Below are 222,994 nucleotides of genomic sequence, written 5' to 3'. Positions count from 1 at the left end.
TACCATCATTGGAGCCCATCACAAGCAAGCCGTAGTGACCTTAGTAGAACGTAAGAGTGGTTATGCCCTCATCGCCAAAGTCATCAATAAAACTGCTGATTCAGTAGGTAGCGCCATCATTAACAAACTGAGTCCCTTAGCCCCACTGGTCAAAACTATTACTTTTGACAACGGGAAGGAATTTGCAGGACACAGCAAAATTGATGCTGCATTAAATAGCACCACATACTTTGCCGATCCTTTTGCTAGCTGGCAAAGGGGATCGAATGAAAACTTCAATGGACTGCTAAGGCAATACATCCCCAAGAAAAGACAGTTATCAACCGTAACGGATGAGGAGCTTAGAATGATCCAAGATCAATTAAACAACCGACCCAGAAAGCGCTTGGGATTTAAAACACCAAGTGAAGTCTTTATGCAATCTTTAAACCGTGTTGCACTTCGTGTTTGAATCCGCCTTATTTTCTACGGCACCAGACTTAAGAATAAATATTCAAAGAAGATAATTAAGTGGACTACACCCTGTAATAAGGTTGTTCTTCCAATAGCCAGAGTCAGCGCACCAATAAAGAAACTGAGATACATCAGCGTCATATTGAGCGAGGAAATACCTAAGCTAAGCGGCAAGTTAAAGAAGATGGCTATAGCAGCTACCGTCGGAATAGTCAGGCCAATACTGGCTAATGCAGAGCCTAAGGCCAGGTTCAAACTGCTTTGCAGGCGATTGGCTCGAGCAGCCCGGACTGCGGCATAAGCTTCAGGCATTAACACCAGAAGGGCAATAGCAATACCAACCACTGTCTTGGGTGCGCCAGCAGAATTAACGCCAGCCTCAATGGCTGGGCTGAGGGCTTCAGCTAAGCCCACCACTACTGCTAGAGATAAGATCAGTAGGAAGGCGCTAATAGCAGTTTTTAGATTGCTAGGTTCATCCGCATGGACATCGCTGTCCGTCTTTTTATCTTCCGTTTTTGGAAGGTAGTAGTCGCGATGACTGACTGTTTGGAAAAAAATAAAAGCACCATACAAAGCAAAGGAAGCAATCCCCGAAAATGCGAGCTGACTCTTGGTGAAGTCAGGGCCCGGGGAGCTCACGGTCACCATTGGCATGACTAGAATGAATGTCGCCAATGCAGTTAGTACCGCTAGCGCTGAATTGGTCCCTTCATTGCGAAAAGACATTTCATGACGCTTAAAGCCCCCCATGAAGATGCATAAGCCAATTACGCCATTAATGACAATCATGACAGTTGCAAAGACGGCATCACGGGCAATAAATTCTGAGCCTTCATGACCTGAGAGCATCATCGCAATGATGAGGGACACCTCAATGATGGTGACGCTAATTGATAAAACCAATGTGCCATAAGGCTCACCAGTTTTATGCGCAATCACCTCAGCATGGTGTACTGCAGACAGGACCGCCCCGATTAAGGTAATGCCCATCAAGATGATGAACCAGGTTTGGCTAAGAAGATTTGTCATGAAGATGTGTAGGTGAAGTGCTTAAATTCAGGGTAAGCTAGGGTCATTAATACGCATAGTTTAAAAGGTTTATATGCAAGCAATAGTTTTATTTGGTCATGGCGCCCGTGACATCCGGTGGCGTGAACCCTTTGATCGTTTAGCCGCACTGTGGAGGACTCAACATTCTGAATCTGCGGTGGAGTTGGCATTTTTGGAGATGATGGAGCCTAGCCTAGAGCAAGCGATTGCTTCACTAGTGGCCGCCGGCGCTACAAAGGTGGTAGTGGTGCCAGTCTTCTTTGGTCAAGGAGCTCATTTGCGCAATGACTTCCCAGTACTTCTTAGTGCTTGTCAGGAAAAATATCCAACAATTGCCTTAAGCGCTACACCTGCCGTGGGCGAGGATCTTGCTGTCTTGCAGGCTATTGTCGATTTTGGCGCAAGGGCGCTTATTTCGTAATGCTTCCCCAACCATGATCAGCGCAGGCGAGCTGCTATCAAACCAATCCTTTGCTTTGCCCTGGGCTAGCTCTCCTAGGGTACTGGCCCAGTGACGCTCATTTTTAGTGCTGACCGCTTCTAAGATATGAACTGGGGTGTCAGCATTTTGAAGTGAGGCATGCTCAATCAATTGCTTAGCAATATTGACGGCATCTTTGCGACCCATGTAGTAAACCAAGGTGTCAGCGCTAGGATTTTGAATTGGTGGCCATGAACTTGAAGCAGTTTCAGTTCGGCTCTGATTATCCTGGCCTTGTGCCAAAGTGATGAATACAACGCTGCGCGATACGCCTCGTAGCGTGAGTGATTGCTGGATGGTTGCAGCACCAGCTAAAGCCGCTGTAATGCCTGGTACCACTTCAACCTCAATACGGTAATCTTTTAGCGCTTGAATCTCTTCATCGGCACGACCAAACATCATGGGATCACCGCCCTTAAGACGAACAATCACTTGATATTTATGGGCTGCATCAACCAGCCGTTTATTAATAAAGTGCTGTGCGGACGATAGTTTTCCACAGCGTTTACCAACGGGCTCTTTAATAGCTTGAGGGCACAGCTCCAGCATCTCTGGATCTACTAAGGCATCATGAAAAACGATATCTGCCTTTGCCAATAGATTGGCACCGCGCACAGTAATGAGATCAGTTGCGCCAGGGCCGGCACCAACTAAATACACTTTACCGAGTTTGCTTACATTGCTCATGATATTTTTGGCTGACTGTGACCTAGACGGCCTCTTGAGTGGTGCGAGTATCGCGCCAACTATTTTGAGTGCTTACGCTATAGAGATCAAATTGCTTGAGCCCGATATCAAGGTTTTGATCGGGACGTAATTCAAAGGCATCAAAGCCTACCCGTGCACCTTGCAAGAGTTGATCTATCAATACATCCCCAATCGCACGGACTTCACCTTGCCATTGCAAGCGATCTCTGAGTAGGGCGGCAGTGCTAAAACTTCTACCATCTCTAAAAATAGGAAAGTGCGCGCCAACTACTGGCCAAAGTTTTTTGCCTTCTTCAATGAGGTCGGCATGTTTGAGAATGTCATCGTCAGCAGCAAACCAAACGCCAATCTCACCTTTACCTGCTCTGCTGATGACATCGGCGTTCTTGTGATGCGTTATCCACCAATGGAATGGCACCAGGACCTTATTGAGCCCATGCTCTAAATCAGGAATGCCACCTTCATCACGCTCGCCATCCCATACTTGCCATTCATTGACGAGGAGGGTGGGCTTACTGTTCTTTGGAAAGGAAATAATCTGCTTGTTCATGATTAAGCCATTGCTCCTTTGGAGTGCTTGCCATTATTTTTATAGGCAGCCTCTTTAAAGGGCGCTACACCCAATCTCCGATAGGTATCAATAAATGGCTCGTCTGTAGTTCTTTGCTCAACATAGGTATTGATCAGGCTGGTCATGACATCAGGGATCTCATTGGCATAGAAAGAAGGTCCGATCACCTTGCCAATGGAGGCATCATTACCTTGCTCTCCACCTAAAGTAATTTGATACCACTCTTCACCATCTTTATCCACACCGAGAACGCCAATATTTCCAACGTGATGGTGGCCACAAGAATTGATGCAGCCAGAGATATTTAAACTGATATCACCTAAGTCAAATAAGTAATCTAGATCATCAAAGCGTTCCTGAATGGCTTTTGCAATCGGTAAAGACTTCGCATTAGCAAGTGAGCAAAAATCTCCGCCTGGACAAGCAATGAGGTCTGTCAGCAAGCCAATATTCGGTATTACCAAGTTGTAATTTTTAGCGGCTCGCCAGAGATTGAGTAATTCTGCCTGCTCAACATCGGCCAAGACTAAGTTCTGCTCATGGGTGACACGCAACTCACCAAAGCTGTATTGATCTGCTAATTCTGCAATAGCATTCATTTGCGCGCTGGTGGCATCACCAGGAGCGGCAGTACCATGAGGCTTGAGGGATAGGATGGCAGAAGCATAGCCAGATACTTGATGGGGTTTGACGTTGCGATCTACCCAACGAGAAAATGCAATCTTCTCATTCGAGTCTAGTTTGGATTCAAATTGAGACAACAGTTGTGTATTGCTCAGTGCTGGTAATGTCTTATAGCTAGGCTTGGTGAAGTGCTTCGCAACACGATCCCACTCGGCTGGTGTGAAGTTGTCTTTACTGTTTTTCGTTTCACTATGAACGTGAGTCCACTCACCTTCTACTTGGCGAGCAAACTCTTCCGGACCTAAGGCTTTCACTAAGATCTTGATGCGTGCTTTATAGAGGTTGTCTCTCCTGCCAAAGCGGTTGTATACGCGCAGTAGTGCGGTTAAATAACTTGGTAGCACTTGCCAAGGTACATCTTGCTTAATCAAAGATCCGAGGATCGGAGTGCGACCCATACCGCCACCAGCGTAGATATCTGCAGTTAATTCATTATTGGCATTTTTCTTGAGTTCAATACCGACATCATGACAAAGTAAGACAGTGCGATCTTCTTTAGCGCCATTGATGGCGAATTTAAATTTACGGGGTAAGTGCGCAAACTCAGGATGCAGGGTTGACCATTGACGCAGTAACTCGCAGATTGGCCTTGGGTCGATGTATTCATCTCCGGCTACACCGGCAAAGGCATCGCTTGTAATATTTCGAATACAGTTACCCGATGTTTGGATGGCATGCATTTCGACTTTGGCCAATTCAGCCAAGATATCAGGAGTTTGTTCTAGCTCTACCCAGTTAAATTGAATATTCTGACGGGTCGTAAAGTGACCGTAGCCGCGGTCGTATTTATCTGCAATGAAGGCGAGGGTGCGCAATTGCTTGGCGCTTAATAAGCCATAAGGAATGGCAACTCGCAACATATAAGCATGGCGTTGGTGATACAGGCCATTCTGTAAGCGTAGAGGACGAAATTCTTCTTCAGCCAAGGTCCCATTGAGGCGTCGCTCAACCTGGTCTCGAAATTGGATAACCCGTTGATCTACAAGGGTTTGGTCAATATGGTCATATTTATACATAGCCACGTATTGTCTAGGGAAGGGGTTATTCCCGCAACGAATTAAATATTGAGTCTATATAACTAAATTGATATATAGGACAAAGCAAAACTGAAGTTATTTGGAATACAGCCTGCCATTCTGTGTGGGCACCCATAACCTGCAAGTTTTACCGCATAAGCTGCAAGTTTTTACCGCATAACTTGCAAGTTTATAAAAATGCTCTTTTCCGAGATATCCGGTGGCTTTTCTCCATAAGTGATGCAACTTATGGATTTACCGATAGATTTCTTTTCGATTTCCAATTTCGATGACTAAAACGCAAAGCTGGCCATCCTGGATATCACAGATAATTCGATAATCGCCAACTCGGTATCGCCAATATGTGCCCAATTTAGGGCCGGTAAGTACTTTTCCAATTGAGCGCGGATTGTCGCCTTCAAAAATTCGCTCGTCCATAAAATCCAAGATACGGATAGCGCTTTGTTTATCCAGCTTTTTGAGCTGTTTTCGTGCTGAATCGGTGTACTTAATGATCCAGGCCAAGATCGCCTCTTACCTCTGTGGAAGAAAAAGTGCTTTCCTCGCCTTTACGGATGCGTTCCATGGTCGCGTCGGCTAGGTAAAAATCTTCTAAATCCTCAAGGCCATTCACAATCAGCTCTCGAAGATAGTAAGCTTTTGTTCTGCCTGTTGCCGATGCCAAATGATCTAGTCGCTGTTCAATAACGGGATCTAAACGTATTGAGGTAGCCATCATTGCTCCAAAGTGAATATATGTATTCAATGTATCACATTGAGGCAAGGAATCCAAGTAAAACTGGACAAGAGCGTTACCTTTTAATTCTCGGGGGTATTTATCTCACGCCTGTCTAGTTGCCAGTAATCTTCATTTGCTGGTTTTGACTATGATTTTTGAAATAATTTAACTTGCAGCTTATGCTGTAATTATTAGTGATACTTGCAGTTTATGATGTAATCACTTGCATTTTATGGCGATGGTTTTGATGGTAACTAATTGATTTTATTGGGCCTAGAATTGCGATTTATGAGTTGTCACACAATTCTTGTGTGGGTACCCATAACCTGCAAGTTTTTACCGCATAAGCTGCAAGTTGATGAAAGAGCTCTCATCGGAGATATCCGACAGCTTTTCTCCGCAATTGGTAGGGTTTATGGATTTACCGATAGATCTCTTTTCGATTTCCGAACTCAATCCCTCGTGCTAACTTACTCAAACTGTCCAACTTTTGTGGGTCAGTTTAAATATCGGGACTTTTGTTTGAAGTCTTTTCGCTCATATTGCCACATCAAAAGCTGAATTCTCGATAGTGTCGATAGAGATTGGCGATAGAAGCAAACCCCAGAACCACGATCAGAACGGCAAATAAATAATCCAGCGTAAGGTAGGTAAAGATACCTGCCTGTATAGCAACTGCCGCAGCAATAAATGCTGCAATGGCTCCGAACACCACGAGTTTGAAATTCGGAATAAATGCGCCTAAGGTAATGGCGACAAACAACAGGATCAATTCTGATATCAATTGATCTGCTATCAGAAAAATACTATTCGTCAGCTCTGGATTGGTCAGCTTACCCAAGATTGCAATGACTAGAATGCTAGCAAGCACTGCAAAATTGAGCTTTGCTTTAATAAAAATGGTTTTGAGTTGGTCGTTCATGCTGAAGTTGATTGGGTTAATTTACTGTTTAGTTAGTAATCTGGGCTGCCACTAAATACGAGGCTAATACCGATCCATAAGAGAATAAAAGCAATCAAGATCGTAAAGCCAAGCTTCTTGAGAAAATACTCGAGGCTATCCATGTAGGCTTCATCGTTGCGGCCAAAGTGCTGATCAAAACGCTTCCACACTAAGCGAGCAACAACTAGGGGTAGTAACATCGCTACGATTCCGAGAACAACGGTAAAAGTGGTATCCATCTAATTTCAATGCTTTCTTATGTAGGTAGCCAGTTAGCTGGCTTTCTAAAAGAAGTAAGGATACCTGTTTTTAATATGCTTCAATCTCCACGAATCGATGGATGAGCTGCATTTATGCTCTAAAACCCTGAGTTTATTGATACAGTAGAGCTTTTATTGCCCCATATTTCTTCGAAAGCGCATAAATGACTGAATTATCTGTCGCCCAAATTAAAGAACTCCGTGCAACCGTACTCGGTGCTGCGGCTAAAGTGCCTGGTGCATTAATTGGTATGGGGGTGCTTTTCATTGCCCTGGGGATGATCGGCATAGCTGGCCAAACCTTGTTTTCGTTTGTAACGGTTAATGTGCTCGGCGCATTCTTGATCTTTGGGGGTGCAGTGCAATTTGCCCATGCCCTCAAATCGGCTGGTTGGAAGAGTGTTGGTATTCAGGTAGTTTTGGCGATCCTCTATATCGCCGCTGGAATCTACACCTGGGCTTTCCCAATTCCTGCTTTAGAGGCGATTACTTTGTGGCTTGCTGCGATCTTCTTTGTTACGGGTTTTCTCCGCTTGATTTCCGCCTTTCAGCATCGCCATTTTCGTGAATGGTTTTGGCTGGTACTGTCCTCTGCCATTTCTATTCTGATGGGTGCGCTCATCATGAATGGCTATCCAGAAAGCAGCCTGTGGTTGCCCGGTTTATTGATTGCCATTGAACTGTTATTGCAGGGCTGGTCTTTGCTATTTCTCGGCTTAGCTGCTCGCTCATTAACTAAATAATGAAAGTGGTAATGCAATGAAAAAAACTGACCTATATAAAAACCTCGCTTTAGCGACTGCGCAGAAGATGAAGAATGCCACCAAGGTGCCCAAGCCTGGCACAGCAGAAGATGTTGCCAAGACTAAGAAAGAGCTTGCCAGCAGCAATCCATTGCTCGCCTCTTTGATGGGTAAAACCAAATCTAAGTAGTTCTAGCAACTTTTGAAGCAATCTTCCCCATTATTTTTGATAGACCTTCTCAAGGTCTTTGCAGCACTCCTCATTATTCTTCATCACTTGTCTAGCTATGGTCAGATAGCTGAAGATGCACGGATAGTTTTGCCGAGTCTGATGACCTGGTTGTTTGAGTATGGCCGCTATGCAGTTCAAATCTTTTTGGTGATGGCGGGGTACTTGGCAACTCAGTCGTTGACACGATTTGCGAATGCAAAATTGAATGGCCAAAATTTACTACGAGTGATCATCAATCGCTACCTGCGTTTGTTTGCGCCTTATATTACTGCTCTGATATTCACGATTGCTTGCGCTTGGATCGCACGTTTTTGGGTGAATGATGAATTTGTTGGCGAGCAAGAGACGCTTGGTCAATTTTTAGCCCACCTATTTTTCTTGCAAGGCATCTTGGGTCTTGATGCTATTTCTGCTGGCGCTTGGTATGTGGCAATTGATTGGCAGCTCTATTCCATATTGGCTATATTGCTCATTTCTTTTTCTTCGTATCAGGCGTTGATTTGGCTCATCAGCATTGTGGCTGTCAGCTCTTTGCTGTATTTCAATCGCTCCGCCCAATACGAGGCCTACTTTATCTATTTCATTGGCTCTTATGGACTCGGAGTTCTGGCCTATCTTGCCAAGAACTTTGCGGATAAGAAAATCCAAGATTTAGCGAAGTTTGCAATCATCGCTATTGGGGTGATTATTGTCATATCCACATGGCAACAAGTTTGGTTGCGCAACTTCTTGGCTTGGTTCGTGGCCTTGTTCTTATTTGTATGGGGCAATACAAGCTATCCAGTGAGATCTGGCTCCAAACTAAAAGCGAGCGCACTGTCTGCTATTGCTTGGGCTAGCCCCCGCTCTTACTGTGCGTTCTTAATTCACTTTGCTTTTATCTTATTGGCGAACACTCTGTATATTGCCCTTGGATTGCATGCCCATGAGAGCGGCATCCTTGCAATCAGCTTGATGGTCGGAGTGCTAGCCTGTAGCAGCGTTGCGGCAAACTACCTCTATTGCTGGGTGGAGTTACCCTCCATGAAGCTGAGGATCTAAAGTCTATTCTTTCACTCCCCTTGGTGTTTACTATTTTAATAAAACCCAATTAAATCAACTATTTAAAGAATATCTAAGTACCTATTTCTAGTTAATAGCCCTTATTTTTCACAGTAAAACTACATATTTTGATATTTACTGTGAAAAATGAGCTTTATTGATACACTGATAGCTTATGGCTTTTACAGATCTTTCTAACGCCCAGTCGATGCAGTTGACCAATGCCTTGCAAGTTTGGCAGGGGGTTCATTCTGCTAAATCACTTGCCCATGCTCATCGGGGCTCCATGAAGTGGCGCACGATCAATGAAACCGATTACTTGCTTCATGTTTCTCCCCAAGGATCCCAACATAGCTTGGGACCTCGGGATTCGGCGACAGAAAAGGTGCACGATAAATTTGTGAAGGGCAAGATTGAGTCTGAAAGCAGATTGAAGTCCTTGAAAGAGCAACTTAAACAAGCTAATGCCGTTAATCGTGCGCTCAGGGTTGGGCGTGTGCCTAACATTTTGATTGATGTGCTGAATAGTATTGAGAGGGCTGGTCTTAAGGATCACCTGATGGTGATTGGCGCGAATGCCTTATACGCCTATGAAACTCAATGCGCTGTGCGTTTTGATAATGCCGTAGTGGCAACCTTGGATTTAGATATTTTGTGGGACTCTAGAAAATCTATCAAGCTAGCCATCACAAAGGAAATTCAAGAAGAAGGTCTTTTGGGCATCTTAAAAAAGGCTGATAAATCTTTTGAATTAATAGAAGACCAAAAATATACTGCCATTAATAGCGAAGGTTATATGGTTGATCTGATTCGAAGGGGTAAACATGATTTGGTACTGGACGAAGACTATCCTAAGTCGCTCAGTAAGATGCCAGACGATATTTGGGCGGTAAAAATTCCGACAGCCGATTGGTTACTTAGTGTCCCAAAATTTAGAGAGGTCGTGGTTGGAGTAAGCGGTAAGATGGCAGAAATGACTACGGTTGATCCACGAGCTTATGTTATCTACAAAACTTGGCTATCTAAGAAAAATGACAGAGAGGCTCAAAAGAAGGGTCGAGATTTTGCGCAGGCAAAGGCGGTTGCTGATTTAATCACCCAAAGAATGCCACATTTGGATGTGTCGCAAATTCATGCTTTGCCATTCGATTTGAGGGAGCAAGCTAAAACACATTTCGAAAAGGCCAATAAAGCCTCGTAAGAGGAGTTATTGGATTTAGGCGGCGCTTATCTCTGAATCTTTAAATATCCATATCTTTTAAAACGCGGAAGATTTCTCGATAAGCCTTTGGAGGTTTATTGGTTTCTTTTTCCTTGCGTGCATTGCGAATCAATGTGCGCATGTTCTGAATATCCATATCGGGATATTGCTCAATCATTTTGGTAAATATCTCATCGTTCGCAATCAGTCGATCGCGAAAGGACTCGAGATGGTGAAGTTTTGCAGTTTCGGCCTTGCTCACACCTTGAATGGCATCCAAACGCTTTTGAATGGTGTCTAACTCTTCGTTATCCAAAAAGCGCATGAGTTTTCCAAGATATTGCTTGTGACGTCGAATCGCTTCAAAACTTTTGATTTTGTTGGTTTCCGCAATCGCGGCTTTAATAGCCTCATCCATAGGGATGGTCTTCAAAGCATCGCTACTGAGGGCTGCTAGAACCTCAGCCAGTTTCTGACGCTCAGTCATCAGACGCTTTAGCTCAGATTTGCTGGGCCCTTCATCAAGATCGACTTTCTTGGGGGTACGGTTCTTTTCATTGACGTGCATGGCATTATTTTAGACGGGTATTAAAGGTATTTGGCTTAATTGCCCAATTTCTTCGCAAAGAGAAATTTGGTAAATAATAGAGATTAAGAAAAAAGACCCACAAAAGTAGAGACATGACCTCAGCTTCCCCAGCAAACACCTACGACTACATCATCATCGGCGCCGGTAGCGCAGGCTGCATGCTGGCCAAGCGCTTGACCGAGAATCCCGCTAAACGTGTGCTCTTAATTGAGGCTGGTAAGAACGACAACTACATCTGGATTCATGTGCCGGTGGGTTATTTGTATTGCATTGATAACCCCCGGGCAGATTGGCGCTTTAAAACTACTGCCGAACCAGGCCTAAATGGGCGTTCATTGCTTTACCCTCGTGGCAGGGTGTTGGGTGGCTGCTCTTCGATTAACGGCATGATTTACATGCGTGGCCAAGAGGGCGATTACGCCTCTTGGGTCAAGGCAACTGGTGATGACGCTTGGTCTTGGGAAAATGCCCTCCAGCGCTATAAAGAATTCGAGGATTACCACGGGGCTGCAAGTCAATGGCACGGTAAGGGTGGCGAGTGGACTGTATCCAAGCAACGCTTGCGTTGGCCTATCATGGATATCTTCAGAGAGGCTGCTGTTGAAGCAGGCATTCCGGCATCGGATGACTTTAATCAAGGCGATAACTTTGGCGTAGGCTACTTTGATGTAAGTCAGCGTAAAGGGTGGCGCCTCAATACCTCAAAAGCATTTTTGCGTGATGCTGCTAAGCGACCCAATCTCACAGTAATCACTGAAGCTATGGTCAACAAGCTCCTGATTGATTCGAACTCTAAAAATTGTTACGGCGTGCAATTTATCAAAGACGGCAAAGTTACTGAAGTACATTGCGATACATCTAATCAAGGTGAGGTAATTCTCAGTGCCGGTACGATTGGGAGTGTGCAGGTTCTAGAGCGTTCGGGTATTGGCTCTGCAGCGCATCTCAATAAATTGGGCATTCCAGTGGTTGCAGACTTGCCTGGTGTAGGCGAAAACTTGCAAGACCACTTGCAATTGCGCATGATCTATAAAGTGAGTGGCATTAAGACACTGAATACGAAAGCAAATTCATTGCTTGGTAAATTGATGATTGGTATGGAGTATGTGTTCAAGCGCTCCGGGCCCATGTCGATGGCCCCATCGCAACTAGGTGCTTTTGCATACAGCTCTCCTGATCAGCCTTCAGCAAATGTGGAGTATCACGTTCAACCTTTATCACTTGAAAAGTTTGGTGAAGATTTACATTCCTTCAATGCAATTACTGCGAGCGTTTGTAATTTACGCCCAACATCTCGCGGTAGTGTGCATATCAGCTCGATCGATCCAGAAGTGCCCCCGATGATTGCACCAAATTATTTATCCACAAACGAAGATCGTAAGGTGGCCGTAGACTCGTTGCGCTTAACGCGCAAGATTGTGGAGAGCCCAGCGCTGAACCCCTATACGCCAGAGGAGTACAAACCTGGAAAGCAATATCAATCTGACGATGAGCTCATTAAAGCTGCTGGTGATATTGGTACGACCATTTTTCATCCAGTGGGAACCTGCAAGATGGGGCTCGATGATGACCCGATGGCGGTACTCGACTCTCAATTGCGGGTGAGGGGTATTCATCATCTGAGGGTGGTAGATGCATCAGCGATGCCAACCATTACTTCTGGCAATACCGCGGCGCCCACCATGATGATTGCCCAACGCGCTGCGCAACTGCTCACTGGTGAATAGTTCCGCCGATCGCAGTTCGCAATTACCTGCAAGCCACCTCCTCTTAGCCTTAGGAATCGTGGCGGTGTGGGGTACCAACTTTGTCGTGATTAAAAATTGCCTCTCCGCATTTCCGCCGTTTTACTTTGCAGCGCTGCGCTACTTTTTTGCTTTATTGCCCCTGGTCTTTTTTGTACCCAGGCCAAAAGTGTCCTGGGGCAACTTGTGTATTTATGGATTGGCGACTGGAGTAGGGCAGTTCGGTGTGATGTATTACGCGATCAATAGCCAGATCTCCCCTGGTTTAGCATCACTGGTGATTCAGACACAGGTTTTCTTTACGATTGGCTTTGCGATGTTCTTTGCCAAGGAAGGCCTCAAACGCTATCAGGCGGTTGCAGTTGCTGTGGCAATGACGGGCCTTGGAATTATTGCACTGCACACAGATTCAACAACTACTTTTTTAGGTTTGGCCCTGGTGGTGTTCTCGGGCCTCTCATGGGGGATCGCCAATACCGTTAGCCGCCAGGCAGGCTCTATCAATATGCTGTCTTATGTGGTTTGGGCCAGCGCCTTCTCTATTCCACCTCTAGTACTGATTGCCCTTGTCTTTGAGGGCGGTGTAACAAACCTATGGGATGTAAGCCTTGCAGCCCCAATGGGGGCCTGGGTTGGGGTGCTTTGGCAGTCCTGGGGCAATACCTTATTTGGTTATGCTGCTTGGGGCTGGCTCTTATCAAAACACCCTGCTGCGGTAGTAGCTCCTGCACCATTGCTAGTGCCTATTTTTGGAATGGGGGCGTCTGCCTTTTTTTTGGATGAGTCCTTGCCGTCTTGGAAGATTATGGCGGCAGGCTTAGTCATTGCCGGTTTGGTGGTGAATCTTTTCTGGCCCACCTTGCGAGAGCAAATTCGCAAGTTTTTTTAAAAACGGATTTTATCTCTCGGGGCTAATGTAAAACCCTAATACAACCCCCTTTTTTTGCCCCTGTATTCACAGTAATATAGTTATTCGTTATCGGTTTTATCTGTAAAAAAGTAATTATCTAATTAGAATTTTTAGTCATGGAGACTTTATGAATATTCGTCATCACATTTTTGCAGTTGCTGCTGCTGCAATGTTTACAACCGGCGCTTACGCTGCTGATATCAAGCTTGGTCTTTCAGGTCCATTCACTGGTGGCTCTGCCTCCATGGGTGTGAGTATGCGTGATGGTGTTCGCTTAGCTGCAAAAGAAATCAATGCTGCTGGTGGCATTAACGGTAATAAAATCGTTTTGATTGAACGCGACGATGAAGCAAAAAATGAGCGTGGCGTTCAAATTGCACAAGAATTGATTAACAACGAAAAAGTAGTTGCTACTTTGGGTTACATCAATACTGGTGTAGCACTGGCCTCACAACGCTTCTATCAAGATGCCAAGATTCCAGTAATGAACAACGTTGCTACTGGTTCTGTATTGACCAAGCAGTTCCCTAATGCAGCAGAAAACTATATTTTCCGTAATGCTGCGCCTGACAATATCCAAGCGCCATTGATTGCTAAAGAAGCGGTTGAGAAGCGTGGCCTGAAGAAGGTAGCGATTTTGGCTGACTCTACAAACTACGGTCAGCTAGGTCGTGAAGACTTAGAAAAGGCTTTGAAGACTTATGGCGTGACTCCAGTTGCGGTTGAGAAATTCAACATTGGTGACGTTGATATGACTTCACAAATCCTGAAGGCAAAGAACGCTGGTGCTGAAGTGATTTTGACTTACGCAATCGGACCTGAGTTGGCGCAAATTGCTAACGGTATGGCGAAATTGGGTTGGAAGAAGCCAATGATTGGTTCTTGGACATTGTCTATGGCTAGCTTTATTGATACAGCTGGTAAGAACGGTAATGGCGCAACAATGCCACAAACCTATATCCAATCTCCATCTACAACTGCTAAGCGTAAGGCTTTCCAAGAAGCTTATTTAAAAGAGTTCAAGCCAAAGAACAACAACATTGCATCTCCAGTTTCTGCGGCGCAAGGATATGACTCTGTTTACCTCTTGGCTGCAGCGATCAAGCAAGCAAACAGCACAGAAGGACCAAAGATTGTTGCAGCATTGCAAGATCTGAAGACTCCCGTTGATGGCGTTGTGATTACTTACAACAAACCATTCTCCGCAACTGATCACGACGCTATCAAGATGAAAGATGTGGTGATGGGTGTAGTTGAAAACGGTCGCGTTGAGTTCTTGAATGCTGAGGACGCAACTCCTAAGAAGAAGTAATTTCAGTTCAAATCGGCTGGCAAAATGATCATTTATTTTGCACTGCAACATTAGTAAAAACAAAGCGCCGCCCAAAAAGCGGCGTTTTGCTTACAATGTCGAATTCGTTAATAAAACAGTTTTAAGTATTTTCTTTTAGGCCAATAAAAATGGACATGTTTGCACAAATCCTCTCAAGCGGTATCGCGGTGGGGATGATCTATGCGGTGATCGCCTTCGGTTTCCAGCTCACTTTTGCCACATCAGGCACTTTGAACTTCGGTCAAGGTGAAGCACTGATGTTGGGTGCTCTAGTGGGTTTAACCTGCGTTGAGACTTTCGGTATGAACTATTGGGTCATGATTCCCGTAGTTTGTATATTCGGTATGATCCAAGGGAGCTTTGTTGAGCTGATTGGTGTGCGCCCTGCAATTAAAATTAAATCCGAGTTTGGTTGGATTATGTCCACTATCGCTCTTGGCATCATTTTCAAGAACGTTGCAGAAAATATTTGGGGTCGCGATGCATTGCCATTTCCTTCCCCGTTACCGATGGAACCAATGGAGTTCCTTGGTGCGAACATTTTGCCAATGGAAATTTTGGTGGTGGTTGGTGCGCTTGTAATGATGTTATTGGTGGAGTTTTTTAACCGTAAAACGATTTACGGTAAGGCTGTAGTGGCAACTGCAAACGATCGCGATGCTGCAGGCCTCATGGGTATCAATACCAGCATGGTCATTACCTTCTCATATGCTTTGTCTTCATTGACTGCGGCCTTTGCCGGTGTACTGATTGCGCCTCTGACCTTGACTGGCGCAAGCATGGGTGGCGCCTTAGGATTAAAGGCTTTCGCGGTAGCGATTATTGGGGGCCTCTCAAGCGGTATGGGAATCATCGTGGGTGGCTTGATTCTGGGTATCGTTGAAACGGCTACTGGTTTTTACATTTCTACTGGTTATAAAGATGTGCCAGGTTTGATCTTGCTCTTACTAGTGCTTGCATACAAACCATCTGGTCTCTTTGGCAAATCAGCAATTAAGAAAGTTTGATGATGAAATTGAAGTCCCATATACCGCTATTAATTGCGATAGTCGCGCTTATTTGCGTGCCACTATTTATTCATAACCCGTATTACATTCACTTAGTTGAAACAATTCTGATCTACACCATTTTGTTATATGGTCTGGATATCGTGGTGGGTTATGTGGGCCAAGTTTCTTTGGGGCATGCGGCCTTATTCGGAATTGGATCTTACACAGCGGGTGTTTTGTATTTTCACTTCGGCTGGACTATCTGGGGAACTTTGCCGGCATCCATCGTGGTGACTGCCATCTTTGGTGGGCTTTTGGCTTTACCCGCCCTCAAGGTGATCGGGCCTTATTTGGCGATGGTGACCTTGGCGTTCGGTACGATTGCGCAGATCCTGATTAACGAGATGACTTGGTTGACTGAAGGCCCATTGGGCATCAAGATTCCAAAGCCAGAGCTCATGGGTGTGCCGATGACAAAGGCTGAGTACTTTTGGTTAGTGTCTGCCGTTCTGATCATTGCCATGATTGTGGTTGATCGTTTTGTGAAATCACAAATGGGCCGCGCTTTTGAGGCTTTGCGTGATAGCCCAATTGCTTGTGACTGTATGGGTGTATCTGTGTATCGCTTTAAGGTAATTGCGTTTGTGATCAGTGCAGGCTTTGCTGGCTTGGCTGGTTGCTTATACGCTTACTCTGAGCAATACATCTCTCCAAACACCTATAACAATGAATTAGCTGTGCTCTTCTTGCTTGGCATCATTATGGGTGGCCGTAAGTCACGCTTGGGTGCAGTGATTGGTGCCGCCATTATTGTGTTGTTGCCAAAATTACTGGATGACATTAACTTATTCCGTATCGTTGCTTCGATCATCGCGATCGTCGTAGTAGTCGGTGCAGCCATGGCGCTGTCGAAAAAGGTCACCACAGTCAGACGTGTCGCTGTGCCTTTGGCGGGTGTAGTTGGCTTGGCAGTATTCTCATTCTGGCTCGACACCATTTCTGACTGGCGTCTCAGTATTTTCGGCTTCATGATTTTGCTCGTGGTGTATTACTTGCAAAACGGCATTGTCGGTTTTGCGAAGAGCTTTTACCAATCCATTGTTGGCAAAGCAAAAACCACTCGTGGTGGTGATGCTGAGGTGGTGGATGACTCCATTAGCTTTATCAGAAAGATCAGTGATCAAAATACGGGCGCTGAACTCCTGAAAGTAGACTCCGTCTTGATGCAATTTGGTGGCTTGAAGGCGTTAAATAATGTGAGTCTCAGTATTAAGCGCGGCACTATTCATGGTTTGATTGGTCCGAACGGTTCAGGTAAGAGCACGATGATGAACGTGTTGACAGGTATTTATGTGCCTACAGCGGGTAACGTTCTCTATGCAGGCCAGAGCGTAGTGGGTCGTACCTCTTCCGATATCGCTCTTTCTGGTATTGCTCGTACTTTCCAAAACGTTCAGCTCTTTGGTGAAATGACTGCCATCCAAAATATTTTGGTTGGCTTGCATCACACCTTTAAGTCCAACATGGTGGAAATTGCATTGCATCTGCCACGTTACAAGAAGGAAGAGGCTGAGGCGCACGCTCGCGCGATGGCACTGCTCAAGTTTGTTGGCTTAGATGACTTGGCAAACGAAGAGGCGCGTAACTTGCCCTACGGTAAGCAACGTTTGCTAGAAATCGCTCGTGCCTTGGCTTTGGATCCAGAACTGCTCTTATTGGATGAGCCAGCTGCTGGTTTAACTGCCCCAGACATTAAAGAACTCTTGCGCATTATTCGTAAGATCCGCGATAGTGGCATTACCTTCATCCTGATTGAGCATCACATGGATGTGGTCATGTCAGTCTGTGATACCGTTTCTGTATTGGATTTTGGTCAGAAGATCGCAGAAGGTAAACCAGCTGAAGTTCAGGCAGACGAGAAGGTGATTCACGCCTACTTGGGTACTTAATCACTAGCACTATATTGAATCGGTAAATACCATGTTATCTATTAAGAATCTTGAAGCAGGCTACGGCAAAGTAAAAGTTCTGCACGGCATCAATATTGATGTCCCTAAAGGGCAGGTCATTACTTTGATCGGGTCAAATGGCGCCGGCAAAACAACGACGATGCGCGCTATTACTGGCATGATTAAACCCACCGGTGGCGAAGTCACTTTGAGCGGCGAAAAAATTGATGGTTACGACTCTCATAAAATCGCCCGCCTCGGTTTAGCCCATAGCCCAGAGGGTCGTCGTGTATTTACTACGATGTCCGTCAATGACAACCTGTTGTTGGGCGCATTCCCACGCTTTATAGGCAGTCGTCCAAAAGGCGACATTAAGAACGACCTAGAGCGTGCTCTAGAAATGTTCCCACGCCTAAAAGAGCGTCGCAACCAATTGGCTGGAACTTTGTCTGGTGGTGAGCAGCAGATGTTGGCAATGGCTCGCGCTGTGATGTTAAATCCAGAGATCATCCTCTTGGATGAGCCATCAATGGGTCTTGCACCTATTTTGGTTGAGGAAGTATTTAAGATTATTTCTAACCTCAAGTCCCAAGGCGTAACTATGTTGTTGGTAGAGCAGTTCGCTGCAGCTGCCTTGCAGGTTGCAGACTATGGCTATGTGCTTGAGAACGGCAAGATTGCGACTCATGGCCCAGCAGATAAGTTGATGCATGATCCTGCTGTGAAAGCTGCTTACTTAGGTGGTGCTAGCAGTCACTAAGCCTTAGCACTCTCGATGTTCATGAACAAGCCCTCTGATGAGGGCTTGTTCTATTTCAACCTCATGAGCGCTTTAGGTATTGAAAAGTAACACGCCTTTGATTAGTAGGCCAATAGCAATCACTAAGGTGAAGATGGAGAAAATCAGTTGAGTGTATGAACCACTGATCTTTTTTCCTAAGAGTTGACCCATTAAAAGCCCGCCTAATGCAGCCAATGCAAATGGTGCTGCCACCATGATATTTAAGCTCCCGCTAGCTGCTGAAAAAATAGCACCGCCACCAGTAATGATGGCCAATACCCCAAGGGAGGTTGCAACAATGGATTTCACGGGTAGGTCGGTATAGCGTTTGAGTGCCGGGACGATAATGAAGCCGCCGCCAACGCCGAGCAAGCCAGATAGAAAACCTGCGAGGCTTCCTGCAAGCATGAGTGCGCGTGCACAGGGCATCGTCCATTGAAGTTTTCCAATTGCAGGATTCATGAGGCACGGTGGAGGCTTTCTGTGTTCTTCGGGAACGCCTTTGATTTCATTGCGAGCCTGACGTAACAAGCGAATGGCTACGTATAGCAAGATCAAGCTAAACAGAATCTGAAGGGGTGCATTCGGGATCTTGGGCGCAAGCCAGAGCCCTATTGGCGATAGTGCTAAACCAAAAATTGCCATGAAACCAGCCGCTTTATAGCGCAATATCTTATTTTTTAGGCCTAGGATTGCACCAATGCTGGAGGCGAGGGCAACGGCGCAAAGGGCGATTGGGGCGGCCTCTGTAATGGGTAGATCCAAGAAGAAGACCAGTAGTGGCACCGACAAAATGCCACCCCCAGCACCCGTGAGACCCATGAGCACCCCTACTAGGATTCCTAGGGCAGGGCTGATAAGAGTTGAGTAGTCCATTGCAATTTATTTTAGATTAATATAGTATATAAATATATATAATATTTGTATAACGGAAAGAATATTTTGAGCTCAAAGCCAGCCGCGCAAATTAAAGACTTTTTTGATCCAGAAACTTGGACTTACACCTATGTCGTCTATGAGGGGGATGGTAGCCCTTGCATCATCATCGACTCAGTGCTGAATTACGATCCCAAGTCCGGTAGAACAAGTACAACATCAGCAGATAAGGTTATCGCCTTTGTTCAAGCCCACCAACTCCAGACAAGCTGGATTCTGGAGACTCATGCTCATGCAGACCATCTAACGGCGGCCCCGTACTTGCAAAGTCACCTGGGTGGCAAGTTGGTGATTGGAGATCACATCACAAGTGTGCAGGCTGTATTCAAAGGCGTCTTTAATCTAGATGAGCGTTTTCAGGCTGATGGCGCTCAATTTGACCGCCTATTGAAAGAAGGTGAGTCACTCGCATTTGGAAACCTCTCCTTAACGGCACTCTTTGTACCGGGCCACACTCCTGCATGCATGGCTTATGAAATCGGTGACGCTATTTTTGTGGGCGATACCTTATTTTTGCCAGACGTAGGTAGTGCGCGTTGCGATTTTCCAGGTGGTGATGCCACAACACTATATCGCTCTATTCAAAAGATCCTATCTTATCCAGGGCAGACCAAGCTCTATATGTGCCACGATTACCCGCCCACAGATCGGCCTGCAGCCTGCATGACAACGGTGGCAGACGAGAAGGCAAGCAACATCCACGTACATGACGGCGTTACAGAAAGCCAGTTTGTAGAGATGCGCACTGCCCGAGATAAAACCTTGGAGATGCCAGTGTTGATTCTGCCCTCCATTCAGGTGAATATTAGGGCGGGACATTTTCCCGAGCCAGATGCCAATGGTATTGCTTACTTAAAGATTCCATTAAACGCGCTGTGACAATGATGAATATGCCTATTTCTAAAGCGGAGTTAAAGAAGATGCAGTCTTCAGCGGATGAAGCCTGCAAGTTGATGAAAGTCTTATCTAACCGGGATCGCATGATGCTCTTATGTGAAATCGGCCAAGCAGAAAAATGTGTCGGCGAGTTAGAGGCTGCACTAGATCTCCATCAGCCCAGCCTCTCGCAGCAACTCACCGTTTTACGCAAGGAGAAGTTAGTTAAAACGCGTAGAGAGGGAAAGCAAATTTACTACTCACTCTCAAGTCAGGTGGCTGTAGCAGTTATGGGGTTGCTTTACAAGCACTACTGTAAGAAGTGATAGTGGGAAATCATTCAATCGTTTTTAAAAGGAGTTCAACATGAAATGTAACGTCGGTGGTATCGATCGTATTTTGAGAATCTCAGTAGGTATTGTGCTGGTAGCACTAGCAGCCAATGGCATTGTAGGTTGGTGGGGTTGGCTCGGGTTTATTCCTTTAGCTACCGGCATCTTCCGTTTCTGCCCGGCTTATCCGCTTTTAGGGGTTAACTCATGCGGCACATCTGGTGGTAAGGATTCTTGCTGTAAGTAAAGGGCTTTAAAAGAAAGCAGGTTCATTGAGTCAGTAGAGGCTCAATGAACCTTTTTTTGTATCTACGGCCTGGATTTTCTGGAGTACACGCCGTGCAGCAAAAAAACTGCAAAGAATATCGCCCCGACTAGCCAGTGTGTGAGAACTACCGACTCTCGTATCTCGTCGGGTCCGTAATACAGTAGAGCGCCAGATATCACGAGTGCTAGCAAAAACCCCAGCTGACTCAATCCACTGAGTAATTTTTTCTTCGACTTGAGTCCAGTCTTGAGATGAAATGGCAGTATCGACCCCAAAGCTATGCTGGCTAGTATGGCGACTACTCCATGCCATGCTAGTACTGCATGGGTGCCCAGAAAATCGCCTTGGATCTGAAACTCATGGCCTAGTAAATAGGCTGTGCCTGTCAGGGAGCAACTCAATAGACTAAAGAGGACAAAATATCTTTGCCATGGCGGCATCTTGCCTAGACGACTAGTATTTTTCATATGGCAAGGCTGTTTGGTATTTTGATTGCTTTGGCAGAGAATTGACCTAGGCAGGGGTGATTCGTATTTCCGGAAATGCTCACTACCTTTGTAAGAGCATCTGCATACACACATTGATCCGCAATCACTGAGTAAGACTCTGAAAACTCAATATGCTCATGGTTGATTGGGTTCACCATAAAACTGATGGAGGTTTTATCCCGCTTAGCAAAGTACAGGCTACTGGTGGCAATAGCGCCCTCAGACATATTACCTAGACTGATTACCTCGTGAGGATTTGCGGGATTTCTAATTTGGATTGGCTGCGCTTCGCTTCCAAAGATCCTCAGATCTCCACCGGCATTAACTAATCCTGACGGGATTCCTGCGCACTGAAGGACATCGATCGCGAGATCCACCGCAAAGCCCTTGGCAATTCCTCCCAAATCAAGGCAGAGTGGTAGATCAGATCGAACTAAAGTGGGACCTAGAAATTGGAGGTGTTCGATACCGCCAAATTGATCTGCTCTATCAAAGTGGCGAGGAAGAAGACCTCTGGCTACTAGGCGATGCCCAATTCCGCAATTAAAGAGTCCGCCTGAACGCAGGTGGATCTCTTGGGCGATCGTCATAATCTTTGTCATCCAGGGATGAATACGAATAGCCTCAAGATGACAGCGTGCATTAATCTGAGAGAGCTCACTTTCGGAGTTATGGAAACTCATCAAAGTTTGCACTTCTTCAATTGCTAAAAATGCATTCTCGATTGCATGTGAAAAGCGTCCTTCATCAGGGGTGCATATCTCTACAAAGGTACCTAGCAGTGGCTTGCAGCGAATCATTTTGCTTTAGATGCCTGGGTTTGGTTTTTAAGTGCTATCTCATGCAGGACTGCAATCCGTTTCACTCCATCGGTGAGGTGCTTACAAGAGAGGGTAGCGCCACCAATATTCTGAATATCTTGATTTAATTTAATCGGGTCTGCTGCCGTTTTTCCAATGAACTGATTTCGCCACTGAGCTTCAGCTACCTCGTAACCATAAGACTCAACATAGTCTAAGATCTCAATCCCAGTCACCGCACCTGAGGGGCTGAGTGCTACTGCATAAGTAATCATTTCGTGCTTACCCACCACCTCATCCACGATGAACCAGCCACCATCTGCAGCTTTCCAAATGCGATCCCCTCGAAAAGGGTGTCGAATGCTTGAAGCGGAGCGCATCCTGTCTTGTAGATCATCAGTAATGATGATGGGATTTTTAGTCAGTGGTTTATTGGGTATTAATATTTTTTGCGCTTGCTCTATGGATACGTAAATCTTGGCATGGGCAACTATTGGTGCTGAGGCGGCAGCTAGACCGATGATGATGAGTGGATTGGGCTTCCAGTACATGATGAGAAGTATTTTTCTTAGGTCTTGATCAGTTAGGTGGCGAGCAGTGCATTTGCTTGAAGGCAGAGATCTTCAATCTCGGTATTACTTTCTTTAAGATCGGATAAGGCTTCGAACATCATCAAAGCCCTTTCTCTCGCAATTACACAATGGGATGATTGAAATTGAATCAAGTGTGTTAGAGCTGCTATTAATAAATTTTGAGTTTCCATAATTGCCTCTGAATTAATGTTGTGAGAGTATTTTTTTTAGTTCAGCGGAAAGCCGACTTTGACGATAAATTCATTCACGGAATGGCTATCCCAAACACGCGCATTGGAACATTCAGCTGTACCGTCTCCCATACAGGTATTTCCTTTAAGTTGATAACGCCATGCACCAGTAACCCACCAGTTTTTTTCTGCATAGTGCAGATTGGGTCCAACAAAGGTTGCCTTTTGGACTTGGTTTTGCAGGTTATAGCTAGAGTAGTCATTATGAAAACGGGCCTCTACGCCACCAGACCATTTGGGGGCAAAGCGATAGCTGGCGCCAACGAGAAAATCGAGCATAGATTCAGGCACATTGCCATTGCCAACAAACTTCAATTGTTCATTGGCCACCACTACGTTACCGGCCACCACCAACCTATCGTCAATGAAGTTGGACTGCAGTAGCAAGCGGGCCTCTATCTCATTTTTATTTTTACCAATAGTGGGCTCTAAATAGAGTCCGATGCCGACGGGTGAGGTAACTGGGTTTGTGATTCGATAAATTGCCTCTAGTGATCCACCCTCAACGCCACTTTTGCGATAGGGTGCCGCTGGGTCATGCGATCCTGGGACGGGTTGTCCACCCGTGCATGTTTGGCTATCGCCGCAAGCTTCTGGATTGGTGTAATTCTGATTGGCGTTGACATAGTAGGCATTGAGGTAGCCAGCCACTTGAAAATCGTTGGTTACGCCATACTCAAGTTCAGACCGTGAGTACCAAGCGTTATAAGAACCTGCCGCTTGCTGTTTATTGAGTTGTAAGCGTTGCTCAAACTCTAGCTTCCCTTTGGGTTGTAAATCAAGGGTGTAGATCCAACCAAAGGCACCTTCACCTGCATTCGCAAATGAGAAGTGGAATGCTGTGGCTAATAAGACAGCAAATAAGGTTATTCGTTTGATGGTCATTTTCATGTTGATATGGGGCTGGTTAATAAAAGTAATTGAGAATCATTCGCAATATACAGTAAATGAGAATAATTATCAATTGAGAAAATGACCACATAGCTTGTAAGATCAACAACTATGGATTCAGAAGCCCTTGAGAAGCTAGTGACAATGAAGATGCCTTTTGGTAAGCACGCTGGCCGAGCGCTGGCTGACCTGCCGGGTAATTATTTGGCGTGGTTTGCTCGCGAGGGATTTCCTAAGAGCGAACTTGGGCAGCTACTAGAGTTAATGCACACTCTAGATCACAATGGTTTACGAGGATTGTTGGCGCCCATTCAGCGGGCACATGGAATTTCTGCCCGCACTCGCGAGCATTAGGCGCTTACCTAGAGTGCACTATGACAGTAACGCGATTGCGTTCATAGCTTATGGCGGGAGAATCCGGCGGACTGCTTTGCGAAAGAGTGACTTTCATCAGACCTTGCGTCTGAATCTCCTGAGACAACTTTTGGGCTAACTCTGCATTACGGTCATATTGAATTTCCAGGCTGGCCACTCTCCCAGCTTTGATATTAGAAATAATCCCCACCACCTTTTCTGCTGAGTACTGATCAAAAAAGATGGGATACCACCCTCCTACCAACTGCTTGCTAGAGTTGTTTTCAATGACGTCTACTGGAAGATGAAAGTTGATACCTGTTTTCTGAACGAGCTCTGCATAAGAGATGGGCGGACTCATTTGCGCTTCATCGGTGTTCTCAACCCAGTAGGCCCAGGCTGTCTTTTTAGTGGGGTCGTAGACTAGCTTATATAGATGACTTGGAATGGTGACCTTGCTTTTGCCGATGCTGCCCGCCTGACCAACAGACCCTGTAAAGATATAAATATCACCCTGGGCACGTTTAATGTACATCCTAGTGGATGCTTCAACCCGTTTAGCCCAGATGCCCTGATTGTTCTGTCTGGCCTGGGGCATGATATTTGCCAGGGAGAAGGATTGGGCCATCCCTTTCTCATGAGTCATATCCCCAGCGGGAACGTTGTGCCCACGGTCATAGCCACTGCCTCGGTAGTCAGACAGCAAGGCCCTTTCGGAGGAGCGCAGTCTAGCTTCCTCATAAAACTGATTGCTCCGACGAGGATGAGGCGCTTCTAGTTGCTCCCCATTTAATTTCTCAACTGTATAGATGGGCTTTTTATCTATGGGTGAGTAGTAGATAGCGAAATCATCAAAGCAAAGGTCTCGCCCAACTTGGGGTGTACTGGGAATTTGCTGTTCTGGAAATAGATTCTTACATTGATCAAAGAGGGCGGAGGCGCTGAGTGGCGCTCCAAGCGCTATTAAGAAGAGGAGTTTGCTGAGCCATTTCATCATCTAGTAGTGTAATCAGTCATGGCGAGGGTGTGCGAGCTCTCTCAGTTTGGATGGTTAAAGTTAGCTCTAGAGCTAGTGCTTACCAGTATTTCTGAAGGGCTTCGTGCCTCACTTAACTCAATCATGAGGCTCTTGATTTGAGAAAATCTCAGAGTGTTATAAGTAGCTCGCTCACACTACAGGTAGAAAAATAAGGCCTACCTCATACTAGATATATGGCTCTACCCACTCTTTTGAAGTCCAAAATTTGTAAAAAAGTCCGTTTTTATCCTCTTTTTTATTATATGAAATAAGTGATCACTAACATCTTTAAGTTATTGAAATTAAAGGGTTTAATATAAAAATTGAGTGCACTCATCGGAATATCACTTATTTTAAGATCTAAAAGTTATGGAAATAGATCCCTTTATTCTTGACTTGATATAAGAACATTCTTAGGATGACTCATGTTTTTTACTTATTGCATTGCAACATAAATCAGACGTTTGGTTTTTTGGGGTACTGCAAGACCATGAATGATTAAATGTTTTTCTACCGATTCGAGTGATACGCAACTAGTGCAGCTAGCAATGGCTAGCACTAAAGGGTTGTTATCTCACGCTCTTTCGCCCGTGTATCGGGTGATGAATGGTTTACTGATTGTGAGTGTTTTCATGATCGTGGGGCTCTGGCTCTCGGGTAATGGCACGCAAGCAGGGGCATTTGATTTGGCTCGCATCTTAGTTCCAGATGAAGCCCGCCACATGGTTTGGCAAAACGGCTTTGGAATACTCGATCAGTATCAAGAGGAGGCTCCAAAGGCGCTTGCTGACAAAGAAATCGCTACCGTGATCTATGGCAAGGCTTCAGCCACCCCTGGTAGCGGCTTGATGAGCGCGAAGCAACAGACAGTTGCCCTCTTAATGCCTTCGGTTGCTATGGCACAGGTAAGGCCGATTTCTCATTTATCTGATCGCATCCCGACCTCAAAAATTGATCCTCAGGCGCTAGATTCAAAGTTGATGGTCTCCATCCAGAATCAACGTGCGGTCGCTGACTTCTTTGAGAAGAAGTACAAGCTGGATCGCGCCAAGATTGAAGAGTACGTTTCTAATACCGTGTTGATTGCAAAAGAGGTCAATATAGACCCGGTATTGTTGCTCGCCGTGATCTCAGTGGAGTCGAACTTCAATCCGCTGACTAAAAGTCATGCTGGTGCAGAAGGCTTAATGCAAGTGATGACTGTGATTCATCAAGATAAATATGCTTTGTATGGTGGTGCAACCGATGCGGTAAAGCCTGAAGTCAACATTCGGGTGGGCGCTTACATCTTGAAGTATTTAATTGCCACTTCAGGTTCATTGCGTAATGGCTTGAAATACTATGTTGGCGCCGCGAATGCAGAGAACGATGGCGGTTACACCGATAAGGTGATGGCCGAAAGAAACCGTTTGATTAGCTTGTGCCAGCCAACAAGCCCAAGCAAGCTCACTTTGAACGGTAAAGATTTGCGCTCTTAATTTCTGATCTTTGCTTCAAGAAAAATAAAGGCCACTCAATGAGTGGCCTTAGTACTTTCAAAGTATCTTAATCTACCGATTTAATTGACTCCGTGCAACTCCACATCGAATACCAGGGTTGCATTTGGAGGAATCGCACCACCAGCACCGCGTGCACCATAGCCCATTTCGGATGGGATGATGAGGGTACGTTTACCGCCAATCTTCATGCCTTGAACGCCCTGATCCCAGCCCTTAATTACATGGCCAGCACCCAAAGGAAAGCTAAACAGTTGGCCACGGTCAAGCGAGCTATCGAATTTCTGGCCCTTATGATCGGCTGCTTTCTCGTCATATAACCAGCCTGTGTAATGCACATCCACATGATTACCGGCAGTTGCTTCTTTGCCATCACCTACAACGGTATCTATTTTTTTGAGTTCGCTCACGTTTATCTTCCTCTTTGGCTGAAATTGAAGGGCTAGTATATTCTGAGCTTTCTCTTTTTGTTCGAGCAAACCAACATGACAAACTTTTGGCCCCATTCTGCTTATAAAACCCTTGCTGTGGGTGCGGATAATCAATTGCTGGTAACTGACGAATTTCTGGGCACTTATTTATTGCGCCCTGAGTTAAATCTCGTTCCTGAATCTTGCGATGTTGAGCGTGCCTTACACCAGCGTTTAAGTGAAAATCCTCGCGCCGTGGTTGCCGATGAAGAAATTACTGCAATGGCCGATCTAGATATTCAGGTGAACTATCAGGTTTGGCTTCGATACCGGACTAAGTTATTGGCTGCTAGCTCTTTAGAAAACTTCTATATGGGCTTATTTAAAGGCGATGGCGTAGATGTGCCCCCTTTGTTTATCTCGCAGTTGGCTCAAATTTTCATCAGACATATTTTGGGTGAGAGTTGCCATCCGTTAGATGCTCGTATGGGTGAGCTCTTTTTTAGGACGCAAAAAATTAGCGTGCTTGAGGACGGGGTTGTTATGAGTGCAGATGATGAGATAGTTACTCGCAATGCTCAGGCAGGAGAGACGGGCAACATCATGGATTTGCTCAAAGGCAATTCGATGTCAATGCGCTCGATTGATTTGGATGTCTTGCATGAGGAAAATGCGGATCTATATTGGGATAAAGATGAGGGCCACGATTTTGCAGTCCAGCTGAACTTTGGCCAGCCCCCAATCAATCATTTTTGTCGTGCGCTAGAGAAGTGGGTGCAGCACTTTTTAGGTGTGCAAGTGCGCATTACTCCAATGCAGCAAATTACTGATCCAAAATGGTCTTGGCATGTTGGTCTTGATGCAGCTTCAACAGATATTTTGAATAAACTATACAACAAGGAAGCGGTAGAGGCGGATGAATTAGAGAAAATCATTTGCTTGTTCCGCCTAGACTTTATCGATGAGGCCGCTGTCGCTCAAGCCCAGCTCGGAAAGCCCGTATATATGGGTATTGCGATGAACGATGAGAAGCAGTTAAAACTCAAACCGCAAAACCTCTTATTCAATTTACCTTTGGCTAAAACGTCTTAAACCTTGGATGCTTTTCTTTTTTGAGCACTAAGCCAAAGTAGGGTGCCTGCTGTAACAGCGACGGGAAGTAGCGATCCTAGATTAAGAATGTTCCAGCCTTGAGAGGTAATTAGTGCGCCCGACCCAAATGAAGTAAAGGCCATGGTGCCAAAGACAAAGAAGTTAATCGCTGCCTGGGCTTTATCACGCTCTTCCGGCCGGTAGGCCGTCATTGCTAATGAGGTGGAACCGGTGAATAAAAAGTTCCATCCGACGCCTAATAAAAATAGCGCAATGAGAAATTGATGAAAATCGACGCCGGTTAAAGCTATTGCAATACAAAGAATATTCAGAACAACACCAACACCCATAATCTTGGGTGCGCCAAAGCGCTGAATCAATGATCCCGTAAAAAATCCGGGCGCAAACATACCAATCACATGCCACTCTAGTACTAGTGCGGTATCGGAAAATGGCAAACCGCAGATTTGCATAGCCAGTGGAGTCGCAGCCATGAGTAGATTCATGACGCCATAACCCAAAGAGGCTCCAATCACGGCAACCATAAAAACGGGTTGCTTCAAGATCGTTTTGAGATCTCTGCCAGCTGATAGGGAGTGTTTGGTTTTGAATTCTTCCGGGAAGTGGATGTATTGCATCACAATGATGCCAAGCAAGCCGGCTGCCGAGAGCGCGAGGTAAGCGCCCAAGAAAGCGGTATCAAATAGATTCTGAGTCCAAGAGGCAAGGTTGGGTCCAATGACCGCGCCGAGGATGCCACCAGCCAAGACCCATGAGACGGCTTTATCTCTTTGGCTGGCAATGGTCAGCTCAGCGGCAGCAAATCGATAGAGCTGCCCATTGGCGCTGTAATAGCCAGCGATGAAGGTACCCAATACGAGGAGCCAGAAGTTTCTGGAAAGGGCGGCATAGGCGCAGAGTAGGGCTGAAAAGACCGCCACCAAGAGGCCAAGCTGGAAAGAAATCTTACGACCAAAGTAATTTTGGGTTTTGGCAACAATCGAGGTTGAAAAGGCTGCTCCCACGACATAGCCCATAACGGGCAATGTAGCCATCCACGCGACTGGACTGAGGCTCAGGCCAACCAGACCATTAATCGCTATAAAAGTCACGTTATTAGTCAGAAATAGGCCCTGACAGAGGATCAACAGTAAAAGATTCTTATTGAGTAAAGGGTGCTTGTTGATCATGTACTGCAGTTTACGGTCTAACCAGGAAGGGGGGTAGCTTGGTGGAATCCCTTAAATTGACCCACTTCGACCACTTTGGCGCCTAAATCCTCTTAAATTACTGGGGTTGATGATTTAAAATAGATCTCTCGGTCCAGTGCGTGAAATTACACAAAAGACAGTCAAAAGCGCCTGAAGTGTGGCGTGCGGAATACGAGAGAGACTCGGTGTAGACCGAGCCCTAATATTTATCAATATCGAGGAAACATCAATGGCTTCAGAGAAATCAAAGATCATTTACACGCTGACAGACGAAGCGCCATCATTGGCAACCTGTGCATTTTTGCCAATCGTTCGTACTTTTACAGCGCCAGCTGGAGTGCAGATTGTGACGAGCGACATTTCTGTTGCGGCACGCATCTTGTCAGAGTTCTCTGATTACTTAACTGCCGAGCAGAAGGTTCCCGATAATTTGGCTGAGCTAGGTCGCATGACTTTGTTGCCAGACACCAATATTATTAAATTACCCAACATCAGCGCTTCAGTGCCTCAGTTGCTCGCCGCAATTAAAGAATTGCAAGCTAAGGGCTACCAGCTTCCTGACTTTCCAGATGACCCTAAAAACGATGCTGAAAACGCCATTCGCACTCGTTATTCCAAATGTTTGGGTAGCGCAGTAAACCCAGTATTACGCGAAGGTAACTCTGATCGCCGTGCGCCAAATGCTGTAAAGCGTTATGCCCGTAAGAACCCACATTCCATGGGTGAGTGGAGCCAAGCTTCCCGTACGCACGTATCCCATATGCACGGTGGTGACTTCTACGCTGGTGAAAAGTCAATCACCTTGACCAAGGCATGTGATGTCAAGATGGACTTGGTGACCAAGAGTGGCAAGACTGTTGTCCTGAAGCCTAAAATCTCTTTACTGGCTGGTGAAATTATTGACAGCATGTACATGAGTAAAAAAGCACTCTGCGAGTTCTATGAAAAAGAAATCGAAGATGCTTACAAGAGCGGCATGATGTTGTCCTTGCACGTCAAGGCCACCATGATGAAGGTGTCACACCCTATCGTGTTTGGTCACGCTGTCAAGATTTTCTACAAAGACGCATTTGAAAAGCATGCCAAGTTGTTTGAAGAGTTGGGCGTGAATGCCAATAACGGTATGAGCAGCTTGTACGACAAGATCAAAACCTTGCCAGAGTCTAAGCGCGAAGAAATCATCCATGATTTACATGCTTGCCATGAGCACCGCCCTGCATTAGCAATGGTTGACTCTGCCAAAGGCATTACCAACCTTCATTCACCAAGCGATGTAATCGTTGATGCATCTATGCCAGCGATGATTCGTGTAGGCGGCAAGATGTGGGGTGCGGATGGTCGTTTACATGACACTAAGGCAGTGATTCCAGAAAGTACCTTCGCCCGTATTTACCAAGAGATGATTAACTTCTGTAAGACTCACGGTAACTTTGATCCAACGACGATGGGTACTGTACCCAACGTAGGCTTGATGGCTCAACAGGCGGAAGAGTACGGTTCACATGACAAGACTTTTGAGATCGCTGAAGCTGGTGTAGCCCGTATTGTTGCTGATGATGGCACGGTATTACTCGAGCAGAATGTCGAAGAGGGTGATATCTGGCGCATGTGCCAGGTTAAGGATGCTCCGATTCGTGACTGGGTGAAGTTGGCAGTCAACCGCGCACGTCTTTCTCAGACTCCAGCAGTGTTCTGGTTGGATGAGTACCGCCCACACGAAGCTGAGTTGATCAAAAAGGTTCAAACCTACCTGAAGGATTACGACTTAAATGGCGTGGATATTCAGATCATGTCACAGACTCGTGCAATGCGATTCACATTAGAGCGCGTGATTCGTGGCAAGGATACGATCTCCGTAACTGGTAATATTTTGCGGGATTACCTCACTGATTTGTTCCCTATTATGGAACTCGGTACCAGCGCCAAGATGTTGTCTATCGTGCCTTTGATGGCAGGTGGCGGCCTCTTCGAAACTGGCGCAGGCGGCTCTGCTCCTAAGCATGTTCAGCAGTTGGTTGAAGAGAATCATTTGCGTTGGGATTCCTTGGGTGAGTTCTTGGCCTTGGCCGTTTCTTTGGAAGACATCGGTGATAAAACTAATAATCCAAAAGTAAAAATATTGGCTCGCACTCTAGATGAAGCCACTGGCACATTGTTGGAGAACAATAAGTCACCATCACCACGAACTGGTGAGTTGGATAACCGTGGTAGCCAGTTTTACTTGGCGATGTACTGGGCCCAAGCTTTAGCTGCGCAAACTGAAGATAAGGAATTGCAAGCCCACTTTGCTCCGATTGCCAAAGCTTTGACTGATAACGAGCAAAAGATTGTTGCTGAGTTCAAAGCAGTACAAGGTAAGCCAGCTGATATCGGCGGCTACTTCATGCCTGATCAAGCCAAGTTCAAAGCAGTGATGTGTCCAAGCACTACGCTTAATGACATCTTGAAAACAGCGGTAGCTTAAATCAGCAATATCTTAAGTTGAGTTAGCTTCACAAAAAAGGCAAACCAAATGAACGGTTTGCCTTTTTTCTTATACATAACTGAAATGCTTAAGCATTCATATAGTGCTCTTCCTGATAAGTGCTGACCCATTGCGGTCTGTACACCAAAAGAATCGCTAGCAACATGCCTGAGAGTGAGCCCTCCATAAAGGAGAGGACGATCAAGCCCAAAAACCAGCCTAAAGGATCGCTGGTTCCGAATGAGTTAATTTGAAAAATTTGCTGTAATCCATAAATCAGTATGCCGGTTGCGAATGTGCTGATAAAGCCTGCAAGGTAGCCGTTACCTAAAATAAGAACGAAAAAATGCTTTGGCAAAAATCGATTTACCGCTCGAATAACTAGATAGGCAAAGATTGCTGGAATCACACTCACCATGATGTAGTGACTGGTGGCCTCTACCAAATCTCCGCTGAAAGTAAAAATACCCGCTAAAGCAACGATAAAGAGCAGGGTGATGGCACTCCAGAATCCAAAAAGAGCCACTAGAAGAGAGGCGCCAAAAAAGTGGAACGATAAATCAATAAAGTTCTGGAGATTGTTATTGGGCATGTGGGCACGAATATTCCAAGCAATGGCCAATAGGAGGATGCAGGAAATAAAAAGATTCCGCAGTCGGGGTTGTAAAAGGACGCCGTCCCGACTTTTAAAGACGCCTAATAAGAAAATGGCGCATGCCAAGAAAATCCAAGCCATATTCATCTCTCAAGGGGCTAAAAGCAATATTTAACTTCGTAATGTAGCCTTTGGGTATCGGATTTAACCCTATTGCCTGGAGCATAGTTCAGCAATAAATCCTGAGGCGTAGGAGAATGACTCATATCCATTATGTAGTTTGACGTCCATCAACGAGATATTGAAATGTTTACAAATGACCCAAAGCGACTTTCTCAAGAAATCACCCCTAAAACTGTTTTTGAGAATCGCCGTGAATTAATTAAGTCTGCAGCAGCAGGGGCATTTGGATGTGCTTTAGCCCCTTGGTTTGCTCGTGAAGCTATGGCAGCAAATCCGCAGAAGTTGGTCGCTACTCCAAACCCTGCTTTTATGACAAAAGATGAGCTCACTAGCTATAAGTACGTGACTACCTATAACAACTTTTATGAATTTGGAACCGATAAATCTGATCCAGCTGCTTATGCCCATACCCTCCAAACGCGGCCTTGGACGGTGAGCATTGAAGGCTTGGTAAAAAAGCCTGTCACCCTGGATATCGACGCATTATTAAAGTTAGCTCCGATGGAAGAGCGCATCTACCGTATGCGTTGTGTTGAGGGTTGGTCGATGGTAATTCCTTGGGATGGCTACTCTTTATCAAAGCTCTTAAATTATGTTCAGCCACTCGGTTCAGCAAAGTATGTGGAATTTATTTCCTTGGCAGATAAAAAACAGATGCCGGGACTTGGGGATAATATTATTGACTGGCCTTACCGTGAAGGTTTGCGTTTAGATGAGGCAATGAACCCACTGACGCTGCTGACCTTTGGTCTGTATGGCGAAATGTTGCCAAAGCAAAATGGCGCCCCAGTACGCATTGTGGTTCCTTGGAAGTATGGTTTTAAGAGTGCTAAGTCGATTGTCAAAATTCGTTTGACAGAAGAGATGCCTAAAACCAGTTGGGGGAGGATTGCCCCCCGTGAATACGGTTTTTATTCCAACGTAAATCCTTTGGTAGATCATCCACGTTGGAGTCAGGCTACCGAGCGCCGAATTGGTGACTCTAAAGGGATTTTCGCTCCTAAGATCAAAACAGAAATGTTTAATGGCTATGGCGATCAAGTGGCGAGTATGTATGCGGGAATGGATCTCAAGAAGCTCTATTGAGGACAATGAAATAAAGCGTTCATGAAAATAATTATTTTTTTTCTAGCGCTCTTACCGCTGGATCGATTAATTTGGCTTGGTCTGACGGATGATTTAAGTGCTAATCCGATTGAGTTCATTACGCGCTCAACCGGAACTTGGGCGCTTGTCTTCTTGTGCCTCACTCTAGCGATGACGCCGCTACGTTTGATTGGTAATTCAGTTGCTTGGATTCGGTATCGCAGGATGTTGGGCTTATTCAGTTTTTTCTATGCCTGCATTCATTTCGGAATTTGGCTTTGGTTGGATCAAGATTTTGATCTGGGGGCAATGTTCAAAGATGTGGTGAAGCGCCCATTCATTACGATGGGCTTTATCAGTTTTGTCTTACTGATTCCATTAGCCCTTACTTCCACCCATTGGGCGCAGAAAAAGCTTGGGCGCCGCTGGGCGCAATTGCATCGCATCATTTATCTTATTGCCTGCACTGCGATCCTGCACTACTGGTGGCATAAGGCAGGAAAGAACGATCTCGATACCGTGAGTATTTATGCGGCCATCTTGACCTTGCTGTTATGTTGTAGGATTCCCTATATACGCAAGATTTTGAGCAAGCGCTCTAATACTTAAATCACTTATCTGATGACCCTTTTTATACATACTCGTACTTTGCTACTTTCTATATTGGGCTTCTTGCTCATTTTTATTGGTGCGTCCCAAGTTAGTGCACAGCAGGCAGATCAGACCGTCAAGACCATTGCCGCATTAGATGTGCCTCGCTACCTAGGCACTTGGTATGAAATTGCCAAGTTCCCGAATTGGTTTCAGAAAAAATGCGTTGGTAATACTAAGGCGGTATATACAGCCAAGCCTGATGGCAACCTTCGAGTCCTCAATAGCTGTAAAACTGCTAATGGAGAGACTTCAGAAGCGGAGGGTGCAGCTCGCCAGATTGGCGCCAAAGACTCACCTAGACTGGAAGTGCGTTTTGCCCCAGAGTGGCTTTCATTTCTTCCTTTAGTCTGGGGTGACTATTGGGTGATTGATTTGGATCCGCAGTACCAGGTAGCGGCAGTGAGCGATCCTAGAAGAGAATATCTCTGGGTGCTATCCAGAACCCCTCAGTTGGATCCCAAGGTCTATGAAGACCTATTGCTGCGCTTGAAGCAGCAGCAGTTCGATGTGCGAAAACTTGAGCTGACTTCTCAAAAAAATTAGCATGACAGCTAAACAGATTGGTGGCTATATCCTGCCACTCGGAATTGATATCTTTGAGCGTGGATGGTTGTCAGCAAATAATATTTTTCTCTATGGCAATGAAGATGTTTCGCTAGTAGATACTGGGTATTGCGCACATGAGCGGCTCACCGTTGACCTGGTTTCGAATGCGCTGAAGCAATATGGCTTATCAAGCTTAAGCAAAGTAGTGAACACCCATTTGCACTCAGATCATTGCGGTGGCAATGCAGCCTTATCGAAGAATTTTGATTGTGAGATCTGGATACCAGAAGCTGAGGCAATCGCGGTTCGGAATTGGGATCAGGATTTGCTCAGCTTTCAACAGCTGGGACAAGATTGCCCAAGATTTGCTCATCAAGGTGTGCTGGTATCGGGTGAAGAAATTCTGTTGGGCACTTACCGCTGGCAAATTCTGTCGGCTCCAGGCCACGATAACCATTCAATGATGCTGTATCAAGAGCAGCATCAAATCTTGATCTCAGCAGATGCGCTTTGGGAAGAAGGTTTTGGCGTGATCTTCCCTGAGCTCTGGGGTGAGGGTGGTTTTGAGGAGGTGGCACAGACATTGGAGTTGATTGAGCGGCTCCCAGTTGCTTTAGTGATTCCAGGGCACGGAAAGCCTTTTACAGACGTAAAAAAGTCGATTGAGATTGCGAAGTCTCGACTCGATTACCTCTCAAGCGATGCCGATCGCAATGCGCGTCACGGCGCTAAGGTCCTCCTCAAGTACAAACTCTTGGAATGGCGTAGTAGGGAGATTAAAGCGGTGCATCAATGGATTAGGGCTACCCCAGCCTTAGAGAATGTTCGTCAGCAGCTTAATATGACGGTTGAAGATTTTGAGGCGTGGTTGCCGCAGGCATTGGTGAAATCTAAGGCTGCAGTCATTGAGCAAGATCACCTCCTTAATCTTGACTAAGCACTAGATCAAAAATTAAACGAGAGCTTTCCGTAAAAAGACCAGTCGTAAACGGGATAGCTTTGAACTACTTGCTTACTGGCCCCTACCGCGAATAAGAAGTGTTTATTAAGGCGATGGGTCACCATAGCATCAAGGGGTACAAACCAGCCCCCACCGCCACCCGTGTTCCAGGTGATGCCGTTTTCATCCCACAACCGAATTTGCGTATCTGGCAGAATATTAAATCCCAGTGTTGGGTAGATATTGAGATTGCGAGCTAAAGGTGGCTGGTTGGGATTGTTGGCAAAAGAGTTTCCCTTACTAGCAAATCCATACATATATCGCAAGAGCGGTGAAAAGTCGGATAGACGCGAATCGCTTCCATTGCGAGGTATATAAACAGTGCCTATTTGAGGGCCGGCTGCCCATTGCCCATAATTGCCAAATGGAAAGACAATTCGACCCCCTAATGTGCCTTCCCAATTTTTTAGAATGCTAGGATGGTTTCCCCAGACGGTGAGCATTGTGTTGCCGGCGTTATAGGTACCGGAAGACTGCTCTGGGAGGGCGGGCCCATAAGTGGATACATAGGAGGTGTCCAACCTCATGGTGCCGCGCCATTGGTCGAACTGTAGGGGTTGGTAGTAACGCAACTTCAGAGTATCACTTTGGGTTTGCTCTCCAAAGGTGTTGTGATACCCCCAAAATTCAAGCACTCTTTGACTTGATTGCTGATCAGAGGATTTCTCAAGGTTTAAAAACCCACCCGAAAACTTACTTTCATCGGCCATAGCTATTCCCGTGGACCCCAGAAGAGCTAGTGGGATCAGAAGATGGGCAATAATCCGCAAGAATGTCATAGAGGCATTAATATTAAATGACTCTGTCAATTACAAAAAATAAGTAGAAAGAATATGGAACATACCGTTTTAGTAACCGGCGCAACCGCTGGATTTGGTGAGGCTACTGCCCGTCGCTTTCTGGCGCATGGTCATCAGGTTATTGCTCTAGGGAGAAGGGTGGAGCGCTTGAAGGCTTTGAAGGACTCCCTTCCTGCAGAGCAACAGAAAAAATTACTGACTCTAGCTGTAGATGTTTGCGATAGCGCGAAGGTTGATGATCTTGCTGCAACCCTGCCAGCGGAATTTGCTAACGTAACCGTGCTCGTCAATAACGCTGGCTTGGCTTTGGGTTTAGAGCCGGCACATAAAGCATTTCTCTCTGATTGGGATCAGATGATTGATACCAATATCAAGGGATTGGTTCATATGACTCGCGCTTTCTTGCCGAGAATGGTTGAGCGTAAATGCGGCCATGTGATTAATCTAGGCTCTGTAGCAGCCAGTTATCCCTACCCAGGTGGCAATGTGTATGGTGGAACTAAAGCGTTTGTGCAGCAGTTTAGTTTGAATTTAAGAGCGGATCTAATTGGAACCCCGGTACGTGTCACTTGCGTTGAGCCAGGCATGTGCTCTGGTACGGAATTTTCGAATGTGCGCTTTAAGGGGGATGACGATAAGGCAGGCAAAGTCTATAGCGGCGTTAAAGCATTGAGTGCTGATGATGTAGCAGAGGCTATTTACTGGTCCGCCAATTTACCAAGCCACATGAATATTAATTTAGTAGAGCTAATGCCAGTTCAGCAGGCCTTTAGTGCTTTCAATGTTCACCGCGGCGATTTTTAGAAAAGTCTAGATCGTCGGTTTCCATTTGTAAAACTTGGGATAGACGCGCAATACTACGGGCCCGTCAAAGTCCCAAGATTTACAGGTTCCTAAATAGAGTGGCGGCTTAGTATCATCCGGATCAAATAGCGCTCCAGGGATAGACTGAAAAGCAGCTGTAGCAATATTGCTTAGTAGCTCACGTAGGTGCGTGCACCCCTTAATGCCGCCGAGATGTTCATTGATTGTTTTGCGCCAACCTTTACCAAGGCGTGCCCCAATGAGCGCATCCATCGGGGGTATCACTTGTGGGCATTCGGGGTGGGGGTGGCTATCCATTGCCACTTCAATGGTTTGAATAATTAATTCAGTATTCACGGTAATGCGAACCCACATATCGTGAAAAGCTTGCCCCGGCTCCCAAGTTTTCCCGCCGGTAGTGAAGGGGTGGAATTTGAAGTCCCTTAAATGCGCTTCAATGTCCCATAGGCCATCCTCACGGGCAAAGCCCTGAAAAGTAATTTCACGCGTGTGTAAGGGGCTTCTAGGTGCTGGGGTGGAAAGCATGGTGGCGATAAATAAGTGACTAATATGGGGTAAGGGTGAATGATAACGACTTCATTTCACAGTCGCTCAGTAAGGCGGCTTTGTAGTATTCTCGGCAGCATATATGGCCAAACCGATCTCGCTCGAAAAAATATTATTTAGCCAAGGCTTTGGTACTCGGCGTTATTGCAGTGATTTGGTCTATGCCGAGCTAGTCAAGGTCAATGGGGTTTTGGCGGCAGACCCAGAAGAGCGAATTGCTGCTGAGGGTTTAATGCTCAATGTGGAGGGGCAAGATTGGGAGTTCCATGAAAAAGCCTATATCGCCTTCAATAAACCCCCAAACTATGAGTGCTCCCATAAGACTACGCATCATCCCAGTGTCTATAGCTTATTACCAAAGCCTTTTGTAGAGCGGGGCTTGCAATGCGTGGGTCGCCTAGATTTTGATACGACCGGTTTAATTTTAATTTCAGATGATGGTCAATTTATTCATAAGATGACCACTCCTAAGAAAAATATTGGCAAGGTCTATGAGATCACCACGCCAGATCCCATTACTCAAAAGCAGATGGATCACTTACTCAAGGGCGTTGTGCTGGATGATGATCCCAAACCCTGTTTTGCGACCGCCTGCAAGCAGCTTAGTGAGAACACTTTGGCAATGACGATTGTTGAAGGTCGTTACCATCAAGTGAAGCGGATGATGGCTGCAGTAGGTAATCATGTTGCGAAGCTGCATCGTACTGAGATTGGGCAATACGTAATGCCTGTTGATTTAGCTGAGGGTGAGTGGCGCTGGCTTTACCCAGAGGATCTGCAAAAATTATCTAAAAGTGTGGAGGTTTCAATTGTCTAAGCCCAATCTGCTTGCAAAGGATTTTGATTTTGACAAGACCTTGTCTGAATGGAAGGTAAATCAGGGTAAGCGAGAGCTAGGTCGAACATTTGTATTTAAGGATTTTAAAAGCGCCTTTCAGTTCATGACGCTGTGTGCCAACTTCGCAGAAAAGTTAGGTCACCATCCTGATTGGTCTAATTCTTGGAATACGGTATCAGTTCGATTGAGCACCCATTCGATGGGGGGATTGACTGATTTAGATATCACCATGGCACATGCCATGGATCAATTTGCGCTGCAGATTTTGGAGTAGCAAGTACCTTACTGAATTTCCTCATCCTCTTCATCTTCAGAGGTAATGCTCATCAGGATAGTTGCCAGAAGGCCATAAACCACTTCAGTGGAGATCATGCCATCTTCATCAAGCTCATCAATCAGATCATTTAAGCAATCTTCTGTAGGCTCATTTAATAGCGTCATGGCGCATTCGCACCCATAGTCAAAATCTTCGTCGTTTTGTGTTTGAGCGTCGTTAGTCATATTAATCCTTTAGGTGATGAAGCAGAATAGCAAATAAAGCCTTACAAGCACAGACCTATTGCTTTACCAGCGCAAGAACTTCTTTAAAGACTGGGTTTTTGGCAGATTTTAGCCACTCGAAAGCCAGCATCTCAGCGCTGATAAGTCTGGCCCCCGCAATTTGGAGTCGATCTAGTGCAATTTGCTTATCAAGTGCGTGGCGCGAACCAGCACCATCTACCACCACAGAAACATCGTATTCCCCATTCATGAGATTGAGTGCTGTTTGCATTAAGCAGACATGGGTCTCACACCCCATCAAAATGCATTGCCAGCGATTTTGGGGTAGGGCCTCAATGAGGCCATCGGCGCAAGCATTGAAATGCTCCTTGCTTATGGTTTTGCTACATAAAGACTTGATAGCCCCTACGTTGCTACCAAGGCTAACTGGACTTTGTTCCGTGCCAATTATCGGAATCTTTAGTAGTTGGGCAATCTTGGCGGTGCGGATGCATTTATTCAGCACCCCTTCGCCTTGGTCAATTGCTGGCATGAGGCGCTCTTGCAAATCAATCAAAATCAGGACTGAGATTTGTGAATCAATTTGGTTTGATGTTTTCATAGTCATTCTTCTGATAGCGAAAGGCTGACGGTTTTAAAGTCAGGATCATCGTGAATCGTAAAAGCCTTAAACCCTAAATCAGAAACGAGATGCAGCATTTTGGAGTTACCGCTTAATACGTAACCCACCATTTCTAATAAACCGTTTTTCTTTGCGTGGCTGATCAGGTCCAGCATTAAATGTGTGCCAATGCCATGTGTAGTGTAACTATCACTCACACTGAGGGAGAACTCGCAAATGCTTTGATTAGGCGGTGTCACATAGCGTGAAATGCCAATGATTTCTTCGGACTCAGTTTGCGGGTGAATGACGGCAACTAAGGCCATTTCTGTTTCATAGTCCAAGTGCAGGATGTCTTCTAAAAAATCATCAGGCAGCTTGGATATTGCGTGAGCGAATCTGAGATAACGGCTCTCAGGAGAAAGGTGGTTGAATAACCCAATAATGCGCTCTTTGTCGTTGGCCTGAATGGGGCGAATGAGGTAAGAGTCACCATTGCCTAGCGCGTAGCTTTGATTGGTAAATGGGGTAGACATATTGATGGGCAATGATCCCCTGTGACTTGATTCTTCAGGATACCGTTTTTAGCTATCCGCATAAAGTACTTTTGACTCTAAAATGAGCTATTCCTTTTACGGCATTGCCACATCCATGATTTCTTTGCTTCAGGCCTTTAATGAGCATTCAGCCCTATTTTTTGTGCTGGCTGCAATTAGTGTGGTGATCTTGGGTATATCGAAGAGTGGCTTTGGTGCCGGCCTTGGTATTTTGGCACCCCCGTTGATGGCAAGTCAATCTAGCCTTGCTGAAGCCTTGGCCATCTTATTACCACTATTGATTGCAATTGACTTGTTTGGCTTACGCCGGTTTTGGGTTAGTGCGGATAGGCGAATTCTCAAGCTCATTTTTTGGCCAGCCGCGCTTGGCATGCTGATGGGCTATTTATTTTTCTCCCTGATTACTCCGCAAATGTTATCCCTCTCAATCGGTATATTTACCTTACTATTTCTAATCCAGAGTTTGGTGATGTCCCGTATTGACCTTAAAGAAGCAAAGCCCTATCCGTGGCTGGGAAGGTTGATGGGTTGCCTGTCTGGCTTTACTTCCTTTGTTGCGCACATTGGAGGCCCTCCCATTACGATCTATATGTTGAGGGAAAAAGTCTCCCCAATAGTCTACACATCAACATTGGGCATATTCTTCACTGTTATGAATTTCGGCAAGCTTGTACCTTACGCTTATCTTGATTTGCTCAACTTCAATCAATTAGCAACCTCAATACTGTTGCTACCTTTGGTACCGTTAGGTGTGTATCTAGGATTTTATTTAGCTAAGAAGATTTCAGCCAAGTGGTATTACATCATTGTCCAATTCTGCTTATTGGTGGCGAGTATCAAATTAATTGCCGATGGCTTACTTATTTAAGCGCAACCAAGAGAGAATGATGTATACCCCACCCCAGTTCAGAGCGATTCATGTTTTCAGTATTGCCTTAGGTTTTGTACTTCCCGACCTTGCGATTGGGCAAATATTTTCTCCGTACACTCCTGCGCAGATTCAAGAATTCAATAATCAACCTATTGCGCCCATGGAGACTCCTGCGGGTCCAGTCTATTTAGAGGCTGTACCTTCAAGGCCGAAGACACAGTTGCCCTTAGATGCTCGTTACATTAAGAACCCGGATGGCGAGGAAGAGGCTGAGGCCCAGGGCGCAGAATCAGCTGCGCCATTTGAGCCAATACCTGCCACGATCACTTTCTAGGGGCGTTTTGAGGCTAAATGTTAGTATTGCTTATATATTTTAGAAAAGAGTTATTCATGAAATTATTTCCCATTCGCTTTCTTGTAAGTGCTGTTATAGCCTTAGGCTTTGTGACTGCCGCCCATTCTCAAGACGCATTGCCTGTCAGTGCTGCAGCTTCGGTCAATGGGGTGATTATTTCAAATGACACTGTTGAGCAAGGTATTCAGGCGGCACTATCTCAGGGTCAAAAAGATTCACCAGAATTACGTTCTGCAGTACTAGGGAAGTTGATTGAAATTTCACTCTTGTCGCAACAGGCTGATAAAGATGGGCTTGCGAACTCCGATAGAGCGAATCGCCAATTGGCTTTGATTCGTCAAAACTATTTAGCGGATCTAGAGCTGTCAACTTTCATGTCAAAAAATCCGGTGAGTGATGCTGATGTTCAGGCGGAATATAACCGTGAGATTGCTTCTTTGGGAGCGCAGGGCATGATCGTGGAATACAAGGTCAGTGATATTGCTGTTGCTAGCGAAGCGGATGCACAAGCTGCCTTAGTCAGAATTAAAAAGGGCGAGTCATTTGACAAGGTTGCCAAGAGCGTTTCATTAGCGCCAAATAAAGTGCAGGGTGGCGCTGTAGGTTGGGTTCAAGCGGGACAAACTTTGCCACAGATTGCCAGCGTTTTGGTAACACTATCTAAGGGTCAAGTTTCCCCGGCACCTATTCAAATGCCGCAGGGCTGGTATTTGATTAAGCTGGAAGACAAAAAGTCGAGCAAACCACCGACTTTTGAGCAGGCTAAAGTAGCTATTCGTAATGGCTTAACGCAGAAAAAGCAGTTTGAGTACCTGTCTCAATTGCGTCAGGGTGCTAGCATCGTCGTTCGCTAATTCATACGCCAATTCATTAAAAGAGCGCCTGAGGGCGCTCTTTTGCATTCCAGGACCCCTTTCTAGTGGTATTTCTCTATCTGAATGTTATTCATTCGGGAGTAGATTTAATAATCACTGATTGAACAAGGGGCAGAAATGAGCAAGAATCCATTTGATTTAAGTGCAATGGCAAATCAGACCAAGGGAGTTGAGGCAGCAAAGGCTGTGGGCCAGGTGGCATTAACGAGCGCTCAGGCGATTGCTCAGTTAAATCAACGGGCCGCGCAGGAGCTTGCTTCACGCCTGCAATCTAAAGTTGCGGAACTCATGAAGACTCAAGATCCAAAGGCAGTATTTGATGATGTTCATGCCGAGGTATTGCAAGAGGCTGCAAAAGAAGTTGCAGGATATCAGTCCGAACTTTTTCAAGCACTTGCCAGTGGAAATAAAGAGCTGGCAAAAATTGCCGAGTCAATGATCAAAGAATCGCAACATGACTTAATTCATTTTGTGAATGAAGCAACTCAAAATGCGCCTGCCGGAACTGAGCCCTACACCTCGGTTTTCAAAAGTTCATTTAGTAATGCGCTCCAAAATTTTGAATTGATACGCGCGGCCATGGCGGAATCATTTGTGAATTTTGAGAAAAGTGTTGAGAACATGAGTAATATTTCTGACGCCCAGAAGACTAATGGTGCGAGAACCAAAAAAACGAAATAGCGTAAATAAGCGAACTCGCCTAATTATGGGTTGCAGTACTTGCACTGGGAGGGATTTGCAAAACGAAGCACCTTCATACCCTCTACGTCACTATGTTCGCATTTGAGACATCCCCATTTCTTGGCGATCTCTTGGTCGGTGGGCATGCCGCAGGCATTGCAGGGTAGGCCACGCTGGATATCCTCAATCCAATATCCGGGCATCCGGCATGCTGGACATAGTGAATTCATTTTGCTTGCAAGATCTATGGTTGCCTGGCGGATATTCTTCATTCGGGTTGGGTTGGCAAAGGCTCTAAGGTCATTTTCAACATAAACAACGCCCTTTGAGGAGTTGCTTGAGGCCCATTGAAAAGCATCTCTTAATTGCTGTTTGTCCGTAATATTTTTTACCGACTTTGGGTGATATTCGTCTGTTGGTTTAATGACGAGGTGGTGGGATGGGAAAAGTGCAGTATCTGCAAATTTTTCCAGCTCTTCCCAATGGCAAACATAGGCATGAGCATTCTGAGCCGGCGCCCCTGAAAATCCGGAAATTTCAAGTTGATGTTTCTGGTCAATCAGAATGACTAATTCAATATTCCACGGCAACATCCCGGTGTATGGGTCAGCGACAAACGCACCTTCGTTGCCAAGGCCTAAATCGGTGCCTAGGAGTTCCATGCCAATTTGAGCCTTTTTTCTTGCTGCATCAAATTGACTGCCATGCCTGGACACATCTAGGGTAAATGTTCCCAGGAGATCGGTGTCGTAGGCGTTTGTGAGATTAACCTGTAAGCCTGTTGCGGAGTTCAGGACTTCATTTAGCACAAGCTCTTTGCCATGCTTAGTTAAAACACTTGCGGTTCTATTGGAAAAAATATTCATTGGAATATCTCTTATTGGAATTACGTCCAGTATTTACAGGATGATTTTAGCCAGCATCGCATATAGGGGAATACCTAAAATGATGTTGAATGGGAAGGTAATTCCCAAAGACATTCCCATGTATAGCGCTGGATTGACCTCTGGTAATGCGTGGCGTAAAACAGCGGGTACGGCAATGTAAGAGGCGCTTGAGGCAAGAACCATCAGCAAAATAGTATTGCCAAGCGGAAGTCCAACCAGCTTACATAGAGCGAGAGCAATGAGGGCGTGTGAAAGTGGTGAGCCAATCGCATAGAGCAGGGTAATGAGAGGTTTGCCTTTTAGACCCTTAATATTTCTCGCTGCCATTAAGCCCATATCTAATAGGAAAAATGCGAGCATTCCTTTAAAGAGGTCTATAGAAAACGGAGCCATTAACTTTTGACCAGCATCTCCGCTCAGCAGTCCAACCACCATCGATCCAAGTAATAGTAGTTGTGCGCCATCTGTAAAAGACTCGTGAAGTATTTTTGAAAGGCCTATTGGCTCAATCTTTGCATTGGTTTGAGCCGCATGTGAGGATCGCGCTTTATTTGCCAAAACAATCGCTAAGATGATCGCTGGAGACTCCATGAGCGCCATGGCTGCAGCCATATGACCACCATAAGTGATGTTGAATTGATCCAAGTACTGGGTAGCAGTAATAAAAGTCACAGCACTTACAGAGCCGTAGGTGGCGGCAATTGCTGCGGCATCAAATGTATTGAGTTTGGTTTTAAGGATTCGATAACCAATCAAAGGAATAAAGATGGCTAGCAGTATTGCGAGGCCAAGGGAGAGCGCAATTTCCACTGTAAAACCGGATTTATGTAGGGCAAATCCACCCTTTAGACCCAATGCCATCAGTAGGTAGAGTGATAAAAACCGAGAAATAGGCTGTGGGATTTCTAAATTTGATTTGACGGCTCCAGCAAATACACCAAATATAAAAAATAATATTGCTGGGTCTAAAAAGTTTGCCATTATTGAATTTTGCTTTCAGCGTCTAAATGATTGTCTAAATGGCTTGCCGCTTGATGATGGCTTCAACCAATGGGTGCTGAATTTTCTTTTCTGAACGAATCGCGTAGAAATATTCGTAAATTTCTTTGCAGCTACCAATCATTTCAATGTGATAGGTCTCCTTCAAATCTTTTGCAATGCTTTGTCCGGCCGGAAATACACCTAAGCCACTAGCTGCAAAGGTTTTTAGTAGGGCGCTATCCTCGAACTCGCCAGCAATATTGGGGCTGATACCATTTTGTATAAACCACTGATCAATCAAGTGGCGAACCTTCGAATGAGCGGTGGGCAAAAGAATAGGTAGCTCATTGAGACATTCGGGAAAAGCTTTCTTAGTTCGCTTCAATACTTTAGCGGGTCCGAACCAAGCGATCGATGACTTGATTAACTCTTCGCTATATACGCGGAGATTTTTATTAGCTGGTGCTGGCCGGTCGGCCAAGACAATGTCAAGTCGATGCAACGCCAGATCTGCCAAAAGATCTTCAAACTCACCTTCATGAGCAATAAGCTGGACATTATTTTTTTCTAGAATGGGCTCGAGAAGTTGCTTAGTGATGAGTTTAGGTAGGCCATCAGACACGCCAACTGTAATTTTGGTTTTGGGCGAAGAAGCTGCCTCCCTGACTGCTTCGGGTAACTTTTCTCCGAGGAGGAAGATTTGATCGGCAATTTCTAAGGCGGCAAATCCCGACTCGGTTAGGGCGAGGCCACGTCCCGCAGGTTTAAATAGCAGGTACCCGAGAGATTTTTCTAATTCATGCACCTGGGCGCTAATAGTCTGAATTGCCATGTTGAGGCGTTCAGCAGCCTTAGACATACTGCCTTCTTTGGCTACTACCCAGAAATAGTAAAGATGACGATAGTTATAGAGCATTGTGATTATCAGTTTTTTACGAAATTACTATCAATATATCTCTGCTTTTACTTTAATGCAAAGTTGCCTAAATTAGCCCTATAGAAATCCATGGAATTCCATGGGTGGCTACCTAAGTGAGGAGATCAAGGTGGAACTATTTAGCCCAGAATTTTTTTCGGCATTATTGGCAATTATTGTGATTGACTTGGTGTTGGCGGGGGATAACGCAATCGTAATTGCGATGGCCGCCAGAAATCTGCCAGCACACTTGCAAAAGAAAGCCATTATTTGGGGTGCAGTAGGTGCGATTGCAGTCAGAAGCGCTATGACCCTATTGGTGGTGTATTTGCTAAACATCCCCGGTTTAATGTTGATAGGTGGCTTGCTACTGGTGTGGATAGCCTTTCGTTTACTCAATCCGGCAGAAGATGGTGAAGAGCATGGTTATGCTAAAACCACATTTTGGGGTGCGATGAAAACCATTGTGATTGCAGATGCAGTCATGGGACTCGATAACGTCTTAGCAGTTGCGGGGGCTTCGCATGGTAGCTATGTGCTGGTTGTCCTTGGATTGTTAATTAGTATCCCGGTGGTGGTTTGGGGGTCCACGCAAATACTTAAGCTAGTAGAGCGCTTCCCTTCGGTTACCTATTTAGGCGCTGGTGTCCTGGCATGGACGGCAGCAAAAATGATGACGTCAGAGCCCATCTCCCAGGAATGGCTCGCATCTCAGAGTCCAGCCTTGGAGTACCTTATTCAAGTTGCAGTCGTATTGGGAGTTTTATTTGGCGGTTTTATTAAAAGTAGACGTGCGCTTGAAGGCTTGATTGCCGCTTCGGTTGTAGGTCCGGAGTCTGCAAATGTAGTTTCACCAGAGCAGTCTCATAATTTTGGAGAAAACAAAATGAATAAAATTCTGATTCCAGTGGATGGTTCAAAAAATTCAGAGATGGCAGTAAAGCATGCTGTGAGGACTTACGGACAAGATCCTAGTACACATTTCTATCTATGCAATGTCCAGCTCAGTTTGCATGCGCACATCGGTAAATTTTTAAGCAAGAAAACGATTGATGAGTGGCATGCTGAACGGGCAACTTTAGCTACAGCATCCGCCGCTTCCTATCTTGAGGCGCAAGGTATGAACTTCTCCCTTAGCCATGTGTCTGGGGATAAGGGCAGCGCAATTTATGATGAGGCCATTCGTCTTGGATGCGATCGCATTGTAGTTGGCACCTCAAAGAAAAACACCCTCAGTAGATTATTTGAAAACTCTACAACTGCCAAGCTATTGGAAATCAGTGACATCCCGGTCGAGGTTGTAACTGGAAAAACCATACCCGCTATAGAGCGTTGGGGCATTCCAGCGCTGGGTGCTGGTGCTGCTACTGCACTGATGGCCGTGGTAATTGATTAGTTTTATCTAGCTGTTCTCTTTTTGCCCTCTTCTCGAGGGCATTTTTTTTGCTCAAAAATACTCAGATAAATACTGAATTAAAGTCAATTAAATTCTGCTTTATTGAGAATAAAGAGTGATCTATTCTGAACTTGTATTTTAAACAGGAGATGTCAATGAATGTGATCTTGGGTGCTAGAGAAGAAGTTGAGTCAGAATTAAAAGTCTTCACAGAGAATCGGGTGAAGTTCTCCTTAAGGCGACTTTTTTGGATGGTGCGCAAAATCAAGATTCAGTATTCTGCAGTCTTGTCGTCGAGGACTACTTGCAATCAAAATTGCATGATTAGCTTGGAGACATTTGATCACCATCAAATCGAGGTGAGCATGACGGCTAGAGATCAGCGGATGGCTCTGGAGATGTGTCTTAAGAAAATCTATAAGCTGGTGCAGAAGGCATTTCGTAAGAGTCAGAAATATGGACGATTTTCAAAGCATGTCTATGTATGAGTAACTCACTAGTAATTAAGTCTATTTAATATAAGTATGCTTTAATGAGTTATCCACCTATGGGGAGTAGCCTGCTCAGTCTTCTGAGTCCCTTATATCGTCAATTCGGCCTTTGGGCTCGGTATAAGGGTGAGTCAACATCAAGGCAAGACCATTTAATTTTTATAAATGGTTATATTTTGAATTTATTGCCCCAATCCTTGTGCAAATCCAGCAAATCTGGGCTCTCAGCCCTGATTTGGGGATTTTCAGACGCTCTAGCACTGGTATCGCGAGATAATAAAATTTGTTCGTTATTCTCTAAAGTTATTGTAATGAATCGCTTGAAAACCATTTTTCCGATCTTTGTTTGCGCTTTGCTGGCAAGCGGGGTAAGTGCACAGGGTCAAAAGCCACTAACAGTAAATGAGCTGATTACTTTGGCACTCGATGCCAGCCCACAAGTATTAGCGGCAAGAGATCAATCTAGGGCGGTGAAGGGACAGCTTTCCGCTGCACGTGCAATCCCAAACCCTGAGTTTGAAATGAATACTGGTCAACAGAGATCCGCATCAGGACCGCTCACTACGGGTAACGTTTCATCGTGGTCTGTAACGCAACCACTGGATATGCCGTACACGCGCTTCCCACGAGTAAATGCCGCTGAAGCAAATTCACGTGCCGCAGAGGCTGGCCGTATTGCCTTTGAGATTGAATTAATTTCTAAAGTTCAACAACGATTTTATGAATTAATGCGACGTGAGGCTGAGCTAAAAGCAGCCGAAGAAGATATGAGTTTGACAAAGCAAATTCGTGACCGTATGCAAATTCGTTACGAGGTTGGTGAAACCGCGCGCTTTGAACTCATTCGTGCACAGACTGAGTTTCTGAATGCGCAGATTAATGCTGAATCGAGCAAACTCAGAGTTGAGCAGGCAAAAGGTCAATTGCGTCAGGTGGTTGGCTATCAGCTACCTGCTGACTATGAGGTGGTCTCCCAGAATCCAAAAATAGAAGTGCTACCCCCCTTGCCAATTCTATTGAGCGAGTTGCAAGCTCAGAGTCCTGAGTTACAAAGAGCTAAGGCGGAGGTTGAGGCTACCGAATCCAAGTTGAGTTTTGAGCAAAATTCCCGCTTACCGCGTCTCTCATTCAAAGCTCAGCAATACAACGATCCGAACTTTACTGATCGTCTTTATGGATTAGTGGTGAGTATTCCCATTTGGGACTTTAAGGGTGGTCAGATAGCTGAGGCAGAGGCAAATGCGTCTAGAGCTAAAAATCAACTGAATGCCCAAACCCAAAGCCTCGAGCAGCAGTTAGAAACAGCCTATAAGCTTTATCAGATGACAAGTTATCAGGTAAAAATTCTAGATCAAGACGTGGTTCAGTTGGCATCGAGTGCGCGACGCATTGCGGAAGTTTCTTACCGCTACGGTGAGCGAGGAATGCTTGAGTATTTGGATGCGCAAAGAACATTTAGGGTGGCTCGCAACGATTTAATTAAGGCTCGCTTTGATTTGGCTTCAGTCGTTACTGAGATACAGCGTTTAAGGGCAACTCCAGAGTGGATTGCAAAGATAGAGAGTGGAAAGCAATGAAACAAGAGTTCATGGCAGCAGTAGGCAAATTCAAGGAGTTGTACTCCCGCTATATGGCAATGGCAAAAGTCCATGCGCGGGCTTCGATTGCCATCATCATTAAAACCCAAAATGATTTATACAACTACACCCATGAATGGTTTACTGCTCACATTCCAGCGGTGGCGTCTCGATACGATAAGAGTCCTCAATGGGCTCAAAAAGGCTTGTTTTACTTTCCCTGGTTCTGCTTGTTTTTAATAATCCTGAATTACTTCAATGTATTTGATCGTAGCCCAATCATTAAGTCCGTTCAGGACCCCAATGTGGTGATTGTCAATGCTGATCTACGCAGCATGATCGCTGATGGACCTGTAACTACTCGCTCCTTTGTTGAGGAGCTCCGCGCCTCTGGGCGAATTGATTTCAATGAACTTTTTCTGTCGCGTATTGGTGCAAATGTAACGGGTCGCGTTTCTGAAATTTTGGCTATTCCTGGACAAGTTGTAAAGCAGGGCGATATTTTGGCGAAGATTATCTCTACAGAATTAACGCAATCTCAACTATCTTTCTTGAAGGCGAAAAGTGCTAGCCAGTTAGCCGATCAAGCAGCTAATCGCGCAAGAATTTTGTACAAAGAGGATGTGATTGCTTTAGCAGAGTTGCAACGGCGCGAAGCTGAAGCTAGTAGTGCAAAGGCGGAATTTCGCGCGGCTAATGATCAGCTTAAGGTCCAAGGCATGGATCAACCCAGCATTGATCGTTTAGCAAAATCAGGCGTGATCGAATCCACGAATAATGTGATCGCCACCATCCCTGGTGAAATTGTTGAGAGAAAAATTAATAAGGGACAGGTTGTCCAGCCCGCTGATGCGCTCTTTACGGTGGCTGACTTAGGTTCTTTATGGGCTGTTTCAGAGATACCCGAGAGCAATGCCTATTTGATTCATAAGGGTCAGAAAGTGACCTTGATTATCCCTGCCTTAAGAAACACGGAAATTGAAGGCGTTGTTGCGCACGTAGACTCCATCGTTAATCCACAGACTCGCACAGTAGTAGTGCGTATGGAAGTCCCAAACAAAGAAGGACTAATTAAGCCTGGCATGTTGGCAACAATGATGATTGAAAGCCAGCCTACAGAAAGGTTGCTAGTTCCAACTAGCGCAGTGATTCGTGAAGATAATCATGATCATGTTTTCATTCGTGAGGATGATGAAACTTATCGCATGGTGGTTGTTAAGCTTGGCCCCGAAGGAAAGGGCTATCGCCCAGTAATTTCTGGCCTCAAAGAGGGGCAAGAAATTGCTGTGAATGGCGCATTTCATTTGAACGCTGAGCGTAAACGGCAGTTGAGTGGTGGATAGATTTCATGATTGAGAAAATTGTTCGTCTTTCATTACAGCAGCGACTACTCGTTGTCATTATTGCTCTCGTCCTTTTTGTTGCAGGCTTACTGGCAACCAAGCGCTTATCTGTAGACGCATTCCCGGACGTCACCAACGTTCAGGTGCAAATTGCATCCGAGGCGCCGGGCCGCTCCCCTGAAGAGGTGGAGCGTTTTGTCACAGTCCCTATTGAATTAGGGATGACGGGATTGCCGGGCCTAACTGAAATGCGCTCGCTGAACCGCAACGGCTTATCGGTCATTACTTTAGTATTTACTGAAAAGACGGACCTGTATTTTGCTCGTCAATTAGTCACGGAGCGATTGATTGAAGTTGCTGCAAAAATGCCTGTCGGCATCACGCCTGTGATGGCTCCTCCATCCACAGGTTTAGGTGAAATCTACCAATACACACTTGATCATCCTTCCGATGGCGATAGACAGCTCACGATTGAAGAGCTTGAGGAGCGCCGCACGATTCAGGATTGGGTTGTTCGTCCAATGTTGCGATCGATTGCAGGTATTGCCGAGATTAATACGCAAGGCGGTTATGCGCGCGAGTATCAGGTGCTTGTTAACCCAGAAAGATTACGGCACTATCAAGTTAGCCTTCGAGATATCTACGAAGCACTTGCTAGAAATAATGCGAACTCTGGTGGTGGACAGCTGCCTACCTATGCAGAGCGATATCTCATTCGCGGAGTGGGCTTAGTTACTAAGCCTGAGGATATTGGGAAAATTATTCTCAAAGAAGTAAAGGGAATTCCGGTATATGTGAGGAACGTAGCAGAAGTAACTATCGGTAGCGAGGTGAGGCAAGGCGCTGCGATAAAGAATGGTTATACGGAGAGCGTGGCAGGGATTATTCAGATGATTCGTGGTGGTAATGCGCGGGACGTAGTTAATCGCATCAAACTCAAAGTTGCTGAAATTAATGAGGGCAAGTTATTGCCAGATGGATTACAAATTGTTCCTTTTTATGATCGCACCGATCTGGTTAACGCTGCCATGTTCAACGTGGCTAAGGTCTTAATTGAGGGCGTCATCCTCGTCGTCATCTTGCTGTTTTTATTCTTAGGTGATGTTCGTTCATCACTTATCGTAGTCGCCACACTTATTCTCACGCCACTACTAACTTTCTTGGTCATGAACCGTTATGGCATTTCTGCGAACCTAATGTCTCTCGGGGGTCTTGCGATTGCGATTGGCATCATGGTCGATGGATCGGTAGTGGTGGTTGAAAACACCTTTGCTAAATTGGGTCAGCGATTGAAATCTGGAGAATCTAAGAACCGGATTATTTTGGAGGCGGCTACTGAGGTTGGGACGCCAGTACTCTTTGGTGTTGGCATCATTATTTTGGTTTTCATGCCGCTCCTGTCGCTTGAGGGTATGGAGGGCAAGATGTTCGCGCCAATGGCCATCACCATTGCCATAGCGCTGACGATCTCTCTGATTCTGTCATTTACCTTGTCACCAGTGTTGTGTTCATACATCCTTAAGGGCGGCAGTGAAGATGACACCAAGGCGGTAGCCAGTATGCGCGCTCCTTATGAGCGTTGGCTACGGTGGAGCCTGGATAATCCCAAACTAGTAGTGAAGCGGTCCTTAATTGCTTTAGCAATTAGCTTAGTGGGATTTGTGCTGTTAGGTAAGGCATTTATTCCCGTCATGCAGGAAGGCTCGATCACACCAGTGATTGTGCGAGCCCCCAATATCTCATTGGATGAGTCTATTAAGTTAGAGTTTGAGGCAATCAAACGCATCATGACTATTCCGGATGTTCAGATGGCCGTATCTCGCTTAGGGAAGGGGGAGTCCCCAGCTGATCCGGGTCAGCCAAATGAATCTGATCCTATTGTCACGCTCAAGCCGATAGGTGATCGCAAACTGAGTCAGGAAGAAATTGCACAAGAGATTCGGGATAAGTTAAAAACATTGCCAGGTATTGAGTTATCGATTTCACAGCCAATTGCTGCGCGAGTTGATGAAATGGTTTCTGGTGTGCGCTCTCAAGTGGCAATCAAAATTTTTGGGGATGATCTCGTTACTCTACAAAAGCTAGGTGCGCAGATCAGTCAAATCCTCACCAAGATAAAAGGTAGTAATGACTTGCGAATTGAGCAAGCCTCGGGACAAAACTATCTAAATATTAATATCAATCGTGATGCAATTGCGCGCTATGGAATTAACGTTTCTGATGTCAATGAGGTGATTGAAACAGCGATCGGCGGTAAGCAAGCAAGTACTGTTTACGAGGGGGAGAGGCGATTCCCTTTAATTCTTCGTTACCCCACTCCGTATCGGGACAAGGTAGATGCAATTGAAAATATTATCCTGCACTCCCCTGATGGCGCCCAAGTATTAATGCGTGACTTAGCTGAAATCTCTCTAGTGGATGGCCCTGCGCAGATATCTAGAGAGTCAGGCAAGCGTCGACTCGTAGTTGGCGTCAACGTTGACGGCCGAGATCTGGGTGGCTTTGTGCAAGAGGCGCAGAATCTGATTGCCAAGCAGGTGGAGTTGCCGCAGGGTTACACCCTCGAGTGGGGCGGGCAGTTTGAAAATATGGAGCGGGCCATGGCGCGTTTGATGGTCATTATTCCATTGACTATTCTGGCAATTTATTTCCTGCTCTTTATGCTCTTCAAGTCTCTGCGCTTGGCTGGATTAATTATCTTGGTACTTCCTTTTTCTTCGATTGGGGGAGTGTTTGGATTGTTTATCACTGGGGAGTACTTATCCGTTCCTGCCGCAGTTGGCTTTATTAACCTTTGGGGAATTGCGGTATTAAATGGAGTGGTATTGATTTCCTTTATCAAGCAGTTGCGTGAGGATGGTTACTCTATGGAGGATGCGCTATTACACGGTTGTGGCCACCGATTTAGACCTGTCATGATGACCGCCTCTGTGGCGATGTTAGCTTTGGTGCCAATGCTTTTTTCTGGTGGACCTGGCTCTGAGGTAACTCGGCCTTTGGCTGCTGTGGTGATTTCCGGGTTGATTACATCGACCGCATTAACGTTACTGGTACTCCCCGTCTTATATAGATGGTTTGAAGATAAAGAGGTGGAAGCATGATGGAAGTGAAGGCGGTCATTCGCCCAAATAAATTAGCCGCTCTCAGAACGGCATTGCTTGAGACCCCAGGATTTCCTGGTATGACTGTGACCAAGGTTGAGGGGTGCAGCGCCCCCAGTCGGACGGGTAAATCAAATATTAAAGATGAACTCACTGACTACTCGTCAAAAGTAAAAATAGAAATTGTTTGCAATGATGAGATTGCGCCAGTACTCATGGATCGGATTGTGACTATTTGCCAGACAGGACAAATTGGGGATGGCGTGGTTTGGTGCACCGAGGTTCCAAAGGCCTTCTTCATTGCAAAGTCCACCCCTTAGGCTAGGGCAAATTCTCCATATTTGATCAATTCGCCAAGAATCACAAATGAGTAGAAATTGTTAGAATGTACAGTACCCAGAAAAGGGTGATTGCATCTAACAAGGATTAAATATGGGTAGTATTTCTCAGTGGGAGCAGCTCAATGTAGAGCTGACTGCGGCTCTTGGGAGCTCCGTTCATTTTGATACGGCCCATCAAGCGGTGTATGCTTCAGAGGCTTCTAATTACCGTCAAATTCCGATTGGGGTTGTCACCCCAAAAAATACCGAGGAATTTATAAAAGGTATAGAGATCTGTCATCGTAATAAAGCGCCCGTTCTGATGCGGGGTGCTGGCACCTCCATGAATGGCCAAACCGTTAATAATGCGGTCGTGTTTGATATCTCCAAGTACTGCAATCACATTCTTGCTTTGGATCCCGTTGCTGGTAATGCCCTTGTTGAGCCGGGTGTGATTTGCGATTCTTTGCGTGATGCTGCTGAGTTACATGGTTTAACTTTTGCACCTGACCCTTCTACGCATAGCCGTTGTACTTTGGGGGGCATGGTTGCCAACAACTCTTGTGGTGCCCATTCTGTGATGGCAGGCAAGACGCTTGAAAATACCGAGGCTTTAGAGATTTTGACTTATGACGGCGAACGTTTCTGGGTTGGTCCGACATCAGATCAAGAGTTAGCGCAAATTATTGCTGCCGGTGGTCGTAGGGGGCAGATCTATCAAGACTTGCTGACTTTACGTGATCGGTATGCTGATCTGATTCGTGCACGCTTTCCGAATATCAAGCGCCGCGTCTCTGGATATAACCTAGACCAGCTTTTACCCGAGAATGGATTTAACGTTGCCAAGGCCTTAGTCGGGACTGAAGGGACATGTGCCCTGACACTCGCTGCCAAAGTGCGACTGGTAAAGAGTCCGGCTAAGCGCGTTGTCTTGGTTTTGGGTTTTGAGGATATTTATGTGGCAGGTGATGCTGTGCCTGAATATCAGTCCTTTAATCCAATTGCCATTGAAGGATTGGATTACAAAATTATTCGAGGCTTACAACAGCGTAATTTAGCTAAGGCGGAAATCGATCTATTGCCACCTGGAAATGCTTGGGTGGTAGTTGAGTTTGGCGATGACACGCTGGAGGGTGCAGTAGCTCAGGCTGAAAAAGCGCAGCAGTATTTCAAGGCAAGAACTAAGGGGCCTCAGCCCTCAACCTGGCTAGTGCCAGATCCCTTGGTGCAAAAGCGCATTTGGTCGATTCGTGAGAATGGCGCATCGGCTACTCATCTTTCGATTGACCCCAATTCCCCTGATCCAGTAGTGGGTTGGGAGGATGCGGCAGTGGATCCGGCGCGCTTAGGTGAGTATCTGCGAGCCTTCCAGGCGCTAGTGGATTCTTATGAGTATGAAACTTCACTTTACGGCCACTTCGGTGACGGCTGTATTCATGCGCGTATTACCTTTAATTTACGCTCTGCAGAAGGCGTTGCTAAATTTAGATCTTTCATTCGGGATGCCGCAACCTTGGTAGTGGCGTTTGGAGGATCACTTACTGGTGAGCATGGAGATGGCCAAGCTAGAGCAGAATTTCTGCCTATTATGTTTGGCGAAGAGTTGATGGGTGCGATGCATGAGTTCAAGCGTATTTGGGATCCGCAGAACAAACTCAATCCGGGTAAGGTAGTTCACCCTTATCGCGTAGATGAAAACTTGCGCATGGGTCCAGAATACAAAGTTGTCAATATCAAGACGCGTCTGAATTTCTTGAGTCAAGAGGGCAATGGTTTCCAAAGAGCAGTTGAGCGTTGCGTTGGTATGGGTAAGTGCCGCAGTGAAAAAGTCGGCACAATGTGCCCAAGCTATCGAGCCACCAAAGAAGAGCGCTTCTCAACTCGTGGCCGCTCACGCCTCTTCTGGGAGATGCTACAAGGTGAAGTGATTAAGGATGGCTGGGAAAGCAACGAGCTTAAAGAGGCGCTTGATACTTGCCTCTCCTGCAAGGGCTGTAAGAGCGACTGCCCCGCGCATGTCGACATGGCTTCCTATAAGGCGGAGTTCTTGTCTCACTATCACGAGACCAATAGCAGACCTCGTCAGGCCCTCACTATGGGCCGTATTGGTGATTGGGCACCGCTAGCTAGTAAGTTCTCTTGGTTGATTAATGGCGTAATGCAAACACCAGTCCTCTCCAGCATTGCTAAATGGGTGGGCGGTGTTGCGCAAGAGCGCAGCTTGCCAAAGTTTGCAAGTCAATCCTTTCGGAAGCAATTCAAGCAATCCACGAATGCAAGCGTAGGGCAGAAAAAAGTCATCCTTTGGGTAGATACTTTCTGCGAGCACTTCCATCCCGAAGTGGCGAATGCAGCTGTAGAGGTCCTCGCTCACGCAGGATTTGAGGCAACCTTACCGAAAACGCCATTGTGTTGTGGACGCCCTCTATATGACTTCGGCTATCTTGATTTAGCCAAGCAAAAGCTGGAGAAAATTCTAGACGCGATTGGCGATCAGATTGGTGCGGGTGATGATTCACCTATTGCAGTGGTTGGTCTTGAGCCTGGCTGTATGTCGGTATTTAAGGATGAGCTACTAAAGTTCTTCCCTCATGATCCAAGGGCGAAGTTGTTGTCATCTAGCAGCTATTTACTGGGGGATTTTTTGCATGAGCAGGGTTATGTGCCGCCACCCCTAGACTGTAATGTCTTGGTCCACTCCCATTGTCATCAGAAATCTTTGTTTGGTACCAAGGGTGATGTAGCACTCCTTAGCGCTTTGGGAGCAAAGGCTGATTACATTGATAGTGGCTGTTGTGGCATGGCGGGCTCATTTGGATTTAATCCTGAGCATGTCGAGCTATCCAAAGCCGTAGGAGAGTTAGTGCTGCTCCCGGCTATTCGATCCGCGGATCAAGAAACTATCATTCTTACCAATGGCTTTAGCTGTCGTGAGCAGATTGAGCAAGAGACTGGTCGCAAGGTAAAGCATTTGGCTGAGCTGCTACAGATGGCACATCAACAGGCAGCAAAGGCATCATAAGCAACACCTACTAACTTAGAAGTGTGCAATAAAAAATCTCCCGAATGTGAGTTCGGGGGATTTTTTATGTTTAAAACAATTGAAGCAGTTTAAGAGCGAATCAAATAATCAAATGCAGAGAGCGATGCTTTAGCGCCTTCACCCATGGCGATGATGATTTGCTTGTAAGGGACGGTAGTGCAGTCTCCAGCAGCAAATACGCCAGGCATTGATGTTTCACCCTTTTGGTCAATGATGACCTCGCCACGAGGGGATAGATCAATCACGCCTTTGAGCCAATCCGTATTCGGTAGCAGTCCAATTTGAACAAAGATGCCTTCGAGTGCAATTTCATGCATCTGATTATTGGCACGATCTTCGTAACGCAAGGTAGTCACCTTTCCATTAGCACCCAAGACTTCTTTGCTGAGGGCATTAGTAATGACGGTAACATTAGGAAGGCTATTTAGTTTCTTTTGGAGCACTGCATCAGCACGCAACTTGGTATCAAATTCAACTAAAGTGACATGACTCACAATGCCCGCCAAATCAATTGCAGCCTCAACTCCAGAGTTTCCGCCACCAATGACCGCTACGCGCTTGCCTTTGTAGAGAGGGCCGTCACAGTGAGGGCAGTAGGCAACACCTTTGCCACGATATTCTTGCTCGCCTGGCACATTCATTTCACGCCAGCGTGCACCAGTACTCAGAATGACGGTTTTGCTTTTGAGAATGGCGCCATTCTCTAGGGTGATTTGGATTGCGTCACCAGTCTTACTGAGGCTCTTGGCGGTTTGTAGGTTCATGACATCTACTTCATATTCCTTCACGTGCTGCTCAAGGGCCATCACCAATTTAGGGCCTTCGGTCTCTTTAACGGAAATGAAGTTTTCAATACCTACGGTATCGGTAACTTGACCGCCAAAACTTTGAGCAACAACACCGGTTCTAATGCCTTTGCGTGCGGAGTAGATTGCTGCAGAGGCGCCAGCAGGGCCGCCGCCGATGATCAATGAATCATAAGGCGCTTTAGCGCTGATCTTTTCTGCATCTCGTGCTGAAGAGCTGGTGTCGAGTTTGGCAGCAATTTCTTCAACGCTCATACGGCCTTGACCAAAAACTTCACCATTCAGAATCACAGTTGGCACCGCCATGATCTGGTATTGATCTACCAAGCCTTGGAATAGAGCACCATCAATCATCTCGTGTTCGATGTTGGGGTTGAGTGCAGCCATGAGGTTCAGGGCCTGCACTACATCTGGGCAGTTGTGGCATGACAGGGAGATGAATGTCTGAAAGTGCTTTTTGCCATCAAGACCCTTAATACTGTCGATCACATCTTGCTCAACTTTTGGTGGGTAGCCGCTGGTTTGCAAAATAGCCAAGATGAAGGAGGTCATCTCATGACCCATTGGTAGGCCAGAGAATGCAATACGAGCGACTTCATCAAGCTTGCTTACTGTAAAGCTAGGAATATTTTTACTGTTACCAGTAGTCTTAACGGTGATTTTCTCGGATTGCTCTGCAACCTCGTTGAGTAGCTCAAGCATCTGGGCAGATGAATCGCCTTCATCTAGGGTGGCTTCTAAAACGATAGGGCTCACTATCTTTTCAAAATAAGCCTTAAGTTGTGATTTGATATTGCTATCTAACATGATGCATTCCTTGATATTAAATCTTGATGAGTCTATTGGGCAGGATGAGAGGTACTTCCTATCCAATAGACTCTCCGAAGAGAGTCTATTGATTACTAGTAAATACTAACTTCCTAGATTAGATCTTGCCTACGAGATCTATAGATGGAGTCAATGTTGTTGCGCCTTCTTTCCACTTCGCTGGGCAAACTTCACCTGGGTGAGCAGCGGTGTATTGAGCAGCTTTGAGCTTACGCAATGTCTCAGAGATGTCGCGAGCGATTTCGTTTGAGTGAATTTCAGCTGTTTTGATAACACCTTCTGGATTGATGATGAATGTGCCGCGCAACGCCAAACCTTCTTCATCAATGTGAACGCCAAAGCCACGTGTGAGAGTGTGAGTTGGATCGCCAACCAATGGGAACTTCGCCTTACCTACTGCAGGTGAAGTCTCGTGCCACACTTTGTGTGAGAAATGAGTATCAGTAGTGATGATGTATACCTCGGCACCCATCTTCTGGAATTCAGCGTAGTTATCAGCCGCATCTTCAATTTCTGTTGGGCAGTTAAATGTAAATGCTGCTGGCATGAAAATGAGTACAGACCATTTGCCTTTGAGAGTCTCATCGGAAACAGTTACAAACTTACCATTGTGGAAAGCTTGGGTCTTGAATGGTGGAACTACTGTGTTGATTAGTGACATGGTTTCTCCTGTAAAAATGAAATAGTTGATTAACAGCAGAGTACATTCTAGAGACTATTTATTTATTTGGATAATGATTAATTTAGATATTGATAATCTATTTTTTAGATAACAAGCTTTACTTAAATATCACGTCCAGCGCCATCCTCTGGTGGTATTTCATTTAGTATCTAATTACGCCAGCCCAGCGATTCAGCTTTACTAAAGATTCTGGAGATCAGTGTCTTATCGGACCGTTAAATAATGATGCCAATTTTGTATTCTTACCGAAGATGCCCTTATGCAATGAGGGCTCGCATGGCATTGAAATATGCTGACATTCAGCTTGAGCACAGAGAAATTGAATTGCGCAATAAGCCGCAATCCATGTTGTTGTCATCACCCAAAGGAACTGTTCCAGTTTTATGCGTCGACGATCTCATCTTGGATCAAAGCCTGGACATCATGCGTTGGGCATTGGGGGAGTCGGATCCAGATGGCTGGGGAGCGGTTGATGCAGATATCTCCCAGGCTTGGATTGAGAAAAATGATGGACCATTTAAGACGCTGCTAGATCAATATAAATATCCAAATCGATATCCAGATCTAAATCAAGAAACAGTGTTCAGTGCGGCAATCGATCTAATGTTCAAACCCATGGAGGCTGCTTTGCAATCAAACCAGCATCTATCGGGTGACCAAATGACATGGATTGATGTGGCCATCTTTCCATTCATACGGCAGTTTGCGATGGTTAATCCGCAAAGGTTTAATGAATTGCCATTTACCTTAGTCAAGCAATGGCTAAATCAACATATTGAATCTGAGCTGTTTCATTCGGTGATGCATAAATACCCAGCCTGGATAGATTAAGCAATGTTACGCGGTGTCAGGTATGTTGATCTAGGTCAATAGCTCAATTTCTAATGAAGGCAAACTGAAAAGGTTCATTTATTTAATTGGAGCCTCTGATGTTTAAAAATATTTTGATACCCGTAGTTGATGACATGGTTACTGCAAAAAACATGAAGGTAATTACCGACCTTGTTAAGGCTGATGGGGCTAATGTGACACTGGTTTACATTTCAGATCCGCGGGCACCGTTTGTTTACGCAAAAAAAGCATCCGACTATAAAATTTCAGATGCAAGCCATAAAAAAGCATGTGAACAACATGCTAAAGAGATATTGGAGAAAGCCTTAAAACTCGTAGGCAAAGAAGTGAAGGCAAAGGTGCATCATGAATTTAGTGCTACCGTTTATGAGGGTATCCTAGAGTCCGCCAAAAAGGCTAAGGCCGATGCCATCATGATGGCATCACACAAACGTACTGGATTGAAGGGTGTTTTTATGGGTAGCGACACACACGCAGTCATTGTCCATTCAAAGTTACCTGTGGTTGTTGTGTAATCGTACTTTAGTTAGTTTGTCAAAGTAAAAAGCCTCTGAATGAAAGTTCAGAGGCTTTTGTGTTGCTGGTGGGTCGGGCGAGATTCGAACTCGCGACCAACGGGCTTAAAGAGGTTTAATTGACTCAGGCAGGTCGAAAAATGCTCAAACCTATTCACTGCACTCCAGGCGTTCCAGAATGAGATTGGCAAGAATAGATTCATCGCCATTAAAAGCCATCTCCATCGCTCGATAAATATACACTTGCTCTAGGTCTGAGTAGTCGAGTTGATAACCCGCTGATTGACTAAGTTGGGAGATGAATATGCGTTGTACGCGACCATTCCCCTCTCTAAAAGGATGAAGGGCATTTATCTCTGATAAATAGTGAGCTAGTCTTTTTGATAGGGAGCTTGCATCGAGCCCCTTTAGTCAGTTTTCGCCAGCTAGTTTGTTGAAGATGTCGTTTGCCGCAGATTCAATAAAACGTACATTAGCAAATCGACTATTGCTGCGACTAATGTCTACTATGCGAATCTTGCCAGCCCACTCATAGACGTCCTGAAAGAGGGCTAGATGAATCCGCCGAAGATGAGCTAAATCAAACTGACCTGCTATGGGATTTTCTAGAATTTCAATCGAGCGCAAAGTAGATAGCTCGCCTTCGTAGGCGTCTAGTTCATTTGCATCGGTTATTTCTGCTTTATTACGAAGTACGTCTGTACCTGGGTAGCAGTAGGTGTCATCCGCGTCGTAGCGTGACATAACGTTGTTTAGTTTCTTCCAATATTTGCGCGATACTCTTTTTGCCAGCAACGTAATCAGTGAGGTTTTGCTCTAACTGCTTAGTTGGAACAATGCCCTCAATCCGAGCGGAAGCCACGGCATTAGAAACGTTGTATTGGCGAGCTTGAGATTGGTTGGCAAATTTAGTTGGCATAACACCATTTTAGTGGATTTGAGGCTGATTTCCTAGGGAATTCTGCCTAATAATTTAGCAGTAAACCCATTGTATTTCAGGGGGTTATGGCTGTATTTTAGAAATTATTGATGATATCGATACTCCTGGGTCTTTCCACCATAACCATAGCTGGCGGCCCTGACATCCTGAACATAGATATAACTCTCTTCATGCAAGTTGCCTAGGATTCTTTCAAAACCCTCAAATGCTTCCTTGATGTACTGAGCCTTCTCATCTTTGGTATTGGTCTCATCGGTAATTTTGATATCAAAGTAAAAACTATTCTTGCCTTGTTCGCTCAATAACTTGCCACCTACAAACCAGCAGTCCAGATCTACATATTCAATAGCGATAGCGGTAACTTCCTTCTTCTTACCTAGAATGCGATGGGTAAGATCGAGTAATAGCTCATTAATGGATTTAGTGGTCTCGATATTCTTTTGTCCACTAACTTTGACGTTTAAGATTGGCATGTCATTCTCCTTTGTTAGTTAATAAAATAAGTTAGCTATGCAACTAATAGGGAAATAAAAAAGTCCCTATTACTTCAAGGCAGAGCTAATGCCCTGAAGTTGTCCAACAACATCTTCAAAATGCTTTGTACCCAATACTTTCTTAAGACGCTTGGTAACGGCCCCACTGGCAGCATTGATGGCATCCTTAATCTCCATAGCCTTTTTGGTAGGATGAATCTCTTGCTCCCGACCATCTTTTTCGGAGGAAACCCGCTTAATCAAGGTCAAACGTTCTAAGCCATCCAAACATCTAGTAGCAGTAGGGCGGCTGATATTCATTTCCAAAGCCAACTCACTTTGCAATAGCGGTGCTTTGTCTAGGACTACTCGGAGCATAAATGCTTGGGAGGGGGTAAGGCCAAAAGGCTTAAATGCGCTAGCCCATTCCCGCTCTAGCTGGCGAGCTAGGCTGGTGGTATTGAAATAGAGGCATTGTTCAAACATAGGGGTAGTGTAATTGATATTAATTAGCTATGCAACTATATGAAGATGAAAAAGCCCCGCAGAGCGAGGCTTAGTAATGCTTGGTGGGTCGGGCGAGATTCGAACTCGCGACCAACGGATTAAAAGACAAAATTACAGCATTTTCTCTATATAAAACAAGGGTATATTTTTGGTGTGTAGTAAGGTGTGTAGCAATTTTGTGAAATTATTTGATTGCAACATAAAAGAATTGCACACTACAAGTGCTTACAACTTTTTGCAAGGATTTGCCATTATGTCAAAAGTAAAAATTGCCTTAATTTCTTCTTCACCTAAAAAACCATTGCCACTTGCAGAAGATATGAGGCAGAAGTTGAATATAAAAAAAGTAGTAGTGCTTAATCCAAATAAGAAAAATCCAGCTTGGACGCAAATTGAAAAGGATGACACTTTTGTATGGGATATGAAAAGAACAGCTGATGAGGCATTGAAAACAAATTCTCAGTATATGGCTACTTTATATGCATTTAGTGATGATGCAAATTCAAGTATGTTGGGACTAATGTATGGACATTGCATAGAAGCATATACAACAATTGATAGAGATGATATTAAGGAATGCGAGGATTTAGCAAGAAGATGTCAAATGCTTCAAGTAATGGTTAGGCATTTAGATAATGTGGTTTTATATGAAAATTTTGTAGATGAAATAAATCCAACAACAACTGTAATAAAGAAATTGGAAGCGATGCACAAGGCAGACGAAAAAAATGCAAAATATTTTCAGTTGCTTAAAGAAAAAGAGTTGGAAAAATTACGAAAAATACTTACTAAAGGTTGGGATTGATAATAAGTGCCACGCTTAACACCAGAAGCTAAGAAGCAAAGTCTTGCAAGGCTTATAGATAGGGTAGTTGCTGGCGATGAAGTAAGCAAGCGAGATATAAATGCTTTGCTTACAAAAGAGCTACAAGCTGAAATTGAAAATAACTGGAAACAGCAACAAGCATTGCGTAAGGTTAAAAAGCCAGCTGTATTAAATCAATACGAAAAGTTGCATAAGCAAGCACTAATGCTTTTTGGTAGATACGATGGTTATGCTATTAGTGCTAAGGTAATTAGCAATGTATTAGTAGATAGACAAGCGAAGAAAGCAGACTTGGCTAATAAGGCTAAGTTGGCGATTAAGAATGCACAAGATTATTTGTTATTAGCACTGAAGAAGCGAGCTGATTTAGCTGTGTGGTTGGATAGGAAAATTAAAAGTGGTGAGTTAGGATTGCAATACGATTTATTGCCATTCTTAATTACAAGTAGAAGTGAAGATAAGTTGATTGATATTAAAGAACGCTTTAATTGGAAAACAATTAAGGAAGTGCGTTTGGAAGTGCTTAAAAAGGCTTTGGTATTAGTTGATAAAGAAATTGATGATTGGTATGAAGCAAATGGATATGCTAAACAGCTTACAGAAGAACAAACAGCTTTGCTAAAGAGTAAGTTGGCAGAGTTGAGAAAGAAGAAGAGTTGGTAAGGTTGGTATTGGTTTAGCAAGAAAACTATGCGTATTACTGTATATGGTGCTGAAAACACATAGGAGTAAAAAGTATGGTTTTTCTACATAACAAATACCACCATTGCCTTGCAAGCTATACAGATAGTGCTTGGTTGGTTTGGTCATTATTATGTAAAAAAATCGTGCGTATTACTCCTATATGTTTTGCTGTGCTAAACCATACAGCTTGCACAACACCTAATAGTTAAACGCACACTTTTCTTGCTAAACCAATACCAACCATACCAAGTTAAACCAACTCTACAGCTTTACGCTTCATTTCGTCATTTACATCTATGTAGCATTGCGTAGTGCTTATATTTTTGTGTCCAGCTAAACTTGCTAACACTCTCACGCTAATTCCTTTGTTTGCCAAATTCGTAATAAATGTGCGTCTGCCACTATGCGAGCTTGCACCATAAACACCACTCTTTTTATACAAGTAGTGAAAGAATTGCGTTAGTGTATTTGCTGTAAATCCATCACTGTCTGCTTTTTGACTGTAAAAGAACTTACAGTTTATGTTTTTGGGTTGATAGAATTTTGCATATTGCTCTAATTCTTTGCGAAGTTTCTCGCTCACAAATACAACTCTTGCTTCGTTTCCTTTTGTTTGCTCAGCACTCAATCTAATTTCGTTGCGTATGTTGCCTTCTAAATCAACAACATCCTTATATTGCAAACTTGCCAACTCTCCAACACGCACACCACTTAAAAATGTCGTCATTACTAAAGCACGATTGCGTGTGCTGTGCTTGCGTGTAGCTATGTAATCTAAAACTCTGCGTATTTCTGCTTGTGTAAGTGTTTTTGCTTGCTTAGCCATTGCTTTCTTCCCTAAATATAATCTTGCAATAGCTATATGTTGTTTTCTTTTATTGTTTTTTCCTACCTCGTTTTGAAAAAAGTTCGTCAAATTAAAATCCTTCCAATAATCAATGCGATACAGACGAGAACCACTGTTTTTAATGTGTAATGTAAGGATTTGTATAAATCATTACATTGTTGTATTTATTGGATTTGTTGTGAATTGACTACGAAATTACGCAGACTTGCGTATAGCGTCTATACGCTGTTTAAGCGTGTCTCTACTTTAATTGCTATTCGCTGTGATGTTTTAAGCGTTTGTAGCGTGGATTTGATGTGCTACTACTTACTTGAGCTTAAGTATGCGTATTGCACCACTTAAAACTAATAATCCAATAGCAATACCAATAAGCCAATCAGGTATTGGGCTTGCAAACCAAGCCACTAAAACACCAGCAATAATTACACCAATGTTTGCTATGACATCATTTGCAGAAAATATATAGCTTGCCTTCATATGCACACCATCATTCTTACGCTTTGAAATTAAGTATAAGCAAGTGACATTTGCAATTAAGGCTAATACGGAAATCCATACCATTGTGTTTGCTTCAGGTTCTGCGTCTGTATGTATTTGATATCCAACACGCCATATAGCTCCAAACGATAATAAAAGCATTGCAACGCCAGATATTTTTGCGGCTTTGAGTTTGTATTGTGCCGTCTTACCTACAGCGTATAAAGCAATTACATAAACTGTTGCATCTGCAAACATATCAAGTGCATCAGCCAATAGTCCAGCTGAATTTGCTATCCAACCAGTAATAATCTCTATAAAAAACATTGCTCCGTTTAATGCAAGCAACCAAAGCAATGTGTTTCGCTCTATTGCATTGTGTTCTTTATCACCATCTGTTTCTAAATTGTCTATTTCTAAAAATATATTAGATTGAATTTGTGCCCCATAACCAAGTGGTGTTAGCTTTTCTAAAATCAAGTTTGGTTCTGTTGTATGTTGCACAGTAAGCACTCTATTGTGCAAATCAAATTTTAGTGAATGGATTGGTAATTGTTCAAGTGTCATTCTTATCATATGTTCTTCACTTGGACAATCCATTTTTGGAACTTTGAAGATTGTTTCAACAGCTTGCTCTTTCATAACAACTCCACCAGTTAATTAGTTCTGTTTAGTTTAACAATAATTCATTTAGTCATAGTTATATAACTACCCATTGCGTCCAATGCGTAGCTACATATCCTAAACACAACTTCAGTCAATGTTTAGTGCGTTGTATGGTATTTGTGTATTTTCAAAATCCCAACAACCTAAGTTTCCTATCTGCGTTTCTTTAGTGCCGTAATGTAGTAAGTGTGATTGAGTATTAGCTAATGGTTCTGTAATGTATATGTTGCTTGATTGATTTGCTTTTGTATGCCAACAGTAAGTCCATAGTTCTTTAATGTCCTCTGTTGTTAGTATTTTTGGTAAGTTGCCTAAGTAAATGTTGTAGTGAAGTGTGAGTTGGGGATTGCTTGTATTTTTTGTGCCTTCTAATGTTGCTATGAATAGTGGCTGATATTGCAACGGCTTGCGTCTTGCTCCATTGCCGTAAAGCTCTCTGTTAAAACAATTTCGTGCGTGCCTTAAATCTTTTTGTAAATTGCGTGCCATATGCTCAACAGCTTGTGGCAATTGGTGATAAGGACGATAGTAGCTTTGTGCAACTACATAGTGCGTAATGTGCTTTTGTTGCTTATCTAAAAAGTCCCTAATTGTGTTTGCTGTTATTTGCATACATTTATTTATGCAATACCTAATAAAACCAAATATTTTTATGTGAATTATTTGGTTATGTATGGCAAATTGAGGTTGCGAATGTGCAAAGTCTGGTAATAAATTAAATGTGCTTAATAAAAAAGGAGAATGTTATGAGCACATTAAATGGACTGAAATTAGTTGTTAGTAAAAAGCAATTACACGCTTCCCCAATAGTTATCCGTCGCAATAAACTAATTAGCAAGTTGCACGAACAGCTTGAGTTATGTGAAGCACAACGCGAAGGTAAAACATACGCACCAGTGCGATTAAAAACTTATGTGAATAAGGCAACTGGTGAGCGTATGACAGCAGAAGTTGCAAAGAGAGTTAAAGAATGGTTTTGGGTAAGCAATGAAAATAACAAAATCAATCTTGCTGTTAAGTATGGTGCGAAAACACTAATGCTTAATAAAAAATCTAAAGCTAATGCAATTGAGTTGGCAAGTGGTGACGAGCTTATTTCTACACTTAAAGCACTTAAGGTTGCAGTTGCAAATGGAGAGTTAGACGAAGCTATTGCAGAAGTTAGTGAAGCAACAAGACTTGCATTTGGCAAATAAGTTTTACACGCCCCACATAGTTTGTATTTGGGGTGTGTAAATATAAGAAAAAATAAATACTTGTATGAAACAATTTAAGGCACAAGTTAAAGCAAGTGGTATGTATGTAGAAACAATAGTTTTTGCAAACAGCATTGTTGAGGCACAGAAAATATTGCAAGCACAGTTTGGTGCAAGTAATGTAATTAGCATTCCAACACAAATACATTGATATGCTAATTAAAGAAATCGCAACGATAAAACCACTTACGCCTCAGCAAGCTCGTATCAAGTCGCTAAAGCTACAAAAGGATAATGTGAGCAAGCAACTTAAGGCAGAGCGTGATAGACAGAAGATTGCTAAGGCACAGCAAACTATTGCAAGTGTTAAATCTTCTTAGTTTTGCTTTTACTTTCTTTGTCAATGTAAGCATAGCGTTTCTTGTCGTCCTCGTCTAACGCTAAGTCCAATAGCTGTCTGCTTTCTTCGCCTCGCAACTGTGCCATTGCTTTTACAGCATCTAAGTGCGAGTAGTGTTGCTCAATCATTGCAACACTTGTCCCCATTTGCTTAGCAAGCGTATGTATGCTTACTTTATCGTGCGTTAAGGCAAGCGTTGCATAGGTGTGACGTAGGCTATACAGCACACGCTTCTTATTTGTAATTGGCGATATTAGTAAGTTGTGTTGCTTTAAGTATTCGTCAAATAATTTACTAAAACTTGTTGGGCTTACTAACTGTGGTTTGCGATTGGGATTATTTTGTCTCTTGCTTACATACTCTCTGTAAGTAAATACCAGCTCATTACTACCACTCTTAATCATTTGCTCTAAAGTCTTGTTGTGGTTTCTTTGTGCAATGTCATTAAGTGCATACACGCTTGGTAGTCTGCCTACAGCTATGCGTTTTCCAGTTTTACCTTTTTGTATATTGAATATGAGAGTTTTACGAATAAAGTTATGCGTTATCTCTTCTCCGTGCTGGTCGTCTTCGCTTAACTCTGCTCTCATACCAGTTTTTCTATTAACTACTTCTTTGTCTAATTCAACTTGTGCCCAAGTTAGTTCAAGCAATTCTCTGCCTGGTCTTGCACCAGTATCTAATAGTGTTATCACATAATCTTTAAGTAACGCTCTTACATCTTTACTATCTGCTTTTCCTTTTTGTATCCACTCGTCAAAGTTTGCCTTAATTGCCGTAGCTTCTACTCTTGTAAATTCTGTGCGTCTTTCGCTTTTCTTACCTTTTACTTTTAACTCTGGCTTTCTACTTGCTAACAGATAGCCTTTGTAAATTGCTTCGTCCAATACTTTGCTAAGTGCGGCATTGTGCGTAAGTAGGGTGCTTCGTGTTGGCTCTGCTTTAAGTTTATTTTTTCTATACTTTTCTAATTCTTCTAATGCTCTGTAGTCAATGCTATCTACATAGTATTTGCCTAACGCTGGTATTAAGTAATTTGTGATTATTGCAATGTAGTCTTTGTAAATTGCTTTGCCATTTCCACTTGCATTTTCTTCTTTTAGTTTTTTAACTACGCTTTTTGCAACATCCTTAAAGTAGCGTGTAATAGGTGCGATGTCATTTTTCTTTCGCCACTGTGCTTCTAAGTAAAGTTCCTTTGCCACTTTCTTAGCTTTAGCTAAGTCATATTCTTTTGTGCTTGTGCGTTGCCATTGTCTGTCTATGCAATATCTACATTGCCATATAGTGCTTCGCTCTCGCAAATACACTATTAGCTCTCTATCAATAACTATGTGCGTTGTGTGTTTTCTATCACTCATTTTGCAAAATATCTCGCTAAGTCAATAGCTTACAGCGTTTGCAAACGATAGGGCAAGAAGTGTGTAGTAGGTGTGCGAAAAAGAAAAAGCGAGCTTATCGCTCGCTTCGCCTTATGCAGTGGTGGGTCGGGCGAGATTCGAACTCGCGACCAACGGATTAAAAGTCCGCTGCTCTACCGACTGAGCTACCGACCCAGTAAGACAAAGATTATAGCAAGAAGTTTGTAGATGCCCCTGGGTCTTTGGATGTCTGCCTGCGAGCCCTTGTAATTCGGAGTTTGTTAGACATTTGTTCGTCTAGCAACTGGTGGATTTTTAGAGAAATAGTCCTTAATTCCCCTCATAATCGCTTCAGCAATCCGGTCTTGGTAGGCATCATCATTGAGCCGGGCTTCCTCTTGGGGGTTGCTGATAAAGGCAGTCTCTACCAGGATGGATGGAATATCTGGGGCCTTGAGAACAGCAAAACTCGCTTGCTCAACTTTCCCTTTATGCAAAGGGGCGAAGCCACTAATTCGCTTGAGGATTGAAGTGCCTACCTGAAGTGAGTCTTTGATTTGGGCGGTTGTCGACATATCTAGCAAGAGATTGGCTACCTGCTTATCTTGGGTCTTAATATTGATTCCACCAATCAGATCAGATGCATTTTCTTTATTGGCCATCCAGCGTGCCATCGTGCTACTGGCGCCCATTTGAGATAAGGCAAAGACTGAGGCACCCTTAGCTCTGGGTTCTATAAAAGCATCTGCATGAATCGAGACAAATAAGTCCGCCTCAACTCGGCGTGCTTTTTGTACTCTAGTGTGAAGGGGTACAAAGTAATCGCCATCTCTTGTCAGAAATGGTCGCATGTAAGGATCATTCTCAATCTTGTCCCGTAAGCGTTTAGCAATCGAGAGAACCACGTGTTTTTCTTTAGAGCCCATCGCTCCAATGGCGCCTGGATCTTCGCCTCCATGTCCCGCATCAATGGCAATGGTGATGAGGCGTTTATATTTTGCTTGCGCAGGTGGCTCTTTCACATCTGGAATAGCTTGTGCTACCGGAGCCTTCGGAGCATCCTTTTCCCTTTTAGTTGCGAACTGTGCAATCAGATCAATTTCTTCATTGGCCTTATCTAAGGCGCTTTCCTTACGGGCGCTGCTCTTAACTAATTCCATTAGAGGATCTGGTGGAGTGGCAGGGTAGAGATCAAGCACCATGCGATATTGATATTCGGCAATAGGATCTAAGGTAAAAAGCTGTGGCTTTACAGGCTCCTTGAGATCAAATACCAAGCGCACCATGCCAGGTTGAAATTGCCCCACTCGAATTTGTGACACGTAGGGATCATTTGGCTTTACTTTAGCTACTAAGTCTTTGAGGGTGGAATTGAGTTCCATACCCTGTACATCGACTACTAAGCGATCAGGATTCGTGAGCAATTGCTGAGTGATGGGTAGTGCTTTATCGGACTCGAGCGTCACGCGTGTGTAGTCTTCTGCCGGCCAAATGCGGACACCCAATATCTTGGCGCCCCAGGCAATATCCATTTCGCTGAAGAAGAAGATAAACCCCAGCATCTTTGCTGAGATCGTGAGGTGTTTTCTTCTGGAGGAGTTGGTGGGCTTCTGGCTCATTACGATTGGGGGAGCAATTCTTTTAGAGCCGCCACTCCCTGATCTGAGCTTGCTTTGAGAGTGATCACTCTTTCGCACTCTGCTTCACCTGCCACTAGATGAATTTCAATATCAAACGTAGGCAGGGTGCCCTCTGCTTTTTCTGGCCACTCCACTAAACACAATCCAGTCTCATCAAAATGCTCCACAAATCCAGCCTCTTGCCACTCCAGTGGATCACGCATGCGATAAAGGTCAAAGTGATGGACAGTGATGTTGATAAATGTATTAGGTCCATCCGTCTTGATTTGAATAGGGTAAGGTTCACACAGGGTATAGGTCGGACTCTTGACCCTGCCTTCATGCCCTAAGCCTTGAATCAGATGACGAGCAAAGGTCGTTTTACCCGCACCAAGATCGCCCTCTAGGGAGATATTGAGATGGGAGCTCTGGTTTGCTTGAAAAAACTGGCGAATACTCAAGGCAAGCTGTTGAGCCAAAGCAGTAGTATCTGCTTCCTGCCTACAATGTTGGGTAAATGAATTCTGAGCCATTTGCCTAGTTTATTCAATTATTAAGCTACATTCTGTATTCCTGATGACTTCTTCCAAAACACCAAACTCTTTTGATCAGGCCAATCTCCGTGAATGGCTGGGTGAGCAGTCGAAAAAATTGGGTTTTGATGGCTTGCGCATTACTGATACCCATCTGGGTGTCGCAACTGAGCGCCTCAATACGTGGCTAGCAGAGGGGCGGCATGGTCAGATGGAGTACATGGCTAGACATGCCCAATTGCGCTCCGATCCAGGCCTGCTAGTGCCAGGTACGGTCAGGGTGATTTGTGTCACTATGAATTACCTATCCCCCGCCATCGATTTTGATGTTGAGTGGCAGCGTTTAGCAGAGCCTACTCAAGCAGTGGTATCGATGTACGCCCGTGGTCGTGACTATCACAAAGTCCTACGTAATCGTTTGCAAGAGTTTGCGCAGATCATTGAAAAGCACATTGGATCATTTGGCTATCGGGTGTTTACGGATTCAGCTCCGTTGATGGAGGTGGAACTAGCTCGTAAAGCGGGATTGGGTTGGCGAGGTAAACATACCTTGTTACTCAATCGAGAATCGGGGTCAACTTTCTTTTTGGGTGAGATCTTGGTGGATGTTCCCTTGCCTGTAGACCAGGAAGAGGAATCACACTGCGGCACTTGTCAATCTTGTATCGAGATTTGTCCTACTCAGGCTATCACTGCACCTTATGAATTGGATGCACGTCGCTGCATCTCGTATTTAACGATTGAGAACCCAGACGCTATTCCAGTGGAGTTTCGGAAAGCGATGGGCAACCGCGTGTACGGTTGCGATGACTGCCAACTCATTTGTCCCTGGAATAAGTTTGCGCAACGTACGGCCTTGCCAGACTTTGCTGAACGTCATGGTCTTGGAAAGGCGAGCCTCTTGCAACTTTGGTCTTGGACAGAAGATCAATTTGAGAAACGCCATGAGGGCAGTGCAATTCGTCGTATTGGCTACTCTCGCTGGCGCAGAAACTTAGCTGTAGCCTTAGGCAATGCCATAACTGATGAACAGGTCGCGACGGCTGACAAGGTATTGATACGCGAAGCTCTGTCTAGTGCGTTACCGATGGCTGATGTGTTGGTGGCCGAGCATATCGAGTGGGCGCTGAGTTCTTGAGGGCTTCTTAGCGAAGTTTAGCTCCAGCTCTTACAATAAGCCATGTCATCAGCCGATCAACCTTATATAGACCCTAGCGAAATCGCGCTAGCAGGTTCAGCGGCACAGCGCTTTAAAAATCGTACTGAAGCTTTTTGGGCTGGCATTCGGGATGCGGCAGGTGCGCCTGCAATGGTGCTTTTCGCGGGCATGGTGGGTTTTGGTGCGATGGGTAAAACCAATGGTATGGATGTGTGGTTTACGAGTGCCACTAGTTTTTTCATGTTCGCGCTGCCAGGACAGGTTGTTTTGTTAGAGATGGCAATCACTGGATCTTCAGCTCTCGCCATTGCGCTCGCTGTGACTTTAACTTCTACACGCTTTATCACCATGACGGTGACGCTCTTTCCGCAGTTTCACGAAAAAGATCGCAACCATGGGCTTTATGCCTCCGTTCATCTTCTAGCAATGACTGCTTGGGCCATCTCAATGCGTGAGTTTCAGACGATGGAGGCAAAGCATCGCTTGAGTTACTTCGTTGGTCTTGGTTTGTTGTGCTGGTTGATTTCAGTTCCAGGCACAATTTTGGGTTTTCTATTAGCTGGAGTAGTACCGCCAGCAATTACGCTTGGTCTGGTCTTTATCAACCCCCTATTTTTTTTACTGACCTTTACCGAGGTCAAGCCTTGGATTAATCGCATCGCAATTGGTTTGGGTTTTGTATTGGGCCCACTATTCTTTGAGTTGGATCGTGATACGAGCTTGCTGACAACTGGCCTAGTAGCAGGCACTATTGCCTATTTACTTGATCGCAAAATACTGCGTAAGAGAGCCGGGGTGATTGGTTAATGAATGCTGCTCTTCAGGGATGGGGTTTGTGGATTGCCTTAGCGGGTGCCACTCTAGGCACCTACTTTTGCCGTGCTATTGGCGTCCTGCTTGCCAAAAAAATTAATCAAGATAGCGAAATTTTTCGCTGGCTCGCTGCAGTCACTTATGCGATGGTTGCCGCATTGACTGTCAGAATGATTTTGATGCCTCTAGGCCTCTTAGCCACTGTGCCCGCCTGGATTCGGATCTTGATTTGCGTCTTGAGTATCGGCGTGATGGTGTCCAAACCAACGCGCCGTCTCGTTCCAGCCTTATTGACTGGAACCTTGCTGATGCTGGCTTATGGCGTCATTCGTTAACTAATAATCATATCCTGGTTTATAGATGGGCCGCCAAGATCTTGGCGATATGGACGGCCTCCCTTTGAGAGCCATCGGCAATCTGGTGGCGACAGCTTGTGCCATCTGCAACTACCCAACTATCTGGTGCTTTTCGAATCGCGGGCAAGAGACTGGCTTCCGCCATTTGCTTAGACACTTCAATATGCTCCACTTCGTAACCAAAGCTTCCAGCCATGCCACAACAAGAAGACTCAATGAGTTTTGGTTCCGCGTTGGGGATGAGTTTTAAGAGTTCTAGAGCTGGCGTCACAGCGGCAAACGATTTTTGATGGCAGTGACCATGAAACAGCACAGGGCGGGTAGATGGTTTGAGTTGAAGTTTAAGTCTTCCTGCTCTTGCTTCGCTAGCTAAAAACTCTTCTAGGAGTTGCGCTTGCTTACTCACACTAATCGCGCGCTCCCCAAAGCCCATCACTAATGCCTCATCCTTTAAGGTGAATAAACAAGAGGGTTCCAGACCAATGATGGGAATATCTTTTTCTGCAAAGGGAGCTAGATGGTTGACCAATTCCTCTAAGTTTGCTTTGGCCTTATCCACCATGCCGGCTGCTAGGTAAGTGCGACCACAACAAAATTCTTTAGAGCAAGTGTTTGATGTTGGGTTTGCTTCTGCAGTTTTTTTATCCAGACTCTTTTGAGGAATATGCACTCGATAACCAGCGGCCTTCAGAACTGCCAATGCCGCCTGCAAGTTTTCATCCTCAAAATAAGCATTAAAGGTGTCTGCAAGTAGCACTACTCCCTTATTACCATCTGCATCTGCAGTGCTGAGTTCTGCTGGAGTAAATTGATGTGGCGACAGTGTGCTCTGATCGCTCCAAAAGGTTTTGGCTTTCCAGATCGGTAGACTTCTTTGTGCAGAAATACCCATGAGCCATTCTTGTACTTTGGCAATTAGTGCAATGTGATTGCGAAGATTAAGCAATGCAGGCAGTCCTGGGATGCTACTGATGATGGGCGCGTACTTTGGCAGATAAGCTACAGCTAGATCGCGCATTGTGTGCCCAACCCGCTTCTTATAAGCCGACAGAAACTCGATCTTCATCTTTGCCATATCAACACCGGTAGGGCATTCACGGCGACAGGCCTTACAGCTCACGCAGAGCTCCATCACTTCTTTGATGGCATCACTTCCTAGTGGAGAAGCGGCAGATGCCTCATCGCCTTTCAGATCCAACTGATTGGAGAGGGCTAGGCGTAGGGTATTTGCGCGACCACGAGTGAGGTGCTTTTCATCGCGTGTCACGCGATAGCTGGGACACATCACTTCGGCATCAAACTTACGACAGTGACCATTGTTGTTGCACATCTCTACTGCTTTGGCTAATCCCATAGCAGGATCACCACCAGTCCCTGGTGCGCTAGTTTCCTCGGTAACGGGATTGTTCTGCACATTCCAGGCGGACCAATCTAAAGCGGGCTGGAGTGGGATGACTTTATAGTTTGGTGAAAAGCGGAAGTTGCTCACATCATCCATTTTTGGTGGGTTGATGATCTTGCCAGGATTAAACAATCCATTGGGATCAAACGCGTGTTTGATGTCTCCAAGGGCTTGGGTAATCTTAGGTCCAAATTGCCAGGAGATCCATTCGCCTCGGCAAAGCCCATCGCCATGCTCACCACTGTAAGCACCTTTGTACTTGCGAACGAGGGCTGAAGCTTCCTCAGCTACCGCACGCATCTTCTGGGCGCCATCACGACGCATATCCAAAATAGGGCGCACATGCAAAGTTCCAACAGAGGCATGCGCGTACCAAGTACCGCGTGATCCGTATTTAGAAAATACGTCCGTCAATGCCTGGGTATATTCAGCAAGACTCTCCAGTGGAACAGCGCAATCTTCAATAAAGCTCACTGGCTTGCCATCACCCTTGAGGCTCATCATGATGTTCAAACCGGCCTTACGCACTTCCCATAAATTCTTTTGCAGCTTAGCATCAGGCATGGCAACAACCGTACCTGGAAGACCAAGGTCACCCATCAGGATTTGCAAAGACTTTATTTTCTCGAGCAAAGGCGCATGTGACTCACCCGAAAACTCCACCAGCAAAATTGCCTCTGGCGTCTGAGTGTTTGCATCAATCAGTGCAGTTTCAATTGTTTTCTTAAAGCTAGGGTTGTGGCGCGCTAAATCAATCATGGTGCGATCAACTAATTCAACGGCGGTAGGTCCCAGCTTGACGATGTGCTGCGCGCTATCCATGGCCTTAAAGAAACTCGCAAAGTTCACCACCCCAAGAACTTTGTGTTGCGGCAATGGTGCCAGCTTGAGTTCCAGTGATTTGAAATAAGCTAATGTGCCTTCGCTACCCACTAAGAGGTGCGCTAAATTGACGCTGCCATCTTGCGTGTAGGGGAGCTCACTTTGAGGATGAAAGACATCCAAGTTATATCCAGCAACACGACGCAATACTTTTGGGAAGTGGGCTTCGATTTCAGGTTGGAGTTTGTTGGCGAGACCTTTGACAAAATCACCCAACTGTTTTGCAGCGCCAGAGCTATGGGCATAATTTCCAAAACTGGCTACTTGACCATTTGCGAGCCATGCATCAATACCTAAAACGTTGTGCACCATATTGCCGTAAGCAATTGAGCGACTGCCGCAAGAGTTGTTACCGGCCATGCCGCCAATCGTCGCTTGCCCGGCAGTAGATACGTCAACTGGATACCAGAGACCATGGGGTTTGAGTGCGGCATTGAGATGATCCAAGACCATCCCTGGCTCAACAATTGCCGTAGCTTTCTCTAGGTCTGTATGCAAGAGCTTGCGAAAGTATTTGGTGTTATCGATCACGAGTGCTGTGCCAGTGGTCTGACCACATTGGCTGGTGCCGCCGCCACGAGGCAACACTGGAATGCCTAAGTCAGCGGCAATCTGAATGGCTGCCGCAATATCATCAGCCGTTTTAGGTACCAAGACCGCTACAGGCATAGCTTGATAAATAGATGCATCCGTTGCGTAGCGCCCGCGACTGGCAATATCGGTCATCACCTCACCAGAGGTTTCTTGTTTAAGGCGCTTAGCTAACTCCGCCTTATTGGCAACGAATTCTGGAATGGGTAAATCAAGTGGCTTATTCATGCCGCAGCTTTCTCTCTAGATTCTGAGTCAACTAATTGAATGACGACATCACGCTTATTCATAACGTGCTGAATCATGACTTTGCGCATGCGTGCGCTGTCACGCGCTTTTAATGCTTCAAGCATTTCCTGATGTTCACCTACAGCCTTTTCCCATTTCACGCCATCTTGATTGGATCGGAAGCGCAGCGCTTCGATACGGGCGTTTACTTGAGTAAATAGTTGGCTTAAGACTGGGTTGTTGGCTGCTTGATTAATGGCTCGATGAATGTTGAGGTTTAAGCGGTAATAGCTGGATAAATCTCTGCGTGCATAGGAAGCCATCATCTCGTACTGAAGAGCTTCTAGCTCAGTGAGCGCTTGGTCGCTAATGTTTTGGGCTGCCAGCTCTCCAGAGTAGCCCTCTAAATTCGCAATCACATCAAAGGTGTGAATGATGTCGTCGCGAGTGAGTTGTACGGCGATTGCGCCACGATTGGCAATGAGCTCTACCAAGCCATCGGCAGCCAAGCGACGGATGGCTTCCCGAATGGGGGTGCGCGACACGTGGAGTTGTTCTGCCAGTTCGCGCTCATTGAGTTTGCTGCCAGGAGTAATCACGCCTTCTACTAATAAAGACCGTAGCTTCTGGAATGTTGCTTCATGCAAATTTTGGGTATTTGCTGGTGCTGTGAGCATCATATGGAATGCCTAAATTTTGTATACATATTTACTATAACTCATGAATAGGCATAAATAACGCTATAAATGGCTTATTTTTCACTTGAAAGAGAAATATTTTGCATACAAAATTGTAAATTGCCAAAAAGTGCCTTACACTGGCTCGCAAGATTAACTACTAAAAACAAGCGAGACTAAGCATGCTAAAACTTGATAATCACCTCTCAGGCCGTCATTTCTTACACATTCCTGGCCCAAGCCCGGTGCCATCACGCATCTTGCGGGCTATTAGTTATCAAACGATTGACCATCGTGGTCCTGAGTTCGGAGAATTTGGCCTCAAAGTGTTGGATGGCATTAAGAAGATTTTTAAGACCGAGCAGCCTGTCATTATTTATTCCGCTTCCGGGACAGGCTCTTGGGAAGGCGCTTTAGTTAACGTGCTTAATACTGGCGACAAGGTTCTCTTTTATGAAACTGGCCACTTTGCAAACCTCTGGCGTGCTTTGGCCAAAAGGATTGGTATTGAAGTTGAGGTCGTTGGTAAGGCTGGACAAGATACCTGGCGTTGGGGTGTGGACGCATCGGTGATTGAAGAGCGCTTACGCAAAGATACCCAGCATGAAATTAAAGCAGTGTGTGTGGTTCATAACGAAACCTCCACCGGCATGACATCCAATATTGCTGCGGTTCGCAAGGCGATTGATGATGCCAAGCATCCAGCCTTATTGCTGGTAGATAGCGTGTCTGGCTTAGGTTCAGCAGATTATTGCCATGACACTTGGGGTGCTGATGTCACCGTATCTGGATCGCAAAAAGGTTTGATGTTGCCTCCTGGAATTGGTTTTAATGCTTTGTCCCCTAAAGCAATTGAAGCTAGCAAGCGCAGCACGATTCCAAAAGCGTATCTGGCTTGGGATGAGATCTTAGAGTCCAACAAAACAGGTTATTGGCCGACTACCCCCAGCACCAATTTGATGTACGGCTTGCATGAGGCGATCGACATGATGCAGACCGAGGGTCTGGATACGATTTTTGCCCGCCATCAGCGCTTGGCAGAGGCTTGTCGTCGCGCAGTAGCTGCCTGGGGTCTTGAGAACCAATGTTTAGACGCAACGGCCTACTCGCCAGTCCTTACTGCCATTGTTGTTCCTGAGGGCATGGATGCGGATGTCTTACGTAAACATGCCTTGGAAAAGTTCAATCTTTCCCTTGGAACGGGCTTAGGCAAGCTCAAAGGCAAGATTTTCCGTATTGGCCACCTGGGCGATTGCAATGAATTAAGCCTCATGGCTGCCTTAAGCGGGGTAGAGATGAGTTTGGGTGCGATGGGCTATAAACCCAAGGCAAGTGGCGTAGTTGCGGCTCAGGACTATCTAAAGTAAGGCTGGGTCGTCAGACTCAACCTATAATTCACTATATATATCAATAGCATTAGAGACAGAGAGATTAATCATGTTGGCAACTAAACCTTATTTAACCCAGGCTGATGTTCAAAAGATTTTGGACGCAGCGGATAAGCATGCGGCAACCAATAATTGGGCGGTAACGATTGCCGTTTGTGATGACGGTGGCCATCTATTAGGTTTAACCCGTCGCGATGGTTGCGCTCCTGTCTCTGCTTATATTGCCCAAGAAAAAGCGCGCACTGCTGCAATGGGTAAACGCGAGAGCCGTGTTTATGAAGAGATTATTAATAATGGACGTATCTCCTTTTTATCTGCCCCACATATTTCGGGCATGTTGGAGGGTGGCGTCAATATCGAGGTAAATGGGTTTACCATCGGCGCAGTCGGCGTTTCCGGCGTTAAATCAACCGAGGATGCTGAAACTGCTAAAGCCGGCATTGCGGCCATCCTGTAAGTTACCTTGACAAATACTGTTCCTGAAATAGATCTCCCTATTGGCGCTACTGAGAGTAGCGCCCCTCCTGCAGCAATGACCTTTGCTGATTTTGGCTTAGATCCCAAGATTCAAAAAGCGGTATCCGAGCAGGGTTACAGCATCCCAACTCCGATTCAAGCTCAAGCCATTCCCCATGTATTGGCTGGAAGCGACCTGATGGGCGCAGCCCAAACTGGTACGGGTAAGACGGCCGCTTTTGTACTGCCAATTATTCAAAAAATTCTACGTCATGCTAGTAGCAGCGCATCGCCTGCGCGTCATCCGATTCGTGCTTTGGTATTAACGCCGACACGTGAATTAGCGGTTCAAGTTGCTGAGAATGCAGCGAGCTATTCCAAACATACTGATTTACGCGCTGCCGTGGTTTATGGTGGCGTGGATATGAAAGAGCAAGTCGCCACATTACGTAGTGGCGTGGAGATTTTGATTGCCACCCCAGGACGATTGCTAGATCACATCGGTTCAAAAGTGGCCAATCTCTCACAGGTCGAGATTCTGGTCTTGGATGAAGCCGATCGCATGCTCGATATGGGTTTCTTGCCTGACTTGCAACGCATCATTGATTTGATTCCTGCACAGCGCCAAACATTATTGTTCTCAGCAACGTTTTCACCAGAGATTAAAAAATTAGCACAGAGTTATTTGCGTACTCCAGTGACTGTAGAGGTAGCGCGTCAAAATGCGGCAGCGGATACCGTCAAGCAAGTCGTGCATATGGTTGCTAGTGCGGACAAGCAGCGTGCAATTGTAAAAGTGCTTGAGGCGCGTACCCGTCAAGGCTTATCTCGTCAGTGCATCATCTTTACCAATAGCCGTTTAGGTTGTGCAAAATTATCTAGAGCGCTAGAGCGTGACGGAATTAAAGCGGGAGCGATTCATGGTGATAAGAGTCAGGGCGAACGCACTTTAACTTTGGATGCATTTAAGTCTGGCGCTATTGAGGCATTAGTAGCTACCGATGTAGCTGCACGTGGCTTGGATATTCCATCGATGCCTTGCGTGATTAATCATGAGTTGCCATACAACGCAGAAGATTTTATTCACCGTATTGGTCGTACAGGTCGCGCGGGCAGCAAAGGTGACGCGATTGCATTGGTAGATGCTAGTGAAAAACGCTTGCTCGATGATATTGAAAGATTGATGAAGCGTAAGTTGGATGTTCAGCCTCTGCCCGAAGGTAGTCCTAGCTATAGTCCTAGTCCTGCGTCAAGCAGAAGCTCATCGAGATCAGATGCACCGGCAAAAATGTCAGATCCTTTTTTCTATAAACCTTATGAGCCTAGTGCTGCACCTCAGTCTTCCTCAGGCGCCACTATCTCCGAAGAGAAAAAAGTGGGTATTACTCCTGCTAGACCTGCTGTCGGCGCTCTGCTCGGCGGCTTTAAAAAAAAGTAACTTTTCTATTCCAAGCCTGGGTGGCCGCTAAGAGCCACTCAGCAATGGAAATTGCTTTTCCATCTGGTAGATTTCTTAATCCCAAATGTATTGCCGCTTTACGCAATTCATGTAAAGCCTGTTGTTCATTTTCAGTTTGAATGGCGCTAGCGAGAGTTTGTTTGCTGAGTTTTTCGCCATGCTCATCCAGTACAAGGGGTAGGTGCAAATAACTTGGAGTCGGATATCCAAGGATATTTTGTAAGTAAATCTGCCGCGCCGTATTGCTGAGTAAATCTTGACCACGCACGATGTGGGTAATGCCTTGATCGGCATCATCCACCACTACAGCGAGTTGATAGGTAAACACAGCATCCCGACGACGCAAGACAAAGTCCCCCACTTCTCGATTTAAGTCTTGATCCTGTTTTCCTAGGGCAAGGTCTTCAAATTCAATTGTGAGATCGGGTGGAAGTGCGAGCCTCCAGGCAGTACCAGATACCTGCTTACTGAATCCTTGATTTAATTGGACTTCCTTGGGTCGGCAAGTACCTGGGTAGACTATTTCTTGATTACGGGGGGTAATTACACCTTGAGCCTCCAGGACGTTTGCAATGGTTTGCCGGGAGCAGGTGCAGGAATAGATAGTTTGGAGCGCGTTTAAGCGCTCCAGAGCCTTTTGGTAGCGCTCTTGGTGCTTGGACTGCCAAGTAGGTTCTTCGTCCCAGGAGAGGCCGCAGGCAAGTAATTGACGCAGGATTTCTTGATCAATGCCTGGAATACAGCGCGGAGTGTCTAAATCTTCGATTCTGAGAAGCCATTTCCCCTGATTTTTGCGGGCATCCAGCCAGCTTCCAAGGGCGGCAACTAGCGATCCCCCATGTAGCGGGCCGGTAGGCGAGGGTGCAAATCGCCCACGATAGCCGTCGGCTGGGGGTGAGAGGTTTTTGAGGTTCGGCACAGCTAAAATGATCTCATGGCTTCCCCCCGTTTTGTTCATCTACGCGTCCATTCCGAGTTTTCAATTACGGATGGCGTCGTTCGTATTGATGATGCTGTGGCTGCTGCCGAAAAAGATGACATGGGGGCTCTAGCCCTGACTGATTTAAGCAATTTATTCGGTTTAATCCGCTTTTATACGGCCGCTCGCTCTGGTGGAATTAAGCCCATTGCAGGGGCTGATGTTTGGATTAGCAACCCTCAGGATCCAGACCAACCCTATCGTTTGCTGCTGCTGGTTCAAAACCATTCTGGCTATCTCAATCTTTGCCAGTTATTGAGCAAAGCTTCTTTGGAGAATCAGTCACGTGGTCGCGCTGAAATAGATCCTAAGTGGTTTAGTGAACCAGGCTCTAAAGCTGAAGACAAAGCAGCAAAAAGAACCCTAGCCCATGGACTCATTGCACTTTCTGGCGGACGCTGGGGTGATGTTGGTGTTGCCCTGTTGGCTGGTCAGGAAGATCAGGCTAAGGTTGCTGCTCAACAGTGGGCAAAGTTGTTTCCCGATGCTTTCTTTATCGAAGTTCAGCGTGGTGGCCATCCTCAGGATGAAAAGCAGCTTCAACTAGCCTGTCATCTCGCTAGTGAAATGGATTTACCGATCGTTGCTACGCATCCTGTGCAGTTTATGAAAAAGAGTGATTTCATTGCTCATGAAGCGCGAGTATGTATCGCTGAGGGTGAATTATTAGGAAACCCTCGCCGCACCAAGAAATTTAATGAAGAGCAGTATTTCTTATCTCAAGAAGAGATGGAAAAGCGCTTTGCAGATTTGCCAGTTGCACTAGCTAACTCCGTAGAAATTGCTAAGCGTTGTAATCTTTCTTTGGTGTTGGGTCAACCACGCTTGCCAGATTTTCCAACGCCCCCAGGTATTACGCTCGACGATTATTTATTGCAGCAATCAGAGATTGGTTTGAAGCGCCACATGGAGCGCAATTTCCCTGATCCAGAAGAGCGCGCCAAAGAGGAGACTCGTTATCACGAGCGCCTAGTCTTTGAGGTTAAGACGATTGCTCAAATGGGATTTCCAGGTTATTTTTTGATTGTTGCGGACTTCATTAATTGGGCTAAAAATAATGGTGTACCAGTTGGTCCGGGTCGTGGATCTGGTGCGGGATCTTTAGTTGCGTACTCATTAGGTATTACTGATCTTGATCCGCTGCGTTACAACTTACTTTTTGAGCGCTTCCTCAATCCTGAGCGGGTATCGATGCCCGACTTCGATATCGACTTCTGCCAGCATGGGCGAGATCGCGTCATTCAATATGTGAAGGATAAGTACGGCAAAGATGCGGTGAGTCAGATTGCCACATTTGGCACGATGGCTGCAAGAGCAGCGATTCGTGATGTAGGTCGCGTGCTCGAGCAGGGCTACAACTTCGTTGATGGTATTGCTAAGTTAATTCCGAATAAGCCTGGTCAATACATGACCATTGAAATGGCCAAGAAGGAAGAGAAGCAATTAGGCGAGCGAGAGAAGAACGAGGATGAGGTCCGTCAGCTTTTATCTTTAGCTCAGCAGTTAGAGGGTATGACCCGTAACGTAGGCATGCATGCAGGCGGTGTATTAATTGCTCCTGGCCGTTTAACGGATTTTTGCCCGCTCTACACACAAGAAGCAAAAGATTCTAAAGATCAAGAGAGTGGCTCAGTTATTAGCCAGTTCGATAAAGATGACGTTGAGGCGATTGGCCTAGTTAAATTCGACTTTTTAGGTTTGACGACACTCACTATTTTAGCTGCTGCTGAGAAGTGGATTCAGACACTACATACGGAGCGTAAAAACTGGAATATTGGCGAGATTCCACTTGATGATGAAAAAGCATTTGAGGTTTTAAAGAATGCCAATACTGTTGCCGTCTTTCAGCTAGAAAGTCGCGGCATGCAAAGTATGCTTCGTGAGGCGAAGCCAGACCGTTTCGAAGACATCATTGCGCTTGTAGCGCTGTATCGTCCGGGCCCAATGGATTTGATTCCAGATTTTATTGAGCGTAAGCATGGTCGTCAAAAAGTAGAGTACCCAGATCCGCGTATTGAGCCTGTTCTACAAGAAACCTACGGCATCATGGTTTATCAAGAGCAGGTTATGCAGATGGCGCAGATGATTGGTGGTTATTCACTGGGTGGCGCGGATATGTTGCGTCGTGCAATGGGTAAGAAAAAGCCCGAGGAGATGGCTCAGCATCGCAAGATCTTTAGTGACGGCGCGAAAGCTGGTGGTATCACCGAAGGTAAGGCCAACGAGATTTATGACTTGATGGAGCGTTTTGCGGGTTATGGATTTAATAAATCCCATGCTGCCGCCTACGCTCTCTTAGCCTATCAAACCGCCTGGTTAAAGGCCTACTACCCTGCTGAATTTATGGCAGCCAACTTATCGCTCGCGATGGATGACACCGATAAGGTGAAGATTCTGTATGACGATTGCTTAGTAAATCAAATCCGGGTATTTTCACCAGACATTAATACCGGTGTGTATGTGTTTACACCCTTACGTGCACCCGATGCCGCTCCCGACTCACCAATCAGTCATATTCGTTATGGTTTGGGTGCTGTCAGAGGTACTGGCGAAGCAGCGATTGAGGTGATTGTAAAAGCTCGCGAGACTGGCGGTCCATTTAAGGATCTGTTTGACTTCTGCGCGCGAGTTGATCGCAGACAAGTCAATCGCCGTGCTATTGAAGCCTTAATGCGTGCAGGTGCATTTGATAGTTTGTATAAAGACTCTGTGCCTGCCGGCGGAAATCTATATGACATTCGCTCTACTTTATTAGCCTCACTTGCTCGCGCAATCGAGGCTGCTGAACAGGCTGAAGCCTCGATTAACCAAGTCAGTTTGTTTGAGGTAGCAGGAGAAGAGGATCGCCACTTACCTGAATTAGTACGTGAGCCAGCCTGGTCTGAAAAGAAGCGTCTTCAGGATGAGAAAAATTCTCTGGGCCTATGTCTTACAGGACATATGTTTGATGCTTACCGTGATGAGACGGCGCATTTCATTCGTCAGTCACTGGCAAAAGTAACTGAAGGCAAGGATCAGCTCATTGCCGGCATTATTACCTCCGCTCGAATGTTGACTGGTCAGCGTGGTCGTATGATGATTGCAACCATCGATGATGGAACGGCTGCAATTGAGGTAACTCTCTACAGCGAAGTCTATGAACCGAATCGCTCATGGCTCAAAGAGGATGAATTATTGGTTGCCAAGGTGAATGTCACTCCAGATAAGTTTTCTGGAGGCATGCGCATCATCTCTGAGGGGGTGATGGATATCACTGGCGCGCGAATGCGTTTTGCACGCAATATCCACCTGAGTATTGATTCGGCTATCGACCTCAAATCGTTGCGTAGCCAAATTGGCCCCCACCTCATGAGTAACCGCGTACGGGATCCTAAGTTGGGGCCTGCAGCTGCAACGATGCCAGGTGGCAATGAAGGTATGAAAGGCTTAATGCTGACTGCAGCTGTAACTACTAGTGGTGGGGCTTGCTTAATGCAGTTCCCAGAAGAGCTGCGAATTTATCCTGACGATGCTTGCTTGCATAGTCTCAATCAAATTCTGGCTGCGAAACAATCCAATACCGTTCAGGTTCAGTACCAGTAAATCAGCACCACCAAAACTACCTAGAGTTTTTATTTATTTGTAGCGCTTTGAAGTGCTTCAATCACTTGTATAGGTTCTAGCTGGTCCAAGCATTCACTCTTGCTACTTGCTCTATCCTCACAGCCCGCTTTACGGCAGGGGACGCATTCACCAGGGCCTTGTAAGATCGTGACATTGCCCACGGTTTGAGTGTGGGCCCGTAATTGATAAGGTTGGTCTCCAATAAAGCCATTAGGCCAAGGCCCAAAGTTTGTTGGCGGTGTAGGACCAAATAAGGCGATTGTTGGCGTATTGCACGCTGCTGCTAGATGGGTGATTGAAGTATCAACCCCGACATAGGCAACCGCTCCCCGAATCAGAGTCCCCGCTTGTGGAATCGTGAGAAGCCCAGTGGTATCGATGGCATTCTTGCGGGTCTCTTCATCAAGCAAAGAGAGGATGTCATGGTTGAGCTGTAGATCTTGCTTGGCTGGGGATGCGCTGAGGACGACTTGATAACCTTGTTGCACAATCCAAGTAAGCAATGTTTGCCAGTAGGAGAGGGGCCAACGCTTGTAGGCTGTGAGTGGGCCGGGGTGGACCACGATATAAGGTGAGAGAAGTTGGGCAGCGATGCTAGGTGTAATCGGGTCCCCAGCAGGGGCAGTTACTGAGATAGGTTTGCTAAATAAATCCTGTGGGTTTCTATAAAAAGCGCCCAGCAGGCGCAGCTTTTCAGTAATGACGTGTTGTGCGAAATAGTCGACATCAACCGTGTGTAAGCAAATTGCTTTCTTCCAAGCATTCTGTTTATCGCTTTTACTGCTCTTAGCTTTATCTTGCTGACTGAATCCTTGAGGGTGTCCACCCAATACGCCCACCCTTTGATGGGCTGCTACTAAGCCATAAATATAGGCCCGATCGCTAGGCTGTGTCACTACCGCTAAGTCATAGCGCTGAAAGAGTCGGAAAAATAAGGAGAGATATTCTCCAAGTCGTGGGCGATCTGATGTTTCAATGGTCTGCGCGATATCTGGATTGCCCTTGAGCATGTCGAGCTTACCGCGATAGCCCAGAAAATGAAACTCCGCATCTGGCCAAAGCTCGCGCGCTTTTGAAATGAGTGGGGTAGTTACCAACACGTCACCAATTTGGCGAGTCGCAATAAACAACACTTTTTTAGGTTTCAGTATTGAGAATGCAGTCATAGGCTTAATGTAACTCAATTATTTTTTTGTCTAGCCTTAGCTAGAATTTTTTCGCGCACACGACGTGCATTTTCTGCAGCGTTGGATTGGTCGTTGATGCGATGGTGTAGATGAAGTACTTCAGTAGACCAAGAGCCCGACTTACGAATCAAGCCCCTGTTTTGAAGTCTGAAAACAAAATCTGCATCCTCGTGACCCCAGCCTGTCATGGTTTCATCAAAGCCGCCAATGGCCAACGCATCAGCCTTCCAGCAGGCCATATTGCAGCCCTTGATGCGACGCCAGACAAACTTTTGGTAGTTGCGCCAAGCCCCATTACCCAGCTTAATCTTCAGGGGCCAGTATTTATTGATTCCGCCGGATAGGCGGTAGCTTAAAAGGTTGTTGGCAAATTTCTTGAAATCCCACTGCGCCCAAGTGAGTAGCTCTAAGGTTAGACTTTCGTTTAGCAATACTCGGCTTCCAGTGACCAGATGATCCGTTTGAGCTAACTTGCGATGCTCTGCAATAAAGTCCGGTTGAACAATGCAATCACCATCTAGGAATATTAAATATTCACCACCTGCCACCTCTATCGCTTGATTGAGAATGCGGGTTTTACGAAAACCTTGATCTTCTTGCCAGAGGTGAGTTATTTTTACGGGGAACTTGGGCTGAATGGCTTCTATGAGGTTTTTGGTCTGTGCAGAAGACCCATCATCGGCAATGATGATTTCAAAATCCAGATCTGTTTGAGTGCTGAGCGACTCAAGACATAACTTTAGGGCTTGCGGCCAGTTATAGGTGGCCAGAAGAATGGAAATCATTTGCTGTAATGATCGTTGCGATTATTGGCTTCTTGATGCAGTTGCCATAGCTTCATATAGCGATAGTAAGTACCTTGCCCGTTGGAGATAGCCAAAGCAAAACCCTGGACGCCATCTAAAAATCCAACGCGTATGAAATAGGTACGTACAAAAGCCCAGACACCATGCAGAACTGCTTTTAATGGGGTGCTAGTTTTGCCTTTGGCAAAGGCTTGCTCTGCTGATGCTGTTGAGTATCGATCTAACTTTTGCAGGACTTGGGAGTAATTCATAAAGCTGAAGTGCAACATGGGATTTTCGAGTTTGGCCACTTGGCCATTCGGGATCAGGCGCTCATGAACTAGATCGTCAGAGAAGCGGGCGGTGCCACGCTTGAACAATCTATCAACGTAATCTGGGCTCCAGCCAGAATGGCGGATAAAACGGCCACAATACCAAGAAAGGCGTGGAATCGCAAAACAGTTCACATGAGCGGAATGATGAATTGCCGTCAGGATTTCACTTCTGAGGGCTGGTGTGAGTCTTTCATCGGCATCCAGGGATAAAACCCAGTCACCGGTTGCCAGATCTAGGGCACGATTCTTTTGGGGGCCAAAACCAGGCCAATCTGTTGGTTGGGCGATTACGGCCCCATGGTTTTTGGCGATTTCTAGGGTGCGATCGCTGCTGTTGGTATCCACAACCACGATTTGCTCGGCAATACCCTCTAGGGAGACCAAGCAGTCGGCCAAATTGGCCTCTTCATTGCGTGTGATGAGTATGACGGATAAGGTGGGCATAATTCATTATATGAATGCTCAAGACCGTACCGCCCTAAATCGCTTAATTCAGTATCTTAAGCCCCATATTCGCTTGATTATTGGCTCTTTACTAGCCATGGTCTTTGTTGCGGGCGCCGAAACCTCTATCCCAGCCTTAATGAAGCCATTATTAGATCGTGGCTTTACGGGGGAGCTCAACAGCAAACTTTGGCAGGTGCCGGTTTTCTTGGTTGGTTTGGCTCTAGTTCGTAGCTTGGCACAGTTCCTATCCAGCTATTTGCTGACGCGTGTGATTAATGCGGTGTTGTTGAAATTACGTCAGCAGATGTTTCAAACACTCTTACATGCGAGTACCACTTTCTTTCAAAAGAATTCGGCATCCAGCTTAATTAATGCAGTCGTTTTTGAAGTTAACAATGTTCTCTCCATTATGGGTGGAATGTTAATTAGTTTGGTTCGGGATTCGCTGACGGTGGTCGGTTTGATTGGATATCTCATTTATTTGAATTGGCAACTGACTTTAGTTGTATTGCTTATTTTCCCCATCATTGCTTTTATTATGAGCAAAATTAATAAGCGTTTACGTAGCTTAAATCGTGAACAACAAGGTTTAACTAGCGAGCTTGCCTACATCGTTGAAGAAGCTGCTGCTGGTTATAAAATTGTGAAGGTGCATGGTGCCGAAGGGTATGAGATGCGTCGCTTCATGGAGAAAGCTGATCGCCTACGCCAATTCGCCTTGAAGTCTGCTGTAGCTGGCGGCCTGAATCAGCCGATTACCCAATTAATTGCATCGATGGCGCTTTCAGTGGTGTTGGTGATTGCCTTGATGCAATCCGCATCCGAAGGAACTACAGTAGGCGGTTTTGCTGCTTTCGTTACTGCAATGATGTTGGTGATTTCACCGATCAAACATTTAGCTGATATCAATCAGCCCCTGCAGCGCGGTCTTACTGCTGCAGAAATGATTTTCTCCCTCATGGATCAACCGTTTGAGGAAGATGAATCTCGAAAAGAAAATATGAAGCCCCTTGGTAAGGCTAAGGGCGGAATACGATTTGAAGATGTTGGCTTCTCTTATCAACAAGAAGCAGGGCGAAAAGATGCGCTTAGTGGCGTGAATTTGGATATTCATCCCGGCGAGATAGTTGCTTTTGTTGGACCCTCCGGCGGAGGTAAATCAACCTTAGCGAATTTATTACCTCGCTTCTTTAAGCCTACTAGCGGGAAAATATTCTTAGATAACATTCCGCTAGAGGATATTGTGCTTGCCGATGTGCGCAAGCAAATTGCTTTTGTAAGTCAGGATGTCATTTTATTTAATGACAGTATTGCAGCCAATGTAGCTTATGGCGCTGTGGGCTCTGAGGGCATTGACCGGGGGCGTGTCATCGAGGCACTCGAAGCTGCCAACTTATCGGCCCTCATGAAAGAAATGCCCGAAGGAATTGATACGCAAATTGGCGATAACGGCAATCGTTTGTCGGGTGGTCAGCGTCAGCGTTTAGCGATTGCGAGGGCGATTTATAAGGATGCCCCCATCCTCATCTTGGATGAGGCTACTTCGGCCCTGGATTCTGAATCAGAGCGTCAAGTGCAAGATGCTTTGGAGAGATTGATGGTCGGTAGAACTACTTTGGTCATTGCGCATCGCTTGTCAACCATTGAGCATGCGGATCGCATCGTAGTGCTGGAGCATGGTCAAGTGATCGAAAATGGCTCACATGAGGAGCTGATTACGAAAGATGGCTTATATGCCAATCTGCATCGCATTCAGTTTTCGAATGCTTAACTCAGCACGATATCGTATTGCTCTTGGCGGAAGCTGCCCTCAGCCTGCAGCTTGATGGGCTTGTTAATAAAGTCGCCTAACTGCGCCAAGAATTGATTTTCCTCCTCCAAGAAGAGGTCAATTACATCAGGGGCTGCTACGATTCTGAATTCGCGGGGATTAAATTGGCGATGTTCACGCACAATCTCTCGCAAAATTTCATAACAAATAGTTTGCGCAGTTTTTATTTCACCTTTGCCTTGGCAGGTAGCGCAAGGCTCGCAGGTAATATGAGCCAATGATTCTCGGGTGCGTTTGCGCGTCATCTCCACCAAACCCAATGAAGAAAAGTCACTCACCGAGGTGCGAGCATGATCACGGTCTAAATTTCGTTTGAGCTCATGTAAAACAGACTCTTGATGATCTTTGCTGAGCATGTCAATAAAATCAATGATGATGATGCCACCAAGATTACGTAAGCGCAGTTGACGGGCGATAGCCTGAGCAGCCTCAAGATTGGTTTTAAATACCGTGTCATCTAGATTGCGTCCACCCACATAGCTGCCTGTATTCACGTCGATAGTGGTCATCGATTCTGTTTGATCAATCATCAGATAGCCACCAGATTTAAGGTCGACTCTTCTACCTAATGCTTTATTAATCTCGGCATCGACATCAAATAAATCAAATAGGGCACGCTCACCACGATGCAGTGTGAGCTTATCTAAAAGATTGGGCATATAGAGCGCAGCAAATCCTTTGAGCTTTTCAAAGTTCTCAGCTGAGTCCACCCGAATTTGTGAAGTTTCTTCGCCGGCAACATCTCGCAATACGCGCTCAGCCAAACTGAGATCTTGATACAGCAAGCTTGGCGCTGCCTTGTAGTTCACGGCCTCGCGGATCTTTTCCCAGGTAGTACGCAGGTAATGCATGTCGTGTTGTAGCTCAGTGTCACTAGCGTCTTGGGCGCTAGTGCGCACAATGATCCCACCCTTTTCATCGGCAGGCATCAGCCCTGCAAGACGCGCTTTAATAGCTTCGCGCTCTTCAGGTTGATCAATTCTTTGGGATACGCCAATATATTTTTCGCTAGCGGCATCAGTGCCAGCTGGCGGCAAGTAAACCAAGTTGCGCCCAGCAATACTCAGTTGGGTAGTCAGACGAGCGCCTTTAGTACCGAGCGGATCTTTAAGGACTTGCACTAAAACATTTTGACCCTCAAAGAGTAATTTTTCGATTTGGGCTTGGGGGTTATTTTGCGTAATGTCAGCAACGTGCATAAATGCAGTGCGTTCTAAACCAATTTCAATAAAGGCGGATTGCATGCCGGGTAGTACGCGAACTACTTTTGCTAAATAGATATTGCCAACAATTCCTCGTTGACGAGTGCGTTCAATCTGAAGCTCTTGAACGGCGCCTTGCTGAATGAGTGCCACCCGTGTTTCTTGAGGGGTGATGTTGATCAGAATTTCTTCATTCATATGCGGGTAACTTTTGCGAAATCCAATAATTGGTTTACTTCGTAAATGGGTAATCCCATGATACCGCTATAACTGCCTTTGATTGAGGGAATGAAAGCGCCTCCGAGCCCCTGTATGCCGTAGGCACCAGCCTTGCCAACAGGTTCGCCACTCTTAATGTAGTCGGCAATCTGCTCTTTAGAAAGGTGCGCAAATTCCACCTCAGATACTTGCACGAGGCAAAGGGGATTGGTTTTAGGATCAACCGTTAGCACAACAGCGGTTAATACTTCATGCACTTTGCCGCTAAGCATTTCTAAGATGCGTGCGGCATCATTCCCATCGCTAGGTTTTCCTAGGATTTCACCCTCGGGGTGCCCGGGCAGACTCACGGTAGTGTCTGCGCACAAAATAGGCGCCCATGGTTTACCGCTTTTTTGCCACCGCGCTAATGCAATAGCGCTTTTGGCAAACGTAACACGCTGAACATAGCCACGCGCTTTTTCATTTGGAAGGGGTATTTCAAGGGTTTCAGTATCTTCACCAGGTGCTGCAATCAGCATCTCGAACTGCACACCAATTTGCTTTAGTAACTCTTGCCGCCTTGGGCTTTGTGATGCGAGATAAATAAAAGTAAACATCATTTGCTTACTCGCGATGATAGGGGTGGCCTTGCAAAATAGTCCATGCACGATAGAGTTGCTCTACCAACAAGACTCTTGCCATGGCATGGGGCAGGGTAAGGCTAGATAGGCGCCACATCGCTTGAGCACTTTCCTTTAAGCTGGGGTCAAGCCCATCAGCACCACCAATGAGAAAGGTGATGTCAAAGCCCTCTTGCCGCCAGTTAGCCAATTGAGTTGCTACATTCTGAGTGGTTTGATCTTTGCCTCGCTCATCTAAGGCAATTACACGAGAGCTCTTGGGAATGGCTGCGGCAATTTTGATGGCTTCTTTAGCGGGAGTCAGATCTGGCTTAATTTCTTTGATTTCGATACTGCAATCAGCGGGCATGCGTTTAATGTAATCATGGGTTGCGGTTGCAACCCATTCTGGCATTTTGTGACCAACGGAAACAATCGTTAAGCGCATCGCTAAAAAATTACTCTTCGTCGTCCTCGGACTCACTCGCCTTAACTAGCCCTTTATCAGCTGCCAACTTAACGCGGACAGGCTTGGCTCCCCACATGCCTTCTAGCTGATAGTAGGCGCGCAGTGCAGGTTGCAAGATATGAACAACGATATCGCCGCAATCGACGAGTACCCATTCACCAGTTTCCAGGCCTTCAACGGAGATGACTTCTCCGCCCTTAGCATTTACATCCTCTTTAACGGACATTGCTAAGGCTCTGGTCTGGCGATTGCTTGTACCTGTTGCAATAATGACGCGGTCAAATAGTTCGCTAAGCTTAGTGGTGTCGTAAACCCGGATATCTTGGGCCTTGACGTCTTCAAGAGCGTTAATCACTACACGTTGTAATTTTGTTAAGTCCATAGTTTCTTTAATATTTTTCTTAGATATTTTGTATATAGGGGTGATCTTAGCCTGATTATTTGTACAGACCCAGATTTGTAATGATTTCTAAAGCGTGAGCAGGGATTTGCTCGGATGCAATCTCGCTCCGGGCTGAGCTTTTTAGCTGATTTCGGAGGTGGGTTGAGGAAAGATCTATCGAAAGACTGTTATCTAGGTAGATGCGGCCAAATGGGCTTTTTTCAAGGGCATCAGCATTAATAGATTGGTGTTGTGTCAGTAAGACCTCAATTTGAGGGTTCATTTCCAAAGAAAGGGCATAGTGAGGCCTGCTTGCTACTGCGAAATTCACATAATTTAGTAATTGATCCCAAGAGTTCCAGGTGGGCAGGTTTAGAAGGGAGTCAACCCCCATGAGCCAAGTCATGCTGGAATTGGGTCCAAAACGCTCTCTCAAGGCCTTGGCGGTGTCGATTGCATAGCTTGGCCCAGCTCGATCAATCTCTAGACGATCAACGCCAATTTGTGTTGGTATGCCTAGATATTGGAATGCTCTTGCTAGGTCAACACCAGCGGCCTCAGTCAGCTGAAGGCGCGTCTCCGCATTAGTGAGGCCAGTCCCTTTTTGCCAGGGTTCGCCACTGGGGATGAGCAACAGTTCATCAAGATGCAATACTTTTGCAAAGTGAGTTGCTAGTTTGAGGTGGCCAAGATGAGGGGGGTCAAAAGTCCCGCCCAGAATGCCAATTTTTTTTATTGTGTTCAAACGCAGTGATGTCAAGTTAGGCTAGCCAGTCGCGGGGCTTGAGGTAGTGATCGTACAGCTTGGCTTCTGGTGTACCTGGCTTTGGTTGCCAGTTGTACCACCACTGCACTACTGGAGGCATAGACATCAGAATAGATTCAGTGCGTCCCCCTGAATGTAAGCCAAAAATGGTCCCGCGGTCGAATATCAAGTTGTATTCCACATAACGACCACGACGGTATTCCTGAAACGCTTTTTCTTCTGGAGTGAAGTCATCCAGATAGCGGCGTTCCACAATGGGTAGGTAAGCATCAATAAAGGCATCACCTACAGCACGCGTCATCGCAAAGCTTTGCTCAAAGCCAAAACTGTTGAAGTCATCAAAAAACACGCCACCAATACCGCGAGGTTCTTCGCGGTGCTTGAGGTAAAAGTATTCATCGCACCATTTTTTAAAGCGGGGATACAAATCTTCACCAAATGGGTCGAGTGCATTTTTAGCTGTTTGGTGAAAGTGCCTGCAGTCTTCATCAACGCCGTAATAAGGCGTGAGATCAAAACCACCACCAAACCACCAAACTGGCTCTTTATCAGGAGCTTGCGCAATAAAGCAGCGCACATTCATATGGGTGGTTGGCACCTTGGGATTATTTGGATGAAATACCAGGGACACGCCCATTGCTTCAAAGCTACGTCCTGCCACTTCGGGGCGGTGATGTGATGCGGAAGGTGGCATCTGATCCCCACGCACATGCGAAAAGCCCACACCGCCTTTTTCCAGAATATTACCGCCATCCAAAATGCAGGTGCGCCCGTAACCCTGCAACTTACTGTCTTTAGGCTTCTCCCAGGCATCCACCATAAACGCCTTGCCATCCAGGGCGCTCATTGCTGTGGTGATGCGATCTTGCAAGCCTAAAAAATAATCCTTTAAGGCTGCAATATTGATTTGGGTATGCTCGGCAGGTGACAAGGGTGACAGGTTCTCTTTAATGTGCGGACTGGTATTGATGCATTCAGTTTATTTAACAGCGCGATAACCAATATCTTTGCGGTATTGCATTCCATCAAACTGAATCTGGGCGATAGCTTCGTAAGCTTTTTGTTGTGCGCCACGAACCGTATCAGACAGACCCACTACGCACATGACGCGACCCCCAGAGGTGACTAGCTTTCCGTCTTGCAGCTTGGTACCCGCATGAAAGGTCAACTGATCTTCAGTATCGGCGGGGATGCCAGTAATGACATCGCCATTGCGTGGGGTATCGGGGTAGTTATAGGCTGCTAGCACCACACCTAAGGCAGTGCGACGATCCCAATCCAATTCCACGTCATTGAGCGTGCCATCAACCGCATGATCCAGTGCATTAACTAGATCGCTGCGCAAGCGCGCCATGATGGGTTGAGTTTCTGGATCACCCATACGGCAATTAAATTCTAAGGTCTTAATCTTGCCGTCCGGCGAAATCATGAGACCTGCATAAAGGAAGCCGGTGTAAGGGATGCCGTCACTCTTCATACCGTTAACAGTAGGCATGATGACCTCACGTAAGGCGCGTGCGTGGATTTCAGGGGTAACCACTGGTGCTGGTGAGTAAGCGCCCATGCCACCAGTGTTGGGGCCTTGGTCAGCATCCAGTAAACGTTTGTGATCCTGGCTAGTTGCTAAAGCCAACACGTTTTTGCCGTCGACGAGAACAATAAAGCTGGCTTCTTCACCGGTCAGAAATTCTTCAATCACCACGCGTGCACCTGCGTTACCTAGCTTGTTATCGGCGAGCATCATGTCGACAGCCGCATGAGCTTCTGCTAGATCCATTGCGACAACAACACCTTTACCAGCAGCAAGACCATCGGCTTTGATGACGATTGGTGCGCCTTTAGCATCAATGTAAGCATGAGCTTCTAGTGCATTTGAAAATGTCTGGTACTCGGCTGTTGGGATGCCATGACGTTTCATAAATGCTTTGGAAAAATCTTTTGAGGACTCTAATTGAGCGGCCAGCTGGCTTGGTCCAAAAATGCGCAAACCATTATTGCGAAATACATCAACAATGCCCGCCGCTAGTGGGGCTTCAGGCCCAACTACGGTAAGGTGAATTTTTTCACGCTTGGCAAAATCTGCAAGCTCTTGCAGACCTGAAATAGGGAGATTTTGAATGCCGGCGGCAACTTGTTTGGCTGTGGCAGTGCCACCATTACCTGGCGCAACATATACCGTTTGAACTTGTGGGGATTGGGCTAGCTTCCAAGCAAGGGCATGTTCGCGGCCACCAGATCCAACTAAAAGAATTTTCATAAAGGGCTAATAGAGATGTTGATGAATTGTATTTAAAAGGTAAATGGACTAGAGAGACGCATTCGTGAAAACTTCTTGAACGTCATCTAGGTTCTCCAGTGCATCTAATAGTTTTTGCATGCTTTCAGCTTGATCGCCTTCGAGTTCAGTTTCAGTTTCGGGGCGCATCGTCACCGTTGCTAGCTCTGCTTTTAAGCCGGCTTGAGTGAGGGCATCCTGTACCTTAGAAAAATCAGGTACTGGGGTAAGCACCTCCAGCGAACCATCATCATGCGTGATGACATCTTCTGCGCCTGCATCAAGAGCAATTTCCATGAGTTGATCTTCGTTTGTGCCTGGGGCAAATAACAACTGACCGCAATGCTTGAACATGAAAGCAACCGAACCTTCGGCACCCATATTGCCGCCATTTTTTGCAAATGCATGGCGTACCTCAGCAACAGTACGGGTGCGGTTATCCGTTAAGCAATCCACAATAATGGCTGCCCCATTAAGGCCGTAGCCTTCGTAACGAATTTCTTCATAGTTAACGCCCTCTAAGGAGCCGGTGCCGCGTTGGATTGCCCGCTGCACATTGTCATTGGGCATATTGGCATCTTTAGCCTTATCGATTCCCAAGCGTAAACGGGGATTAGTAGCGATATCGCCACCACCCAATTTGGCAGCAACAGTGATTTCTTTAATGAGTTTGGTCCAAATCTTGCCGCGCTTTTCGTCTTGACGTCCTTTGCGGTGCTGAATATTGGCCCATTTCGAATGGCCGGCCATACGGGTAAGTCCTTTTGAGTAATTTGGCTTGAAGAGCTCATTTTAAGGGCTTCTTAGCCCAAGAATGGGGGTCCTATCATTTTTTTGTTACACTCTCACCTCTTAGTTTGCTTCAATGCAGTTTTTCCACTGCAAACACCTGCCCCGGTGATGGAATTGGTAGACGTGCCGGATTCAAAATCCGGTGCCGCAAGGCGTGGCGGTTCAAGTCCGCCCCGGGGCACCATCTCAAATAGGTTGTTATTGACGCCTCGAGATGTTCAAAACTCTAGATCTCATAAGTTTCATACTCACCATTCATTGCCTGCTCAACAATTTTCTTGGTGAGCGTTGGTGAGAACAGCTCAATAAAGGTGTACACGAAGGAGCGTAGGTAGGCACCTTGCTTAACACCCAGATGGGTCACGTTGTTACCAAATAAATGCCCAACTGGAATCACTCTCAGATTGCGGTCTCGATCGGCATCGTATGCCAAGCCGGCAACGATACCAACGCCCATACCTGTTTCAACATAAGTTTTAATCACATCCGCATCAATTGCTTCCAAAATAATATCTGGACTCAAATTGCGTTGTGCGAAGGCGGCATCAATCTTGCTGCGACCCGCAAACGCTTTGTCATAGGTAATGAGCGGGTACTTCGCAATTTCTTCTAAGGTGATCGTCGACTGATTTAGCAGTGGATGACTGAGTGGCACCATGATGACGTGTTGCCATTGATATCCTGGCAAGGCCAATACACCTGCGGTATTAGCAATTCCTTCGGTTGCAATCGCAATGTCCGCACGATCATGAATGAGTAGTTCGGCAATTTGCCCTGGATTCCCCTGCTGAATACTCACGCGCACCTTTGGAAAGCGCTTAGTAAATTCTGTCAGGACTCTGGGTAATGCATAGCGGGCTTGAGTATGGGTAGTGGCGATGACAAAGTTGCCCTGATCTTGACTCGCAAAGTCTTTGCCTACGCGCTTCAAGGTTTCCACTTCATCCAGGATGCGCTCAACAGAGATCAGAATCCGTTTGCCTGGCTCAGTGAGGGAGCGTATGCGTTTGCCATGGCGTCTAAAAATCTCTACGCCCAACTCATCTTCGAGTTCAATAATGGCCTTGGATACTCCAGGTTGTGAAGTAAACAGCGCCTTAGCAGCAGTAGTGAGATTAAAGTTCTGTCTAACGGCCTCACGGACAAAACGAAATTGGTGCAGATTCATATAAACCCCATTCCTTATATCAAACCCGATATAGAAATCAAATTCTATATGATTTTGAGGTATTAAGCTTTAGATACCCAGCGTAAGCCCACAATCGCCAAAATGAAATACAACAACGGGGGGGTGAGGGCTGTAAGGAGTGCGGGCCATGAGCCTAGGAGCCCGACATTAGAGAAGAGCGAGTTAAATAGTTGAAAGCTCATGCCCAACATGATTCCGCCGAATACCTTAATGCCAACGCTACCTGCGCGGACTTTGAGATAAGCAAATGGCAGAGCTAATGCCAGCATCACAAAAATCGTGAATGGATAAATCACTTTTTTCCAGAACGCAATCGAATGGCGCTGCGCATCTTGTTTGTTGCCCTGTAGGTGGGAGATAAAGCGACCCAAGCTAAAGATCGACATTTTTTCTGGGCTCACTAAAAGCACGCTCAAAATCTGTGGCGTGACTTCTGACTCCAGGCTCACGATAGGGTGTGTAAAAGTGCGCGCTGAATAGACTGGGTTCAGCGGATCCGATTGCTTGGTTTCTTTAAAGCGGGTTTCGGTGACATCATCCAGAATCCATGTGCCCGTATGATCAAAGCGTCCAGATACAGCACTGCGAATCGAGAGCAGTCGATACGCATCATCAAATTCGTACATGCGAATATTTTTGATTTCGTTATCTTGTTCAATTTTGCCAACGTTAACGTAGCGTACCCCGGGTCTAATTGGTCCACTACCATCTTCATCTCGCAAGCGATCCTTTACCCAAACCCCAGTCTTAAATTGAGAGCTATAGGATGAGCCTAGAGCCTTCATGCGGATTTGATCGGACAGGTTTTCGGTATAGGGCCCAAGCCATTCGCTCATCACAAGAGTCAAAACAATCAGGGGTAATGAAATCTTGACTAGCGTCATTAAGCCTTTACGCATATCTAATCCAGCAATACGCAAAATAGTGAATTCCGACTGACTTGCCAGCATGGCAAATACATAAATACTTCCAATCAGACCAGCGATTGGAATGATCTCAGAAATGCGACTTGGCGCTTTTAATAAAACATGTAGCAGGGCCAACGGCAGTGTGTATTGGCCCTTCACTGAGCCTAGCTCACTCAGAATGTCAAAAAACAAAAACAGCGTTACCAAGGCAAATAAGATAAAACCAAAGGCCGCATAAATCTGCCTAGCCAAATAGCGCTCAAAGATATAGGGGAAAAGAATTTTCATCTATTGGCTAGGAAGGAGGGTAGTTGACGGCGCCACCACTTCAAGGAAGGATTGATACGGTTACGAATGAGTAAAAAGGCTATGCTAAAAGCGAGTGCATGTATGGGCCAAGCCGCCACGTAAACATTCACCTTTCCTTGTGACACAAAGTTTTGCGCGAGGTTTAGGAGATTGCTGTAGATGAGGTAAATCAGTACCGCATAAAACATGGCAGTGTAGTTACCCAGTCTTGGGTTGACGTAGGCAAGCGGTATGGCAATGAGCACCAGCCCCAAGGCCATTAAGGGCAAGCCAATGCGCCAGAGTAGTTCAGCATGATTGGGGTTCATAGCGCTGACATTGGGGTCATTCAACAGTTCGGATACGGTTTTTTCGCGATCACGCGGCGCTGGATCAAGAGCACTCTTACTGTGAATATTGGTGTTGTATTCAGCAAATTCTAAAATGCGAAAATCTGGCTGAGTGGGGAGCCCTTCATAGCGTCGACCATGGTTTAGTACGATCGATTTGCCCCCGCCCGCAGCATTTTCAATAAAACCAGTAGAGGCGACTGCAACACTCAGTCCACCGTTCTTCATTTCAGCTGCAAAGATATTTTTTACTTCACTTTTATCGACATCCAACTCTTCAATGAAAAATACGCGCTCTGCTTTAGCTGATTCTCTAAATTGGCCTGCGGCAACCATCGAAACATCGCTGCGCTGCTGAAAGCGCTGGCTAATGATGGTGGATTCGCGATTGGCCCAAGGCCAAACAAAGAGAGCCAACAAGGCAATGATGACAATGAGGGGTGCGGCAAAACGCAGGATTGGCCGTATCAGACTGGCAATGCTCAGGCCGCTGGCGAACCAAACAATCATTTCGGAATCTTTGTACCAGCGCACCAACACAATTAAGACGGCTACAAAGAGGGAGACGGTGAGTAGGACTGCCATATAACCAAGGGTTGCTAGCGCTATGAGAACCAAAGCATCCTCGGGATTGACGGCACCATTGGCTGCAAAGCCCAGAATTCGGATGACTAGCGTGGTAATCATGATGGTTACTAAGACCAAGAAGACGCCGCCAGTCGTAAAACTGAGTTCGCGGCGAAGGGCTTGGTGAAAAATCATGAATAGATAGTGGGGGTAGTTGTTATTGGCCCACTCAAGATGTGAACCTTCATGTCGGAGGATAATGGATAAACATCCGTTTTTTCCCTTGAATTGACTTAAAAATACCGTAAGACATTATGACTATTCAATTTAGCACCAAGATTTTCCCGCAAGCCGATGTCAATAACCCGAAGCAGATCAAGGCGAGCCTAGCCACCCTATTGGCGCAGAGCTCCGATTGCTTAGTTTTGGCCTATTCAAAAGCGGATTTAGATGCTTTGGCAGCCACAAAATCCAAATCGGGGATTTTGGTCGAGCTAGACCGCTTACTGGGTGGTTCGGTTGCCCACGCCAATCTGGTTGGAGATCTTGACGGCCAGCCGGCATCTAACTGTGTGATTCGCGCTGAAAAATCCTGGGCTGCATCCGGCGTCAAGGTGAAGCGCGTTCTTTTAGTATGTTTAGGTGATATTGCTCCGGCAAGTGCGCGCAGTTTGAGCGCCTATTCCAAAATCGCTCGTGCAGCTTTAAAGCAGTTGAGTGGTGGATCGATCCAAAATGCTTTGTGGTTTATTCCGAGCTTTGCCTTGGGGCATCGTGCCGACTTTATTGCCGAAGAAGTTCGTTTGACGATTCAGTACGCTGGTGATCAGGCATACCGTTTTGGGGTTCGTCAGCCAGCCATGAAATTCAAAGCTAAAGACAAGGCAGATACTTTCACTCACCTCATCTTCGCCGGTAATGATGCATGCGCCAAAGAGCTGAAGGTGGCTGTACCAGAAGGTGTAGCAATGGTTGAAGGGATGCACTTGGCTAAAGATTTGGGCAATTTACCGCCGAATATCTGCACGCCGACGTATTTAGGCAAGGCAGCGCAAGGCTTAAGTAAAAAGACGGGGTTGAAGGTTGAAGTCTTGGGCCGAAAACAAATTGAAGCCTTGGGTATGGGTTCATTTTTGTCGGTAGCTAAGGGCTCCGATACTCCTCCTCAATTTATTGTGATGCGGCACGAGGGCGGTAAAGCAGGCGAAGCGCCAATTGTATTTGTGGGCAAGGGAATTACTTTCGATACTGGCGGCATCTCATTAAAGCCTGGTGAAGCCATGGACGAGATGAAGTACGACATGTGTGGTGCTGCATCTGTGATCGGCACGATGTACGCCGCCGCCTTGATGAAATTAAAAAAGAATGTCATTGGCGTCATTCCAACTTGTGAAAATATGCCCTCAGGTCAAGCAACCCGTCCAGGCGATATTGTGAAGAGCATGTCAGGTCAAACCATCGAGGTCCTCAATACTGATGCTGAAGGTCGCTTGATTTTGTGCGACGCTCTCACTTATGTTGAGCGCTTCAAGCCTAAGGTGGTGATCGATGTGGCAACATTAACAGGTGCTTGCATTATTGCTTTAGGACATGTGCATAGCGGCGTATTTTCCGATGATGAAGGCCTGGTGAATTCTCTCACCAAGGCTGGCCATGCCTCCTTGGATACAGTATGGCGCCTGCCTTTGGATGCCGCATATCATGAGCAACTCAAATCGAATTTTGCAGACGTTGCTAATATTGGTGGCCGTCCAGCTGGTAGCGTTACTGCAGCCTGCTTCCTATCGCGCTTTACCGAGAAATACAAGTGGGCTCACTTAGATATCGCAGGCACAGCATGGAAGAGTGGCGCGGCTAAAGGTTCTACCGGCCGTCCGGTGCCCTTACTTGTAAATTACTTGTTAGAACAAAAGTAAAAGCGGAAGACGGCACTGATGGCACGTATTGATTTTCATAGTAATGTCAGCGATAAGCTGGAATATGCTTGTCGACTGACGCGCAAGATATGGAGTGCTACACCTGTTGGAGAGCCTGTTCGCAATATCGTGATGGTGGGCGAGAAAGCCGATCTTAAAAAGCTCGATGAGCTTCTCTGGACTTTTAGTGCAACGGACTTCTTGCCGCACTGCTTTATTGAAGATGAGACTGCAATCGATACGCCAATCATACTGACAGATAACTTCTTATCTCCTGCTTTGACTCAACTTCCCCATGCGGATGTGTTGATTCATTTGGGGATGCGTATGCCTCAAGATGTGCCCGGATTACTTGCGCGCTTCCCTCGTGTTGTAGAGGTTGTCACGATCAATGAGGCAGAACGTCTTGCGGGTCGCGAGCGATATAAAGCCTATCGTGACTTAGGTCATGAGTTACATAATTTCGATCAATCTAAAGCGTGATCAATATTTATTTTCTCGTATGTTGATTCATCCTGAATTCGATCCTGCTGCAATTCGTATTGGTTCATTCGCCATTCATTGGTACGGTTTGATGTATCTCTTAGCCTTCGCCCAATTTTTATTGTTGGGTCGTTTGCGTGTACGTACTCCACGATACCAATCTCTGGGGTGGTCCTATAAGGATCTCGAGGATCTTTTGTTTGCTGGCGTATTGGGCGTTATTTTAGGTGGGCGTTTGGGTTACACCTTGTTCTATATGCCTGGTTATTACCTCTCTCACCCCTTGAGTATTTTTAAGATCTGGGAAGGCGGCATGTCCTTTCACGGGGGACTCTTGGGTGTCTTGCTGGCATTACTCTGGTTTGCTTACCGTCGCAAAGTCTCATTCTTTGTTGTGAGTGACTTGGTTGCCCCACTTGTTCCGTTTGGTTTAGCATTTGGTCGACTGGGTAATTTCATTAATGGCGAATTATGGGGAAGGCCAACTGACTTGCCGTGGGCCATGGTGTTTCCGATGGTGGATTCCATTCCGCGTCACCCCTCTCAGATTTACCAGTTCTTTGGCGAGGGAATCTGTTTAGGCATCCTCCTCTGGATTTATTCCAGCAAGCCCCGCAGGCTAGGGCAGATTTCAGGGCTATTTTTGCTGGGCTATGGCATTTGCCGTTTCTTGGCCGAGTTTGCTCGTGAGCCAGATTCCTTCTTGGGTCTTTTAGGGCTCGGTCTTTCGATGGGGCAGTGGCTTTCTATACCCATGATCATTTTCGGAATTTACCTTATAGTAAGAGTGAATACGAAAAACGGCACTTATCAGTAGTTAAAACTGGAGTTTTCTAGGTCTTTTGTAGTCAATTTCTGAAAATTGACTTAATTCCTTCCAAAAAATCCTACTTTTTGCTGAATTTGCTCGATTTCTGACTATTTCTACCTAAATCGAAAGAAATCCATGCTGGAGAAGTTAAGCAAAGCTCGAAATTTGTCTAAGGCGCATAACGCAATTAAGCGTTTGATATCGGAGCGGGGCGAATCCAATGCGCTCAGTATGGCAGATGATGTGGTCAATAACTACCGCAAATTGACTAAAGATCAGTACGTTTCTTTCTTCACATTCCTTTTTGAAAAACTCAACCCTCAGGCAGATGCTGTTTTGAAGGCGGCACAAAACTTTGTCGCAGATTCGAGTGCGCGCAATTACATTCAGTTGCAAAAAGTTTCCGAATCTCGCCGCCAAGAATTTTTCCGTCGCCTGAATCGTGCGAGTCAAGGTACTGCTGCAGTCGTAGAAATGCGTCGTGACTTGTTGCAACTATTAGATAAAAAACCAGAGTTGGCTGCAGTCGATTTTGATTTACGCCACTTACTGTCCTCTTGGTTTAATCCAGGTTTTTTAAAAATGCATCAGGTCGACTGGAAGTCTCCTGCTGAGGTGCTTGAGAAGCTCATTAAACATGAGGCAGTTCATGCCATTGATGGTTGGGATGACTTGCGTCGTCGCCTCCAGCCCGATCGTCGCTGTTTTGCTTTTTTCCATCCGCAGCTCCCTAGTGAGCCTTTGATCTTTGTTGAGGTTGCCCTTTTGCCGGAGATTCCAACGGTTATTACACCGTTGGTAGATAAAAAAGCAGAGGTAGTGCATCAAGCTAGTCAATATAAGGTTGCCGTCTTTTATTCGATTAGTAACTGCGAGCCTGGGCTACGTGGTGTGTCGATGGGGAACTTTTTAATCAAGCGGGTAGCAGAGCAGTTGCATGCAGAATTTCCGGGGCTAAAAACGTTTGTGACTTTATCGCCGATACCAGGATTTATGGATTGGGTTACTGCTGGTGCGAATTTAGGTGAGGGTGTTCCGGCTGAGAGATTAAAGCCTACCCTCAAGGTGGCGCGAGACGCAGCGTTGGCAGTGCTCAAGCTCGAGAGCCAATCTTGGAGTGAGCGATTGGCGGGTGGTTGGCACCCCGATTTGGTTTCCGAGAAAGAAAAAGAGGCTTTATTAACCTTAGCTAGTATCTATTTGGGGCTAGCTTCTACTGGGCGCGATGGCAATCCAGTTGCTAAGTTTCATCTGGGTAATGGTGCTAAATTGCACCTCATTAATTGGGCGGGGGATTTATCGCGTAAAGGATTGCGCCAGTCCGCTGGCCTGATGGTGAACTACCTTTATGACCTGGGAAGTGTGGAGGATAACCATGAGCGCTTTGCTAATGGTGAAATTGTCTATTCCCGGGCAGTAGCTCGCCTGATGGCACCCTAGTACTAACTCTAGGGCTAAATTCTGCTGAAAAGTGCAAGTCCCCTTAGAATAAGGGGTTGAAATTAGTTACAAAAATAAAACCAGCGTAATAGTTGGTAAAAAACATAGGAGACAAGCATGTTTACTAAAGCAAACACATATTTCGCATTCTCATTCAGTGTTTTGAAGAAGGCGCTGTTTTTAATCTGTGCAGCACCGCTTACAGTCATGGCGCAAGAGTGGCCAAACAAACCGATCACCTTTGTAGTTCCTTTTCCTGCTGGCGGTGGTACGGATGCTTTTGCCCGTCCCTTGGCAAATCAATTGACCAAGCAATTGGGCAAGCAAATTATTATTGATAACCGCGGCGGTGCTGGCGGTACCGTAGGTGCCTCCATTGCAGCTAAAGCCGCTCCAGATGGATACAGCTTTTTTGTTGGCGCTGCCCACCATGCGATCGCTCCCTCTATGTACCCTAATTTGGATTACGACATTGAGAAGAGCTTCATTCCTGTGGCGATGATTGCTAGCCCGCCTCAAGTGATTGTGGTGAACCCAAAAAATGTTCAAGTCAAAAACTTAAAAGAATTTATCGAGCTCTTGAAAAAGAATCCAGGTAAGTTCAACTACGCCAGTGCCGGTAATGGTTCTTCGCATCACTTGGCTGGTGAGCAATTCAAAATGCTGACTAAGACCTTTATTACGCATATTCCTTATCGTGGAGCAGGACCTGCAATGCAAGACCTGATTGCGGGCCAAGTGGATTTAGAGTTTGATGGTCTGGGATCGTCAGCTGCTCAAATTAAAAATGGCACCATCGTTGCATTGGCGGTGGCCTCACAAAAACGTGCCCCTGGTTTTCCAAATGTACCAACTGCGGCCGAAGCTGGTTTAGTGGGTTATGAAGTTTCTACTTGGTATGGCTTGTTTGCTCCCAAAGGAACACCTCAACCTATCGTTGACAAGATGATTGTGGAAGTTCAGAAAGCAATTAATACACCTGAACTCAAGGCGATCTGGACCAACAACGGCTCAGATACTCCAACCCTTACTGGAGAAGCCTTTGGCAAGTTTGTCTCCGCAGATATTAAGCGTTGGGCTGCGGTGGCTAAGGCCTCTGGCGCTAAGCTTGATTAATTATTTGATTTAATTTACTGGTTTTGATTTGAGGCTCGAATGAATTTATATTCTTTATTGGAAAAAGGTTTTCCAAAAGATAAGCAAGCATGTGCATTAGAAACGCATGATGGACTGTATTACTCCTGGAGTGATCTAGAGCGTGCTACTGCCAAAATGGCGAATCTTCTAAAGAGTCTCAAACTGCCCGCTGGATCACGAATTGCGGTGCAAGTTGAGAAATCACCAGAGGCCCTCTTTTTGTATCTGGCGACCATAAAGGCGGGTTATGTCTACCTACCCCTCAATACTGCTTATCAAGCAGCGGAGATTCAGTACTTCCTTGAGAATTCTGAGCCAGCAGTTGTGGTTTGCAGTAGCAAGAATTTCTCCTGGGTATCTAAGGTAGCATTTAAAGCAGGCACAAAACATGTATTTACCTTAGACGAAGATCGCAAGGGTACTTTGCTAGAGCGTGCCGGCAGTCAAGGTGACAAGTTCAAAACTGTAGCCGTAAAAGATGATGATTTAGCAGCCATCCTGTATACCTCTGGCACAACTGGACGTAGCAAGGGCGCAATGCTCACCCATAAGAACTTGGGAAGCAATGCGCAAGTGCTGCAGAAGTTTTGGGGTTGGAAAAAAGGCGATGTCTTATTGCACGCTCTCCCAATATTCCATGTGCACGGTTTATTCGTTGCAGCTCATGGTGCATTGATTAACGGTAGCAAAATGATTTGGTTGCCCCGTCTGGACACTGCGCAACTCATTCATCACATGCCAAATTCCACTGTCATGATGGGTGTACCAACATTCTATGTGCGTCTGCTTGCGGACCAAGGTTTTAACAAGGCTGTAACGCGCAATATGCGCCTGTTTGTTTCAGGTTCTGCACCCTTACTCACGGAAACGTTTAATACCTTTAAAGAAGTGATTGGTCAGCCCATTCTTGAGCGTTACGGCATGAGCGAAACAGTCATGTTAGTTTCCAATCCTTATAAAGGAAATCGTGTGGGCGGCTCAGTTGGCCTGCCATTACCAGGCGTAAAAGTCCGCGTGGTAGACGAAAATAACAAGCCTTGTGGCGTAGATGCAATCGGCAGCATTCAAGTAAAGGGTCCAAATATATTTAAGGGCTACTGGCGTATGCCAGAAAAAACTGCCGAAGAATTTACTAAAGACGGTTGGTTTAAGACGGGTGACGTTGGTCGCTGGGGTGGTGTTGCCAATGGCGGTAATGCGCCTAAGGATTACCTCTGTATCGTTGGTCGAAGCAAGGATCTCATCATCTCTGGTGGCTATAACGTCTATCCAAAAGAAATCGAAAGTTTTATCGACGACATGGATGGCGTAGATGAAAGTGCCGTTATTGGTATTCCACATCCTGATTTTGGCGAGGCTGTAATGGCGGTAGTAGTGCCAAAAGCTGGCGCTAAGTTAGATGCGCAAGCCATGATTGCTGCCTTGAAAACCCAAATTGCCAACTTTAAGATTCCTAAGCGTTTAGAGATCGTTGCCGACTTACCTCGGAATGCCATGGGTAAAGTGCAGAAGAATATTTTGCGTCAGCAATACACCAACTAAGAGCAGTAAAAATATTGGCTTAGAAGCCGAACGCCTTGCGGCTTTCATTAAACATGAAGGCTGCAAGCATAAAGAGCATCACGCCGAAAATGCGCTTGAGTTGAGCAATATTGAGCTTCCTGGCCATTTTTGCGCCGAGTGGGGCAGTAAATATGCTTACCGCCACAATGCAGATCACCGCTGGAACATAAACGAATCCCAGAGATCCATCGGGGAGATTGGGGTTGCCCCAACTCCCATACATGTAGCCAATCGTCGCCGCAGCCGCAATAGGAAATCCCAGGCCTGAAGAGCTCGCCATTGCAGTATGCGGTTTTACATTGCACCAAAGCATAAATGGCACAGTGATGAATGCACCGCCTGCGCCAACTAGGCTGGCAATAACGCCGGTAAATGCCCCGAAAGAGAAAAGACCTAATGAGCCAGGTAACTCTCTTCCAGCAGAAGGCTTTTTATTGATGATCATCTGGATTGAGGTGTAGACGATAAACATCGCAAAGAATAATGAAAGCCATGAGGTATTAATTGCTTCGAAGATTTCGCTGCCACCGATCAGACTACCAATGACTAGTCCGGGACTGAGTGCGGCTACCAACTTCCAGTCGATGGAGTTGTGTTTGTGATGAGCCCAGATGGCTGAAGTGGTGGTAAAGAGTATGGTTGCCATGCCGGTAGCAATAGCCATATGCACAATCACATTTTGGCCAAAGCCAAGATGATTGAATACCAGAATCATGAAGGGCACTAAGATCATCCCGCCGCCAATGCCCAGCAAGCCTGCAAGAAAGCCCGAAATGCTGCCACACAACATCAACATGGCGATATCGGCTACTGACATGAATTCCCCGCCTTAGCCGCTAGGCCGTCATCCCGAACCCTAAGGTTCAAGGTGGAACGGCCACTCTGTTTCGGGTGCATTAAGAAACTCAGGGAGTGAACAGCGCGAAGCTGCCACTGTGAAGATTCGAAACGCTCACGCCCACAAGGTAAAGATCGTTCCTGATGCTTGCGCATCGGTTCAAGGAACTATTGGCCTTGGCGAACCAGGCAGGGAAAGAGTTTGCATCAGAGCATCCACTTGATCTTCCAGTGAATGAATTTCATTCTGGAGTCGCGCAATCTCTTCAGGATTGGTATTGGATGGGGAGTGTGATGCTGTAGTTGGTTGAGGTGCTGTTTGTAGTTTAATGAGGTCGCCAGCAATCTTTAGTGCAGCCATCATGCTGGCGCGTTCGATGCTGCGGTTACCGCCATTGATTGCCAGCTGAATTTGTTCGTCAACTAATGTGCAAGCCGCACGAAGCAATGGCTCATGTTCAGCACTCGTGGCTAAAGTGATTTTTTGACCGGCGAGGGTTACTTCAATGCGTTGTTGGCTCATTGTCATCCTCTGGGTTGGTTGGTGCTACGGGCTCACCGAGTAAGTTCAACTGACGCCCATCACTCTGCTCTGGAAGGCGACTCAAAATATGCTGAATCCGCTTTTGCGCATCCTCAATCTTGGTTTCCAGTTGATTGCGATCTTGATGCAGCGCTTTAACAGCATCCGCAATCAGCTGAATTTTCTTAGATAGCCTCTGTATTGATGTGGCTACCGGATCAGATTCGCTTGAGTCGCTGGGGACGTGAGGGGTGTACTCGGACATATAGGCATTGTAGCCTCAGGAAAAAGCTTTGTGAAACTCCCGTTTTCGGGGTTAACTGGGTATGGCCACCCAATCATTCCCCAGCTTTTCTAGGCGAATTCGGCCATCAAATAGTTCGATCAGGGCCTGATGGGTTCTGGGATCCTGGCTAGACCCCTGAAAATGCAGTCTACCTTTATCAAGCATGATGAGGTGGTCTGCTCTCAACGCAAAATGAATCTCATGCAAAACGGTCACCAAGGTCTTGCCCTGAGCTAGCAAATTTCCCTGCCATTTCAAAAAATCGGCTTGATGAGGGGGGTCTAAGTTCGCCAAAGGCTCGTCCATGAGCAAGATGTCTGAGTCTACGGCGAGAAGGCGTGCCAATAGCACTCGCTGACGCTCTCCTCCAGATAGTTGCTGCAATGGGCGATAGCGTAAATGCCAAGCATCGGTCTGTTGCAGGGCTTTCTCGACTGAAATGTGATCTGCTTCAGAAGGCAGATGCAACCATCCTTGATGGGGCAGGCGCCCCAGCATCACAGTGTCATATACGCTAAGAGAGTCGCCAAATTCTTCTGGGCTAGAGCCTCCCTGCTGATCAAGCCATGCCAATTTTTTGGCGAGAGCCTTGCGTGTCAGGGTGGATAGCTCAATCCCATCTAAGCTTAAGGATCCCGTATGCCTGAGTAAACCGGCTATCGCTTGCAAAAGGGATGACTTGCCGGCGCCATTGGGTCCAATGATGCTGGTCCATTGACCCTGAGGAATATTTAAATTCAGATCAGTGAGGATGGCGCAAGGTCCTCGATAGATAGATAGCTGGCGGGTTTTCATGGGCGTCCACCAAAAGAAGTGCGCTTCAGAAGGACTAGTAGATATAAGCCCCCCAAAATGGCCGTCACAATACCGACTGGAATTTCAAGTGGAGCGAATAGAGTGCGCGCAATGAGGTCTGAGCCGAGCAATAGGATGCCACCACCAAGACAAGAGAATATAAGTTGTACGCGTTGTTGTCCGCCAGAAAGCTTTCTGACTAAGTGCGGCGCTGCAAGTCCAACAAAAGCTACCAAGCCCGTTTGTGCAACAGCACACCCAGTTGCTAAAGCAAGTATGCCAATGAAGACCAGACGCAATTGATCTAGCGGTAAGCCTAAGGTACGAGCAGTATTCTCACCCAGAGATAAGGCGTCTAGTACGGGGCTAATAATTGAGGTGATGGCTAAGCAAAGAAATAATGCGATAGCCATGATCGCTACGCCAGACCAGTTCATCAACGTGGTGTTACCCAGCATGAAAGACTGAATACTTTGAAAGAGATCTGGTCGGATGAATGTGAATAAAGAATTCGCTGCCCCCAGGATGACGCTAATCACCACGCCAGACAATAAAAGACGTAAAGAGCTGCGATATCCACCAGCCAAGAGTAGCGAAGCTAGCACCCCAATTAATGCCCCAAGAAAAGCGCCCCCATTAAGGCCGATTATTTCTAACCAAGAGTTACCAAGATAGGCGAAGCAGAGGATGCTCCCCACACCAAGCAAGGCCCCGGATGCACTACCCAGTAGATAGGGATCGGCCAATGGATTGCGAAATAGACTTTGTGCAATACCTCCTGCAAGACCCAATAGGGCGCCAGCTAAATAAGCGCCCAATGATCGGGGTAATCGAATATCAAGCAAGATAATTTGATCAACCCCCACTACATCCCAGCTGGCACCCGTGCTCCCTAGTAGGGTTCCGAGCAATACTAATATCGCGCTCAGAATCAATAGGCCGAACAGCTTGGCTAGGAAGTAATTTTTTTGCATTACCGAGATGATGACATCTTCTCTTGAATGCATTGAGAAATAATCAGTGCTGCTTCACCCATACGTGGACCAGGGCGCACTAAGACATCATTTTGTTCGGATGTAAATACGCAAATCCGATTCTTAGATACCGCCGGAATAGCGTTCCATCCAGGACGTTTCTGAATATCAGCAATAGTCGATTCAGTAAGGAGAATGACATCAGGCCTAGCCTGAACTACAAACTCGGGATTGATTTTTGGGAATGGCCCCAGCGATTCCGGAATGATATTGATCAAATTGAGTTGCGAGAGTATTTCACCGATAAAGGAGGATCCACCTGCTGCATAGGGTGCTGGGTTAACCTCAAAATACACGCGAATATTTCCCCCCTTTAAGGAGAGTTGCTTATTGGCGCGCATGATCTCTTTTTGAATCTGATTCCACACGCGACTGCTTTCAGATACGCCCAAAATAAGATCTAACTTTTTAAGCGCTCGCTCCTCATCACCCATAGACTTAATGTCTAATGCAAATGTTTGAATCCCCAAAGAATTGAGTCTTGCAATAACAGGCGAGGCTTTCTCTAGCAAAACAACATCAGGCTTGAGTTGCACGATGCGCTCAATATTGACGTCGCCCACACCACCAAGCTTAGGCAGATTCTGAATTGATTTAGGCCAATTAGAAAAACGATCAACGCCAACTAAGGTGCCGCATTTACCTAACGTACAAACCGATTCGGTGAGGGAGGGTAGAAGACTTACGATGCGCTGGGGAGGTTTATTAAACACCACCACTACACCCCGATCATCAACAACGGAAAAAGGTGCAGCAAAAACTGCTACAGAAAATCCAAGAAGAAACAAAACTACCCCAATCGCTAAATAGCGGGAGCGAGATGAGGGTTGCATATTTTTGAATTCTTTCTCAGGGAGTTAGAAGTTATATTTTGCGGTTACAAAGTAAGTCGTTGGTGTCGTTGGATAGTAGTAGTAGCCTTTAGTGGGGTTATACCCTCCGGTTGTTGCGTAGGAATTTCCGCCGATGTTTTTAATCATTAATCTAGACTCCCAAGAATTAGCTTTATAGCTGGCATAAATATCTGCCGCAACATAAGACGGAATCTTTGCTAGTGAATTAGTTATGGCTGGGTCGGCATCATAGTTTTGGTTGCCGACATAGTTAACTACAGCCCCCGCACTCCATGAACTATTAAACATGTACTGAGCGCGAGCATTTAACAGCAAAGTTGGAGATAATCCGACGCCTACCCCGGAGATTGATCCTGTCGCGTAAGTGGATCTTTGTATTTTCCCGCCACCTGCTAGGGTTAAATTTCTAGTGAGATTGCTTGAGGAGTCAAAAATGAAGCCCGTTCGATTGATATTGCCTATGGTATTGATATTTCCATAGGTGGATGGATCGTAGCGAATTTCATTTTGTGTTACCGATTGGAAGACCAGGGCTGAAAGGTGGGATTGATGAATATTCCAATCTCCGCCAGCTGAATAGGTTTGGGAGATTTGAGGTTTTAATATGCCATTAAATGCCGGCGCTCCATAGCCTCCGTTTGCATTTGGGTCAAAGCCCCAGAATTCATCGGTATTTGGAAATCGATAAGATTGATCCCACTTAATGAATATTTTTTGACCCGATTGATAGTTGTAATTCAATGCGGCATCGCCAGCATTGGCGGAATATTTTTGACTAGCGCTAATGGTTGAGCCAGTTGAAAGGTCGTTTGTGGAGGCATTCTGCGCTTGATGTCTAAATCCCCCGCTTGCCTCTAGCCCATTCACCATCATCAGAGGAATGCGTGAGACTAGATACAGGGATTGATTCAGGACGCTAACGTTTTGTTGAAGACTAGTTGTACTAAAGGTGGAGCCTGAAGAACTGCTTTGAGAGGCTTGATTAAAATCATATCCAACAACCGTAGTTCCCCAATCCCCAAAGTTTGCCTTCATCTTAGGAGAAACTGCAAGTTGCCAGTTTGGACTAAGTGAAAAGTATGTGTATGGAAGGGCTGGAGCGTTGTTATTGGAATTCTTATTTGAATATATTCCATCAATATCAAAAGTTAGTTGACTATTAATTGCTTTGATAAAGCCGGCCCTGATACCTGCGTTATCAGTAGTTGTAGTTGAGCCAATAAACGCAGCTCTAGCAGATTGAGGGTTACCGGCCCCCGCTTGGCCAAGAACCGATCCTGGGGTCTGGGAGTTCGAGTGATTAAAGAATATGTCAGCGTATATCTGATCAATTCCGCCCAACGATTGTGTAACTTTGCCATCAAATGAATAAGCATTTGCTGCAGAGTTTTGTCGCCAGCCATCTGTGTTGGAAGTGTTCGCTGTGAGTTGAATTGTGGTGTCATTCAGTTTATTGCGCAAAATTGCATTGTTAATTAGGGTGTTGTAGCTACCATAAGTCACTGATGCTTGATTTAGGTTTTTTGCTCCGCCATTAGTAATGATATTGATAACACCACCCACGGCTCCATTGCCGTATTGAACGCTTGCACCACCTTGTAGGACCTCAATTCGTTCGATTGAGTCTATCGGTATAGATTCCCAATTGATAGTGCCAGAATCTATGGGGTTCAGCCGCTGACCATCGACCAGTATCAGCGTGGTGCTATTTGCTGTGGCGCCATAGCCGCCCATATCTACTGACGCATCTAAATTTAAGGGATTTCCACTGGAATATTTGACATTCAATCCGCCAATCTGGGAGAGAACCTCCGGAATATTGTTGGAGCTTGAATTTGAAATTTCTTCGCGCGTAATAACTTTGACGTTCGCTGGAACCTCATTGAGATTCTCTTGGAAGCGTGAGCCCGAGACAATGACTGTCGATTGGGAGTTTTGAGCAATTACTGCTGTGCTGAGTGCTATTGCTACGCCACAAAATAGGGCGCTGATAAATTTACTACTGAACTGCTGCTTCATGATGAACCTTCTGCCTTCAAATCGCCTAGCTAACTTCCCCGTAAGCTGGGCCGAACAGAATTTCACTATTAAGAGTTCAGGCGTCAATTGGGCATCTTTGCTGGTGCTTGGGATGCTTCATTAGCGCGCGAAGGTCCCCGTCCGCAAAATTCCACTTGTCTTGGCCGGTATCCGGGCTAGTAAATCTCAGAATCTGGCCTTCCCATGCAATTGACGCGCACAGTGGCTTATTCAGACTCCTGACACCTTTACCAAAAAGTTAGGGTGTATTTACTTACCGTTGCGGGGGCAGCACACGTTTAGTGTTTCCCGTTTAACTTTATTGCACTGCAATAAAGCACCACGACCCAGTGATTCTATCTCACGCTAGGCCCTAAGCCGCTTAAAAAGCTAAAAAAGCCTACAATGAGGGGCTCAAGGATTAAGGATTCATGACAGCATTAGACAAGCACCCCGAAAAAAATCTGATTCGTCTTCAGCTTAGCCAAAACTCGGTGTTAAAAAGCTTAGATGCAGAAGCAATGGCTGAATTAGAGCGCCATTTAGTGATCTCAGATCTCAAAAAATCAGAAATCTTGCTTCATCAAGGCGATCACCAAATGGAGCAGTACTTTGTGCTGGACGGAATTTTGAAGCGCATAGTTTCTAGTGCTGATGCAAAAGAGATGATTTTGCGCTTTGCCATCGAGAAAGATATTGAAACGAGCTATGCAGCTTGGCGCCTCAAGACGGCCGCCCCATATAGCATTGCCTCTGTGACAAAAGCTCGCGTTGCCCGTATGCCCTTGAAAAAATGGGCTGAATTTTTGGATGCGCATAGACCCCTTAAAGAGAGCTTTGAGTTTGAGGTCATGCGCTTAATGAGTGAGATCATGGCCCACACCATCACCTTGCATATGCTCGATGCACCAGGCCGAGTAGAGCGTTTCTTACGCAAATATGAGGACTTATTCGAGCTACTCCCTAAAAAAGAGCTGGCTGCCTACCTCAACCTATCCCCAGAGACCTTGAGTCGCCTCAAAACAAAGCATAAAGAGCTTTTTGTCTAGCTAGAAACCCTAGTTGCTTCTAGATTTCAGAGGAAATTGACCGAAGTCAATGATGATCACCACCCCTCAGGCCTAAGATTCATCTCAGCCTGAACGGGGGTCTTTATAGTTACCCGTGGCACTACTAATAACTTAATTGGAGACGGTTGGCGAAAGCTAAATTGCACTGAACCTGTTTTACGTTCGGGCGGTGTAAATAACTAAAAATTTCTATGACAACAGACAATCAAAATACACAAGTCACTGATGGCTTTCATCTCGTCATTGATGCTTTAAAAGCAAATGACCTAGACACCATCTTTGGTCTCGTTGGTATTCCAATCACCGACTTGTGCCGTTTGGCTCAAGCTGAAGGATTGCGCTTTATTGGTTTTCGTCACGAGCAGCATGCTGGTAACGCTGCCGCGATTGCTGGTTACATGACTCAAAAGCCTGGTATTTGTATGACTGTGTCAGCGCCAGGTTTCTTAAACGGTTTGACAGCGCTAGCGAATGCGACTGTGAACTGCTTCCCAATGATTTTGATCAGCGGTTCAAGTGAGCGCGAGATCGTTGACTTGCAACAGGGCGATTACGAAGAGATGGATCAGCTCAATGCTGCTAAGCCGTATTGCAAAGCTGCCTACCGCATCAACCATATCGAAGATATCGGCATTGGTTTTGCTCGTGCAATTCGTGCAGCGGTTTCTGGTCGCCCGGGCGGCGTGTATTTGGACTTGCCTGCAAAACTGCTGGCTCAAACAATGCCTGTTGAAGAAGCTAAGAAATCGATCTTCAAAGTAATTGATCCAATTCCACGTCAAATCCCTGCTCCTGATGCTGTAGAGCGCGCATTGAATGTATTGAAAGGTGCTAAACGTCCATTGATCCTCTTGGGTAAAGGCGCTGCTTATGCTCAAGCAGATGCGGATATTCGTGCTTTGATTGAAAAGTCCGGTATTCCGTATTTGCCAATGTCGATGGCTAAAGGTTTGTTGCCAGACAATCATCCACAATCTGCTTCTGCAGCACGCTCATTTGTATTGGCCGAAGCCGATGCAGTGTTGTTGGTTGGTGCGCGCCTGAACTGGTTACTGGCACATGGTAAAGGTAAGACTTGGGGTAAAGATCCTAAGAAATTTATCCAGATCGATATTCAAGCAAACGAAGTGGACAGTAACGTACAAATCGATGCACCATTGATTGGTGATATTGGTTCCTGTGTTGGCGAACTCTTAAAAGGGATTGCAGCGGTTCCGAAACCAGCTGCCGAGTGGATCGCTGCGATCAACGAGAAAAAAGATAAGAACTTAGCGAAGATGGCAGAAACACTTGCCAAAGATGCTTCGCCAATGAACTTCCATGGCGCCTTGCGTGCTATTCGTGATGTGATCAAGCTAAACCCTGACGTGAACTTGGTAAACGAAGGTGCAAATACACTCGACTATTGCCGTGCCATTGTTGATATGTACAAGCCACGTAAGCGTTTTGACTCAGGTACCTGGGGCATCATGGGTATTGGCATGGGTTATGCGATTGGTGCAGCCGTTACTAGTGGCTTGCCAACTGTTGCAGTTGAGGGCGACAGTGCCTTCGGCTTTAGCGGCATGGAATTAGAAACCATTTGCCGTTACAACTTGCCGATTACTACGGTTGTTTTCAATAACAACGGCGTATACCGCGGTACTGATGTCAACCCAACAGGTGGTGCAGATGTGGCCCCAACTGTATTCGTAAAGAATGCACGTTACGACAAAATGATTGAGGCATTTGGTGGCGTTGGTTATTACGTAACCACCCCGGCTGAGTTGGAGGCTGCTCTGACTAAGGCAATTGCTGAAGGTAAGCCCGCTTTGATTAATGCTGTGATTGATGAAACTGCTGGCACAGAAAGTGGACGCTTAACTAACTTAAACCCATCTACTGCTGGTAAGAAGTAATACGCCGGCAATAAATACGTAATATTTTTAGACTACATTTAGTAACAAATAAGAAATACTTTAAGGAGAATCAAACATGACTAAACCATTAGACGGTATTCGTATTATCGATTTCACGCACGTGCAGGCTGGTCCTGCATGTACTCAGCTGTTGGCTTGGTACGGCGCTGACGTGATTAAAGTTGAGCGTCCAGGCTCAGGCGACGTAACTCGTAGCCAATTACGTGACATTCCAGGCGCAGATGCTTTGTACTTCACTATGTTGAATGGTAACAAGCGTTCTTTGACTTTGGATACCAAGACTCAAGAAGGTAAAGAAGTTTTAGAGAAGATGATCAAGACATCTGACGTGATGGTTGAGAACTTTGGTCCAGGCGCTTTAGACCGTATGGGCTTTAGCTGGGCACGTATTCAAGAATTGAATCCAAAGATGATCATGGCTTCTGTAAAAGGCTTTAGCGATGGCCACTCATACGAGGACTTAAAAGTGTATGAGAACGTTGCTCAGTGTGCTGGCGGCGCCGCTTCCACAACTGGTTTCTGGGATGGTCCTCCTACTGTTTCTGCCGCTGCTTTGGGCGATAGCAATACAGGTATGCATTTGGCGATTGGTATTTTGACTGCATTGATGCAGCGTCAAAAAACTGGCAAAGGTCAAAAAGTATCTTGCTCAATGCAAGATGCTGTATTGAACTTGTGCCGCGTGAAGTTGCGCGATCAACAACGTTTGGACAAAATCGGTTACCTCGAAGAGTACCCACAGTATCCACATGGCACATTTACCGATGTAGTTCCACGTGGCGGTAACGCTGGTGGCGGCGGTCAGCCAGGATGGGTGTTGAAGTGTAAGGGCTGGGAAACAGATCCTAACGCCTACATTTACTTCACTATTCAAGGTCATGCTTGGGAGCCAATCACCAGTGCTATTGGTAAGCCAGAGTGGGCAACAGATCCAGCCTATATGACTGCAGAAGCTCGTCAAGACAAGATTTTTGACATCTTCGCAACGATTGAAGAGTGGCTCAAGGATAAGACTAAGTACGAAGCTGTAGACATTCTCCGCAAGTTCGATATTCCTTGTGCACCAGTTTTCTCAATGAAAGAATTGGCTAATTCACCAGACTTGCGTAAGAGCGGTTCTATTGTTGAGGTTGACCACAAGGTACGTGGTAAGTATTTGACAATTGGTAGCCCAATCAAGTTCTCTGATTTAGAGGTCGAAGTTGGTCCATCACCACTTTTGGGTGAGCACACTAATGAAGTGTTAGCTGACCTTGGCTACAGTGCAGATGATATTGCTAAGTTGCACGCTGCTAAAGCAGTTTAATAATAATCAGCAGTATTTGTTTTAGCTTCAAAGGCGCTCCTAGTGAGCGCCTTTTTTATTGACCGCGATTTAGAAAAGTCTTTAGACTACCCATATGAAAACAACTATAGATTTGCTTCAATTACTCGACTGTGTTGGCGATGCAGTCATTGTTGCCGATGCCCATGAAAAAATTGTTCTTTGGAATGCGGCAGCCACCAGAATTTTTGGCTACTCAGAAGAAGAGGCGCTGGGCAATACTTTGGACTTAATTGTTCCGGAGCGTCAGCGCCAAAAGCATACTGAGGGCTATAGCAAGTCCATGGAGACTGGCACTACGCGTTATGGCACTTCATTATTAAAAGTTCCCGCCAAACATAAAGATGGCCGGACCTTATCAATTGCATTTACTGTTGGCATGCTATTTGATGAAAAACATCAGGCCAATGGAGTCGCAGCAGTGATTCGTGATGAGACCGAGCGCTTTGCTGAAGAAAGGGCGCTAAAGAAGCGCATCTCTGATCTGGAGGGGCCTCAAGCATAGTTTATGGTGAAAAGTAAGGGTTACTACCTTATTTTTGCTTGGAATAAGGCATATTCCAAGCCGCTGGTTTCATCAGAATCCCTCACTGGTAAAATTGGGTTAATTCAAAAATTTCAATTTTATTAGGACTTTAATCATGGCAAAAGCATTAGATGGGGTGAAAGTCCTCGACTTTACCCACGTTCAATCAGGCCCAACCTGTACTCAGTTACTCGCTTGGTTTGGTGCAGATGTAATCAAAGTAGAAAAATCAGGTGAGGGTGATGCAACTCGCGGGCAATTGCGCGATATCCCAGATGCCGATAGTTTGTATTTCACGATGTTGAACCATAACAAGCGTTCGATAACGGTTAATACTAAAACTCCTCGCGGTAAAGAAATTTTAGAGCGTCTCATTAAAGAGTGTGATGTTCTCGTTGAGAACTTTGCACCAGGCGCACTCGATCGCATGGGATTTTCTTGGGAGCGTATTCAAGAACTCAACCCCATGATGATTATGGCTTCAGTTAAAGGTTTCGGTCCCGGCCCTTACGAGGATTGCAAAGTATATGAAAACGTCGCGCAATGTGCGGGTGGTTCTGCATCTACCACCGGTTTTGATGATGGCCCTCCGATGGTCACTGGTGCTCAGATTGGCGATAGTGGTACAGGTTTACATTTAGCACTGGGTATCGTGACAGCGCTGTATCAACGCACCCACTCTGGCCGTGGTCAAAAAGTATTGGCAGCAATGCAAGATGCTGTATTGAACTTGTGTCGCGTGAAGCTGCGTGATCAACAGCGCCTAGAGCGCGTTGGTCTCATGCAAGAGTACCCACAATTTCCGAATGGCGAGTTTGGTGACTCTGTTCCGCGCGCTGGTAATGCCTCTGGTGGCGGTCAGCCAGGTTGGATTGTCAAATGCAAAGGCTGGGAAACCGATCCGAATGCTTATATGTATGTCATTGTTCAGGCTCCTGTTTGGGAGGCTATTTGCAAGGTGATCGGTCGCGAAGATTGGATTACGGATGTGAGATTTGCATCTCCAATGGCCCGCTTGCCACACTTGATGGAAATTTTTGGTGAAATTGAAAAGTGGACGATGACCATGAATAAGTTCGAAGTCATGGATATCCTGAATAAGTACGACATTCCATGTGGACCAATTTTATCTATGAAGGAAATTGCTGAAGAGCCAGCGTTGCGCGCTACTGGAACGGTGGTTGAAGTGGATCACCCAATTCGCGGCAAGTACCTTACGGTGGGCAATCCAATTAAGTTGTCTGATAGCCCAACAGATGTAGTGCGTTCACCACTGTTAGGTGAGCATACTGATGAGATTCTCAGTGAGCTCGGATATTCGACTGATGAGTTGATTTCACTTCGTCACGATAAGGTGATCTAAGATGCGTGTTGCGCTGATTGGGAGTGCTGATTTTGGTAAGGCAGCATTAGAAGCTTTTTTAGATCGCGGCGATGAAGTGGTTGCTGTTTTTTGCCCGCCTGATAATCCAAAATCGACTAAGCCTGAGGTATTGAAAGAGGCGGCGCTTGCAAGGGGTTTGACCCCTTTGCAATTTGCCTCCCTCAAGGGTCCTGAAGCAGCGCAAGCGATGATTGACAGTAGTGCTGATATTTGTGTCATGGCCTACGTTCTTCAGTTTGTCCCTCAAGAATTAGTGAAGCTGCCACGTCACGGCACCATTCAATATCACCCCTCTTTATTGCCAAAGTATCGTGGACCTAGCGCCATTAACTGGGCAATTGCTTTGGGTGAAGAGAAAACCGGTTTAACCATCTTCCGTCCATCTGACGGCTTAGATGAAGGCCAAATCATTCTGCAAAAAGAAGTGCCTATTGCACCTGACGACACCTTGGGTAAGGTCTATTTTGATCACCTGTTCCCTCAAGGCATTCAAGCCCTGCTTGAAGCTGCTGATCTAGTGGTTGCTGACAAGCATCAGGAGTTTATCCAGGATGAATCACGGGCGAACTATGAAGGCTGGTTTGATGCGAACGCTGCTCAAATCCATTGGGCAACACACATTACTCAAATCTACAATTTAATTCGTGCCTGCAATCCTGCGCCTGGCGCATGGACTAAGTTTGGTGAACAAAAGGTGCAGATCTACGATTGTCATAAACATGTAGCTGCGACCTTCGGTGCAGTCAATGGCAAGCCTGGTGAAGTTACCCAAATTACTTTGGATTCATTCTTTATTGCCTGTCACGGTGGACAGATTGAAGTGCTAAAGGCAAAAGGTGCGGCTGGAAAAGTAACTGGCGCTGAATTGGCCAAAGAGTTGAACTTAGAAGTAAGCCAGTTCTTCACGCTTTAGATCTATTGCTTTGGAATAGTTGCTAACGGCCTTGAGGTGACACTCTGCAGCAGAAATCCCGTGCAAGAAGAAGGCTCATAGGTTTGTCACTCTAGATAGATGCAAGTCTGTCAAGTGGAATAGATATTCATGTTAGTGTTGGAAAAATATTATGTATTCAACCTAAAAATTAATATGACAGCCTTTATCCTCAATTTGCCTCCATTCATCCTTCTCTTGCTTATTATGACTGCCTTCATTCTTGGCGGCTTAGTAATATTATGTTTGGTGCAAAAGTATGTCACTTGGTTACATTTTGCAGATCATACCGACTTTGGTGAAATATTTGCAAATGCAATGAGCGTTATTTTCGGTTTTATCCTAGCCTTTATTACGATCACTGTTTGGCAAAACTACAATAATGTAAGCGATACGGTATCTAAAGAGGCTAACGCACTCTTTAATATGTATCGTACGATTGAAGCTTACCCACCAGAGGTAAGGGATGCAGGTCAAAAACAATTAAAAATTTATGTACAGGAAGTTGTTGAAACTGAATGGCCATTGCTTGCTAAGGGTCAATATGATCTACGTGCGTATCAAGATTTGAGATCTTTTCATGATTTAATTATTCACTATGTGCCAAAAAATAATGGTGAATTAGCCGCGCAACAGGAAGAGCTGAGATTGTTGTCTATTTATCGAGAGTTGCGAAGGAACCGTGTTGAAAGTGCAAAATCGTTAATTGATAAACCTATGTGGATCGCACTGATTTTTAGTGCGGTTTTATTTTTATTCTTTTCATCACTATTCAAGATGAAAAACCTAAGAATACACGCTACGATGATTGCACTGTTAGGAGCCTCTATCAGCCTAATTTTCTATTTACTAATCCTTTATAACAATCCATTCATTGGTCCGAGTGCTCTTCAGTCGGAGCCTTTTGAAAGGCTGCTCGACTATTACTGGGGTGGGCAAAAGACGTTAGGTATTACCAAGTAGCCCCGCTTTTGTGGAGCAACTCATGAGACTCATTTGGGTGATAAGTGCCTAATTGATCAAATTGACTCAGGCGTCTGAAATCGGCCAGTAGGCGACAGTCGGCTAGGTCAATTTACTGCTTGGAGAGCAGAAATATCCAATAGATCCAATTAGAAAACTGAGCTATAAGAACTTGCATCTGGCCTTTGTTTATTGGGTTTATGAACCGAGATGGTCCCAATAGTAATAAAGCAGAGAGGCTCCTCTTTATCGTTTAGTAAAAATAACTCTCTGATTTTTTGACTATATAGTGCCTTACCGCTTGATAGCCCTGAGCCAAAGCCCAATGCGTTAGCCATTAGTAAAATATTTTGAATTGCACATCCTGCGGAGATGAGTTTTTCATGCTCGGGAATATTATCTTGTTCCTTGTTCAGCTTAGCGGTTGCCAGTAAAAGTAATGGCCCTCGAAAGGCTTTCTGCTTTGCTTCATCAATTTGTGTTGGCGTTGCGCTGGGATCTCTTGCTATAAGGGTGTCTGCAAACAAATCGCCTAATAAATTACGACTTTCGGGACTGACTTCATAAAAGTGCCAAGGCGTTACCTTCCCATGATCGGGGGCGGCTCCATCCGCATTCAGAATTTCTAATTTCTGGGATGGGGTAGGGCCAGGCGCAATAAGTCTTTTGGGTGAAACATGCTGGCGACTATGGATCAGTGCATCTGCAAAGGCACCGAGCGAATCTAAATTACTAGAAGCCAAAATGACTCAGCCCCGGGTGATCATCCGGCCGTATTCCAAGAGGCCAAAAGAATTTTCGATCTGATTCTTTGATGGGTAGATCATTGATGCTGGCAAAACGTCTCATCATGAAGCCATTCTCATTAAATTCCCAATTCTCGTTGCCAAAGCTTCGCGACCAATTCCTAGAATCATCCCGGCACTCGTAAGCGAAGCGAACGGCAATGCGGTTGTCTGTGAACGCCCATAATTCTTTAATTAATCGATAGTCAAGTTCCCTAGCCCACTTGCGATGCAAAAATTCCTTTACTTGCTCCCGGCCCTTGGGAAATTCAGCCCTATTTCTCCAGACAGTATCTTCCGTGTAAACCAGGGAAACCTTTTCTGGGTCCCGAGTATTCCAGGCATCCTCGGCCATACGAATTTTTTGAATGGCAGTTTCTTTGGTAAAAGGGGGTAAAGGCGGCTTCTGTTCCATGTTTTGCTCTATTCTGGGTTGTGTAGCTCTAAGATTACACAAAGGGCTTTATACAATATGGGGAAATATGCCTTTTTTGGTGCATATGCCGAATATATGAATGGGAACATATTCTGCGCAAGTTACTAAAAAAGTTTATTGACTGCTTCAATATGATTACTGCGCAACAAGGCGATTACTCTTGGTCTGACAGGCTGAGGGTATCAATTGGGGTAGGAGTTACTGTTCTATCAATTGCCACTTTAAATCATCTTTTTGGGGGCTTAACTCCAGAAGAGAATATGGTTACGGCAGTGTTTGGGGTTAGCGCTCTGTGCATCTTTTGATTCCCCGATAGTTGCCTATTTTCACCATTGGTTTTAATAGAGGCGAACCTAATGGCTTCATGTGTAGCCTTTATCTGCGTGTATGTATTTCCATCAAATTCTATGGGAATTCTATTTGCTGTTGCTGGAACGATAGGTGGGATGTATCTGTTAAGGTGTATTCATCCTCCGGCTGTATTTTTAAGCATCTTCATTGTGATGTCTGGGACAAAAAGCTATGATTTTGCAATACATCCCATCTTGGTCGATTCTTTAATTCTGGTTGCAGCGAGTTTTTTTAATAAAGCTCTAGTTAAAAAATTAGGGTGAGTAGCCTTAACTAACCCCAAACACTCCAATTGGTTGACGCTGGTGATGGTTCATTCCATCTAACTGGATAGCGAAGTGTCTTACCGGGTGTAAGGCGACTCCAGATCGCTGCAACTACGGCAAGAATCGTAACGCCTACAAGGACAACTGCTAGTAAGTGACCAAATCCAGCATGCGCTTGAATCATGATGAGTGGGTTGGCTCCAGCTGGTGGATGCACAGTTTGGGTAATTAGTAAGGCAGCTAAGGTAATCACTTCAGCCAATAAATAAACCCACAAAGCATCGCTAAATAGTTGATAGCAAATAATGCCGATGAGAGCGCTGATTAGGCGACCACCAAATAAAGCCCTTGGTTGTGCCGCAGGAGCGCCCGTTAGTCCAAATAAAAATATCGTGGATCCACCTAAAGACGCAAGTAGTAATGGAGATGTTGGTGATTTGGTAAGTAGGAGAGCCAGACCCAGAGCAATCATGGCGCCCAATGAAACCCAAATTAATCGTAATAAAGTTCTACGCACAATTTAGATTATCCCAGCCATTCTGGCCATGGTATTGGCTTGACTCAAAACTGAGCCTGGGCAGCTAATCTCACCTGATAGTATTTTATTTGTCATAAGAGCTGTAGATTTTGCATCTATTGCATTAAACGGACTTAAATCGGTGAAGCGCTCTTCAGGACTAGTTTCTTCATCTCTGCCTGAGAATAAAAAATGCATCTCAGGAAGTCTTTGTGGGGATGCGGTTGGTTCACCCTCGCTCCCCCTCATCAAAATTGTATTTGCCGAACGAAGTTGAAAGTACTCTCGTAATTTCTCTGGATACTCTGGATGGGTATAGTTGGATACTTGCCAAGGATTTTGGGTGGTTGGATTAATCAGTTTTGCAAGCACGTGCCCCGTATTGCGAAGACCGATTCGCTCCCTCACATCCAGTAATTTTTGTAGTGCCGGTGAAATGACGCTGAGAGGGCAAAATATGGGTGTATTTACGTTCAGTAGAGAGCTAAATTCACTCGGGTTTTTGAGGACGGGCCAATCAAGCCACTTAAAAATCTCATGACTTGTTATTCTTGTTTGATCCTTTTCTATGCCCTGAATAAGAACGGTAAACCCCTGACTGAAGAGCATGCCGGCTAAAAGCGGCGTTAGATTTGCCTGCTTTCGTGCGCCGTTATAGCTGGGTAGCACTATGCACGGACGTGAGCCTAGGTTTATCAGATTCAAATGAGGCTCTAGGGCATCCATAAACCCTGAAAGCTCAGAGACCGACTCACCTTTGATGCGCATAGCAATACAAAATGCCCCAAGCTCAAGATCACTGACGTTGCTATTCAGGATTTGAGTAAATACTTCTTCGGCTTGAATGCGATCAAGATTGCCTGAGCCCTTACTACCTCGACCGATAATCTTTAAGAAGGAGCTAATACTCATCGTTTGATTATGCGGGTACTTCTGTGTTGATGAAGAAGCTGGAAATGATTTGCTTCACTTCAGGTTTACAGGAGCCACAATTAGTTCCGCAGTGAGTTTCTGATTGGAGGGCGGCCATGGCTTCATCTAGGATAGTGCTTGCTGGCATTTTGGCCAAATGGAGTGTGATTGCATCTGCGGAGACATTAAAGCAGTTGCAGATAGCTTTCCCTTTAGATTTAATTTCTATAGGAGGTTTACTCACTGGCATTAATAGGGATCTGCCGAGAGCTTTTGCATCTAAGCCACTTTCTAAATACTCTCTCAGCCATGCAGTGCTTGCCAAGCTCTCAATTGAACCTGTCAGCATCGCAGATAAGACCGTATCGCGCGCTCGAACTAGTCGAACAATGCCTCTGCGCTTATCGCTATAGCGCATAACTGGCTCTGCTGTTTCTTCATCTAACTTGAACTTGCGAATCACTTGTTTCAGGGCGAGTGCAGCTACAGATTCTGGCTCTTCAAGGGGGTCACCATGATGCGCCGCCTTAAAAGAGACCCCGATGAGATCGCTATCTTGTTCTCTACCAAATAAGACGCATTGTGATGAATCAAACTGAGCTAAGAACTTACGCAAGTCATTTTGAATAGAAAATGCTTCGCTTTTGTGAAACAAGCCAAATGCCACCAATTGCCATGGCAAATTCGCTGGCAAAATTTTGACTGCGGAGTGCTTTAGTTCTGGTTGGCCAGATACTGGATCAATGAGGTTGCAGGTTAAGCCATTGACCCCGCGGCTTGGTGTTTTGCCTGCGGCACCGGAGATAAACTCAGAGCCCCAGTGCATGGCAATAAAGGCTTGAGATGAGGCAATATCCTCCGATACTTTTACTGGAAAAATCTCGCTTCCACGACGGCTGGTGACATGAACCAGATCACCATTCTCTAGATTCATTCTCCCAGCATCCTTAGGTGAAAGTTCTACGCAAGGTTCGGGGGAGTGAGCATATAGAGTGCCGACTGTTCCAGTTCTACTCATGCCATGCCATTGGTCACGTAAGCGCCCAGTATTTAAGGCGAATGGGTAGCGGGCATCTACAGATTCAGCAGTTGCTTTGTAGGGGGCGGCAATAAAGTGGGCTTTCTTATCTTTTGTGGGAAAGACGCCATTTTCATAGAGCCGCTTCTTGCCAAAGTAAGAACCCTTCGGCATTGGCCATTGTTGTGGTCCACGATCTTCAAGAATTTGATAGCTGAGACCGGTAATATCGAGATCGCGACCTCTAGTGCTTTCACGATGCTCATTCCAAATATCTTCTGGCCCACTGTATGGAAAGAGGGTTGAGACGCCCTCTATTCTATTTCCAGATAAGAGCGCCTCTAGAGCATGTCCAATCTCGAGAGCAATTCGCCAATCATGTTTAGCTGACTCGTATGGATCGATTGCGGCATTTACCTTCGAAATCCTTCGCTCTGAATTTGTTACGGTACCTACTTTTTCAGCCCAGGTCGTCGCTGGTAGAAGTACATCTGCATAGAGTGTAGTGGCTGTATGCGCATAGGCCTCTTGAACAACGACAAACTCAGCTTTGCTGAGGCCCTCATGAACTGCATTCAAATCTGGCATAGATTGCGCGGGATTTGTGCAAACAATCCAGATAGCTTTCAGCGATCCAGTACGCAATGCCTCGAACATCGGGATTGCGCTAAGTCCAGGTTTTTCAGGAACGGAGTGTACGCCCCATAAACTAGCTACTTCGGCACGATGTTCTGGATTGGCGAGATCTCTATGGGCCGATAGCAGGTTGGCTAAACCACCCACCTCTCTACCGCCCATAGCATTAGGCTGACCAGTGAGAGAGAAGGGTCCTGCACCTGCTTTACCAATTTGACCGGTAGCCAGATGTAAATTTACTAGGGCTGCATTCTTAGCTGTACCAGATGCTGATTGGTTGAGTCCTTGGCAATACATCGAGAGTGTTGCAGGCGATCTTGCAAACCATTGTGCTGCTTGGAACAAATCTTTTTCTTTGATGCCACAGATTTCGCTCACGGCTTTAGGTGTGAAATCTCTCACAAGATCTCGGAGTGCATCAAAACCTTCGGTATAGGATTTGATGTACGACTCATCAATCCATTTTTCCCAGAGCATGATGTAGAGCATGCCGTGATAAAGCGCGACATCGGTGCCCGGCTGAATTTGAAGGTAAAGATCTGCCTCTTTTGCAGTATCCGTTTTTCTGGGATCCACAACGATGACTTTTAAGTCGGGATTTTTTTTGCGTGCATCCTCTAGGCGTCTATAAAGAATAGGGTGCGCAAATGCTGTATTCGATCCTGTAATGAAAATGGTTGACGCGGAGTCTATATCTTCATAACAACAAGGGGGTGCATCCATTCCCAGTGTTTGCTTGTACCCTGCAACGGCACTAGACATGCACAAGCGCGAGTTGGTGTCGATATTATTTGATCCAATAAGGCCCTTCATGAGCTTATTGAAGACGTAGTAGTCCTCTGTCAACAGCTGACCTGAAACATAGATTCCCACAGATTCTGGGCCATGCTCATTAATAATGTCGGCAAATTTCTTAGCAACAGTTTTGATTGCTTGAGGCCAAGTGCAATCGATTGGCGCTTCACCTCTTGCATTCCTGATTGCTGGTAAACCTAGACGAGCTTGTTTTTGCAGGCTAGGATTTGCGGTGAGGTGAAGCGTAGAACCTTTGCTGCAAAGTCTGCCAAAGTTTGCTGGATGGTCTGGGTCGCCACGGACTCCGGTGACTTCTAGATTCCCATTGATAGATGGTGTTGTTTCGATAATGACGCCGCAACCAACACCACAGTAGCAACAGGTACTTTTAACTTCAGCCATGAGTAGCTTGCAATTCCTCGCGGTTTAACCAGACCACGCCAGATTCAACTTTTACTGCAAAAGACTTGGCGCACCCTTCATCAGGGGCAGCAGCGCAACCAGAAGAGAGATCAATGTTCCAAGAGTGCAGGGGGCAGGTGACCGATTTGCCGTGAACGATCCCTTGGGAGAGAGGTCCACCCTTGTGGGGGCATTCATCTAGCACAGCAAATACTTCATCCTCTGAGTTCCTGAAAATGGCTATTTGACCAGCGGGCGCCTGAATAACGCGAGAGCCCAGCACCGGAATCTCTTCAACAGTAGTAATCTTTTGCCAATCTTTTGATGGTGAACTATTAGACATTGCCCACCTCAACAATTGGAATGGTTTTAAATTGACGAATATCGACACCGGCCCTCTCGAAATCCTTCCAAGGGTCTGGAGCATCTTTCAAATCAAACAGCAGTCTCTCATAGAGGGCTTTACGATTTTCAGAGTCTTCAACTACTTTTTGCTTGATATATTCCATGCCTACTCTAGCTAGGTAATGGACTGTGCGATCTAAATACCATGCCTCTTCGCGATATAACTGTAAGAATGCCCCGGAATACTCGCGTACTTCTTCATCTGTTTTAACCTTGCAGAGGAATTCGGCAACTTCAGTTTTAATGCCGCCATTACCACCGATATAAAGCTCCCAGCCTGATTCGACCCCGATGATACCAACGTCTTTAATGCCGGCTTCAGCGCAGTTCCGTGGACAGCCCGAGACCGCCAGCTTGACTTTGTGAGGTGCATACATGCCGAAGAGCATTCTCTCAAGATCGACACCCATTTTCATTGAAGACTGTGTACCAAAACGGCAGTGCTCATCACCAACACAAGTTTTTACTGTACGAATCGATTTACCGTAGGCATGACCTGATGGCATGTCTAGTTCTTTCCAGACAGCCGGTAAGTCATCTTTCTTTATGCCTAGTAAGTCGATGCGTTGACCGCCGGTAACCTTGACTGTTGGAACTTTGTATTTTTCAGCAACATCTGCAATTCTGCGAAGTTCCGACGGAGTTGTTAATCCGCCGTACATTCTTGGAATGACGGAATAAGTACCATCCTTCTGAATATTGGCATGAGCGCGCTCGTTAATAAAGCGTGACTGCGGATCATCCTTAGCCTCGTGTGGCCAAGTCGAAATCAAATAATAGTTCAGAGCGGGGCGGCAAGTTGCGCAACCATTTGGTGTTCTCCAGCTTAATTCAGCGCGAACTTGCTCTTGAGAGATTAAATGACCGGTACGTATAGCTTGACGAATCTCATCATGGGATAGGTCAGAGCATCCACAAATAGATTTCTTCCTTGGGGTTGCTGAATAGTCCGTACCTAGAACATTCATGAGTACTTGCTCAACTAAGCCTGTACATGATCCGCAAGAGCTACTGGCTTTGGTGCATTTCTTTACCTCATCCAAAGTAAAGAGGCCTTGTTCACGAATAGCCTTAACAATCGTGCCTTTGGTAACGCCGTTACAGCCGCAGATTTCATCTGCATCTGTCATACCAGCCGCTTTGTTGTGACCTTGATGGCCAACGTCACCAATATTGGACTCCCCAAACATGAGAGTGTCGCGAATTTCTGCAATGCTTTGCGCATCTCGCATCAACTTAAAATACCAGGTGCTATCTGCGGTATCACCAAACATGCAGGCACCAATCAAACGATCATCTTTTAGAATCAGCTTCTTATAAACACCACCTATTGGGTCGGCTAGAGTGATTTCCTCAGTACCTTCACCGCCCATAAAGTTTCCGGCAGAAAAGAGATCAACTCCGGTAACTTTTAACTTTGTAGAGGTGACAGACCCTTCATAGCGACCAATTCCGTATTCGGCAAGATGGTTTGCACAAACTTTAGCTTGTTCAAATAGAGGGGCAACTAAACCATAAGCAGTGCCACGGTGGCTTGCACACTCACCCACTGCATAGACTCTTGGATCAAAAGTCTGTAGGGTATCGTTCACTACGATTCCACGTTGACAATGGAGACCAGCAGATTCAGCAAGAGCTGTGTTCGGCTTGATTCCAGCCGCCATTACCACCAAGTCTGCAGGAATTTCTAGACCACCTTTAAATCGAATATGCCCCACGCGATCACCGGCAGCATTCGGGATCAAAGCTTCGGTTGAAGTTTGGAGTAGAAACTTAAGGCCTTTGGCCTCAAGTGACTTCTGCAGTAGACCTGCAGCAGTCTTATCTAACTGTCTTTCCATGAGCCATTCGGATAAATGGACTACCGTAACACTCATGCCTCTCAGAGCTAGCCCATTAGCAGCCTCAAGGCCTAGCAAACCACCTCCGATAACAACTGCATTTTTGTAGCGCGTTGCCACATCAATCATTTCATTTGTATCTTTGATGTCACGATAGGCAATCACACCTGGTAAATCATTCCCTGGCACTGGAAGGATGAAGGGCAATGATCCAGTTGCGAGCAGTAGGCGATCATATTTCTCTACAGTGCCATCATCCGCTGTGACAGTCCGCTCTTTACGATCAATTTTGGTGATTGTTTTGCCAAGATGCAAGTGAATGCCGTTGCTCTTGTACCAATCTAGATCATTTAGGATAATTTGCTCAAGCGTTTGCTCTCCAGCTAAAACTGGAGAGAGGAGGATGCGGTTGTAGTTAGGATGAGGTTCGGCCCCGAAGATAGTGATGTCATAAAGTTCGGAGTTGAGCTTTAATAATTCTTCGATGGTCCGAACGCCGGCCATCCCATTGCCAATCATGACGAGTTTTTGTTTTTTCATGCTTTGATCTTGAAGCTGTCTGCATAAGCTGCAGGATTAGAACCATTCCATACGACACCATCAAATAATTTGCTCGAACGCATATCACTTTTTGGCAATGGAGTTTTTGAGGCTGTTGCAGCATCTTTGTAGATGACAATGTTGTTTACTTTTTTAGCAACTGCTAAATAATCTGGATGCTCTTTCAACAGGCCCCAGCGCTTATGCTGTGTCATAAACCACATACCGTCTGAGAGGTACGGGAATGTTGCAAGACCGCTGTTATAAAACTTCATTGCATTTGGATCATCCCAAGTTTTACCAATACCATTGTTATACCGACCCATCATACGATCCTGGATCACGTTGACATCTGTGTTAACAAAAGAGGGTGCTGATACCACTTCGGCCGTGCTGTGTTTGTTTGAGGTCGATGCATCAATGTATTTGCCGGCCTCCAAAATTGCTGCAGTAACCGCGCGGCAGGTGTTGGGATATCTTTTAGCAAAGTCTGAGGTGGTTCCTAAGGCTTTTTCTGGATGATCTTGCCAGATGGCCTGCGTTGTGATGGCCGTAAAGCCAATACCGTCAATGATGGCACGAGCATTCCAAGGCTCCCCCACACAATAGCCATCCATGTTACCGCTTCGCATATTGGCAACCATTTGTGGCGGCGGTACGGTAATAATTTTTGCATCTTTAAACGGGTTAATGCCGTAATTGGCAAGCCAGTAGTAGAGCCACATAGCATGCGTGCCTGTTGGGAACGTTTGCGCAAAGGTATAGTCGCGCTTTTCTTTGTCCATCAGCGCTTTCAGGCTGGCGCCGTCAGTCACACCTTTTTGATATAAAGACTTAGACAGCGTGATTGCCTGGCCATTATTGTTGAGAGACATCAGTAATGACATGTCTTTTTGTTGGCCACCAATACCCATTTGCAGGCCATACATCATCCCGTAGAGAATGTGAGACATATCGTTCTCACCATTAACTAACTTGTCGCGAATAGCTGCCCATGAGGCTTCCTTGGTTGGAATAATCTTGACGCCATATTTCTTGTCTAGTCCAAGGTGATTGGCCATGATGACTGAGGAGCAGTCAGTAAGCGCAATAAAGCTCACCTTTACGTCAGTTTTCTCAGGAGCATCTGATCCCGCGGCCCACGCACCAGCCTTCACCATTGGGTCGATGAGAGACAAAATACTTGCGGAACCAATCGATTGGATCAGCTTTCTTCTGGTTGGATTTGCATCAGTCGTAGTAGAAATCGAGACTTTAGTAATCAGTCCTTGAGATTGCTTTTTATCTTTCATACAGAGCTCCTTTGGTCGATAACTAACGATAAGCAAGATCTCAATGCCGAATTAAATGGAAAGCTCTTTATTGGTGCGCTAAATAAATGCATGACCACTTTTGGTTCACGTAGGTAATTTAGGTGCATGGCTGACTGTTACAAATGAGTCATGAACTCTACTCAAGTAACCACAGTTAACGCACCAATAGCAAGCAGCCCCATCCCTGGCGTTTACCTTATAGGTGCTGGTCCTGGTGCTGCTGATTTAATTACTGTTCGCGGGGCACGAATTCTGGCAGTAGCCGATATTATTTTTTATGACGCCTTGATAGATATGTCTATGTTGGAGTGGTGTACGAGCACCAACATGGTGCCAGTAGGTAAAAGATGTGGTGCCCACTCAAGCTCACAGCGATTTATTAATAAGCAATTAGTTGATGCGGCTAGTAAGAATTTGGTGGTGGTGCGCTTAAAAGGTGGAGATCCCCTGATTTTTGGGCGCGCACAAGAAGAGATTGATGCGCTAGAGCAGGCAGGGGTTCATTATGAAGTCGTTCCAGGTATCACTACCGCCTTAGCAGCCTCAGCGCAATTAAAGCAGCCCCCAACAACACGAGAGTTAAGTCGCACTCTGACATTAACGACTTTGCCTGGGCGTTGTTCTCATGAGGACCATAAAACATCTATCTATTACATGGCTCGCGATCAGCTTACGGAGGTAGCGAATACCTTAATGGCACAGGGCTATCCATCTAATACACCTGTCTGCTTGATGGAGTCCGTCAGCCTTCCATCAGAACGAGGTTTTGCTTGCACATTAGATGAGTTGAGTCTTGGCGATGTACATCATCATTTTTTAGACAGGCAGCCCGTTGTTGTGATGATTGGCGAGGTCTATAGAAAGCAACTACAACTACTAAGCCCATTGATTCGCTCTGAATCGAATTTCGCAGCATTACAAGCCGTATCTTAATTACTTACTAGGAGATAAATATGAACTCATATCGCCCATTTGACCCAGATAGGCCTTTATTTAGTAATCGCTGTAGTTGCGGACAGCATGCATCGGAGTTGGATCATGCAAATTCACTTTCCGCAAAACTGGATGCCGAGCAGCAAAGCGCTGATTTTGTTGAAGCCAGCATAGTAAAAGCCCTTTTTCCCCAGGAAGATCGTAGACGTGCATTTTTGAAAGCTGTGGGTGCCGGCGGAGCGATGAGTGCATTGTCAGGTTTCTTGCCAATAGGAGCCTTGCAAGCTATGGCCCAAGAAAAGGCTCCGCTTGAAAAACCAGATTTAAAGATTGGATTTATCGCCATTACTTGTGCAACTCCACTCATCATGGCTGACCCGCTTGGGTTTTATAAGAAACAAGGTCTGAACGTTACGCTGAATAAAACTGCGGGATGGGCTTTGATTCGAGACAAGATGCTGAGCAAAGAGCATGATGCCTCACACTTTTTGTCACCTATGCCAATTTCTATGTCGATGGGTATAGGCTCTGACCCAACTCAGATGCGCGTGGCAACAATTCAAAATGTGAATGGCCAGGCCATTACTTTAGCTAATAAACATAAAAATAATCGGGATCCTAAAAACTGGAAAGGTATGAAGTTTGCAGTTCCATTTGAGTATTCAATGCATAACTTCTTATTGCGTTACTACGTAGCGCAAGCAGGGTTAGATCCAGATAGGGATATTCAGATTCGGGTAACTCCACCGCCAGAAATGGTTGCGAATTTACGCGCAGGAAATATTGATGGCTTCTTAGGGCCTGATCCATTTAACCAACGTGCAGTGTATGACGAGGTTGGCTTTATCCATATTCTGACTAAGCAAATCTGGGACGGGCATCCTTGCTGTGCTTTTGGAACTTCGGAAGAATTTATCCGCAAGAACCCAAATACATTCGCAGCCCTCTATCGCGCCGTGCTGAATGCTTCTACGATGGCGCGTGATCCTGAAAATAGACCTTTAATAGCCAAAGTTATCTCTACTCCTAATTACCTCAATCAGCCTGAGACCGTGGTAATGCAGGTTCTTACAGGAAAGTTTGCAGATGGTTTAGGCAATGTTCAAAACGTACCAGATCGAATTGATTTCAACCCAATTCCTTGGTATTCCATGGCTACCTGGATGTTGACTCAAATGCAGCGCTGGGGTTATGTCAAGGGTGATGTGAACTACAAAGATATCTCTGAGAAAGTGTTTTTACTCACAGATGCCAAAAAGTATATGGGCGAGACCGGTATTGCTATTCCTGATCAAGCTAAGTCGGGATACAAGAAGGTCAAGATTATGGGTAAAGAATTTGACCCAAGTCAGCCAGCAGCCTACTTGAAGTCTTTTCCAACAAACAAAGTGTGACCCTAAGGTTAATGAATGAAAACAGTATCTATTAAAGTTAAAGGCGCAATTCTATCTGCATTGATTTTGCTGATTTGTCTATTTATATGGCACATGGCAACAACGCAGAAGGTTGCGCCACCCTCTGGAATATCAACGAACTCCAGCGAGTACAACAGTCTTATGGGGCAGGGCGGTGGCGAGCTTGTTCAAAAAACAGGCTTTCCAACCCTAACGCAAATGGGGCAGACCATCTTTAAGCAGTTGTCACACCCGTTTTATGACAATGGCCCAAACGATAAGGGAATAGGGATTCAGCTTGGTTACTCATTAGCACGCGTTGCTTTGGGTTTTTTGTTGGCAATGTTAGTGGCTATTCCATTTGGATTTTGGATTGGCATGTCTCCTTTAGCTTATGAGGCATTCAATCCATTTATTCAAATTTTGAAGCCAATTTCTCCTTTAGCATGGATGCCAATTGCGCTTTACACAATTAAAGATTCTGCTATTTCAGGAATCTTTGTAATCTTTATTTGCTCTGTATGGCCAATGCTGCTCAATACCGCCTTTGGTGTAGCGAATGTGCGTAAAGAATTATTAAACGTAGCCAAAACATTGGAAGTATCTCCATTACGTAAAGCATTCTTAGTTATTCTTCCTGCGGCCGCACCAACAATTTTGACTGGTATGCGGATCTCCATGGGTATTGCATGGCTTGTCATTGTTGCTGCAGAAATGCTGGTTGGTGGCACAGGTATTGGTTATTTCTTGTGGAATGAGTGGAATAACTTATCTCTCTCTAGTGTGATATTCGCAATTCTTTTAATTGGTATTGTTGGAATGTTGCTTGACACTGCATTCGGCAAGTTACAAAAGGCGGTTTCTTATGCAGATTGAAAATACTTTTCTCAAGGTTGAAAACCTCAGTAAGTCCTATAAGCTCGATGCACCTCCTGTATTTGAAGGCATCAACTTTGAAATTGATCGTGGAGAGTTTGTTTGTATTATTGGCCACTCTGGATGCGGCAAGACAACTATTCTCAACGTCCTTGCAGGTCTTGAGGAGGCTACCGGTGGTGATGCCATCATGCTTGGGAAGCGGATTCAAGGGCCTGGATTAGAGCGTGGTGTTGTATTCCAAGGTCATGCGCTAATGCCTTGGATGACTGTTCTACAAAACGTTGCATTTGCTGTTAAATCCAAATTTCCAGATTGGTCTAAACAGAAAATAGCTGAGCATTCTAAAAAATACTTAGCCATGGTTGGCTTAGTGAATGCTGAGAACAAAAAACCTTCGGAGTTGTCCGGTGGCATGAAGCAGCGGGTTGGTATTGCTCGTGCATTTGCAATTGAGCCAAAAATGCTCTTACTTGATGAGCCGTTTGGGGCGCTAGATGCTTTAACCCGCGGGGTGATTCAGGATGAGCTCTTAAAAATATGCAAAGAGACAAATCAAACTGTCTTCATGATTACGCATGACGTTGATGAAGCCATATTGCTTTCCGACAAAATTATGTTGATGAGTAATGGGCCCAATGCTCGTATTGCTGAAATCGTTGTGAATACGCTACCCAAAGGTAGAAAGCGTGCCAACTTACATCACGACGCTATGTACTACCCAATGCGCAATCATTTAGTTGATTTTCTAGTGAATCGCTCAAAAGATTTGCAGGTGAAAGCAGCCAGTGGTGAGCTTGCTTCATATAAACCCCTGATAGTTCTACCTGGGGTTGAAGAAACTATTACGCAGTAAATAAAACTTAAATCAAGGAGAAAAAAATGGATCGTTCTGTTGTTACGCAAAAAATTATTGAAGCTAAAGTACGCAATGGTATGAAATGGAGTGATATCGCCAAGGCTATCGGTGAGTCAAAGGAGTGGGTTACTGCTGGCTGCTTAGGCCAAATGACCTTTACTAAGTCTCAGGCTGAGGCTGCTGGTAAGTTATTTGAATTAACCGATGAAGAGATGGCATGGCTTCAAATTGTTCCCTACAAAGGCTCGTTGCCAACAGCAGTACCAACCGATCCATTGATCTACCGTTGGTATGAGATTGTGAGTGTATACGGCACAACCATCAAAGAACTCATTCATGAAGAATTTGGTGACGGCATCATGAGTGCAATTGATTTCTCAATGGATATTCAACGTGAGCCTGATCCAAAGGGCGATCGTGTACAGGTGGTGCTATCAGGAAAGTACCTTTCCTACAAAACCTATTAACAATAGAAACATCCCTAAGAGCCACCTTCGGGTGGTTTTTTATTGGGGTATTCTTGCAATAAATTACTAAACAATAGAGGCCAATAATGAAAGATGCTATAGATTTCAAAACCCTTGTTAGTCAAATTGGCGAAGCTGTTGTTATTTCTGACCGAGATGAAAATATCTTGTTCTGGAATGCATCCGCTGAACGTATTTTCGGCTATAGCCAAGATGAGGCTTTGGGGAAAACTCTCAGCATCATTACCCCTGAGCGCTTTAGAGAGAGACACTCAAAGGGTTATTTCCATACAATGGAAACCGGCAAAACAAAGTATGGCAATACCTTGCTGCGCGTTCCAGCGCTCCACAAAGATGGTGGCTCTATTTCGATTGCTTTTTCAGTCACAATGATCTTTGATGATCAGAATCAGCCTTTTGCGATTGCAGCGATCATACGAGATGAAACAGAGCGATTCCAGGAGGAGCAAAATTTAAAGGCCAAGTTAGCTGCATATGAAAAAGCAAGTATCGCTCCAAAGGAGTAATCTTGCTGCAAAAATAGCCTTTTCGAATAGCTGCTTTGGGTCGTCAGGAGATAATCAGAATCAATGGATTTCAAATCCACTCCTAGAGTTAGATTTCTAGGTTATCGATCAAACGTGTCTTACCGAGCTTAGCAGCCGTCAGAATTACGAGTGGCTCTCCTGCCTGAAGACTTTCATTGGATGCGGGCGCCAAATCACTTTGTTGGCGAATAGCAATGTAGTCCGGTTGCCAGCCGCGACCAGCAAGCAACTCAACTGCTATTTTCTCGATCTCATGGAGTGAATGCGTATTACGTCCACTCAAATCAAGAACGCGTAAGCGAACTTCCTTCAAGGCCTTCTGTAATTCTGGTGCTTCAGCGCGCTCCGCGGTGGAGAGGTAACCATTGCGAGAGGAGAGGGCAAGACCATCTTCGGCGCGAATGGTTTCCCCTGGAATGATGTCCACCGGGAGTGCAAATTGATTGGCCATCTGACGAATGATCATCAGCTGCTGGTAATCTTTTTTTCCGAAGACTGCCACTTTAGGCTGAACGCAAGAGAGTAGCTTGAGCACTACGGTGCAGACGCCTTTAAAGAAGCCGGGGCGGAACTCGCCCTCAAGGATGTCGCCTAGCTGCTGTGGTGGATCTACACGGTATTCCTGGGGCTGAGGATATAGATCGCGCTCAGTTGGCGCAAATAAGATGTACACCCCTTCTTTTTCCAGCTTGTCGATATCGGCCTGCATGGTGCGCGGGTAGTTATCGAAATCCTCGTTAGGGCCAAACTGCAACCTGTTTACAAAGATGCTGGCTACTACGGGATCACCATGCTGTCTTGCGAGGCGCATCAGTGATAAGTGGCCCTCATGGAGGTTGCCCATAGTAGGCACAAAAGAGGCGCGATTTTGTCCACGTAAGTGGTCACGTAACTCTTTTATATCGCTAATAATTTTCATGCAACAGGGGTGTAGGCGAGTCGTACGTAAATTGGCGCATAAGGCTCAGCCTGAGTGATCTCTACTAAAGCCTCGCGTGAAAGCTCTAGCATTGCAATGAAGTTCACGATCACTACTGGAATGCCTTTGCCAGACTTAATCGCATCTTCAAAGAGCTCGCCGAATTCTACAAAGCGAGTGCCTTGTAAGCGACGCAAAATACGCGTCATAAAATCACGCACGGATAACTCTTCGCGAGTTATGGTGTGGTGTTGATTGAGTTTGGCGCGGTGCAGTACATCACGCCAAGCCATTTGCAAGTCATCTTGATTGACATCTGGCCATGTCACGGCAACGGTAGTATCAACGTAGCCATGGGCGATTTGGAAATCACGACCCTGCTGTGGAATTTGATCGATCTCTTGTGCAGCCAGTTTCATACGCTCATATTCTAAGAGACGGCGAACAAGTTCTGCGCGTGGATCATCAACCTCTTCATCGCTATCCGCTTTTTTCATCGGCAATAACATGCGAGATTTAATTTCAATCAACATGGCCGCCATCAAGAGGTACTCGGCAGCAAGCTCGAGATTGTGATGGCGGATTTGATCGATGTAGCTCAGGTACTGTAGTGTCACCTGTGCCATTGGAATATCGAGGACATTGAAATTCTGCTTACGGATGAGGTAGAGCAAAAGATCGAGAGGGCCTTCAAATGCCTCTAAGAAAACTTCTAGTGCATCGGGTGGAATGTAGAGATCTGTCGGGAGCTTAAATAGTGGCTCACCATACAACTTTGCAAACGCTGAGGACATGCCATCCGTCACGGATGGAGTGCTATCGAGCAAATCCGCTTGAACGCTTGGCTCAGATCCCAACTTATTACCCGAGTTAGTCATTCGAATAAACGTAAGGGCGCTGCTTTAATTTGGCAGCCTTGGCGCGACGTTGGTCTTCAGTAGTCAAAGGCTCTTTATCCCAAAGGAGTGCACGACCAGCTTGCTGACCCGCTTCGAGATGCGGTTGCTCGGATTTGAGCTCATCTAAGAACTGGGTGAATTCGGATGTATACCTAGCCATCATATTTCCTAAAATTCTCAATTAATTCAGTAACTTGGAAAAATTACTGGGCAACAGATTTCTGCTTAGCCCATCATTATTAACGATTTTTCCTACAAACCTGCCGACTTTTTGGTCAATTCCCAGAAATTAGCTCTTTTGGGCCCGTTTTTAGAGGTTTGCAGCTAATAAAGCCTCGATCTGCGGTGCTTCAACCCGAGTCATGAGGTGTTTATACGGTTTGATTGGGTTTTGGCTAGATAGAGGTGTTTTAACGTCTTCCCAGGTCATCGCGGGCACGGAAAGGAACTCTTCAACGCCAGCAGTGACTTGCGGCAATACTGGCTTGAGGTAGAGACTTAACAGGCGGAATGCCTCCAAAGTCACACTACACACTTTTTGCAAGTCAGCTTCACGCTCTGGATCTTTGGCAATTTCCCAAGGCTTGTTTTCATTCACAAAGCCATTGACCTTATCAGCCAATTCCATGATGGTACGCAACGCCTTTGCGTATTCACGTGTCTCATAGAGCTCAGCAATTTTTTCACTGGTAGCAGCAATTTCAGTCACTAGTGGATTTTGCATTGCTTCATCAGAAACTACGCCGCCAAAACGCTTCACCAAGAAGCCGGCACTGCGGCTAGCGATGTTGATGTACTTACCTAAAAGGTCGCTATTTACTCTGGCAACGAAGTCTTGGAGATTCAAATCCAAATCTTCCATACTGTCATTCAATTTCGTTGCAAAGTAATAGCGGAACCACTCTGGATTAAAGCCAGATTCAATCACGCTGTGCGCAGAGATGAGTGTGCCGCGCGACTTACTCATCTTCTCGCCATCAACTGTGAGGAAGCCGTGAGCAAATACATTGGTTGGAGTGCGATAGCCGGCAAAGTGTAGGGTTGCAGGCCAAAATAGCGTGTGGAAATACAGAATGTCTTTGCCGATGAAATGGTATTGCTCGGTAGTGGAATCGGGTCTAACCCATTCCTCAAAGTTCAAACCTTTACTCTGGCAGTAGTTGAGGAAACTGGCGTAATAGCCAATAGGTGCATCAAGCCAGACATAAAAATACTTACCCGGAGCATCAGGAATTTCAAAGCCAAAGTAGGGTGCATCACGAGATATGTCCCAGTCCCCAAGCTTACTATCTCCAGGTTGCCCAACCCATTCCTTCATTTTGTTGCGCGCTTCAGGTTGCAACGGAGTTCTGACTTGAGTCCAATCACGCAGGAAAGTTTCGCATCGTGGGTCAGATAGTTTGAAGAAATAGTGGTCGGAAATTTTCTTAATTGGAGTGGCGCCACTCACTACAGAAAAAGGATTTTTTAAATCTGTTGGAGAGTAGGTCGCGCCACACTTTTCGCAAGAGTCGCCATACTGATCTTTAGCGCCACATTTAGGGCACTCACCTTTAATAAAGCGATCCGGCAAGAACATTTCTTTTACAGGATCGTAAGCCTGCTCAATCGCACGCTTTTCAATGAGGCCTGCATCACGCAGCTTGAGGTAGATACTCTGAGAGAGGGCTTCATTCTCAGGGCTATCGGTAGTGTAGTAGTTGTCAAAAGAAATTAAGAAGTCATCGAAATCGCGCTTGTGCTCTTTCCAGACGTTGGCAATAAGTTCTTTAGGGGTGATGCCCTCTTTTTCGGCACGCAACATGATGGGCGTACCGTGAGTGTCATCGGCGCCAACATAGTGAACTTCATGACCACGCATTCTTTGGAAGCGGACCCAGATATCTGTCTGGACATATTCCACCAAATGACCAATATGAATTTGGCCATTAGCGTAAGGTAAGGCGGAGGTAACTAGCAGGCGACGTTTGGGGCTACTCATGAAAAGCGGACTTAAATAGAAAAAAATTCAACAAATGGGAATACAAGATTATGGGGCTTGAGCCTCTGCTTCAGCACTAATTTTAGTCTGCGGTTAAAGTAAATACTGATTCGAACCTAATTTAAGAGATGTTTTATGGCTTCACCCCACAATATTCAGATGTCTAAGGCCTCTGTGCCCTTGGTGCATGAGGTGCAGATCATGGATGAGGCTGGGCGCATTAAGACTACCTATATCCCTGGGGAGCGTCCCTTAACCATCTATCTGGATAAGCGCGAGGTTGTTACCTTGATGACGCTGGGCAGCGCCCCGGAGGCCCTAGTGCTGGGTTACTTGCGTAATCAGCGATTGGTAGAGTCGCCGGACGATATTGCCAGCATTCAGGTGGACTGGGAGACTGATTCGGCGGCGGTGAAGACTCATCGCAGCACCGTGGACATCGATGCACTCACTAGTAAGCGGGTTGTGACTACTGGTTGCGGCCAGGGCACGATGTTTGGTGGCTTGATTGAGGAAATGTCCGAAATTCGACTTCCAGATGGTCCCCAGTTAAGTCAAGAGGCAATCGTGGCGCTGATTGACAGTATCCGGATGCATGACACGATTTATAAGAAATCCGGCTCCGTTCATGCCTGCGCAGTGTTTGAGCGTGATGGCAATGACAAAGTCCAATTACTCCATTTTATTGAGGATGTAGGGCGTCATAACGCCGTGGATTCTATTTCAGGTCTGATGTGGCTAGCTGATAAGCCAGGCAAAGATCTGATTTTCTTTACTACCGGGCGCCTGACCTCCGAGATGGTCATCAAAGGCGCTCAGATGGGCATTCCTTTCTTAATGACCCGCTCTGGCATGACCTTGATGGGTCTAGACTTAGCCCGTAAAACTAACCTCACTCTCCTATCTCGTTGTTCTGGGAAGCATTTCGAGATATTCAATGCCCCAGAGAGGATCATTTTTAGCGTTCCACCCGCCTCTGCGTAAATTGGTGGGCGTAGGTCAGGCGATGGTTTTACAATTCGGCCATGACTATTAAATCTGACCACTGGATCCGCCGCATGGGCGAGCAAGGCATGATCAGCCCATTTGAACCTGGCCAAGTTCGCCAGGATGCTGCCGGCAACAAAATTGTGAGTTATGGCACTTCGAGCTATGGCTACGACATTCGTTGCGCGGATGAATTCAAGATCTTCACTAATATCAACAGCACAATCGTTGATCCGAAGAATTTTGATGAGCAATCGTTTGTCGATTTTAAGGGTCCGGTCTGCATTATTCCGCCGAACTCTTTTGCATTGGCAAGAACTGTTGAGTATTTCAAGATTCCACGCAGCGTATTAACAGTCTGCGTAGGTAAGAGTACTTATGCGCGTTGCGGAATTATTGTGAATGTCACTCCATTCGAGCCTGAGTGGGAAGGTTATGTGACTCTAGAGTTTTCTAATACCACTCCGTTGCCTGCCAAGATTTATGCTGGCGAGGGATGTGCACAAGTTCTGTTTTTTGAGAGCGACGAAGTGTGTGGCACATCGTACAAAGATCGCGGCGGAAAGTATCAAGGTCAGGTTGGCGTTACCCTTCCTAAGACTTAATTCTTTCATTTAAGTAGCTTATATTCGGCTTGTCTATTTGCTTTCCTGGAAAACCTAAAGGGTACTCATGAAATTTCGTTTCCCAATCATCATTATTGATGAGGACTTCCGCTCTGAAAATATTTCAGGTTCGGGTATTCGCGACTTAGCTGAAGCCATTGAAACCGAAGGGATGGAAGTCATCGGTTTGACTAGCTATGGTGATCTCACATCCTTTGCGCAGCAAGCGTCCCGGGCCTCTACTTTTATTGTTTCGATTGATGACGAAGAGTTTGTTTCTGATTCTGAAGACCATGATTTGCCTGCCTTAAATAACTTACGCGCATTCATTACTGAGGTGCGTAAGCGCAATGAAGATATTCCGATCTTCTTGTATGGCGAGACACGTACATCCCGTCATATGCCTAACGATATTCTTCGCGAGTTGCATGGCTTTATTCATATGAATGAAGATACGCCAGAGTTTGTAGCGCGCCATATTATTCGCGAAGCGAGGGTTTATCTTGACTCATTAGCACCTCCATTCTTCCGCGCTTTAACTAATTACGCTTCCGAAGGTTCTTACTCTTGGCATTGTCCGGGACATTCAGGTGGTGTTGCTTTTTTAAAGAGCCCAGTAGGCCGCATGTTCCATCAATTCTTTGGTGAGAATATGTTGCGCGCTGACGTATGCAATGCCGTTGAAGAGTTGGGGCAGTTGTTAGATCACACTGGTCCTGTATTGCAAAGTGAGCGCAATGCTGCGCGTATCTTTAATGCCGATCATTTGTTTTTTGTAACAAATGGCACATCTACTTCAAACAAAATTGTTTGGCACTCTACTGTTGCTCCTGGTGACGTGGTGCTGGTGGATCGCAATTGCCACAAGTCGGTGATTCATTCAATCACGATGATGGGTGCGATTCCTATTTTCTTGATGCCAACCCGCAATCATCTTGGCATTATTGGCCCGATTCCTAAAGAAGAATTTGAGTGGGCGAATATTAAGAAGAAAATTGATGCCAATCCATTTATTAAGAATAAAAATGTAGTGCCACGCGTCATGACGCTAACGCAAAGTACCTACGACGGCATTATCTACAACGTCGAGATGATCAAAGAGATGCTCGATGGCAGGGTGGACTCATTGCATTTCGATGAAGCTTGGTTGCCTCATGCTGCTTTCCATCCCTTTTATAAAGATATGCACGCGATTGGTTCTGATCGTAAGCGCACTAAAAAGAGTTTAATGTTCGCCACCCAATCTACTCACAAGTTGTTGGCTGGTCTTTCACAAGCTTCGCAGGTATTGGTGCAGGATGCAGAAGATACCAAGTTAGATCGTGATTGCTTTAATGAGGCTTACTTGATGCACACCTCTACTAGCCCACAGTACGCCATCATTGCATCTTGCGACGTCTCGGCAGCCATGATGGAGTCTCCTGGCGGTACTACGCTGGTGGAGGAGTCGATTGCTGAAGCAATGGACTTCCGTCGTGCGATGCGCGAAGTGGATGATAAGTTTGGCGCTGACTGGTGGTTCAAGGTTTGGGGCCCAGATCACTTAACCGAAGAAGGTATTGGTGAGCGCTCTGATTGGATTTTGGAGCCAAGTGCTAGCTGGCATGACTTTGGAAAGGTGGCAAAAGACTTCAACATGCTTGATCCAATTAAGGCAACAGTGGTGACGCCTGGTTTGGATATCGAAGGTAACTTCGGTTCAATGGGCATTCCAGCGAGTATTGTGACTAAGTACTTAGCAGAGCATGGTGTGATCGTAGAGAAGTGTGGCTTGTACTCCTTCTTCATCATGTTCACTATCGGCATTACCAAAGGTCGTTGGAATACCTTGGTAACTGAGTTGCAGCAGTTCAAGGATCACATTGATAAGAATGCCCCCCTCTGGAAAGTGTTACCAGAGTTTGTCGCCAAACATCCTCGATATGAGCGTGTTGGCCTCAAAGATATTTGCCAGCAGATTCATGAGTTCTATAAGAGTCGTAATGTGGCCGTCATGACTACAGAGATGTACACCTCCGATATGGTTCCCGCCATGATGCCTTCAGAGGCTTGGGCCAAGATGGCCCATAAGGAAGTAGATCGCGTACCCTTAGATCAATTAGAAGATCGTATTACAGCGATGTTGGTAACGCCATACCCCCCAGGTATTCCATTGCTAATCCCTGGTGAGCGTTTCAATAAACGCATCATTGACTATCTCTACTTTGCGCGTGACTTCAATGCGCAATTCCCTGGTTTTGAGACAGATATTCATGGATTGGTTAAGGGCGATATTGATGGACGTAGCGAGTACTATGTTGATTGCGTTCGGCAAGAACCTGATATCACTCTGTAAGTAAGGTCGAACGATCCACCCATACTAATACCCTGCTTTTGCAGGGTATTTTTTATTGCAGACTCAATCTCCATATAGCTATACGATGCCCTGATTAAACAAGGGCTTGCCCATGATCTTGTCTTAATACGTGCAATCAGCAGACTCACATAGCCAATTTTTTAGTAAAGCGAACCATGAGCCCCAAGTACCGCCAAAAAGACCGTCAGCAGGCTAAAAGTTAATAAAATAATATGCAGTCGCAAGATAATTTTAAGAGCTTGCTTTGGATCGTGACGATTTTTGACGTTTTTTTTTGACCAGGATGGGTTCAACTACAAAGAGCGCCAGCATAAAAATACTCCATACCAATACCATGGCGTGTAACCAAAAGAACTGAATATCTAAGAATCGATCCCAGCCATCCAATTGGTAAACCATATAAAAGCCGCTAACGCCAGCAATGACAACCATCCACTTTGCGAGTTTTGCAAATCTATTTTCGATTAATTGAAAAATAGATTCTTGTTGTGCAAAACTAAGTTGCGATTTAATGGCTGGAAGAATAATGACTGTCACAAAGCTCACCCCTCCAATCCAAATAACAATACTCAGAATGTGAATGGCTCTAGCGATCGTTAAGCCGCTCATCGGTACCTCCTATTGATGTTAGGTTGAAAAGGAGCCTCAATCATCAAGACACCATACCCGACCCCATTTAAATTCAATTTTTCGACCTAGCATTTGATTTAAAACAAAAGATCCTCCCCTTTGATGATATTTAATAGATCCAGAGCATGTCCATAGTTCTATAGAGCTATTTCAATCAGAAGGGGATGCGAAGAAAATTCCATACAACTTAAATCGATAAGGCCAATATCTTATGGCCTAAATTACGGGAGTTGTATTTGAATATGCAGATTGATTTTGAGCAGTTAGCCAAAGTGATGGGTGATGGGGTGGTTATTTCTGATGCCAATGGCAATATTGTTTTTTGGAATCAGGCCGCAGAAAGAATATTTGGATATTCTGCTGGCGAAGCTGTGGGTAAGAGTTTAGACATTATTACCCCAGAGCGGTTTAGGGAGCGTCATTGGGATGGCTACAGAAAATCAATGCAAAGCGGGACTACTCGCTACGGCAGTACCTTATTAACGGTTCCAGCCATTCATAAAGAGGGTAAGGCTTTATCTATTGCCTTTACTGTGGCTATGTTGACGAATGAAGATGGCGTTGTAGTCGCTATTGCAGCCGTGGTGAGGGATGACACTGAGCGCTTCCAGTTGGACCGTAGTTTGAAAAAACGGATTTCCGAGCTTGAGGCAAAGGTTTAGGTAATGCAGGTAATTTCAAAGCGCTACCTTCCTTTATTTGACTTAGGTTTTAGACCCTTTTACTTACTAGCGGCGTTTTGGTCTGTAATCGCAATTATGGAATGGTTGCTGGAGCTTAGTGGATCTGGAGTGAGGAATATAGGGTCTATTCCAGGCATTCAATGGCATGCCCACGAAATGATTTTTGGTTTTGCTGCAACTGTTATTGTTGGGTTCGCACTCACAGCGGTTCAATCTTGGACGGGTTTAGATACACCCAAAGGTTTCTCATTGATGCTGCTGGCTGTACTTTGGATTGCCGGTCGACTTGGGCCCCTAGTGAGCCCTAATTTGGCGATTGTTGACGTACTCTTCTTGCCAACCATTGCGGTAGTCATAGGCAAGCTCATTGTGCAAAGGAAAATGACCAGAAATCTATTTTTACCACTGATACTGAGTTTGCTTGGACTGCTCAATGGATTATTCTACTTATCAGCTTACGGGCGAATGAACATAGATGCCAATACAGTTTTAATGGCCTCATTATTTTTAATTGTGATGATAGAGATCATGATCGGTGGTCGGGTGATCCCCAGTTTTACAGCCAATGCTATTGCCGGTTTGCATCAATTTAAAAGTAAAAATCTTGCAAATATCACATTGATTTGTAGTGCAAGCGCCTTTCTGCTTTATATATTTTCATCCAGTAACTACCTCACCTCGATTATTTGCTTTCTTGCTGGCTGTCTGCAACTAATTTTGCAATGGGGCTGGAGGCCTTTGGCAACGGTGTCTAAGCCGATGGTATGGGTGTTGCATGCTGCCTATGGATGGATGTCTTTAGGGTTTATTTTTCTAGGATTGTCATCATTAGGCATCCTATCTGTGTATATCGCATTGCATGCATTTGGCATTGGCGCTACTGGCGGCCTCATCATTGGCATGATTACCAGAACGGCAATGGGTCATACTGGCCGGAAAATAAACGCGGGATACATTGAAAAAACTTGTTATGTATTGGTTCAATTAACGGCCATCATTTGGATGATTGCCCATGTAACAACGGGCGTCTGGTTTCATGCAACGATTGGTTTGGCTGGCGTGTGCTGGTGCCTCACTTTCATTCTTTACATCTTTAAATATCTCCCCTGGTTAACTAGAGCTCGATTTGATGAGCAAGCAGGATAGATTGATCTATTTTCAATTTATGGCGCACTCTCTTATATGGATAAGCCAATGACAAACTTCATTCCCCCAATCTCTGAAGCATTACTAGCAAAAAGTGGCGCTTCCCCGCTAGTTATTAAAGGGAAATCGGTGCTTCCTATTGTGCAAGGCGGCATGGGTGTGGGTGTCTCGGCGCATCGTCTTGCGGGGGCAGTGGCGGTAACTGGTGGTGTTGGCACAATCTCATCAATCGATCTAAGGCGACATCATCCTGACCTGATGAAAGAAACCCAACATCTGCTACCGTGTTCCGATAGTAAGGATGCAATTAACCTTGCTAATTTAGAGGCACTTAAAAGAGAGATTATTCTTGCAAAAGGGGAATCAAAAGGATTTGGGTTGATTGCGGTCAATGTGATGAAAGCCGTCAACGAATATGCGGCGTATGTGCGCTGCTCATTAGAAAATGGTGCTGATGCCATTGTTGTGGGCGCAGGATTGCCATTGGATTTACCGGATTTAGCGGCAGATTATCCAAATGCGATGTTAATTCCAATCCTGTCTGAATCGAGGGGCGTGCAGTTACTTGTAAAAAAGTGGATGAAAAAAGGGCGACTACCAGATGCTATTGTGATTGAAAATCCCCGATTAGCAGGTGGCCATGTAGGGGCTGCTAGTGTGGCAGATATCCATAACCCGAAATTTAATTTTGAAAATGTGATTCCCGAGGTTCTGGAGATTTTTAAGACTCTAGGTATTGAAGGAAAAATTCCATTGATAGCAGCTGGCGGCATCTCTAGTTTGCAAGATATAAAAAGGTTGCAGGGGCTTGGCGCATCTGGTGTGCAGCTTGGCACTGCATTTGCGGTGACATGTGAAAGTGATGCTGACGATGCATTTAAACAAGTCTTAGCTAATGCAACAAAAGAAGACTTGGTTGAGTTTTTGAGTGTTGCAGGCCTACCAGCAAGAGCAGTCAAAACACCGTGGCTTGGTAAATATTTAAAAGTTGAAAGTATTTTACAGGGCACCGCTCGCAAGAAGCCGCGTTGTACTATGATTTTTGATTGCCTCCATGACTGTGGTTTGCGCGATGGTAATGAGGCTTGGGGACAATTCTGCATCGACAAGGTATTGGGAAGCGCCTTAACAGGAAATGTACAAAAAGGTTTATTTTTTAGGGGCGCTGGATTGCTGCCTTTTGGCAATGAGATACGTCCTGTGATGGATTTAATCACCCGCTTATTATCAGATGTGGAGCTATCGAATCATGCTTATGCAGCCAATTAGTTTAGATGTTTTATCTGAGAAGTACCTCAAGAGTGGGGAAGTGGACGCGCAAACTATTTATGCTCGAGTCGCTAAGAGCCTCGCTTCGGTTGAGGATGCGTCGATTCGAAGTGAGATTGAGCAACGATTCTTAGATAACTTTGAAGCGGGAGCAATTGGCGCTGGTCGCATTATGAGTTCAGCAGGTACGGCTATAAAGGCAACGTTAATTAATTGCTTCGTGCAACCCGTAGGAGACTGCATTCAGGATTTGGATGAAGATGGATATCCAGGAATTTATGAGGCACTAAAGCAGGCTGCTGAAACCATGCGCCGAGGCGGTGGAGTCGGATACGATTTCTCGCGCATACGACCTAAGGGCGCAGAAGTAAAAGGAACTGCCTCAATCGCATCGGGTCCATGTAGTTATATCAATGTATTTGATCAATCCTGCTCTACTGTCGAAAGTGCAGGAGCTAGACGAGGCGCCCAAATGGGTGTCTTGCGCATTGACCATCCGGACGTACTGGAATTTATTACCGCAAAACGTACCCCTGGCAGATGGAATAACTTTAACGTTTCTGTTGGAGTGTCAGATACCTTTATGAAAGCCGTCGAAAGAGATGGTGATATTGAGCTCATTCATAAAGCTAAACCAGGTGAATTATTAATTGCTAGTGGGGCAACTCAAAGGGCGGATGGACTTTGGATTTACAAAATATTAAAAGCTAGAGAAATCTGGGATGCGGTGATGCAATCAGCCTATGATTTTGCGGAGCCCGGCATTTTGTTTTTGGATAACATTAATCGCGATAATAATTTGTATTACTGCGAGAGTATTGATGCTACAAATCCTTGTGGTGAACAACCATTACCACCCTATGGTTGCTGTGACCTAGGTCCGATCATTCTTCCTAAATTCGTAGTCAACCCATTTGGATTTGGGGGTGAGCCTTATTTTGATTTTGAAAAATTTACCAAAGTAGTCAAGACCCAAGTCAGAATGTTAGATAACGTTCTGGATGTCACTTATTGGCCGCTTAAAGAGCAGGGACTTGAGGCGCAGTCTAAGCGCCGTATTGGCGTAGGCTTTACTGGCTTAGGTGATGCCTTGATTATGCTAAAGCTTCCCTATAACAGCACTGCTGGGCGTTTAAAAGCAGCTGAAATTTCTGAACAACTGCGTGATATATCTTATGAGGCTTCAGTTGAGCTAGCCCAAGAGAAGGGCGCATTTCCCAAATTAGATATTGAGCATTACCTTTCTGGCGGAAACTTTGCTAGTCGGCTTAGTGAGGACCTAAAGGATAAAATTCGCAAGCATGGATTGAGAAATAGCCACCTCTTATCTATTGCCCCCACTGGTACTGTCAGCCTGGCATTTGCTGATAATGCTTCCAATGGGATTGAGCCACCATTTTCTTGGGTTTACACCAGGAAAAAGAGGGAGGCAGATGGATCTACTAAGGAGTATGCCGTTGAAGATCATGCATGGAGAATGTATCGTGATTTAGGTGGGGATGTAAATGAACTACCGGAGTATTTTGTAACCGCATTAGAGATGTCTGCAGAAGACCATATCTTAATGATGGAGGCAGTACAGCCGTTCATTGATACGGCAATATCAAAGACAGTAAACGTGCCTGCTGATTATGTATATGACAAATTTAAAGATTTGTATTTAACGGCCTGGAAGTCTAAGTTAAAGGGTTTGGCAACATATCGTCCAAATAGTATTTTGGGCTCAGTGCTTACTGTCACGCCATCTCCCTCGGATGCTAGTTCAGTTTCCGATCTTGATACTGAAGATTGGAGAAGCAATCCTTCCAAAAAAGTAGTAGATCGCAGGCCCAATGGTGAGTTACCGGCCGTAGCTGAAAAAATAAGCTATTGGACCCAGGATGGGCAGAAAACGCTTTACCTCATCATTTCTTTCTTAACTGTTGAGGGTATAGCGGATGGCAAAAAAGCCAGCGTTGAGCGGGCGATTGAGTTCTTCATGCCAGTTGGACAGAGTGGGGAGTCTCAGCAGTGGATTACCTCTAGCATGCGTATGTTGTCTTTAGCAGCTCGAGGTGGTTTTTTAGCTAGAGCCCTTAGTGATATGAAAAAAGTTGCCTGGGACAGGGGACCTGTTCGCTTGGGAACCAAGAAAAAGCAAGATGGTGCACTGGCCCCGATGTGGCATGACTCAGAGGTAGCGGCGGTGGCATTTGCCATTGAGAATATTTTGGCTAAAAGAGGGATAGATGAATTTAAAGCTTCCGATGAATTTACTATCGGGGAGGTCGATAGCCAAAAAGTGAGTAGTAATGGACTAATTGCAGGTAAAAAATGCCCAGATTGTGGGGCGCATGCTTTGATTAAAAGGGACGGCTGCGAATACTGCACTAGCTGCGGATTTATCGGTACTTGCGGCTAATGCTAATACAGCTGGCGTTTAATCAGCAAGATGCTTGTACGAGTCAGTAAAAATAAGACAATTGCCGTGGCAAAAGTGATTGCAATGGTAGCGGCTTGATGGGGCCATCCGCCCCTGATCACCGCCTCAATCACGCATGAGGCAGTTGCTGCTGCTGGGAATGCAAATGACCAAAAGCCAAATGAAAACGGCATGGCTGTCCAGGATCTCCAGCGGGTAAGTACTGCAAAAATGGGGCCGGAAGCAATACCCAGACCTACTAAGATGACGTCGACTGGCAGGTTAGGCCAGATGCTTATAGCTGTAATTGTGCTGACGGCAGCAGGCCCCATTTCAATACCAATGGTTGGGCGGTATTGTGGAGGTAGTGGACCAGCAAATAGGCGATGTAGGATGCGCATTTCTAATAACGCCCAACCACCCAAACCCATACCCCAGACCAAGCATCCAAAGCCAGAAAATCCGATAGCATTTAAGGCTGCGCCACCAACCAAGCCACCAGGAACAATTGGCAGATAGAGGGCGGGGGTTACTTGATCTGTGGGCATATTGCTCGTGGATAGAAGGTGGACGACGCGCCATGCTATGACAACGAGCATAGAGAGTGCAATTAACGTCATTGTGTATCCAAATACTGCGTACTCAGGATGGGTAGGAATAATTAAAGCAATCGCCAGAAGGGTGCTAATAGGAAGATAGGCCATCATGGGGCCTAAAACAGGATTTAAGAATTTCTCTTTTATGGCGTCTGGATGCAAAAAGGCTTTAATGCTCCAGAGTACTGCCAGTAGGCATAGAATGACCAAACCGAGGCCAAGGAAAAAGAATTCCATTGTCTGAGTGAGGCCCTCAGATACCTTGGAATACTTATTCCAGGCGAATGATAGGCTTAATAACCCCAAGGACATACCAAAAAGGCCTGGATGTAAGCGGCGTAGCCAGTTCGGCTCTAGGTTTCTTGGCATTATTTTTTTATATTGATGTTGGAAATGAACAATACTGAATTTACTCTAAAAAATAAACTGATGATTATCGGCACCGCCTTATTGGTGATGGCCATGATTTCAATTAGCTTTACTTTGTGGGTAACTTGGAAGTTGGAGGGTGGTGCTGCCGCAATTAATGAGGCTGGTCGCATGCGGATGCAAACATATCAGCTAGCATTATTGGCGGGAACAAAAGACAACATAGCAACATCAAAGTTGCTGACACAGTTTGACAACAGCATCAGCATATTAAAAATCGGGGATCCATCAAGACCCCTTTTTGTTCCTTGGAATAATCTTAATAGACAATATTTCTTAAATATACAAAATCAATGGGAAGATGTTAAGCAAGGAATTTCAAGGGGTAAAGCTAGCGTCCTATCAATCAGCAATATCAATCTCTTTGTAGGGCAGATAGATCAATTTGTTGGATCAATTGAGCTTGAGGTGGATTATTGGACTGGCATGCTACATTTGTTTCAGTTTGCAATGTTGGCGATTTCACTTATTGCTACCTTAGTAATTATGTATGTTGGGTATTCCGTTATTTTGGATCCTGTAGAAAAATTACGCCTCGGTTTTGAAAGTGTGAAGTCGGGCATGTTAAACACTCGAGTCCAAATTGACGCAAAAGATGAATTTGGGGATTTGGCGATAGGATTTAACGCCATGACTGAAAACTTAAATGATCTCTACAGCGGGCTAGAGGCGAAAGTAAAAGAAAAAACTTTACATTTACAAGAGCGTCAAAATCGTCTCCAAGCTCTATATGATTTGAGTTCCTTCGTTTCAACAGAAGGTAATTTGGAAAAATTAGCAAAAGGTTTTTCAGAGCGAATATTGATTCTATGTAAGGCTTCTGCTATCGCTATTAGGTGGACGGATGAGGCTAACCGAAGATATTTTTTATTATCAGGGGCAGATTTACCTGCTTCCATCATCGACGAAGAGCAATGCCTGATTTCGGGCAATTGCTACTGTGGACAATCAACTGGAAATTCAGAGATCCAGATTGTGACTTTTAATCCTATAGAAGAGGGCGAAAGGCATTGCGTGAAGGCGGGCTATAAGACATTGGTGACCATTCCTATTCTCTTCCAGAAAAGTTTACTAGGGGAGATTGATGTATTTTATGCTCACGAATATGTAATTGATACTGAGCAAAAAGCCTTAATGGAAACACTCGCTCATCATCTGGCCGGGGCTATGGAGGCTTTAAGAATTAAGGCGCTAGAAAAAGAGGCGGCAATCTCGGAGGAGCGCAGCCTTTTAGCAAGAGAGTTACATGACTCGATTGCACAGTCGTTGGCGTTTCTAAAAATACAGGTAGGCATGTTGCGGGATGAAATCATAGAGCCCGCTACCAATAAGGCAAAAACTATTCTTGGTGAATTGGATGAGGGTTTGCGTGAGAGCTATAGTGATGTCCGTGAATTGTTGCTACATTTTAGGACTCGAACGAACTCCGAGAATATAGAGCCAGCCATCAAAACAACGTTGCAAAAATTTGAACATCAGTCTGGTATTAAAACTGAACTATTTATTTCAGGCCAGGGATTGCCGCTTAGACCAGATATTCAAATACAAATAATGCATATTTTGCAGGAGGCCTTATCTAATGTTAGAAAACATTCTCGTGCAACTATCGTGAAGGTTGAGGTTCAGGAGTCTCCCCAGTGGGTTTTCAAAGTGATTGATGACGGAATGGGATTCTCTGTTGCATCAGATCCGGTCGATAGTACGCACGTAGGTATGAGTATCATGCGTGAACGTGCCAACAAGATTGGCGCTCAATTGGATATTACATCTCACTCACTTGGCGGTACTTCTATTTCTTTGGCTTTACCTACTTAAGATATCTATCTCATTATTGAAGGTTGGACACGTTGAAAAAAATTCAGATTTTAGTTGTTGATGATCACACCTTATTTAGGCGCGGTTTGATTGCCCTTCTTTCTCAGGCAAGTGATTTTGAAGTAGTGGGTGAGGCTGGCGATGCCATCGAGGCATTGCGTTTATGTGCAACGCTAAAACCAGATGTGATTTTGCTGGATAACCACTTGCCAGGCGCCAGTGGCATACAGTCGTTACCAGATATTTTTCATGCGTCTCCAGATTCAACGGTCATCATGCTCACCGTGAGTGAAGATGAGGAAGATTTAATAAGGGCTTTACAAAATGGTGCTCAAGGATATCTATTAAAAACAAGCGAGAAAGACGATCTTTTGTTCGGAATTCGCAAAGCCTTTGATGGTGAGTCTGTGATTAGTAAAGAAATGACACATAAGTTAGTCAGTGCATTTAAGTCAAATGCCAAAAAGGATGAAAAGAGTAAGGCTACCTCTTTAGCATCAAGCCTATCGCCAAGAGAGTTAGATGCTGTGCGCTTAATTGCTACAGGTGCTAGCAATAAAGAAATCGCTCGTCAGCTCGGAATCGCTGAAACCACCGTAAAAATTCATGTACAGCATATTTTGCGCAAACTCAATCTCTCATCTCGCGTTCAGGTGGCTGTATTTGCGAGTGCCGAAGGCATTGGATTGTAAGTAGTAGTTCTAAAGAGCTATCAGTATTTGCTACTTGTAGTTCCATTGCTTTCTAAAAGTAGTCTTCTGGGGGATATTTTTATCCCCCTATAGTTTTGATAATCACTCATGAGATTAGGGGGTATTCATGAGTGCAGTTATTAAAACAAGTTCTAAAGCATATTCGGTTCTGATCGTCAGCACCTTCGCCTTCACTGTGTGCTTCATGGTGTGGATGATGTTCGGGGTGATTGGAATTCCGATCAAAAAAACGCTCGGCCTTAGTGCTACTCAATTTGGCCTCTTAACTGCCACCCCTATTTTGACTGGCTCACTTGTCAGAGTGCCGCTCGGTATCTGGACTGATCGATTTGGTGGCCGTATCGTCATGTTTTTATTGATGATTTCTACCGTTATTCCAATTTGGATGATGAGTTATGCGACCGTTTATTGGCATTTCTTAGTAATCGGACTCTTCGTGGGATTAGCTGGTGGCTCCTTTTCTGTCGGCACACCTTATGTAGCCCGTTGGTTTCCAAAAAATCGACAAGGTTTTGCGATGGGTGTCTACGGTGCGGGTAACTCCGGTGCTGCAGTTAACAAATTTATAGCTCCAGCGTTGGTGGTTGCATTTGGCTGGGCGATGGTTCCTCAGGTTTACGCCGCAGTCATGTTAGGTGCAGCCATTTTGTTTTGGATCTTTAGTGCTAGTGAGCCCTCCCACTTAGTGACAAGCAATATCTCTTTTAGGGATCAACTAAAGGCTCTGAAGGATCCAAAAGTATTGCGCTACTGTCAGTACTACAGCATTGTGTTTGGTGGTTATGTAGGCCTCAGCCTTTGGATGGTTCAGTACTATGTCGGTGAATTTGGTTTAGAAATTCGGACAGCAGCGCTATTAGCTGCATGCTTCTCTCTACCGGGCGGCGTATTAAGAGCTATTGGTGGTTGGTTGTCCGATAAGTACGGTGCGCATCAGGTAACTTGGTGGGTAATGTGGGTGAGCTGGATCTGCCTCTTCTTACTTTCTTATCCACAAACAGACTTCACTATTTTGACAATTAATGGCCCAGAAACATTTCATATTGGCCTGAACATTTATTTATTTACCGGTTTGATGTTCATCCTGGGTATTGCTTGGGCATTCGGCAAGGCAAGCGTCTTTAAATATATCGGCGATGACTATCCAGACAATATCGGCACAATTTCTGGAATCGTTGGCCTAGCAGGTGGTTTGGGTGGTTTCATTCTGCCCATCATGTTCGGGATCATCTTAGATATCACCGGAATTCGTTCAAGCGCATTTATGTTGATGTATGGCGTGGTCTGGGTTTCTCTGATCTGGATGTACCTCACAGAAGTTCGCAAATCTGAAGTGATGGGTAGTAAATCCATCACTTCAGCCATCTAATCATCGCAAGGAAAGGGAGACACCATGTCCTCTACAGTAATTAATCGTTGGGAGCCTGAGAACAAAGAGTTCTGGGAGTCAACTGGAAAGTCGATTGCTAAACGCAATCTCATCATTTCCATTCCCGCACTGACGCTGGCATTTGCGGTCTGGATGGTGTGGTCGGTAGTGGTGGTTAATTTACCCAATGTAGGATTTAAATTCTCGACCAATCAACTCTTCTGGTTAGCCTCATTACCTGCACTTTGTGGTGCCACCTTACGTATTTTCTATTCCTTTGCGGTGCCTATTTTTGGCGGTAGACGCTGGACTGCTATTTCTACAGCCTCTTTGCTAATTCCGGCTATTGGCATTGGTTTTGCAGTGCAGAACACAGCAACTCCATATGAAATTTTCATCCTCCTAGCTTTGTTGTGTGGTTTGGGTGGCGGGAATTTTGCTTCCTCAATGGCCAATATCAGCTTCTTTTATCCCAAGGCACAAAAAGGTACGGCATTGGGTTTAAATGCTGGCCTAGGTAACTTGGGCGTCTCCATTGTTCAATTAGTGGTGCCTTTGGTCATTACTGCTGGCGTATTTGGTGCGCTTGGCGGTGAGTCACAAACTGTGATGAAAGCAGGTCAACCTATTCCGATGTGGTTACAAAATGCTGGCTTTATTTGGGTGCCATTTATTGCGGTCGCTGCTATCGCTGCATGGTTTGGAATGAATGATCTGGCAGAAGCTAAGGCCTCCTTTTCTGATCAGGCCATTATTTTTAAGCGTAAACATAATTGGTTAATGTGCTGGCTATACCTGGGTACTTTCGGATCATTTATTGGATATTCAGCTGGATTCCCTTTGCTGATAAAGAGTCAATTTCCTGGTGTGAGTGCCTTAAGTTATGCCTGGCTTGGACCTTTGGTTGGTGCATTAGCACGTCCATTTGGTGGCTGGCTTGCTGACAAGCTCGGTGGAGCACGGGTGACTTTCTGGAACTTCATTGCGATGGGCGTAGGCGTCTTTGGAGTGTTGCACTTTTTGCCAGTACAAGGCAACGGCGGTGAGTTCTTTGGATTCTTAATCGCCTTCATGATTCTGTTTGCAACTTCTGGTATTGGTAATGGTTCAACCTTCCGCATGATTCCTGTGATTTTCCTGACGGAACGCCAACGTGCCGCAGGAAGCGCGCAGGCAGATAAAGATCAGGCTATTCGTGATGCCAATAAAGAGGCAGCGGCAGTGCTTGGATTTAGCTCTGCAGTGGGAGCTTACGGCGGCTTCTTCATTCCAAAGAGTTATGGATCTTCTATTGCCGCTACTGGTGGTCCCGAGGCTGCTTTGTACGCATTCATTATTTTTTACGTTACTTGTGCCGTTATTACCTGGTGGTATTACAGCCGTAAAAATGCACCTATGCCTTGCTAAGAAAATATTAAAGGATTGATATGAGTCACTTTTTAGATCGCCTCAAGTTTTTATCTACAGATAAAGAAGAATTTTCAAACGGGCATGGGGTTACGGTTGGAGAAGATCGTACATGGGAAGATGCTTACCGTACTCGTTGGCAACACGACAAAATCGTAAGGTCTACTCACGGCACCAATTGCACTGGGTCATGCTCATGGAAAATTTATGTCAAGGGTGGAATTGTTACTTGGGAAACTCAGCAAACTGATTACCCGCGCACTAGGCCTGACTTGCCGAATCATGAGCCCCGCGGATGCGCGCGTGGAGCTAGCTATAGCTGGTATATGTATAGTGCAAACCGGGTGAAATACCCCATGATCCGTGGACGCCTCCTAAAGCAGTGGCGAGAAGCAAAAGCAGTGGCTACTTCACCAGTAGATGCCTGGGCCAATTTAGTTGAAAACAATGCCAAACGTAAAGAGTGGCAAGAGTTGCGCGGTAAGGGTGGCTTTGTCCGTACTTCGTGGGATGAAGTTAACGAAATCATTGCCGCGGCGAATGTGTATACGATAAAAAAACACGGCCCTGATCGCATTATTGGGTTCTCCCCAATTCCTGCTATGTCGATGGTCAGTTATGCAGCTGGCTCGCGTTATTTAAGCTTAATTGGTGGCGTGTGCATGAGCTTTTATGACTGGTATTGCGATTTGCCACCAGCAAGCCCACAGGTCTGGGGTGAGCAAACTGATGTTCCTGAGTCGGCAGATTGGTATAACTCAACCTTCATCATTGCTTGGGGATCTAATGTTCCTCAAACACGTACGCCAGATGCCCACTTCTTCACAGAAGTGAGATACAAGGGTGCCAAGACTGTAGCTATCACTCCTGACTATGCCGAGGTTTCTAAATTGGCAGATATTTGGATGCATCCAAAGCAGGGTACGGATGCTGCAATAGCAATGGCGATGGGCCATGTGATCTTGAAAGAGTTCTATTTTACGAAGCGCACTGAATATTTCGATGACTATGTCCGTCGTTATACGGACATGCCAAATTTAGTTTTACTTGAGGAAAAAGTTCTTGAAGACGGCAGAACAGTATTCGTTCCCGGAAGATATGCACGCTCTAGTGATTTTGAGGGTGGCCTTGGTCAAACTAATGGCGCGGAATGGAAGACGGTAGCATTTAATACGGCTGGTGAGCCTGTAGTTCCGAATGGTTCGATTGGCTTCAGATGGGGGCCTGAAGGTCGAAAAGATCAAGGTAAGTGGAATCTAGAATCCAAAGAAGCTCGCTATGGCAATGATGTCAATCTAAAGCTGTCTTTAATGGACGATCAACTTTTACATGAAGTCGTTCCAGTAGGCTTTCCTTACTTTGGGGGTATTGATACTCCTTATTTTGAAGCCAATAAACAAAATGATGTATTGGTGCAGAATATCTCGGCCAAAAAGATGAGATTGGTCGAAGGTGAGGGCACGAAAGAAGTATTTGTTGCCACGGTCTTTGATTTGCTCGCTGGAAACTATGGTATTGATCGTGGGCTTGGTGGTGAGTGCGCTAAATCCTATGATGACAATGTCCCTTACACCCCGGCATGGCAAGAATCAATAACGGGTGTGAAACGTGAGCAGGTGATTGCAGTAGCTCGTCAGTTTGCTGAGAATGCAGAAAAAACCAAGGGCAAGTCAATGATCATCATTGGCGCCGCTATGAACCATTGGTATCACTGCGACATGAACTATCGCGGCATTATCAATATGTTGATGTTGTGTGGCTGTATCGGTCAGAGTGGTGGTGGTTGGGCTCACTATGTTGGGCAAGAAAAACTGCGCCCACAAACTGGCTGGACCCCATTGGCATTTGCGCTTGATTGGATCCGCCCACCACGTCAACAAAATTCAACTAGCTTTTTTTACGCGCATACAGATCAATGGCGCTATGAAAAGTTGGGAATGGAAGAGGTTCTATCTCCTTTAGCTAATAAAGAAGACTATCAAGGCAGCATGATTGATTACAACGTTCGTGCTGAGCGCATGGGTTGGCTGCCATCAGCCCCACAACTCAAGACCAATCCAATTGAGGTGGTGAAGGAGGCTATTGCCGCTGGAAAAGATCCAAAACAATATGTAGTGGATGGTTTGAAATCAGGCTCATTGAAAATGAGCTGCGAAGATCCCGACCATCCAAGTAACTGGCCCCGCAATATGTTTGTATGGAGATCTAATTTATTGGGATCCTCGGGCAAAGGTCACGAGTACTTCTTGAAGCATTTACTAGGCACAAGCCATGGCGTGCAAGGTAAAGACTTAGGCGTGGATGAGGCGAGACCATCTGAGGTTGAATGGCATGACAAGGCGCCAGAAGGTAAATTAGATTTATTAGTGACCTTGGATTTTCGGATGAGTACTACTTGCTTGTACTCTGACATTGTTCTACCAACGGCAACTTGGTATGAGAAGAACGATTTGAATACCAGTGATATGCATCCATTTATTCACCCTTTATCAACAGCGGTTGATCCTGCATGGGAAGCTCGCAGTGATTGGGATATTTACAAAGGGTTTGCCAAGAAATTCTCAGAGGTATGCGTTGGCCATCTCGGAGTTGAAAAAGAAATTGTAATGACGCCGTTGATGCACGATACACCCGCTGAATTGGCGCAAGCATTTGATGTGCAGGAGTGGAAGAAGGGTGAGTGCGATCTGATTCCTGGAAAAACAGCCCCTCAAATTGCTGTAGTAGAGCGGGATTATCCAAATACCTATAACCGCTTTACTGCGCTTGGTCCATTGATGGACAAGGTAGGTAATGGCGGCAAAGGAATTGCTTGGGATACCAAGGATGAAGTTGAGCAGTTACGTCAACTAAATGGCCGAGTAGAGCATGGTGAAATGAAGGGTATGGCAAAAATATCTACCGATATTGATGCTGCCGAGGTCGTGCTTATGCTTGCTCCAGAAACCAATGGCCATGTTGCAGTTAAGGCGTGGGATGCTTTATCCAAGATTACCGGTCTTGAGCATGCCCATTTGGCTTTGCATCGTGAAGATGAAAAGATTCGTTTCCGGGACATTCAAGCGCAACCTAGAAAAATCATTAGCTCACCTACCTGGTCTGGTCTGGAGAGTGAAAAAGTTTCCTATAACGCTGGTTATACGAACGTGCACGAATATATTCCTTGGAGAACCTTGACGGGTCGGCAGCAGTTTTATCAAGACCACAAGTGGATGCGTGCGTTTGGGGAAGGTTTTGTTTCTTACAGGCCGCCAGTTGATCTGAAAACCATTAATGAAATCCGTGGCATCAAGCCCAATGGAAACGCGGAGATTGTGCTTAATTTCATTACGCCGCATCAAAAATGGGGAATTCACTCTACCTATAGTGACAACCTCATGATGTTGACATTAAACCGAGGGGGTCCAGTAGTTTGGTTGAGTGAAGATGATGCTACTAAAGCGGGAATTGTGGATAACGATTGGGTTGAGTTATTTAATGCCAATGGCGCAATTGCTGCTCGAGCGGTGGTAAGTCAGCGGGTCAATCCTGGCATGGTGATGATGTATCACGCACAGGAGAAGATCATCAATACCCCGGGATCTGAAATTACGGGTATGCGCGGCGGTATTCATAACTCAGTAACGCGGATTGTCCTAAAGCCAACCCACATGATTGGCGGATATGCACAGTTAAGTTATGGATTTAACTATTACGGCACGATTGGAACTAACCGTGATGAGTTTGTAACTGTTCGGAAGATGCGAAATATTGATTGGCTAGATAGTGAAAACGCCAACACAGTTCAAGCGTAACGGAGAAGAATAAAGATGAAAATTCGCGCACAAATAGGCATGGTCTTAAACCTGGATAAGTGTATTGGTTGCCACACTTGTTCTGTTACTTGCAAGCAGGTTTGGACAAATCGTCCGGGTATGGAATACGCTTGGTTTAATAATGTAGAAACAAAGCCTGGCATTGGCTATCCCAAAAATTGGGAAGATCAAGAAAAATGGAAGGGTGGCTGGATTCGTAAGAGTAATGGCAAGATTGAGCCGAAGCAGGGCGGTCGATCCAAAATTTGGATGAACTTATTTGGCAATCCCAATTTGCCCGAGATCGATGACTACTATGAGCCATTTACCTTTGATTATGAGCATCTGCAAAGTGCTCCTGAGTCAAAGGCAACTCCTACTGCTCGCCCAAGAAGCTTGATAACAGGCAAGCGGATGGAGAAGATTGAGTGGGGTCCAAACTGGGAAGAAATTCTGGGTGGTGAGTTCTCTAAGCGTAGCAAGGATACGAACTTCGACCAAATGCAAAAGGATGTATACGGTCAGTTTGAAAATACCTTCATGATGTATATGCCGCGTCTTTGCGAGCATTGCTTAAACCCCTCATGTGTAGCATCTTGCCCATCTGGCTCGATTTATAAGCGCGAAGAAGATGGCATTGTTCTGATTGATCAGGATAAATGTCGTGGCTGGCGTATGTGCGTATCTGCTTGTCCATACAAAAAGATTTACTACAACTGGAAAAGTGGCAAAGCAGAGAAGTGTATTTTTTGCTACCCCCGTATTGAGGCGGGTCAGCCAACTGTATGCTCTGAAACGTGTGTAGGCCGTATTCGCTACCTTGGCGTGATGCTATATGATGCTGATCAAATTGAGCACGCTGCCAGTGTTGAAAATGAAAAAGACCTCTATGAAGCCCAGCTAAAAGTCTTCTTAGACCCCAATGATCCAGAGGTTCAAAAACAGGCCTTAGCTGATGGTGTTCCAGCGTCGTGGTTAGAGTCTGCTAAGAAGAGTCCTGTGTACAAGATGGCAATGGACTGGAAAATTGCATTGCCCTTGCACCCTGAATACAGAACTTTGCCGATGGTTTGGTATGTTCCCCCACTTTCTCCAATTACTGGCGCAGTTGAGGCTGGCTTTGTAGGTATCAACGGACACATTCCCGATGTGAAGCAGTTGCGTATTCCAGTTCAGTATTTGGCCAATATGTTGACGGCAGGTGATGAGGCTCCAGTGATTTCGGCATTGGAAAAAATGTTAGCAATGCGAGCATGGCAACGCGATAAGCATGTGGATGGTACGCGTAATTTGGCCGCTCTGGAGCAGGCGGGAATTTCTGAAGACCAAGTGGAAGATATGTATCAGATTATGGCGATTGCTAATTACGAAGACCGTTTTGTGATTCCTACATCCCATAAAGAGTATGCAGAAAATACATTTGATATGAAGGGTAGCTGCGGATTTACTTTTGGCAATGGCTGTTCTGATGGTGATTCAGAAGCGAGTTTATTTGGTGGCACTAAACGCCGGACCATTCCAATTAAGCCAGCGATCTAAGGAGAGATGATGAAACATTCCATACCGCTAAGAGCATTATCAGTTTTGCTGCAGTACCCAGAGCCAGAGGTCATTTCACATTTATCGGAGATTAGCCAGGCTTTGCAAGATATTCCCAAGCTGAGTAAAAAAGTAAAGACTGGTCTTGATAGCTTTGCAGGACATATTCAATCCACGGATATATATGAGCTTCAAGAAGAGTATGTCGAATGCTTCGATCGCGGTAGAGCAACATCTTTGCATCTCTTTGAGCATGTGCATGGTGACTCTCGAGAGCGTGGTCAGGCTATGGTTGATTTATTGCAAACTTATAAAGATGGTGGGATGGAGCTCAGTGCCAATGAGTTACCAGATCATTTATCGGTCATTTTAGAGTTTGCATCTACCTTGCCCATTGAACAGTCTAAGCAATTCATTGGGGAGATGGCGCATATTTTAAATGCAGTGTATTCCACTTTGGTTGGCCGCAACAATCGTTATGCCTGGTTGATTGCTGCAGCAATTGAGTTCTCTGGTGAAAAAGTCAAGATCGTTGAATTAAAAATTGAAGAAAAATCCATGGATGAAGAGTGGGAAGAGCCGCCTGCATTTGATGGATGTTCCACTCGCGGTCAGTCTAAACCAGGTGAAGAACAGACACTTCATTTTGTGAAACCCACAAAAGAATTAAAAGGAGTTCAGCCATGAGCTATCTAGATACATTTATTTTTGGAATTTACCCCTATATTTGCCTCACAGTTTTCTTCGTAGGCAGCTTAATACGATTTGATAGAGATCAGTACACATGGAAGAGTGACTCCAGTCAGCTCTTACGCAAGAAGCAATTGCGTATTGGAAGCATCTTTTTTCATGTGGGCGTACTCTTTTTATTTTTTGGACATTTCTTTGGAATGTTAGCCCCTCACTTCCTATATGAGCACTTCATTACCGCAGGACAAAAACAGCTCATGGCTATGGTTAGCGGGGGTATTGCCGGCCTCTTTGGGTTTATTGGTTTAACTATTCTTTTGCACAGACGTTTGACTGATGATCGTATTCGAATTAACTCTAAGCCAAGTGATATTTTGATTGCCGTTGTGCTCTGGCTTCAGCTTCTTTTAGGTCTGGCCACTATACCCCTATCCGGTCAGCATTTAGATGGATCCATGATGATGAAATTGGCTGGCTGGGCTCAGCATATTGTGACTTTTCAAGCCGGTGCAGTCGACCTATTGGGCGGTGTTGATTGGGTATTTAAGTTGCATATGTTCCTGGGCATGACCATCTTTTTAATCTTCCCATTTACCCGTTTAGTCCATGTATGGAGTGGGTTTGCTTCTTTAGGTTACTTAACTAGACCTTATCAAGTGGTTCGTAGTAAACACTTGGGAATTGGTCGCAAGAAAACTTAAATGGTGAATTGACGATGCCTGATGAATTGCTAGATCGTTTGCGAAAATTTAAGACAGAATATTTTCCTGCGCATCGCCATGAATTTACTAGTCTTATTCAGAATGGCCAGACCCCAAAGACTTTATTTTTAGGCTGCTCAGATTCAAGAATAGTCCCCTATTTGCTCACTGGAACTGGGCCTGGCGACTTATTCATTATTCGCAATGTTGGGGCAATTGTCCCCCCATATGATGGCTCATATGGGATTCACGGAACCGCTGCAGGAATTGAGTTTGCTGTAATGCAATTGAATGTGAGTCGAATAGTGGTCTGTGGGCATAGCCACTGCGGGGCAGTACGATCAGCTTATGAGGGTGTACCGAAAGACGCTATTAATTTGAGCGCTTGGCTGAAATTAATTGATGAGGCATTGTTGCCTGTATGCCAGACCCCTGAGGCCCTTAGAAGGGTGGAGCAGCGCTCAGTGATTTTACAGCTAGAGCGATTGATGGAATACCCAATGGTTCGTTCTCGGGTTGAAAAGAAGGAGCTCACACTTCATGGTTGGTATTACGTCATTGAAGATGGTGAAATCCAGGTATTTGATGTAAGCGAAGGGAAATTTATCCCGGCGCACTATGCCGATAATTGCGGCACAGGTCCCTATGTAGATGATCATTTTGATGGAGATCAGAAAATATGTTGAACAATCAAACTGCAGAAATGACGGCAGCCCTTATTTCCTCTAGACAATCTTTTTTACCTAAGCGTCTATTTCAGCCAGGCCCAACAGCGGCCCAATTAGAGGTGATTTTTTCAATGGCAGCTACTGCTCCAGACCATAATCTAACGCGTCCATGGAGAATAGTAATCTGCCCTCAAGAATGTAGAGGCCTTCTTTCTGATGCCTTTGCAAGGTCTTTATTAGATAGGGACCCGCACGCAACTGAGCAGCAAGTTCAAGACGCGATGGTCAAAGCGCATCGAGCCCCGTTGGTGATGTTAGCTATTGTGAATGCTAGGGGGTTAGATTCAGATGTTCCCCCAAGTGAGCGCATTATTGCAGCCGGATGTGCAATTCAGAATATCTTCTTAATGGCGCATGCGATGGGATTTGGCGCAAGTCCGACAAGCGGCAAGTCCATGTATATGAAGCCGGTTCGAGACTTGTTCGGTCTAAAGGAGTTCGAGGATCCATTATGTTTTATCAATATTGGCACACCCGATAGATCAACACTGGCAAAACCACGCATGATCCCATCTGAGTTTGTTTCCACTTTAAAGTTTTAGTAAACCCCTGGCACTTTTCAATAAATGAAAGTTTGGTCGACTTATAAAGCATCGCAAGATCTTTGATCTAGATCAAAGATGGAGTAGCTAGCAGTATCAATGGCTAGAAATTTAAACGTACACTTTCTAAAGTTACGACAAGTTCAATGTTTTATAGGCGAGATTATTAATCGGGGGGTTATATGGAAAATAGCGATTCTTGCCCGTTAGATGGAAGTTGGAGCCGTGATTTTTGCGCTGACCATCATACTCAATTAGAAAATGGAACTTTGTCAAACTGTCAGCATAGGGCAGATTGCATTCGCTTGCGAGAGGATCTGGAGTCTAATTCAAATGAATCCATATCAATATCTAAAAATATTTTACTTGCCCGAATTCCCAAAATATTTATCAAACCAGATTAGATTCCGAGTTGGGGCCATGGATTTTACTTAAGTGGCTTATCCAATTGAAAGACTACCGGCGCATCTTCATCAATTTTGCTTGATGAAACATCTGGTTTAGCCTCGTTACCCTCCGTGAAATTAAATTCTTCACTTTGAACGATGGCTGCAGGCTTATCCAGGAGGGTAGTGACGAGTGCCGGGAATGCAGCCACCACAACAACCATGATTAGTTGTAGCCCCACCCAAGGTAATGCACCCCAGTAAATATCACTACTCTTCACTTCTTTAGGCGCTACACCGCGCAGGTAAAACAGTGCGAACCCAAAAGGTGGGTGCATAAATGAGGTCTGCATATTCACGCACAGCATGACGCCAAACCAAACCAGTGCGGCGCTAGCCGCAGCTTGGGGATTGCCATTCATGGAGGCGAGCAGTACTGGCGCCAGTAGCTTGACTGCGACAGGTGCCAGCATGGGTACCACGATGAAAGCGATCTCAAAGAAGTCTAAAAAGAATGCCAAGAAGAAAACAAACAAGTTCACGACGACCAAGAAACCAATCCAACCGCCAGGCAGATTTGAAAATAATTCTTCTACCCAGAACCCTCCGTCAACTCCTTGGAATACCACCGAGAAGCAGGTTGATCCAATCAAGATGAAAACTACCATGGCGGTGATGCGCATCGTATTTTGATAGGCCTCCTGAATAAGTCCCTTGAGATTGGGAATACTTGCTCTGCGAATCCACGCTAAGAGCAGGGCACCCATAGCGCCCATGGCACCAGACTCCGTTGGAGTGGCAATACCGGTCATGATGGTGCCCAGCACCAAGAAAATCAGTACTGCAGAAGGAATAATGCCCATAAGACATTTTTTCCAGAGCGCCCAACCCTTGAGGGTGAGCTCGTTCTCTGGAACAGCGGGCAGGTAGTCTGGTCTAAAGCGCGACAAGAAGAAGGTGTAGAGCGCAAAAAGACCAATTTGTAATAAGGATGGACCCCAGGCACCCAGATACATACTGCCGACATCTCCGCTGCCACTTTGGGTCTTCAGTTGATCGGCCAACACAATTAAGACTAGGGAGGGGGGAACTAACTGCGTAATCGTCCCAGAAGCTGCTAAAACGCCCGTAGCGTAGCGCATGTTGTAGCCGTAACGAATCATCACCGGTAGCGAGATCATCGCCATAGCGATCACCTGAGCGGCCACAGTGCCTGTAATAGCCCCGAGTATGAATCCCACAATGATGACGGAGTAACCCAGGCCACCTCGTATGCGTCCAAAAAGCTGAGCCATCGAGTCGAGCATTTCTTCAGCAAGGCCACAACGCTCCAGAATGGCGCCCATGAACGTAAAGAAGGGGATGGCTAGCAGCAGGTCGTTTGCGAGAACGCTACCAAAGATGCGTTGTGGGATAGCTTGCAAAAACGGCATGCCAAAGAAGTTCTCGCTGATAGCGATGCCGGCAAAAAAGAGGCCTGCTGCCATTAAAGAAAATGCCACCGGAAAGCCGATCAACATAAATACGATGAGCCCGCCAAACATGAGCGGTGGCATCCATTCAAGTGGGATCATTGCATGGGCTTTTCATAATGGAGATCGGCAGAGGGAGGGGCGCCATTCCTCTTGAGGGCATTAATGCGTTTAATGATTTCTGAGAGTCCTTGAAGACTCAACATGAAGAAGCCAAGCGGCACAATCAATTTAATAGGGTAGCGTGGCAAACCGCCCGCATTGAGTGAGTGCTCTGAGACCAGCCATGAGGGATAAAACAAAGTTGTCCAAGATAGCCAGGTAAATAAGATGCAAGCTGGCATCAAAAATAATATCAAGCCAAATAGATCGGTATAGAGACGTCCGCGATCGGATAGCTGAGAGTAAATTAAATCCACTCGAACATGCTCATTGCGTTTAAGGGTGTAGGAGGCGCCGAGCATGACAGCTGCGCTAAACAGATACCACTGCAATTCTAGTGGCCAGTTATTACTAATATCTAAACCATAGCGCAGCAGGGCATTGGTTGCTGAGACTACGCAAGATAGCAAAATCATGATGCCGGCTATCTTGCCTAGTAATTGATTTAGGCGATCAATTCCCGAAGAGAGTGTTCCCCAAAACCCCATACGATCTAGAGGTCTGCGCGACCCCGTTTGATTGCAGCGAGTACTTGGGTCGGAGCAGTGCCGCCAGCATGTTGACGTGAATTAACAGAACCATCCACCGTTAATAGGGCAAACACATCGTCACCCATGAGTTCAGGGCGATTATCTAAGCCACAAGCAAAGCGTAATTCAGAAAGGCTGAGATCAGTCAACATGCAATTACGGCCAACGCAAGCCTTCACCGCATGGGCTACCGCTTCATGGGCGTCGCGGAACGCTAAACCTTTTTTCACCAAGTAATCAGCGAGGTCAGTAGCCGTTGCAAATCCTTCTTCGGCAGCCGCTTTCATGACATCAGCTTTGACTTGAATATGAGGAACCATGTCAGCGAAGATGCGCAAGGTATCTTGCACCGTGTCCACCGCATCAAATAAAGGCTCTTTATCTTCTTGGTTATCTTTGTTGTATGCCAGTGGCTGGCTCTTCATCAATGTTAATAAAGAAATCAAGTCACCATATACCCGTCCAGTTTTGCCACGAGCCAACTCAGGTACATCTGGGTTCTTCTTCTGCGGCATGATGGAGCTACCGGTACAGAAGCGATCTGGCAAATCAATAAAGCCAAAACGTGGACTCAGCCACAGTACTAGCTCTTCAGAGAGGCGCGAAACGTGCATCATCAAAATGGATGCGAAGGCACAGAACTCAATCGCAAAATCACGATCAGACACTGCGTCCAGAGAGTTATTGCAGATACCATCGAAACCCAGAGCCTTAGCAACTTGCTCGCGATCAATCGGGTAGGTGGTTCCAGCTAAGGCTGCTGCACCTAATGGCAGGCGATTAAAGCGAGCGCGTAAATCGGCCAAGCGGCTAGCATCACGGCTAAACATTTCGAAGTAAGCCATCAGGTGATGACCAAAAGTAATCGGCTGCGCTACTTGCAAATGGGTGTGGCCAGGCATGATGGTGGCAGAGTGAGTCTCCGCAAGATCTAGCAAGGCGATGCGTAAGGTTTTTAGAGTGACTGAGATTTGATCAACGCTGTCTCGTAACCAAAGACGTAGATCTGTGGCTACTTGGTCGTTGCGTGAGCGACCGGTATGCAGACGCTTGCCGGCATCACCAACCAACTCGGTGAGGCGAGCCTCGATATTGAGGTGAACATCTTCTAGGGCGAGTTGCCAATGAAATTCGCCGGCCTCTATTTCGCTTTTAATCTGGGCCATGCCCTTTTGAATATCCGCTAAATCTTGTGCGCCAATAATCTTTTGAGTGGCTAGCATCTCAGCGTGAGCTAAGGATCCTGCGATATCCACTAGGGCAAAGCGTTGATCAAAGCCAATGGAGGCGGTATAACGCTGTACCAGTTCGTCGACGGGTTCTGTAAAACGGGCCGACCAAGCTTGGGCTTTGTTGGCAAGGGAATTTTTTGATGAGCTCATAAACGCAGTATATTGGTGTAGGTCTCTGATTATTTTAAATGTTATGTCCCAAACCCCTATTTCTAGCTCCACATCTACTCTCTCTACCGCCCCTAAGCGCCTTGTAATCGCCTCCCGCGAGAGCCGGCTCGCCATGTGGCAGGCGGAGCACGTGCGGGATTGCCTCAAAAAACTCTATCCAGAGTGCAATGTTCAAATCTTAGGCATGACTACCCGGGGAGACCAAATACTGGATAAAGCCCTCTCTAAAGTTGGTGGAAAGGGATTATTTGTGAAGGAGCTCGAAACTGCTCTTGAGGACGGTCGGGCTGATTTGGCGGTGCATTCCTTAAAAGATGTCCCAATGGTCATGCCTGAAGGCTTTGATTTGTCTTGCGTTATGGCGCGTGAAGATGCTCATGATGCGTTTGTCTCAAACGACTATGCGAGCCTTGAGGATTTACCCAATGGTGCGGTAGTGGGCACCTCTAGTCTGCGCCGTGAGTCAGTTCTCAGATCCAAGTTCCCGCATTTAGAAATTCAGCCCTTAAGGGGGAATTTAGATACCCGCATGGGTAAGTTAGATCGTGGGGAGTATCAGGCCATTATTTTGGCCGCCGCGGGATTAAAGCGCCTCGGTCTGGAAAGTCGCATTCGAGCTTTATTACCCATTGATCCTTATACCCCTGCAGCTGGGCAAGGCGCATTGGGTATCGAAACCCTGAGCAAACATCCCAATATTAAAGAGTGGCTTGCTCCGCTTAACGATTTACCAACTTTGTACGCAGTCTCCGCTGAGCGCATGGTGTCTCGTCAGCTGGGCGGTTCTTGTGAAGTGCCTTTGGCTGCCTATGCTACTTGGGATCTGGATCACATGCATATTCGATCTTTCGTTGCTAGCGTAGATGGCAAGGCCAGTTGCTTAGCCAGAGCTGAAGGTTTAGTAAAGAGTCTTGAGGATGCAGAAGCCTTAGGCTTTTCTGTGGCTCAAGATTTAATTGCGCAGGGCGCGGCTAGCCTGCTGCCCAATGGTTTGCCTAAGTAAATATTAGCAAGGCTAATTGCTGATGAGCACCAAGACCATTGTCATCACCCGCCCCAGTGGGCAGGCGCGTCAATTATCAGAAGTGCTACAAGCGAGCTTGCTCAAGAGCGGCATTGCTACAGAATTCTCTCCCAAAATCATTTCATTACCATTGCTCACCATTGTTCCAAAGAGTGATGATGGTTTAGCTCATGAAATTACTGAAACCCTTCAATTTGCGGATCTAGCAATTTTCGTCAGCCCAAATGCCATTGAATGCACTATGCGTTTGCTCGAAAAGTCTTGGCAAGACCTATCGAATTGCTTAATACCAATTGGGGTGATGGGTGGTAGCAGTGTGGCAGCCTTAAAAAATCATGGCATTGGTATTGAGGAGGTGCCCACGGCAATCATCCTTCCTCAAGACAATGCTCATTGGGACTCAGAGGGTCTGTGGAGTGAGTTGCAGAAATTGCAATGGAATTGGACAGGCAAAAAAGTATTGATCTTTAAGGGTGATGGCGGTCGCGACTGGCTAGCTGAAACCTTAAAAAATGCAGGGGCACAAGTCGAGGCCATTTCAGTCTACGCGCGAGTGCCCTTGGATCTCAATAGCCCTGCTTGGAATGACATTCATAAAATGGATTTTTCACAATCACTCTGGCTGCTGACTTCATCTGAGGCGGTACGGTATCTGGGGCAAGTTAAGCTGCCAGTAGATCTCGCCACGGCGATATGCCCGCATCACAATATTGCCGATGCTGCTGAGCAAATCGGCTTTGGAGAGGTATTTACTTGTGAGCCTGGCGATGAGGCCCTGATTACAGCATCGCAAGCTTGGATCTCTATTTAATCTAGCGGGTATTTGAGTAGCGCAGGAAGAAATACTTCGCTCACTAAGAGTGGGCGTCCTTTAAGTCTATAGAGTGTGCGTCTCGCCCAAATTGCGGAGGGTAGTGCGGGATACTGCTCGAAGAATTTTTTCCATAGTGGGCTGTGTTTATCCAGGCGCGCAATTTCACGAGGTGGTTTCTTCTGAGAGTGCATACGTGTTTTTGCAAACAACACAGCCCCTAGTGGTTTTTTTCCTAAACGCAGGACTTCATGGTTGCTACCGCTTGAGCTACTACTGGGAATAATGCTACGTGCCATGATCAGTGGAATACCGTTGGCACAGAGCAATACTTCTCGTATGCGACAACGTGTGATCTTGAAATGAAAATAGCGACTTTCGTCGCTATTTAGGTCTTGCCGGCAATCTCGCAATACTAGAACCTCTAGTTTTTGTCCAATTGCTCGTTCAATTTTTTGGGTTAAAGAACCGGTGTCGCTAAGCCAAGGTTGCCACTTGCGTGGTGCTTGATGTAATCCACCGGAATCGACTCGATTCCATACAGAACGGAGACGACGACGGTGAACCATTTTTAGTTGCCGCTAAAGCTTCTACGTTGACCGCCAGTTTTGGGTTTAGCAAAACGTGGACCAGCGGATGGACGTGAGTCACCAGAGCGTGGTGCTGGACGTGAGTCAGCAGAACGCGCAGGGCGTGAATCAGCAAAACGATTGGCACCAGCAGCAGGACGTGAGTCGCCGGATGGACGGGATTCGCTAGGGCGGGATTCGCTAGAGCGAGATTCGAAATGATTGCCGGAACGGTTTTCACCGCCACCGCTACCAGAACGAGACTCTGAACGAGCGCCTGAACCATAACGACCACCGCCACCACCACCAGAACGACCGCCACCGCCGAAACCACCACCAGAACGACCGCCACCGCCGAAACCACCACCAGAACGACCGCCGCCTGGGCGACCACCGCCACCACCAGAGCTAGGCTTAGCTTGTGGCTCGAGACCGGCGATTACTGAAGCAACGATATCTTGCTGTGTAAAACGTTCGATATTGCGAATCTTGGCGCGATCACGATGTTCAACCAAAGTGATAGCAACGCCGTTACGACCAGCACGTCCAGTTCTACCGATGCGGTGCGTATAGTCTTCTGGTTTCATTGGCAAGCCAAAGTTAATCACGTGACTAATACGGGGTACATCGATGCCGCGAGCGGCCACATCAGTCGCAACCAAAATCTTGGTGTGACCTTTGCGCAAAGACTCGAGACGACGCATACGAACGGCTTGTGGCATTGCACCGTGTAGGGCGCTAGCTTCGTAACCATTGGCACGCAATGTATCAGCAATTTTTTCGCTTTCAATTTGAGTGCTTGCAAACACAACTGCTTGATCCAAAGTGGCGTCAGCCAAAATATGCTCGAGCAATTTATGTTTGTGTGACATGCTGTCAGCCCAATGCAACTTCTGCTCGATATTCGCATGCTTTTCGCCAGCATGAGCAAGCTCAATACGTTTAGCGTTAGTAGTTAACTCATTAGCCAAAGACATAATCTTTGGTGCAAAAGTTGCCGAGAACATCAAGGTTTGGTTGCGACCAGAACAACGTTTGTCAATTGCCTCGAGATCATCAGCAAATCCCATGTCGAGCATGCGATCAGCTTCATCAATAACGAGTTGCTTGACATCACCTAAGTGGATTGCTTTGCTGTCGGTCAAGTCGAGCAAACGACCAGGAGTTGCGACAACTAACATGGCACCTTTCAGTGCTTGGATTTGCTTACCGTAAGGCATGCCACCCATGACGGTTGCAATGCGGATACCCTTCATGCCGCGAACTAAGTTCACTGCATCTGCGGAAACCTGCTGGGCTAACTCACGAGTAGGGCAGAGCACCAACACTTTAGGTTGAGCGCGGCCTGGTGCAGGTGAGCTGTTTGGATTGTCTTCGATGAGTTGATTAATCAAAGGCAATAAAAAGGCTGCGGTTTTACCGCTACCGGTTTGGCTGCTGACCAATAAGTCACCGCCAGCGAGAGCTGCAGGAATAACCTGTGCTTGCACTTCAGTGGCTTGGGTATAACCCAGTTCAGCAACGTTTTTGAGGAGTTGCGCCGCGAGGGCGAAAGACTGGAACTCAGTTCCAGCGGGCTTTGAGTCTTTAGACTCGTGATTAGTTTCTTTAGAAAAAGTCATGCTATTACACATCCCGTTTAAGGGATGTCTCCGTATGTACACTCTTTGTTTTTTATCGAGTGTGATGGTCAAAGGCATCGACCATCAGACAGGCGGCAGCGTTGTTGTGTTTATGACTTCTAAACTAATCGCTGAAATATAGCTGGGGGGCGATGAATCAAATTGCTTTAAAAAGCTTCCTATTATGGCACTTTAATAGTGGGATTACAAGGGTTTTCCCGAATTAATTATAAGCAATGCAATTAACGAAGCCAGCGCAATAAACGTTCAACACCTTTGCCGTATGGCGGCCTTGCCAGCTTAGTGCCATGTAAGAAATGAAGCCCCAAGAAGCCTCGAACCTCTAAAACGGATTTGCGATGACTGAATGCTTCAAAGCCCGCTTTGCCATGGTAGGCACCCATCCCACTTGCACCGATGCCGCCGAAAGGTAACTCTTCCACAGCTGCGTGCAGCAGTGTGTCATTGATCGTCACACCACCAGAGCGCGTTTCATTGAGAATGCGCTTCATTACTACTTTATTCTTGCCAAACCAATATAAGGCCAGAGGTATGGGGCGCTCATTGATATAGCGGATTATGGAATCAATATCATTGATCGCCACAATTGGCAGGATGGGGCCGAATACTTCTTCTTGCATGATGAGTGCATCTTCAGAAACATTTAAGAGTGCTACTGGTGTGAATGGCAATGCAGTCTTGTCAGGAGAAGAAATTAGTGGGATTGCTCGTGCCCCACGATCTACCGCATCTTGAACCAACTGATGCCAGCGCGCCAATTGATGCTCGTCAATTGCACCAGTAAATTCTTCGGGATTGGAAAATTGTTTTTGGGCTGAGTTCTGTAGCTCTTGTACAAACTCATCGCAATCACTTGCGTGGACCACTGCGTAGTCTGGCGCTATACAGGTCTGACCACCGTTTACTAACTTTCCATAAATGATACTTACTGCCGCATCTTTAAGCTTGGCTGTGGGGTCGACGATGGCCGGGGACTTGCCGCCTAACTCCAAGGTAACTGGTGTAAGGTGATCTGCAGCCGCACGCATTACCTTTTTGCCAATGTCACCTGAGCCTGTAAAAAATAGATGATCAAAAGGGAGTGCCGCAAAAGATTCTGCGAGTTCTGGGCCACCAATGCTGACGCAAAATTCACTGGGGTGAAAGTATTCCTGGATTAATGTTGCCAAGAATCCAGAGGTACGAGAACTTCTTTCCGATGGCTTAAGCCAAACCCGATTGCCGGCTGCAAAGGCAGCGATTGCTGGAACAAGCGCTAATTGCACTGGGTAATTCCAGGGACTCATGATGCCTACGACGCCCTTGGATTGCATTTCGGTCCACGCATGAGAGGAGCCCAGAAATCCTGGAGTCGGTACTAATTGGGGTTTCATCCACTCTTTGAGGTGCTTGCGAACATGCTTGCAGGCTTGATAAATCATCTGAAATTCAAGTAGCCGACTCTCAATGGAGTGGCGAGTACCAAAGTCAGCGGTTAAGACTTTGCAGATTTTCTCTTCATTAGCGGCAATCATTTGCTCAATGCGCCCGATTCGCTCAAGGCGAACCTCTAGTGTCGGGTTTGGTTCAGCAGCATAAGCCGCTTTGATTTCGTCTAATTGGAGTGTGAAGCGGTTTATGGACATGGGGTTTCTGTGCGGCAAGCAAACGATTGAATAAGGCATTAGGATAAAGCCATGAGCCAATCCAACGATAAAAATCCATCTAATCTAGAGCGCGCCACCTTAGGCGGGGGATGCTTTTGGTGTCTAGAGGCCGTTTATCAGCAGATTTCTGGGGTGAGTGCAGTGGTGTCAGGCTATGCAGGGGGATTCATGCCCAATCCCGACTATGAATCGGTTTGCTCTGGCGCTACAGGCCATGCGGAAATTATTGATGTCTATTTTGATCCCCAGGTCGTGCCTTTTCGGGATTTACTAGAAATCTTTTTTGTCATTCATGATCCGACGACTTTGAACTATCAAGGCAATGATCGCGGCACGCAATATCGCTCAGTCATTTTTACCCATAGCGAGAGTCAAAAGACAATAGCGCATGCCGTAGTGAAAGAGCTGGAGGAGGCGAAGATTTATTCCAATCCTGTAGTGACGCAAATTGATGCAGCACCTGTCATTTATCCGGCCGAGGATTATCACCAGAATTATTTTCGTCAGCACCCAGGGCAGGGTTACTGCATGGCAGTCGTTGCCCCTAAGTTGGCAAAATTTAGGGCGAAGTTTCAGTCTTTAATTACCCCAGAGTTTCGCTAGGGAAAACTAGACTCCATTCTTTTAATTCTCGTTTACGGCGCTAGGCGTGCAATCCGCCAGTGGGTACCTTCGAGTTGATAGTGAATGCGGTCATGCAGGCGTGAAGGCCGACCTTGCCAAAATTCAATCTCAGTGGGATGCAGGCGATATCCACCCCAATGCTCTGGTCTTGGCGGTTGGTCACCAAAGTCTGCTGCAAAACGCTTCTCTGCTTCCTCAAGAAATTCTCGATTAGGAATCTCAGCACTTTGTGGTGAGGCCCAGGCCCCAATACGGGATGCGGCTGGACGGGAATAAAAGTATTCATCACTCTCAGCGGCACTCACTCGCTCAATAACCCCCTTGATGCGGATTTGACGTTCTAGTTCATGCCAATGAAATAACAGGGCGGCATGAGGGCGAACAGCCAAGTCCCTACCTTTTTCGCTTTCGTAATTGGTAAAGAAAGTAAAGCCAGCCTCATCCGCGCCTTTTAGTAAGACAATACGAGCTGAAGGATTGCCGGCTTTATCTCCAGTAGCCAAGGTCATGGAATTAGGTTCTGGGCATTCCGCTTTGATTGCCTGATCAAACCAGACCTGAAATAAGGTCAATGGATTGGGCGGAACCTCGGTTTCTGAAAGCTGACCAAAGGTGTAGTTTTTGCGGAGTTGAGCAATGGAGTTCATTTTTTCAGTATAAAGAGAAGCTATGGCAGAAGACAAGATAGAGAGCAATTTGGATGATCGTCGTTTTGGGGGCGTAGCTCGCCTTTATGGTCCAGAGTTGCGCGAACGTTTTCGTCATGCCACAGTCGTGGTTGCGGGCTTAGGTGGGGTGGGCTCTTGGGCTGCAGAGGCTTTGGCACGTACCGCTATTGGCCATCTAGTCCTAATCGATTTTGACCACATTGCCGAAAGCAACACCAATCGTCAGCTGCATGCACTTGAGGGCGAGTATGGCAAAGCAAAAGTACAGGCCATGACCGATCGTATTCGACAAATTAATCCTGAAATTACGCTAACTACTTGTGATGCATTTTTGGAGCCTGAAAATTTAGAGCAATTGATTCCATTAGATGCGATCGTATTGGATGCCACGGATTCAGTCCAAACCAAAATTGCTTTAGCAGTTTGGGCGAGCAAACATCAGCGCGCTTTAGTAATGTGTGGTGCGGCTGGTGGAAAGTCGGATCCCACTTCTGTGCGCTGTGATGATCTTTCTCGAACCGAGCAAGATGCCTTGCTGGCAAAGGTGCGTCAAGGCCTGAGGCAGGATCATGGCTTCTCTAGAAATCTCAAGAAAAAAATAGGCATTCGCGCTATCTATTCTCATGAACCTCGTGCGGGTGTTGCTAGTGGCGGCCTTGCTTGTTCAGGTTATGGGTCGACGGTGATGGTGACTGCAGCCTGTGGTTTGGCCGCTGCCGCTGAAGTTTTAAACCTGATTGCTGCTCAAGAGGCAATTGCCTAAAAAACATCAATGAATCCTTAAAGGGAATCCCTGTAGGAAATTACGGATCCTCATTTCATCCCTCATTTGTTAAAAACTGCTGCAGGCTCTCTTCATCAGGCTAGTTCCTTTTTTGCTCCTCATATTTATTTAAGCACTTTGGGTATTTGTATCCCCTGGCGTAGAAGCGCAGCCCCCTAGACTTTGCCTCGTTGATGACTTGTCATACTTATCCGCTATGATTTCAGCAGATCTCAATCCCTTGAAGATATTTAATTTAGTGAATTTATGGACTTTTCCGCATTAGCAATTTCTACTGGTGTAGTGGCCTTGGCAGAGATGGGTGATAAAACCCAGCTTCTTTCCTTGATGTTGGCTGCGCGCTACCCTAAACAAGCCTTGGCAATTATTGGTGGTATTTTTATTGCCACGATTGCAAACCATGCCTGTGCTGCATTTTTGGGGCACTGGTTGACCACGTTTATGAGCCCAGATCTTCTGAAGTGGATTTTGGGTTTGAGTTTCCTAGGAATCGGTCTTTGGCTTTTGGTGCCAGATCATATTGATGATGCTTCAGATTCCAAGGTGGCCGATCGCGCCTTGCAGGTATTTATGCTGACGGTTGGACTCTTTTTCTTGGCAGAGATGGGGGATAAGACCCAGATCGCTACGATCGCCCTTGGCGCGAAGTATTCCGATGTCCTTTCGGTAACAGTTGGCACCACTTTGGGGATGATGCTAGCTAATGCCCCTGCAGTTTGGATTGGGCAGAAATTTACTAAACGTATGCCTATCAAGTGGGTACACGCTGTAGCTGCTGTTACCTTTATCGCTATTGGGGCGGCAACCCTCGTGTGGGGTTAAGGTAAAAATTGCCTCTGGGGCTTAAAATTGCCCCATGAAAACTGATCTCCCACAGAGCTTTCGCAGGCTCGAATACTGTGCCCCAAACTACACCTTTGCGCAAGTTGGGTTAGATATTGCTTTAGATCCTGCTAGGACTATTGTGAAAAGTCGTCTAGAGGTCTTGCCTGGTGCCAGTCATGAGGCAGGCTCACCTCTAGTATTACAGGGGCATGAGCTTGAGTTTGTGAGTTTGCGTATTAATGGTGAAGCGCATCGTCAGTTTGAACTTACTCCAGAAACATTGATCATTCATGCTTTACCTAATGAAGGCAAGCAATCATTCATTGTTGAGATTATCTGCGTCTGCGTACCTGAGAAAAATACTTCTCTCATGGGCCTGTATGTATCAAATGGTAATTTTTTTACACAGTGTGAAGCTGAGGGTTTTAGAAAGATTACTTATTTTCTCGATAGACCGGATGTCATGGCGCGTTATCACGTTACTCTGCGCGCTCGCGAAGCAGAGTACCCGGTTCTACTCTCCAACGGAAACCTGATTAGCACCGAGAAATTGCCTAATGGCTGGCACAGCGCTGTTTGGGAGGATCCATTTCTGAAGCCGTCCTACTTGTTTGCCTTGGTTGCCGGCAAGTTGGAATGTATTGAAGAGACGATCACCACAAGCAGTGGCGCTAAAAAGTTGTTGCAAATTTGGGTTGAGCCGCATGATTTAAAGAAGACTCGCCACGCGATGGATTCTTTAATTGCCTCGATTCATTGGGATGAAAAGCGTTACGGTCTGGAATTGGATTTAGAGCGATTCATGATTGTGGCGGTAGGCGATTTCAATATGGGCGCGATGGAGAATAAGGGATTGAATATTTTCAATACCAAGTATGTTCTTGCTCGGCCTGAAACTGCTACTGATGCAGACTTTGCCAATATTGAAAGTGTTGTTGCTCACGAATATTTCCATAACTGGACAGGTAATCGAGTGACCTGTCGAGACTGGTTTCAGCTTTCGCTTAAAGAGGGTTTAACAGTATTTCGCGACCAAGAATTCTCTGCGGATCAAATGGGTAGCGAGTCTGGCAGAGCGGTAAAGCGTATTGAGGACGTTCGCCTCTTACGCCAACTCCAGTTTCCTGAAGATGCGGGTCCTATGGCTCACCCGATCCGACCTGATGAATACCAAGAAATTAATAACTTCTATACCGTGACCGTGTATGAGAAGGGTGCTGAAGTTGTGCGTATGTATCAAACCTTATTAGGTGTTGATGGCTTCCGTAAAGGGATGGATCTTTACTTCCAACGCCACGATGGCCAAGCGGTTACTTGTGACGATTTCTTGTTTGCCATGGCCGATGCTAATGGGCGCGATCTTTCGCAGTTCAAGAATTGGTATAGCCAAGCTGGCACGCCTAAAGTCAGAGTAGAGGAATCGTATGATGCAGACAAAAGGCAATATCAAGTTACCTTAAGGCAAAGCCCTGCAGTCAATGCTGCGAATAAAGATGGTAAACCGTTTCATATTCCATTGAAGATGCGCTTGCTAACACCAGCGGATGATCGGGTGGAGGCTTTGTTGGAGTTGACTCAAGATCAGCAAACTTGGAATTTTGATGATGTAACGAGTCGTCCGGTGCTATCAATTAACCGTAGTTTCTCGGCCCCGATTAATTTAGACTTTAATCAAAGTGAGGCTGATCTTCTCACAATGTTCTCAAGCGATGATGATGCATTTAATCGCTGGGAAGCTGGCCAAAAGTTGGCTATGCAAATGATCCTGGGTAATCGCTTGCCTGATGCGGCGCTTATTGAAGCTTATCGCAATCTGTTAACTGATCCAGACTTAGACCCCGCATTTAAAGAGCTGGCGCTGACTTTGCCGGCAGAGGCCTATTTATATGAACAATGCGCCAGCGTTGACCCACAAAAAATCTATGCAGCACGTCGTGCCTTCCGTCATGCGATTGCCAGTGAGTTGCGCATTGAGTGGGCAGCGCTCTATCAGCAAATGCAAACATCAGGACCATTTAGTCCTGATGCGGCAAGTGCTGGTAAACGTGCCTTAAAGAATTTGGCGCTCAGTATGTTGCTAGAAGCTGATCCATTGATTTGGGCGCCGATGGCGGTCAACCAGTATCAGAATGCAGACAATATGACTGACCGCTATGCAGCTTTAGCCGGATTGGTCATTCATGGTTCCAAATCGGCGGCAGCATGTTTGGAGGATTTCTATATCCGTTTTGCCGATGATGCTTTGGTGATTGATAAGTGGTTTGCCCTGCAATCTAGTCGTCCACCAGTTGCTAATGCTGAGTCGACACTGAGCGATGTGAAGCGTTTGCGTGAGCATGAAGCCTTCAAGATGAATAACCCCAATCGCGTACGTAGCGTGATTCATGCTTTTTGTATGAGCAACCCAGCAAGCTTTCATCAAGTTGATGGCAGTGGCTATGCATTTTGGGCTGAATCGGTCCTCGCTTTAGATCCTATTAATCCGCAAATTGCTGCTCGTCTTGCAAGGGGCTTGGATCGTTGGCGTCATTTTGCGCCGATTTATCAGGAGCAGATGCTAGCAGCCCTAAAACGGGTGGCTGCATGTGAAACCCTCTCTGCCGATGTAAAAGAGGTGGTTTCTAAGGCTTTGGAGAATTAGCCTGCCAAGAACAAGGCAAAATAGAGCCCATACAGAAATAAACCCATTACGGAGAAACTCCTTTTGACTGCTTCAAGTACTTTTAATACTAATTTCAAGCAATATTTAGCCTCCGCCAAGGTAAAGGGTGTCGCTATCCCTCCTGGCCTACAAGACCTTTTATTGGCGGTTGCTGATACCTGCTCAACTTTGAGTCATGAAGTGGCACAGGGTGCCTTGATTGGCTTATTAGGTTCTGCTGGCACTGGCAACGTCCAGGGTGAAGTGCAGCAAAAGCTAGACGTGATTGCTAATGACTTATTAATTGACGGTGTTCAGGGATGTAAATCTTTGGCTGGCCTAGCTTCTGAAGAGATGGAATTGCCGCTCCCGGTTCAGGGTACTGGCGATTACTTGTTGCTGTTTGATCCGCTGGATGGATCATCCAATATCGATGTGAACGTCTCCATCGGCACTATTTTTTCTGTGCTCAAGAAACAAGATCCATTGGCACCATTGCAAACTGCTGATTTCTTGTTATCAGGACGTCATCAAGTTGCGGCAGGCTATGTGGTGTATGGCCCGCAAACAACGATGGCTTTAACGCTGGGCGATGGCGTGGTGATGTTTACTTTGAATAAAGTGACCGGCGAATTTGTTTTAATCAAGCACGCAGTAGAGATTGCCCATTCCACTAAAGAGTTTGCCATCAATATGTCTAATATGCGTCACTGGGCTGAGCCTGTGCGTCGTTATGTAGATGAGTGCTTAGCTGGCGTCAGTGGCGAGCGCGATAAAGATTTCAATATGCGCTGGATTGCTTCCATGGTGGCTGATGTGCACCGTGTGCTGTCACGTGGCGGTATCTTTATGTACCCGTGGGATCAGCGTGAGCCGCATAAGCCTGGCAAGTTACGTTTAATGTATGAAGCTAATCCGATGAGTTTCCTAGTGGAGCAGGCCGGTGGTGCATCCACTAATGGCGATCAACTCATCATGGATATGATTCCTACTGAGCTCCATGAGCGCGTCTCCGTGATGCTGGGGTCTAAGGAAGAAATAGAGCGTCTACAGCGCTATCACTCACAAGCCTAAATATTGAAATAATGTAGCAAAGAAAAAAGCCCAATCACTGATTGGGCTTTTTACTTATAAGGCTTTAAACCCTAAATTATTTCTTAAGGCTGAACTTTCTCTTTAAGGTAGGCAAGTGATTCCTCTACCTGGTCAATGAGGATGAGGCAGATATCACCAGCAGATAAATCATTGAGTGCAGTATCGATGGCCAAAAATTCACCAGTGATCTCTTTTACTTGCTTAGCTTTGCTCGTGCCTACCAACCCCTCTTGAAGTAGCTTCAATACTTCACCATCTTCGCGGCCGCGTTGACATTGGTCTTGATAGAGGATGACATTATCAAAGTTATTACCTAGGATGCGCGTGAGATCACGAATATCTTCATCGCGACGATCGCCGGCACCACTAATGACGACGTGGCTTTTCTTGGGTTTCATAGCAGTAATTGCGCTAGCTAGGGCTCGCATGGCATCTGGGTTGTGGCCATAGTCGGCAATCACGGTGGCGCCTTTATGCTGGAACTGATTAAACCGTCCAGGCACAGCGTTGGCGGAGCTCTCGAATGAATGTAGTCCGCGCGCAATCTTGTCGGCATCTAAACCTAAAGCCCAGGCCGCACCAATAGAGGCCATCGCATTTTCTACTTGGAATCCTAAAACGCCATTTTGAGTCAATGGAATTTCGCTAACAGGGAAGCGGAAGAGTACGCGTGATCCTTTAGAGCAAACGATATAAGTGCCATCAAAGTAAATCACTTTTTTGTTCTTGGCACGATGTGCTGCAACTACAGGATGATGTTGGTTCTGCGCAAAGAAAATAACTCGACCGGTACAGACGTCACCCATTTTGACCACAATTGGATCTGCGGCATTGAGTACTGCGGCGCCTGTTGGGGCAACGTTTTGCACAATAACTCGCTTCAGAATAGCTAAATCCTCAACGCTAGTGATGTAGTTCAGCCCTAAGTGGTCACCTTCCCCGATATTAGTAACAACTGCAACTTCACAGCGATCAAAGCCCAAGCCTTCGCGCAGCATACCGCCCCGGGCCGTCTCTAAAACGGCGGCATCGACGTCAGGGTGCATGAGCACATTGCGAGCGCTCTTGGGTCCACTGCAGTCGCCAGAGTCGATGAGGCGATGGTTGATGTAGACGCCATCCGTAGTAGTCATGCCAACACGTAAACCAGTCTCATTGAGTAAATGAGAGATGAGTCGCACGGTGGTTGTTTTTCCATTAGTCCCAGTCACTGCAACCACGGGGATACGGCCATCCTCACCAAGCGGGTAGATCATATTGACGATATCTTCGCCAACGGGTCGACTCTTACCGTAGGAGGGTTTGAGATGCATACGTAAGCCTGGTGCTGCATTGACTTCAACAATGCCACCACCTTGCATCTCTAAGGGCTTATAGATTGCTTCACACAAAATATCTACCCCAGCGATGTCCAGTCCAATCATTTGTGCGGCAGCAATAGCACTGGCCGCAACGTCAGGATGAACATCGTCGGTTACATCGGTTGCCGTGCCCCCGGTACTCAGGTTAGCGTTATTGCGCAAAAGAACACGTTCACCTGTTTTGGGTACGTATTGCGGGCTGAGATTATTGCCGGCTAAATGGGCAAGCGCAATTTCATCAAAACGAATCTTTGTTAATGCAGTAGCGTGACCATCACCACGCAATGGATTCTTATTCTCTAGTTCAACTAATTGAGCCACAGTATTTTTTCCATCGCCAACGACCTGAGCGGGCTCGCGACGTGCTGCTGCTGAAAGCCGATTACCTACAACAAGTAAACGATAGTCGGCGCCAGGTAGGTAACGTTCCACAATGGTTTCGCGACCAAAGGCTTGGGTGACAACAAAACCAGCACGAACCTCAGCTTCAGATTGGATATTGGCAACTACCCCTTTGCCTTGATTGCCATCTTTTGGCTTAAGCACGATCGGTCCGCCAATATTTTGGGCTGCGCGCCATGCATCATCAGCAGTAGTGACCACTTCACCAATCGGAACGGATACCCCTGCAGCTGCTAATAAATTCTTGGTGAGTTCTTTGTCTTGTGCAATCGCCTCTGCAATTGCACTGGTGTCACTAGTCTCGGCCGCTTGAATCCGTTTTTGTTTGCTACCCCAGCCAAACTGCACCATGCTACCTTCGGTCATGCGTCGATAGGGAATATTTCTTTGAACAGCGGCATCCACAATTGAGCCGGTACTTGGCCCTAAGCGCACATCTTCATACAGGGCTTCTAATTCTGAGAGGGCGGCGGCAAGATCAAATGGTGCGTCATTGAGGGTTGCTTGAATGAGCGCAAATGCAAAGTCAAAAGCCATGCGTCCTACAACTTCTTCGGTGTACTCGGCTACAACTTGGTAGACACCCACTTCAATCGTCTGTACTGTGCGACTAAAGGTGACCGGACAGCCCGCTTGAGACTGAAGACCTAGTGCAGCGTGTTCTAGTGCATGCGCTAATGACAGGACTTCATTATGACCACCGCGACGCATGCTTCCGAGTTGAGGGAAGCGTTCACGAATCTTGGTTTCAAATTGGGGAATCGAATCGATTGAGCGCTCAGAATCTTCGCAAGAAACAATTGCCTCTAGGGAGGTATGGCGGCTCCATAAATTTGGGCCGCGCAACATACGAATACGGGTGATTTCCAATTAAGCCCCTGCTGGAACGCTGGCGTCAGAAACAAAAGTTTCAGCACCAGCCTCAATAACGTTGAACGGAATATCTAAAGCCCAGGCTGCAGCAATGGCGGCACCTAGGTTCATGGGCCTCCATGGCGCGCTAGCATTTGGCTCGAAATGGCGCGGCACGGGAATGCTCTTTTGATCATGCTTGTTTGATTTCAGGATGATTTGCTGATTGCCAATAATGACAATGCGACCACCATTTTTTAAGTGCTCTTGTGCAATCGATGATGAGGAATCTTGGGTAAAGAAGATGACTTCGCCATCACAAAGCTCCGCCATGTTGACAACCATAGGGTCGTCTGCGTTGAGGACGGCAACCCCAGTAGGTAATACAACATCGACTTGCGTTCTCATAATACTAAAGACTTGGTCTTCATCATAAATAGCGTATTGAGGGAAATTGGCTGTCGGATCTACGTTTAACACAACGCCTACTTGGCAGCGGTCATAAGCCAAACCTTCTATCAACATTGATAGATTGTTATTTTCGATGACGGCCGCTTGAACTGCGCGATTTAATAAAGTGCGACGGGCGTTTTCCCAATTCGCGGCATTGCTCTTTTGGATTGAGCGATGACCAAAAAATAATCCTTTGCTGCAAGAAAGACCTACATACAAATTGGTGAGTCGCAAAAAATGCGCAATCATTTCGGCAACAGGGGTTTTGCCACGAGCACCACAGATACCCACTACCGGGATGCGGAAATCGGTTCCTGGCGGGAAGAGGTGATTGGCAATTTCTTTACCTACAGGCTGAGGCTTGCCGCTTGCTGGTTTTAAGTGCATCAATAAGCCAGGGCCAGCATTCACTTCCACAATGGCGGCATTTTGTTCTTCTAGGGGCCTGCTAATGTCTTGTGCAACTAGATCAACGCCAGCGATCTCTAGTCCTACTACGCGAGCAGCCAATGCAACTTGACTGGCTACTTCTGGGTGCACTAAGTCAGTGACATCAAAGGCTACATTGCCATTACTTTGAATGAGTACCTTTTGATCAACGCTTGGAATACTGACACCAGTTAATTTCTGACGCGCCAGCTCTAACTCGACTGCAGAGTCAATACGCACTGGATTGAGTGGGCACTCTTCAGTTTTGCCACGACGTGGATCTGAGTTAATTTGAATTTGGATTAGTTCCAAAACGGTATGTTTTCCGTCACCCGTAATCCAAACTGTTTCACCCTTAGCGGCCGCAACTACTTTATTGCCCACCACCAATAAACGATGTTCGTCACCGATGATGTGGCGCTCTACTAACACTTCGCTGCCTTCGTCAATCGCTACTGCATAGGCAGCTTCAATTTCTTGTTGGGTGTAGAGATTAATAAAAACACCGCGACCATGGTTTCCATCAATTGGTTTAACAACTACTGGGAGGCCGATATCTTGGGCTGCTTCCCAAGCGTCATCCGGGCTGGTCACTGTGCGACCCTCCGGAGTTGGAACACCTGCGCTAGAAAGCAGGCTCTTCGTGAGATCTTTATCGCGAGAGATTGTCTCGGCGATAGCACTAGTTTGATCAGTTTCAGCCGTCCAGATTCGACGTTGGTTCGCGCCGTAACCTAGCTGCACTAAGTTGCCCTCAGATAAACGAATGGAGGGGATGCCGCGTTCTTCAGCAGCATTCACAATGCAAGCAGTGCTAGGCCCTAGCAATAGGTCATCACCAAGATCTCGTAGTTCTTCAATGATGGTCTTAACCAAGGCAACTGGATCTTTATTGTCTTGCGCTAAAGCAAGATATAAGTCGCGAGCATATTTGAGTGCAGTTAGTGTGACCTCTTCATTGATGGCGCTCACCATAACTTTATAAACGCCACGACGATCGCCGTCGCGCGCCTTACCAAATCCACCTGGAATGCCGGCTAAATTTTGTAACTCAAGGGTAAGGTGCTCGAGGATATGAGCGGGCCAAGTACCTTCTTCAACTCGCTTTAAAAATCCACCAGCTTCGCCATAGCTGCAACGGTGTTCTTGGAGGCTTGGAAGTGCTTTGACTAAACGCTCATAAAACCCAGGAATCAGGTTGGAGGGGTAATCCTCCAAATCGCCAATATCGAGCCACACTTCAATAACGGGATGGTAAGTCCACATGTTGGGGCCGCGAAGATGCTTGACGCTGAGGATCTCAATGGTTTTATCTAATAATTGGGGCATATGTGGAATGGGTAGTCTTGGCGCCACTTCAGAAGATGAGGGCAGGGGCGACTCAGACTGTCTCTCTAGTTTTAGTAATTATTAAAATCCACAAAAATGGCAAAAATACATAAAAAAGCCTATATAGCTAATTTAACGGCTTTCTATCGACTAAAGTTGACAGAGTTATTGAATCTAAAAAATCTAGCTCCACTATACTTTTAGGACTAATGAAGCCAGAAATTTCCCCATCCGCACCACCTCCGCCAAGTCATTGGATCAGTGTTTTAAGGGGGTCGCAGCATTCCATTGAAGACCTTGACTCAATACTGGCCTGGGTTGAGTTGGATCTTGATGGAGAAATGCGCTTTGAAAAAAGCCTGCTTTGCTTGATTCCATCTGGGTTGATTTGGGTTGATGGTGGTCGCTCGGAATTTTGGCCAATGAGTTCTGGGGCACAACTTCTACACGGTGATCATGCTGGCGTAGGCCATCTCAAGCTGGAATCTGAGACTAGTCTACTCAGGCTTTGGTACTTCACCTTAGCAGTAAATCCTCAAATCTTGCGTTTACAGAACAGCTTTAAGCACTTGATGCGTGGCGATCAGGTGGGGCAGTCAAGTCATGAGGTATCGGAGTATGACAAGCAGGTATGCCCTGTCTGTTTGAGCCCTAAGCCTGCGAATTCGGATGCTTGTCCGACTTGTGATCCCGAGGAGGATGCTCCTCCTTCTACCTGGACTTTATTTAAGTTGTGGCGTTTCGCTCGCCCCTACAAAAAAGAGCTTTTACTGGGTTTTTTCCTGACCTTACTGTCAACGGGTGCAACCCTGATTCCGCCCTATCTCACGATGCCGATCATGGATCACGTGTTGATTCCTTACGAAAAAGGGAATCCCATAGATTTTGATTTGGCGAGCAAATACTTATTAGCCTTATTTGCAGCGGCTATCGTAGCTTGGGGCTTGGGCTGGTGGAAAACCTACCTCCTTGCTTTGGTGAGTGAGCGTATTGGCGCAGATTTGCGCAACACCACCTTTGAGCATTTACTCAAACTTTCTTTGGAGTATTTTGGCGGCAAAAGAACGGGTGACTTAATTGCACGTATCGGCGCTGAGACAGATCGCATTTGCGTATTTTTATCGCTCTACGCCTTAGACTTTGCAACCGATGTGCTGATGATCACCATGACTGCAGCTATCCTGGTGTCGATCGACCCCTTATTGGCCTTAGTAACGCTCGCACCTTTGCCATTCATTGTCTGGATGATCCATGTTGTGCGCGACAAACTCCGCTTTGGTTTTGAGAAGATTGATCGTATCTGGTCTGAGGTTACTAATATCTTGGCAGATACCATTCCGGGTATTCGCGTGGTCAAGGCATTTGCTCAAGAAGACCGTGAGTTAAAGCGTTTTGTCGATTCCAACAAACACAATTTACAAATTAATGATCGCGTCAATCGTGTATGGGGATTGTTCTCGCCGACTGTCACACTCTTGACTGAAACTGGCCTCTTGGTGGTTTGGGGTTTTGGCATTTGGCAAGTCGCCCATCAAAAGGTGACGGTAGGTGTGTTGATTGCCTTCCTTGCTTATATTGGACGGTTTTATATCCGCCTAGATTCAATGAGTCGCATTGTTTCGCATACTCAAAAAGCGGCTGCCGGCGCGAAACGCATCTTTGATATTCTGGATCACGTTTCGAGCGTGCCTGAGCCGATTAATCCAGCCCCTTTGGGTCGAGTCAATGGGCGAATCTCCTTGCGGGGCGTGGGTTTCCGCTACGGTAACCGCGCAGTATCTAAAGGAATTGATCTAGATATTGCTCCTGGAGAAATGATTGGATTGGTTGGTCACAGCGGCTCTGGTAAGAGTACTTTGGTAAATCTGATTTGTCGCTTCTATGATGTGAGCGCTGGCTCGATCGCTTTAGATGGACGTGACATTCGTAGCATTGGAATTGCTGACTATCGCAAGCGAATTGGCCTGGTTCTGCAGGAGCCATTTTTATTCTTTGGCACCATTTCTGAAAATATTGCCTATGGCAAACCCGATGCAAGTCGTGAAGAAATTATTGAAGCAGCGCGTGCTGCTCATGCCCATGAATTTATTCTCCGCTTACCGCTAGGTTATGACTCATTGGTAGGTGAGCGTGGTCAATCTCTTTCTGGTGGTGAGCGTCAACGGATTTCGATTGCACGTGCATTGCTGATTAACCCAAGCATTCTGATTTTGGATGAAGCCACTTCTTCAGTCGACACTACAACTGAAAAAGAAATTCAGCGAGCCTTGGATAACTTAGTTAAAGGTCGAACCACCATTGCGATTGCCCATCGCCTCTCCACTCTCAGAAAAGCAGATCGCTTAGTAGTGCTCGATAAAGGTGAGATCGTCGAGATTGGTTCGCATGATGCGTTGATGGATGCGCAGGGTGCCTACTACGTCTTGTATCAAGCGCAACTTCGCCACGCCGCAGAATTGGTTGAGGGTGGTGCTATTGGAGAAAGTCTTGCAGAGGGCGAAGAAGAGCACTTAGAGGTGATAGCGAAGCAGACGGGAGGGAGTATATGAGTCCTTATCAAAAGCCACACATGCTTGAGCGAGATTCGCTGGGCCGCCTAGTGCTGATCGATGCTGGTGGCAACCGCAATGTGGGGGTCTATCCCGTCAGGGCTTTTCCGATTACTGCGCCTGGTGCCGGGATTTCATTGATAGATCAATCAGGTAAAGAGTTGTGCTGGTTTGATGATGTTGGTGCAATTCCGGAGGCTGAGTTAGGCCTCATCGAGGAGGAGATGGCTGCGCGTGAGTTTATGCCCGTCATTGAAAAAATTATCAAAGTCTCCACTTTCGCTACCCCCAGCATTTGGGATATTGAAACTGATCGTGGGCCGACCAGAATTCGCCTGAAAGGTGAGGAAGATATCCGCCGCATTGCTGGCAATACGCTGCTCATTGCAGATTCCAACGGCCTACAATTTTTGATCAAAGACTCCACTCAATTGGATAAAGTTAGTAAGAAGCTTTTGGATCGATTCCGCTAGAAACGCATTCCAGCTAGCTGTGCCAAATTTATACTAGGGTTAGTACTAATTAGCTAGCGTTACCCCTAACAACCCATTTGACAATTATTGATGGTAATCAAGAGTTCATGCCTCAAATTGTATAAAAATCTTCACATAACAAAGAGAAGCCAAAGTAATATTGGCATACCAAATTTTGGAGGAGCATTCATGAAGATGAAGTTAAAAGGGGCATTGATTTCCACCGCATTAGCCCTCGGTGTTGCTGGTGTTTCACCTGCTTTTGCTGCTTGGGAACCAAACAAGCCAGTTGAGTTCATCATTCCTGCCGGTCCTGGCGGCGGTGCTGACCAAATGGCACGGATGATTCAAGGCATCATTACTAAAAATAACCTGATGAAGCAGGCCATCATTCCAGTCAATAAGTCTGCTGGTGCTGGTGCTGAAGGCTTCTTGGCAATGAAAGAAGCCAAAGGCGATCCTAATAAGATCGTCATCACGCTTTCAAACTTATTTACCACTCCATTGGCAACTGGCGTTCCTTTCAACTGGAAGGACATTACTCCAGTAGCGATGTTGGCTTTAGACCAATTTGTATTGTGGGATAACGCTGATAAGCCATATAAAACAGCCAAAGAATATATTGACGCCGCTAAAGCAGCTGGCCCAGGTAAATTCAAAATGGGTGGTACTGGTTCTAAGCAGGAAGATCAAATCATTACCGTTGCCCTTGAAAAAGCGACTGGTGCTAAGTTCACCTATATCCCGTTCAAAGGGGGTGGCGACGTTGCTGTTCAGCTCGTGGGTAACCATATTGATTCTTCTGTAAATAATCCAATCGAAGCGGTTGCTCAGTGGCGTGCAAATAAGTTACGTGCTTTGTGCGTATTTGATGACACACGTATGCCATACAAGGAAAAGATTACTGATACCCAATCTTGGAATGACGTTCCTACTTGTAAAGAGGTGGGCGTACCAACTGACTACGTGATGTTGCGCGGTATTTTCATGGCGCCAGGCGTTACTCAAGAGCAAGTAGATTTTTATGTCGAATTGTTCAAAAAAGTGCGCGCAACGCCAGAGTGGAAGAAGTTCATGGCTGATGGTGCATTCAATCAAACGTTCATGACTGGTAAGGAATTTAGCAATTGGCTAACTCTGAATGAAGCATTGCATAAGCAGTTGATGGCTGAAGCAGGCTTCTTGGCTAAGTAATTGCATGGTCTAAAAAAGGGCCTCCATGGGGAGGTCCTATTTTTTGAGAGTAAGCAACAGAGTAATTTAAGTGAAGCAGTATTCATTAACCATTTCATTAGTGATCGAAGCACATGTCTGAACAAACAAATAATTCAAATCAAGACTCAGTAATCAGCGTCAGAATGATGGATATCATCACCTCCCTCTTGTTTATCGCTTTAGGTTTAGTGGTAATGACTGGCAGTATTAAGTTGGGCGCTAGTTGGGGCAGTGATGGCCCAGAAGCGGGTTACTTTCCGTTTTATATCAGCTTGATCATCATCCTTTCTAGCTCAATCACGCTCTATCAATCCGCGATTGTTAATAAGAAAAAGAAAACAGAATCCTTTGTTGATAAAGAGCCATTCAAGCAGGTGATGGCCGTATTGTTGCCGGCAATTGTATTTGTGTTGGGTGTTCAGTTGATCGGCATCTACGTATCTTCCGTGATCTACATTGCGATCTTCATGGTCTGGCTTGGTAAGTACCCAGCATGGAAAGCAATTGCTGTAGCGGTTGGGGTGAGTGCATCCCTATACCTGATGTTCGAGTACTGGTTTCAGGTTCCATTGCCACATGGCTCATGGATTAACCCGCTCGAATTTATCGGCGTGAATTAAAAAAATATAACTAAAAAAGATTAGAAAAGAAGGAGTACAAGTTGGAAGAAATTAGTGCCCTATTCGGCGGCTTTGCCGTTGCAATGACACCCTTTAACCTGCTATTGATGCTGGTTGGTGTCACTCTTGGTGTGATCATTGGTGTATTGCCAGGTCTAGGTGGCGCTAACGGAATTGCGATTCTGTTGCCATTGACCTTCACAATGCCGCCAACCTCCGCGATCATCATGCTCTCCTGTATTTACTGGGGTGCATTATTCGGCGGGGCGATTACATCTGTACTCTTTAATATTCCAGGCGAACCTTGGTCTGTTGCGACAACCTTTGATGGTTATCCAATGGCTCGTAATGGTAAAGCTGGTGAAGCATTGACTGCAGCGTTCACATCATCTTTTGTTGGTGCGTTCTTTGCGATTGTGATGATTACCTTCTTGGCTCCATTGGTTGCGAAGTTTGCTTTGCAATTTGGACCGCCAGAGTTCTTCTCGGTCTACCTGCTGACCTTCTGTAGTTTTGTGGGTATGAATAAGGGCTCTCCATTTAAAACAATTTCTGCGATGATGTTGGGCTTTGCGCTGGCAACGGTTGGTATGGATACGGTTACTGGGCAATTGCGCTTGACTTATGGCAGCCATGAACTGATGCGCGGCTTTGATTTCTTGATCGCAGTGATTGGTTTGTTTGGTATTGGTGAAATTCTGCTCTCAATGGAAGAGGGCTTGGCTTTCCATGGTGCTGCTGCGAAGATTCGTCGTCAGGTCGTTCTCGAGACTTGGGCAAAATTACCTAAGTACTGGGCCACTTCATTACGTAGTTGCTTGATTGGTTGCTGGATGGGCATTACCCCAGGCGGCGCTACACCAGCTTCATTCATGTCTTATGGTGTTGCTAAACGCGTATCTAAGAATAGCGAAAACTTCGGTAAAGGCGAGATGGAGGGTATTATTGCTCCAGAAACAGCGGCTCATGCTGCTGGTACCGCTGCCTTACTGCCTATGTTGTCTTTAGGTATTCCAGGATCACCAACAGCTGCTGTATTGCTTGGTGGCTTGTTGATCTGGGGCTTGCAACCAGGACCATTACTCTTCGTTGAGAAGCCAGATTTCGTTTGGGGCTTGATCGCTAGTATGTATCTAGGTAACTTGGCAGGCTTGTTTGTTGTATTAACATGCGTTCCATTGTTTGCCTCCATCTTGAGAATTCCGTTCTCAATCATTGCCCCCGTCATTATTGTGATTTGTGCGGTAGGTGCATATACGGTCCATAACGCTTCATTTGACGTTTGGTTGATGATGGGCTTTGGTGTGGTTGGATACGTCTTCAAGAAACTGGACTACCCAATGGCCCCGATGGTCTTGGCCTTGGTCTTAGGCGATCGAGCGGAAGACTCTTTCCGTCAGTCCATGCTGATATCTCAAGGTAGCGTAGATGTGTTCTTCTCAAACTACTTAGTAGCTGCTATTACTACTCTGGCTTTGGTATTGCTCTTCTGGCCACTCGTTGGTAAGTTGATAGGCAAGAAGAAAGTTGCTGCTGCATAAGCTTGAGGTTTCATGTACGGCATAGAAGGGGGCGCAAGCCCCCTTTTTTTTCTTGCTCAAATCGGGAAAACGCTCGGTCGTCAAAATTCCGATAGAATCAGTGAGCCATGAATTTCCGTAAAAACCGCCTCATTCACTGGATTGCTGCTCTAGCAATCGCAATAAGTGCGCTTGCGCCGGCAGTTTCTCAAGCGGTATCGCTGGCAAAGCATGGCCAAGGTTTTGCCATGGAGATCTGCTCAGTTGATGGTAGTAAGGCGCAAATTCAGGTGCAGGGTGATGAGCAGGCGAACGAGTCGAAATCCACACAACCTTGCCCATACTGCGTTGCCCATAGCAGCATTACCCCATCATTCAATACCAGCCTCACATTTCAAGCACCGCAAACACTTGCTTTGCTGCCTCAGCTTTTCTATCAATCACCCAAGCCACTTGCTGTTTGGGTAACACCCCCTTCAGCAGCACCTCCTATACAAGCCTAATTCTTTTTAGGACATAGCCTAGCTATGTATTGGCAATACGTTGCCGTATTAGTGTGTGGAGAAGTAGATGTTATTCAAGCAAAAGAAAATTAGCGCATGCATTGGTATGATATTTGGGTCACTATTAATTGGCGTTAGTGCACAAGCTCAAATTGCGCCACCACCTGATTACGATCAGAAGTTAAAAAGCGTGACAGTGAGTGCAACGCGTTCTGGAACGCCCTTGGATGAGATCCCTCTAAACACAACCATTTTGACTAAAGAAGTGTTGGAGTCATCCCCAGATCAAACCATTGATCAGGTTTTGAAGAACGTCCCTGGCGTTATTTTGAATGACACCCCTTACTATCAAAAAGACCCAACTGGGCAAAGCATCAACGTGCGTGGTCTAGGCAATGCTCGAACCTTGGTATTGATTGATGGTCTTCCTGCAAACGATGCCTTTTATGGCACGGTGCAGTGGAATCTAGTTCCCATGTCCTCGATTGATTCTGTTGAATTTATACGCGGTGGAGTATCTAGTTTGTGGGGCAACTATGGCATGGGCGGTGTGATTAATATCAAAACTAAAACCCCCAGCAATAGTCAGGAAGAAGTCTCTGCCAGCATCGGTGCATTTGGCACTGGAAATATTGCTGCATCTAAAGATCTGATTGCTTCGGACGCCCTTCAACTTCGTTTGTCTGCTGATTATTTTAGTACCGATGGGTATCAAAATATTGCTACGATTTCTCCTGCTCCAGCAAACAATATTAAAAATGGGCAAGGTGATGCTAGCTCGCACAACTCAAATATGAGACTGCAAGGCTATTTTAAAGCTAGCCCAGAAACCAATGGATTTTTTCGTGTCGGTTATCACACCATGTCAGATTTATCTTCTGGGTATGCATTTGCGACCAACATAACCCAGGAAACTGACGTTGCCGGTGGCGCTACAACAAGGCTGAGTGATAAGGCTAAGGTAGACGTCAATTTCTTTTATGAAAAGACTGGGTTTAATAAGCAAAATGGTTCAACTACATCAGCTACGGGGTCAAATCCAAAAAATTATCCATACATCAATGCTAATTACAAAGACCCATATAGTACCGTTGGTGCCTCTGCTCAATATACCGAGGAGGTTCGTGGCTTAATTGACCAGTATGTTGTAGCCGTAGATGCTAGAAATGTTGCAGGTTCCAATCAAACAAATAACTTAAATACTAATGGCGCAGTAGCCGCCGTTAATTATGGGCAAGGTCAGCAAACTTTTTATGGTCTGATGGGCCAACTTAAATCAAAGGCCGAATCTTTCCCTCTAGAAACTACACTTGCTGCACGAATTGATCAGTGGAATAGTCAAACCCCGACAAGTTATAACGCTGGGGCTAATGGGGCAAACCCTGCTTACCAAAATATCCCCAACCAAAGCAAGACTCAATTGAGCCCAACACTAGGACTGTTATATAAACTTTCAAAAGACTGGGATTTAAGATCTGCGGCGTATCAAGCCTTTCATGCGCCGGGCATGAACAACACATTACGATCATATGGTTCTTCAAGTGGTTATAGTTTTGCCAATGCAAACCTGACACCGGAAACTATGACTGGTTATGAGGTAGGCACAGACTATCGCTGGAAAGGTGGCTTTGCCCAGTTAACCGCTTTTAATAACTATATCCAGAATGCAGTTGCTAGCTATAGCCTTTCTTCTAGGAGTGCTAGCGATATCGCATTGGCACAAAGTTTATGCGGTGCAACAGGAAATCCTCTCGCTGGTACGGGGAATGTAGGTATTTGTAATTCGAAAAGTATTAGTTACTATACCAATAACCAGAATTTACTCAGTCAGGGCATTGAATTTCAATTCCATCACGACATTAATTCTCAATGGGCTACTGATGCAAATTACGCCTTCACAAGTACTAAATTAACAATGAGCGCTACTAGCGATCCAACTAACAAGCAACTTGGTGGTGTTCCGCAGAATATTCTAGGAGGAGGGCTGACATACTACCCTGTTCCAAAAGCGAGCTTAACTGCAACAGTGCGTTACGTTGGTAGCTCTTGGATGAATACCTCTAACACCCTACCGGTTGCTGCTTATGCGGTAGTAGGCTTGCGCGCTAACTATGAGGTCACTCCTAATGCTACAGTTTATGCATCAGCAGTAAACTTGTTTAATCGTCAATATATTACCTTCGGCACTGGTTCTAGTGCATCTAGTTATACAAACGGTATGCCTCAAGCTATTTCCGTGGGTACACGCATCATCTTCTAATGACTAGCATATATAAACTCTCCTATCGCCAAGCCTTAATCAAGGCGCTCTTTATGAGTCTCTTAGGTTTTTTTAGCAATGTATGGGCTCAAATGGATCATTCATCTCATTCTGTGGTGGGTGCACCTGTGAAGCCGTCGGTCGCATGTCAGGGCTCAGGCTTAGATTGCTCCAATGCTGCCACTCCATTCTTAACGGGGAGTGGGAAATTGTTGCTCGCTTGGACGGGGGGTGGAGTAGTTTCGGTGGCGCAATCTGATGATTTAGGAAAAACCTTTTCTACGGCTGTAAAAATTGCAGAGCACGGTAAGTCGCTAGATGCTGGAAGTGATGCCCGCCCTCAAATTGTTTCTGATTCCCAGGGGAAAGTTTTTTTGGCCTATGCCTTTTTTAAGGATTCCAACTGGAATGCACAAATCAATACGGCTCGTTCAGTTGATGGAGGCGCTACTTTTACTACTCCAGAATCACTCATCCAAGATAGTTCTAGTCAGCGCTTTCCCTCTGTCTTAATCAGGCCAGATGGATCCATCTTTATAGCTTGGATTGATAAACGCTTAGTTGCGGCGGCCAAACGGGGTAGTGTAAAAAAATTAGGAGGTTCAATTGCCTATTCATTTTCTAGTGATCAAGGCCGAACCTTTCGGGGTGAGCGTATTGCTAATGAGAGCAGTTGTGAGTGCTGTCGTATAGGAGCTGCTCTGGATGCAGCATATGACCCTGTGATTATCTATAGGGCCATCTTCCCAGGTGGCATACGGGATCATGCTACGCAGATTATTACTTCTAGAGGGGCTGAACCTATTAGACGGGTTTCTGATGACCAGTGGAAGACGGATGCCTGTCCGCATCATGGTCCCTCAATTGCTGTTTCTAGTTCGGGAAAAATTCATGTAGCTTGGTTTACTCAGGGTGAAACCCGTTCTGGTGTTTTTTATGCAAACTCAAGCAATCAGGGGCGTAGTTATGCGAAGCCCACCAGGATTGGTGCTGATGGCGCCAATGTATCTAGACCGTATCTTTTGGCTGTAGGGAATACGGTCTACCTAGTATGGAAAGAATTTAATGGCAAGTCTTCCACTGTGTACTTTAAACAATCCATGGATGATGGCGGCACTTGGTCAGCACCTCAGGCTATATCTGAAACATCTGGCTACTCTGATCACCCTTTATTAATTAGTCAGGGTAATGCAGTTTTTCTGTCTTGGTTAACACGCGTTGATGGCTATCAATTCATTAAAATAGGTTCACCGAAATGAAAAGAATCGTATTAGCAATAGCCATTTTTATGACGGTATGTCATTTAGCATATGCCGATCCAATGAATCTGAAGCCATATCAACAAGGCGACTGGTCTTCAATTATCCAATCTGCGAATGGTGATCCAATAGCCATTCACTTCTGGGGGGTGACGTGCCCTGCCTGTGTAAAAGAAATGCCGCAGTGGGGAACGTTCGTAGAGAAGAATAAAAACTTGAAGATTATTTTTATTCAGGTTGATGATGTTTCGCCAGAGATGATCAAGAAGATGCTCTCTAAAGCAAAGCTTGATAACGCTAATAATTATTATGTAAGCAGCCCATTTGACGAGCGCTTACGTTATGAGATTGATCCCAAATGGCGCGGGGAAACTCCCATCACTATTTTGGTGAATAGAAAAGGTCAGACGAATAGAAAAACGGGCCCCATAAACTTTTCTCAGCTACAGATATGGTTTCGGTCGTAGGCTCTAACCCCTTATTTCAATAACAATTTATGAAACAAATTAACAGATGCATCTAAAGGGGGTAACGCCATGATATTGAGATTACTAAAATCACTATTTATTTCTTCGCTTGCTGTAATGTCCTTGTCAGCTATCTCAGGACCGAACGATCCTTTATTCATCAATCTTTCAACTGATGACTTGAATCGTTCTACGATGGCAATTAATTTTGGCAAGCACCATTCAGCCAGCGGTCACCCACTAACCATTTTCCTGAATGACAAGGCGGTGATGCTAGGCGTCAAGACGGGAGCCTCAAAGCATGCCGAACAGCAACAAGCCTTATCTGAAGTAATTTCTGCTGGAGCCCTAGTTATTATGTGCCCTATGTGCTTAAAGCAGGCGGGTTATACGGAGTCCGATCTCATATCCGGAGTCAAGTTAGGTGGTCCAAAAATTACCGGAGAGGCCTTATTTAAAGATGGCACAAAGACCATGAGCTGGTAGTGCAGTAAAGGTATAAAAGTCTGGCTGATGTAAAGAAATTGCTCTTTCAGCCCTAACAGGTGGAACTTTTTTATTGATTGGAGTGTGGATGGGGATCATCTTTACGGCTATTGAAATTTTGGCATTAACGATGCCCTATATGTCTGCAGACGAGATGCATTAGATTACGAGAAGATTACGATTGTCGGTAACTAGTTGTTATTTTGGAGAAGTTGGGGTGGCAAGGCTCAGTCCCATGAATTTAATACGATTTGGACCAAGCTGGTTCGCAGTGAGTCAACAGGTCGAGATTTGGTTTCAAGGACTTCCGCCAAAGAAGTGCCGATCGGATTTTTTATCGACGTGAATGAGCAGCAACAATTTGAAAAAACTCGAGAGATATCTTGGGATTTAAAGTTAACTAGGAGGATGTGCAAATGAAAAGTAATACTCTATTAAAAGCGTTATTAGTTTCAGTAGTAGGTTTTGGTGTGGCTGGTTTGGCGCAGGCACAAAATGCCAAAGTAGGCCCCTTGCAAATTGAGAATGCCTACACTCGTGCAACCGTTCCCGGCCAAATGGCTGCGGGTGGTTTTATGAAAGTGGAAAACAAGGGCGTAGTAGATTTATTGGTATCAGCAAGCTCTCCAGCTGCTGGTGAAGTGCAACTGCATGAGATGGCAATGGAAGGTAATGTCATGAAAATGCGTCAAGTTAAAGATATTCCAGTTCCTGCCGGTGGTGCTGTTGAATTAAAACCAGGCGGCATGCATTTGATGTTCATGAACATTAAGGCGCCTTTAGTTGCCGGTGAAACCATTCCCGTCAAACTCAAGTTTGCTAAAGCGGGTGAGGTTGAAGTGAAGTTTCCAGTCAATGCGATGGGCGCTCAAGGTGGCGCGATGAAGCGCTAAGTCGTACTTGAACTGCAAATAGTCTTCGGTAGTAAAAAAGCCCCTAGGTCAGCTCAATCTGCACTTAGGGGCTTTGCTTTTATTACTTACTGCTCTTACTCTAAGTTCAGATCCGTTACCGCGCCTTTACTTGCGCTACTTGCCAGATAAGCGTACTTAGCCAATAAGCCACGGGTGTAGCGTGGCTTAGGTTGTACCCAAGCAGCACGACGTTTAGCAATTTCTTCATCGCTCACATTGAGTTGAATGAGAAGTTTATGCGCATCAATCGTGACGGAGTCACCTTCATGAATGAGGGCAATCACACCGCCAACGAATGCCTCAGGAGCCACGTGACCAACCACCATTCCCCAGGTGCCGCCAGAGAAGCGTCCATCAGTAATCAGGCCTACTGTCTCGCCTAAACCCTGACCCACTAGGGCGGAGGTAGGGGCAAGCATCTCACGCATACCAGGACCGCCTTTAGGGCCCTCATAACGAATGACCATGACGTCGCCGTCTTTGATCTTTTGCGCCATGATGGCAGCCATTGCATCATCCTCAGAATCAAATACACGGGCAGGGCCAGTAATAGATGGGTTCTTGAGGCCGGTAATCTTGGCAACGCAACCCTCAGGAGAGATATTGCCTTTAAGAATGGCTAAGTGACCTTGCTTGTACAGTGGGTTATCTAGAGTGCGGATGACATTCTGATCGGCGCGCGGTACCGATGGAACATCTTTCAATGTTTCAGCAATGGTTTTGCCGGTGATGGTCATGCAATCGCCATGCAAGAGTCCGCCATCGAGCAAAATCTTCATGACTTGCGGAATGCCGCCAGCTTGATGCAGGTCAGTCGCTAAATATTGGCCAGAGGGTTTCATATCCACCATGACAGGAACGCGCTTACGAATACGCTCAAAATCATCAATTGTCCAATCAATCTCAGCAGCGCTGGTAATCGCTAGGTAATGGAGTACAGCATTCGTGGAGCCGCCAACTGCCATGATGACACTCACCGCGTTCTCAATGGATTTTTTAGTGATGATGTCGCGTGGACGTAAATTGTTCTTGATGGCCTCAACCAAAACTATGGCTGATTCATGCGCGCTGGTGACTTTCTCGGCATCTTCATTGGCCATGGTGGAAGAGTAGGGCAGGCTCATGCCAAGCGCCTCAAACGAGGAGCTCATGGTATTGGCGGTATACATGCCGCCACAGGAGCCACTGCCTGGACAAGCGTGTTGCTCTACACCTTTAAGGTCCACTTCAGTCATGCGTCCCGAGGTAAATTCACCAACGGCTTCAAAAGCAGAAACAATATTCAGATCCTTACCTTTGTAGCGGCCTGGCTTAATGGTTCCACCATAAACATAAATGCTGGGTACATTGGTACGGGCCATCGCCATCATGCCGCCTGGCATGTTTTTATCGCAACCGCCGATGACGACTACACCGTCTTGCCATAAACCGTTAACGCAAGTTTCAATACTGTCAGCAATCACTTCGCGGGAGATGAGGGAGTATTTCATGCCCTCGGTACCCATGCCGATGCCATCTGAAACTGTAGGCGTACCAAACATTTGCGCTTTTGCACCGGCTTCTTCTAGGGCTGTTACTGCTGCATCGGCTAACTTTTGTAAGCCGCTGTTGCAAGGGGTAATCGTGGAGTGACCATTTGCCACGCCAACCATTGGCTTGACGAAATCCTTCTCTTCGTAGCCCATCGCGTAATACATTGAGCGATTGGGAGCGCGAGCAACTCCTTCGGTGACATTGCGCGAGCGTTCATTGAGGCGTTTCATGCTGATATTGACTCCAGAAAAGAATTTGTCGAAAAGCTCTATTGTGCCGTGAGACAACAGGGAATGCAGGGGTTTATGCCACCTTTTCTGTAATTCACTGATGCAGCGCAACAAACAGATTTTTCTATTGTATTTGCTGATTGACTTCTATTATTAGCTTGAGAGCTAATATCCTTCTAAAACTAGCTGCAGTACATTGCTTTATCTATTACCTTTTTCTTTTATATTCAATGACTAAAGTTGGCCACATCTATCTAATTGACGACGACGAGTCGATGCGCACCTCTTTGTGCAGGATGTTGAAAGATGTTGGCTATATCGTCGAGGATTTTTCCTCTGCAGCGACATTTTTGGAGCATTCTCTGCCAGTAGCGCCGGCAGTGATCCTATTGGATATGCAGATGCCGGATATGTCGGGGCTGGATTTGCAAGAAAAATTGCTGCAATTCGGTCGTAAAACTCCAATTGTGTTTGTGAGCGGGCAGAGTCATCCCCATCAGATTGTGAAAAGCCTGAAACAGGGCGCCGTAGATTTCCTCTTTAAACCCTTCAATTTGGAGGATTTACTCAAGGCTGTGGCCGATGCTCTGGAGTTTGATAGGCGCCAACTCAAGCGCCTTTCGAAGGAAGTGGAGACTAAGAAGGACTATGCCTCCTTAACGCCTAGAGAGAAGGAAGTTTGTTATTGGCTGGTCACGGGATTGCTAAATAAAGACATTGCCATCAAGTTGGGTACGACTGACGCTACGATTAAGGTGCATAAAGCGAGAATCATGGATAAGATGAATGTGGAATCAGTTCAAGCATTAGTTGTAAAGTACCTTGAATCTAACCTTGAAAATATTCAAAATAACTAGCTGTTGGGCTAATTCCACTCTTAGTACATAGGTACTAAGATGGGTCATATTTTTGAAACATCAATCACATAAAGTGCTTTTGTGAATACAAATTCTAAGCTTCCCATTATTTTTAAAGAAGCCTTTGCTAGGGCTCGAGAAAAGCGTGGCCTCAGCACGAAAGACCTCGGCGGAATGGCATGTTTATCTCATCGCCAAATAGAGCAAATTGAGAATGGTGAGTCTAGCTCTTTCTACGGCGCCCAGAATAAATTGACGGCTGCTAAAAAAGTGGCAAAAATTTTGGAATTAAGTGATGGGGATGCCTTTGAGTTGGTAGTGACTCCATTAAAAACATCTGCAACAAAAGAAGTGCCAGCAGTAAACGAATCGGTGGAGGAGACCTCGGTACTGGAATTAGCTATTGAAGAGGCAAAAGAGAATCCGGTCAAAAATATAGCGTCTAAAAAAGTTACATCAAAAAAAGCTCCCTTTCCCGGAGGTTCGACAAGTTCAAGGCCCGCTTCATCAAAGAAGTTATTCCTTTGGTTGAGTGTGCTTGCCGCATTGGTGTTCGCGGTAATTAACTTACGCCCACTATTTTTCGCAGATAAGCCAGAAGAAATCGTTGTTGTAAAAGAAGAAATTATTGAACCAACCCCTGCCCCGGTAGACACCCCTGCGGAACCAGCCCCTGCAGTCGCTTCAGTCGCGGCGGCGGTTATCCCAGTGGCTGTAGCAGATTCTTCTGGTGCTTGCCCTGTTGAGGAGGGCATTATTAGTTACAAGCCAGAGGCGCCTCGTAAGGCAGCGGATATAGTTTATGTGCAGGCTAAATCCAAGCAGATTGTTTGTGTGATTGATGCTTCCGGTAAGATCCAAAATAAACTGCTTGAGCCTGGAGTGGGGGCATCCTTTTATGGAAAGCCACCGTTCAAAGTGCTGACTGCTGGCTTGAATCAGGTGGATGTATTTTTCCAGGGCGCAAAAGTGCGCCCATCAAATCCCAATTCCAAAACACTAATTTTAGAAGCTTCTGAGGTATTCACTCCGCCCGCAGATCGGACGGATTCTCAGTTACGCTAACTCCGAGGGAGCTAGCGTTATCTGGTAGTGGTTTTTACACCGCTGAGTCGTTAGTTTCGCCAGTGCGAATACGAATAGCTTGTTCAATCGGGCTAACAAAAATCTTGCCATCACCAATCTTGCCCGTACGAGCGGCTTTGGTAATTGCCTCTATTGCCGCTTCAACGCGGTCATCAGCAACAACAACCTCTACTTTTACTTTTGGCAAAAAGTCGACTACATACTCGGCACCACGGTATAGCTCGGTATGACCTTTTTGGCGACCAAAACCTTTTACTTCCGTAACGGTAAGACCAGCAACGCCTACTTCTGCTAAGGCTTCACGAACTTCGTCAAGTTTGAACGGTTTAATAATGGATGTAATTAGCTTCATATATTCCCCTTAATACGGTAATCATACCTAGAAGTGAAGGCAAATACCCGGTTACGCTCTAAATTGAGAGGTAATAGGGTAGCGCCAGTCGCGCCCAAAGGCTCGCGTGGTCACGCGCACGCCAGGAGGTGCTTGGCGACGTTTGTACTCATTGAGTTTAATTAGCCGGGTGACTTTTTCAACGCTCTCAGGATCAAACCCAGCAGCAATCATTTGTGCGATGGATTGGTTTTGCTCCATATAACGCTCCACAATGCCATCCAATACTTCATAGGATGGCAAGCTATCTTGATCAGTCTGATCGGGGCGTAATTCAGCGGAAGGCGCACGTGTCAGAATTCGCTCCGGAATAATGGGGGCGAGGCTATTACGGTAAGCGCACAAGCGATAGACCAAGGTCTTTGCAATATCTTTAATGACGGCAAAGCCACCAGCCATATCCCCATACAAGGTGCAGTAGCCCACAGCCATTTCACTCTTATTTCCGGTAGTTAGGACGAGTCGGCCAGTTTTGTTAGACAGTGCCATTAAGAGGGTGCCACGCACCCTAGCTTGAATATTTTCTTCGGTAGCGTCCAGCTCAAAGCCCTTAAATTGCTCGGCTAGGGCATGCTCTAAAGCATCAACGGGTTCACTGATCGGGATTTCATCATATTGAACGTTTAGATTCTTCGCCATTTCTCGGGCGTCAATCCAAGAGATATCGGCGGTATAGCGAGAGGCCATCATGACGGTACGCACTTTATCAGCGCCTAAGGCATCTACTGCGATCGCCAGCACCAATGCAGAGTCAACACCTCCAGAGAGGCCAATAATGACCCCAGGAAAGCGATTCTTTTGAACGTAGTCCCGCACACCTAAAACGAGCGCCTGATAGGCCTGAGCTTCCACGCTGACAGGTGGAGTTATCAACCCTTGATCTAAATCACCAGATGCATTGATGTTTACAAAGCCAAGGCCAGCTTTGAACTGGGGCATCGCCATGACTACTTCACCTACATTATTTAGGGCAAAGGATCCGCCATCAAATACCAACTCATCTTGCCCGCCAACGGCGTTGACGTAGACCAAAGGCATTTTGGTGATCGCAATATGCTTACGTAGAACTTCAATGCGCAAGGTTTCTTTTTGGAGGTGATAAGGCGAAGCATTGAGCGCCAACAGAATTTGAGCGCCAGCCGCATGAGCTTTTTTTGCAGGGCCTGCGTGCCACGCATCTTCGCAAAGAATCAGCCCGTATCGGATGCCGGCACTTTCAAAGACGCAAGATTCATTGCCTGGTGTGAAATAACGTACCTCATCAAATACTTCATGATTAGGCAATTCTTGTTTGGCATATCCAGCGAGGACCTTGCCATCTCGAATAACCGAGGCATAGTTATGCAATCCGGCGCTCGTCTTTTTCGGGTGACCAACGATGACAGTGAGTCCCGGAAATTTCTGGAGCTCGAGTATTAAACAACTGAGCTCGCGTTCTGCAGCCTCAATAAAAGCAGGGCGCAAGAGTAAGTCTTCTGGGGGGTAGCCGGTGAGCGAGAGCTCTGGCGTGAGAACAAGGGTGGCGCCTTGTGCATAAGCATCTGCGGCGGCTTGAGAAATGAGCTGCGCGTTGCCAGGCAAATCACCCAGAAGAGGGTTGATTTGCGCTAAGGCGATTTTTTGCGAGCTCACTCCGGATAACAAAATGAATATGAATTAACTTTGATGCGCTTTGTTGTAGGCCTCAATACCTTCAAGAATTTCTTTATGCGCATCAGCAACACCACCCCAACCTTGGACTTTTACCCACTTGCCTGGCTCGAGATCTTTGTAGTGCTCGAAGAAGTGTTGGATTTGATTCAAACGCAATGGGTTAATGTCTTCTGGTTTTTGCCAGTGAGTGTAGATAGGCAAAATCTTATCTTCAGGAACAGCTAATAGCTTGGCATCTTGCCCGCCTTCATCTTCCATCATCAACACCCCAATTGCACGGCAACTGACAACTACGCCAGGAATTAATGGGAATGGAGTAATTACAAGAACGTCAACAGGGTCACCATCTCCAGCAATGGTTTTATTGATGTAACCATAGTTACATGGGTAATGCATTGCAGTGCCCATAAAGCGGTCAACAAAAATGGCGCCACTTTCCTTGTCCACTTCATATTTGATTGGATCTGCATTCATTGGGATTTCAATGATGACATTAAAGCTTTCAGGGATTTTTTTACCTGGTTTGACGTTGTCGAGACTCATACATACTCCGGAAGATGATTGGTAAATACCCTGATCTTATAAGGGAACTGGGGTAGTAATTCTGCTACATACTAATAAAACTTATAGGCTGTAGTTTATCGCTTTCAGAAGTGGGCTGGCATAGGTGTTAGATAAAAACAATTTAGATCTAATTTTTAAGGGGTTCAAGCATGAGTAATGTCACATTAGGCTTGTATTTTTCTCTGGCGTGCGGTGTTCTGGCCGTGATTTATGGTTTTGTGATGCGCGGATGGATACTGAAGCAAAGTACCGGCAATGCGAAGATGCAAGAGATTGCCGAGGCGATTCAGCAGGGCGCCGCCGCTTATTTATCACGCCAATATAAGACGATTGCCATTGTTGGCGTAGTCCTCACTATCTTGATAGCCCTATTTTTAGATTTTGCGACAGCTATGGGCTTTGTCATTGGTTCGGTACTTTCAGGGGCCTGCGGCTTTATTGGCATGAATGTTTCGGTACGGGCCAATGTACGAACTGCACAAGCCGCTACCAAGGGGATGAATGAAGCCCTCAATGTGGCATTTAAAGGTGGCGCTATTACGGGTATGTTGGTAGTAGGTCTTGGCTTACTTGGTGTTGGCCTATTCTTTATGTTCCTGGTATCGGTTGGCGCGGGGAAAGACCTCTCATCAGTTTTGCATCCCTTGATCGGGTTAGCATTCGGCTCCTCTTTGATTTCAATCTTCGCGCGATTAGGCGGTGGAATCTTCACTAAAGGTGCTGACGTTGGTGCGGACTTAGTTGGAAAGGTGGAGGCAGGTATTCCGGAGGATGATCCACGTAATCCAGCAGTGATTGCTGATAACGTTGGCGATAACGTTGGCGACTGTGCTGGTATGGCGGCTGACTTATTTGAAACTTATGCAGTGACACTTATTGCAACGATGGTTTTAGGTGCGTTGATGGTGTCTGCTGCGCCAGTGGCTGCGATTGTCTACCCGCTTGTGCTGGGTGGGGTTTCGATCATTGCCTCGATAGTTGGCTGTTCATTTGTTAAGGCAACACCAGGTATGAGGAATGTCATGCCTGCGCTGTACAAAGGGTTGATTGTGGCCGGAGGCATTTCTTTAGTTGCGTTCTATTTTGTGACTAATTTCATCATGCCTGACGATGCTCTGGGCATTCCAGGCAGTCAGTGGCGCTTGTTTGGATCTACTGTAGTTGGTTTAGTGCTGACTGCTGGCCTAGTGTGGATCACAGAGTACTACACGGGCACTCAATTTAAACCAGTGCAACACATTGCTGAGGCTTCTACCAAAGGTCATGGCACTAACATCATTGCAGGCTTAGGCATTTCAATGAAGTCGACTGCCTATCCCGTACTGTTTGTGTGCGCTGCGATATACGCGGCTTATTGGCTGGCTGGTATTTATGGTATCGCGATTGCTGCTACCGCAATGCTGTCAATGGCTGGAATTGTGGTGGCACTCGATGCCTACGGCCCTATTACCGATAATGCTGGTGGTATTGCAGAGATGGCTGGCTTACCCCAATCGGTGCGTGATATTACGGATCCACTAGATGCAGTTGGTAACACCACTAAAGCAGTCACTAAGGGCTATGCAATTGGTTCAGCAGGTTTGGCTGCCTTGGTATTGTTTGCTGATTACACCCACGCCCTAGAAGCCATTGGCCAACAAGTATCGTTTGATCTGTCAAACCATATGGTGATCATCGGCCTGTTTATTGGCGGCATGATTCCGTATTTGTTTGGCGCGATGGCAATGGAAGCGGTTGGACGTTGTGCTGGTGCAGTGGTTGAAGAGGTTCGCCGTCAGTTCCGCGACATTCCGGGAATTATGGAAGGCACTGCAAAACCCGAGTACGGCAAGGCAGTAGATATGCTGACTTCAGCTGCAATTAAGGAAATGATTGTCCCTTCACTTTTACCGGTAGTAGCACCTATCGCAGTAGGTCTCTTGCTAGGGCCTGCCGCTTTGGGTGGCTTGCTGATGGGCACGATTGTGACTGGTTTGTTTGTTGCTATTTCTATGTGTACTGGTGGCGGTGCTTGGGATAACGCCAAGAAATATATTGAAGAGGGTAATTTCGGCGGCAAAGGGTCTGAGGCGCACAAAGCTGCTGTTACTGGTGACACTGTAGGTGATCCCTATAAAGATACAGCCGGCCCTGCAGTGAACCCACTCATCAAAATCATTAACATCGTGGCGCTGTTGATTGTGCCGCTATTGCCGGTGGTGAGTCGCTAGTAACTAAAAATTAAATATAGACAAATAAAAATGCCTAGCACTGCTAGGCATTTTTATTAATCTCTTGGCTAAATTGGTACTAAGCTAAAGTCTCCAAATAACGCTGGGCATCTAATGCAGCCATACAGCCTGTACCGGCGCTAGTGATGGCTTGACGGTAAATATGGTCCTGCACATCGCCCGCTGCAAATACGCCTGGGATATTGGTTGCAGTGGCATTACCTTCTAAACCAGAGTGAGTCTTAAGGTAGCCATTGTTCATGTCTAGTTGACCAATAAATAGCTCGGTATTGGGTTTGTGGCCAATCGCGATAAAGGCACCAGTTACGGCAAGATCTTCAGTGCTGCCATCTTCCTTTTTAATGCGAACTCCAGTAACACCTTTTTCGTCGCCGAGTACTTCGTCGAGTGTGGCATTTAATTTGAGCTCTACTTTGCCTTCTGCAACTTTGGCCATAAGCCGATCATTCAGAATGGGCTCTGCACGGAATTTATCTCGGCGATGAATTACGGTCACTTTTTTTGCAATGCCTGTGAGGTAGAGTGCCTCTTCAACAGCAGTATTGCCACCACCAACTACGCAGACATCTTGATTACGGTAGAAGAAGCCATCGCAAGTCGCGCATCCAGAAACACCGCGACCCATGAATGCTTCTTCACTAGGTAGGCCAATGTACTGTGCAGAAGCGCCAGTGGAAATAATTAAGGCATCACAAGTGTAGGTGCCAGAGTCGCCAACTAGACGAATGGGTTTTTCTGTTAAGGCGGCAGTATGAATGTGATCAAAAATGATGTTGGTATTAAAGCGCTCAGCGTGCTTTAAAAAGCGATCCATCAGTTCTGGTCCTTGAACGCCATCGGGGTCGGCAGGCCAGTTTTCTACATCAGTAGTAGTCATTAATTGACCGCCTTGCGCTAGGCCAGTAATGAGAGTTGGGCTCAAGTTGGCGCGCGCTGCATATACGGCAGCTGTGTAGCCGGCAGGGCCTGAACCGAGAATGAGGACTTTGGAGTGTTTTGGAGTATTTGTAGTCATACCCAAATTATAGGATTGCTTGTTTACAATCGGTAGAACATGGCTAGAACCGCATACCCGAAGTCTAAAACCCCTTTAAGCCCCCAGCCCCCTGAGAATCAAGGCCAGGGCAGGATGCCCCGCCTTCTGATGGAGGCCCGCTGGTTTATCTCTTGCGGCCTTTGCCTGGGTTTATTGGCTATTTTAGTGACCTACTCCAAGGCAGATCCCGCTTGGTCCCATGCCAGTTTTGAGGCTCCCAAGAACCTAGGGGGTCGCTTTGGGGCCTATTTAGCGGATTTATTGCTCTATATTTTCGGTATTTCAGCATTTTGGTGGGTAGTCCTCTTTGGGCGCCGAGTTTTGAGTGGCTGGCGTGAGCTTTGGAGTATTCCCTTGCCTCCGGACCCCGATGCCAAACCAGACTCTCTATTAATGCGCTGGCTGGGCTTTGGGCTGACTTTACTGAGCAGTATGGGTCTAGAGTCTATTCGCCTGCATTCCTTGGCTTGGGAGCTTCCAAGGCCTCCTGGAGGCATTTTGGGTGAGTTGATTGGCGATCCCCTGCAAATGTCATTGGGATTTACTGGCTCCACTTTGGTTTTGCTATTTAGCCTTTGTGCCGGCCTTTCTTTATTTCTTCATTTTTCCTGGTTAGATGTTGCTGAAAAAGTGGGGCGCTCCCTTGAGCTTGCATACAACCGCTTGCGCGAGCGTCGTGATAGTGAGGCTGATCGCAGGCTGGGTGAAGCTGCCGCTGAAGAGCGTGAAGAGTTTGTTGAAGAGTTCCGTGGGCGCGTGGAAATTGCTAAACCTGTGCAAATTGTTCGTGCTCCAGTAGAGGTTGTGAAAAGTGCTCGTGTTGAGCGTGAGAAGCAGCAACCCCTGTTTGTAGACATCCCAGATTCAGAATTGCCGCCATTGGCATTGCTTGATCCTGTGCCTGAAGCGAAAGAAACGATTTCAGCGGACGTATTGGAATTTACTTCTCGCTTAATTGAGCGCAAGTTGGCTGAGTTCAATGTGGAGGTCAAAGTGATTGCCGCCTACCCAGGACCAGTAGTAACGCGTTATGAAATTGATCCTGCTGTTGGCGTTAAGGGCAGTCAAATTGTGAACCTCTCACGTGACTTGGCTCGATCCCTTGGCGTAGTGAGCATGCGCGTAGTGGAAACCATCCCAGGTAAAACCTGTATGGCCTTGGAGCTACCCAATCCAACGCGCCAATCGGTTTACCTTTCTGAGATTTTGACTTCGCAGATCTATAACGACAGCCACTCTTTATTGACGCTTGCCTTAGGTAAAGATATTTCTGGCGCCCCAATGGTTGCCGACTTGGCGAAGATGCCGCACTGCTTGGTTGCGGGTACCACTGGTGCTGGTAAGTCGGTTGGTATTAATGCCATGATTTTGTCGATCCTCTTCAAGGCAAAACCGGATGAAGTGCGCTTGATCATGATTGATCCGAAGATGCTAGAGATGGCGATGTACGACAAGATTCCCCATCTTTTGTGTCCAGTGGTGACGGATATGAAGCAGGCATATAACGCGCTTAATTGGGCCGTGAACGAGATGGAGCGTCGCTACAAACTCATGAGTAAGTTTGGCGTGCGTAACCTTGCCGGCTTCAATAAAAAGATTTTAGAGGCTGAAGAAAAAGGTGAGAAGCTCACCAATCCATTTAGTCTGACTCCGGATGATCCAGAGCCAATCTATAGGGCACCAGTGATTGTCATTGTGATCGATGAGTTAGCTGACTTGATGATGGTCTCCGGTAAGAAGATTGAGGAGTTGATTGCACGTATTGCTCAAAAAGCTCGTGCTGCTGGCATCCACTTGGTATTGGCAACACAACGTCCGAGCGTGGATGTGATTACTGGTTTGATCAAAGCAAACGTACCAACCCGTATTTCTTTCCAGGTCAGTAGCAAGATTGATAGCCGTACCATTCTGGATCAACAGGGTGCTGAAGCGCTCCTCGGTATGGGCGACATGCTCTACATGGCTCCAGGTACTGGATTGCCTGTCCGTGTTCACGGCGCCTTTGTTTCTGATGATGAAGTCCATCGCGTAGTCGAGTGGCTCAAAGAAAAGGGCGAAGCCAATTACATTGACGGCGTTCTTGAGGGTGCCGATGAATCCACAATGGATGCCTTGACTGGTGAGGGTGGTGGCGAAGCTGATCCTTTGTATGACCAGGCAGTCGCTATCGTTTTAGAAAATAAACGTCCATCTATTTCATTGGTACAACGTCACTTGCGTATTGGTTATAACCGCGCTGCGCGCTTGCTAGAAGATATGGAAAAAGCAGGGCTCGTTTCTAAAATGGGTAATGGCGGTAATCGTGAAATCCTCCACCGCTCTTCCGAGTAAGGCGATTACTTTGAAAAGATTGATAACGGTAGTTACTGCTGTGATGCTCACTCTCACAGTTTCCGGATTTGCTAATCCCGCGTTTGCTGAAGGTGATAGTGGTGCAGAGCAGTTACGTCAATTTGTACGCAACTCAAAAACTGCTGAAGGGGAGTTTGTGCAACAACAGTTACGCGCTCCTAAGGCTAATGAACCTCAGGACAAAGGTTTAAAAGTCGTTCGTCAAACCCAGGGGCGTTTTGTATTTCAGCGCCCAGGTAGATTTATTTGGGAGACCCAAAAGCCTTATGAACAAAAACTGATTGCCGATGGTAAGCAACTCATTTTGTGGGATAAGGATTTAAATCAGGCTACTTTTCGTCCATCTGGGCAGGCTTTAGCTGCAACACCAGCGGCAATCTTGTTTGGTGAAACTTCTCTGGATCAACACTTTGATTTGGTTGATGGCGAAGACCGTTTGGGTATGAAATGGGTTGCCCTAGCGCCCAAGAAAACCCCTAACGCAAAAAATGGAATCGACTTACCCTATACCAAGATTTCAGTGGGTATGGTCAATGGCCTGCCTAAATCGCTGGAGTTGATTGACGGTCTGGGAAGTGTTGTGTTGGTGACTTTGGATAAGATTGTGCTCAATGTCAATTTACCCGCTAATCGCTTTACCTTTACGCCACCTGCAGGCGCTGAAGTCTTACGCTTAAACTAGAGCTAAATTAGTGCCTCATTAGCACTCCTAACACCCTAACCAGTAGAGCATTACATGATTGATCCGCAATTACTCCGCAAAGATATCGTAGCCGTTGCTGCGCGTTTAGCAACCCGTAAATTCCAATTGGATATTGAGAAATTCAATGCCCTAGAATCCGAGCGAAAATCCTTACAGACCCGCACTGAAGAGTTGCAAGCAAAACGCAATCAATTGGCCAAAGCCATTGGTATGAAAAAAGGTAAGGGTGAGGATGCGACAACTGAGATGGCTGAAGCAGGCCAAATCAATGTCGATATGGAATCAGGCGCGGCAAGACTATCTATCCTTCAAGTGGAGATTGCGGATTTCCTAATGAATATTCCCAATCTTCCAGATGAAGCAGTACCGCTTGGTAAAGATGAGGCCGAGAATAAAGAAGTAAAGCGCTGGGGTGAGGCTCCAACATTTGATTTTGAGATTAAGGATCACGTCGATCTTGGTGGTCCGCTTGGTCTAGATTTTGAAGTAGCTGCGAAAATTAGTGGCTCACGCTTTGTCGTTCTCAAGGGACCTATTGCTAGATTGCATCGTGCCTTAGCGCAGTTCATGCTCGATATCCATACGACGCATCACAACTACCAAGAAGTCTATGCGCCATATATGGTTAACGCTGCTTCTATGCGTGGTACTGGCCAGTTGCCGAAATTTGAAGAGGACTTATTTAAGGTTCCTCGTCAGATAGGTGGTGAGGATGGGGCGGGAGAATCTAAAACTGAAAGCTTCTATCTCATTCCTACTGCAGAAGTGCCGGTAACGAATTTAGTACGTGACACCATTACAGCGGCTGAAGAGTTGCCTTTGAGGTTTGTTGCTCACACCCCATGCTTTAGATCTGAGGCAGGAAGTTATGGGCGCGATGTACGCGGCATGATTCGTCAACACCAGTTCGATAAAGTGGAGTTGGTCCAAATCACTAAACCAGAAGATTCCATGCAAGCCCTAGAAGAATTAACGGGCCATGCAGAAAAAATTCTGGAGCTACTTGAGTTGCCTTACAGAAAAGTGTTGCTCTGCACTGGCGACATGGGTTTTGGTAGCACCAAGACCTATGACTTAGAAGTCTGGGTTCCATCACAAAAAGCGTATCGTGAGATTAGCTCTTGCTCTAGCATGGGTGATTTCCAAGCAAGACGAATGCAGGCACGATTTAAGGTTGGCCAAGGCAAACCAGAATTGCTGCACACATTGAACGGCTCAGGTCTTGCAGTGGGCAGAGCGCTAGTGGCGCTCCTTGAAAACAAACAACAAGCTGACGGTAGTATCGCCATTCCCACGGCGTTACAGTCATACTTGGGTGGTTTGAAAGTGCTCAAACCTATCTAATTCAATAAAAACACTAAAAAGCTAAACCAACCCCCCAAAGCTATAATTGCATTCGGTTCGGAGAGGTGGCAGAGTGGTCGAATGTACCTGACTCGAAATCAGGCGTAGGGTCAAACCTACCGTGGGTTCGAATCCCACCCTCTCCGCCAGCTAGTCTCTAGATTTCATCAATTTAGAGAAATTAACGAATGAGCCCCACAGTACGCGGGGCTTTTTTGTTTTTAGTTTCTCTTGGGTTGGTTTGGTGAGGTTTTTTCACCTCAATTGCCCACTTCTCTCAGTGAGCTTAAAAGACGGTGGATTTGGTCTACTTAGGGAGTGCTTGTAAGGCAGCTAACGGCCGAGAGTAGGCATTCATTTAACTTCCTTCACCAGCAAATCTCGATTCAGGGGGATTAAAAAGCTTTGAATTGAATATATCGACAAGTGATTTGATTTAAGTCAAGTCTAAGGAAAATCGGAGGAATAGGGTTGTACTGGTATGCGCAAAAAATACCCAAGATTCTATTGTTGTTTATGACTACAGCTATCGAAAAAATAAAGGAATCATGAAAGTTCAATTGGATACGTCTAAAGATGGTGCTGACCAAGAGAAAACAGTGCATCGTTTTTCGCGTCGCTCATTCATAAAGTACTCCATCGGAAGTATTGTGATGACTTATTCTAGATGGGGTTTTGCAGCGAAAAATGGAATATTTACTACTTACAAAATTGATAGTGAGGTCAGAACAACAGTAGAGCGCATGCTTTCTTTTTCAGTGCCAGATTTAGTCAAATCACCCGCCTCTGACAAAGGGCTTGCCCCTACTGAATTGCATTATTTAAACCAATATAAAAAATATCAATACGGTAGCTATACCTATGGCCCAGGACTCCCGATTGAACGTCGCTTTGACTTGATGCCAGAGGGCTATCAACCCGAGCATATCAAGAGACTACAGCGCTTAAGCTCATTCTTTACGGTGAGTGATATTCACCTAACTGACAAGCAGGCAGGCAATCAATTAATTGCAATTCAACAATTAGATTCTGAATTTGGCGCGCCAATGACCTCAATCTATTCGCCGACGATGTTAACCACTACCCAGGTTCTTGATGCTGCCATTCAAACTGCAAACGCTTTGCATGCAACTCATGCATTCGATTTTGGATTGTCCTTAGGGGATACCTGCAACTCTACCCAATATAACGAGACTCGATGGTATCTGGATATTTTGGATGGAAAAGTGATTTATCCCAATACTAGCGGGGATGCCACTCAAGATGCCACCTCTTATCAGAAACCCTTTAAGTCTGCCGGCCTATTGCCCGAAATTCCCTGGTACCAAGTCAATGGCAATCATGATCTTTTTATGATTGGGAGTGTATCTGTTGATGCGGATCCCAGTCTTCAGCTTCGAAACTCCTATGTAAACGATCGTATCTGGGCTGTCGGCGATGTGCTCAAGCCGATAAAAGATTTTCCATTTTTCCCATGTCTTTTTGATACTACGGTGAGCTTAAAGTCCCCACTCTATTACATGGGTACGATCAACGGTGCATCTGAGTATGGGGAAATCATTCATGCTGGACCGGTCAGTAATTTTTTAAAGCAGCCCTTCAATTCTCCCAACCTGAATCGCCGCTCGCTTACAAAAAAAGAATGGATTGCTGAATTTTTTAATACTAGCTCTTTACCGCAGGGACATGGATTTCATTTGGTAGACCCCAACTATGACAAGGAGGAGTCTGGATTTTCTTGCTACAGTTTTTTACCGAAAGCTGACATACCGTTACGTATGATTGTTTTGGATAATGTTCAGGACCCAAAAGATGGCAGTCATGATATTCATGGGCATGGTTATTTGAGTGCTACTCGGGTTAAATGGTTGCGGTCGCAATTGAATCTTGCAAAGAAAAGACTGGAGTTAGTGATCATTGCATCACATGTTCCACTTGGTGTAGCACCTATTGGAAGTGAGATGGAGTGGTGGGAATCAACCCGCGACCCTCATGCAAAGTTGAAAAACGCAATCTCTCTCGCTAAATTAGTTTCAGAAATTCAAGCCAATGGTCAGGTCTTATGTTGGCTAGCGGGGCATCGCCATGTCAATACCGTTAAGGCGTTTAAAGCGCCTTTAGGTGCTCCCGCAGAGCATGGATTTTGGCAAATTGAAACCAGTTCTTTACATGACTTCCCGCAACAGTTTCGTACCTTGCAGGTCTATCTCAATAGTGATTACAGTATTTCTATTGTGACTGTGAATGTTGATCCTGCGGTACGTGAGGGTACACCCGCTGAGAGTGGAAGGCGCATGGCAATTGCAGCACAACAAATTATTCAAAATGATATGCGACCAAATGCGCCGAATGTAGAGCGTGCATTCGGAGCTATACCTGTTGTCTCGATGGACCCAACGCGGCCACAGAATGGAACGGCTGATACGTCAATTCGATATGGGGATATTGCGGGAGTGCCATATTGCGCATCTTATAACGCTGAATTATTTAAACCCTTAAGCCCCGCCATGATTAAAGCGCTGAAAAATCGATTTCCTATATGAGGGACTTCACCATTTCAGCATTCAAGTTTTCTGTATTTGAGGGTCGGGGCGTATCTAGGCGTACTTTTGCAAAATATTTATTTGTTATTGCAATTTATTGCGTGGGGCCGTTTGCTCTGGCGCAAGCGCCCTCTGCAGTCTTAGCTCCAGGTGAAAGTCTAGGGATATTTCTCAATATTAGCCCCGTCCCCAATCTGCGGGATCTTGGCGGGTATGTCACTAAAAATGGAGATGTTGTGGTGAGGGGAATGGCCTATCGCTCCAATGAGTTCTACGCCATGGATGCAGAAGATTTAATCAAGCTGCAGGCACTTAAATTAAAGACTGATTACGACTTACGCACATCAGCTGAGATTGTGGCTCAACCCGACAATATTCCTCCGGAGATTACGTATGTTCGGCTTAATGTGATGGCAGGTGAGGACTTAATCACGCCGCCCGATCAGATTAACATACTGTTTCAAAATCCCAAATTAGCAACTCAAAAATGGGGTGGTGCGAAGGGGGTTGAGGCGAGTTTTGTTGCGCTTTATCGGGATTTTGTATTGCTTCCCAGTGCACAAAAATCGTACCGAATACTTTTTCTATCCCTGTCCGATGTTGCTAATTTGCCGGGGGTGTTTCACTGCACCAATGGTAAGGATAGGACGGGCTGGGGAGCCGCAGCCTTACTAACTTTCTTAGGTGTGCCTAAAGACCAAGTATTTTCTGATTACTTGCGCAGTAACGACTATTTATTGCCAATGCATCAGAAGGAGATTGATGCATTTATTGCTGGGGGTGGCGATCCTGGTATTCCTGCGGCGCTTTTTGGCGTGAAGCAACAGTACTTAGAAGCATCTTTTGATGAGATGTATAAGCGCTACGGAACGATTGAGCGATATTTCTTAGAGGGACTAAAAATCAATGCCACTGAGCAAAAGCATCTTCGAGAAATGTATTTAATGCACGGTCGTGGCGTCTTAGGCGCAGATTAAGTTATTGGCGCTCATAAATAATTCTTCCGCCGACAATAGTCTTATTAACTTGTACATCTTTTAAACTCTCCTTTGCAATCTGAAAGATATTTTTAGAGAGTACTGCCATATCAGCATACTTCCCAACTTCAATACTGCCTTTTACTTTTTCTTCGCCAACTGCTTTAGCTGGCCAGATGGTCCACATTTTTAAAGCATCCAGAACAGAAATGGCTTCTTGGGGTTCAAAGATGCCCTTATCTGACTGTCTGGTGACGCTGGCATACATTGCTTTAAACGGGTCAATATTGCCCAAGTAAATACCAGTCATATCCGTACCAGCCGCGGGCTCTAGCCCCGCTTTGATCATGCTTTGAAATTTAAATCCAGTTTCAGTGCGCTGTGCACCCATATTTTCATAGTCTGCGTTAACCAATTCCAACAGCCAAATGGGCTGTACGGAAATATGCAAACCATCCTTTTTCATTTTTTTAGCTCGTTGTAATTGCTGCTCAGAAAGCTGAAACATTCCAAAGTGTTCAATTCGCTTAATGGTGGTGGCGTGGGTAGTGTTAATGACATGCTGATATGCATTTAGGCCAATGTCTGTTGCGGCATCACCCGAACAATGGAGCATGGCTATTTTCTGATTTCGATTGGCTAACTTTGCAAAGGCATTGGCGTTACTTTCAGTGGTGACGAGAGTGCCTTTATTGCCGGGAGGATCCGTATCTAAGTTTCCAACGTAGGTCTCGTACATAAAGCCTGTTCTGCAATCATTTTCCCCGTCGACCCAGGCTTTCACTCCAAAGAAGCGATAGTAAGCTGCATCAGCCTCTTTTGGCATCTCTAAAGAGCTGAAATCTTTAGGAAGACCTTGTCCATTGGGTTCTGCCCACACCGATACGGAATAGCGGATATTCGGTTTGGCAACCGATTTAGAGACTGCTTGCAATACAGGAAGTGCTCCTACAGGCGTTATAGCCAGCACAGATGTAAACCCATTCTGGTTCCACAATTTGGCTATTTCAGTAGAGTAGTAGCGGGCAATTTCAGTAGACTTGGGGGCTGCTGGTATATCTCCTTGGCCATCAGTGATCACCCCGGTTGGGTTGCCGTCTTTATCAAGCAACACGCCACTACCATGAGGTAATTTAGTGATACCTTTGGTCGCCCCCAGTTTTTCTAACGCTACTGAATTAGCAATCGCCATATGGGTGCCATTGGCAACCACAACAGGATTATTGGGAGCAATCAGATCCAATTCAGATTTAGTGGGTACGCGTTTCTCCACGAATTTATTTTCACTGGCTGAGACACAAGCTACATATACCCATTGATCCTTTGGAGTAACTTTGATTCGATCAGCAAGATTTTGTAATGCCTGTTTAACGGAAGGGGTTCCTGGATAGCGTGCGTCTACCCAATCTTCTTTCATCCAAATAGTTTCCATGGGATGGGTATGTCCATCAATTAACCCGGGCACAACAAATTGCTGATTAAGATCGATAACTTTAGTGCCGGATCCGATATAAGCTTTGATTTTTTTGTTAGGGCCTACGGCGATGAATTTTTCATTCTTAATAGCTACGGCATTTGCATGTGATTGAGTGTTATTTAGGGTCTCAATTTGACCGTTAATGAAGATCACATCTGCCTGCTCTTTTGCGTAAGTTTGTGAGCCAAAAAAAGTAATGAAAAGAATCATTATTAGAGTGGCTAGGTGCGGTGGTTTGAGATATTTACGCATGACGAAGGGCACCCTCATTATTTGTCTTAATAGATTAAAGCAGCAATTGATGTCAATCGGTTGATGTGGATCAAGGTCTAGTGCAAATTACCATTCAAAGCCTGCAATGTGACCCCTATGGGTCGACAAGAGCTAAATTGATCGAATTCACTCGGATGATTCAAATCGGCCATTAAGAGACGTTAAAATAATTCAATAGAACTTGGTAGAGCCCGCTAATAAAATCAACTACTTAGGGAGAAATTTCTAAGTTGTTCTTCCTTTTGCGTCACAAAGTACGTAAGTAATTATTGGAAGTATGTATGTATTCTTACATGTAGGGCCTACCTAACTATAATAATCAGCTCTCTTCGATGCACTTTAAATGGAAACATCATGACAGCAGAAGCTATCCCAGCAATCCTCAATTTACCAATCGGAATTAATGCCACTGGTACACGCAATGAATTTGATAGTATTGGCACGATCGCAGTTCCTGCCAATCACTATTGGGGTGCGCAAACACAGCGTAGCTTAATTCACTTCAATATTGGGCATGATTTGATGCCTAAAGAGGTCTATCACGCGTATGGATATGTAAAAAAAGCGGCTGCGATTGTAAATACAAAAGCTGGTCGTCTCCCTGAGTGGAAAGGGAAATTAATAGAGCAAGTTGCAGATGAGGTTATTAATGGTAGTTTAGATAGTGAGTTTCCTTTGTATGTCTGGCAGACTGGATCTGGCACTCAGTCCAATATGAATTTGAATGAAGTTATTTCCAATCGCTGTATTCAATTAGTTGGCGGTACCTTGGGTAGTCAAGAGCCAATTCATCCAAATGACCATGTCAATATGGGTCAATCTAGTAACGACACTTTCCCAACAGCCATGCATATTGCTGCATACAAGATGGTTACTGAAAAAACGCTACCTGCTTTAACGCGCTTACACGATGCGCTTGATGCTAAGTCAAAACAATGGGCTGATATTGTCAAGATTGGTCGAACCCATTTAGAGGACGCAACCCCATTAACTGTTGGTCAAGAATGGTCGGGTTACGCTGGTGCAGTCAGTGACGCTATTGCTGAATTAACCCATGCATCTCAAGGGCTGCTACAAGTTGCCATGGGTGGGACTGCTGTTGGTACTGGATTAAATGCCCCTGTTGGCTTTGGTGATGAGGTTGCCGCAACTCTCTCAGAATTAACTGGTTTTACTATCAAAACTGCAGATAATAAATTTACCGCTCAAGGCACTCTTGATCGCATGGTCCGTGCGCATGCTGGTTTGAAGACAACTGCTGTCACCTTATTTAAGATTGCTAACGATATGCGCTGGCTGGGATCTGGCCCAAGAACAGGTTTAATGGAAATGACTTTTCCAGCGAATGAGCCAGGCTCCTCAATCATGCCCGGCAAGGTAAATCCAACCCAAGCCGAAGCAATGTTGATGGTTTGCATCCAGATTATGGGTTCAGATGTTGCAGTGCAAATGGGTGGCGCAGAAGGTAATTTTGAACTGAATGCATTCCGCCCAATTATTATTAATAACTATCTTCATTCTGCTTTGATCATGGCTGATATGTGTGATCATTTTAGAGAGTTCATGATTGAAGGCGCCGTTGTGAATCAGGCTCAGTTAACAAATAATATTGAGCGATCTGTCATGATGGTGACTGCATTGTCTCCAGTGATTGGGTATGACAATGCCTCCGTCATTGCGCACTACGCAATTGACAATAATCTGACCTTAAAGCAAGCTGCGCTTGCAAAGGGAGTTACTGAAGAAATGTTTGATCGAATTGTGGTTCCACTAAACATGACCAAGCCTGGCTCAGCAGACATTAAGAGTAAATAATGACAGAGCAGGATACGCAATTGGTGGGGGAGAAGGCGCTCCAAAATCAGGTGGGTTCTCGATTTTCATCAGACTGGAAAAGTGGTCGACATAGAGAGCGTAGGCTGGTATCTGAGTTTATTGGTCTTTCTGGAATGACTTTTTTTCTGTCAGGTGGCGCATCTATTCTTGCGCAGCACGGAGGTGCTGACCTAGCCCCATATCAGTATGCTTTTATCTTGTCTGCTATTGCAGCTCTTTGGATAATGACTGCAGTATATTTTTTTGGGGGATATCTCCGCCCACTTCAACCCTGCGATGACCTTGGCTTTTGCAATTCGTGGTGATATGGGCAAGGGCATGGCATTGGCATATATCGTTGTGCAGTACATTGCGGCAGCCGCAGGCTCAAGTCTTGCGCTTTATTTATTTGGTGAAGCGGGTAACTTAGCGGCAACGATGCCCAAAGAAGGATTGGTTTTTAAATCCCTTATTTTTGAAGCAGTACTAACTTTTGCGATGGTCTTGCTCGTGCTCAGCATGGCTAATGGACCTAAACTCAATGGCCCCTTTGTTCCGATTGCGGTAGGCGGATACATTATGGCGGCAGGAACTATGGGCGGACCATTTGATGGCGCTGCTTTTAATCCAGCCAGGGCATTTGGCCCGGATTTTGCCCTCGGTAATTTTTCAGGCTATTGGATTTATCCTGTTGGATCAATCGTTGGAGCTGCTTTAGCTGTTTTAGTCGCGCGATTCTTGAGGGGGCCAGCGAAGGCTTCAGAATCCCAGGCGGCTATGGGTACACCACTGGATAAGAGTGATTAATTTACTCTTATGGCCTTGCTTGGCCTATGCATATTAAACACTGCCCATTACATATTTTTATGAATTCTTAATGCATGAAATTTCTTGTCATTCCATTACTAGCCTTTTGTATTTCACAAGCTCATGCGGAAGATGTATTGGCGCCACTTTCCCAGTTCTATAACGATTCACAACAGTTAGATGATAGTAGGGTGCTGGAGTTTTGGGCTTCACACGATTATCAAGGTAGCGATAACTACCAAAATGACTTAAGGATCCGTTATTACAACCCACTAGAGGTGGGCGACTGGAAAGGCCGAATTCGTGTAGATGCCAATGTTGCCTCTAACTACAACTCCATTACCACCCCGAACAATGTGGGGCAATATGGTGCTGGCAATATGTTCTTTACTGTGTGGGGTCAAGCGCCGGAGTTCTTGAAGCCTCTCGGAGCATTGGTTGGTGCGAGGGTAATTTTTCCATTCGGAAATAACGGGCAATGGGCTGCTGGCCCTCAAATGGGATGGCGCTTTACGCCAGAGGTTAATGGCACTCTGAAGGTAACCGACTTTTCTCCTTTAATTCGATATATCTATGGTTGGGATGCTAAGAACAATAGTTTTGCAGCGAATCCCACCCAACCTGTATTGGCGAGAAATCTACATATCTTCCCAACTATTGGTTTTCAGTTGAGCCCCAGCACAACCCTACGACTTTGGGATGAAAATGGAGCCATTCTTAACACAGCAGGTAATGGGTGGTTTGTTCCAATCGATGCCATGGTTTTGCATCGTCTTGATAAAAACTGGGTCGTTGCCGTTGGTGCTAGTAAGCAAGTTGTGCAAACCTATCAACAATATGATTGGTCTACTTACGCCAAAATCTCATTCAATTTTTAATGTTGATGTCATTTGTAAAAACCCTCTTTGATAGAGTCGCTAAATCAAAAGTTCATCGCCCCATCTAATGTCGGAAATTTTGGGTTTGTGGTGGTGAAAATATGACGTGCTTCTAACGCCATAAAGCGCTAATTAAGTTTTTTGCATTTTTTATCCCGCGGTAGCCGCTTAGGGTCGAATTGAGTCTATTTGGCTTAGTTTGGTCGAATGCTGGTTATGTGGCCAATAGCAGTCGGTCACTTCAGGCCTTAGTGGGTTCAGCTAAAAGTAAGCTTTTATCAGGAATTGTGGGGGTATTGTAATTTGAGTGTTAGCTAAAGCAATGCCAATCAACTCAAGTTAAAATCAGTGGGGTGGTTGCATCACTAGCCCCATCTAATTCAAGGGAAAATATTATGAAAGCTAAATTAATAAGTTTGTTTGCAGCACTAGCATTAGTGGCTTGCGCTACTTCAGTGACCCAGTCAGAGATCCAGCAGGCAAAGTTTTCACCCCAACCCAAGCAAGCGGAAATCGACAAGGAAGTTAATGCATATCTCAAGGCTAATATTAATGAGTCTAATGCCGCCAAGAAAGAATGCTCGCCACCACGTAAAGCATGGGCAAGAACTTTTAGTTATGAGGCTCCAAAATTTGGATGGATGGTTGTTTGTGATGTGAACGCCAAAGAAAAATCTGGCGGATATGGCCCATTGAAGGCATACATGTTCTTATTTACTGAGAATGGAAATTTTTCCTATGACTCTTCTTCTTTCGTCAATATTAATAACAACGTCCAGTTTTTGGATTTGATTAAATAAGCAATAGATTGCTCGGCAAAGCCACCTTCGGGTGGTTTTTCTTTGAGCATCCGCTTTGGGTCTTGGATTCAACTGGTCAACGCAACAGATTGGGCAAAACGTTCTGCCGGTGTTTGATAGTTTAGTGTTTTTCTAGGGCGTTCATTAAGTTTCCTGGCTATGGCATTAAGCTTAGCCTGCGAGTAATTGGCTACGCTCATTCCTTTAGGGAAGTATTGTCTTAGTAAGCCATTGGTATTTTCATTTGAGCCTCGTTGCCAAGGATGCTGGGGATCACAAAAGTAAACCTGAACATCCGTGGCTAAGGTAAAGCGTTTGTGTTCAGACATCTCTTTGCCTCGATCCCAAGTGAGCGACTTATACAACTCGTCTGGTAATTTCCTCGCATGCTTAATTAAGGCATTGACGACTGTTTGACTATCTTTGCGAGCAACCTTGACTAGCATCACATAGCGAGTCTGGCGCTCAACGAGAGTAGCAATCTGGCTATTAGCATCTCCGTAAAGTAGATCA

General features: G+C 45.8%; 208 protein-coding genes, 3 tRNA genes, 1 other RNA gene, 4 pseudogenes and 1 riboswitch. Of the genes and pseudogenes, 121 read left to right on the top strand and 95 right to left on the bottom strand.

Going from position 1 to position 222,994, the window contains the following annotated elements:
* Positions 1-451: IS30 family transposase (locus CBI30_RS03680; RefSeq protein WP_143744349.1), on the top strand; the 451-nt coding region annotated here is incomplete at its 5' end.
* A 14-nt stretch (positions 452-465) separates the two neighbouring features.
* On the opposite strand, the gene CBI30_RS03675 is transcribed toward CBI30_RS03680, so the two are convergent.
* Entirely contained in the window at positions 466-1,485 is a 1,020-nt protein-coding gene (locus CBI30_RS03675) for a calcium:cation antiporter (protein WP_088526966.1), read from the bottom strand.
* A 73-nt stretch (positions 1,486-1,558) separates the two neighbouring features.
* Between CBI30_RS03675 and CBI30_RS03670 the strand changes: the two genes are divergently transcribed.
* Positions 1,559-1,927 carry a sirohydrochlorin chelatase gene (locus tag CBI30_RS03670; protein ID WP_088526965.1) on the top strand — a complete coding sequence of 123 codons (369 nt, stop codon included), beginning with the start codon at positions 1,559-1,561 and terminating at the stop codon, positions 1,925-1,927.
* Here the strand turns inward: CBI30_RS03670 and cobA (CBI30_RS03665) are convergent.
* From cobA (CBI30_RS03665) to CBI30_RS03635, 7 genes are all read right to left on the bottom strand, one after another.
* Positions 1,844-2,674, bottom strand: coding sequence for a uroporphyrinogen-III C-methyltransferase (cobA, locus tag CBI30_RS03665; protein WP_088526964.1), 831 nt, complete (start codon positions 2,672-2,674; stop codon positions 1,844-1,846). The two genes, CBI30_RS03670 and cobA (CBI30_RS03665), sit on opposite strands and share 84 nt — an antisense overlap.
* Positions 2,675-2,696: 22 nt before the next feature.
* The gene (locus CBI30_RS03660; RefSeq protein ID WP_206075552.1) at positions 2,697-3,245 is read right to left on the bottom strand and encodes a DUF934 domain-containing protein; all 549 of its coding nucleotides are present in this window, start codon (positions 3,243-3,245) and stop codon (positions 2,697-2,699) included.
* 2 nt (positions 3,246-3,247) lie between these two features.
* Positions 3,248-4,966, bottom strand: coding sequence for a nitrite/sulfite reductase (locus tag CBI30_RS03655; protein WP_088526962.1), 1,719 nt, complete (start codon positions 4,964-4,966; stop codon positions 3,248-3,250).
* A 255-nt stretch (positions 4,967-5,221) separates the two neighbouring features.
* Positions 5,222-5,491, bottom strand: coding sequence for a type II toxin-antitoxin system RelE family toxin (locus CBI30_RS03650; protein ID WP_088526961.1), 270 nt, complete (start codon positions 5,489-5,491; stop codon positions 5,222-5,224).
* Complete coding sequence (gene relB / locus CBI30_RS03645; RefSeq protein ID WP_088526960.1) at positions 5,475-5,702, bottom strand: type II toxin-antitoxin system RelB family antitoxin; 228 nt, start codon at positions 5,700-5,702, stop codon at positions 5,475-5,477. Before relB ends, CBI30_RS03650 begins: the two co-directional genes overlap by 17 nt.
* Before the next feature lie 553 nt (positions 5,703-6,255).
* Positions 6,256-6,627, bottom strand: a complete 372-nt coding sequence (locus tag CBI30_RS03640; protein ID WP_088526959.1) for a hypothetical protein — start codon at positions 6,625-6,627, stop codon at positions 6,256-6,258.
* Positions 6,628-6,659: 32 nt separating this feature from the next.
* Positions 6,660-6,887 (bottom strand): hypothetical protein, encoded by a 228-nt coding sequence (locus CBI30_RS03635; RefSeq protein ID WP_088526958.1) that lies wholly within the window; start codon positions 6,885-6,887, stop codon positions 6,660-6,662.
* A 185-nt stretch (positions 6,888-7,072) separates the two neighbouring features.
* Here CBI30_RS03635 and CBI30_RS03630 point away from each other — a divergent pair, with 185 nt between their 5' ends.
* From CBI30_RS03630 to CBI30_RS03620, 4 genes are all read left to right on the top strand, one after another.
* Entirely contained in the window at positions 7,073-7,651 is a 579-nt protein-coding gene (locus CBI30_RS03630) for an HdeD family acid-resistance protein (RefSeq protein WP_088526957.1), read from the top strand.
* 16 nt (positions 7,652-7,667) lie between these two features.
* A complete protein-coding gene (locus CBI30_RS11100; RefSeq protein WP_161492266.1) occupies positions 7,668-7,841 on the top strand; it encodes a hypothetical protein in 174 nt (57 codons plus the stop codon).
* 12 nt (positions 7,842-7,853) lie between these two features.
* Positions 7,854-8,924 (top strand): acyltransferase family protein, encoded by a 1,071-nt coding sequence (locus CBI30_RS03625; protein WP_088526956.1) that lies wholly within the window; start codon positions 7,854-7,856, stop codon positions 8,922-8,924.
* Between the two features lie 175 nt (positions 8,925-9,099).
* Complete coding sequence (locus CBI30_RS03620; protein ID WP_088526955.1) at positions 9,100-10,125, top strand: GSU2403 family nucleotidyltransferase fold protein; 1,026 nt, start codon at positions 9,100-9,102, stop codon at positions 10,123-10,125.
* A gap of 40 nt (positions 10,126-10,165) precedes the next feature.
* Here CBI30_RS03620 and yjgA read toward each other — a convergent pair whose 3' ends face one another.
* Positions 10,166-10,693, bottom strand: coding sequence for a ribosome biogenesis factor YjgA (gene yjgA, locus CBI30_RS03615; protein ID WP_088526954.1), 528 nt, complete (start codon positions 10,691-10,693; stop codon positions 10,166-10,168).
* 113 nt (positions 10,694-10,806) lie between these two features.
* On the opposite strand from yjgA, the gene CBI30_RS03610 reads away from it, so the two are divergent.
* From CBI30_RS03610 to CBI30_RS03585, 6 genes are all read left to right on the top strand, one after another.
* The gene (locus CBI30_RS03610; protein WP_088526953.1) at positions 10,807-12,441 is read left to right on the top strand and encodes a GMC family oxidoreductase; all 1,635 of its coding nucleotides are present in this window, start codon (positions 10,807-10,809) and stop codon (positions 12,439-12,441) included.
* Positions 12,434-13,348 (top strand): EamA family transporter, encoded by a 915-nt coding sequence (locus tag CBI30_RS03605; protein ID WP_206075551.1) that lies wholly within the window; start codon positions 12,434-12,436, stop codon positions 13,346-13,348. The genes CBI30_RS03610 and CBI30_RS03605 overlap by 8 nt, the downstream gene beginning before the upstream one ends.
* A gap of 148 nt (positions 13,349-13,496) precedes the next feature.
* A complete protein-coding gene (locus CBI30_RS03600; RefSeq protein WP_088526952.1) occupies positions 13,497-14,681 on the top strand; it encodes an ABC transporter substrate-binding protein in 1,185 nt (394 codons plus the stop codon).
* Between the two features lie 149 nt (positions 14,682-14,830).
* The gene (locus CBI30_RS03595) at positions 14,831-15,709 is read left to right on the top strand and encodes a branched-chain amino acid ABC transporter permease (RefSeq protein WP_088526951.1); all 879 of its coding nucleotides are present in this window, start codon (positions 14,831-14,833) and stop codon (positions 15,707-15,709) included.
* A 2-nt stretch (positions 15,710-15,711) separates the two neighbouring features.
* Positions 15,712-17,640: an ABC transporter permease subunit gene (locus tag CBI30_RS03590; protein ID WP_088526980.1), complete on the top strand. Its 1,929-nt coding sequence runs from the start codon at positions 15,712-15,714 to the stop codon at positions 17,638-17,640.
* A gap of 31 nt (positions 17,641-17,671) precedes the next feature.
* Positions 17,672-18,400 (top strand): ABC transporter ATP-binding protein, encoded by a 729-nt coding sequence (locus CBI30_RS03585; protein ID WP_088526950.1) that lies wholly within the window; start codon positions 17,672-17,674, stop codon positions 18,398-18,400.
* Positions 18,401-18,472: 72 nt separating this feature from the next.
* Here the strand turns inward: CBI30_RS03585 and CBI30_RS03580 are convergent, their stop codons facing one another.
* Positions 18,473-19,297 (bottom strand): sulfite exporter TauE/SafE family protein, encoded by an 825-nt coding sequence (locus tag CBI30_RS03580; RefSeq protein ID WP_088526949.1) that lies wholly within the window; start codon positions 19,295-19,297, stop codon positions 18,473-18,475.
* A 66-nt stretch (positions 19,298-19,363) separates the two neighbouring features.
* On the opposite strand from CBI30_RS03580, the gene CBI30_RS03575 reads away from it, so the two are divergent.
* From CBI30_RS03575 to CBI30_RS03565, 3 genes are read left to right on the top strand one after another with little or no spacing between them, the layout of a single operon-like run.
* Positions 19,364-20,236 carry an MBL fold metallo-hydrolase gene (locus tag CBI30_RS03575; RefSeq protein WP_088526948.1) on the top strand — a complete coding sequence of 291 codons (873 nt, stop codon included), beginning with the start codon at positions 19,364-19,366 and terminating at the stop codon, positions 20,234-20,236.
* Positions 20,237-20,247: 11 nt separating this feature from the next.
* A complete protein-coding gene (locus tag CBI30_RS03570; RefSeq protein ID WP_206075550.1) occupies positions 20,248-20,559 on the top strand; it encodes an ArsR/SmtB family transcription factor in 312 nt (103 codons plus the stop codon).
* A gap of 40 nt (positions 20,560-20,599) precedes the next feature.
* Positions 20,600-20,812, top strand: a complete 213-nt coding sequence (locus CBI30_RS03565) for a YgaP family membrane protein (RefSeq protein WP_088526947.1) — start codon at positions 20,600-20,602, stop codon at positions 20,810-20,812.
* Between the two features lie 62 nt (positions 20,813-20,874).
* Here the strand turns inward: CBI30_RS03565 and CBI30_RS03560 are convergent, their stop codons facing one another.
* The 4 genes from CBI30_RS03560 to CBI30_RS03540 form a co-directional block, all read right to left on the bottom strand.
* On the bottom strand, positions 20,875-21,300 hold the full coding sequence (locus tag CBI30_RS03560; protein ID WP_088526946.1) for a hypothetical protein: 426 nt from the start codon (positions 21,298-21,300) through the stop codon (positions 20,875-20,877).
* Positions 21,297-22,121 (bottom strand): FAD:protein FMN transferase, encoded by an 825-nt coding sequence (locus tag CBI30_RS03555; RefSeq protein ID WP_088526945.1) that lies wholly within the window; start codon positions 22,119-22,121, stop codon positions 21,297-21,299. The genes CBI30_RS03560 and CBI30_RS03555 overlap by 4 nt, the downstream gene beginning before the upstream one ends.
* Entirely contained in the window at positions 22,118-22,672 is a 555-nt protein-coding gene (locus CBI30_RS03550) for an FMN-binding protein (RefSeq protein WP_088526944.1), read from the bottom strand. The genes CBI30_RS03555 and CBI30_RS03550 overlap by 4 nt, the downstream gene beginning before the upstream one ends.
* 248 nt (positions 22,673-22,920) lie before the next feature.
* On the bottom strand, positions 22,921-23,829 hold the full coding sequence (locus tag CBI30_RS03540) for a DUF6662 family protein (RefSeq protein WP_088526942.1): 909 nt from the start codon (positions 23,827-23,829) through the stop codon (positions 22,921-22,923).
* A 117-nt stretch (positions 23,830-23,946) separates the two neighbouring features.
* On the opposite strand from CBI30_RS03540, the gene CBI30_RS03535 reads away from it, so the two are divergent.
* Positions 23,947-24,189 carry a DUF3820 family protein gene (locus tag CBI30_RS03535; protein ID WP_088526941.1) on the top strand — a complete coding sequence of 81 codons (243 nt, stop codon included), beginning with the start codon at positions 23,947-23,949 and terminating at the stop codon, positions 24,187-24,189.
* Positions 24,190-24,193: 4 nt separating this feature from the next.
* On the opposite strand, the gene CBI30_RS03530 is transcribed toward CBI30_RS03535, so the two are convergent.
* Complete coding sequence (locus CBI30_RS03530) at positions 24,194-25,186, bottom strand: DNA/RNA non-specific endonuclease (RefSeq protein WP_240553483.1); 993 nt, start codon at positions 25,184-25,186, stop codon at positions 24,194-24,196.
* Between the two features lie 569 nt (positions 25,187-25,755).
* Here CBI30_RS03530 and CBI30_RS03525 point away from each other — a divergent pair.
* A complete protein-coding gene (locus CBI30_RS03525; protein WP_240553482.1) occupies positions 25,756-26,685 on the top strand; it encodes a transglycosylase SLT domain-containing protein in 930 nt (309 codons plus the stop codon).
* 80 nt (positions 26,686-26,765) lie between these two features.
* Here CBI30_RS03525 and CBI30_RS03520 read toward each other — a convergent pair whose 3' ends face one another.
* Positions 26,766-27,113 carry an FKBP-type peptidyl-prolyl cis-trans isomerase gene (locus CBI30_RS03520; RefSeq protein ID WP_206075548.1) on the bottom strand — a complete coding sequence of 116 codons (348 nt, stop codon included), beginning with the start codon at positions 27,111-27,113 and terminating at the stop codon, positions 26,766-26,768.
* 75 nt (positions 27,114-27,188) lie between these two features.
* Here CBI30_RS03520 and CBI30_RS03515 point away from each other — a divergent pair, with 75 nt between their 5' ends.
* Complete coding sequence (locus CBI30_RS03515) at positions 27,189-28,205, top strand: DUF6352 family protein (RefSeq protein ID WP_088526939.1); 1,017 nt, start codon at positions 27,189-27,191, stop codon at positions 28,203-28,205.
* On the opposite strand, the gene CBI30_RS03510 is transcribed toward CBI30_RS03515, so the two are convergent.
* Positions 28,202-29,395 carry an MFS transporter gene (locus CBI30_RS03510; RefSeq protein WP_088526938.1) on the bottom strand — a complete coding sequence of 398 codons (1,194 nt, stop codon included), beginning with the start codon at positions 29,393-29,395 and terminating at the stop codon, positions 28,202-28,204. The genes CBI30_RS03515 and CBI30_RS03510 overlap by 4 nt on opposite strands.
* 250 nt (positions 29,396-29,645) lie before the next feature.
* Between CBI30_RS03510 and CBI30_RS03505 the strand changes: the two genes are divergently transcribed.
* Entirely contained in the window at positions 29,646-31,880 is a 2,235-nt protein-coding gene (locus CBI30_RS03505) for an NADP-dependent isocitrate dehydrogenase (RefSeq protein WP_088526937.1), read from the top strand.
* 88 nt (positions 31,881-31,968) lie between these two features.
* On the opposite strand, the gene CBI30_RS03500 is transcribed toward CBI30_RS03505, so the two are convergent.
* Positions 31,969-32,616, bottom strand: coding sequence for an energy-coupling factor ABC transporter permease (locus tag CBI30_RS03500; protein ID WP_088526936.1), 648 nt, complete (start codon positions 32,614-32,616; stop codon positions 31,969-31,971).
* Positions 32,617-32,781: 165 nt separating this feature from the next.
* Between CBI30_RS03500 and msrP the strand changes: the two genes are divergently transcribed.
* The 4 genes from msrP to CBI30_RS03480 are packed head-to-tail and all read left to right on the top strand — an operon-like array spanning position 32,782 to position 35,881.
* Complete coding sequence (msrP, locus tag CBI30_RS03495; protein WP_088526935.1) at positions 32,782-33,744, top strand: protein-methionine-sulfoxide reductase catalytic subunit MsrP; 963 nt, start codon at positions 32,782-32,784, stop codon at positions 33,742-33,744.
* Between the two features lie 21 nt (positions 33,745-33,765).
* Positions 33,766-34,353 (top strand): protein-methionine-sulfoxide reductase heme-binding subunit MsrQ, encoded by a 588-nt coding sequence (locus tag CBI30_RS03490; protein ID WP_088526934.1) that lies wholly within the window; start codon positions 33,766-33,768, stop codon positions 34,351-34,353.
* A gap of 12 nt (positions 34,354-34,365) precedes the next feature.
* Positions 34,366-34,941, top strand: a complete 576-nt coding sequence (locus tag CBI30_RS03485; RefSeq protein WP_206075547.1) for a lipocalin family protein — start codon at positions 34,366-34,368, stop codon at positions 34,939-34,941.
* A 1-nt stretch (position 34,942) separates the two neighbouring features.
* The gene (locus CBI30_RS03480) at positions 34,943-35,881 is read left to right on the top strand and encodes an MBL fold metallo-hydrolase (RefSeq protein ID WP_088526933.1); all 939 of its coding nucleotides are present in this window, start codon (positions 34,943-34,945) and stop codon (positions 35,879-35,881) included.
* 8 nt (positions 35,882-35,889) lie between these two features.
* Here CBI30_RS03480 and CBI30_RS03475 read toward each other — a convergent pair whose 3' ends face one another.
* Positions 35,890-36,654: a hypothetical protein gene (locus tag CBI30_RS03475; protein ID WP_088526932.1), complete on the bottom strand. Its 765-nt coding sequence runs from the start codon at positions 36,652-36,654 to the stop codon at positions 35,890-35,892.
* A 123-nt stretch (positions 36,655-36,777) separates the two neighbouring features.
* Between CBI30_RS03475 and CBI30_RS03470 the strand changes: the two genes are divergently transcribed.
* Positions 36,778-37,548, top strand: coding sequence for an SDR family NAD(P)-dependent oxidoreductase (locus tag CBI30_RS03470; protein ID WP_088526931.1), 771 nt, complete (start codon positions 36,778-36,780; stop codon positions 37,546-37,548).
* 6 nt (positions 37,549-37,554) lie between these two features.
* On the opposite strand, the gene CBI30_RS03465 is transcribed toward CBI30_RS03470, so the two are convergent.
* The gene (locus tag CBI30_RS03465; protein ID WP_088526930.1) at positions 37,555-38,094 is read right to left on the bottom strand and encodes a DUF2889 domain-containing protein; all 540 of its coding nucleotides are present in this window, start codon (positions 38,092-38,094) and stop codon (positions 37,555-37,557) included.
* 103 nt (positions 38,095-38,197) lie between these two features.
* Between CBI30_RS03465 and CBI30_RS03460 the strand changes: the two genes are divergently transcribed.
* Together CBI30_RS03460 and CBI30_RS03455 are read left to right on the top strand one after the other, a co-directional pair.
* Positions 38,198-38,932 (top strand): pseudouridine synthase, encoded by a 735-nt coding sequence (locus tag CBI30_RS03460; RefSeq protein WP_088526929.1) that lies wholly within the window; start codon positions 38,198-38,200, stop codon positions 38,930-38,932.
* Complete coding sequence (locus CBI30_RS03455) at positions 38,925-39,227, top strand: 4a-hydroxytetrahydrobiopterin dehydratase (RefSeq protein WP_088526928.1); 303 nt, start codon at positions 38,925-38,927, stop codon at positions 39,225-39,227. Before CBI30_RS03460 ends, CBI30_RS03455 begins: the two co-directional genes overlap by 8 nt.
* Before the next feature lie 8 nt (positions 39,228-39,235).
* On the opposite strand, the gene CBI30_RS03450 is transcribed toward CBI30_RS03455, so the two are convergent.
* From CBI30_RS03450 to CBI30_RS03440, 3 genes are read right to left on the bottom strand one after another with little or no spacing between them, the layout of a single operon-like run.
* Entirely contained in the window at positions 39,236-39,454 is a 219-nt protein-coding gene (locus tag CBI30_RS03450) for a hypothetical protein (protein WP_088526927.1), read from the bottom strand.
* Positions 39,455-39,509: 55 nt separating this feature from the next.
* Complete coding sequence (locus CBI30_RS03445) at positions 39,510-40,055, bottom strand: isochorismatase family protein (RefSeq protein WP_088526926.1); 546 nt, start codon at positions 40,053-40,055, stop codon at positions 39,510-39,512.
* Between the two features lie 2 nt (positions 40,056-40,057).
* Entirely contained in the window at positions 40,058-40,591 is a 534-nt protein-coding gene (locus CBI30_RS03440) for a GNAT family N-acetyltransferase (protein WP_088526925.1), read from the bottom strand.
* A gap of 82 nt (positions 40,592-40,673) precedes the next feature.
* Between CBI30_RS03440 and CBI30_RS03435 the strand changes: the two genes are divergently transcribed.
* From CBI30_RS03435 to CBI30_RS03420, 4 genes are all read left to right on the top strand, one after another.
* Complete coding sequence (locus tag CBI30_RS03435) at positions 40,674-41,480, top strand: sulfite exporter TauE/SafE family protein (RefSeq protein ID WP_240553481.1); 807 nt, start codon at positions 40,674-40,676, stop codon at positions 41,478-41,480.
* Between the two features lie 16 nt (positions 41,481-41,496).
* On the top strand, positions 41,497-41,817 hold the full coding sequence (locus CBI30_RS03430; RefSeq protein ID WP_161492265.1) for a hypothetical protein: 321 nt from the start codon (positions 41,497-41,499) through the stop codon (positions 41,815-41,817).
* 56 nt (positions 41,818-41,873) lie between these two features.
* Positions 41,874-42,692: a peptidylprolyl isomerase gene (locus tag CBI30_RS03425; protein ID WP_088526923.1), complete on the top strand. Its 819-nt coding sequence runs from the start codon at positions 41,874-41,876 to the stop codon at positions 42,690-42,692.
* A gap of 138 nt (positions 42,693-42,830) precedes the next feature.
* Positions 42,831-43,394 carry a phasin family protein gene (locus CBI30_RS03420; RefSeq protein ID WP_088526922.1) on the top strand — a complete coding sequence of 188 codons (564 nt, stop codon included), beginning with the start codon at positions 42,831-42,833 and terminating at the stop codon, positions 43,392-43,394.
* A gap of 23 nt (positions 43,395-43,417) precedes the next feature.
* On the opposite strand, the gene CBI30_RS03415 is transcribed toward CBI30_RS03420, so the two are convergent.
* From CBI30_RS03415 to CBI30_RS03405, 3 genes are read right to left on the bottom strand one after another with little or no spacing between them, the layout of a single operon-like run.
* Complete coding sequence (locus CBI30_RS03415) at positions 43,418-44,260, bottom strand: DUF6671 family protein (protein WP_088526921.1); 843 nt, start codon at positions 44,258-44,260, stop codon at positions 43,418-43,420.
* Between the two features lie 33 nt (positions 44,261-44,293).
* Positions 44,294-45,262 carry a sodium-dependent bicarbonate transport family permease gene (locus CBI30_RS03410; RefSeq protein ID WP_088526920.1) on the bottom strand — a complete coding sequence of 323 codons (969 nt, stop codon included), beginning with the start codon at positions 45,260-45,262 and terminating at the stop codon, positions 44,294-44,296.
* 34 nt (positions 45,263-45,296) lie between these two features.
* Complete coding sequence (locus CBI30_RS03405; RefSeq protein WP_088526919.1) at positions 45,297-46,178, bottom strand: LysR family transcriptional regulator; 882 nt, start codon at positions 46,176-46,178, stop codon at positions 45,297-45,299.
* 100 nt (positions 46,179-46,278) lie between these two features.
* Here CBI30_RS03405 and CBI30_RS11270 point away from each other — a divergent pair.
* The 8 genes and pseudogenes from CBI30_RS11270 to CBI30_RS03370 all read left to right on the top strand — a co-directional run.
* A pseudogene (locus tag CBI30_RS11270) lies at positions 46,279-46,971 on the top strand (TerC family protein); the annotation flags it as partial.
* Between the two features lie 93 nt (positions 46,972-47,064).
* Entirely contained in the window at positions 47,065-47,574 is a 510-nt protein-coding gene (locus tag CBI30_RS11265; RefSeq protein ID WP_276207142.1) for a universal stress protein, read from the top strand.
* 155 nt (positions 47,575-47,729) lie between these two features.
* On the top strand, positions 47,730-48,062 hold the full coding sequence (locus CBI30_RS03395; protein WP_088526917.1) for a hypothetical protein: 333 nt from the start codon (positions 47,730-47,732) through the stop codon (positions 48,060-48,062).
* A gap of 314 nt (positions 48,063-48,376) precedes the next feature.
* On the top strand, positions 48,377-49,642 hold the full coding sequence (locus CBI30_RS03390; RefSeq protein WP_161492264.1) for a TolC family protein: 1,266 nt from the start codon (positions 48,377-48,379) through the stop codon (positions 49,640-49,642).
* On the top strand, positions 49,639-50,985 hold the full coding sequence (locus CBI30_RS03385) for an efflux RND transporter periplasmic adaptor subunit (RefSeq protein WP_088526915.1): 1,347 nt from the start codon (positions 49,639-49,641) through the stop codon (positions 50,983-50,985). Before CBI30_RS03390 ends, CBI30_RS03385 begins: the two co-directional genes overlap by 4 nt.
* A 5-nt stretch (positions 50,986-50,990) precedes the next feature.
* A complete protein-coding gene (locus CBI30_RS03380; protein ID WP_088526914.1) occupies positions 50,991-54,086 on the top strand; it encodes an efflux RND transporter permease subunit in 3,096 nt (1,031 codons plus the stop codon).
* Positions 54,083-54,406 carry a P-II family nitrogen regulator gene (locus CBI30_RS03375; RefSeq protein ID WP_088526913.1) on the top strand — a complete coding sequence of 108 codons (324 nt, stop codon included), beginning with the start codon at positions 54,083-54,085 and terminating at the stop codon, positions 54,404-54,406. The genes CBI30_RS03380 and CBI30_RS03375 overlap by 4 nt, the downstream gene beginning before the upstream one ends.
* Positions 54,407-54,518: 112 nt before the next feature.
* A complete protein-coding gene (locus CBI30_RS03370; protein WP_088526912.1) occupies positions 54,519-57,428 on the top strand; it encodes an FAD-binding and (Fe-S)-binding domain-containing protein in 2,910 nt (969 codons plus the stop codon).
* A gap of 89 nt (positions 57,429-57,517) precedes the next feature.
* On the opposite strand, the gene ahpF is transcribed toward CBI30_RS03370, so the two are convergent.
* Positions 57,518-59,062 (bottom strand): alkyl hydroperoxide reductase subunit F, encoded by a 1,545-nt coding sequence (gene ahpF / locus CBI30_RS03365; protein WP_088526911.1) that lies wholly within the window; start codon positions 59,060-59,062, stop codon positions 57,518-57,520.
* Positions 59,063-59,180: 118 nt separating this feature from the next.
* The gene (ahpC, locus tag CBI30_RS03360) at positions 59,181-59,744 is read right to left on the bottom strand and encodes an alkyl hydroperoxide reductase subunit C (RefSeq protein ID WP_088526910.1); all 564 of its coding nucleotides are present in this window, start codon (positions 59,742-59,744) and stop codon (positions 59,181-59,183) included.
* Positions 59,745-59,987: 243 nt separating this feature from the next.
* Here ahpC and CBI30_RS03355 point away from each other — a divergent pair, with 243 nt between their 5' ends.
* Together CBI30_RS03355 and CBI30_RS03350 are read left to right on the top strand one after the other, a co-directional pair.
* Positions 59,988-60,596, top strand: a complete 609-nt coding sequence (locus CBI30_RS03355) for a glutathione S-transferase (RefSeq protein WP_088526909.1) — start codon at positions 59,988-59,990, stop codon at positions 60,594-60,596.
* 98 nt (positions 60,597-60,694) lie between these two features.
* Positions 60,695-61,132, top strand: coding sequence for a universal stress protein (locus CBI30_RS03350; protein WP_088526908.1), 438 nt, complete (start codon positions 60,695-60,697; stop codon positions 61,130-61,132).
* Between the two features lie 150 nt (positions 61,133-61,282).
* Here the strand turns inward: CBI30_RS03350 and CBI30_RS11425 are convergent.
* From CBI30_RS11425 to CBI30_RS03325, 5 genes and pseudogenes are all read right to left on the bottom strand, one after another.
* Positions 61,283-61,510: pseudogene (locus CBI30_RS11425) on the bottom strand (Fic family protein); the annotation flags it as partial.
* Between the two features lie 33 nt (positions 61,511-61,543).
* Positions 61,544-61,876 carry a Fic family protein gene (locus CBI30_RS11385; protein ID WP_088526907.1) on the bottom strand — a complete coding sequence of 111 codons (333 nt, stop codon included), beginning with the start codon at positions 61,874-61,876 and terminating at the stop codon, positions 61,544-61,546.
* A complete protein-coding gene (locus CBI30_RS03335) occupies positions 61,854-62,051 on the bottom strand; it encodes an antitoxin VbhA family protein (protein ID WP_068948940.1) in 198 nt (65 codons plus the stop codon). The genes CBI30_RS11385 and CBI30_RS03335 overlap by 23 nt, the downstream gene beginning before the upstream one ends.
* A gap of 104 nt (positions 62,052-62,155) precedes the next feature.
* A complete protein-coding gene (locus CBI30_RS03330) occupies positions 62,156-62,545 on the bottom strand; it encodes a tautomerase family protein (RefSeq protein ID WP_088526906.1) in 390 nt (129 codons plus the stop codon).
* 69 nt (positions 62,546-62,614) lie between these two features.
* Entirely contained in the window at positions 62,615-63,031 is a 417-nt protein-coding gene (locus CBI30_RS03325) for a MarR family winged helix-turn-helix transcriptional regulator (RefSeq protein ID WP_088526905.1), read from the bottom strand.
* Between the two features lie 199 nt (positions 63,032-63,230).
* Here CBI30_RS03325 and CBI30_RS03320 point away from each other — a divergent pair, with 199 nt between their 5' ends.
* Positions 63,231-63,857, top strand: coding sequence for a hypothetical protein (locus CBI30_RS03320; protein ID WP_143744347.1), 627 nt, complete (start codon positions 63,231-63,233; stop codon positions 63,855-63,857).
* A 6-nt stretch (positions 63,858-63,863) separates the two neighbouring features.
* Positions 63,864-64,541 carry a hypothetical protein gene (locus CBI30_RS03315; protein WP_088526903.1) on the top strand — a complete coding sequence of 226 codons (678 nt, stop codon included), beginning with the start codon at positions 63,864-63,866 and terminating at the stop codon, positions 64,539-64,541.
* A 271-nt stretch (positions 64,542-64,812) separates the two neighbouring features.
* Here the strand turns inward: CBI30_RS03315 and CBI30_RS03310 are convergent, their stop codons facing one another.
* The 3 genes from CBI30_RS03310 to CBI30_RS03300 all read right to left on the bottom strand — a co-directional run bounded on the left by CBI30_RS03310 (position 64,813) and on the right by CBI30_RS03300 (position 67,164).
* A complete protein-coding gene (locus CBI30_RS03310; RefSeq protein WP_088526973.1) occupies positions 64,813-65,388 on the bottom strand; it encodes a tyrosine-type recombinase/integrase in 576 nt (191 codons plus the stop codon).
* Between the two features lie 327 nt (positions 65,389-65,715).
* Positions 65,716-66,528 carry a cation diffusion facilitator family transporter gene (locus tag CBI30_RS03305; protein WP_071538951.1) on the bottom strand — a complete coding sequence of 271 codons (813 nt, stop codon included), beginning with the start codon at positions 66,526-66,528 and terminating at the stop codon, positions 65,716-65,718.
* Positions 66,529-66,639: 111 nt separating this feature from the next.
* Positions 66,640-67,164, bottom strand: a complete 525-nt coding sequence (locus CBI30_RS03300) for a hypothetical protein (RefSeq protein WP_071538952.1) — start codon at positions 67,162-67,164, stop codon at positions 66,640-66,642.
* A 134-nt stretch (positions 67,165-67,298) separates the two neighbouring features.
* On the opposite strand from CBI30_RS03300, the gene CBI30_RS03295 reads away from it, so the two are divergent.
* Both CBI30_RS03295 and CBI30_RS11155 read left to right on the top strand, forming a co-directional pair.
* Positions 67,299-67,748 (top strand): DUF6641 family protein, encoded by a 450-nt coding sequence (locus CBI30_RS03295; RefSeq protein WP_071538953.1) that lies wholly within the window; start codon positions 67,299-67,301, stop codon positions 67,746-67,748.
* Between the two features lie 64 nt (positions 67,749-67,812).
* Positions 67,813-67,959 (top strand): hypothetical protein, encoded by a 147-nt coding sequence (locus CBI30_RS11155; RefSeq protein ID WP_169711244.1) that lies wholly within the window; start codon positions 67,813-67,815, stop codon positions 67,957-67,959.
* Between the two features lie 155 nt (positions 67,960-68,114).
* Here CBI30_RS11155 and CBI30_RS03290 read toward each other — a convergent pair whose 3' ends face one another.
* From CBI30_RS03290 to tsaE, 4 genes are all read right to left on the bottom strand, one after another.
* Positions 68,115-69,509 carry a tyrosine-type recombinase/integrase gene (locus CBI30_RS03290; RefSeq protein WP_071538954.1) on the bottom strand — a complete coding sequence of 465 codons (1,395 nt, stop codon included), beginning with the start codon at positions 69,507-69,509 and terminating at the stop codon, positions 68,115-68,117.
* Positions 69,510-69,628: 119 nt separating this feature from the next.
* Positions 69,629-69,704, bottom strand: a tRNA-Lys gene (locus CBI30_RS03285).
* An 86-nt stretch (positions 69,705-69,790) separates the two neighbouring features.
* Positions 69,791-71,128 (bottom strand): N-acetylmuramoyl-L-alanine amidase, encoded by a 1,338-nt coding sequence (locus CBI30_RS03280; protein ID WP_088526902.1) that lies wholly within the window; start codon positions 71,126-71,128, stop codon positions 69,791-69,793.
* Positions 71,128-71,661 carry a tRNA (adenosine(37)-N6)-threonylcarbamoyltransferase complex ATPase subunit type 1 TsaE gene (gene tsaE / locus CBI30_RS03275; protein ID WP_088526901.1) on the bottom strand — a complete coding sequence of 178 codons (534 nt, stop codon included), beginning with the start codon at positions 71,659-71,661 and terminating at the stop codon, positions 71,128-71,130. The genes CBI30_RS03280 and tsaE overlap by 1 nt, the downstream gene beginning before the upstream one ends.
* A 43-nt stretch (positions 71,662-71,704) precedes the next feature.
* Between tsaE and queG the strand changes: the two genes are divergently transcribed.
* From queG to CBI30_RS03260, 3 genes are read left to right on the top strand one after another with little or no spacing between them, the layout of a single operon-like run.
* Positions 71,705-72,799 (top strand): tRNA epoxyqueuosine(34) reductase QueG, encoded by a 1,095-nt coding sequence (gene queG / locus CBI30_RS03270; RefSeq protein ID WP_088526900.1) that lies wholly within the window; start codon positions 71,705-71,707, stop codon positions 72,797-72,799.
* Between the two features lie 42 nt (positions 72,800-72,841).
* Positions 72,842-73,627: an AzlC family ABC transporter permease gene (locus tag CBI30_RS03265; RefSeq protein ID WP_088526899.1), complete on the top strand. Its 786-nt coding sequence runs from the start codon at positions 72,842-72,844 to the stop codon at positions 73,625-73,627.
* Positions 73,627-73,968 carry an AzlD domain-containing protein gene (locus tag CBI30_RS03260; protein WP_088526898.1) on the top strand — a complete coding sequence of 114 codons (342 nt, stop codon included), beginning with the start codon at positions 73,627-73,629 and terminating at the stop codon, positions 73,966-73,968. Before CBI30_RS03265 ends, CBI30_RS03260 begins: the two co-directional genes overlap by 1 nt.
* A 19-nt stretch (positions 73,969-73,987) precedes the next feature.
* Here the strand turns inward: CBI30_RS03260 and CBI30_RS03255 are convergent, their stop codons facing one another.
* Both CBI30_RS03255 and CBI30_RS03250 read right to left on the bottom strand, forming a co-directional pair.
* Positions 73,988-77,092: an FAD-binding and (Fe-S)-binding domain-containing protein gene (locus tag CBI30_RS03255; RefSeq protein WP_088526897.1), complete on the bottom strand. Its 3,105-nt coding sequence runs from the start codon at positions 77,090-77,092 to the stop codon at positions 73,988-73,990.
* Positions 77,089-77,772, bottom strand: coding sequence for a GntR family transcriptional regulator (locus CBI30_RS03250; RefSeq protein ID WP_088526896.1), 684 nt, complete (start codon positions 77,770-77,772; stop codon positions 77,089-77,091). Before CBI30_RS03250 ends, CBI30_RS03255 begins: the two co-directional genes overlap by 4 nt.
* A gap of 179 nt (positions 77,773-77,951) precedes the next feature.
* Here CBI30_RS03250 and CBI30_RS03245 point away from each other — a divergent pair, with 179 nt between their 5' ends.
* The 3 genes from CBI30_RS03245 (at position 77,952) to CBI30_RS03235 (ending at position 81,051) form a co-directional block, all read left to right on the top strand.
* On the top strand, positions 77,952-79,136 hold the full coding sequence (locus CBI30_RS03245; RefSeq protein WP_088526895.1) for a pyridoxal-phosphate-dependent aminotransferase family protein: 1,185 nt from the start codon (positions 77,952-77,954) through the stop codon (positions 79,134-79,136).
* Between the two features lie 73 nt (positions 79,137-79,209).
* A complete protein-coding gene (locus CBI30_RS03240) occupies positions 79,210-79,614 on the top strand; it encodes a GlcG/HbpS family heme-binding protein (RefSeq protein WP_206075557.1) in 405 nt (134 codons plus the stop codon).
* A gap of 6 nt (positions 79,615-79,620) precedes the next feature.
* On the top strand, positions 79,621-81,051 hold the full coding sequence (locus CBI30_RS03235; RefSeq protein ID WP_088526893.1) for a DEAD/DEAH box helicase: 1,431 nt from the start codon (positions 79,621-79,623) through the stop codon (positions 81,049-81,051).
* Here the strand turns inward: CBI30_RS03235 and gluQRS are convergent.
* On the bottom strand, positions 81,038-82,030 hold the full coding sequence (gluQRS, locus tag CBI30_RS03230; protein ID WP_169711243.1) for a tRNA glutamyl-Q(34) synthetase GluQRS: 993 nt from the start codon (positions 82,028-82,030) through the stop codon (positions 81,038-81,040). The genes CBI30_RS03235 and gluQRS overlap by 14 nt on opposite strands.
* Between gluQRS and dnaE the strand changes: the two genes are divergently transcribed.
* Positions 82,007-85,633, top strand: coding sequence for a DNA polymerase III subunit alpha (gene dnaE, locus CBI30_RS03225; protein WP_088526891.1), 3,627 nt, complete (start codon positions 82,007-82,009; stop codon positions 85,631-85,633). The two genes, gluQRS and dnaE, sit on opposite strands and share 24 nt — an antisense overlap.
* 29 nt (positions 85,634-85,662) lie before the next feature.
* Here dnaE and CBI30_RS03220 read toward each other — a convergent pair whose 3' ends face one another.
* From CBI30_RS03220 to CBI30_RS03210, 3 genes are read right to left on the bottom strand one after another with little or no spacing between them, the layout of a single operon-like run.
* Positions 85,663-86,820 (bottom strand): glycosyltransferase family 9 protein, encoded by a 1,158-nt coding sequence (locus CBI30_RS03220; RefSeq protein WP_088526890.1) that lies wholly within the window; start codon positions 86,818-86,820, stop codon positions 85,663-85,665.
* Between the two features lie 14 nt (positions 86,821-86,834).
* A complete protein-coding gene (locus CBI30_RS03215) occupies positions 86,835-87,626 on the bottom strand; it encodes a glycosyltransferase family 2 protein (RefSeq protein ID WP_088526889.1) in 792 nt (263 codons plus the stop codon).
* Complete coding sequence (locus CBI30_RS03210) at positions 87,623-88,405, bottom strand: glycosyltransferase family 2 protein (protein ID WP_088526888.1); 783 nt, start codon at positions 88,403-88,405, stop codon at positions 87,623-87,625. The genes CBI30_RS03215 and CBI30_RS03210 overlap by 4 nt, the downstream gene beginning before the upstream one ends.
* 10 nt (positions 88,406-88,415) lie before the next feature.
* Between CBI30_RS03210 and msbA the strand changes: the two genes are divergently transcribed.
* Positions 88,416-90,179, top strand: a complete 1,764-nt coding sequence (gene msbA, locus CBI30_RS03205) for a lipid A export permease/ATP-binding protein MsbA (protein ID WP_088526887.1) — start codon at positions 88,416-88,418, stop codon at positions 90,177-90,179.
* Here msbA and rng read toward each other — a convergent pair.
* The 8 genes from rng to CBI30_RS03165 all read right to left on the bottom strand — a co-directional run bounded on the left by rng (position 90,176) and on the right by CBI30_RS03165 (position 96,904).
* Positions 90,176-91,639 carry a ribonuclease G gene (gene rng / locus CBI30_RS03200; RefSeq protein ID WP_088526886.1) on the bottom strand — a complete coding sequence of 488 codons (1,464 nt, stop codon included), beginning with the start codon at positions 91,637-91,639 and terminating at the stop codon, positions 90,176-90,178. The genes msbA and rng overlap by 4 nt on opposite strands.
* The gene (locus CBI30_RS03195; protein ID WP_420812039.1) at positions 91,636-92,262 is read right to left on the bottom strand and encodes a Maf family protein; all 627 of its coding nucleotides are present in this window, start codon (positions 92,260-92,262) and stop codon (positions 91,636-91,638) included. Before CBI30_RS03195 ends, rng begins: the two co-directional genes overlap by 4 nt.
* Positions 92,263-92,266: 4 nt before the next feature.
* Positions 92,267-92,710, bottom strand: coding sequence for a 23S rRNA (pseudouridine(1915)-N(3))-methyltransferase RlmH (rlmH, locus tag CBI30_RS03190; protein WP_088526884.1), 444 nt, complete (start codon positions 92,708-92,710; stop codon positions 92,267-92,269).
* A 10-nt stretch (positions 92,711-92,720) separates the two neighbouring features.
* Positions 92,721-93,113 (bottom strand): ribosome silencing factor, encoded by a 393-nt coding sequence (rsfS, locus tag CBI30_RS03185; protein WP_088526883.1) that lies wholly within the window; start codon positions 93,111-93,113, stop codon positions 92,721-92,723.
* Between the two features lie 55 nt (positions 93,114-93,168).
* Positions 93,169-93,858, bottom strand: coding sequence for an adenylyltransferase/cytidyltransferase family protein (locus CBI30_RS03180; protein WP_240553479.1), 690 nt, complete (start codon positions 93,856-93,858; stop codon positions 93,169-93,171).
* A 16-nt stretch (positions 93,859-93,874) separates the two neighbouring features.
* On the bottom strand, positions 93,875-94,786 hold the full coding sequence (gene hemF / locus CBI30_RS03175) for an oxygen-dependent coproporphyrinogen oxidase (RefSeq protein WP_088526972.1): 912 nt from the start codon (positions 94,784-94,786) through the stop codon (positions 93,875-93,877).
* A 72-nt stretch (positions 94,787-94,858) separates the two neighbouring features.
* Complete coding sequence (purD, locus tag CBI30_RS03170; RefSeq protein WP_088526881.1) at positions 94,859-96,136, bottom strand: phosphoribosylamine--glycine ligase; 1,278 nt, start codon at positions 96,134-96,136, stop codon at positions 94,859-94,861.
* A gap of 48 nt (positions 96,137-96,184) precedes the next feature.
* On the bottom strand, positions 96,185-96,904 hold the full coding sequence (locus tag CBI30_RS03165; protein ID WP_088526880.1) for a YebC/PmpR family DNA-binding transcriptional regulator: 720 nt from the start codon (positions 96,902-96,904) through the stop codon (positions 96,185-96,187).
* Between the two features lie 141 nt (positions 96,905-97,045).
* Between CBI30_RS03165 and CBI30_RS03160 the strand changes: the two genes are divergently transcribed.
* Positions 97,046-97,130: transfer RNA gene (locus tag CBI30_RS03160), tRNA-Leu, on the top strand.
* Positions 97,131-97,172: 42 nt separating this feature from the next.
* On the opposite strand, the gene CBI30_RS03155 is transcribed toward CBI30_RS03160, so the two are convergent.
* The 3 genes from CBI30_RS03155 to lptF form a co-directional block, all read right to left on the bottom strand.
* Positions 97,173-98,114, bottom strand: coding sequence for a CysB family HTH-type transcriptional regulator (locus CBI30_RS03155; RefSeq protein WP_088526879.1), 942 nt, complete (start codon positions 98,112-98,114; stop codon positions 97,173-97,175).
* 62 nt (positions 98,115-98,176) lie between these two features.
* Positions 98,177-99,331: an LPS export ABC transporter permease LptG gene (gene lptG, locus CBI30_RS03150; RefSeq protein WP_088526878.1), complete on the bottom strand. Its 1,155-nt coding sequence runs from the start codon at positions 99,329-99,331 to the stop codon at positions 98,177-98,179.
* Positions 99,328-100,443 (bottom strand): LPS export ABC transporter permease LptF, encoded by a 1,116-nt coding sequence (gene lptF / locus CBI30_RS03145; protein ID WP_088526877.1) that lies wholly within the window; start codon positions 100,441-100,443, stop codon positions 99,328-99,330. The genes lptG and lptF overlap by 4 nt, the downstream gene beginning before the upstream one ends.
* 125 nt (positions 100,444-100,568) lie before the next feature.
* Between lptF and CBI30_RS03140 the strand changes: the two genes are divergently transcribed.
* The 6 genes from CBI30_RS03140 (at position 100,569) to CBI30_RS03115 (ending at position 107,577) form a co-directional block, all read left to right on the top strand.
* Positions 100,569-102,164 carry a leucyl aminopeptidase gene (locus CBI30_RS03140; protein ID WP_420812040.1) on the top strand — a complete coding sequence of 532 codons (1,596 nt, stop codon included), beginning with the start codon at positions 100,569-100,571 and terminating at the stop codon, positions 102,162-102,164.
* Positions 102,165-102,182: 18 nt separating this feature from the next.
* Positions 102,183-102,647 carry a DNA polymerase III subunit chi gene (locus tag CBI30_RS03135; protein WP_088526875.1) on the top strand — a complete coding sequence of 155 codons (465 nt, stop codon included), beginning with the start codon at positions 102,183-102,185 and terminating at the stop codon, positions 102,645-102,647.
* A gap of 19 nt (positions 102,648-102,666) precedes the next feature.
* The gene (gene lgt / locus CBI30_RS03130) at positions 102,667-103,464 is read left to right on the top strand and encodes a prolipoprotein diacylglyceryl transferase (protein WP_088526874.1); all 798 of its coding nucleotides are present in this window, start codon (positions 102,667-102,669) and stop codon (positions 103,462-103,464) included.
* A gap of 129 nt (positions 103,465-103,593) precedes the next feature.
* On the top strand, positions 103,594-104,898 hold the full coding sequence (locus tag CBI30_RS03125) for a malonyl-CoA decarboxylase (RefSeq protein ID WP_088526873.1): 1,305 nt from the start codon (positions 103,594-103,596) through the stop codon (positions 104,896-104,898).
* A 207-nt stretch (positions 104,899-105,105) separates the two neighbouring features.
* Positions 105,106-106,014, top strand: coding sequence for a Bug family tripartite tricarboxylate transporter substrate binding protein (locus CBI30_RS03120; RefSeq protein WP_240553488.1), 909 nt, complete (start codon positions 105,106-105,108; stop codon positions 106,012-106,014).
* A 39-nt stretch (positions 106,015-106,053) separates the two neighbouring features.
* The gene (locus CBI30_RS03115; RefSeq protein WP_088526871.1) at positions 106,054-107,577 is read left to right on the top strand and encodes a malonate--CoA ligase; all 1,524 of its coding nucleotides are present in this window, start codon (positions 106,054-106,056) and stop codon (positions 107,575-107,577) included.
* A gap of 19 nt (positions 107,578-107,596) precedes the next feature.
* Here CBI30_RS03115 and CBI30_RS03110 read toward each other — a convergent pair whose 3' ends face one another.
* The 8 genes and pseudogenes from CBI30_RS03110 to CBI30_RS03075 form a co-directional block, all read right to left on the bottom strand.
* Positions 107,597-108,415, bottom strand: a complete 819-nt coding sequence (locus CBI30_RS03110) for a sulfite exporter TauE/SafE family protein (RefSeq protein WP_088526870.1) — start codon at positions 108,413-108,415, stop codon at positions 107,597-107,599.
* Positions 108,416-108,634, bottom strand: a non-coding RNA gene (ssrS, locus tag CBI30_RS03105) — 6S RNA.
* Positions 108,635-108,733: 99 nt separating this feature from the next.
* Positions 108,734-108,958, bottom strand: a pseudogene (locus CBI30_RS11420) (cell division protein ZapA); the annotation flags it as partial.
* Positions 108,939-109,223, bottom strand: a complete 285-nt coding sequence (locus CBI30_RS03095; RefSeq protein WP_088526869.1) for a hypothetical protein — start codon at positions 109,221-109,223, stop codon at positions 108,939-108,941. The pseudogene CBI30_RS11420 and the gene CBI30_RS03095, both read right to left, overlap by 20 nt.
* A 51-nt stretch (positions 109,224-109,274) precedes the next feature.
* Positions 109,275-110,039: an ABC transporter ATP-binding protein gene (locus CBI30_RS03090; protein ID WP_088526868.1), complete on the bottom strand. Its 765-nt coding sequence runs from the start codon at positions 110,037-110,039 to the stop codon at positions 109,275-109,277.
* Positions 110,036-111,046: a FecCD family ABC transporter permease gene (locus CBI30_RS03085; RefSeq protein ID WP_240553478.1), complete on the bottom strand. Its 1,011-nt coding sequence runs from the start codon at positions 111,044-111,046 to the stop codon at positions 110,036-110,038. The genes CBI30_RS03090 and CBI30_RS03085 overlap by 4 nt, the downstream gene beginning before the upstream one ends.
* Positions 111,013-111,906, bottom strand: a complete 894-nt coding sequence (locus CBI30_RS03080; RefSeq protein WP_088526866.1) for an ABC transporter substrate-binding protein — start codon at positions 111,904-111,906, stop codon at positions 111,013-111,015. Before CBI30_RS03080 ends, CBI30_RS03085 begins: the two co-directional genes overlap by 34 nt.
* A 24-nt stretch (positions 111,907-111,930) precedes the next feature.
* Entirely contained in the window at positions 111,931-113,946 is a 2,016-nt protein-coding gene (locus tag CBI30_RS03075) for a TonB-dependent receptor (RefSeq protein ID WP_088526865.1), read from the bottom strand.
* A 145-nt stretch (positions 113,947-114,091) separates the two neighbouring features.
* A riboswitch (cobalamin riboswitch) is annotated at positions 114,092-114,306 on the bottom strand.
* 71 nt (positions 114,307-114,377) lie between these two features.
* Between CBI30_RS03075 and CBI30_RS03070 the strand changes: the two genes are divergently transcribed.
* The 7 genes from CBI30_RS03070 to CBI30_RS03040 all read left to right on the top strand — a co-directional run bounded on the left by CBI30_RS03070 (position 114,378) and on the right by CBI30_RS03040 (position 122,063).
* Positions 114,378-114,995, top strand: a complete 618-nt coding sequence (locus tag CBI30_RS03070; protein ID WP_088526864.1) for a Crp/Fnr family transcriptional regulator — start codon at positions 114,378-114,380, stop codon at positions 114,993-114,995.
* A gap of 212 nt (positions 114,996-115,207) precedes the next feature.
* A complete protein-coding gene (gene oxc, locus CBI30_RS03065; RefSeq protein WP_088526863.1) occupies positions 115,208-116,914 on the top strand; it encodes an oxalyl-CoA decarboxylase in 1,707 nt (568 codons plus the stop codon).
* 76 nt (positions 116,915-116,990) lie between these two features.
* On the top strand, positions 116,991-118,241 hold the full coding sequence (gene frc / locus CBI30_RS03060; RefSeq protein WP_088526862.1) for a formyl-CoA transferase: 1,251 nt from the start codon (positions 116,991-116,993) through the stop codon (positions 118,239-118,241).
* A 94-nt stretch (positions 118,242-118,335) separates the two neighbouring features.
* Positions 118,336-118,764, top strand: coding sequence for a PAS domain-containing protein (locus CBI30_RS03055; protein ID WP_088526861.1), 429 nt, complete (start codon positions 118,336-118,338; stop codon positions 118,762-118,764).
* Positions 118,765-118,900: 136 nt separating this feature from the next.
* On the top strand, positions 118,901-120,148 hold the full coding sequence (gene frc / locus CBI30_RS03050; protein ID WP_088526860.1) for a formyl-CoA transferase: 1,248 nt from the start codon (positions 118,901-118,903) through the stop codon (positions 120,146-120,148).
* A 1-nt stretch (position 120,149) separates the two neighbouring features.
* The gene (locus tag CBI30_RS03045; RefSeq protein WP_088526859.1) at positions 120,150-121,082 is read left to right on the top strand and encodes a methionyl-tRNA formyltransferase; all 933 of its coding nucleotides are present in this window, start codon (positions 120,150-120,152) and stop codon (positions 121,080-121,082) included.
* A 129-nt stretch (positions 121,083-121,211) separates the two neighbouring features.
* Positions 121,212-122,063: a bestrophin-like domain gene (locus CBI30_RS03040; protein ID WP_088526858.1), complete on the top strand. Its 852-nt coding sequence runs from the start codon at positions 121,212-121,214 to the stop codon at positions 122,061-122,063.
* Positions 122,064-122,212: 149 nt separating this feature from the next.
* On the opposite strand, the gene CBI30_RS03035 is transcribed toward CBI30_RS03040, so the two are convergent.
* The gene (locus CBI30_RS03035) at positions 122,213-122,806 is read right to left on the bottom strand and encodes a nitroreductase family protein (RefSeq protein ID WP_161492263.1); all 594 of its coding nucleotides are present in this window, start codon (positions 122,804-122,806) and stop codon (positions 122,213-122,215) included.
* On the bottom strand, positions 122,796-123,263 hold the full coding sequence (locus CBI30_RS03030; protein ID WP_206075546.1) for a nuclear transport factor 2 family protein: 468 nt from the start codon (positions 123,261-123,263) through the stop codon (positions 122,796-122,798). Before CBI30_RS03030 ends, CBI30_RS03035 begins: the two co-directional genes overlap by 11 nt.
* A gap of 341 nt (positions 123,264-123,604) precedes the next feature.
* Between CBI30_RS03030 and CBI30_RS11415 the strand changes: the two are divergent.
* A pseudogene (locus CBI30_RS11415) lies at positions 123,605-123,898 on the top strand (HPP family protein); the annotation flags it as partial.
* 10 nt (positions 123,899-123,908) lie between these two features.
* On the opposite strand, the gene CBI30_RS03020 reads toward CBI30_RS11415, so the two are convergent.
* The 6 genes from CBI30_RS03020 to CBI30_RS02995 are packed head-to-tail and all read right to left on the bottom strand — an operon-like array spanning position 123,909 to position 132,259.
* The gene (locus tag CBI30_RS03020; protein WP_088526855.1) at positions 123,909-124,418 is read right to left on the bottom strand and encodes an HPP family protein; all 510 of its coding nucleotides are present in this window, start codon (positions 124,416-124,418) and stop codon (positions 123,909-123,911) included.
* A 3-nt stretch (positions 124,419-124,421) separates the two neighbouring features.
* Positions 124,422-125,330, bottom strand: a complete 909-nt coding sequence (ybiB, locus tag CBI30_RS03015; protein ID WP_088526854.1) for a DNA-binding protein YbiB — start codon at positions 125,328-125,330, stop codon at positions 124,422-124,424.
* Between the two features lie 7 nt (positions 125,331-125,337).
* Entirely contained in the window at positions 125,338-128,181 is a 2,844-nt protein-coding gene (locus CBI30_RS03010; protein ID WP_088526853.1) for a nitrate reductase, read from the bottom strand.
* Positions 128,174-128,524, bottom strand: a complete 351-nt coding sequence (gene nirD / locus CBI30_RS03005) for a nitrite reductase small subunit NirD (protein WP_088526852.1) — start codon at positions 128,522-128,524, stop codon at positions 128,174-128,176. The genes CBI30_RS03010 and nirD overlap by 8 nt, the downstream gene beginning before the upstream one ends.
* On the bottom strand, positions 128,517-130,967 hold the full coding sequence (nirB, locus tag CBI30_RS03000; RefSeq protein WP_088526851.1) for a nitrite reductase large subunit NirB: 2,451 nt from the start codon (positions 130,965-130,967) through the stop codon (positions 128,517-128,519). Before nirB ends, nirD begins: the two co-directional genes overlap by 8 nt.
* Positions 130,964-132,259: a CmpA/NrtA family ABC transporter substrate-binding protein gene (locus CBI30_RS02995; protein WP_088526850.1), complete on the bottom strand. Its 1,296-nt coding sequence runs from the start codon at positions 132,257-132,259 to the stop codon at positions 130,964-130,966. Before CBI30_RS02995 ends, nirB begins: the two co-directional genes overlap by 4 nt.
* A 150-nt stretch (positions 132,260-132,409) precedes the next feature.
* Here CBI30_RS02995 and cobA (CBI30_RS02990) point away from each other — a divergent pair, with 150 nt between their 5' ends.
* The 6 genes from cobA (CBI30_RS02990) to CBI30_RS02965 all read left to right on the top strand — a co-directional run bounded on the left by cobA (CBI30_RS02990) (position 132,410) and on the right by CBI30_RS02965 (position 137,336).
* Positions 132,410-133,213 carry a uroporphyrinogen-III C-methyltransferase gene (gene cobA, locus CBI30_RS02990; protein WP_240553477.1) on the top strand — a complete coding sequence of 268 codons (804 nt, stop codon included), beginning with the start codon at positions 132,410-132,412 and terminating at the stop codon, positions 133,211-133,213.
* A gap of 20 nt (positions 133,214-133,233) precedes the next feature.
* A complete protein-coding gene (locus CBI30_RS02985; protein WP_088526849.1) occupies positions 133,234-134,607 on the top strand; it encodes a CmpA/NrtA family ABC transporter substrate-binding protein in 1,374 nt (457 codons plus the stop codon).
* Positions 134,608-134,622: 15 nt separating this feature from the next.
* Positions 134,623-135,483 carry a nitrate ABC transporter permease gene (gene ntrB / locus CBI30_RS02980; protein ID WP_088526848.1) on the top strand — a complete coding sequence of 287 codons (861 nt, stop codon included), beginning with the start codon at positions 134,623-134,625 and terminating at the stop codon, positions 135,481-135,483.
* Entirely contained in the window at positions 135,473-136,339 is an 867-nt protein-coding gene (locus CBI30_RS02975; protein ID WP_088526847.1) for an ABC transporter ATP-binding protein, read from the top strand. The genes ntrB and CBI30_RS02975 overlap by 11 nt, the downstream gene beginning before the upstream one ends.
* A 26-nt stretch (positions 136,340-136,365) precedes the next feature.
* Positions 136,366-136,809 carry a cyanase gene (gene cynS / locus CBI30_RS02970; RefSeq protein WP_088526846.1) on the top strand — a complete coding sequence of 148 codons (444 nt, stop codon included), beginning with the start codon at positions 136,366-136,368 and terminating at the stop codon, positions 136,807-136,809.
* Between the two features lie 86 nt (positions 136,810-136,895).
* On the top strand, positions 136,896-137,336 hold the full coding sequence (locus CBI30_RS02965) for a PAS domain-containing protein (protein ID WP_088526845.1): 441 nt from the start codon (positions 136,896-136,898) through the stop codon (positions 137,334-137,336).
* 88 nt (positions 137,337-137,424) lie between these two features.
* Here the strand turns inward: CBI30_RS02965 and panC are convergent, their stop codons facing one another.
* From panC to metG, 4 genes are all read right to left on the bottom strand, one after another.
* Positions 137,425-138,276: a pantoate--beta-alanine ligase gene (gene panC / locus CBI30_RS02960; protein ID WP_088526844.1), complete on the bottom strand. Its 852-nt coding sequence runs from the start codon at positions 138,274-138,276 to the stop codon at positions 137,425-137,427.
* Positions 138,273-139,154 (bottom strand): segregation and condensation protein A, encoded by an 882-nt coding sequence (locus CBI30_RS02955; RefSeq protein ID WP_088526843.1) that lies wholly within the window; start codon positions 139,152-139,154, stop codon positions 138,273-138,275. The genes panC and CBI30_RS02955 overlap by 4 nt, the downstream gene beginning before the upstream one ends.
* On the bottom strand, positions 139,147-139,335 hold the full coding sequence (locus tag CBI30_RS02950; protein ID WP_088526842.1) for a DUF3460 family protein: 189 nt from the start codon (positions 139,333-139,335) through the stop codon (positions 139,147-139,149). Before CBI30_RS02950 ends, CBI30_RS02955 begins: the two co-directional genes overlap by 8 nt.
* Positions 139,336-139,485: 150 nt before the next feature.
* Positions 139,486-141,156, bottom strand: a complete 1,671-nt coding sequence (metG, locus tag CBI30_RS02945) for a methionine--tRNA ligase (protein ID WP_088526841.1) — start codon at positions 141,154-141,156, stop codon at positions 139,486-139,488.
* 135 nt (positions 141,157-141,291) lie between these two features.
* Here metG and CBI30_RS02940 point away from each other — a divergent pair, with 135 nt between their 5' ends.
* From CBI30_RS02940 to CBI30_RS02930, 3 genes are all read left to right on the top strand, one after another.
* Positions 141,292-142,140 (top strand): formate dehydrogenase accessory sulfurtransferase FdhD, encoded by an 849-nt coding sequence (locus CBI30_RS02940; protein ID WP_088526840.1) that lies wholly within the window; start codon positions 141,292-141,294, stop codon positions 142,138-142,140.
* Between the two features lie 41 nt (positions 142,141-142,181).
* Positions 142,182-142,748, top strand: a complete 567-nt coding sequence (gene dcd, locus CBI30_RS02935) for a dCTP deaminase (RefSeq protein ID WP_088526839.1) — start codon at positions 142,182-142,184, stop codon at positions 142,746-142,748.
* 67 nt (positions 142,749-142,815) lie between these two features.
* Positions 142,816-145,083: an arginine/lysine/ornithine decarboxylase gene (locus CBI30_RS02930; RefSeq protein ID WP_088526838.1), complete on the top strand. Its 2,268-nt coding sequence runs from the start codon at positions 142,816-142,818 to the stop codon at positions 145,081-145,083.
* Between the two features lie 252 nt (positions 145,084-145,335).
* On the opposite strand, the gene CBI30_RS02925 is transcribed toward CBI30_RS02930, so the two are convergent.
* Entirely contained in the window at positions 145,336-145,713 is a 378-nt protein-coding gene (locus tag CBI30_RS02925; RefSeq protein ID WP_088526837.1) for a DUF4149 domain-containing protein, read from the bottom strand.
* 257 nt (positions 145,714-145,970) lie between these two features.
* Here CBI30_RS02925 and CBI30_RS02920 point away from each other — a divergent pair, with 257 nt between their 5' ends.
* The 4 genes from CBI30_RS02920 to CBI30_RS02905 are packed head-to-tail and all read left to right on the top strand — an operon-like array spanning position 145,971 to position 151,233.
* Positions 145,971-146,396 (top strand): PAS domain-containing protein, encoded by a 426-nt coding sequence (locus CBI30_RS02920; protein ID WP_206075545.1) that lies wholly within the window; start codon positions 145,971-145,973, stop codon positions 146,394-146,396.
* Positions 146,397-146,399: 3 nt separating this feature from the next.
* Positions 146,400-147,563: an NnrS family protein gene (locus tag CBI30_RS02915; protein ID WP_088526835.1), complete on the top strand. Its 1,164-nt coding sequence runs from the start codon at positions 146,400-146,402 to the stop codon at positions 147,561-147,563.
* A gap of 36 nt (positions 147,564-147,599) precedes the next feature.
* Complete coding sequence (locus CBI30_RS02910) at positions 147,600-148,832, top strand: NAD(P)H-dependent flavin oxidoreductase (RefSeq protein ID WP_420812038.1); 1,233 nt, start codon at positions 147,600-147,602, stop codon at positions 148,830-148,832.
* Positions 148,813-151,233 (top strand): adenosylcobalamin-dependent ribonucleoside-diphosphate reductase, encoded by a 2,421-nt coding sequence (locus tag CBI30_RS02905; protein WP_088526834.1) that lies wholly within the window; start codon positions 148,813-148,815, stop codon positions 151,231-151,233. Before CBI30_RS02910 ends, CBI30_RS02905 begins: the two co-directional genes overlap by 20 nt.
* Before the next feature lie 2 nt (positions 151,234-151,235).
* On the opposite strand, the gene CBI30_RS02900 is transcribed toward CBI30_RS02905, so the two are convergent.
* Positions 151,236-152,198 (bottom strand): SLAC1 family transporter, encoded by a 963-nt coding sequence (locus CBI30_RS02900; protein ID WP_088526833.1) that lies wholly within the window; start codon positions 152,196-152,198, stop codon positions 151,236-151,238.
* Between the two features lie 24 nt (positions 152,199-152,222).
* Between CBI30_RS02900 and CBI30_RS02895 the strand changes: the two genes are divergently transcribed.
* From CBI30_RS02895 to CBI30_RS02855, 10 genes are all read left to right on the top strand, one after another.
* On the top strand, positions 152,223-154,073 hold the full coding sequence (locus CBI30_RS02895) for a type IV pili methyl-accepting chemotaxis transducer N-terminal domain-containing protein (protein ID WP_206075543.1): 1,851 nt from the start codon (positions 152,223-152,225) through the stop codon (positions 154,071-154,073).
* Between the two features lie 23 nt (positions 154,074-154,096).
* Positions 154,097-154,765 (top strand): response regulator, encoded by a 669-nt coding sequence (locus CBI30_RS02890; protein WP_420812037.1) that lies wholly within the window; start codon positions 154,097-154,099, stop codon positions 154,763-154,765.
* A 127-nt stretch (positions 154,766-154,892) separates the two neighbouring features.
* Complete coding sequence (locus CBI30_RS11205; protein ID WP_206075542.1) at positions 154,893-156,155, top strand: MFS transporter; 1,263 nt, start codon at positions 154,893-154,895, stop codon at positions 156,153-156,155.
* A 24-nt stretch (positions 156,156-156,179) separates the two neighbouring features.
* The gene (locus tag CBI30_RS11200) at positions 156,180-157,562 is read left to right on the top strand and encodes a NarK family nitrate/nitrite MFS transporter (RefSeq protein ID WP_206075541.1); all 1,383 of its coding nucleotides are present in this window, start codon (positions 156,180-156,182) and stop codon (positions 157,560-157,562) included.
* Positions 157,563-157,582: 20 nt separating this feature from the next.
* Positions 157,583-161,356: a nitrate reductase subunit alpha gene (locus CBI30_RS02880; protein ID WP_088526831.1), complete on the top strand. Its 3,774-nt coding sequence runs from the start codon at positions 157,583-157,585 to the stop codon at positions 161,354-161,356.
* Between the two features lie 15 nt (positions 161,357-161,371).
* Positions 161,372-162,895: a nitrate reductase subunit beta gene (narH, locus tag CBI30_RS02875; protein ID WP_088526830.1), complete on the top strand. Its 1,524-nt coding sequence runs from the start codon at positions 161,372-161,374 to the stop codon at positions 162,893-162,895.
* A 9-nt stretch (positions 162,896-162,904) separates the two neighbouring features.
* Positions 162,905-163,582 (top strand): nitrate reductase molybdenum cofactor assembly chaperone, encoded by a 678-nt coding sequence (gene narJ / locus CBI30_RS02870; protein ID WP_088526829.1) that lies wholly within the window; start codon positions 162,905-162,907, stop codon positions 163,580-163,582.
* Entirely contained in the window at positions 163,579-164,286 is a 708-nt protein-coding gene (gene narI, locus CBI30_RS02865) for a respiratory nitrate reductase subunit gamma (RefSeq protein ID WP_088526828.1), read from the top strand. Before narJ ends, narI begins: the two co-directional genes overlap by 4 nt.
* 14 nt (positions 164,287-164,300) lie before the next feature.
* Entirely contained in the window at positions 164,301-164,972 is a 672-nt protein-coding gene (locus tag CBI30_RS02860; RefSeq protein WP_088526827.1) for a carbonic anhydrase, read from the top strand.
* Positions 164,966-165,556, top strand: a complete 591-nt coding sequence (locus CBI30_RS02855) for a nitroreductase family protein (RefSeq protein WP_088526826.1) — start codon at positions 164,966-164,968, stop codon at positions 165,554-165,556. Before CBI30_RS02860 ends, CBI30_RS02855 begins: the two co-directional genes overlap by 7 nt.
* 427 nt (positions 165,557-165,983) lie before the next feature.
* Here the strand turns inward: CBI30_RS02855 and CBI30_RS02850 are convergent, their stop codons facing one another.
* From CBI30_RS02850 to argH, 3 genes are read right to left on the bottom strand one after another with little or no spacing between them, the layout of a single operon-like run.
* Positions 165,984-167,516: a TRAP transporter large permease gene (locus CBI30_RS02850; RefSeq protein ID WP_088526825.1), complete on the bottom strand. Its 1,533-nt coding sequence runs from the start codon at positions 167,514-167,516 to the stop codon at positions 165,984-165,986.
* Positions 167,513-168,064, bottom strand: a complete 552-nt coding sequence (locus tag CBI30_RS02845) for a TRAP transporter small permease subunit (protein ID WP_088526824.1) — start codon at positions 168,062-168,064, stop codon at positions 167,513-167,515. The genes CBI30_RS02850 and CBI30_RS02845 overlap by 4 nt, the downstream gene beginning before the upstream one ends.
* A 5-nt stretch (positions 168,065-168,069) precedes the next feature.
* The gene (argH, locus tag CBI30_RS02840) at positions 168,070-169,488 is read right to left on the bottom strand and encodes an argininosuccinate lyase (protein WP_088526823.1); all 1,419 of its coding nucleotides are present in this window, start codon (positions 169,486-169,488) and stop codon (positions 168,070-168,072) included.
* A gap of 43 nt (positions 169,489-169,531) precedes the next feature.
* On the opposite strand from argH, the gene hemC reads away from it, so the two are divergent.
* Both hemC and CBI30_RS02830 read left to right on the top strand, forming a co-directional pair.
* Positions 169,532-170,512 (top strand): hydroxymethylbilane synthase, encoded by a 981-nt coding sequence (gene hemC, locus CBI30_RS02835; RefSeq protein WP_088526822.1) that lies wholly within the window; start codon positions 169,532-169,534, stop codon positions 170,510-170,512.
* A 22-nt stretch (positions 170,513-170,534) separates the two neighbouring features.
* Positions 170,535-171,344, top strand: coding sequence for a uroporphyrinogen-III synthase (locus CBI30_RS02830; RefSeq protein ID WP_088526821.1), 810 nt, complete (start codon positions 170,535-170,537; stop codon positions 171,342-171,344).
* Here CBI30_RS02830 and CBI30_RS02825 read toward each other — a convergent pair.
* From CBI30_RS02825 to CBI30_RS02815, 3 genes are all read right to left on the bottom strand, one after another.
* Positions 171,341-171,913: a chorismate--pyruvate lyase family protein gene (locus CBI30_RS02825; RefSeq protein ID WP_088526820.1), complete on the bottom strand. Its 573-nt coding sequence runs from the start codon at positions 171,911-171,913 to the stop codon at positions 171,341-171,343. The two genes, CBI30_RS02830 and CBI30_RS02825, sit on opposite strands and share 4 nt — an antisense overlap.
* 2 nt (positions 171,914-171,915) lie before the next feature.
* Entirely contained in the window at positions 171,916-173,535 is a 1,620-nt protein-coding gene (locus tag CBI30_RS02820; RefSeq protein WP_088526819.1) for a DEAD/DEAH box helicase, read from the bottom strand.
* 242 nt (positions 173,536-173,777) lie between these two features.
* Entirely contained in the window at positions 173,778-175,181 is a 1,404-nt protein-coding gene (locus CBI30_RS02815) for a coniferyl aldehyde dehydrogenase (RefSeq protein ID WP_088526818.1), read from the bottom strand.
* A gap of 51 nt (positions 175,182-175,232) precedes the next feature.
* Here CBI30_RS02815 and msrA point away from each other — a divergent pair, with 51 nt between their 5' ends.
* The gene (gene msrA / locus CBI30_RS02810) at positions 175,233-175,805 is read left to right on the top strand and encodes a peptide-methionine (S)-S-oxide reductase MsrA (protein ID WP_088526817.1); all 573 of its coding nucleotides are present in this window, start codon (positions 175,233-175,235) and stop codon (positions 175,803-175,805) included.
* A gap of 32 nt (positions 175,806-175,837) precedes the next feature.
* Here the strand turns inward: msrA and pdxH are convergent, their stop codons facing one another.
* Complete coding sequence (gene pdxH, locus CBI30_RS02805; protein WP_088526816.1) at positions 175,838-176,473, bottom strand: pyridoxamine 5'-phosphate oxidase; 636 nt, start codon at positions 176,471-176,473, stop codon at positions 175,838-175,840.
* Positions 176,474-176,495: 22 nt separating this feature from the next.
* Between pdxH and CBI30_RS02800 the strand changes: the two genes are divergently transcribed.
* The 4 genes from CBI30_RS02800 (at position 176,496) to CBI30_RS02785 (ending at position 181,818) form a co-directional block, all read left to right on the top strand.
* Positions 176,496-177,257 (top strand): tRNA threonylcarbamoyladenosine dehydratase, encoded by a 762-nt coding sequence (locus CBI30_RS02800; protein WP_088526815.1) that lies wholly within the window; start codon positions 176,496-176,498, stop codon positions 177,255-177,257.
* Positions 177,258-177,524: 267 nt separating this feature from the next.
* Positions 177,525-178,100: a TMEM165/GDT1 family protein gene (locus tag CBI30_RS02795; protein WP_088526814.1), complete on the top strand. Its 576-nt coding sequence runs from the start codon at positions 177,525-177,527 to the stop codon at positions 178,098-178,100.
* A 34-nt stretch (positions 178,101-178,134) separates the two neighbouring features.
* Positions 178,135-180,744, top strand: a complete 2,610-nt coding sequence (gene pepN / locus CBI30_RS02790) for an aminopeptidase N (protein ID WP_088526813.1) — start codon at positions 178,135-178,137, stop codon at positions 180,742-180,744.
* 63 nt (positions 180,745-180,807) lie between these two features.
* Positions 180,808-181,818: a class 1 fructose-bisphosphatase gene (locus CBI30_RS02785; RefSeq protein WP_088526812.1), complete on the top strand. Its 1,011-nt coding sequence runs from the start codon at positions 180,808-180,810 to the stop codon at positions 181,816-181,818.
* A gap of 83 nt (positions 181,819-181,901) precedes the next feature.
* Here the strand turns inward: CBI30_RS02785 and cphA are convergent, their stop codons facing one another.
* Together cphA and CBI30_RS02775 are read right to left on the bottom strand one after the other, a co-directional pair.
* Positions 181,902-184,472, bottom strand: coding sequence for a cyanophycin synthetase (cphA, locus tag CBI30_RS02780; RefSeq protein ID WP_088526811.1), 2,571 nt, complete (start codon positions 184,470-184,472; stop codon positions 181,902-181,904).
* Positions 184,473-186,665, bottom strand: a complete 2,193-nt coding sequence (locus CBI30_RS02775; protein ID WP_088526810.1) for a cyanophycin synthetase — start codon at positions 186,663-186,665, stop codon at positions 184,473-184,475.
* A gap of 209 nt (positions 186,666-186,874) precedes the next feature.
* Here CBI30_RS02775 and CBI30_RS02770 point away from each other — a divergent pair, with 209 nt between their 5' ends.
* The 11 genes from CBI30_RS02770 to CBI30_RS02720 all read left to right on the top strand — a co-directional run bounded on the left by CBI30_RS02770 (position 186,875) and on the right by CBI30_RS02720 (position 198,910).
* Positions 186,875-189,214, top strand: coding sequence for a cyanophycin metabolism-associated ABC transporter (locus CBI30_RS02770; protein WP_088526809.1), 2,340 nt, complete (start codon positions 186,875-186,877; stop codon positions 189,212-189,214).
* Complete coding sequence (locus CBI30_RS02765) at positions 189,211-189,687, top strand: cyanophycin metabolism-associated DUF1854 family protein (RefSeq protein WP_088526808.1); 477 nt, start codon at positions 189,211-189,213, stop codon at positions 189,685-189,687. Before CBI30_RS02770 ends, CBI30_RS02765 begins: the two co-directional genes overlap by 4 nt.
* Positions 189,688-189,876: 189 nt before the next feature.
* Complete coding sequence (locus CBI30_RS02760) at positions 189,877-190,881, top strand: Bug family tripartite tricarboxylate transporter substrate binding protein (protein WP_088526807.1); 1,005 nt, start codon at positions 189,877-189,879, stop codon at positions 190,879-190,881.
* Between the two features lie 113 nt (positions 190,882-190,994).
* Positions 190,995-191,522: a tripartite tricarboxylate transporter TctB family protein gene (locus CBI30_RS02755; RefSeq protein ID WP_088526806.1), complete on the top strand. Its 528-nt coding sequence runs from the start codon at positions 190,995-190,997 to the stop codon at positions 191,520-191,522.
* Positions 191,523-191,563: 41 nt separating this feature from the next.
* Positions 191,564-193,063: a tripartite tricarboxylate transporter permease gene (locus tag CBI30_RS02750; protein ID WP_088526805.1), complete on the top strand. Its 1,500-nt coding sequence runs from the start codon at positions 191,564-191,566 to the stop codon at positions 193,061-193,063.
* 107 nt (positions 193,064-193,170) lie between these two features.
* Positions 193,171-193,545, top strand: coding sequence for a DUF2946 family protein (locus CBI30_RS02745; protein ID WP_088526804.1), 375 nt, complete (start codon positions 193,171-193,173; stop codon positions 193,543-193,545).
* 67 nt (positions 193,546-193,612) lie between these two features.
* A complete protein-coding gene (locus CBI30_RS02740) occupies positions 193,613-195,805 on the top strand; it encodes a TonB-dependent receptor (RefSeq protein WP_088526803.1) in 2,193 nt (730 codons plus the stop codon).
* 53 nt (positions 195,806-195,858) lie between these two features.
* Entirely contained in the window at positions 195,859-197,064 is a 1,206-nt protein-coding gene (locus CBI30_RS02735; protein ID WP_088526802.1) for a sialidase family protein, read from the top strand.
* Complete coding sequence (locus tag CBI30_RS02730) at positions 197,061-197,531, top strand: TlpA family protein disulfide reductase (RefSeq protein ID WP_088526801.1); 471 nt, start codon at positions 197,061-197,063, stop codon at positions 197,529-197,531. Before CBI30_RS02735 ends, CBI30_RS02730 begins: the two co-directional genes overlap by 4 nt.
* A gap of 117 nt (positions 197,532-197,648) precedes the next feature.
* Positions 197,649-198,017: a DsrE family protein gene (locus CBI30_RS02725; RefSeq protein ID WP_206075539.1), complete on the top strand. Its 369-nt coding sequence runs from the start codon at positions 197,649-197,651 to the stop codon at positions 198,015-198,017.
* A 416-nt stretch (positions 198,018-198,433) separates the two neighbouring features.
* Positions 198,434-198,910, top strand: coding sequence for a copper chaperone PCu(A)C (locus tag CBI30_RS02720; protein WP_088526799.1), 477 nt, complete (start codon positions 198,434-198,436; stop codon positions 198,908-198,910).
* Positions 198,911-199,005: 95 nt separating this feature from the next.
* Here the strand turns inward: CBI30_RS02720 and ilvD are convergent, their stop codons facing one another.
* Positions 199,006-200,694: a dihydroxy-acid dehydratase gene (gene ilvD / locus CBI30_RS02715; RefSeq protein WP_088526798.1), complete on the bottom strand. Its 1,689-nt coding sequence runs from the start codon at positions 200,692-200,694 to the stop codon at positions 199,006-199,008.
* Positions 200,695-200,924: 230 nt separating this feature from the next.
* On the opposite strand from ilvD, the gene CBI30_RS02710 reads away from it, so the two are divergent.
* Both CBI30_RS02710 and CBI30_RS02705 read left to right on the top strand, forming a co-directional pair.
* The gene (locus CBI30_RS02710; RefSeq protein ID WP_088526797.1) at positions 200,925-201,551 is read left to right on the top strand and encodes a response regulator transcription factor; all 627 of its coding nucleotides are present in this window, start codon (positions 200,925-200,927) and stop codon (positions 201,549-201,551) included.
* Positions 201,552-201,632: 81 nt separating this feature from the next.
* Positions 201,633-202,616, top strand: coding sequence for a helix-turn-helix transcriptional regulator (locus tag CBI30_RS02705; protein WP_088526796.1), 984 nt, complete (start codon positions 201,633-201,635; stop codon positions 202,614-202,616).
* Positions 202,617-202,650: 34 nt separating this feature from the next.
* Here CBI30_RS02705 and glnK read toward each other — a convergent pair whose 3' ends face one another.
* From glnK to ppa, 3 genes are read right to left on the bottom strand one after another with little or no spacing between them, the layout of a single operon-like run.
* Entirely contained in the window at positions 202,651-202,989 is a 339-nt protein-coding gene (gene glnK / locus CBI30_RS02700) for a P-II family nitrogen regulator (RefSeq protein ID WP_088526795.1), read from the bottom strand.
* A gap of 51 nt (positions 202,990-203,040) precedes the next feature.
* Positions 203,041-204,660 (bottom strand): NAD+ synthase, encoded by a 1,620-nt coding sequence (locus tag CBI30_RS02695; protein WP_088526967.1) that lies wholly within the window; start codon positions 204,658-204,660, stop codon positions 203,041-203,043.
* Positions 204,661-204,684: 24 nt separating this feature from the next.
* On the bottom strand, positions 204,685-205,224 hold the full coding sequence (gene ppa / locus CBI30_RS02690) for an inorganic diphosphatase (RefSeq protein ID WP_088526794.1): 540 nt from the start codon (positions 205,222-205,224) through the stop codon (positions 204,685-204,687).
* Positions 205,225-205,394: 170 nt separating this feature from the next.
* Here ppa and CBI30_RS02685 point away from each other — a divergent pair, with 170 nt between their 5' ends.
* Positions 205,395-207,455: a sodium-translocating pyrophosphatase gene (locus CBI30_RS02685; RefSeq protein ID WP_088526793.1), complete on the top strand. Its 2,061-nt coding sequence runs from the start codon at positions 205,395-205,397 to the stop codon at positions 207,453-207,455.
* A gap of 79 nt (positions 207,456-207,534) precedes the next feature.
* On the opposite strand, the gene trxB is transcribed toward CBI30_RS02685, so the two are convergent.
* On the bottom strand, positions 207,535-208,491 hold the full coding sequence (gene trxB, locus CBI30_RS02680) for a thioredoxin-disulfide reductase (protein WP_088526792.1): 957 nt from the start codon (positions 208,489-208,491) through the stop codon (positions 207,535-207,537).
* A gap of 114 nt (positions 208,492-208,605) precedes the next feature.
* Here trxB and CBI30_RS02675 point away from each other — a divergent pair, with 114 nt between their 5' ends.
* The 6 genes from CBI30_RS02675 (at position 208,606) to CBI30_RS02650 (ending at position 216,431) form a co-directional block, all read left to right on the top strand.
* Entirely contained in the window at positions 208,606-210,843 is a 2,238-nt protein-coding gene (locus CBI30_RS02675) for a DNA translocase FtsK (protein ID WP_370652524.1), read from the top strand.
* Positions 210,815-211,546 (top strand): outer membrane lipoprotein periplasmic chaperone LolA, encoded by a 732-nt coding sequence (lolA, locus tag CBI30_RS02670; protein WP_240553476.1) that lies wholly within the window; start codon positions 210,815-210,817, stop codon positions 211,544-211,546. The genes CBI30_RS02675 and lolA overlap by 29 nt, the downstream gene beginning before the upstream one ends.
* A gap of 54 nt (positions 211,547-211,600) precedes the next feature.
* Positions 211,601-212,911 (top strand): serine--tRNA ligase, encoded by a 1,311-nt coding sequence (serS, locus tag CBI30_RS02665; RefSeq protein ID WP_088526789.1) that lies wholly within the window; start codon positions 211,601-211,603, stop codon positions 212,909-212,911.
* 59 nt (positions 212,912-212,970) lie between these two features.
* A tRNA-Ser gene (locus tag CBI30_RS02660) sits at positions 212,971-213,060 on the top strand.
* 399 nt (positions 213,061-213,459) lie between these two features.
* The gene (locus CBI30_RS02655) at positions 213,460-215,454 is read left to right on the top strand and encodes a TIGR03768 family metallophosphoesterase (protein ID WP_088526788.1); all 1,995 of its coding nucleotides are present in this window, start codon (positions 213,460-213,462) and stop codon (positions 215,452-215,454) included.
* Positions 215,451-216,431, top strand: coding sequence for a tyrosine-protein phosphatase (locus tag CBI30_RS02650; protein ID WP_088526787.1), 981 nt, complete (start codon positions 215,451-215,453; stop codon positions 216,429-216,431). The genes CBI30_RS02655 and CBI30_RS02650 overlap by 4 nt, the downstream gene beginning before the upstream one ends.
* A 1-nt stretch (position 216,432) precedes the next feature.
* On the opposite strand, the gene CBI30_RS02645 is transcribed toward CBI30_RS02650, so the two are convergent.
* A complete protein-coding gene (locus tag CBI30_RS02645) occupies positions 216,433-218,160 on the bottom strand; it encodes an amidohydrolase (protein WP_161492262.1) in 1,728 nt (575 codons plus the stop codon).
* A 375-nt stretch (positions 218,161-218,535) separates the two neighbouring features.
* Between CBI30_RS02645 and CBI30_RS02640 the strand changes: the two genes are divergently transcribed.
* From CBI30_RS02640 to CBI30_RS02620, 4 genes are all read left to right on the top strand, one after another.
* A complete protein-coding gene (locus CBI30_RS02640; protein ID WP_088526785.1) occupies positions 218,536-219,996 on the top strand; it encodes a class II fumarate hydratase in 1,461 nt (486 codons plus the stop codon).
* 264 nt (positions 219,997-220,260) lie between these two features.
* Positions 220,261-220,803 (top strand): MIP/aquaporin family protein, encoded by a 543-nt coding sequence (locus tag CBI30_RS02630; RefSeq protein WP_161492261.1) that lies wholly within the window; start codon positions 220,261-220,263, stop codon positions 220,801-220,803.
* 74 nt (positions 220,804-220,877) lie between these two features.
* A complete protein-coding gene (locus tag CBI30_RS02625) occupies positions 220,878-221,681 on the top strand; it encodes a hypothetical protein (RefSeq protein ID WP_088526782.1) in 804 nt (267 codons plus the stop codon).
* Positions 221,682-222,076: 395 nt separating this feature from the next.
* Complete coding sequence (locus tag CBI30_RS02620) at positions 222,077-222,481, top strand: hypothetical protein (RefSeq protein ID WP_088526781.1); 405 nt, start codon at positions 222,077-222,079, stop codon at positions 222,479-222,481.
* A gap of 68 nt (positions 222,482-222,549) precedes the next feature.
* Here the strand turns inward: CBI30_RS02620 and CBI30_RS02615 are convergent.
* A partial coding sequence (locus CBI30_RS02615; protein WP_143744343.1) for an IS30 family transposase occupies positions 222,550-222,994 on the bottom strand: 445 nt, incomplete at its 5' end.

Origin of the sequence: Polynucleobacter aenigmaticus (genome assembly GCF_002206635.1) — a bacterium.
Taxonomy (GTDB): Bacteria; Pseudomonadota; Gammaproteobacteria; order Burkholderiales; family Burkholderiaceae; genus Polynucleobacter; species Polynucleobacter aenigmaticus.
The sequence above is the reverse complement of the archived record's forward strand: the minus strand, read 5'-3'. Positions and strand labels throughout refer to the sequence as shown.

Bases quoted from the DNA above. Each gene is read 5' to 3' on its own strand.
- CBI30_RS03570 (WP_206075550.1), top strand. From the start codon at position 20,248: ATGCCTATTTCTAAAGCGGAGTTAAAGAAGATGCAGTCTTCAGCGGAT.
- CBI30_RS03415 (WP_088526921.1), bottom strand. From the start codon at position 44,260: ATGAATATTTTTTCCAATAGAACCGCAAGTGTTTTAACTAAGCATGGC.
- CBI30_RS03380 (WP_088526914.1), top strand. From the start codon at position 50,991: ATGATTGAGAAAATTGTTCGTCTTTCATTACAGCAGCGACTACTCGTT.
- CBI30_RS03440 (WP_088526925.1), bottom strand. From the start codon at position 40,591: ATGTCTACCCCATTTACCAATCAAAGCTACGCGCTAGGCAATGGTGAC.
- cynS (WP_088526846.1), top strand. From the start codon at position 136,366: ATGGATCGTTCTGTTGTTACGCAAAAAATTATTGAAGCTAAAGTACGC.
- CBI30_RS03350 (WP_088526908.1), top strand. From the start codon at position 60,695: ATGTTTAAAAATATTTTGATACCCGTAGTTGATGACATGGTTACTGCA.
- argH (WP_088526823.1), bottom strand. From the start codon at position 169,488: ATGAGCTCATCAAAAAATTCCCTTGCCAACAAAGCCCAAGCTTGGTCG.
- CBI30_RS03670 (WP_088526965.1), top strand. From the start codon at position 1,559: ATGCAAGCAATAGTTTTATTTGGTCATGGCGCCCGTGACATCCGGTGG.
- CBI30_RS02925 (WP_088526837.1), bottom strand. From the start codon at position 145,713: ATGAGCGGCTTAACGATCGCTAGAGCCATTCACATTCTGAGTATTGTT.
- oxc (WP_088526863.1), top strand. From the start codon at position 115,208: ATGACAACAGACAATCAAAATACACAAGTCACTGATGGCTTTCATCTC.
- CBI30_RS03010 (WP_088526853.1), bottom strand. From the start codon at position 128,181: ATGGCTGAAGTTAAAAGTACCTGTTGCTACTGTGGTGTTGGTTGCGGC.
- CBI30_RS03515 (WP_088526939.1), top strand. From the start codon at position 27,189: ATGACAAACTTTTGGCCCCATTCTGCTTATAAAACCCTTGCTGTGGGT.
- CBI30_RS02975 (WP_088526847.1), top strand. From the start codon at position 135,473: ATGCAGATTGAAAATACTTTTCTCAAGGTTGAAAACCTCAGTAAGTCC.
- CBI30_RS03075 (WP_088526865.1), bottom strand. From the start codon at position 113,946: ATGAAGCAGCAGTTCAGTAGTAAATTTATCAGCGCCCTATTTTGTGGC.
- CBI30_RS03450 (WP_088526927.1), bottom strand. From the start codon at position 39,454: ATGACTAACGACGCTCAAACACAAAACGACGAAGATTTTGACTATGGG.
- CBI30_RS03255 (WP_088526897.1), bottom strand. From the start codon at position 77,092: ATGAATAAGCCACTTGATTTACCCATTCCAGAATTCGTTGCCAATAAG.
- CBI30_RS03595 (WP_088526951.1), top strand. From the start codon at position 14,831: ATGGACATGTTTGCACAAATCCTCTCAAGCGGTATCGCGGTGGGGATG.
- CBI30_RS11200 (WP_206075541.1), top strand. From the start codon at position 156,180: ATGTCCTCTACAGTAATTAATCGTTGGGAGCCTGAGAACAAAGAGTTC.
- CBI30_RS03260 (WP_088526898.1), top strand. From the start codon at position 73,627: ATGAATGCTGCTCTTCAGGGATGGGGTTTGTGGATTGCCTTAGCGGGT.
- CBI30_RS03115 (WP_088526871.1), top strand. From the start codon at position 106,054: ATGAATTTATATTCTTTATTGGAAAAAGGTTTTCCAAAAGATAAGCAA.
- CBI30_RS03630 (WP_088526957.1), top strand. From the start codon at position 7,073: ATGACTGAATTATCTGTCGCCCAAATTAAAGAACTCCGTGCAACCGTA.
- hemC (WP_088526822.1), top strand. From the start codon at position 169,532: ATGTCCCAAACCCCTATTTCTAGCTCCACATCTACTCTCTCTACCGCC.
- CBI30_RS03460 (WP_088526929.1), top strand. From the start codon at position 38,198: ATGGCCAAACCGATCTCGCTCGAAAAAATATTATTTAGCCAAGGCTTT.
- CBI30_RS03540 (WP_088526942.1), bottom strand. From the start codon at position 23,829: ATGACCATCAAACGAATAACCTTATTTGCTGTCTTATTAGCCACAGCA.
- CBI30_RS03675 (WP_088526966.1), bottom strand. From the start codon at position 1,485: ATGACAAATCTTCTTAGCCAAACCTGGTTCATCATCTTGATGGGCATT.
- CBI30_RS03070 (WP_088526864.1), top strand. From the start codon at position 114,378: ATGACAGCATTAGACAAGCACCCCGAAAAAAATCTGATTCGTCTTCAG.
- purD (WP_088526881.1), bottom strand. From the start codon at position 96,136: ATGAAAATTCTTTTAGTTGGATCTGGTGGCCGCGAACATGCCCTTGCT.
- CBI30_RS03055 (WP_088526861.1), top strand. From the start codon at position 118,336: ATGAAAACAACTATAGATTTGCTTCAATTACTCGACTGTGTTGGCGAT.
- CBI30_RS02880 (WP_088526831.1), top strand. From the start codon at position 157,583: ATGAGTCACTTTTTAGATCGCCTCAAGTTTTTATCTACAGATAAAGAA.
- gluQRS (WP_169711243.1), bottom strand. From the start codon at position 82,030: ATGAACAAAACGGGGGGAAGCCATGAGATCATTTTAGCTGTGCCGAAC.
- CBI30_RS02900 (WP_088526833.1), bottom strand. From the start codon at position 152,198: ATGCCAAGAAACCTAGAGCCGAACTGGCTACGCCGCTTACATCCAGGC.
- ahpC (WP_088526910.1), bottom strand. From the start codon at position 59,744: ATGTCACTAATCAACACAGTAGTTCCACCATTCAAGACCCAAGCTTTC.
- CBI30_RS03585 (WP_088526950.1), top strand. From the start codon at position 17,672: ATGTTATCTATTAAGAATCTTGAAGCAGGCTACGGCAAAGTAAAAGTT.
- yjgA (WP_088526954.1), bottom strand. From the start codon at position 10,693: ATGCACGTCAATGAAAAGAACCGTACCCCCAAGAAAGTCGATCTTGAT.
- narJ (WP_088526829.1), top strand. From the start codon at position 162,905: ATGAAACATTCCATACCGCTAAGAGCATTATCAGTTTTGCTGCAGTAC.
- CBI30_RS02910 (WP_420812038.1), top strand. From the start codon at position 147,600: ATGGATAAGCCAATGACAAACTTCATTCCCCCAATCTCTGAAGCATTA.
- CBI30_RS03590 (WP_088526980.1), top strand. From the start codon at position 15,712: ATGAAATTGAAGTCCCATATACCGCTATTAATTGCGATAGTCGCGCTT.
- trxB (WP_088526792.1), bottom strand. From the start codon at position 208,491: ATGACTACAAATACTCCAAAACACTCCAAAGTCCTCATTCTCGGTTCA.
- CBI30_RS02625 (WP_088526782.1), top strand. From the start codon at position 220,878: ATGAAATTTCTTGTCATTCCATTACTAGCCTTTTGTATTTCACAAGCT.
- msrP (WP_088526935.1), top strand. From the start codon at position 32,782: ATGTTTACAAATGACCCAAAGCGACTTTCTCAAGAAATCACCCCTAAA.
- dcd (WP_088526839.1), top strand. From the start codon at position 142,182: ATGACTATTAAATCTGACCACTGGATCCGCCGCATGGGCGAGCAAGGC.
- CBI30_RS03290 (WP_071538954.1), bottom strand. From the start codon at position 69,509: ATGAGTGATAGAAAACACACAACGCACATAGTTATTGATAGAGAGCTA.
- CBI30_RS03080 (WP_088526866.1), bottom strand. From the start codon at position 111,906: ATGCAACCCTCATCTCGCTCCCGCTATTTAGCGATTGGGGTAGTTTTG.
- CBI30_RS02820 (WP_088526819.1), bottom strand. From the start codon at position 173,535: ATGACTTTTTCTAAAGAAACTAATCACGAGTCTAAAGACTCAAAGCCC.
- CBI30_RS03045 (WP_088526859.1), top strand. From the start codon at position 120,150: ATGCGTGTTGCGCTGATTGGGAGTGCTGATTTTGGTAAGGCAGCATTA.
- CBI30_RS02730 (WP_088526801.1), top strand. From the start codon at position 197,061: ATGAAAAGAATCGTATTAGCAATAGCCATTTTTATGACGGTATGTCAT.
- msbA (WP_088526887.1), top strand. From the start codon at position 88,416: ATGAATGCTCAAGACCGTACCGCCCTAAATCGCTTAATTCAGTATCTT.
- ntrB (WP_088526848.1), top strand. From the start codon at position 134,623: ATGAAAACAGTATCTATTAAAGTTAAAGGCGCAATTCTATCTGCATTG.
- CBI30_RS03095 (WP_088526869.1), bottom strand. From the start codon at position 109,223: ATGTCCGAGTACACCCCTCACGTCCCCAGCGACTCAAGCGAATCTGAT.
- CBI30_RS03500 (WP_088526936.1), bottom strand. From the start codon at position 32,616: ATGGCTTGGATTTTCTTGGCATGCGCCATTTTCTTATTAGGCGTCTTT.
- CBI30_RS02735 (WP_088526802.1), top strand. From the start codon at position 195,859: ATGAGTCTCTTAGGTTTTTTTAGCAATGTATGGGCTCAAATGGATCAT.
- CBI30_RS03215 (WP_088526889.1), bottom strand. From the start codon at position 87,626: ATGATTTCCATTCTTCTGGCCACCTATAACTGGCCGCAAGCCCTAAAG.
- CBI30_RS02860 (WP_088526827.1), top strand. From the start codon at position 164,301: ATGCCTGATGAATTGCTAGATCGTTTGCGAAAATTTAAGACAGAATAT.
- CBI30_RS02710 (WP_088526797.1), top strand. From the start codon at position 200,925: ATGACTAAAGTTGGCCACATCTATCTAATTGACGACGACGAGTCGATG.
- CBI30_RS02720 (WP_088526799.1), top strand. From the start codon at position 198,434: ATGAAAAGTAATACTCTATTAAAAGCGTTATTAGTTTCAGTAGTAGGT.
- CBI30_RS03445 (WP_088526926.1), bottom strand. From the start codon at position 40,055: ATGAAAACATCAAACCAAATTGATTCACAAATCTCAGTCCTGATTTTG.
- pepN (WP_088526813.1), top strand. From the start codon at position 178,135: ATGAAAACTGATCTCCCACAGAGCTTTCGCAGGCTCGAATACTGTGCC.
- cobA (WP_240553477.1), top strand. From the start codon at position 132,410: ATGAACTCTACTCAAGTAACCACAGTTAACGCACCAATAGCAAGCAGC.
- CBI30_RS03085 (WP_240553478.1), bottom strand. From the start codon at position 111,046: ATGCATTCAAGAGAAGATGTCATCATCTCGGTAATGCAAAAAAATTAC.
- CBI30_RS02685 (WP_088526793.1), top strand. From the start codon at position 205,395: ATGAGTAATGTCACATTAGGCTTGTATTTTTCTCTGGCGTGCGGTGTT.
- relB (WP_088526960.1), bottom strand. From the start codon at position 5,702: ATGGCTACCTCAATACGTTTAGATCCCGTTATTGAACAGCGACTAGAT.
- CBI30_RS02985 (WP_088526849.1), top strand. From the start codon at position 133,234: ATGAACTCATATCGCCCATTTGACCCAGATAGGCCTTTATTTAGTAAT.
- CBI30_RS03535 (WP_088526941.1), top strand. From the start codon at position 23,947: ATGGATTCAGAAGCCCTTGAGAAGCTAGTGACAATGAAGATGCCTTTT.
- serS (WP_088526789.1), top strand. From the start codon at position 211,601: ATGATTGATCCGCAATTACTCCGCAAAGATATCGTAGCCGTTGCTGCG.
- CBI30_RS03305 (WP_071538951.1), bottom strand. From the start codon at position 66,528: ATGAAAGAGCAAGCTGTTGAAACAATCTTCAAAGTTCCAAAAATGGAT.
- CBI30_RS02620 (WP_088526781.1), top strand. From the start codon at position 222,077: ATGAAAGCTAAATTAATAAGTTTGTTTGCAGCACTAGCATTAGTGGCT.
- CBI30_RS03485 (WP_206075547.1), top strand. From the start codon at position 34,366: ATGACCCTTTTTATACATACTCGTACTTTGCTACTTTCTATATTGGGC.
- CBI30_RS03510 (WP_088526938.1), bottom strand. From the start codon at position 29,395: ATGATCAACAAGCACCCTTTACTCAATAAGAATCTTTTACTGTTGATC.
- CBI30_RS03410 (WP_088526920.1), bottom strand. From the start codon at position 45,262: ATGGCAAACTTTTTAGACCCAGCAATATTATTTTTTATATTTGGTGTA.
- CBI30_RS02930 (WP_088526838.1), top strand. From the start codon at position 142,816: ATGAAATTTCGTTTCCCAATCATCATTATTGATGAGGACTTCCGCTCT.
- queG (WP_088526900.1), top strand. From the start codon at position 71,705: ATGACTTCTTCCAAAACACCAAACTCTTTTGATCAGGCCAATCTCCGT.
- CBI30_RS03370 (WP_088526912.1), top strand. From the start codon at position 54,519: ATGGGTAGTATTTCTCAGTGGGAGCAGCTCAATGTAGAGCTGACTGCG.
- CBI30_RS11385 (WP_088526907.1), bottom strand. From the start codon at position 61,876: ATGTCACGCTACGACGCGGATGACACCTACTGCTACCCAGGTACAGAC.
- CBI30_RS03420 (WP_088526922.1), top strand. From the start codon at position 42,831: ATGAGCAAGAATCCATTTGATTTAAGTGCAATGGCAAATCAGACCAAG.
- CBI30_RS03430 (WP_161492265.1), top strand. From the start codon at position 41,497: ATGATGTATACCCCACCCCAGTTCAGAGCGATTCATGTTTTCAGTATT.
- metG (WP_088526841.1), bottom strand. From the start codon at position 141,156: ATGAGTAGCCCCAAACGTCGCCTGCTAGTTACCTCCGCCTTACCTTAC.
- CBI30_RS03565 (WP_088526947.1), top strand. From the start codon at position 20,600: ATGAAATGTAACGTCGGTGGTATCGATCGTATTTTGAGAATCTCAGTA.
- CBI30_RS02845 (WP_088526824.1), bottom strand. From the start codon at position 168,064: ATGGGGTTTTGGGGAACACTCTCTTCGGGAATTGATCGCCTAAATCAA.
- CBI30_RS03210 (WP_088526888.1), bottom strand. From the start codon at position 88,405: ATGCCCACCTTATCCGTCATACTCATCACACGCAATGAAGAGGCCAAT.
- CBI30_RS02770 (WP_088526809.1), top strand. From the start codon at position 186,875: ATGAAGCCAGAAATTTCCCCATCCGCACCACCTCCGCCAAGTCATTGG.
- CBI30_RS11100 (WP_161492266.1), top strand. From the start codon at position 7,668: ATGAAAAAAACTGACCTATATAAAAACCTCGCTTTAGCGACTGCGCAG.
- CBI30_RS03465 (WP_088526930.1), bottom strand. From the start codon at position 38,094: ATGCTTTCCACCCCAGCACCTAGAAGCCCCTTACACACGCGTGAAATT.
- CBI30_RS03110 (WP_088526870.1), bottom strand. From the start codon at position 108,415: ATGTCAGTAGCCGATATCGCCATGTTGATGTTGTGTGGCAGCATTTCG.
- CBI30_RS03505 (WP_088526937.1), top strand. From the start codon at position 29,646: ATGGCTTCAGAGAAATCAAAGATCATTTACACGCTGACAGACGAAGCG.
- CBI30_RS03390 (WP_161492264.1), top strand. From the start codon at position 48,377: ATGAATCGCTTGAAAACCATTTTTCCGATCTTTGTTTGCGCTTTGCTG.
- panC (WP_088526844.1), bottom strand. From the start codon at position 138,276: ATGAAAATTATTAGCGATATAAAAGAGTTACGTGACCACTTACGTGGA.
- CBI30_RS02640 (WP_088526785.1), top strand. From the start codon at position 218,536: ATGACAGCAGAAGCTATCCCAGCAATCCTCAATTTACCAATCGGAATT.
- CBI30_RS03335 (WP_068948940.1), bottom strand. From the start codon at position 62,051: ATGCCAACTAAATTTGCCAACCAATCTCAAGCTCGCCAATACAACGTT.
- CBI30_RS02645 (WP_161492262.1), bottom strand. From the start codon at position 218,160: ATGCGTAAATATCTCAAACCACCGCACCTAGCCACTCTAATAATGATT.
- CBI30_RS03355 (WP_088526909.1), top strand. From the start codon at position 59,988: ATGATGCCAATTTTGTATTCTTACCGAAGATGCCCTTATGCAATGAGG.
- CBI30_RS02800 (WP_088526815.1), top strand. From the start codon at position 176,496: ATGGCAGAAGACAAGATAGAGAGCAATTTGGATGATCGTCGTTTTGGG.
- CBI30_RS03040 (WP_088526858.1), top strand. From the start codon at position 121,212: ATGTTAGTGTTGGAAAAATATTATGTATTCAACCTAAAAATTAATATG.
- CBI30_RS03325 (WP_088526905.1), bottom strand. From the start codon at position 63,031: ATGTTTGAACAATGCCTCTATTTCAATACCACCAGCCTAGCTCGCCAG.
- CBI30_RS03640 (WP_088526959.1), bottom strand. From the start codon at position 6,627: ATGAACGACCAACTCAAAACCATTTTTATTAAAGCAAAGCTCAATTTT.
- CBI30_RS02830 (WP_088526821.1), top strand. From the start codon at position 170,535: ATGAGCACCAAGACCATTGTCATCACCCGCCCCAGTGGGCAGGCGCGT.
- CBI30_RS03600 (WP_088526952.1), top strand. From the start codon at position 13,497: ATGAATATTCGTCATCACATTTTTGCAGTTGCTGCTGCTGCAATGTTT.
- rlmH (WP_088526884.1), bottom strand. From the start codon at position 92,710: ATGCGCTTAACGATTGTTTCCGTTGGTCACAAAATGCCAGAATGGGTT.
- CBI30_RS03385 (WP_088526915.1), top strand. From the start codon at position 49,639: ATGAAACAAGAGTTCATGGCAGCAGTAGGCAAATTCAAGGAGTTGTAC.
- CBI30_RS03435 (WP_240553481.1), top strand. From the start codon at position 40,674: ATGAGCTATTCCTTTTACGGCATTGCCACATCCATGATTTCTTTGCTT.
- cobA (WP_088526964.1), bottom strand. From the start codon at position 2,674: ATGAGCAATGTAAGCAAACTCGGTAAAGTGTATTTAGTTGGTGCCGGC.
- CBI30_RS03220 (WP_088526890.1), bottom strand. From the start codon at position 86,820: ATGACTGCATTCTCAATACTGAAACCTAAAAAAGTGTTGTTTATTGCG.
- CBI30_RS03030 (WP_206075546.1), bottom strand. From the start codon at position 123,263: ATGGAACAGAAGCCGCCTTTACCCCCTTTTACCAAAGAAACTGCCATT.
- msrA (WP_088526817.1), top strand. From the start codon at position 175,233: ATGAGCCAATCCAACGATAAAAATCCATCTAATCTAGAGCGCGCCACC.
- CBI30_RS03265 (WP_088526899.1), top strand. From the start codon at position 72,842: ATGTCATCAGCCGATCAACCTTATATAGACCCTAGCGAAATCGCGCTA.
- frc (WP_088526862.1), top strand. From the start codon at position 116,991: ATGACTAAACCATTAGACGGTATTCGTATTATCGATTTCACGCACGTG.
- CBI30_RS03655 (WP_088526962.1), bottom strand. From the start codon at position 4,966: ATGTATAAATATGACCATATTGACCAAACCCTTGTAGATCAACGGGTT.
- CBI30_RS02765 (WP_088526808.1), top strand. From the start codon at position 189,211: ATGAGTCCTTATCAAAAGCCACACATGCTTGAGCGAGATTCGCTGGGC.
- frc (WP_088526860.1), top strand. From the start codon at position 118,901: ATGGCAAAAGCATTAGATGGGGTGAAAGTCCTCGACTTTACCCACGTT.
- CBI30_RS02725 (WP_206075539.1), top strand. From the start codon at position 197,649: ATGTCCTTGTCAGCTATCTCAGGACCGAACGATCCTTTATTCATCAAT.
- lgt (WP_088526874.1), top strand. From the start codon at position 102,667: ATGTTGATTCATCCTGAATTCGATCCTGCTGCAATTCGTATTGGTTCA.
- CBI30_RS03555 (WP_088526945.1), bottom strand. From the start codon at position 22,121: ATGATTCGCTGCAAGCCACTGCTAGGTACCTTTGTAGAGATATGCACC.
- CBI30_RS02745 (WP_088526804.1), top strand. From the start codon at position 193,171: ATGAATTTCCGTAAAAACCGCCTCATTCACTGGATTGCTGCTCTAGCA.
- ybiB (WP_088526854.1), bottom strand. From the start codon at position 125,330: ATGAGTATTAGCTCCTTCTTAAAGATTATCGGTCGAGGTAGTAAGGGC.
- CBI30_RS03525 (WP_240553482.1), top strand. From the start codon at position 25,756: ATGGCTAGCACTAAAGGGTTGTTATCTCACGCTCTTTCGCCCGTGTAT.
- CBI30_RS03330 (WP_088526906.1), bottom strand. From the start codon at position 62,545: ATGCCAATCTTAAACGTCAAAGTTAGTGGACAAAAGAATATCGAGACC.
- CBI30_RS03475 (WP_088526932.1), bottom strand. From the start codon at position 36,654: ATGGCCGATGAAAGTAAGTTTTCGGGTGGGTTTTTAAACCTTGAGAAA.
- CBI30_RS02915 (WP_088526835.1), top strand. From the start codon at position 146,400: ATGCAGGTAATTTCAAAGCGCTACCTTCCTTTATTTGACTTAGGTTTT.
- CBI30_RS02855 (WP_088526826.1), top strand. From the start codon at position 164,966: ATGTTGAACAATCAAACTGCAGAAATGACGGCAGCCCTTATTTCCTCT.
- CBI30_RS03480 (WP_088526933.1), top strand. From the start codon at position 34,943: ATGACAGCTAAACAGATTGGTGGCTATATCCTGCCACTCGGAATTGAT.
- CBI30_RS02655 (WP_088526788.1), top strand. From the start codon at position 213,460: ATGAAAGTTCAATTGGATACGTCTAAAGATGGTGCTGACCAAGAGAAA.
- glnK (WP_088526795.1), bottom strand. From the start codon at position 202,989: ATGAAGCTAATTACATCCATTATTAAACCGTTCAAACTTGACGAAGTT.
- CBI30_RS02905 (WP_088526834.1), top strand. From the start codon at position 148,813: ATGCTTATGCAGCCAATTAGTTTAGATGTTTTATCTGAGAAGTACCTC.
- CBI30_RS03165 (WP_088526880.1), bottom strand. From the start codon at position 96,904: ATGGCCGGCCATTCGAAATGGGCCAATATTCAGCACCGCAAAGGACGT.
- CBI30_RS03635 (WP_088526958.1), bottom strand. From the start codon at position 6,887: ATGGATACCACTTTTACCGTTGTTCTCGGAATCGTAGCGATGTTACTA.
- CBI30_RS03245 (WP_088526895.1), top strand. From the start codon at position 77,952: ATGCTAAAACTTGATAATCACCTCTCAGGCCGTCATTTCTTACACATT.
- dnaE (WP_088526891.1), top strand. From the start codon at position 82,007: ATGGCTTCCCCCCGTTTTGTTCATCTACGCGTCCATTCCGAGTTTTCA.
- pdxH (WP_088526816.1), bottom strand. From the start codon at position 176,473: ATGAACTCCATTGCTCAACTCCGCAAAAACTACACCTTTGGTCAGCTT.
- lptG (WP_088526878.1), bottom strand. From the start codon at position 99,331: ATGAAAATTCTTTTCCCCTATATCTTTGAGCGCTATTTGGCTAGGCAG.
- CBI30_RS02795 (WP_088526814.1), top strand. From the start codon at position 177,525: ATGGACTTTTCCGCATTAGCAATTTCTACTGGTGTAGTGGCCTTGGCA.
- CBI30_RS03550 (WP_088526944.1), bottom strand. From the start codon at position 22,672: ATGTACTGGAAGCCCAATCCACTCATCATCATCGGTCTAGCTGCCGCC.
- narH (WP_088526830.1), top strand. From the start codon at position 161,372: ATGAAAATTCGCGCACAAATAGGCATGGTCTTAAACCTGGATAAGTGT.
- CBI30_RS03090 (WP_088526868.1), bottom strand. From the start codon at position 110,039: ATGAAAACCCGCCAGCTATCTATCTATCGAGGACCTTGCGCCATCCTC.
- CBI30_RS03530 (WP_240553483.1), bottom strand. From the start codon at position 25,186: ATGATGAAATGGCTCAGCAAACTCCTCTTCTTAATAGCGCTTGGAGCG.
- CBI30_RS11205 (WP_206075542.1), top strand. From the start codon at position 154,893: ATGAGTGCAGTTATTAAAACAAGTTCTAAAGCATATTCGGTTCTGATC.
- narI (WP_088526828.1), top strand. From the start codon at position 163,579: ATGAGCTATCTAGATACATTTATTTTTGGAATTTACCCCTATATTTGC.
- ppa (WP_088526794.1), bottom strand. From the start codon at position 205,224: ATGAGTCTCGACAACGTCAAACCAGGTAAAAAAATCCCTGAAAGCTTT.
- CBI30_RS11265 (WP_276207142.1), top strand. From the start codon at position 47,065: ATGAATAAAATTCTGATTCCAGTGGATGGTTCAAAAAATTCAGAGATG.
- CBI30_RS03250 (WP_088526896.1), bottom strand. From the start codon at position 77,772: ATGATGCTCACAGCACCAGCAAATACCCAAAATTTGCATGAAGCAACA.
- CBI30_RS02940 (WP_088526840.1), top strand. From the start codon at position 141,292: ATGGCTTCACCCCACAATATTCAGATGTCTAAGGCCTCTGTGCCCTTG.
- CBI30_RS03660 (WP_206075552.1), bottom strand. From the start codon at position 3,245: ATGAACAAGCAGATTATTTCCTTTCCAAAGAACAGTAAGCCCACCCTC.
- lptF (WP_088526877.1), bottom strand. From the start codon at position 100,443: ATGATTTTTCACCAAGCCCTTCGCCGCGAACTCAGTTTTACGACTGGC.
- CBI30_RS02775 (WP_088526810.1), bottom strand. From the start codon at position 186,665: ATGCCCCAATTATTAGATAAAACCATTGAGATCCTCAGCGTCAAGCAT.
- CBI30_RS03300 (WP_071538952.1), bottom strand. From the start codon at position 67,164: ATGCAAATAACAGCAAACACAATTAGGGACTTTTTAGATAAGCAACAA.
- CBI30_RS03560 (WP_088526946.1), bottom strand. From the start codon at position 21,300: ATGAAAAATACTAGTCGTCTAGGCAAGATGCCGCCATGGCAAAGATAT.
- CBI30_RS02825 (WP_088526820.1), bottom strand. From the start codon at position 171,913: ATGGTTCACCGTCGTCGTCTCCGTTCTGTATGGAATCGAGTCGATTCC.
- CBI30_RS03125 (WP_088526873.1), top strand. From the start codon at position 103,594: ATGCTGGAGAAGTTAAGCAAAGCTCGAAATTTGTCTAAGGCGCATAAC.
- CBI30_RS03620 (WP_088526955.1), top strand. From the start codon at position 9,100: ATGGCTTTTACAGATCTTTCTAACGCCCAGTCGATGCAGTTGACCAAT.
- CBI30_RS02740 (WP_088526803.1), top strand. From the start codon at position 193,613: ATGTTATTCAAGCAAAAGAAAATTAGCGCATGCATTGGTATGATATTT.
- CBI30_RS02760 (WP_088526807.1), top strand. From the start codon at position 189,877: ATGAAGATGAAGTTAAAAGGGGCATTGATTTCCACCGCATTAGCCCTC.
- CBI30_RS03425 (WP_088526923.1), top strand. From the start codon at position 41,874: ATGAAATTATTTCCCATTCGCTTTCTTGTAAGTGCTGTTATAGCCTTA.
- CBI30_RS02895 (WP_206075543.1), top strand. From the start codon at position 152,223: ATGAACAATACTGAATTTACTCTAAAAAATAAACTGATGATTATCGGC.
- CBI30_RS02675 (WP_370652524.1), top strand. From the start codon at position 208,606: ATGCCCCGCCTTCTGATGGAGGCCCGCTGGTTTATCTCTTGCGGCCTT.
- CBI30_RS03375 (WP_088526913.1), top strand. From the start codon at position 54,083: ATGATGGAAGTGAAGGCGGTCATTCGCCCAAATAAATTAGCCGCTCTC.
- CBI30_RS02995 (WP_088526850.1), bottom strand. From the start codon at position 132,259: ATGAAAGATAAAAAGCAATCTCAAGGACTGATTACTAAAGTCTCGATT.
- CBI30_RS03610 (WP_088526953.1), top strand. From the start codon at position 10,807: ATGACCTCAGCTTCCCCAGCAAACACCTACGACTACATCATCATCGGC.
- CBI30_RS03580 (WP_088526949.1), bottom strand. From the start codon at position 19,297: ATGGACTACTCAACTCTTATCAGCCCTGCCCTAGGAATCCTAGTAGGG.
- CBI30_RS03405 (WP_088526919.1), bottom strand. From the start codon at position 46,178: ATGCTCTATAACTATCGTCATCTTTACTATTTCTGGGTAGTAGCCAAA.
- CBI30_RS02815 (WP_088526818.1), bottom strand. From the start codon at position 175,181: ATGTCCATAAACCGCTTCACACTCCAATTAGACGAAATCAAAGCGGCT.
- CBI30_RS03490 (WP_088526934.1), top strand. From the start codon at position 33,766: ATGAAAATAATTATTTTTTTTCTAGCGCTCTTACCGCTGGATCGATTA.
- ilvD (WP_088526798.1), bottom strand. From the start codon at position 200,694: ATGAAACGCCTCAATGAACGCTCGCGCAATGTCACCGAAGGAGTTGCT.
- CBI30_RS03395 (WP_088526917.1), top strand. From the start codon at position 47,730: ATGAATGTGATCTTGGGTGCTAGAGAAGAAGTTGAGTCAGAATTAAAA.
- CBI30_RS02650 (WP_088526787.1), top strand. From the start codon at position 215,451: ATGAGGGACTTCACCATTTCAGCATTCAAGTTTTCTGTATTTGAGGGT.
- CBI30_RS02850 (WP_088526825.1), bottom strand. From the start codon at position 167,516: ATGATCCCACTTGAATGGATGCCACCGCTCATGTTTGGCGGGCTCATC.
- CBI30_RS03310 (WP_088526973.1), bottom strand. From the start codon at position 65,388: ATGGCTAAGCAAGCAAAAACACTTACACAAGCAGAAATACGCAGAGTT.
- CBI30_RS03155 (WP_088526879.1), bottom strand. From the start codon at position 98,114: ATGAATCTGCACCAATTTCGTTTTGTCCGTGAGGCCGTTAGACAGAAC.
- rng (WP_088526886.1), bottom strand. From the start codon at position 91,639: ATGAATGAAGAAATTCTGATCAACATCACCCCTCAAGAAACACGGGTG.
- CBI30_RS03470 (WP_088526931.1), top strand. From the start codon at position 36,778: ATGGAACATACCGTTTTAGTAACCGGCGCAACCGCTGGATTTGGTGAG.
- CBI30_RS02965 (WP_088526845.1), top strand. From the start codon at position 136,896: ATGAAAGATGCTATAGATTTCAAAACCCTTGTTAGTCAAATTGGCGAA.
- CBI30_RS03120 (WP_240553488.1), top strand. From the start codon at position 105,106: ATGGCGCAAGAGTGGCCAAACAAACCGATCACCTTTGTAGTTCCTTTT.
- nirB (WP_088526851.1), bottom strand. From the start codon at position 130,967: ATGAAAAAACAAAAACTCGTCATGATTGGCAATGGGATGGCCGGCGTT.
- tsaE (WP_088526901.1), bottom strand. From the start codon at position 71,661: ATGGCTCAGAATTCATTTACCCAACATTGTAGGCAGGAAGCAGATACT.
- CBI30_RS03195 (WP_420812039.1), bottom strand. From the start codon at position 92,262: ATGATGTTTACTTTTATTTATCTCGCATCACAAAGCCCAAGGCGGCAA.
- CBI30_RS02950 (WP_088526842.1), bottom strand. From the start codon at position 139,335: ATGGCTAGGTATACATCCGAATTCACCCAGTTCTTAGATGAGCTCAAA.
- CBI30_RS03135 (WP_088526875.1), top strand. From the start codon at position 102,183: ATGGCACGTATTGATTTTCATAGTAATGTCAGCGATAAGCTGGAATAT.
- nirD (WP_088526852.1), bottom strand. From the start codon at position 128,524: ATGTCTAATAGTTCACCATCAAAAGATTGGCAAAAGATTACTACTGTT.
- CBI30_RS02955 (WP_088526843.1), bottom strand. From the start codon at position 139,154: ATGACTAACTCGGGTAATAAGTTGGGATCTGAGCCAAGCGTTCAAGCG.
- rsfS (WP_088526883.1), bottom strand. From the start codon at position 93,113: ATGGACTTAACAAAATTACAACGTGTAGTGATTAACGCTCTTGAAGAC.
- CBI30_RS11155 (WP_169711244.1), top strand. From the start codon at position 67,813: ATGAAACAATTTAAGGCACAAGTTAAAGCAAGTGGTATGTATGTAGAA.
- CBI30_RS03295 (WP_071538953.1), top strand. From the start codon at position 67,299: ATGAGCACATTAAATGGACTGAAATTAGTTGTTAGTAAAAAGCAATTA.
- CBI30_RS02755 (WP_088526806.1), top strand. From the start codon at position 190,995: ATGTCTGAACAAACAAATAATTCAAATCAAGACTCAGTAATCAGCGTC.
- CBI30_RS03280 (WP_088526902.1), bottom strand. From the start codon at position 71,128: ATGAGCCAGAAGCCCACCAACTCCTCCAGAAGAAAACACCTCACGATC.
- ahpF (WP_088526911.1), bottom strand. From the start codon at position 59,062: ATGTTAGATAGCAATATCAAATCACAACTTAAGGCTTATTTTGAAAAG.